This window comes from Burkholderia sp. AU38729, assembly GCF_020419725.1.
Classification (GTDB): Bacteria; Pseudomonadota; Gammaproteobacteria; order Burkholderiales; family Burkholderiaceae; genus Burkholderia.
In genome coordinates this window covers 1-226,013 of sequence record NZ_JAIZQO010000010.1, presented here as the reverse complement: position 1 = coordinate 226,013, position 226,013 = coordinate 1, and the positions used below count along the sequence as shown (strand labels likewise).

Sequence of the window (226,013 nt, the reverse complement as noted above, 5' to 3'; positions counted from 1 at the left end):
GCCGCGGCCGCATCGGCAACCGGTTGCGTGCCGAGCAGCGTGCCGAGCCGGCGCAGCGACGACGCGACGTCGTCGAGATGCTTCGGTTCGCTGAAGAACAGCGGGATGTGCAGCGCGCGCAGCGCATCGGTCTGCCGCTCGGCATTGCCGTGCCGCCAGACGACGATCAGGTCGGGCTTCAGCGCGGCGATCCGCTCGAGATCGAGCGCCTTGTTGTCGCCGACGCGCGGTATCGCTTGCGCCGCGGGCGGATAGTCGCTGTACGTGACGGTGCCGACGAGCTTCGCGCCGCCGCCGGCCGCGTAGACGAGTTCGGTCGCGTGCGGCGCGAGACTGATCACGCGTTGCGCGGGCGCCGGCAGCGTGACGGTATTGCCGGCGTCGTCGCGTGTCGTGACATCGGCGTGGGCGCGTGGCGCGTAAGCGAACGCAGCCAATAGCGCGATTGGCGCGAGCCGCTGAAACGTGCATGAATTCATGCGGAGTCCCGTTGCAGCGTCGGCACGCAGTGCGCGAGCGCATCGCCGAGGCGCTGCCATTCCGTTTCGCTGCCCGGCAAGCCGACGCGTACGCTCGACGGGGTCGGGAAGTGCCGCGTCCAGACCCCGCGTGTCGCGAGTGCCGCGTGCAGTGCCGCAGCGCGCGGGTCGTCGGTCCAGCTGAAGAGCGGCGTCGCGCGAACCGCGAAGCCGTGCGCGCGCAGCAAGGCGGCCAGCCGTTCGCCGTCGGCCGCGAGCCGTTCGCGGGCGGCGGCCTGCCATGCGCGGTCGGCGAACGCCGCGGCGACTGCATGGCGGGCAGGGCCGCCGACCGTCCAGGCGCCGAGCATGTCGCGCAGCGCGACGATCCGGTCAGGACAGGCGAGCACGAAGCCTGCGCGGATGCCGGCGAGCCCGAAGAACTTGCCGACCGAACGCAGCACGATGAGCCCGGGGCGATCGACGTGTGGCGCGAGCGACCGCGTCGCGCCCGTATCGGCGAATGCCTCGTCGACGATCAGCGTGCCACCGCGCGCGGCCAATTGCGCGTGCCAATCGAGCAGGCGTTCGGCCGGCACGAACTCGGCGGTCGGATTATTCGGATTCCCGACGATGACGTGACGCAACGTCGCTGGCAGCGTATCCGTGTCGATGTCGAGCGCGACGACGCGATGGCCGTGGCGCGCGAAGGCGGGCGCGTATTCGCCGTACGCGAGCGCCGCGACGCCGGCGTCGCCGGTCGGCAGCAACGCGGGCAATGCACGGATCGCGGCCTGGCTGCCGGCGACCGGCAGCACGTGTGCGGGATCGGGCGCGTGGTAGTACTGCGCGGCGCAGGCCGCGAGGCCGTCGCCGTCGTCGGGCAGCCGGCGCCACGCGTCGGCCGGGACGGGCGGCACCGGATAGCCGACCGGATTGATGCCGGTCGACAGGTCGAGCCACGCGTCGTACGGAATGCCGTGGCGGCGTGCAGCCTCATGCAGGTTGCCGCCGTGTGCGATGCGGGTGTCAGACATGATGGGTGGCCATGGCGAGTGCGCCGCTCGCGACCAGCAGCGCGAGCCACAGGGCGAGCGTGCGCGTGACGAGCGACAGCGCGGCGGCGATGTGGACGGCGGTCGCCGTGGCGCCGGTGCCGAGCGCGGGACGGTCTTCGATCTCGCCGTGATAGACGGCCGGGCCGCCGAGCTGCACGTTCAAACTGCCGGCACCGGCGGCCATCACCGGGCCCGCGTTCGGGCTGTCCCAGTGGCGCGCCTGCGTGCGCCAGCAGCGCCACGCGGCGGCCGTGTCGCCGAGCAGCGCGTAGCTCGCGGCCGTGAGGCGCGCGGGAATCCAGTTCAGCGCGTCGTCGAGGCGCGCGGCGGCCCAGCCGAAGGTCAGGAAGCGCGGCGTGCGGTAGCCCCACATCGCGTCGAGCGTGTTCGCGAGCCGGAACAGCAGCGCGCCGGGGCCGCCTGCGACGACGAACCAGAAGAGCGCGCCGAAGATCGCGTCGTTGCCGTTCTCGAGCGCGGATTCGACGGCCGCGCGCGACAGCGCGCCTTCGTCCGCGTCGCTCGTGTCGCGCGACACGATGCGCGCGGTCAGCGCGCGGGCGGCGCCGAGGTCATGCCGCAGCAACGCGGCAGCGATCGGCGCGACGTGGTCGGCGAGGCTTTTCGCGCCGAGCGCGAACCACAGCAGCGCGATATGCAGCGCGGCCGCGAGCGGCCACGGCAGCACGGTCGTGAGCCATGCCGCGATGGCGACCGGCGGCACGACCGCCGCGACCCACGCGGCGACGCCGATCACACGGCCGCGCCGGCCCGTGTTCAGCGCGCCTTCGATGCGCGCGGCGAGGCGGCCGAACGCGACGAGCGGGTGCCAGCCGGCCGGTTCGCCGAGCGCGCGGTCGACGATCGCGGCCGCAACCGCGAACATCGCGACGACGGGCAGCGACAGCATCAGCATGACGGTGCTCCCGTCTTGAGGTCGAGCGGCAGCCCGGCGACGAGCAGCGTCACGCGTGTCGCGAGCGCGGCGACGCGCTGGTTCAGGCGGCCGAGTTCGTCGACGTAGCGGCGCGTGACCGACCCGAGCGGCACGACGCCGAGCCCGATTTCGTTACTGACGACGATCACCTTCGCGCGCGCGCCGCGCAACGCGTGCTCGAGCCGCTCGACCTGCGCCGCGTACTGCGCATCGTCGAGCGGTTCACCGTCGGCGGGACACAGCAGGTTCGTGAGCCACAGCGTCAGGCAGTCGACGAGCAGGCACGCGTGCGGATCGTCGAGCCGCGCGAGCGTGCCGGCAAGATCGACGGGCGCGTCGGCGAAACCCCAGTCGGCCGGCCGGCGCGCGCGATGGTGCGCGATGCGCTCCGCGAACTCGGCATCGGCGGCGGTCGCGGTCGCGATGTAGGTGACGGGGAGGCCGCTGTCGGCGGCGAGCCGCTCGGCATGCGCGCTCTTGCCCGAGCGCGCGCCGCCGAGGACGAAGGTGAGGTCGTGCGGAATCATCGCGTGATTGTAACGGCGCGGGCAGGGCGGCGCGGGGGATAATGCGGCCTTTGCTTCGCGACGACCTTTACACGATGAATGCACCCGAGCCGCGGCCGCGCGGCACGCTGATGATCCAGGGCACGACGTCCGACGCGGGCAAGAGCACGCTGGTTGCCGGCCTGTGCCGGCTCGCCCGCCGCGCGGGCGCGCGCGTTGCGCCGTTCAAGCCGCAGAACATGGCGCTCAACAGCGCGGTGACGGCCGACGGCGGCGAGATCGGCCGCGCGCAGGCGCTGCAGGCGCTGGCCGCGGGCGTCGCGCCGCATACGGATTTCAACCCCGTGCTGCTGAAGCCGACGAGCGATCGCGGCGCCCAGGTGATCATTCACGGCAAGGCGCGCATGAACCTCAATGCGCGTGCGTATCACGACTACAAGCCGGTCGCGTTCGATGCGGTGCTCGAGTCGTACGCGCGCCTGCGCGCCGGCTACGACACGGTGATCGTCGAAGGCGCCGGCAGCCCGGCCGAGATCAACCTGCGCGACGGCGACATCGCGAACATGGGTTTTGCCGAACGCGTCGACTGCCCGGTCGTACTGGTCGCCGACATCGACCGCGGCGGCGTGTTCGCGCATCTGGTCGGCACGCTCGCGTGCCTGTCGGACAGCGAGCGCGCGCGCGTGCGCGGCTTCGTGATCAACCGCTTCCGCGGCGATTTCAAGTTGCTCGAACCGGGGCTCGACTGGCTGCGCGCGCAAACGGGCAAGCCGGTGTTCGGCGTGCTGCCGTACCTGCACGGCCTGCTGCTCGACGCCGAGGACATGCTGCCCGCCCAGGCGCGCAGCGCCGCCGCACGGGGCGACGCCGGCGTGCTGCGCGTCGTCGTGCCGGCGCTGCCCCGCATCAGCAACCACACCGATTTCGATCCGCTGCGTGCGCATCCGCAGGTCGAATTCACGTACTGGAAGAGCGGCCCCGTGCCGGACGCCGACCTGTTGATCCTGCCCGGTTCGAAGAGCGTGCAGCGCGATCTCGCGTGGCTGCGCGACGCGGGCTGGGACACGCTGATCCGTGGCCACCTGCGCTACGGCGGCAAGGTGATCGGCATCTGCGGCGGGATGCAGATGCTCGGCCGCACGCTCGACGATCCGCTCGGCCTCGAAGGCGCGCCCGGCAGCGTGCCGGGGCTCGGGCTGCTCGATTTCGACACGACGCTGCAGCCCGACAAGACGCTGAAGAACGTGACGGGGCAGCTCGCGCTGCCGGGCGGGGCCCCGGTGCGCGGCTACGAGATCCACATGGGCGATACGCACGGGCCCGCGCTCGCGTCGCCCGCGCTGGCGCTGGCCGCCGACACCGCGCGGGACGGCACACGCCCCGACGGCGCGGTGTCCGACGACGGCCAGATCCTCGCGACCTACGTGCACGGGCTGTTCGACTCGCCCGACGCCTGCACGGCGCTGCTCGCGTGGGCCGGGCTCGACGGCGCGGAGCGCATCGACTATCCGGCGCTGCGCGAGGCATCGCTCGAACGGCTGGCCGACACGTTCGCGAACCATCTCGACCTCGACGCGCTGTACGCCGAGTTTCGTTGACGCGACGCCGGCCCGTGCTCGCTTTTTCCGCCGGATCGCGTACAACACAGAAGGGCGGAGGTCCGCCTGGAGGAGTGCGACGATGAAGGCTCGATGGTGGTGGAGCGTGCTGCTCGCGGCGCTGCTGGGCGCGTCGGCGGTTGCGCACGCGTGCGATTCGTCCGCACCGGGCGGCAGCCAGTCCGGTTCCGGCGACGCCACACAAGGCAAGAGCGGTTACTGAAGCAGGCTGCGGGGCATGATCGGTCATGCCCCTTTTTACGTCTCTATTAACTCCTTATGGGAATCAGTTAAAGCGAATTGGCGTGTTTATCAGTCGAATTGATTCGAATAGAGTGCGATCCATTCACACCACTCCCGAAGGAATTCGCCATGAACCCCAATCGCCTCAACGATTTCGCCGCGACCCTGCTGCGCGTCGCGCTCGGCGTGCTGTACCTCGCGCACGTCGCGCAGAAGGTGTTCGTCTTCACGCTGCCGGGCACCGCGCAGTTCTTTGCGTCGATCGGCCTGCCGGGTTGGCTCGCGTACCTGACGACGTTCGTCGAACTGGCCGGCGGCCTGGCGCTGCTCGCGGGCTTCCGCGTGCGCGTCGCCGCGCTCGTGCTGCTGCCGTTCATGCTCGGCGCGGTTGCCGCGCATCTGCCGAACGGCTGGAGCTTCGCGTCACCGCACGGCGGCTGGGAATATCCGGCGTTCTGGGCCGTCACGCTCGCCGTGCAGGCGCTGCTGGGCGGCGGCGCGTTCGCGCTCGGCGCACGGGAGGCCGCGGTTCAGCGTGCGTAACGGGGAAGTAACCCACACGGCGCGGCGCAACCCGTTCCGGTGACACCCCGTTTGCCGATATCATCGCTCCCTGTATCCGCAATCGAGCGGCGCTTGCCAGGCGGTGGGCGCCGCGCGGCTTTTTCGGGGGAATTCATGACGGTGATCGTGGTGGCGAATCCGAAGGGCGGCGTGGGGAAGAGCACGCTGTCCACCAATCTTGCCGGCTATTTCGCGGCGCAGGGCGCGTGGGTCGCGCTCGCCGACCTGGACCGGCAGCAGTCCGCGCATGCGTGGCTCGACCTGCGGCCGGCCGGATTGCCGCCGATCGAGGCGTGGGATCTCGACCCGGACGCGCCGACGAAGCCGCCGCGCGGCCTCGAGTACGCGGTGATCGATACGCCGGCCGGCCTGCACGGCAACCGGCTCAACGTCGCGCTGCAACTGGCCGACAAGGTGATCGTGCCGCTGCAGCCGTCGATGTTCGATATCCTGGCCACACAGCAGTTTCTGGAGCGCCTCGCCGACGAGAAGGCCGTGCGCAAGGGCAACGTCGAGGTCGGGATCGTCGGGATGCGGGTCGATGCGCGCACGCGCTCGTCCGACCAGCTTCATCGCTTCGTCGAAGGGCTCGGCCTGCCGGTGCTCGGCTACGTGCGCGACACGCAGAACTACGTGCAGATCGCCGCGCACGGGCTGACGCTGTGGGACGTCGCGAAGAGCCGCGTCGAGAAGGATCTCGAGCAGTGGCGGCCGATCGTCGAATGGGCCGAACGCCGGGCGCCGAAGGCAGGGAAGACGGAGAGGGCTGCCAAGGCGTCCTGATCGCGCGGCCGCTGCCGGGCGGCGCGCGATGAAATGAGAAAGGGCCGGATGCCGTCGAGTACGGCATCCGGCCCTTCGACCACAAGCGGGCCCGCCGCGCCCGCGCGCCATGGCACGCGGGCAGGTGGCCGGGTCAGGTCCAGTTCTGCGTCGGCACGTGATCGCGGTGGCCCTTGATCTTGTTGCCGTCGTCCATGAACACGAGCTTCGGCTTCCAGCCGGCCTGCAGCTCGGCTTCGTCGACCATCGCGAAGGCCGCGATGATCACGAGGTCGCCGAGTTGCGCGCGACGCGCGGCCGAGCCGTTCAGCGAGATCATCCCGCTGCCGCGCTCACCCTTGATCGCGTACGTCGAGAAGCGCTCGCCGTTGTTGATGTTCCAGATGTCGATCCGTTCGTTCTCGATGATGCCCGAGGCTTCGAGCAGGTCTTCGTCGATCGCGCACGAGCCTTCGTAGTGCAGCTCGCAGTGCGTGACGGCCGCACGGTGGATCTTCGATTTGAGCATGTGGCGCTGCATGGTGTCTCCGTGATGCGTGAGAGGCGAGGGCGGGGCGGCCCGTCAGATTTCCAGGTTGTCGATGAGGCGCGTCGCGCCGAGCTTCGCGGCGGCGACGACGACGAGCGGTTCGCCGGCTTCGAGCTGGGCCGCGTCCGGCGCGATCAGGTTCGCTCGGCGGCGGATCGAGATGTAGTCGGGCGCCCAGCCGCGGCCGGCCAGATGCGTGCGGGCCAGTTCCTCGAGCTTGCCGAGGTCGCGCTCGCCGCCGAGCACGCTTTCGCGGATGCGCTGCAGCGTCTTCGCGAGTTCGGGCGCCTCGCCGCGCTCGTCGGCCGACAGGTAGCGATTGCGCGACGACAGCGCGAGGCCGTCCTCGTCGCGCACGGTTTCGGCGGCGATGATGTCGACCGGCAGCGCGAGCTGCTGGCACATGCGGCGCACGATCATCAGCTGCTGGTAGTCCTTCTTGCCGAACACGGCGACGCGCGGCTGCACGCAGGCCATCAGCTTCGCCACGACCGTGCACACGCCGGTGAAGAAGCCGGGCCGGAATTCCCCTTCGAGGATCCCGCCGAGATCGTCCGGCGGCAGCACGCGGTATTCCTGCGGTTCCGGGTACATGTCGCGCTCGGTCGGCGCGAACAGCACGTAGACGTTTTCCTTCTGCAGCTTCTCGATATCGTCCTGCAGCGTGCGCGGATACTTGTCGAAATCCTCGTTCGGGCCGAATTGCAGCCGGTTGACGAAGATGCTCGCCACGACCGGGTCGCCGTGCTGGCGCGCGAGGCGCATCAGCGACAGGTGCCCTTCGTGCAGGTTGCCCATCGTCGGCACGAACGCCGTGCGGTTCTGTCCGCGCAGCTGGTCGCGCAGTTCATGGATCGAGCTGATGACTTTCATGATCGGGTAGCGGGTTCCTCGCGCTGGCGCGCGTTGGCGCCGCAGCAGCGGCGTCGGGGTCGAAGCGGAGAACGCCGGCGCGCGGGCGGCGCATCGGGCGTCGGCGGATTGTAGAGGATTTGGCCGCCAAACGCATCGAAAAAAGAACGGTCGTTCACTTTTTAATCGGGCGTGCCGGCAACCCCGCGCGCGGCCGCGCTGGACTGCGGCGTAGCGGCGAGCGTGCCGGGATGAAGCGGGAGAGCGGGAAGGGCGGGCGCGGGTGTTACGCGGGCAGGTACGCGAGACGCACGTAGATCGGCGCGAACGGCTCGGCCTGCGTGATTTCGAGGAGCGACTCGCGCGCGAGTTCGAGCATCGCGATGAAATTCACGACGACGACCGGCACGCCGCGCGACGTGTCGAACAGCTCGGCGAACTCCATGAAGCGCGCGTTCTGTAGCCGGCGCAGGATCAGACTCATGTGCTCGCGCACCGACAGCTCCTCGCGCGAGATCTTGTGGTGCTGGACGAGCTTCGCGCGCTTGAGCACGTCGGCCCATGCGGCGCGCAGGTCGTCCGAATTCACGTCGGGGAAGCGCGGCGTGACGCTCTGCTCGATGTAGACCTCGGCGCGCAGGAAGTCGCGGCCGAGCTGCGGCAACTGGTCGAGCCGCTGCGCGGCGAGCTTCATCTGCTCGTATTCGAGCAGGCGGCGCACGAGTTCGGCGCGCGGATCCTCGGCTTCCTCGCCGGTGTCGGCCTTCTTGACCGGCAGCAGCATCCGCGACTTGATCTCGATCAGCATCGCGGCCATCAGCAGGTACTCGGCCGCCAGCTCCAGGTTCGACGTGCGGATCTGGTCGACGTAGCCCAGGTATTGCGCGGTGACCTGCGCCATCGGGATGTCGAGCACGTTGAAGTTCTGCTTGCGGATCAGGTAGAGCAGCAGGTCGAGCGGGCCTTCGAAGGTCTCGAGGAAGACCTCGAGCGCATCGGGCGGGATGTAGAGATCCTGCGGCAGCTTGAAGAGCGGCTCGCCGTACAGGCGAGCGAATGCCGCGACGCCGTCGACCGTGTCGGGCGTCGAATCGGCGCCCGCGGGCGCGGCGATCGCGTCGTCCTGCCGGGCGGCGCTGGCCTCGTCGGCGGCGCTCACGTCGTCAGAAGTTCTGGTAGTAGACGTACGACGTTTGCTTCACGCGCGATTCCTGCTGCTCGGCGCGCTCTTCGAGGTCGATCGGCTGCTTGTCCCACAGCAGGGAACGGCCCTTGCGCTGCTCGTCCTCGAGCGTCGGCTTCTGCTGCTTGAGCTGGTTCAGGAACTGCGTGACATCGGACTGGTACGGCATGGCTGGATTTTCCGTTTCGGGCGGCGCACGATGCGCCGGATTCACGATGGCGGGATTTTACCGCATCGCGGGAACGGCCGGCGTCAATCGCGCGTCGAATCCGCGGGCCGGCAGGTGGCGGGCGCCCGGAAGCGCACCGTCACGCAGGGCGCTGCGGTCCAGGCGGTTTACAAACATTAAGCTTTGGTGCCGGCACCCTGTGGTCAAATACAGGGTTTTCCACAAAACCGTGATAACCGAGGGCGAGGTCATATTTGGCGGGGCAGTCGAACCAGCAAGCACACACGGCACATGACGCGGTCCCGCGCGTGGAACGCAATCGCGCCCGCGCCGCGCGGGTGGCCCTTGCGGGTTGCCTTGCCGCATGCTTCGCGCTGCCGGCCCACGCGAAGTACGACGTCGACATCGACGCGCCGCGCTCGGTTCGCAAACTGCTCAAGTCGCATCTCGACATCGCGCGCTTCGCGAAGCGCGACGACATCAGCGACGACCAGTTCGACTTCCTCGTGACCGCCACGCCGCAGCAGGTGCGCGACCTGACCGCGACGGCCGGCTATTTCTCGCCGGTCGTGCGCACCGACGTGCGCACGCGCGACGGCAAGCGCGACGTGCGCATCGCGGTCGATCCCGGGAAGCAGACGATCGTGTCGAGCGTCGAGCTGACGTTCAAGGGGCCCATCGACACCGAGGATCCGAAGCAGGAAGCCGCGACCCGCTTCGCGTTCTCGCTGAAGCCGGGCGATCCGTTCACTCAGTCCGACTGGGACGGCGCGAAGGGCGCGGCGCTCAGGCAACTGCAGTCGCACCGCTATCTCGGCGGGAAGATCGCGTCGTCCGAAGCGCGCATCGACCCGCGCACGCAGCGCGCGATGCTCGCGGTCACGTTCGACAGCGGCCCGACGTTCACGATAGGCAAGGTCGACGTCGACGGCGTGCGGCGCTATCCGGAAAAGATCGTCACGAACGTCAATCCGCTGTCGGAAGGCGAGATCTACGACGTGCAGCGGATCACCGAACTGCAGCGGCAGTTGCAGAACACGCCGTATTACGCGAGTGTCGCAATCGATGTCGGCGACGATACGGCGAAGCCCGAGCGTACGCCCGTGCACGTGAAGGTCAGCGAGTTTCCGTACAACAACATCCGCGGCGGCGTCGGTTTTGCCACCGATACCGGGCCGCACGTGCAGGGTTCCTACACGTATCTCGACACGTTCGGCGCCGCGTGGCCGCTGACCGTGTCGGGCCGGCTCGACCAGATCCAGCAATACGGGCAGGTCCAGCTGTCGATGCCGCCGGGCGAGAAGGGCTGGACCAACAGCGTGCTCGCGTCGTACACGAACACCAACGTGTCGGACACGCGCATCTACAGCGCGCGGGTCGGCGCGCAGCGCACGCGCACCGGCCAGTTCATCGACTATTCGTATTCGCTGATGTACTACCAGGACCGGCTCGACCAGAACGGCGCCGGGCCGACCACGAGCCGCGCGCTCGTGCCGCAATGGGCGTGGACGCGCCGCAACGTCGACGATCCGCTGTTTCCGCGTTCGGGCAACCTGATCCACGCGGAGGCCGGCTTCGCGGTCAAGGGCGTGCTGACCGACCAGTCCTTCATCCGCGGCTACGCGCGCGGCCAGCAGTACCTGCCGATCGGCAAGCGCGACCTGTTCGTGTTCCGTGCGGAGCTCGGCGGCGTGTTCACGAGCGGCAGCTCGACCGGCGTGCCGGCGTCGCTGCTGTTTCGCGCGGGCGGCTCGAACTCGGTGCGCGGCTACGGCTACCAGAGCATCGGTAACAGCGTCGACGGTTCCGTGCTGCCGACCAAGTACCTGATGACGGGCACCGCCGAATACCAGCACTGGTTCAACCGCGACTGGGGCGCCGCGACGTTCTTCGACATCGGCACCGCCACCGATGCGTGGGGCGAGCGCGTGTTCTACCCGGGTGTCGGCATCGGCGCGCGCTGGCGCAGCCCCGTCGGCCCGATCAACGTCGACGTCGCGTACGGGTTGCGCAACCATAGCGTGCGCCCGTACCTGACGCTCGGCATCGCTTTCTGACCGTACCGCTTCACCGACGACGAACCGCATGACGAAGGAGCCGAACGACACGCCGCCGCCTCACGATCCGGACTCGCCCGACGGCGCGCCCGACGCGCCGCCGCGCGCGCCGCGCCGCGGGCCTGTCGCGCGGATCGGGCGGTTCGTCGCGTGGACGCTTGTCACGGTCGTGCTGCTCGTCGTGCTGGCGGTCGGCCTCGTGCTGGCCGCGGCGACGACCGAGCACGGCACGCGGCTCGCGTGGCAGGTGGCTGGCCGCGTGCTCGGCGCGCGGCTCGCGGGCACGCTCGACGGCGGCTCGCTTGCGACCGGCGTGCGGTTGCGCGGCTTCGCGTGGACGAGCCCCGACGGCACCGGCACCGAAATCCGCATCGACCGGCTCGACGGCCGCTGGGCCCTGACCCGCGCGCCGTGGCGGCTGTCCATCGCGTACCTTCGCGCCGGCACGATCGACGTGCGGATCGCGCCGGGGCCGTCGACGCCGAGTACGACGCCGCAGGACCTCAGCCTGCCGCTGCAGTTGCGGATCGACGATCTGCGCGTCGATCATCTCGCGATCCACGACGGCGGCTCGACGACGCAGCTCGACCATATCGCGCTGAACGGCCGCAGCGACGGCCGTCACCATGAACTCGTGCTCGCGGGCATCGATACGCCGTACGGCGCGCTGACCGCGCGCGCGAAGCTCGACGGCGTGAAGCCGTTCGCGCTGACGGGTGACGCCACCTATGCGGGCAAGCTGTCCGACGAGCCGGTCGACGCGCGTGCGCGCGTGTCGGGCTCGCTCGAGGCGCTCATCGCCGAAGTCGACGCAAGCGGGATGAAGCTGAACGGGCGCGCGCACGTCGAGGCCGCGCCGTTCGGGGCGGTGCCGCTCACGCGCGCATCGCTCGCGTTCGATCACGTGAACCCGCAGGCGCTCGCGCCCGGCGCGCCGGCCGCCGATCTCGCGGTGCGCGCGGAACTCGCGCCGGTGACCGCGCCGGCCGGGGCCGAGCCCGCGAAGGGTTTCGCGGTGACCGGCCCGGTGTCGATCGTCAACGCGAAGCCCGGTACGCTCGGCGAGCATTTGCTGCCGGTGATCGACGCGCACGCGAACGTGCATCTCGACGCGCACGCGCAGCGGATCGACGATCTCGCGCTGAAGCTGATTCGCGACGGCAGCGTGACAGGCAACGGCACGCTGACGGGCGGCAAGGGCCGCTTCGACCTGAAGGTCGCGAACCTCGACCTGAATGCGTTCGTCGCCGAGCTGCGGCCGATGCGCCTCGCCGGCCCGCTCGGCGTGACGCTCGCGGGCGATGTCACGACCGTCGACTTCAACCTGAACGATCCGAAGCTCGCGCTCGGCGCCCGCGCGAAGGTTGCGCTGACGCCGCAGCAGACCGTGCTGACCGACGCGCGCGTGACGGCGGGCAAGGGCCGGATCGACCTGACGGGTGTGTTCCGCCACGATGCGCATTCGAGCTATGACGCGAAGGCGACGCTGACCGCATTCGACCCGCTGCTGCTCGCCGCGATGAGCGCGCCGAAGGCGGGGGGCGGCAAGGCGCCCGCCAAGGCCACGAAAGCGCCTGCCCCGCGCGGCGAGACGCGCGTGTCGGGCACGCTGACGGCGTCGGGCGCATTCGCGCCGCAGGTATCGACGAAGGCGACCTTCAAGCTCGGCGACAGCCTGTACGACGGCGTGCCGCTGACCGGCGCGGGCGTCGTGCAGCTGGCCGGCTCGCGCATCTTGCCGAGCAACGCGAACCTGTCGATCGCGGGCAACCACGTCGACCTGCGCGGCAGCTTCGGCGCGCCCGGCGACCGGCTGCGCTTCGTCGTCGACGCGCCGCAGCTCGACCGGCTCGGCTTCGGCGTGCAAGGGCTCGTGCAGGCGCAGGGCGACCTGACCGGCAGCTTCGCGCACCCGAACGTGACGGCCACCTACAAGGCCGAGCACGTCGTCGTCGGCTCGAACCGGATCGGTGCCGCGCAGGGCCGCGCGGACATCCGCGACGGCGCGCACGGCGCGCTCGTGTTCACGGCCGATGCGTCCGACCTCGCGCTCGGCTCGCTGAAGCTGAAATCGCTGCGCGCGAACCTCGACGGCACGCGCGCGAAGCACACGCTCGACGCGTCGGCGCTCGGGGCGGCCGGCGGCCGCGTGATCGACGTGACGCTTGCGGCGAATGGCGGCGTGGTCGAGAACCGCGACGGGATGCGCTGGGACGGCACCGTCACGCGTCTTGCCAACCGCGGCACACCGGCCATCGCGCTGCAGTCGCCGCTGACCGTGTCGGCCGGCGCCGGCCGTGTGACGCTCGGCGCGACGCGGCTCACGCTCGAAGGCGCGGCGATCGACCTGAAGTCGTTCGTGTTCGATCACGGCCAGATGCGCTCGGCGGGCTCGGTGACCGGTGCGTCGGTCGCGCGTTTCCTCGAGGTCCGCCAGGAACTGACGGGCCAGCGGCCGCCGGTGCGCACCGACGTCGTGCTCGATGCCGACTGGGATTTCTCGCTCGGCGCGAACGCGACAGGCTACGTTCAGGTGAAGCGCCGCGGCGGCGACGTGACGATCGAAAGCGGGCGCGGCATCGCCTCGCTGGGGCTGACCGACCTGTCCGCGCGCGCGAGCTTCACGCCCGGCAACCGGCTCAACGTGACGGCGCTCGCGAAGGCGAGCCGGATCGGCACGCTCGACGCGAACGTCGTCGTGCCGTTCGCGCTGCGCGACGGGATGTTCGGCGTGGTCGACGACGGCCCGCTGTCGGGTCGCATCGACGCCGACATCCCGGCGCTGAAGACGACCGGCAACCTGTTCGGGCCGAGCTACCTGCTCGGTGGGCGCGCGGCGCTGAAGCTGACGGTCGCCGGCACGCCGGTGAAGCCGAACCTGTCGGGGATGCTGACGGGTGACGACCTGTCCGCGACGCTCATCGACCAGGGCGTGCAGTTGAAGGACGGCATCGTGCGCGTCAAGCTGTCGGACAACCTCGTCGAATTCCAGCAGGTCGAGTTCCACGGCGGCGACGGTACGCTGCGCATGCTCGGCCGCGTGCGCCTCGACGGCGAGGCGCCCGACCTGACCGCGAGCATCGTCGCGGACAAGCTCGAGCTGTTCGCGGCGCCGGACCGCAAGCTGTCGCTGTCGGGCAAGGCGACGGTCGCGAACGACGGACCGCGCGGCGCGCTGTCGATCGACGGCAAGTTCGTCGTCGACCGCGCATTGTTCGACCTGCCCGAGGAATCGGCCCCGCACCTGTCGGACGATGTCGTGATCGTGCAGCCGGGCGGCACGGTGCGCGGCGAGACGCCGACCGGCACCGCGGTCGCGAAGCCGAAGCCGGCCGAGGACAAGCCGGCGCCGTCGCTCGCGCCGCGCGCGAATGTCGACATCGGCCTTGGCAACAACTTCCGCTTCAAGGGCCACGGAGCGGATCTCGGGCTACGCGGCACGATCACCGTGATGAGCGCGCCGGGCGTGCCGCTGCGCGCGGTCGGCAACGTGCGCGTGACCGAAGGATCGACGTACACGTCGTTCGGCCGCAAGCTCGCGATCGAGAATGGCTTCTTCACGTTCAACGGCCCCGTGTCGAACCCGGGCGTCAACATCCTTGCGATGCGGCGCAACCAGGAAGTCGAGGCCGGCGTGCAGGTCACGGGCACGATCCAGTCGCTGACGGTCAAGCTCGTGTCGGAGCCGAACGTCACGGACAACGAAAAGCTGTCGTGGCTGCTGTTCGGCCACGGCACCGACCAGGGCAACAACGTCGGCCAGCAGGGGGCGATGACGGCGGCGCTCGGGCTGCTCGGCAGCGTGACCGGCAAGCGCGTCGCGCAGACCTTCGGTCTCGACGAGGTCTCGGTCGGCCGCAGTGAAGTCGGCCTGACCGATCCGCAGGTCGTGCTGGTGTCGAAGGCGATCAACGAGCGCTTCGTGCTCGGCTTCGAGCAGGGGCTGCAATCGGCGGCGAACGCGTTCAAGGCGACGATCAACCTGACGCGTTTCTGGTCGGTATCCGCGTACGGCGGCACGTTCCAGGGCGTCGACCTGAACTACACGCGGCGTTTTGATCGCTGGTTCAGCAGCGACGGCGCGCGCGGGCGGCGCGCCGAGCAGCCATGAAAAAAGCCCCGCACATCGTGCGGGGCTTCGTTTTTGCGCAAGCGGCAGCGCGTTCGGCTTACTTCACGCGCATGCCGGGCTTCGCGCCGCTGTGCGGCTCGAGGATGTAGAGGCCCGGCTCGGCCTTCTCGTCGGTGGCCGACGCGGCGAGTACCATCCCTTCGGACAGGCCGAACTTCATCTTGCGCGGCGCGAGGTTCGCGACCATCACGGTCAGCTTGCCGACGAGTTGCTCGGGCTGATACGCGGACTTGATGCCCGAGAACACGTTGCGGGTCTTTTCCTCGCCGACGTCGAGCGTGAGCTGCAGCAGCTTGTCCGAGCCTTCGACGGCCTGGCACGCGACGATCTTCGCGATGCGCAGGTCGATCTTCGCGAAATCGTCGATCGAGATCGGTGCGTCGTCCGCGCCGTTCACGACAGCCTGCTTCGCGTTCGCCTTCGCGTTGTTCTTCGCATCCTTCGCGGCGTTCGCGCTCGCGACGGCCGCGCCGGTGGCTTCGGCCTGCAGCGAATCGCGGTTCGCGGCCAGCAGCGCCTCGATCTGCTTCGGGTCGACGCGCGTCATCAGGTGCTGGTACGCCTTGATCGGCTGCTCCGACGACAGCGGCTTCGCGGCATCGGCCCAGGCGAGCGGCGCGATCCCGAAGAACGACTCGACGGCTTCGGCCACGCGCGGCATCACCGGCTTCAGCGCGAGCGACAGCAGGCGGAACGACTCGAGGCTCACGCTGCAGGTTTCGTGCAGCGCGACCGCGTTGGCCGGATCCTTTGCGAGATCCCACGGCTTCGCGCCGTCGACGTACGCATTCACTTCGTCCGCGAGCTCCATCGTGTGGCGCAGCGCGCGGCCGTACTCGCGTGCTTCGTAGTGCGCGGCGATCTGCGGGATCGCCTCGCGCAGCTTCGCGACGAGCGGATGGTTCATCGCGCTGTCCTGCACGCGGCCGTCGAAGCGCTTGATCAGGAAGCCTGCCGCGCGGCTCGCGATGTTCACGTACTTGCCGACGAGGTCGCTGTTCACGCGCGCCTGGAAGTCGTCGAGGTTCAGGTCGATGTCTTCCATCGTCGCGTTCAGCTTCGCGGCGAAGTAGTAGCGCAGCCATTCGGGGTTCAGGCCCGTGTCGATGTAGCTCTGCGCGGTGATGAACGTGCCGCGCGACTTCGACATCTTCGCGCCGTCGACCGTCAGGAACCCGTGCGCGAACACGTTGGTCGGCGTGCGGTGGCCCGAGAACTCGAGCATCGCGGGCCAGAACAGCGTGTGGAAGTACAGGATGTCCTTGCCGATGAAGTGGTACTGCTCGGTGGTCGAGCCCGGGCGGACCCACGCATCGAAGTCGATGCCGTTGCGCTCGCACAGGTTCTTGAAGCTCGCGTAGTAGCCGACCGGCGCGTCGAGCCACACGTAGAAATATTTGCCGGGTGCGCCCGGGATCTCGAAGCCGAAGTACGGCGCGTCACGCGAGATGTCCCAGTCGGCGAGCTTGGCTTCGCCGGCGTCGCCGAGCCATTCGCGCATCTTGTTGGTCGCTTCGGGCTGCGCGAGGCCGCTCACCCATTCGCGCAGGAACGTTTCGCAGCGCGGATCGGACAGGCGGAAGAAGTAGTGCTTCGAGGTCTTGCGCACCGGCGTCGCGCCCGATACCACCGAGTACGGGTTCAGCAGTTCGGTCGGCAGGTAGGTCGAGCCGCACACTTCGCAGTTGTCGCCGTACTGGTCCTTCGCGTGGCACTTCGGGCACTCGCCCTTGATGAAGCGATCCGGCAGGAACATTTCCTTGACGGGATCGTACGCCTGCTCGATCTCGCGCTCGGCGATGAAGCCGGCGTCCTGCAGCGCGACGTAGATCTTCTCGCTCAGCACGCGGTTCTCGTCCGAATCGGTCGAGTAGAAGTTGTCGAACGACACGCCGAAGCTGTCGAAGTCGCGCTTGTGTTCGGTCCACACGCGATCGATCAGCTGCTTCGGGGTCAGGCCTTCCTTCTCCGCGCGCAGCATGATCGGCGTGCCGTGCGTGTCGTCGGCGCCGATGTAGTAGACCTCATGGCCATGCATTCGCAGCGTCCGCACCCAGATGTCGGTCTGGATGTACTCGACCAGGTGGCCGATGTGGATCTGCCCGTTGGCATAGGGCAGTGCGGACGTAACGAGGATCTGGCGGCCACCTTGCGGCGCCGCAGCCTGCACGGAAGTGAGGTCGGATGCGGACATAGGGTCTGTAGAGGAACAGCGGAAAAACGACGGGAAACTGCGATTCTAGCAGGGGTGCGCAACAGCGACGCGGGCGGGCGCCCTAGGACCGGGCGCCGAAACGGGCGGGGCCGCGCATGCGGCGTGCCCGACGGTGCGGTGCTGCGATGCAGCACGAATTCTGCGGGCAAAAAAAACCGGGGCGGATACGGCCCCGGAGCAACAACGACAAGAGGAGAATGGTGACGCGCCGGCAACACCAGCCGCGTACCGTAAATACTGACCACGGCCTGCGACAGAAGTTCGAAAATTTTTTCGATTTGTTACCGGCTCCGCCGGAAGCCTTGTCCGGCGGGGCTGCGCGGGCGGCGGGCCCGCGCGTTCCCCTCGTCGCGCGCTTACTGCGCCTGCGCTGCGCGCAGGTAGATTTCGACGCGGCGGTTCTGTGCGCGGCCGGCTTCGGTCGCGTTGTCCGCGATCGGGTTCGATGCGCCCATGCCTTGCGCCGACAGGCGGCCGCCGTTCACGCCGCGCTGCGCCAGTGCGTTCACGACGCTTTGCGCGCGGTTCTGCGACAGCGTCTGGTTCAGCTGGGCCGAGCCCGTGCTGTCCGTGTAGCCGACGATCGAAGCCGTCACTTGCGGGTTCTGGTTCAGCGTCGTCGCCAGGTCGTTCAGCAGCGGCGTGAAGGCCGGCGTGATCGCGTACTGGTTCGTCGCGAACGTCACCGAGCTCGGCACGTTCAGCTTCAGCGAGCCGTCCGGCTGCTCGGTCACTTGCGTACCCGTTTGCGCTGCCGACGGTGCGAGCTTGTTCTTGATCGCCTGCCAGTTGTAACCCGTCACGCCGCCGACCAGTGCGCCGACGCCAGCGCCGATCGCCGCGCCCTTGCCGCCGCCCGCCAGTGCGCCGATACCTGCGCCCAGTGCCGCACCCGTGCCGGTACCGACGGCCGCGTTGTTGCCTTGCTGCGTGGCGCAGCCTGCCAGCAATGCGCCGGCCAATGCGAAGACGGACAAGCGGGTCGCGATTTTCATGTTCATCTTGGATTCCTCTCTTGGTTGAACGAGTCGACAACGACGACAAACAACAGTTACGGCTCCCTGCGCGGACCGTCCGAAAAGGAAGGCCGGCCTGCGCTCGCGGCAGCCGCCGAGGCGGTCGCATGCCCTGTCCGTCAGCGTGGCTGTTCAGGCAGGGCGACGCGTCAGCCTCTACAATATAGGCGGTGAGTGGCCGATTTGGCCCTATAGCATGCCGCACGCGAAGAGTGCGCCGGGTCGCGCGTTCGCGCAATGGCATGCAACAGATTCTTTCACTTTTCCCGATTTTCGCGCGGTAATTTGATATTTTTTGACGTTTGCGCGCGAGAAAAACGTTTTCACGGAGTTTCGATGAGCATTGACCGGGCACAAGTCGACGCCGCTTTGGCGGCTGTCGTCGACCCCAATACCGGCCGTCCGTATGCGGCGAACAAGGGCGTGCGCAACGTCGCGATAGACGGCGACGTCGTGGCGCTCGACGTGGTGCTCGGTTATCCCGCGCGCAGCCAGCACGACGACGTGCGCGCCCGCATCGCCGCGGCGCTCCAGGCCGTGGCCGGCGTGCGCGACGCGCGCGTCGCGGTCTCGCAGGAGATCGTCGCGCACACGGTGCAGCGCGGCGTGAAATTGCTGCCGAACGTGAAGAACATCGTCGCGGTCGCGTCGGGCAAGGGCGGTGTCGGCAAGAGCACGACGGCCGTCAACCTCGCGCTCGCGCTTGCCGCGGAGGGCGCGTCGGTCGGCATCCTCGACGCCGACATCTACGGTCCGTCGCTGCCGACGATGCTCGGCATCCACGGCCAGCGCCCCGAGTCGCCCGACAACCAGTCGATGAACCCGCTCGTCGGCCACGGGCTGCAGGCGAACTCGATCGGCTTCCTGATCGAGGAAGACAACCCGATGGTGTGGCGCGGCCCGATGGCGACTTCCGCGCTCGAGCAGCTGCTGCGCCAGACCAACTGGCGCGAGCTCGACTACCTGATCGTCGACATGCCGCCCGGCACGGGCGACATCCAGCTGACGCTCGCGCAGCGCGTGCCCGTCACGGGCGCGGTGATCGTCACGACGCCGCAGGACATCGCGCTGCTCGATGCGAAGAAGGGCCTGAAGATGTTCGAGAAGGTCGGGATTCCGATCCTCGGCATCGTCGAGAACATGAGCATCCACACCTGCTCGAACTGCGGCCACGAGGAGCACATCTTCGGCGCCGGCGGGGCCGAGCGGATGGCGAAGGAGTACGGCGTGAACGTGCTCGGCAGCCTGCCGCTCGACATCGCGATCCGCGAGCGCGCCGACAGCGGCACGCCGACGGTCGTGGCCGATGCCGACGGCGCGCTGGCGCGTCGCTATCGCGAAATCGCGCGCGGGGTTGCGCTGGCGATTGCCGAGCGATCGCGCGACATGACGTCGAAGTTCCCGTCGATCGTTGTTCAAAATACGTAAAACCCTTGCGGGGCGGGGCCTCACGCTGTTTACGGCGCCGCGAGGCGCGGTATCATGGCGACTTTTCCCGGGTCCCTTTACCCGCCCGGCGCGGCCGTCGTGTCAAACGGCCGTCAGCCGGCATGAGGATCGAATGAAACAACGACATCACGGCGTGTACGCCGGCCGCGTGCGGTGCGCGCTGCTGGCCGCCGCCGCGCTGGGCCTGCTGGCCGGCTGCACCTCCTTTTCCTCGTCGCACGAAAAACGGGCCGACGCACAGCTGCAGCCGACGGTCGGCTCGCAGGCGCGCGGCGCGGTGACGTTCGTCGAGCGTCCGGACGGCGTGCAGGTTACCTACAACCTGGCCGGGCTGCCGCCGAACAGCGATCACGCCTTGCAGGTACACGAACGCGGCGATTGCAACGCGGGCGACGGCTCGAGCGCCGGCCAGGTGTTCGCGCCGGCGGCCGACCGGCTGCGCGCGGGTGCCCGCGTCGCCGGCGATCTCGGCAACATCCACGCGGACGCGAACGGCGTCGCGGCCGGCTTCATTGTCGCGCCCGATCTGGCCCTCGATGGCGTGCGTTCGGCGATGAACCGCGCGGCGCTGGTGCACCGCGAACCGAGCGATCCCGCGTTTCCGCAGCATGGCGCGGGGCCCGCGCTCGCCTGTGGCGTGATCCGTTGACGGCCGCCGCGTGCGTGCGCCGATGATCGCGTAAAATGTCGGCCTTTCCCTGGCCGCCGTCCTGAATGGCGGCCTTCGTTTCCCGTCACGCAGCGTTTGCAGGCGCCCCGATATGAGCATCAAGTCCGACAAATGGATTCGGCGCATGGCCGAAGAGCACAAGATGATCGAGCCGTTCGTGCCCGATCAGGTCCGCGCGTCCGAGGACGGCCGCCGGATCGTCAGCTACGGCACGTCGAGCTACGGCTACGACATCCGCTGCGCGGACGAATTCAAGATCTTCACGAACATCAACTCGACGATCGTCGACCCGAAGAACTTCGACGAGGGTTCGTTTGTCGATTTCAAGGGCGACGTGTGCATCATCCCGCCGAACTCGTTCGCGCTGGCCCGCACCGTCGAATATTTCCGCATCCCGCGCACCGTGCTGACGGTCTGCCTCGGCAAGTCGACCTATGCGCGCTGCGGGATCATCGTCAACGTGACGCCGTTCGAACCCGAGTGGGAAGGCTACGTCACGCTGGAATTCTCGAACACCACGCCGCTGCCCGCGAAGATCTACGCGAACGAAGGCGTCGCCCAGGTGCTCTTCTTCGAGAGCGACGAAGTGTGCGACGTGTCGTACGCGGATCGCGGCGGCAAGTATCAGGGGCAGCGTGGTGTCACGCTGCCGAAAACCTGATCTGGTTGCATAACGTCTCACCAGTTTCCGGGTGACCGCTGCGCGTGACGCGCCGCGGTCGTTCTTTTTGGAGAATCGCCCATGAAGTTTCGTTTCCCCGTCGTCATCATCGACGAAGATTTCCGCTCCGAGAACATCTCGGGCTCCGGCATCCGGGCGTTGGCCGAAGCGATCGAGAAGGAGGGCGTCGAAGTCCTCGGCCTCACGAGCTACGGCGATCTGACGTCGTTCGCGCAGCAGTCGAGCCGCGCGTCGTGCTTCATCCTGTCGATCGACGACGACGAACTCATGCTCGGCGAGACCGGCCAGGACGGCGAGCTGCCCGAGCTCGCGACCGCGATCATCGAGCTGCGCGCGTTCGTCACCGAAGTGCGCCGCCGCAACGCGGACATCCCGATCTTCCTGTACGGCGAGACGCGCACGTCGCGCCACCTGCCGAACGACATCCTGCGCGAGCTGCACGGCTTCATCCACATGTTCGAGGACACGCCGGAGTTCGTCGCGCGCCACATCATTCGCGAGGCGAAGGTCTATCTCGACTCGCTCGCGCCGCCGTTCTTCAAGGAACTCGTGAAGTACGCGGACGAAGGCTCGTACTCGTGGCACTGCCCGGGCCACTCGGGCGGCGTCGCGTTCCTGAAGAACCCGCTCGGCCAGATGTTCCACCAGTTCTTCGGCGAGAACATGCTGCGCGCGGACGTCTGCAACGCCGTGGACGAACTCGGCCAGCTGCTCGACCACACGGGCCCGGTCGCGGCGTCCGAGCGCAACGCGGCGCGCATCTTCAGCGCGGACCACCTGTTCTTCGTGACCAACGGCACGTCGACGTCGAACAAGATCGTCTGGCACGCGACGGTCGCCCCGGGCGACATCGTGCTGGTCGACCGCAACTGCCACAAGTCGATCCTGCACGCGATCACGATGACGGGCGCGATTCCCGTGTTCCTCACGCCTACGCGCAACCATTTCGGCATCATCGGGCCGATCCCGCGCGACGAATTCAAGCCGGAGAACATCCGCAAGAAGATCGAGGCGAACCCGTTCGCGCGCGAAGCGATGCGCGAGAACCCGGACATGAAGCCGCGCATCCTGACGATCACGCAGAGCACGTACGACGGCGTCGTCTACAACGTCGAGATGATCAAGGACCTGCTCGGCGACCTGCTCGACACGCTGCACTTCGACGAAGCGTGGCTGCCGCATGCGACGTTCCACGACTTCTACCGCGACATGCACGCGATCGGCGACGGCCGTCCGCGCACCGGCGCGCTCGTGTTCGCGACGCACTCGACGCACAAGCTGCTCGCAGGCATCTCGCAGGCCTCGCAGATCGTCGTGCAGGATTCGGAGAACCGCACGTTCGACAAGCACCGCTTCAACGAGGCGTACCTGATGCACACGTCGACGAGCCCGCAGTACGCGATCATCGCGTCGTGCGACGTCGCGGCCGCGATGATGGAGCCGCCGGGCGGCACCGCGCTCGTCGAGGAATCGATCGCCGAGGCGATCGACTTCCGCCGCGCGATGCGCAAGGTCGACGCCGAATACGGCGACGACTGGTTCTTCAGCGTGTGGGGCCCGGACAACCTGTCGGAAGAAGGCATCGGTTCGCGCGAGGACTGGATGCTGAAGCCGAACGACCACTGGCACGGCTTCGGCCCGCTGGCGGAAGGCTTCAACATGCTCGACCCGATCAAGGCGACGATCATCACGCCGGGGCTCGACGTCGACGGCGAGTTCGGCGAAACCGGCATTCCGGCCGCGATCGTCACGAAGTACCTGGCCGAGCACGGGATCATCGTCGAGAAGACCGGCCTGTATTCGTTCTTCATCATGTTCACGATCGGCATCACGAAGGGCCGCTGGAACTCGATGGTGACCGAGCTGCAGCAGTTCAAGGACGACTACGACAACAACCAGCCGCTGTGGCGCGTGCTGCCGGAATTCGTCGCGCAGCATCCGCGCTACGAGCGTGTCGGCCTGCGCGACCTGTGCACGCAGATCCACGACGTGTACCGCGCGAACGACATCGCCCGCCTGACGACCGAGATGTACCTGTCGGACATGGAACCGGCGATGAAGCCGTCGGACGCGTTCGCGAAGCTCGCGCACCGCAAGATCGACCGCGTGCCGCTCGACGAGCTCGAAGGCCGCGTGACGAGCATCCTGCTCACGCCGTACCCGCCGGGCATTCCGCTGCTGATCCCGGGCGAGCGCTTCAACAAGACGATCGTGAACTACCTGCGGTTCGCGCGCGACTTCAACGAACGCTTCCCGGGCTTCCACACCGACATCCACGGCCTCGTCGCGGAAGAGGTGAACGGCCGGGTCGAGTACTTCGTCGACTGCGTGCGCGACTGATGGCGACGCACGGACGAATCCAGGCGATGCGTGCGGCGCTGGCCGCGCTCGTCGTCTGGGCGGCAGGGTCGGCAGGGCTGGCGGGAGTCGGGGCCGCGCACGCGGAAGTCGCGGCGGCCGACCCGATCGACGTCGCGATGCGGCAGTGTCTCGCGCGGCGCGACCGGTCGTCGCCGGCCGGCCAGATCCAGTGCATGGGCGAGGCGCAGCAGCAGTGGCAGGCCGTGATGGACGGCGCGTACCAGCGCCTGTTGAAGGATGCGCCGGCCGATGCGAAGCGCGGCTGGCAGGACAGCCAGCGCCATTGGCTCACGTGGCGCAAGGACGAAGTGCTTCTGCTGAAGGCCGTGTACGACACCACGCGCGGGACGTCGTACGCGATGTCGAGTGCCGACCTGCAGCTGCAGCCGGTGCGCGACCGTGCACTGGCGCTGCGCTGTGCGGCCGATCGCTATGCGCCGCCGCCCGCCGCCGTGCCGGTCGCGGCCACGAGCGGCGCGCAGGGCGGCGCGGGTGATGCCCCGAGCGCGGCCCAGGGCGGGGCCAAACCGAACGCCAAGCCGGCGAACGCGCCGCGCGATCCGGCCGTGCGCCGCGTGCGGCCGTGCGAACAGGACGCCGCGTGCGAGCATGCGCTGTTCGACCTGAACCGCTATTACCAGAAGCTGCGCCGCAAGATGCCCGCGCATTCGGCCGCGACGCTCGTCCGCGCGCAGCGCGCGTGGGTCGGGTTCCGCGATGCGACGGCACCGCTCGTCGGCGAGGACGGCCGCGTCGACCTGATCGGCGCGCGCATCGCGACGATGAAGCGGCTGTCGGAGACGGCCGGCAACAAGTAAGCGCAATGGCGACGCCGGTGATCCGGCGAGACGGCAAAAAGCAAAACGGGCACCCGAGAAGGTGCCCGTTTTTCATTTGGCGGCCGTGATTCAGGCGGGCCGTTGCGTATCGAGCTTGCCGAACCACGACGGCACGAGCGCGACCGCATCGTCGAGCGACGCGAGCACGTGCAGGCTCAGCGCGACGATTTCGGGCGTCGGCGCCTTCAGGTCGGGCACGGTAATGACCGATGCACCCGCGCCGGCGGCCGATTGCGCGCCGAAGTCGCTGTCCTCGAACGCGACGCAGGCGTGGGCCGGCACGCCGAGGCGTTCGGCCGCGAGCCGGTAGACGGCCGGGTCGGGCTTGCCGCGCGCGACTTCGTCGCCGCCCGCGATCGCGCGGAAGAACGGCAGCACGCCGACCGCGTCGAGCCGCACGCGGATGACCTCGCACGCGGACGACGACGCGACCGCGCACGGAATGCCGGCTTGCGCGAGCGCGTCGAGCAGCGCCAACGCGCCCGGCTTCAGCGGAAACTTCGGGTGCGGTTCGGGCGCCGCGAGCTGCTCGCGCACGCGGATGCGCACCGCGTCGAACGTATCGGGGTTGCCGATCAGCCGCGCCAGGATGACCTGGCCTTCGGCGAACGAGCGGCCGACGATCTGCAGGTAGTCGGTGGCGGTCAGCGTGACGCCGTGCGCATTCGACACGTCGATCCACGTGTTCATGATGGTCCGCTCGGAATCGACGAGCAGGCCGTCCATGTCGAAGAGCGCGGCGGAAAAGGTCATCGGCGGCATTCGGGAAGCAGGGAAGGCGATGGGCGGCGCGACGGCCGCCCGAATGAAAAACGGACGCCGAGGGCGTCCGTCCGGAACGGCAGGCTTACTGGCCGAGCGCGGCGCGCGCCGCCTTGACCGCCGCACGCACCTGGTCGGGCGCGGTGCCGCCCGGGTGGTTGCGGCTCGCGACCGAGCCCTCGAGCGTCAGGTAGCCGAACACGTCTTCGCCGATCAGGTGCGCGACGTTCGGCAGTTCCTGCTTCATCTCGTCGAGCGTCAGGTCGGCCAGGTCGATGCCGCGGTCGTCGCAGATCTTCACGGCGTGCGCGACGGCTTCGTGCGCATCGCGGAACGGCAGGCCGCGCTTCACGAGGTAGTCGGCGAGGTCGGTGGCGGTCGAGAAGCCCTGCAGCGCGGCCGCGCGCATCGCGTCCGGCTTCACGGTGATGCCGGCCACCATCTCGGCGAAGATCCGCAGCGTGTCGGCGACGGTGTCGACCGTGTCGAACAGCGGTTCCTTGTCTTCCTGGTTGTCCTTGTTGTACGCGAGCGGCTGGCCCTTCATCAGCGTCAGCAGCGCCATCAGGTGGCCGTTCACGCGGCCCGTCTTGCCGCGCGCGAGCTCGGGCACGTCCGGGTTCTTCTTCTGCGGCATGATCGAGCTGCCGGTGCAGAAGCGGTCGGCGATGTCGATGAAGCCGACGCGCGGGCTCATCCACAGCACGAGTTCTTCGGAGAAGCGCGACACGTGCGTCATCACGAGCGCGGAAGCCGCCGTGAATTCGATCGCGAAGTCGCGATCCGACACCGCGTCGAGCGAGTTCGCGCAGATGCCGTCGAAGCCGAGCGTCTTCGCCACCGCGTGACGATCGATCGGATAGCTCGTACCGGCGAGCGCGGCCGCGCCGAGCGGCAGGCGGTTCACGCGGGTGCGGCAGTCGCGCATGCGCTCCGCGTCGCGCGAGAACATCTCGACGTATGCGAGCAGGTGGTGGCCGAACGTGACGGGCTGGGCGACCTGCAGGTGCGTGAAGCCCGGCATGATCGTGTCGGCGTTCTGTTCCGCGAGGTCGAGCAACGCGCCGCGCAGGTCGTTCAGCAGGCCGCCGATGCGGTCGATCTCGCCGCGCAGCCACAGGCGGATGTCGGTCGCGACCTGGTCGTTACGCGAGCGGCCCGTGTGCAGGCGCTTGCCGGCGTCGCCGATCAGCGCGGTCAGGCGCGCCTCGATGTTCAGGTGAACGTCTTCCAGGTCGAGCTGCCATTCGAATTCGCCGCGCTCGATTTCACCCTTGATCTGCGTCATCCCGCGTTCGATCGCGGCCAGGTCGTCGGCGCTGATGATCTTCTGCGCGGCGAGCATGTTCGCGTGCGCGAGCGAGCCGGCGATGTCGACGAGCGCGAGGCGCTTGTCGAAAAATACCGACGACGTGTAGCGCTTGACCAGCTCGGACATCGGTTCCGAGAAGCGGGCCGACCAGGCCTCGCCCTTTTTGTGCAGTTGGGACGTCATGGCGATTCTTCGAAGGGAGATTGAGCGGCGTGCGCCGCCGAGGAATCCCGCGATTCTAACATTCGCGGGCCTGCCCGCCGCGGTGCGCGGCCGTTCGCGGCGGCCTGCCGACCGTGGCCGGCGCGGGCCGGCCCGTTCAGTCGCGCACCAGCACGACCAGCTTCAGGTCCTCGCGGTGCGCGGGCTTCAGCGTGATCTGCTGGTACACGAGGCGGCCGTCGGCCGGATGGTCGAATTCGCGCAGGCCGCCTTCGCGTTCGAATACGTCCTGCGATGCCCAGTACTGCGCGAAAGCGTCGCTGCCGGCGGTCAACGCGTCGATCAGTGCGCGCGTGGGCGCATCGGTCAGGTGACGGATCGAATCGGCGCGGAATTCGGCCGCGAGCCGCCGCGCGCGGGTTTCCCAGTCGACGATCAGCGTGCGCGCGGCCGGCGACATGAACGTGAAGCGCAGCAGGTTGCGGTCGTGCTCGCCGTCGAGCCAGCCGGAAAAGAGCGTGGCGGCCGGCGCATTCCAGGCGAGGGCGTTCCATTGCCGGTCGAGCACGTACGCGGGCGTCGCGATGGCCGTGACGGTCGCGGCGAGCGTCGGCGGCAGGTCGCCGGCCGCGACGTCGGGCTCGGCCGGGTCGCGCTGCGCGGCTAGCTCGAACAGGTAGGCGCGTTCGGCCTTCGACAGTTGCAGCGCGACGGCGATCCGCGCGAGCGCGTCGGCCGACGCCGACACCGGGCGGCCCTGTTCGATCCACGTGTACCAGGTCGGGCTGACGCCGCACAGTTGCGCGACTTCCTCGCGCCGCAGCCCCGGCGTGCGGCGGCGCGGGCCGGGCGGCAGGCCGACGGCCTGCGGCGACAGCCGCTCGCGGTGGGCGCGGATGAATTCGCCGAGTGCGCGGGCGGGCGAGGCGTCGAGCGGCGGGACGGGAGCGGAGGACGGGTGGTTCATGCGGAAACGGCGAAGTGGAAACGGGGGCGCGGCAACGGTCAGGCAGGTGTATCGAATACCAGAATAACTGCTTAACTTGTACTGGTACAAACGCAGGCCTATTGTAGCGGCTCGCGCGCTGGCAGGGCAGCGCGCGTCCCACAAAACGCGTTGCATGGGGCCGGAGCAGAGGCTGAGGCGTCTGTCGCACCGGCAACGGTACAAAGGAGCGAACGATGAAACACCACGACCAGGTCGCCGACGCATTCGGCACGACGGCCGCCGCCTATCTGACGAGCACGGTCCACGCGACGGGTGCCGATCTGCAGACGCTCGCGGACACGGTGCGCGCGACGCCCGATGCCGCGGTGCTCGATCTCGGCTGCGGCGCCGGCCATGCGAGCTTCGCGGTCGCGCCGCACGTGCGCGACGTGGTCGCCTACGATCTCGCCGCGCAGATGCTCGCGACCGTCGACGCCGCCGCGCGCGAACGCGGGCTCGCGAACATCCGTACGCAGCAGGGGCCGGCCGAGCAACTGCCGTTCGACACGGCGACGTTCGACTGGGTCGTGAGCCGGATGAGCGCGCACCACTGGCACGACATGCGCGCGGCGCTCGCCGAGGTGCGCCGCGTGCTGAAACCGGGCGGCCGCGTGTTGATGATCGATATCGCCGGCAACGACCATCCGCTTCTCGATACGTACCTGCAGGCCGCGGAGGTGCTGCGCGATGCGTCGCACGTGCGCGACTACCGGGCGGACGAATGGCTCGTGATGTTCCGCGAAGCCGGCTTCGACGCGCACGTGCACAGCCGCTGGCGGCTGCCGATCGATTTCGATACGTGGGTCGCGCGCATCCGCACGCCGGCCGACAGCGTCACCGGTATCCGCGCGCTGTGGGCGCATGCACCGGACGAGGTGCGCGGCTACTACGCGGTGCAGCCAGACGGGTCGTTCGAACACGACGCGTTGCTGCTCGACGCGCACTGAGCGCGAGGTGCACCGGCAGGGTTTCGCCCGCGCATGAAAAAGCCGCGATACGCATCATCGCGTATCGCGGCTTTCAAGACGTCAGTCGGTGCGGAATTATGCCGCGCCGCAGGCGGATCAGCCCGTGTTGCGCAGGCCGGCCGCGATCCCGTTGATCGTCAGGTGAATCCCGCGGCGCAGCCGCGCGTTCGTGTCGCCCGCGCGGTGGCGCTTGATCAGCTCGACCTGCAGGTGGTTCAGCGGATCGAGATACGGGAAGCGGTTCTTGATCGAGCGCGCGAGCAGCGGGTTGGTCGCGAGGCGGCCTTCGTGCCCGGTGATTTCCGCCAGCGCCTGCGACGTGCGCTCCCATTCCGCGACGATCCGCTCGAACACGTGCTTGCGCAGCTTGCGATCGGAAACGAGCTGCGCGTAGCGCGACGCGACCGCGAGGTCGGTCTTCGCGAGCACCATGTCCATGTTCGACAGCAGGTTCGAGAAGAACGGCCAGGTCTTGTTCATCTTCTTCAGCAGCGCGACACGCTTCGTGCGCTCGGCGTCGTCCTGCGCGCCGTCGAGATACGCGCTCACCGCGCTGCCGAAGCCGTACCAGCCCGTCAGCAGCAGCCGGCACTGGCCCCACGAGAAGCCCCACGGAATCGCGCGCAGGTCCTCGATCTTGCGCTGCTTCGGATCCTGCAGCTTGCGCGACGCCGGGCGGCTGCCGATGTTCAGCTCGGCGATCTCGGTGATCGGCGTCGACGAGAAGAAGTAGTCGGTGAAGCCCGGCGTTTCATAGACGAGCGCGCGGTACGCGGCCATCGCCGAATCGGACAGCGTCTGCATCGCGGCCTCGAACGCCGGCAACAGCGCGGGCGCGTTGTTCTGCGGCAGGAGCGTCGCTTCGAGCGTCGCGGCGACGACCGTCTCGAGGTTCCGGCGGCCGATCTCCGGGTTCGCGAACTTGCTCGCGATCACCTCGCCCTGTTCGGTCAGGCGAATCTGGCCGTTCACGGTGCCCGGCGGCTGCGACAGGATCGCCTGGTAGGTCGGGCCGCCGCCGCGGCCGACCGTGCCGCCGCGGCCGTGGAACAGGCGCAGCGTGATCTTGCGGTCGCGGAACAGGTCGACGAGCGCGAGCTCCGCGCGATACAGCTCCCAGTTCGACGTGAGGAAGCCGCCGTCCTTGTTGCTGTCCGAATAGCCGAGCATCACTTCCTGCTCGGCGCCCTGGTGGGCGATCAGCGCGTCGATGCCCGGCAGTGCGAAGTACTCGCGCATGATCCGCGCGGCGTCGCGCAGGTCGGGAATCGTCTCGAACAGCGGGATCACCATCAGGCTGTTCTTCGCATCGCCGCCCGAGACGCCGAGCGCGCCTTCGAGCAGGCCCGTCTCTTTTTGCAGCAGCAGCACTTCGACGAGGTCGCTGACGGTTTCCGTATGCGAAATGATGTAGTTGCGTACCGCGCGTGCGCCGAATTGCGCGCGGACTTCGCGCGCCTTCTCGAACACGCCGAGCTCGCTTTGCGCGAGCGCCGAGTATTCGAAATACGGCGAGCGCAGCGGACGCGGATCGGCGAGCGCCGCGAGCAGCACGCGCAGCTTGTCTTCCTCGGCGAGCGCCGCGTAGTCGGCCTCGACGCCCGCGCGGGCGAACAGTTCGGCGACCACGGCTTCGTGGATGTCGGAGCTCTGGCGCAGGTCGATGCTCGCGAGATGGAAGCCGAACACTTCGGCCGCGCGCACCAGAGGCGCGAGGCGCGGCGCGGCGAGCGACGTGCCGTGATGTTCGTCGAGCGACGCGGTCAGCACCTTCAGGTCGGCGACGAACGCTTCGGAATCCGCGTACGGGATCGCACGCACGGGCGGCGCGCCGCGGCCCGCGCTGCGCACCGGCACCGTGCCTTCGCCGAGACGCACGCGCGCGCTGGCGGCGAGGCGCGTGTAGATGCCGATCAGCGCGCGGCGATACGGTTCGTCCACGCGGTGCGGCGACTGGTCGGGCGAAGCTGCCGCGAGCGCCTTCACGGCGTCGTTCGCGCCGACGAGCAGGTTCGACACCGACAGCTCGGCGCCGAGCTTGTGCACCTGTTCCAGATAGTGCTCGAGGATCACCGCGGCCTGGCGGTTGATCGCTTCGTCGAGCGTCGGCGCGGTCACGTTCGGGTTGCCGTCGCGGTCGCCGCCGATCCAGCTGCCCATCTGGAAGAACGCGGGTACGCGCGCGGACAGGCCGTGCTCGGCGAGCGCGGCCTCGATGTCGCCGTACAGCGCGGGCAGTTCGTCGAGGAACGTCGCGCGGTAGTACGACAGCGCGTTCTCGATCTCGTCGCCGACCGTCAGGCGCGAGTCGCGCAGCATGCGGGTCTGCCACAGCGCGGTGACGCGCGCGCGCAGCATCGCTTCGTTGTGCTGGCGCTCGCGGCTCGTCAGTTCCTGGTCGCGTTCGGCGAGCAGGCGCGCGATGTCGTGCTGGGCGTCGAGGATGCTCTTGCGCTGCACCTCGGTCGGGTGCGCGGTCAGCACCGGCACGATCAGCGCATCGTCGAAGAAGCGCTGCAGCAGGCGCTTCGACGCGTTGCCGGTCGTCTTCAGTTGTTCGAGCGCGTACGCGACGGTGCCGGGCTGCGACGCGGAGCCGGCGAGCGCATGGATGCGGCGGCGGCGGTTGTGGTGGCGGTCTTCCGCGATGTTCGCGAGGTGCGAGAAATAGCTGAACGCGCGCACGACGCTCACCGTCTGCTCCGGCGTCAGCTTGCGCAGCTTCTTCTCGAGCGTCTGCGCGGCTTCGCTGTCGTCCTCGCGGCGGAACTTGACCGCGGTCTGGCGGATCGTCTCGACGACGTCAAACACGGTGTCGCCTTCCTGCTCGCGCACGACGTCGCCGAGCAGGCGGCCGAGGAAGCGGATGTCTTCGAACAGCGGGCCGTCCTTGTCGTCGCGCGTGCGCGTGCCGGACTTCGGCGCGGCGGCCGTGCGGGCCGCGGTGCGGGCAGCCGGGCCGGCGGCTTTCGTCGCGCGTTTTGTCTGACGTATCGGGTCTTTCGGTTTCGTTGCCGTTTTCGCACGGCCGTTCGCGGCGGTGGCGACGGTGTCCGTCGAGGCGTCGGAGGAGGGCAGGGCAGCATTGCGGCGCGCCGTACGCGCCGATCCGGAAGACTTCACGATGGGTTTCCTTGGGAAAGCTCGAGTCAAAAGGAACTGCGGAAACTGCGAAACTGCGGTCAAGCAACCAGCTACGTGCGGCACATCCGCGCATCGGCGCCGCGACCCGCTCGGCGGCAGGCCGGGCGCAGGCTCCAGGCCCGGGCGGGCAAGGGCGTGCGTGCTACCATTGTTCGATCTTCAATCCCGTCCTTCGATGTTCCAGCAATGAATTCCGAGACCCCCGCGGCCGGGCCGCAACAGGCACAGTCGCCCGCGACGTTGACGATTGCTTCGCGCGAAAGCCGCCTGGCGATGTGGCAAGCCGAACATGTGCGTGATGCGCTGCGCAAATTATATCCAGCTTGTGAGGTGAAAATCCTCGGGATGACGACGCGCGGCGACCAGATTCTCGATCGCACGCTGTCGAAAGTCGGCGGTAAGGGTCTGTTCGTGAAGGAACTGGAGGCCGCGCTGGCCGACGGCCGCGCCGATCTCGCCGTGCATTCGCTGAAGGACGTGCCGATGGCGCTGCCCGACGGCTTCTCGCTCGCCGCGATCATGGAACGCGAGGACCCGCGCGATGCATTCGTGTCGAACGACTACGCGTCGCTCGACGCGCTGCCGGCCGGCGCCGTGGTCGGTACGTCGAGCCTGCGCCGCGAGGCGATGCTGCGCTCGCGCTACCCGCACCTGGACGTGCTGCCGCTGCGCGGCAACCTCGACACGCGCCTCGCGAAGCTCGATCGCGGCGACTACGCGGCGATCATCCTCGCGGCCGCCGGCCTGAAGCGCCTCGGCCTCGAAGCGCGGATCCGCGCGCTGCTCGACGTCGAGGCGAGCCCGCCCGCCGCGGGCCAGGGCGCGCTCGGCATCGAGATCGCATCGCACCGCGACGACGTCGCCGCATGGCTCGCACCGCTGCACGACCCGCAGACCGCGCTCGCGGTCGAGGCCGAGCGGATGGTGTCGCGCGCGCTCGGCGGCAGCTGCGAGGTGCCGCTCGCCGCGCACGCGGTGTGGCGCGCGGGCGAACTGTACCTGACGGGCCGTGTGTCGACGACCGACGGCAAGCGCGTGCTGACGGCCGAGGAGTGCGGGGCAGTCATGACCGTCGCCGATGCGCTCGCGCTCGGCCGCGCCGTGTCCGACGAGCTCGAGGCGCAAGGCGCGCTCGACATCGTCCGGGCGCTGCTCGCGGGCTCGCAGGCCGCCGGCAAGGGCGACGCCTGATGGCGGGCGGCGCGCGCGCGTTCACCGCTGTCCTGACGCGCCCGGACGGCCAGTCCGGCGCGCTGGCGTCGCAACTGGCCGAGGCCGGCTGCGACGTGCTCGAATTCCCGTTGATCGACATCGCGCCGGTCGACGATCCCGCGCCGCTCGACGCGGCATTCGCGGCGCTCGCCGACTACGCGCTGGTGATTTTCGTCTCGCCGAACGCGATCGACCGCGCGCTCGCGCAGTACGGCGCGATCTGGCCGAACGCGCTGCCGGTCGGCGTGGTCGGGCCCGGCAGCGTCGCGGCGCTCGAGCGTCACGGCATCGCGGCGCCCGCGCATCGCGTGATCGCGCCGCAGGCGCCGGCCGACGGCGGCGTACCCCATTACGATTCGGAAAGCCTGTTCGCGTGCATCGAGGCCGCGTTCGGCGGCGCGCAGGCGCTGGCGGGCAAGCGCGTGCTGATCGTGCGCGGCGACGGCGGTCGCGAATGGCTCGCCGAACGATTGCGCGAGGCCGGCGCGGACGTCACGCTCGTCGCCGCCTACCGGCGCGTCGTGCCCGAGCCGCGCGTCGGCGCGTGGGAGCGCGTGCATGCGCTGCTCCACGGCGAACCGCATGCATGGCTCGTCACGAGCTCGGAAGGCGTGCGCAACCTGCACGAACTCGCGCGGGCGCACCTGAACGATGCCGAGATCGACGCGCTGAAGCACGCGCCGCTCGTGACGCCGCATCCGCGGATCGAGCAGACCGCGCGTTCATTGGGTTTTGATAGGATTACGCTGACCGGCGCGGGCGATGAGCGCATCGTCCGCGCGTTTCGAACGATGGCCGAGGAGGCCGTCCAACCGGCGACAGCCGCACCGGTGACTAAACGCATGACAGATACCAACGATTCCAAAAGCGTCGCTTCCCAGCCGGCCGCTGCATCCGCACCGCCGTCCCGCCCCGCCTACATGGGCGCCGAACCGCCCGCGCGCCGTGGCGGCAGCGCGGTGCTGTGGTTCGTCGTCGTCGTGCTCGGCTGCGCGGCGGGCGTCGGCGGCTACGCGCTGAACCGCAAGATCGACCGGCTCGACGGCACGTTCGTCACGCGCCAGAAGGCGCTCGACGCGCAGACGGCCGAGACGCGCATGAAGACCGAGCAGGCGCTCGCGAGCACGCACCAGGTCGACACGCAGCTTGCGCAGCTCGACGGCAAGCTCGCCGACGCGCAGAGCGCGCAGCAGGCGCTGCAGCAGCAATACCAGGACCTGTCGCGCAACCGCGACGCGTGGATGCTCGAGGAGGTCGACCAGATGCTGTCGAGCGCGAGCCAGCAGCTTCAGTTGACCGGCAACACGCAGCTCGCGCTGATCGCGCTGCAGAACGCCGACGCGCGCCTCGCCACGTCGCAGAGCGCGCAGGCCGTCACGGTCCGCAAGGCGCTCGCGCTGGACATCGAGAAGCTGAAGGCCGCGCCGGCGGCCGACCTCACGGGTCTGGCGATCAAGCTCGACGATGCGATCGCGAAGATCGACGCGCTGCCGCTGTCCGGCGAGGCGATCGTCCCCCACGAGGCGCCGAAGGCCGCGCCGGCCGACACCGCGTCGTCGGCCGTGGCCGGCGAGCCGCGCTGGAAGGTGTGGTGGCACGACTTCTCGGCCGGCCTCGGCCAGCAGTTGAAGGGGCTCGTGCAGGTGCGCCGCATCGACAACGCGGACGCGATGCTCGCGTCGCCCGACCAGGGCTACTTCGTGCGCGAGAACGTGAAGCTGCGCCTGCTGACCGCCCGCCTGTCGCTGCTCGCGCGCAACGACGGCGCGATGAAGGCCGACCTGCACGCCGCACAGGCGTCGCTCGGGAAGTATTTCGACCAGGCATCGAAGGACACGCAGACCGTCGAGGATCTGCTCAAGCAGGTTGACGGCGCATCGCTGACGGTTGCGGTGCCGAACCTGAACACGAGCCTGAACGCCGTTCAGCAGTTCAAGAGCCGGGGGTAACGATGACGCTTCGAGGAATCGTCTGGCTCGCGGTCCTGTTCGCGATCGCCGCGGCGCTCGCCACCGTCGGCCGTTTTGACGCGGGGCAGGTACTGCTCGTCTATCCGCCGTACCGGATCGACGTGTCGCTGAACCTGTTCGTGATCGCCATCGTCGTGCTGTTCATCGTCGTGTATGCGCTGCTGCGCATCGTGCGCAACATCTGGCGCATGCCGCAGCGGGTCGCCGCGTATCGGGCGCGCTCGCGCAACGAGAAGGCACAGGCATCGCTGCGCGACGCGATCGCGAACCTGTATGCGGGCCGCTTCTCGCGCGCGGAGAAGGCCGCGCGTGAAGCGCTGTCGGTCGATGCGAACCTGGGCGCCGCGAGTCTCGTCGGGGCCACCGCCGCGCACCGGATGCACGAGTACACGCGCCGCGACGACTGGCTGTCGAAGGTCGACGCGCCGGAATGGCAGGATGCACGGCTGCTCGCCGCGGCCGACATGCGCGCGGATGCGCGTGATGCCGACGGCGCGCTTGCCGCGCTGGCCGACCTGCAGGCGGGCGGCAAGCGCATCCATGCGCAACAGGTCGCGCTGCGCGCGCAGCAGCAGTTGAAGAACTGGGCCGAGGTGCTGAAGCTCGCGAAAGCGCTCGAGAAGCGCGAGGCGCTGCATCCGGCGGCGGCCGTGCGGCTGCGCCAGCAGGCCGCGGAAAACCTGCTGCGCGAACGCCGGCACGACCCGGACGCGCTGCTCGAGGTGTGGCAGTCGCTGTCGCCGGCCGAGCGCCAGTCGCCGCGTCTTGCCGATCTCGCCGCCGATCTGCTCGTCCCGCTCGAGCGCCGCAACGAAGCGCGCCGCATCGTCGAGGACGCGCTCGCGCACAACTGGGATGCGCGCCTGCTGCGCCGTTACCCGGATACGGCCGGCGCCGATGCGCTGCCGCTGATCCAGAAGGCGGAAGGGTGGAAGAAGGATCACCCGGAGGATGCCGACCTGCTGTTCGCGCTCGGTCGCCTGTGCCAGCAGCAGCAGCTGTGGGGCAAGGCGCAGTCGTTCCTGGAATCGGCACTGAAGCTGGCCGACAACGAGGCGCTGAAGGTGCGTGCGCATCGCGCGCTCGCGCGGCTGTTCGAGCATCTCGGCGAAACCGACAAGGCTGCGAAGCATTACCGCGAAAGCGCGCTGGCGATTACCGTGGTCTGATGCCGGCCACTCGGGCCGCCTGCTGCAGGCGGCTCGTACACCCCGCGCAAAAAGCCCCGAAGGCCTTTCCGGCATTCGGGGCTTTTTTTCGTCCGGGGTGGGCCCGGACGACACGTCACGCGCCGAGCTTGCGCAGCAGGTCGTCCTCGCGGGCGACGAACCACACCGATTGCCCGCGATTGGACTCGCGTACGAGCGCGCGAAGCGCTTCGCTGCGCGCGAGCCGGTGGTCGATATCGCCGACCACGCCGAGCCGGACGCCGTAGTTGACGAGTTTCTGCAGCACGGCGCCTGCCAGCCCGCTGTCGAGCCGGTAGAAGTCGTCGTGCAGCGCGTTGGCGGGCACCGCGATCCAGTCGGCTTCGTGCTCGTGCGCGAGGGCGACGAGGTCGAGCGCATCGCTTTCGCGCTGAACCGGGCCAGCGGCGGGATCGCGGACCAGCACACGGTGGCCGGCCGCCTGGACGATTCGGTGGTGCATGCGGGTGGGCTCCCTGCGTTACTTGTCGACCAGCCGCTTCGGCACCGACAGCGCCAGCAGCCCGCCGAGCACGAGGAACCCGGCGAGCATGTACATGCCCGAATCGTTGGCGCCCGTTGCCTGCTTGAGCCAGCCCATCATGTACGGGCTGAGGAAGCCGGCGAGGTTGCCGATCGAGTTGATCATCGCGATGCCGGCCGCGGCCGCCGTGCCGCCGAGGAACGCGGTCGGCAGGCTCCAGAACAGCGGCAGCGTCGTCAGGATGCCGATCGTCGCGAGCGTGAGGCCGAGCATCGCGAGCGCGGTCTGGTGCGCCCAGATCACCGACAGCACGAGCCCGAGCGCGCCGATCGCGGCCGGAATCGCGACGTGCCAGCGGCGCTCGCGGTGCCGGTCCGCGCTGCGTGCGATCAGGATCATCGCGACCACGGCAGCCGCATACGGAATCGCCGACAGCAGGCCGATCATGAACGTGTCGGTCACGCCCGTCGCCTTGATGATGGTCGGCAGCCAGAAGCCGACACCGTAGAGCCCCATCACGAACGAGAAGTAGATCGACGCCATCAGCCACACGCGCGGGCTCGCCATCACGGCGCCGAGCGGCGGGTCTTCCTTGGTGGCCTCTTCAGCAGCGACGTTGCGCGTGAGCAGCGCCTTTTCGTCGTCGGTCAGCCAGTTCGCCTTCTCGATCCGCTCGTCCAGCTTGAGGAACACGATCACGCCGACCAGCACCGACGGGATACCCTCGAGCAGGAACAGCCATTGCCAGCCGTGCCACCCGCTGATGCCGTCGAACGTCTTCAGGATGAAGCCCGAGAGCGGCCCGCCGATCACGCCGGACAGCGCGACGGCGGTCATGAAGAACGTCGTCATCCGGCCGCGCCGGTGTGCGGGATACCAGTAGGTGAGGTAGAGGATCACGCCGGGGAAGAAGCCGGCCTCGGCGACGCCGAGCAGGAAGCGCATCACATAGAACATCGTGGGCGTCGTGACGAACATCGTCAGGATCGAGATGACGCCCCACGTCGCCATGATCCGCGCGATCCACACGCGCGCGCCGACCCTGTGCAGGATGATGTTGCTCGGCACTTCGAAGAGGAAGTAGCCGAAGAAGAAGATCCCGGCGCCGAGCCCGTAGACGGTGTCGCTGAGGTTCAGGTCGCTCGCCATCTGCAGCTTCGCGAACCCGACGTTCACGCGGTCGAGATACGCGACCACGTAGCACAGCAGCAGGAGCGGCACGAGCCGCCACGACACCTTGCGGTAGGTTGCTTCCTCGAATGCGCCGGACGAGCCCGGCAGCGACTGCGTCGATGTTGCCATGTTGTCTCCTGTCCTTATGGTTTCGTGCGAGGCAATGCGTGGATGCCGTGCCGGCCGGCGAAACCCGGCGCGGTGCGCGAACAGCCCGGTGCGGCTAGATGCAGCGTCCGCCGTCAACTTCGAGACAAACGCCCGTGATGAATTCAGCTTCGTCGGAGGCAAGGTAAAGCGCGGCGTTCGCGATGTCCTGCGGCGTCGAGAAGCGGCCGAGCGGGATCGTCGCGAGGAACCGGCTGCGGTTCTCGGGGGTATCCTCGCAGCCCATGAATTCGGTCATCAACGCCGTTTCGCCGAGCACGGGGTTGATGCAGTTCACGCGGATGCGGTCGGCGCCGAGTTCGGCCGCGAGCGACTTGCTTGCGGTAATCATCGCGCCCTTCGTGCTGTTGTACCAGACGAGGCCGGGCCGCGGCCGCACGCCGGCCGTCGACGCGACGTTCACGAACACGCCGCCGCCCTGTTCGCGAAAGTACGGCACGAAGGTCTGCACGCACCAGAACAGGCTCTTCATGTTGACCGCGTACACGCGGTCGAATTCGGCTTCCGTCACGTCGAGCACCGGCTTGTTGCGGTGCGTGGTGCCGGCGTTGTTCACGACGATCTGCACCGCATGGAAATCGTCGAGCGAGGCTTGCAGCAGCGCGTGCCAGTCGTCCTGCCTCGACACGTCGCCGGCCACCGCGATGGCTTTGCCGCCCGCGAGCGCGATCTCGCTCGCGACGCGCTCGGCTGCCGCGCCATTCAGGTCGTTGACGACGACGTTCGCGCCTTCGCGCGCATAGGTCTTCGCGATGCCTTCGCCGAATCCCGAGCCGCCGCCCGTGACGATTGCCGTCTTGCCGCTCAACCGCATGGTGTGTCTCCTGTGCTGGATATGAGTGTCGTCGTGCTTCGGCACGCGGCCGGGTGCTGCCGGCCGCGTGCCAGGTGCTGCATGCGGCGCGGTCAGCCGTGCCGGATCGCGATCGTCTTCAGCGTGGTGAAGCCGTACAGTGCCTCGAAGCCTTTCTCGCGGCCATGCCCCGAGTGGCCGACGCCGCCGAACGGCAGCTCGACGCCGCCGCCCGCGCCGTAGTTGTTGATGAACACCTGTCCCGCGCGCAGGCGCCGCGCAAGACGCATCTGGCGCGCGCCGTCGCGCGTCCAGATGCCCGCGACGAGGCCGTACGGCGTGCCGTTCGCCAGTGCGACGGCTTCGTCCTCGTCGACGAAACGCATCGCGGCGAGCACGGGGCCGAACACCTCCTCCTGTGCGAGCCGGTGCGACGGCGGCACGTCGCGCAGCAGCGCGGGCGCCTGGTAGAAGCCGCTTTCGGGCGCGTCGGCGACGACCTGCCCGTGCGCGGCCATCGGAATGCCGTCGTGCTGCGCATCGGACAGGAAATCCCACACGCGCTGCTGCTGTTTCGCGTTGATCAGCGGGCCGCAGTCGAGGTCGGCGCGGCTCGGGCCGACGCGCAGCCCGTTGAACGCGGTGGCGAGGCGCTCGAGGAGCGGCTCGTACACCGCGCGCTCGATCAGCACGCGGCTGCCGGCCGAACAGGTCTGCCCGCCGTTCTGCACGATCGCGGACACGAGCACGGGCAGCGCCGCTTCGAGATCGGCGTCGGCGAACACGATCTGCGGCGACTTGCCGCCGAGTTCGAGTGTGACGGGTACGTGGTTCTCGGCCGCCATCTGCGTGACCAGCTTGCCGGTGGCCGGCGATCCCGTGAACGAGATGTGGTCGATGCCGGGATGGCGTGCGAGCGCGGCGCCGGCTTCATGGCCGTAGCCGGTGACGATGTTCAGCGCACCGGCCGGCACCCCGGCCTCGATGGCCAGCTCGGCGACGCGCAGCAACGACAGGCACGCATCCTCGGCCGGCTTGACGACACAGGCGTTGCCGGCCGCGAGCGCGGCGCCGACGCTGCGCCCGAAGATCTGCATCGGGTAGTTCCACGGCACGATGTGGCCCGTGACGCCGTGCGGCTCGCGCACCGTCAGCACCGTGTAGCCGGCTTGATAGGGGAGGGTTTCGCCGTGCAGCTTGTCGGCGGCGCCTGCGTAGAACTCGAAGTAGCGCGAGAGCGCGGCTGCGTCGGCGCGTGCCTGTTTCAGCGGCTTGCCGGTGTCGCGCGCTTCGATCGCGGCGAGTTCCTCGATCGAGGCGGCGACACGCGCCGACAGGCGCATCAGCACGCGGCCGCGCTCGGCGGCGCTGGCGGCGCCCCACGGGCCCGCGAATGCGTCGCGGGCCGCGGCGACCGCGCGCTCGATGTCGGGCGCCGTGCCGCGGGCGATCGACGCGAACGGCTGGCCGTCGGACGGATCGACGACCGCGATGGTTTCCAGTTGCGCGGGCAACGTCCATTCGCCCGCGATGAAGTGCTTCGCCTCTTCCATGCCAGCTCCTGTCGACCCGAGTTAGCGCTTCAGCGCTTACTCGGGTCCCATGCTTCGCGGTCGACCCGAGTTGGCGCTTCAGCGCTCACCCGAGCCCCATGCTTCGCGGTCGACCCGAGTTGGCGCTTCAGCGCTTACCCGAGCCCCATGCTTCGGGGTCGCCCCGAGTTAGCACTTCAGCGCCCACCCGAGCCCCATGCCTCGCGGTCGGCCGGCGACAGCGCTTCCACCACCGACACCGATTCCACGTATCACGGCCAATGATTCAACGGCCGTGCATCCGGAACGATTATCGGCCGATCGTCATCCGGACGCCACCGGTCGATTGGCTATAATGGCGCATTCCCTTGCGGGGCGCCTGCGGCGATGCATCGGCCGCGGCGCCCTGTCCCGAATTCCCATCGACCTACAGAGAGTGCTCATGAGCTTCAATCATGTTCCGGCCGGCAAGGACCTGCCGCAAGATTTCAACGTGATCATCGAGATTCCCGCGCAAAGCGATCCGGTGAAGTACGAGGCGGACAAGGAACTGGGCCTTCTCGTCGTCGACCGCTTCATCGGCACGGGCATGCGCTATCCGGTGAACTACGGCTACATCCCGCAGACGCTGTCGGGCGATGGCGATCCGGTCGACGTGCTCGTGATCACGCCGTTCCCGCTGCTGGCAGGCTCGATCGTGCGCTCGCGCGTGCTCGGCATGCTGCAGATGACCGACGAGTCGGGCGTCGACGCGAAGCTGGTCGCCGTGCCGCACGACAAGGTCTGCCCGATGACGGCCAACCTGAAGTCGATCGACGACGTGCCCGAGTACCTGAAGGACCAGATCAAGCACTTCTTCGAGCAATACAAGGCGCTCGAGAAGGGCAAGTGGGTGAAGGTCGAAGGCTGGGCCGGCATCGAAGCCGCGCACAAGGAAATCACCGACGGCGCAGCGAACTACAAGAAGTAAGCGGCGTACCGGCCGACGGCCGGTTCGTGCGAAACGCCAACCGCGCGTGTCTCCTCAGGAGGCCGCGCGGTTTTGTTTTGTGCGTTGGGGCCGCTTGCGTACGGCGGCGGGTACGGCCGCCGGCGACGGGGCGGTGGACGGCGCTTCCTTCGTGCGCTTCGCGCGGCGAGGGACAACGGGAGCCGCTGGCGCATCGGCGGCTTCGGTAGCCGCCGGGCGGCGGCGACCCGAGGCGGGCGCGGCATCTTCGCGTCCGTTCGTGACGAGTTTGCCGCTGGCTGCAGGCGCCTTTGCTTTCGACGAAGCGCGTGCGGCCGGCTTGTCCTTTTTTACCGGTGTGTCGCGCGACGAAGTCTTTTTTGCGACCCCATCGCTTTCGGGCTTCTTGCGCTTTGCGACCGGGGCGGCTTTTGTCGCCGTGGGAGGCTTGGGGGCTTTGGCTTCTGCAGGCTTGTCGACCTTTTCGGCTTTCCCGGCTTTCCCGGCTTTTCCGGGCTTCTTCGGGCTTTTGCCCGTCTCGACCGTCTGTTCCGCACGGTCGACGTTCTTCGCCTTCTTCCGCCCGCGCGCACCGGCCTTCAACCCGGCCGCGTCACCGCTCGTATCGACGGCCACGACGGCCGGCAGTACCGACTCCAGCGTCCGCAACCCGGCCGCCAGTTCCCGCTTCTGCACCGCCGTGAGCTGCTTCACCCAGTACTCGGCGCGCGACGCGCTCGACCGGTCGGGCAGTGGAAACGACGCGAGCACCGCACGCGGCTTGCGCGAGCGCGTATAGCGCGCGCCCTTGCCGGATGCGTGCTCGTCGAAGCGCGCGGCAACGTCGGTCGTGATGCCCGTATAGACGCTGTCGTCGGCGCATTCGATCAGATACAGAAACCAGGACATGGCAGGGCGGCAGGATACGAAGCCGCCAGTGTCTCAGAAAAAGCGCTCGTCAACGCCACCGCTCGCCGTGCCCGTCGCGAAAGCGGCTCGGCGCCGCGCCGAGTTCGCGCGTGAAGAAGCGCGTGAACGCGCTCGTCGAACGGAAGCCGACCCGCGCGCCGATCTCGCCGATCGGCAGTTGCGTATTCAGCAGCAGGTCGCGCGCTTCACCGAGCCGTGCCTGCGCGACGAGCGCGTGAAACCCGACCGCTTCGCGATGCAGCCGCCGGCGCAGTGTCCAGCGCGACATCGCGAAGCGCGCGCAGACGTGCTCCATCAGCGTGTCGGACGGCACGTCGGCGTCGTCGGACGTGCGCAGCCAGTCGCGCACGCATTGCTCGACCGACGCGCCGAACGTCGAGCGGGCGCGCACGCGCTCGCGCGCGGCGTCGGCCGCATGACGCTGGATGTCCGCGAGCGGCGCGTTGTAGCACTCGAACGGCGTGTCGAAGCGCGCGGAGCGCAGCACGACGCGGTTGCATGCGGCATCGAACGACACCGCCGCGCCGAGGAGATCGCGCAATGCGGCCGTCGGCGCGAACGCGCGCCCCGCGAACGCGGCTTCGTCGACCCGCACGTGCGGATCGTACAGACGCGCGAGCGCGACGAGGATCGCGAAATTCGCGAACGCGCTGCTGGCGGGCCGGCCGTCACCCTCGTTCACGTACTCGAGTGCGATCGCGCTGCCCGTCTCATGCGCGAAAAGCCAGTCGACGTTGCCGATCAGTTCGCGGTAGCGCAGGTAGCCGTGCAGCGCGTCGCGCAGCGTCGCGGCGTTGCAGGTGATGCCCGCGAGCTCGGGGAATGGCGCGAGCCACGGCACGACCTGCGGCGGCGGCCGATGCCAGGACAACGGCCAGTCGCTCATCAGCCGCATCGCGGCGACGTGCCGATCGCCGGGGATCCGCCGCGCGTCGTCGGCGAGATCGGCCGCGCCGATGCCGAGCGTCGTATACAGCGGCGCGATGTCGAAGCCGTTGCGGCGCATGTCGTCGAGCGCCTGTCGGTAAACCCGGACGGATACCGATTTCTGTCGTAACTCCATGTCTCTCTCCATGACCTTCGGGTTGCCCCCGCTGCGAGAGGTCAGGTACGGCTCCTGCCGGTCAAGCATGGTGACCGGTCGATTTTTTTTGAACTGGGACGCTGGAGTGGGATGACAAGTACAACAGATCGATTCGGGCGGATCAACGAAAACTTCGCTGTTCCGGGGTTCGACGATTGCGTCGCGTGGGCGCCCGTGGCTTCGTCGCATGCCGGGGCCCTTGATGACGTTACGCGCCGCCGCGCCGGAACGGATCGTGTTCGCGCAGTTCGTCGACGTACGCGTGGATATGCTCGGTCTCGCGTTCGAGAAAGCGTGCGACCGCGTCCGAGAACGCCGGGTGTGCGAGCCAGTGCGCGGAGTGCGTGACGGTCGGCAGGAAGCCGCGCGCGAGCTTGTGTTCGCCCTGTGCGCCGCCTTCGAACGTATCGAGTCCGGCCTCGATGCAGAATTCGAGCAACTGGTAGTAGGCCGTTTCGAAATGCAGGCAGGGCACGTGTTCGAGCGCGCCCCAATAGCGGCCGTACAGCGTGCCGCCGCCGTTTTCGCCGCGCCGGTAGACGGCGAGCGCACTCGCGATCGGCTGCCCGCCGGCTTCCGCGATCACGAGCAGCAGGTTCTCCGGCATCGTCGCGCCGATCGTGCGGAAGAAGTCGAGATTCAGGTACGGGCTGGAATAGTGTTCGCGATAGGTCTGCCGGTAGCAGCGCGAGAAGAAACGCCAGTCGGCGTCGGTGATCTGGTCGCCGGTGAGCCGCCGGAACGTCACGCCCGCGTCGTGCACCTTGCGCCGTTCGGCACGGATGTTCTTGCGCTTCTTCTGCTCGAGCGTGCCGAGGAAATCGTCGAAGTGGCGGTAGCCGCCGTTGATCCAGTGGAACTGCACGCCTTCGCGCAGCATCATCCCCATCGATTCGAGAAGCGCCGCTTCGTCGCCGGTCGGAAACAGCACGTGCAGCGACGACACGTCGCTCTGCTCGGCGAACGCGAGCAGCGTGGCCGCGAGCCGGCGGCGCGCGTCGTCGTCGGCCGCGAGCAGGCGCGTGCCCTGCACGGGCGTGAACGGCACCGCGCACAGCAGCTTCGGGTAGTAGGGCAGGTCGTTGCGCTGGTACGCGTCGGCCCACGCCCAGTCGAACACGTATTCGCCGTACGAATGCTGTTTCGCGTACACCGGCGCGGCGGCCGCGAGGCGGCCGGTGCGCTCGTCGGTCAGCGTGACGAAGTGCGGCGACCAGCCGGTATCGTCGACCGCGCAGCGCGCGACGTGCAGCGCGGCGAGGAATTCGTGGCGCAGGAAGGGTGTCGGCTGCGCGTCGCGGGCGAGCAGCGCGTTCCATTCTTCGGCCGGCACCTCCGCGGGGGACGACAGGATGCCCGTGCGATAATCGATGCGTTCGTGTTTCAAGCGTGAATCCGTACCGTTCTGTGTCGCCGGATGCGCGGGCCTGCACGGCCCGCACCGGGACGATTTCGTCAGCCGTTCAGGGCGCGCCGCCGGGCTGCGCCGATCCCGCCATGAAGACCCGACTCGCTCTCGCCCAGATCAACGTCACCGTCGGCGACTTCGCCGGCAACGTCGCGCGAATCGTCGCGGCCGCCCGCGCTGCGCACAACGATGGTGCGCAGCTGATGGTCGCGCCGGAACTCGCGCTGTCCGGCTATCCGCCGGAAGATCTGCTGCTGCGGCCCGCGTTCTACGCGGCGGCGGCCTCGGCACTCGACGCGCTCGCCGACGCGCTGAAGGCATTCGACGGGCTCGCGGTGCTGGTCGGCCATCCGCTGCGCGGCATGGGCGAAGGCGCGCACGCGCCAGCCGTCGATGGTAATGCAAACCGCCCGATCGAGCGCGGCGTGCCGCCCACCGATACCTATAACGCGGTTTCCCTGATCGTCGGCGGCGAGATCGTCGGCACCTACCGCAAGCAGGATCTGCCGAACGCCGAGGTGTTCGACGAGAAGCGCTACTTCGCGACCGACGCCGAGCCGCTCGTGTTCGAGCTGAACGGCGTGAAATACGGCGTGATCATCTGCGAGGATGCGTGGCACGCGTCGGCCGCGCAGATCGCAAAGGCGGCCGGCGCGCAGGTACTGCTGATCCCGAACGGCTCGCCGTACCACATGAACAAGGAAGCGGTGCGCTTCGACATCCTGCGCGCACGGATTCGCGAAACCGGGCTGCCGATGGTGTACGTGAACCTCGTCGGCGGCCAGGACGAACTCGTGTTCGACGGCGGCTCGTTCGTGCTCGACGCGCAGGGCGCGCTCGTCGCGAAGATGCCGCAGTTCGTCGAGGGGCACGCGATCGTCGAATTCGACGGCGCGCGGCCGCTGCCGGGCGCGATCGCGCCCGAGCTGTCGACGCACGCGCAGGTGTATCGCGCGCTCGTGACCGGCGTGCGCGACTACATCGGCAAGAACGGGTTTCCGGGCGTGCTGATCGGGCTGTCGGGCGGCGTCGATTCGGCGCTGGTGCTGGCCGTCGCATGCGATGCGCTCGGGCCGGAGCGCGTGCGCGCGGTGATGATGCCGTCGCGCTTCACGGCCGACATCTCGACCACCGATGCGGCGGAGATGGCGCGGCGCGTCGGCGTGCGCTACGACGAGATCGCGATCGCGCCGATGTTCGATGCGTTCCGCGCATCGCTCGCGGGCGAGTTCGCGGGCCGCGCGGAAGACGCGACGGAGGAGAACATCCAGGCGCGCATTCGCGGCACGCTGCTGATGGCGCTGTCGAACAAGTTCGGCTCGATCGTGCTGACGACCGGCAACAAGAGCGAGATGGCGGTCGGCTACTGCACGCTGTACGGCGACATGGCCGGCGGGTTCGCGGTGATCAAGGACATCGCGAAGACGCTCGTGTACCGGTTGTGCCGCTATCGCAACGAAACGGCCGACTACCCGCTGCGCGACGTGATCCCGGAGCGGATCCTCACGCGCGCGCCGTCGGCCGAGCTGCGCGAGAACCAGACCGACCAGGACAGCCTGCCGCCGTACGACGTGCTCGACGCGATCATGCGGATGTACATGGAAGAGGACCGGCCGCTCGCCGAGATCGTCGCGGCCGGTTACGCGCAGGCCGACGTCGAACGCGTGACGCGGCTCATCAAGATCAACGAATACAAGCGCCGCCAGGCGCCGATCGGCATTCGCGTCACGCATCGCGCGTTCGGGCGCGACTGGCGCTACCCGATCACGTCACGGTTTACCGAACGTCTCGATTGAGCGGTGCTGGGCCGCGTGCGGCTCGCAGGCTTACAATCGGGGTCGCGATTTTGCATCCAAACGAGCATTGGGGGACAACCACCATGAAACGCATCACTGCCATCATCAAGCCGTTCAAGCTGGACGAAGTTCGCGAAGCGCTCGCCGAAGTGGGTCTCACGGGCCTGACCGTGACGGAAGTGAAGGGCTTCGGCCGCCAGAAGGGCCATACCGAGCTGTATCGCGGCGCCGAATACGTCGTCGACTTCCTGCCGAAGATGAAGATCGAGGTGGTCGTCGCGGAAGCGCAGGTCGACCAGGTGATCGACGCGGTGATCGGCGCGGCCCGCACCGGCAAGATCGGCGACGGCAAGATCTTCGTGTCGGATGTCGAGCGCGTGATCCGCATCCGCACCGGCGAAGAGAACGAAGCGGCCGTCTGAGCGCCGCGTCCGCGCCATTTGATCGCTTCCCGGCCGCTTCGGCCGATCGGGCCACGGGTCGCAAGAACCCGCCGCCCAATAAAAAACGGTGCGATACCCGGTTGGGTACCGCACCGATACGCGCCTCTCGCAGCAGCGTGGAAAACGTCGTTGAATCGATTCTTTGAGAACGGCGCCTGATCAGAACAGGTGCTGGATACCGGCGTAGACGCCGGTCTGGCTGCCGCCCGGATGCGGGTTGCCGGTCGACACGGCGGTGCCTGCACCGTTCGCGTTCAGACCGAAGTTGGCCGACGAGCTGTTGCGCACCGTCGCAGCCTGCAGGTCGAACAGCGTGCGCTTCGAGATGTTGTACGAACCGCCGATCGTGTAGATGTTCGCGTTGCCGCCGCCGTGGTTCGCGTTCACGTGATACACGGCCGCGATCAGCGCCGCTGCCGGCGTTGCCTGCCAGGTCACGCCGCCCCAGACCTGCTGGGTGCCCGTCACGCCGGCGTTCACTGCCGGGCCGCCGCTGCCGTCCGCGCGCGATGCCTGGTAGGCCGCTTGCACCTTGAACTGGCCGAGGAACACGTTCACGCCCGCGAAGTATTCACGCGAGTAGTTGAACACGTCCGAGAAGCGGCCGTTGCTGTCGCGCGTTTCGTCGTAGATGCCGCGCAACTGGAACAGCGAGTTCGTGTAGGTGACCTGACCGCCCATTGCACGGCCCGGTTGGCCGGCCGTCGTGTTGCCGTTGAAGCTGGTCGAGTTCGAGAACGAGAACTGGCCGTAGAAGTCGAGGCCGTAGAGCGACGGCGACTGGTACGACACGTTGTTGCTGGTCTTGTTCCAGTTGCGGCCGCGCACCAGCGAGGCCGTCGACCAGGCCGACTGGCCGAACGGGTCGAAGTCCCACACGCCGTTGGCGATCGCGAGCTCGCGACCCAACAGCAGCGTACCGTAGCGGTCGTTGGAGATACCGACGGTCGCGAAACGATCCCAGATCGAGCCGCTGAAGCCGCCCGTCATCGTGTTGAACGCGCCTTCGAGGTGGAACAGGATCTTGTTGCCGCCGCCGATGTCCTCGGTGCCCTTCAAGCCCCAGAGGCTGGTGCCCCAGTCGCCGCTTTCCGCGCGCACTTGGTGGCCGTTTTGCAGGCCGTTCAGGTACTCGATGCCGGCATCCAGGCGGCCATACAGCGTGACGCTGCTCTGCGCGTGCGCCGTCACCACCCCAGCAGCCATCAGCGCGGCCGCGACCAAAGCTTTCTTCATCATCTCCTCCATACCCTGTCAAAAAGTCAACCCAGACTGCACGAGATGCCCGGAGCGCGAGCGCCGGGCAAAAGCGGGATAACCAGGGAGACCTCGTGCAGGGCCGGTAAGCGCAGCACGCGGGCAAGCGGACGGAAAACCGTTGAGCGTTCCCGCGCAGCCGGGTCGGCCTGCGGGGTCTCCTTGTAGTGTCGTGAAGCTAAACTACATTTCACGAACTTCGTTTTGCTACTTTGGTTACTAATTTAGCAAAAATACAATTTTGTGGCGATGGAAATCGTTGTTTGACTAACACGTGTCGCCAAATTGCCATGCAACACGGTGGGCAACCGGGGTGCCAAGGGTTTGCAATTAACGGAAAACCCTTGTCCCGCAAGGGAGACACGAGTTTTGCAAACGGGGGTCAAGGATTGCCACTATTGACGCTGCGGGGGGCACAGGCGTAAGCGTCGGATGCGAGAAATTGGTAAGTATTTCGTAATGAACGGACGGCTGCCGGAGAGGGCCTGCGGGTGCCTGAAACGCTTGTCCGGCAACGCCCGGCGCGAGGTACCAACCTGTGTCGGTCAGGCAGCGGCCGGCCTCGCGTCGAGCAACTGCGCGCGAATCCAGCGATGCGCGTCGGTGCGCGCATGCTTCGCGTGCGAGTAGACCTTCACGGTGTAGCGCGGAATCTCGAACGGCGCCGGAAAGAGGCGGATCGGCGCCGCGTGCCGCAACGCCTGCGCGGCGCGGTTCGGCACGGTCATCAGCAGCGCGGATTCCGCGATCACGAACGGCGCGGCCAGCACCGTCGGCAACTGCACGGCGACCTGCCGCGCGAGGCCGAGCCGGTCGAGCACATGGTCGACGACACCGCGCGACTCGTTCCACGGCGTGACGACCACGTGGCGTGCCGCCAGGTACTGGTCGAGCGTCAGCCGCCGGCGAATCTCCGGATGCGTGGCGCTCGCGATCACGACGTAGTCGTCGGAGAACCAGTCGAAGTCCTCGATGCCCGGCGCGTCGGCCGCCGATTCCTCGTGGTAGCCGAGTGCGAAATCGATGCGGCCGGCCGCGAGCTCGTCGACGGAGATCTTCCGGTCGGAATGCACGACGCGGATCCGCAATTGCGGCGCGACATGCTGGATGCGGGCAAGAAACGCCGGCAGCACGGCGAATGCCGTGTAGTCGGTCGCCGCGAACACGAACGTGCGGTCGCTTTGCGCGGGATCGAAGCGGCGTGCGCGGGCGAGCCCCTTCGACATCGTGTCGAGCGCGTCGCCGGCCCAGGTGGCGATGTCGTCGGCGCGCACGGTCGGCTGCATCTCGTTGCCGAGGCGCACGAACAGCGCGTCGCCGATCGCGTCGCGCAGCCGCGCGAGCGCGTGGCTCAGCGCGGACGGGCTCAACGCGAGCTCGTGCGCGGCCGCGGCGACGGACCGGTGGCGGTACAGCGCATCGAACACGAGCGGCAGGTTCAGGTCGAGGCGGCGCAGATCGGGATGCATCATGTTCAGGTACGAATGAAGAAACTGCACTTCCTGCAGGGGCTGCATGAACGTAGCATGATGCTCTGATGGGTGCCAGCGCGGCTGCGCGGCATCGTTTCCCGTTACCAGCCAGGGCCGGAGGAGGGCTCAACCCGTGCAAATCGACATCCGTTCCGCCACCGTCGCCGACGTGCCGCAAATCCTGCGTTTCATCACCGAGCTGGCCATCTACGAGAAGGCGGAACACGAAGTGATCGCGACGCCCGCGTCGCTCGAGCGCAGCCTGTTCGGCGAGGGATCGCCGGCGCGCGCGCTGATGTGCGAGGCCGACGGCGAGCCGGCCGGCTTCGCCGTCTATTTCTTCTCGTATTCGACGTGGCTGGCCCGGCAGGGGCTGTATCTCGAGGATCTTTACGTGTCGCCACGCTTTCGCGGCGCGGGCGCCGGGCTGCGGCTCCTGAAGGCGCTCGCACGGATCGCGGTCGAGTCGGGCTGCGGGCGTTTCGAGTGGAGCGTGCTCGACTGGAACGAGCCGGCGATCCGCTTCTACGAGAGCGTCGGCGCGGCGCCGCAGAGCGAATGGGTGCGCTACCGGCTCGCGGGTGACGAACTGCGCGAGTTCGCCGACAGCGCGCCGGTGAGCGCCGCGTAAACGCAAAACGGGCGCCGCGCGGCGAACCGCGGGCGCCCGCTCATGCAGCGTGCGTTACTTGAGGCTGCCCGACAGGAACCCGCGCAGGCGTTCGCTCTTCGGGTTGGCGAACACCTCGGACGGCACGCCTTCTTCCTCGACGCGGCCCTGGTGCAGGAACATCACGTGGTTCGACACGTTGCGCGCGAACCCCATCTCGTGCGTGACGACGATCATCGTGCGGCCTTCCTCGGCCAGCTTCTGCATCACCTTCAGCACTTCACCGACGAGTTCCGGGTCGAGCGCCGAGGTCGGCTCGTCGAACAGCATCACGTCCGGATGCATCGCCAGCGCGCGTGCAATCGCCACGCGCTGCTGCTGGCCGCCCGACAGGTGCGACGGATACTGCTTCTCGACGCGCGGCGCGAGGCCGACCTTCTCGAGATACGTGCGCGCACGTTCCTCGGCTTCCTTCTTCGGGATGCCGAGCACGTTCACCGGCGCTTCCATCACGTTCTCGATCACGTTCATGTGCGACCAGAGGTTGAAGTGCTGGAACACCATCGACAGCTTGGTGCGCACGCGCTGCAGCTGTTTCGTATCGGCCGCGCGCAGCGCGCCCGTCTTGTCGAGCGCGGTGCGCACTTCCTCGCCGTCGACGAAGATGCGGCCCGCGTTCGGCTGCTCGAGGAAGTTGATGCAGCGAAGCATCGTGCTCTTGCCGGAGCCGGACGAGCCGATCACGCTGATCACGTCGCCCGAGTTCGCCTTCAGCGACACGCCCTTGAGCACCTCGTTGTCGCCGTACCGCTTGTGCAGATCGTCGACGAAAAGCTTCTGAGTCTGGGAATTCATCATAGTCCTGCGAAAACTTACTTGCCTTGCGGGCGCAGATACGCGAGCCAGCGACGCTCGGCCTGGCGGAACAGCCACACGAGCGTGAACGAGATCGCGAGATAGAGCAGGGCGGCGATGCCGAACGCATGGAACGACATGTAGGTCGCCGAGTTGACGTCGCGGGCGATCTTCAGGATGTCCGGCACGGTCGCGGTGAACGCGACGGTGGTCGCGTGCAGCATCAGGATCACTTCGTTGCTGTACAGCGGCAGCGCGCGGCGCAGCGCCGACGGCAGGATCACGCGGCGGTACATCGTGAACGGCGACATCCCGTACGCACGCGCGGCTTCGATCTCGCCGTACGAGGTCGCCTTGATCGCGCCCGCGAAGATCTCGGTGGTGTACGCGCAGGTGTTCAGCGTGAACGCGAGCAGCGTGCAGTGCATCCCGTCGCGGAAGAACGCGTCGAGCATCGGCGTGCCGCGCACGGCCTGCAGGCTGTAGAGGCCCGTGTAGCAGAGCAGCAGCTGCACGTAGAGCGGCGTGCCGCGGAACACGTACGTGTAGAGCCACACGGCGCCCGACAGCCACTTCTTCTTCGACACGCGCGCGACCGCGAGCGGTATCGACAGGCAGAAGCCGAGGCCGATCGACACGACCAGCAGCCACAACGTGATCGCGACACCGGTGATGCGATAGCCGTCGGTGTAGAGATAGTTGCGCCAGTATTCTTGGATGAGTTCGATCATAGGTCAGCCTTGCGGACGCCGGTCGAGTAGCGCTTTTCGAGCCACATCAGCACGAAGTTCGAGATCGTCGTGATCGCGAGGTAGACGGCACCCGCGATCAGCGTGAAGAAGAAGAACCGCAGCGTGCCCTTGCCGGCGTCCTGCGACGCCTTCACGACGTCGGCCAGGCCGATGATCGACACGAGCGCGGTCGACTTCACGAGCACCTGCCAGTTGTTGCCGATGCCGGGCAGTGCGAAGCGCATCATCTGCGGGAACATGATTCGCGTGAACACCTGCCAGTTCGTCATCCCGTACGCGCTGCCGGCCTCGAGCTGGCCGCGCGGCACCGACAGGAACGCGCCGCGGAACGTCTCGGTGAAGTACGCGCCGTAGATGAAGCCGAGCACGAGCACGCCGGCGAGGAATGGATCGATGTCGATCTGGTCCCAGCCGAGCGCGTCGGTCGCCATGTTCAGCCAGATCTGCAGGCTGTAGAACAGCAGCAGCATCAGCACGAGGTCGGGCACGCCGCGGATCAGCGTCGTGTAGACGGTGCCGACGCCGTTCGTGAAGCGGTTGCGCGACAGCTTCGCGCCCGCGCCGAGCAGGCCCAGCAGGAACGACAGCGCAAGCGAAAGCACCGCCAGTTTGACGGTTTGCCAGGTGCCTGCGAGGATCAGCGGGCCGTAACCTTGTAGAAACATTGAGTGGTCCCTGGTGTGGTCCCTTAGGGCGCACGCGGTGCGCCGCGAAAGACGCGTTCCGCCCAAGCTGCGCGGAACGCCCCGTGCGTATCGTGACCGTCCGCCCCGGCATCGGTGCCGGGCCCGCCCGTCGCGCGAGCGGCGGGCAGGGGGCGGGCGGCGCGTGGTTGACTGCCTGTACTGCCCGGGTGCGGGGCCGCCCCCGCATCCGTCGTCTCTTCTTTTCGTTGCTCAGCGGGCCGAAGCCGAATAGACGCTGAACGCGAAATACTTGTGCGACAGCCGGTCGTACGTGCCGTCCTTGTGCATGTCGGCCAGCGCCTGGTTGATCTTGAGCTTCAGGTCCGTATCTTCCTTGCGCAGGCCGATCGCGGTGCCGTCGCCGATCGTCTTCGGATCCTTCACTTCCGGCCCGGCAAACGCGAAGCCCTTGCCGCGCGGCGTGCGCAGGAAGCCGTAGTCGGCCTGCAGTTCATCCTGCAGCGTCGCGTCGAGACGGCCCGAGCCGAGATCGGCATAGACCTGGTCCTGGTTCTGGTAAGGAATGATCGTCACGCCCTGCGGCTCCCAGTACGCCTTCGCGTAGGTTTCCTGCGTCGAGCCCTGCTCGACGCCCACGCGCTTGCCCTTCAGCGACGCCACCGTCGGCAGCAGCGGCGAGCCGGTCTTCGCGATCATCCGCGCCGGCGCGTCATAGACCTTGTCGGAGAAGTCGATCTGTTCGCGGCGCTTGTCCGTGACGGTCAGCGACGACACGATGACGTCGTACTTCTTCGCCTTCAGCGCCGGGATGATCCCGTCGAGATCCTGCGCCACCCACACGCATTTCACGTTGATTCGCTTGCAGATTTCCTTGGTGAGATCGACGTCGAAACCGACGATCTCGCCGCTTGGCGCGGTCGACTCGAACGGCGGGTAGCTGGCGTCGACGCCGATCCGCACGGTCTTCCACTCCTTCGCGAAGGCGCTGCCCGCCATGAGGGCGAGGGCGGCGCACAGGGCGGCCTTCTTCATTTCCATCCTTCTGTTGCTGACTTTCCAGGAGCGCTCGCGGCCGGTTGGACCGGGCGCCGCGGCGTATTCTAGACGGCCAAAAATCGCCGATCGGCGCGCTGGCAATGGCGGCCGCCGGAACGGCGAACGCCAAAAGGCCGGTATTTTACCCGAACGCGATACGCGGAAACCGGCAATCCGGGCCGACCGATCGATTCTTCGATGCATTGATCCGGCTGTTGCGATAATCGACGCATTCTCAATGGGCATTGCATCGATTGCATCCGCAGGTGCAACGATGCGGTGCGCAGGCGGCGGATTGTGGCGCGATTGGCACACTCATACAGTGATGGGATGGCAGAACCCTGCATCCCACGGAGTGTCCGTTCCATGTTCCAGATCCGCCGCGCCGCCGATCGCGATCAGCGCAGCCATGGCTGGCACGAATTCCTTCACAGCTTTCCTGGGGCGTCCGGCCGGAGCGGGCCGCCGGCGTTCGGCGCGTTGCGCGAACTGAACGAGGAATGCATCGCGCCGACCCGCGGCTACGGGATGCGGCCGTACCGCGACGCGGAAATCGTCACCTACGTGCTCGACGGCGCGCTCGCGCATCGCGACAGCCTCGGCAACGGGGCGATCGTCCGTGCGGGCGGCGTGCAGCGCATGAGCGCCGGCACCGGCGTCATGCTGAGCGAAACCAACGCGTCGCGTGACGAGCCGCTGCGCCTGCTGCGGATCTGGCTCGCGCCGGCCGGGGCAGGCGGCCGGCCCGGCTACGTGCAGACGCGCTTTGCCGATGACGAGAAACGCGGCCGGCTGAGGCTCGTCGCGGCACCGGACGGTGGCGACGGTGCGCTGCCGCTCGGGGCGGACGCCCGCATCTTCGCGGGGCTGATCGACGGCGACGAGGCGGCGGCGTTCGACGTGCCGGCCGGGCGCCGCGCGTACGTGCACGTGGTGCGTGGCGACGTCGAGGTGAACGGCTACGCGCTGTCCGCGGGCGACGGCGCGCGGATCGGTGCCGTGGACGCGGTGGCGTTCGCGCGCGGCCAAGCGGCCGAGGTGCTGCTGTTCGACGTCGCCTGATATGCAAAAAGGGGACGCGGGCCGGTGCCCGCGTCCCCTTCGATGCCGCTTCGCGGAGCGGCCCGCCGGCTTACTGCGCCGGCGCCGACGCGGCCTTGGCCGCGCGATGCTGCTCCCAGCGCTCCTTCATCTTCTCGTGGCGCTGTTCCATCTTCGCGAACTGCTGCTTGAGCGCCGTGCTGACCATCGTCTTCTGCTGGTCGTTCAGCCCGTTGTAGAACGTGAGCCACGCGGCGGACGTCTGCTCGCGCAGTTGCGCGTTCTGCGCCTCGGCCTGCTGGCGTGCCGAGTGCATCGCGCTCAGGTCGAGGATCGGCTGGTTCTGCTGCGCCTTGAACTGGTCGCGCATCTGCTCGTGGCTCTTGCGCATCGCGTCACGGTTCTGCTTCATCGTGTTGACGGCCGCCTGCCATTGCTGTTCCTGCGACGCATTGAGCTTCAGTTGGTCATGCAGTTTCATGATCGCGCCGAACGGGCCGCCTTCGTGCCCGCCGTGCATCTGGTGCATGCCGGGGCCGCCCGGAGGCGGCATGTCGTTGGGCTGCGCGGCATGCGCGGTGCCGAATGCGAGAGCGAGCACGGTGGCGGCCGCGATGGCCACGCGGGAAGTCTTCTTATACATTTCAGAAACTCCTTGTATCCAAAGGGTCCGGCGATGCGGGTCCGGGAAAACCGGGTGCCGCATCCGGTAAGACGCAGGTTAGCGATGCAGGCTGCGGCCGGTGTTACGTGGGGCGGTGGCCGGGTTACCGCGCATTACAGTTCCCTTGCGCGGTAACCCGCAGTAACCCTTTCGTCCCTTTGTTTCGTTCTTCGACTCCGCCCTCGCGCGGTAAACTTCGAGCCATGACTACCCAGATCCTCATCGTCGACGACGACCAAGAACTCCGAGACCTGCTGCGCGACTACCTCGTGCGCCAGGGGATGGAAGTGTCCGTGCTGCACGACGCGGCGACGCTCGAGAAGCGCCTCGAGCGCGAGCGGCCCGACCTGATCGTGCTGGACCTGATGATGCCGGGCGTCGACGGCCTGACCGCGCTGCGTCAGCTGCGCGCGGCCGGCGACGACATCCCCGTGATCATGCTGACCGCGCGTGCGGACGACGTCGACCGCATCGTCGGGCTCGAGCTCGGCGCGGACGACTACCTCGGCAAGCCGTTCAACCCGCGCGAGCTGCTCGCGCGCGTGCAGGCCGTGCTGCGCCGCCGCCGCGCGACGCCGTCGGCCGCGGCGCCCGAACAGCGTGAGCCGTTCGCGTTCGGCCGCTTCGTGCTCGACTTCCAGGCGCGCACGCTGTCGGTCGATGGCAAGCCGGCCACGCTGTCGAGCAGTGAATTCGCGCTGCTGAAGATCTTCGTGAACCATGCGCTGCGCACGCTCACGCGCGAGCGGCTGCTCGAGCTGCTGCACGGGCCCGAGTACGACGGCACCGACCGCGGCATCGACGTCCAGGTGTGGCGCCTGCGCCGCATCCTCGAAACGGATCCGTCGACGCCGCGCTTCATCCAGACGGTGCGCGGGCGCGGCTACGTGTTCGTGCCCGACGGCGAGGCCCATGCGCAAACCCATTGATTCACTGTTCGGGCGGCTGGCGCTGCTCGTCGTCGGTGTCCTGCTTCTGTCGCATTTCGCGTGGTTCTTCGCGATGCGGCTCGAGCGCAGCCAGATGCAGACGCGTTACGCGGTCGAAGAGGCCGCGTTCCTGGTCGACGCGGTGCGCCAGCACGTCGAACGCACGCCCGACCAGCCGTTGCCGTCCCGTGTGCGGCTCGTGACGCCGGACAGCGCCGACGTGCCGAATGGCGACCCGTCGAGCCTGCCGGCGCCGCTCAAGCGGTTCCGCGACGACGTGAGCGAGCGGATGCCGCCCGGCACGCGCGTCGAGATCGGCGCGCCCGGCCATCCGCCGGTGCTGTGGGTGAAGGAGCCGACCGACCGCAACTGGATCGTGGTGCCGGTTCAGCCGCTGCGGCCGCCGCGCTCGCTCGACCGGATGCTGTTGTGGCTCGGCACGATCTTCTCGGCCGGCGTGATCGCCGCGCTGTTCGCGGCCTGGCAACTGCAGCAGCCGCTGCGTTCGCTGGCACGCGCGGTCGCGCGCTTCGGCCGCGGCCAGCCGGTGCCGCCGCTGCGTGAGCGCGGCCCGCGCGAGCTGCGCCAGCTCACGCATGGCTTCAACCAGATGGTGGAACAGGTGTCGCAGGCCGAGAGTGACCGCGCGGTGATGCTCGCGGGCGTGGCGCACGACCTGCGCACGCCGCTCGCGCGGATGCGGCTGCGGGCTGAAATGATGGACGACGCCCGGTTGCGTGACGGCGTCGTGCGCGACGTCGATTCGATGTCGCACATCGTCGATCAATTCCTGGTGTTCGCGCACGGCGGGTCCGATCGCAGCGAGCCGGTGCCGGTCGACCAGGCGTGCGAGCGGATCGCGCGCAGCTATCGCGCGGTCGCGCCGAACGCGCCGACGGTCCAGACCCGGCTCGACGCCGATCCGGGCTTCCGGCTGCCGACGGCGACGCTCGACCGCATCCTGTCGAACCTCCTGGACAACGCGCATGCGTATGGTGCGCCGCCCGTGCTCGTCGAGACGGCGCGCACGCCGGCCGGCTACGTGTTGTCGGTGAGCGACAGCGGCGGCGGGATCGCGCCGCGCGACCTCGCGGCGGCCACGCGGCCGTTCGTGCGGCTCGACCCGGCGCGCGGCGGCAACGGCCACAGCGGGCTCGGGCTCGCGATCGTCGAGCGGCTCGTACTCAGGCTGGGCGGGACGTGCGACATCGGCAACCGCCCCGAAGGCGGCCTGCGTGTCGCGATGACGTTCCCGTTCGAGGTCGTGCCGAAGGACGAACCCCACGCACAGGCCGCCTGAGCCGCTGCGGCGCCAGCCCGTCCGGGCTGGCGCCGCGTGCCATCATTCGCCGAACAGCGTGCCGAGCGTCTCGGCCGCGTTGCTGTCGATGGTGTTGTAGGTCACGGTGGTGGCCTCGAAGATGTAGACGGTCGTGTACCGGCCGAGGCGCTCCAGGATTTCCTCCTGCAGCGATTCAGGCACGACGTTCATGTTCAGGTACCACGCCGTCGACGACAGCCGCGTCTGGAACGACCCGTACTCCTGCATCAGTTCGTAGAACGCGTCGGCATCCTGATCGCGGCAGACGATCACCAAGTTTCCTGCCATTCCCTTTCCTCCCGCTCGTCGGTCGATCCCCAGCGCCTGTTGACATCGGGCACGCGTATGCGTTGCCGTCGAACCATCCGCAACAGACCCCGAGGGCCAGCCCTGATCATACCCGCATAGTCGTATCCGGCTGGTGACGCCCGACATGGTTTGCGCGCACGTGCGGCTGGCGGGTTCCCGGGCGGGCCGGATCACGGCATAATTCGGGCCTGCATGCCGGCCGAAAGACTGCGGCCGGGGCTGCTCGACTCGCGCACCCGGCATCCGCCCGCGCGCCAGGCACGATCCGTGCGCCGCCTGCGCCGTTCCCGGACGGTTGTACCTGAAATACAGGTTGGTGTAGTGTCGTGCCGTCGCGGGCCGGCTCGTCCGGAGCGCGGCAGCGCACGCACGGCGCACCGCGCTCGCGCGCGATCGTCAGTCAATCGAATTACCGCACCCGTGCGCTTTGCCATGAATCAACATCGACTGCCGGCTTCGTTCGGCCTTACCGGGGAGGGCGCCTGATGGACGTCGGATTCTTCAATCCGAACCGGACCGCCAACGCGTCCGCGTGGCGCGTCCTGCCGAACCGGTGGGATTTCATCGCGTTTCCGCTGATCATCTGCCTGATCGCGATGGCGGTCGTCGGTTTCCACGAAACGATGGCGCCGATCGGCACCCTGCAGACGCAGAAGATCTCGCTCGACCCGTCGAACCTGCCCGAATACGCGTTGCGCACCACGCTGCGGATGCTTGCCGCGATGATCGCGTCGCTTGCGTTCACGCTGATCTATGGCACGCTCGCCGCGAAAAGCCGGCGTGCCGGCATGGTGCTGATCCCGATCCTCGACATCCTGCAGTCGGTGCCGGTGCTCGGCTTCATCTCGTTCACCGTCACGTTCTTCCTCGCGCTGTTCCCGAGCCGCGTGCTCGGCGCCGAGCTTGCGGCGATCTTCGCGATCTTCACGAGCCAGGCGTGGAACATGACGTTCAGCTTTTACCAGTCGCTGCGTACGGTGCCGCGCGACCTGGACGAAGTGTCGCGGGGTTTCCACCTGACGTCGTGGCAGCGCTTCTGGAAGCTCGAAGTGCCGTTCTCGATGCCGGGCCTGATCTGGAACATGATGATGTCGATGTCGGGCGGCTGGTTCTTCGTCGTCGCGTCGGAGGCCATCACCGTCGGCAACCAGACCATCACGCTGCCGGGCGTCGGCGCGTATCTCGCGCAGGCGATCTCGGACAAGAACCTCGGTGCGATCGGCTGGGTGATCCTCACGATGACGGTCGTGATCGTCGCGTACGACCAACTGCTGTTCCGCCCGCTGATCGCGTGGGCCGACAAGTTCCGGATGGAAAACACCGCGTCGGGCGATGCGCCGCAATCGTGGCTGCTCGACCTCGTGCGCCGCACGCGCCTGATTCATCAGCTGCTCGTGCCGGCCGGCTGGTTCTTCGCGAAGGCCGCGCGGATTCCGCTGCGGCTGCCGCTGTCGGGGGCGATGCGCTTCTCGCTGCCGAAAGTCGAGAAGAAGGCGTCACGCACGGTCGACATCGCGTGGGCGACCCTCGTGCTGCTCGGCACGGGCTATATCGTGTGGCGCGTCATCAGCTTCGTGTCGACCGGCGTGACGATGGCCGAGGTCGGCCACGTGCTGGTGCTGGGGCTCATCACGCTGCTGCGCGTGGTCGTGCTGATCTCCATCGCGTCAGTGATCTGGGTGCCGATCGGCGTGTGGGTCGGGCTGCGCCCGAAGCTGGCCGAGAAGCTGCAGCCGCTCGCGCAGTTCCTCGCCGCGTTTCCGGCCAACCTGTTGTTCCCGGTGTTCGTGATCGTGATCGCGCGCTTCCACCTGAACGCCGATATCTGGCTGTCACCGCTGATCGTGCTCGGCACGCAGTGGTATATCCTGTTCAACGTGATTGCCGGCGCGACGTCCTACCCGAACGACTATCGCGAAGCCGCGACGAACTTCCGCATCCGTGGCTGGCAGTGGTGGCGGCAGGCGATCCTGCCCGGCATCTTCCCGTACTACGTGACCGGCGCGATCACCGCATCGGGCGGCGCGTGGAACGCGAGCATCGTGTCGGAAGCCGTGCAGTGGGGCAATACCAAGATCGAGGCGCACGGCCTCGGTGCCTATATCGCGCAGACCACCGCCGCCGGCGATTTTCCGAAGATCATCCTGGGCATCGCCGTGATGTCCCTGTTCGTTACCCTGTTCAACCGCCTGCTGTGGCGCCCGCTGTATGCCTTCGCCGAAGCGAAGCTGCGGCTCGACTGAGACCGATTGAGAGCGAAACGCGATGCACAATCCGAATGCTGTAAACGCCCCCGTCCAGACGAACCAGCCGCCGCGCCTCGGCGAGGAAATCCTGCGTGTCGATCACGTCTGTCGCGGCTTCAACAAGACGCAGGGCGAACTGCTCGTGCTCGACGATGCGAACCTGTCGCTGCGCGAAGGCGAGATCGTCGGGCTGCTCGGCCGTTCCGGCTCGGGCAAGTCGACGCTGCTGCGCATCATCGCCGGGCTGATCGAGCCGACCGGCGGCGAGGTGACCTATCTCGGCCAGCCGCTGCGCGGCCCGGCCGAAGGCGTTGCGATGGTGTTCCAGACCTTCGCGCTGTTCCCGTGGCTCACGGTGCTGCAGAACGTGGAAGCCGGCCTCGAGGCGCTCGGCGTCGGCGCGCGCGAGCGGCGCGAGCGTGCGCTGGCCGCGATCGACCTGATCGGTCTCGACGGCTTCGAGAACGCATACCCGCGCGAGCTGTCGGGCGGCATGCGCCAGCGCGTGGGCTTTGCGCGCGCGCTCGTCGTTGATCCGACGATCCTGCTGATGGACGAGCCGTTCTCCGCGCTCGACGTGCTGACGGCCGAGACGCTGCGTACCGACCTGCTCGATCTGTGGACCCAGGGCCGCATGCCGATCAAGTCGGTGCTGATCGTCACGCACAACATCGAGGAAGCGGTGTTCATGTGCGACCGGATCCTCGTGCTGTCGTCGAACCCGGGCCGCGTGATCGCCGAGATCAAGGTGCCGTTCAAGCATCCGCGCAACCGGCTCGACCCGGCGTTCCGCAAGCTCGTCGACGACATCTACGCGAAGATGACGGCCCGCCAGACCGGCGAGGCGACGAAGAAGGGGCTCGAACTCGGCAGCTGGCTGCCGCAGGTGTCGACCAACCTGATGGCCGGCCTGATCGAAACGCTCGCGATGGCGCCTTACCATGGCCGCGCGGACATGCCGGAAATCGCGCGCACGCTGCATCTGGAAGTCGACGACCTGTTCCCGATCGCCGAAGTGCTGCAGTACCTCGGCTTTGCCGACGTGCGGGAAGGGGACGTGTTCCTGACGCCGCCGGGGCGCGTGTTCGCGGAATTCGGCACGCAGGAGCGCAAGCTGATGTTCGCGGATCACCTGCTGAAGCACGTGCCGCTCGCCGCGCGGATCAAGAAAGTGCTGAACGAGCGTCCGGGCCATCGTGCGCCGCGGGTGCGCTTCGAGCAGGAGCTGGAGGATTTCCTGTCGGACGGCGCCGCCGAGGAGACGCTCGACGCGGTGATCGACTGGGGCCGTTACGGCGAGATCTTCTCGTACAACGACCAGACCGAGATTTTTAGTCTCGAGGACGTCGAGTCCTGATCGACGTGCCGGGCCGCGTGGCCCGGCATGCGTGTGCGCCGCGCGTCATGCGCGGCGTATCGCACGCTTACTGCAGATTCCCCCACCGGTCGACCGCCGGTTCCGCCGACGCCCACTTCCAGTGCGTGCCTTGCTGGCAGGCATTCGCGAAATACCAGTCGGCCTTGTCGCCGTCCTTCACCGAGAACGCGAATTCCTTGCAGATCGCGAGCGCCGACGCGTACGCGCGCGTGACGCGCACTTCGCCTTCGCCGTTTTCGAGCGGCAGCGTGTTCTTCACCTTCCACGGCTTCACTTCGCCGACGGCCAGGCTGCCGGCCGTCTTCGCGATCGCGTCCTGCTGGTTCTGATGGAGCTGCTTCATCGTGCGGTTGACGGCTTCGTCGGTCGCGGCCTGCACGGCAATTCCGACGCCGACGCCGACCGCCGGGTTCGCGGTGACGAGGCCCGTCGCCGCGCCGGCGAGTGCACCGCTCGCCGCGCCGACCGACCCGCAGCCCGACAGCGTGGCCGTTGCCGCGCACAGCGCGCCGATGGCCGCGATACGGAGCGCAACGCTCATTGCAATGCACCCCAGCGTTCGGTCGCCGGCTCGGCCGATGCCCATTTCCACACGGGGCCGTCGCGGCAGATCGTGGCGACGTAGAAGGCCGATTGCGCGGCTTTGTCGGGTTTCGCGGGCGTATCGACCGCGAACACGATTTCCTTGCAGTCGAGCGGGCCGATGCTGATCATCCGGCTGACCGTCACGCGACCCTGCTCGTCGTCCTCGATCGGGAACGAGTGGTGCGTCGACCACGGCGCGACGCCGCCCACGTCGAGCGGGCCCGCCGCCTTCGCGATCTGTTCCTGGGTGTAACGGTGTGCGACCCGCTGCGAGTACTGGACGCCCGCCCGCGCCCCGGCGACGGCGCCGAGGCCGATGCCCGTCGCAACGGCGGCGTTGTTGGTGACCTTGGAGGCGATCGCGGCGCCCGCGATACCGGCGCCGGCAGTCGCGCCTTCGCTGTACAGCGAGTTGCAGCCGGACAGCAGTGCGGCCGTGGCGATCACGGCCAGCACGACGCGCGCCGGCGTGGCCCGGCGCGGCGATTCGAAACGAATGTTCATCCCTGAGTGCAAGTCCTGTCTGGGTGAGCGGCGACGCGTGCACGCCCTGATGCCGCATCATTGTTTCGCAATTGTCATAGGAAAACTGCAAAGCTTTGACAAATCGCCGTGCGGCGGGCCGCGTGCGCGCGAGCGGCGTTATTGTCGGATAGATGCTTGCGGAGGGGTCGAAACGTTACAAATTGAAGGTAATTGTTACCTTCGGATGCGATCAGGCGACCTAGACTGTTGTGCTATGGAATGTTTCTACGACGGCCTCGGGCCGCGCCGCATATGAGACACCCAGCTATGCGCCGTTCGAAACGGCTATCACCTCGGCCGCCTGACGGGGCGGCCGTGCGTCCGGAAGACCGCCCGCGTCCGCGGACCGACGCGCCATCGGCGCCGCCGCCGGGCGCGCCCGACGACACGCCGTCGGACGGCGATCACAACCAGGGCGGCGCCCGCCCGGAAGGGCTCGACTATCAACGTGACCTCGGTCAGGAGCAGGACGCGTGATTCCGTCGTAGCCGCATTCCACCACCGTATTTCATTGCAATTCTCGGAACTGAGTCGCCGCACGGCCGCCTTCGGGCCGCCGTGTCCGCTTTGGCGCGCGCCGCGCGCCAGCCAATCGAATCGAGGAGGGGAAGTCGCATGAGCAGATTGATCGTGGTATCGAACCGTGTCGCCGCCGGCGAGGACACGCGCCCGAGCGCGGGTGGCCTGGCGGTCGGCGTGATGGACGCGCTGAAGGAAACGGGCGGCGTCTGGTTCGGCTGGAACGGCGAGATCGTCGACGCACCCGACACCGCGCCCGCAATTCAGCGGGACGGCAACGTCACCTACGCGACGGTCGGGCTGACCCGGCGCGACTACGACCAGTACTACCGCGGTTTCTCGAACGCGACGCTGTGGCCTGTGTTCCATTACCGCGGCGATCTCGCGCGCTTCGACCGCCAGGAGTACGCGGGCTATCTGCGCGTGAACGCGATGCTCGCGAAGCAGCTCGCCGCCTTGTTGCGCCCCGACGACCTGATCTGGGTGCACGACTATCACCTGTTGCCGTTCGCGCATTACCTGCGCGAGCTCGGCGTGAAGAACCCGATCGGCTTCTTCCTGCACATTCCGTTTCCGTCGCCCGACATGCTGCGGCTCGTGCCGCCGCACGAGGAACTCGTGAAGTTCATGTGCGCGTACGACGTCGCGGGTTTCCAGACCGAGGCCGACAAGCAGGCGTTGACCGACTACATCGAGCGGCGCGGGATCGGCGCGGCAAGCGACGACGGGATGCTGCACGCGCATGGCCGCGTCGTGAAGGTCGCCGCCTATCCGATCGGCGTGCATCCCGACGCGATCGCGCAGGCGGCCGTCCAGTACGGCACGCGCAAGCCGGTGAAGATGCTGCGCGAGGCGCTCGATGGTCGTAAGCTGGTGATGAGCGTCGACCGCCTCGATTATTCGAAGGGGCTCGTCGAGCGCTTCCAGTCGTTCGAGCGGATGCTCGCGAACGCGCCAGGCTGGCAGGGGCGTGTGTCGCTCCTGCAGATCGCACCGCCGACGCGTTCCGACGTGAAGACCTATCAGGACATCCGCGAAACGCTCGAGGGCGAGGCCGGCCGCATCAACGGCCGCTTCTCGCAGCTCGACTGGACGCCGATCCAGTACCTGAACCGCAAGTACGAGCGCAACCTGCTGATGGCGTTCTTCCGGATGTCGCAGGTGGGCTACGTGACGCCGCTGCGTGACGGGATGAATCTTGTCGCGAAGGAGTACGTCGCGTCGCAGGATCCGGCCGATCCGGGCGTGCTCGTGCTGTCGGAGTTCGCGGGCGCGGCAGCCGAGTTGACCGGCGCGCTCCTCGTCAATCCGTACGACCTGTCGCAGATGGCGGAGGCGCTCGAGCGCGCGCTGTCGATGCCGCTCGCGGAGCGGCAGGCGCGCCACGAGGAGAACCTCGCGCGGCTGCGCGCGAACGACCTGTCGGTCTGGCGCGATACGTTCGTTGCCGACTTGCGCAGCGTCGCGGCGGCCGCGTCGGTCACGCGGCGCGCGGGCCGGCGGGTTGCGCATGCGTGAGGTCGTGCAGGCGCCCGGCGCCGCCGCCGATGCGGGCGAGGAAGCCGCCCGCCGCTTCTTTATCGTCACCGGTGGCCCGGGCTCGGGCAAGAGCACATTGCTCGACGCGCTCGAACGCGCCGGTTTCGCGCGCTCGCAGGAAGCCGGTCGCGGCGTGATCCGCGACCAGATGGCGATCGACGGCCACGCGTTGCCGTGGCGTGACCCGGCGGCGTTCGCCGAGCTGATGCTGAGCTGGGAGATGCGCTCGTACGATCTCGCGCGCCACGTGCGCGGGCCCGTGTTCTTCGATCGAGGCGTGCCGGACGTGGTCGGCTATCTACGGCTGACAGGGCTCGCGGTGCCCGCGCATGCGGAAGCCGCGGCCCGCCGTTTCCGCTACCACCGGCACGTGTTCATCGCGCCGCCGTGGCCGGACATCTATGCGCAGGACACCGAGCGCCGGCAGGATTTCGCGGAAGCCGTGCGCACCTACGACGCGATGGTCGAGTGCTACACGTCATATGGCTACCGGCTGATCGAACTGCCGCGCGACAGCGTGCAGGCGCGCGTGCGCTTCGTGACGGACGCGCTCGACGCGGCATGACGGGCGGGACCGAGGACGGTGAGCGATGTGTCAGGTCGCCGTGTCCGGCCGCGGCGACGTGATGCGCAGCATGCTGACGACCGCGGCCACCGCCGCGAATGCCGCGGCGACATAGAGCGCGATCGTCGGCCCGCGGTCCGGCACGAGCCCGAAAATCAACGCGACGAGCGCGGCGCCGAGCGTCTGCCCGGTCAGCCGCGCGGTGCTCAGCATGCCGCCCGCGCCACCGCTGCGTTCGCGCGGCGCCGACGACAGCATCGCGCGGTTGTTCGGCGACTGGAACAACCCGAAGCCCGCACCGCACAGCGCCATCCGCCACACGATGTCGACGGTGCCCGGGTGCGCGCCGATCGTCGCGAGCGACAAGAGCCCGGCCGCGAACAGCGCGAGCCCGATCCCTCCGAGAATGCCGGCTGAATAGCGATCCGACAGCACGCCCGCGAGCGGCGCGGCGAATACGATCACGAGCGGCCACGGCGTCATGTACAGGCCCGTCTCGACCTGCGAGAAGCCGAGCGAATTCTGCAGCCAGAACGGCAGCGCGACGAACGCGAGCATCTGCGACGTGAACGACGCCGTCGACGTATAGACCGACAGCGCGAACATCGGGATGCGCATCAGGTCGACCGGCAGCAGCGGCGCCGGCTGCGACAGCTGGCGCTTCACGAAGAAGTAGCCGACGACGAACGCGACGGCCAGCTCGGCCGCGACGTACGCATGGCTTTCGCCATGGCCGAGCCCGTCCACGGCCGTGATCAGCAGCCCGAACACGCACGCGTTCATCAGCGCGCTCGCGAAATCGTACGGCGCATCGTGCAGCGGGTTGGCCGGCAGCGCGCGCAGGCTGCCGAATACCGCGGCGATGCCGATCGGCACGTTGACCGCGAACAGCCATGGCCACGATGCGAACGACAGGATCGCGGATGCGACCGTCGGCCCGATCGCCGACGACAGCGCCACCACCATCGCGTTGATCGACAGCCCGCGCCCGAGCATCGACGACGGGTAGATCATCCGCACGAGCGCGGCGTTGACGCTCATGATGCCGGCCGCGCCGAAGCCCTGGATCACGCGCATCACGGCCAGCATCGGCAACGAGCCGGCGAGCGCGCAGCCGAGCGACGCCGCGGTGAACAGCGCGAGCCCTGCGATGTAGATGCGGCGATAGCCGATGCGCTCGCCGAGCGACGCGAGCGGCAGCAGCGTGATCGTGACCGCGAGCTGGTACGCGTTGACGATCCAGATCGAGGCGGCGTCGGATGCGTGCAGGTCGCGCGCGATCGTCGGCAGCGCGACGTTCGCGATGGCGCCGTCGAGCACGGCGAGCGTGATGCCCAGTGCGACGCAGACGATCGCCCAGTAGCGTTGCGGAAGCGGCAGGCCGGTATCGGCGTTCATGGCGGGAGCAGAGGCGTGGTTGTCCGCGCGCCCGGTTGCCGGTTGCGTGCGCAACCATGCGCAAGGGTGGAGGCGGCGATGAGCGGCCCGGCCGGCGCAACGGCACCGGAGCGGGGCCGGTCGAGTGTATCACCGGGCCGCATCGCGCGACGCCGGCGCTCAGCCTTCGAAGTCGAGGCCGCCGAGCCGCACGAGCGGGTCGGCCTGCGTGCGCGACAGGAGATCGATGTCGCGCGCGCTCTGCCATGCCCCCAGCTTTTTCGGCAGCGCGGCGAGGTAGTGCTCGAAGCGTTGCGGGCCGTCCGGCTCCATCAGCCGCTCGATTTCGTCGGTGTCCCAGGTCAGTTCGAGGTTCAGCGGATGGTCGAAGCCGCTGACGTGCTCGTGCGGCGCGCTGCGGATCTGCACGCGCGTCGGGTGCCCGTGGCCGCCATACGGGACGACGTTGGTCAACACGTGTTCGGCGAAGAAGGCGGCGATCGCCTGTGCGATGCGCGGGGCGAATTCGGTATCGAAACGGCGGGCGGTTTCCGGCTGCATGACGGCGTCTCCTGTATGCCGAAAATCGTAGCACGGCGACGGCGCATTTCGATGGGCGTGATACCGGTAATCGCGCGTTACCACTTGCTGCATCTATTACGGCCGCAAGCCGCCACAATGCATCGCATCCCGTACCACTTCGCGTGGGAGTCCATCATGAAAAAAATTGCCGCAGTGTGTGTCCTCGCCGGTTCGCTTGCCGTGGCAGGCCCGGCGTCCGCGCATGGCCGCGACGGTGGCGCCGTCATCGGCGCGTTGATCGGCGGCGCGGTGCTCGGCGCGATCGTGACGTCCGCGATGAATCCGCCCGTCGCGTATCAGGCGCCCGCGTACCAGGCGCCGGCCTATCAGCCGCCGACGTACTACCAGGCGCCCGCGTACCAGCAGCCTGCGTATCCGACCTACCAGCAGGCGCAGTACCAGGACGACGGCCCGAACTATTGCTACGACCGCTACCAGCGCGCGTATGTGTGCGGCGCGCCCGTCTCGGGTGGCTACGCGCAGCCGGCCGGCTGGTGAGCAGGCTGACGCGCGAAGCGTGAGCAGGCGGCGGTGGCGCCGTTCGCTTCACCGCACCGAACGACAAAAAGGCCCTCGCTTCGTGCGAGGGCCTTCGTCTTTTGCGCGGCCGTCCGTTGGTCTGCGTGACGCGTCGGCCATCGTGGCGCGCGGCACGCGGATACAAACGGTTGCAAATGCGCGTCAGTGGCGATGGCCGCCGCCTCCGCCGCCATCGTTCCAGTCGCCACCGCGGTGTCCGCCGCCGCGCCCCCAGCCGTTGCCGCGGTTGCCGCGATCGCCGTCCCAGCGATGGTAGTCGCGCCGGCCGCGATCCCAGTCGCGTCCGCCGCCACCGCCCCAGATATTGACCGTGCCGTACACGGGCGACGGGGCGTACGCGTAGCCGGGATCGGAATAGTAGGGCTGCCCGTAGCCATAGCCGTATCCGGCGTCCGGGGCGACGACGCAGCCGGCCAGCAGTGTGGCGACGCCGGCGGCAGCAATGAGCTTCAGCATGATGTTCTCCGTTGGTTCCCGTATAAGTACCGCGCAAGGGGATTGCCAGCTGTTTGCAATTGTGTCGTCAAATTACAGCCGCGTAAGGTCGTGTGACGGAAGTGTTAGCATCCGGGGCTCATTTTGTTTTTCAGGAGTACATCGATGAAATTCGCGATCCGGGCCGCACTGGCCGCCTTCTGCGTGACGACAGCCGCCGCCTGTGTGGCGGGGCCCGCTTCGGCGCCCGCCGTGACGGCCGAGTCGATCAAGATGTTTCCGCAGGCAGCGTCCGGCCAGCAGCGCGTCGTGATCGCGCTGCCCGCGCTCGAGAACGAAGGCGATGCGCGCGTCGAGCTGATGATCGGCAAGACGCTGCAGACCGACTGCAACCAGCAGTGGTTCGGCGGCGAGCTGACCGCCGAGGACGTGAAGGGCTGGGGCTATACGTACTACCAGCTCACCGACGTGAAGGGGCCGGCCTCGACGCTGATGGCATGCCCGGGCCAGGCGCCGCAGCAACGGTTCGTGCAGGTGCGCGGTGACGGCCAGCTGCTGCGCTACAACAGCCGCCTGCCGCTCGTCGTCTATGTGCCGGACGGCTTCGAGGTGCGCTATCGCGTGTGGCATGCGTCGAAGGACGTGCAACACGCGGCAAAGCAGTAACGTTACGGCGCGGCCGCGGCGTCCTGCCTCTACGCGTCGCCTCTACCGACGAGCGCTGGCCATGCGGCCAGCGCGGCTTGCGCGACGGCCTCCAGATCGCGACGGTTCGCACCGTCGCGCGCCTGGATCGACATCCCCTGCTGGACCGTCACGTAGTACCGCGCGATTGCATCGAGGTTCGCTTGTGCGGCGATCTCGCCGGTCTCGACCCCTTGCCTGAGACGTTCGCGCAGGTTCTCGACCGTGCGTTCGCGCATCGCGATCAGCGTTTGCCGGACCGTATCGGAACGTTCGGCCGGATGCAGTGCCGACAGCACGATCAGGCAGCCGGCCGGCTTCGAGCGCCGCGTGAACACGCGTGCGGTATCCATCAGGTAGTTCCGTACGGCGTCGTGCGCGCTGCCGGCCTGTTCGACGCCCCCCCAGATTTCCCGTCCCTCCGTTGCGCTGTAATGCTCGAGCGCCAGCCGGAACAACGCTTCCTTGCTGCCGAACGCCGCATACAGGCTCGGCGACGCGATGCCCATCGCGGCCGTCAGGTCGGCCATCGACGCGCCTTCGTAGCCGAGGCGCCAGAACACCTCCATCGCGCGATCCAGCGCCGCTTCCTTGTCGAAGCTTCTCGGTCGGCCCCGTTCAGCCATTGCGTCCGTTCCTTCATCGATTTCTGTATCGATCGATAAATTAAATCAATTGACTGTGTCGCGCAACTTGCCACATTCTGTGTCGGTCGTTACATAAATGAGGAAAGGAACCGACATGAACCGACTTCAGGGCAAGCGTGCACTCATCACGGGCGGCAGCCGCGGCATCGGGGCGGCGATCGCGAAACGGCTGGCGGCCGAGGGCGCGGACGTCGCGATCACCTATGAGAAATCGGCGGAGCGGGCGCAGGCCGTCGTCGCCGGCATCGAGGCGCTGGGCCGCCGCGCCGTTGCGATCCAGGCCGACGGCGCCGATCCGGTGGCCGTGCGCGACGCGGTCGATCGTGCGGCGGAGGCGTTCGGCGGTCTCGACATTCTCGTCAACAACGCGGGGATTTTCCGGGCCGGCGCGCTGGACGACCTCACGCTCGACGATATCGACGCGACGCTGAACGTGAACGTGCGCGCGGTGATCGTCGCGTCGCAGGCGGCGGCGCGGCATCTCGGGGAGGGCGGGCGCATCGTGTCGACCGGCAGTTGCCTCGCCACGCGCGTGCCCGATGCGGGGATGAGCCTCTATGCGGCGAGCAAGGCCGCGCTGATCGGCTGGACGCAGGGGCTCGCGCGCGATCTCGGTTCGCGCGGCATCACGGTCAACATCGTGCATCCGGGGTCGACGGATACCGACATGAACCCGGCCGGCGGTGAGCATGCCGATGCGCAGCGCTCGCGGATGGCGATCCCGCAGTACGGCAAGGCCGACGACGTCGCGGCGCTCGTCGCGTTCGTGGTCGGGCCGGAAGGGCGGTCGATCAATGGCACCGGGTTGACGATCGATGGCGGTGCGAACGCGTGAGTGCGTGAATGCCGACGCCCGGCGTGATTGTTCGACCGGGCGGCGTTGCGTTCGTTATCGGCAGCCGAGCCGGTGATGCTCGGTTTCGAGATCGGCGCGCTTGTCGTAAGCGCGCAGCTCGTTGCGCGGCTTGCCGTCCGGGCCCATTCCGCGCACGACCTTCTGGCCGCGGTCGGGGGCGTGCGTAACGGCGTCGATCCCGGCGGCCAGTTCGCGGCAGCGTGCGTCGGGGGAGGGGTTTTCCGCGTGCGGGGCTGCGGCATTCGTGATGTTGGCGATGCCGGGGCTGACGTAGCGCGGCTTCGCGGGTGCGGTAAGGGTGTCGGCGGCGTTTGCCGTGCCGGTCATCGCTGAAAGCGCGGCGAGTGCCGCGATCGCTCGAATCATTGCGGGAGTCCGGATGCTGAAGAAGGTTCGGAATTCTACGCAATATGGGGCGCAGGGCCGTGGCGATCTGGTGAGATGCGATCGTGTGTCGCAGGGGACGTCGGCGGCTGAATGCTCCTCGACCCGTATGTGATGCTGGCGGGCCTTGAGCACGCGGCAGTGCATGCAAAAAGCAAAAAGCCCGCTTGCTTTCGCAGAGCGGGCTTCGGTATTGGTTGCGGGGGTAGGATTTGAACCTACGACCTTCGGGTTATGAGCCCGACGAGCTGCCAGACTGCTCCACCCCGCGGCGCGAAGTGTACTAGGGCTGATGTGGAGAGTCAACGATCTTTGATCGCGAGTCGAACGGAACCCTCGGTTTGCCGAGCGCGACGATTCGATTTGGCGTGTGCGTTGATTGCTTGTGCTTCCCGATCGGCTTCAACGTCAGGCGCTTTTCGTCGCCGCCGTTGCGGTATTTGATCGTGGGAAAGTGGATGAGGCCATGAGGATGGCTGGTCCCCCCGACAGGAATCGAACCTGTATCTAGCGCTTAGGAGGCGCTTGTTCTATCCATTGAACTACGGGGAGCGCCATGTCCGGGGAAACGCAGAAAAACGCGAACCGGACGGCAGTGTGGACAGCGCGCAGAGTATAGCAAACGCGCGGCGCGTCGGCGGGGCGGAATGCATGCCGACGCGCGTGATCGCGTCATCACCCGCGATCGGAAATCAGCGCGTCAGCGAATCAGAAATCGACGACGACGAAATCTTCCTTGCCCACGTCGCACAGCGGGCAGCGCCAATCGGCGGGAATGTCGGCGAAACGGGTGCCAGCCGGAATGCCTTCGTCGGGCAGCCCTTCCGCTTCGTTGTAGACCCACCCGCAAATCAGGCAGACCCAGCTCTGGTATTCGGTTACTTCGCTCATGTAGCGCTCGGGAAAATGGAAATCCGGTGATGCCGTCCGCAGCTTGGCCGGCGGACGAAAGGCGCAATGGTACCGGAATTTCGTCGAACGGCTCCACAACGTCGTTTTAAACGTACGCATCGCGAACAACGCAACCGAGACACGCCTGCCGTGCGTGCGGTGTATGCTTCCGAGGCTGTCCAATCATAAGGAGAATGCGATGCTGAACAGAAAGTGGATCGCAGGTGCGGTATGCGTGGCGGCGATGGCCGTGTCGACGATGGCGCGGGCCGAGGCGCGCGTGTATTTCGAAGCGCCGAGCGAGGGAGCGACGGTGTCGAACCCGGTGCATGTGAAGTTCGGGCTCGAAGGAATGGAGCTTCGACCGGCCGGCGACATGACGCCGAATACCGGCCATCATCACCTGCTGATCGACGGCCGGCCGATTCCGAAGGGCGACGTGATCCCCGCGAGCGAGCGTTCGCTGCACTTCGGCAAGGCGCAGACCGAGACCGAAATCAAGTTGCCGCCCGGCCAGCACACGCTGACGCTGCAGTTCGGCGACGGCATGCACCGCTCGTACGGCCCCGAATTGAGCTCGACGATCACGGTCAACGTGAAGTAATCGCATGTGCCGCGTACGGACGCCCGAGGCGTCCGGCGCGGAATGGTCGATCGGCCGGCCGCAGGCGTCCGGTCGACGCAGGCGTTTTGCCCGGAACGCATGCCCGGCGTCCGCGACCGGAAGCCGGGCGCACCCGGCGTGCCATCGAAGCGCATTGTGTCGATGCGCGTCGAGCGACGCCCCGCCTGCCGGCCGCCAAAAGCACGTTCCAACCCGCCTCCCCACCCGTTTGCCGGCCTTATCCGTCCGGCCATGCCGGTAACGCCGCCCGCGACCGGTACAATGGGCGCTTCCGATTCCTCTCTTCGCCGTCTCCCCATGTCGCTCTATTCCATTTCCGGCGCGCAGCTCGCGTTCGGTCACGTCGCGTTGCTCGATCACGCGGATTTCTCGCTGGAAGCCGGCGAGCGCGTCGGCCTGATCGGCCGCAACGGCGCGGGCAAGTCGTCGCTGCTGAAGATCGTCGCCGGGCTCGCGAAGCCCGACGACGGGCTGGTCACGCGCCAGCAGGAACTCGTGACCGTCTACGTGCCGCAGGAGCCCGAATTCGAGCCGGGCGCGACGGTGTTCGAGGCAGTCGCATCGGGGCTCGCGCACACACGCGAACTGCTCGAGGAATACGATTCGATCGCGCACCGTCTCGCGGATATCCCCGAAGGCGCCGAGCACGATGCGCTGCTCGCGCGGATGAACGCGCTGCAGTCGTCGCTCGATGCGCACGACGCGTGGAGCTGGCGCACGCGCGTGTCGATGACGCTCGCGCAGATCGGCCTGGCGGACGTCGATGCCCCCGTCGATGCGTTGTCGGGCGGGATGCAGAAGCGCGTCGCGCTGGCGCGCGCACTGGTGCTGCAGCCCGACGTGCTGCTGCTCGACGAACCGACCAACCACCTCGACTTCGACGGCATCCGCTGGCTGGAAGAGCTGCTCGTCGCGCAGCGCGCGGGCCTGTTGTTCATCACGCACGATCGCGCGTTCCTCGACCGTGTCGCGACACGCATCGTCGATCTCGACCGCGGCCGGCTGCTGTCATACCCGGGCAATTTCTCCGCGTACCAGACGCGCAAGGCACAGCAGCTCGAAATCGAGCGCGTGGAAAACGAGAAGTTCGACAAGCTGCTCGCGCAGGAAGAAGTGTGGATCCGCAAGGGCGTCGAAGCGCGCCGCACCCGCAGCGTCGGCCGCATCGCGCGGCTCGTGCAGATGCGCAACGAGCGCGCGGAGCGCCGCAACACGCTGGGCAACGTGAAGCTGGATGTCGCGCAGGGCGAGAAGTCCGGCAAGATCGTCGCGGAGCTGACCGACGTGACGAAGCGCTACGGCGGCCGCGCGGTCGTCGATCGCTTCTCGACGACGGTGATGCGCGGCGACAAGATCGGCTTCATCGGCCCGAACGGCGCCGGCAAGACGACGCTGCTCAAGCTGATTCTCGGCGAACTGAAGCCCGACGAAGGCACGGTGCGCATCGGCACCAACCTGCAGGTCGCCTATTTCGACCAGATGCGCGCGCAGCTCGACCAGGAGAAGAGCCTGGCGGATACGATCAGCCCCGGCAGCGAATGGGTCGAGATCGGCGGCGTGCGCAAGCACGTGATGAGCTATCTCGGCGATTTCCTGTTCGCGCCGGAACGCGCGCGTTCGCCGGTGAAGTCGCTGTCGGGCGGCGAGCGCAACCGGCTGCTGCTCGCGCGCCTGTTCGCGCGTCCGGCCAACGTGCTGGTGCTCGACGAACCGACCAACGACCTCGACATCCAGACGCTCGAGCTGCTCGAGGAACTGCTGGCCGACTATGACGGCACGGTGCTGCTCGTCAGCCACGATCGCGCGTTCCTCGACAACGTCGTGACGTCGGTGATCGCGGCCGAGGGCGACGGCAAGTGGCGCGAATACGTGGGCGGTTTCAGCGACTGGCAGATCCAGAGCGCGCGCGCGGATCAGCTCGCGCAGCAGGAAGCCGCGAAGCGTGCGGTCAAGGAAGCCGCGCCCGTCAAGGAAGAGGCGGCGAAAAGCGCCGCGGGCCGCAACACGCAACGCACGGTGAAGCTGTCGTTCAACGAGCAGCGTGAGCTTGATGCGCTGCCGGAGAAGATCGCGGCACTGGAAGAGGAGCAAAAGACGATCAATGCGCGGCTCGAGGACGGCTCGATTTTCGCGAAGGATCCGCAGGAAGGCACGCGCCTGACCGAGCGATTCGCGGCGATCGACGACGAATTGCTCGAAGCGCTCGAACGGTGGGAAACGCTCGAAGCGAAGCGCAAGCCCGCGTAAAACGCAGGCGCGTCGCGCGGCCGGCGGGCCGCTGCGCGCGATTCCGCGATTGGCGTGCCACGCGGAACCAGTAAAATACCGCGCGTCCCGGGCAGCGCAGCGCACGCCGCGCGCCCGCTTTCGGAGCAGTCCAAGCACACCGTTGTTTCGATTCGCTTTTTTACGGAACTCAACGTTTTGTCCACGACGTTATCCACACGAGGTGTGGACAACGTCCCGATGAATGACGAAATTCAGCGCCTATGTCAACGAAGAAACCCAGCGCGGCCTATAGCGAAGCATCGATCAAGGTGCTCAAGGGTCTCGAGCCGGTCAAGCAGCGGCCCGGCATGTACACCCGTACCGAGAATCCGCTGCACATCATCCAGGAAGTCATCGACAACGCGTCCGACGAGGCGCTTGGCGGCTACGGCAAGCAGATCACGGTCACGCTGCACGCCGACCAGTCGGTATCGGTCGAGGACGACGGCCGCGGCATCCCGTTCGGCATGCACCCTGAAGAGGGCGTGCCGGTCGTCGAGATCGTATTCACGCGCCTGCACGCGGGCGGCAAGTTCGACAAGGCCGCGGGCGGCGCCTACACGTTTTCGGGCGGCCTGCACGGCGTCGGCGTGTCGGTGACGAACGCGCTGGCCACGCGCCTCGACGTGACGGTCTGGCGCGACGGCAAGATCGCGGAACTCGGCTTCGCCGAAGGCGACGTGGTGAAACCGCTCGCGACGCAGGGCGCGGGCCGCGGCGAGAAGAAATCCGGCACGCGCGTGCAGGTGTGGCCGAATCCGAAGTATTTCGATTCGCCGAACCTGCCGCTTGGCGAACTGCAGCGCCTGCTGCGCTCGAAGGCCGTGCTGCTGCCGGGCGTCGAGGTCGTGCTCGTCAACGAGAAGTCGGGCGAGCGCCAGACGTGGAAGTATGAAGACGGCCTGCGCGGCTACCTGCTCGACGAAATGAACGGCAGCGAGCTGCTGATCCCGCTGTTCGAAGGCGAGCGCTTTGCCGATTCGCGCTCGGGCGACGACACCTTCGCCGAAGGCGAGGGCGCGTCGTGGGTCGTCGCATGGAGCGAGGAAGGCTCGCTCGTGCGCGAGTCGTACGTGAACCTGATCCCGACGCCGGCCGGCGGCACGCACGAATCCGGCCTGCGCGACGGTCTCTACCAGGCAGTGAAAAGCTTCGTCGAACTGCACAACCTGCAGCCGAAGGGCGTGAAGCTGCTCGCGGAAGACGTGTTCGCGCGCGTGTCGTTCGTGCTGTCCGCGAAGGTGCTCGATCCGCAGTTCCAGGGGCAGATCAAGGAACGCCTGAACAGCCGCGACGCGGTGAAGCTCGTGTCGTCGTTCTCGCGTCCGGCGCTGGAGCTGTGGCTGAACCAGCACGTCGAGCACGGCAAGAAGCTCGCCGAACTCGTGATCAAGCAGGCGCAGGCGCGTACGCGCGCGGGCCAGAAGGTCGAGAAGCGCAAGAGCTCGGGCGTCGCGGTGCTGCCCGGCAAGCTGACCGATTGCGAGACGGAAGATATCGCGCGCAACGAGCTGTTCCTGGTCGAGGGCGACTCGGCAGGCGGCTCCGCGAAGATGGGCCGCGACAAGGAATACCAGGCGATCCTGCCGCTGCGCGGCAAGGTGCTGAACACGTGGGAAACCGAGCGCGACCGCCTGTTCGCGAACAACGAGGTGCACGACATCTCGGTCGCGATCGGCGTCGATCCGCACAGCCCGGATGAAAGCGTCGACCTGTCGAACCTGCGCTACGGCAAGATCTGCATCCTGTCGGACGCGGACGTCGACGGTTCGCACATCCAGGTGCTGCTGCTCACGCTGTTCTTCAAGCATTTCCCGCAACTGATCGAGCGCGGCCATGTGTGCGTCGCGCGCCCGCCGCTGTTCCGCGTCGACGCACCCGCGCGCGGCAAGAAGGCCGCGCAGAAGCTTTATGCACTCGACGAAGGCGAACTCGAGGCGATCCTCGACAAGCTGCGCAAGGACGGCGTGCGCGAGACGCAATGGAGCATCAGCCGCTTCAAGGGTCTCGGCGAAATGAGCGCCGAGCAGCTGTGGGATACGACGATGAACCCCGACACGCGCCGCCTGATGCCGGTGAAGCTCGGCGAGCTCGACTACGAGGCGACCGTCGCACGCATGACGATGCTGATGGGCAAGGGCGAGGCAGCCGCGCGGCGCGGCTGGCTCGAGGAAAAGGGCAACGACGTCGAAGCCGACATCTAAGCCGAACACCTGCGCGGCCGGGATTGACGCCCGGCCCGGCCTTACGCCACTTACGAATACGGAATTCAGATGGACGACAACACTTCCGATCTCTTCGCCAGCTCCGATGCACCGGACGCCGACGCGCTGACGCTCGGCAACTACGCGGAGCAGGCGTATCTCAGCTACGCGGTCAGCGTCGTGAAGAGCCGCGCGCTGCCCGACGTGTGCGACGGCCAGAAGCCGGTGCAGCGCCGGATTCTCTACGCGATGAACGAAATGGGCCTCGGCCCGGACGCGAAGCCGGTGAAGTCGGCGCGCGTGGTCGGCGACGTGCTCGGTAAATACCACCCGCACGGCGACCAGTCGGCGTACGACGCACTGGTGCGTCTCGCGCAGGATTTCTCGCTGCGCTACCCGCTGATCGACGGGCAAGGCAACTTCGGCTCGCGTGACGGCGACGGCGCGGCTGCCATGCGATACACCGAAGCCCGCCTCACGCCGATCGCAAAGCTGCTGCTCGACGAGATCGACCAGGGTACGGTCGACTTCATGCCGAACTACGACGGCTCGTTCGAGGAGCCGAAGACGCTGCCGAGCCGCATGCCGTTCGTGCTGCTGAACGGCGCGTCGGGCATCGCGGTCGGCCTCGCGACCGAAATCCCGTCGCACAACCTGCGCGAAGTCGCGGGCGCGGCGGTCGCGCTGATCCGCAATCCGAAGCTCTCGCACGCGGAGCTGATGAACCTGATTCCCGGCCCGGATTTCCCGGGCGGCGGGCAGATCATCTCGAGCGACACCGAAATCGCGGCGGCCTATGAAACCGGCCGCGGCAGCCTGAAGGTGCGTGCGCGCTGGAAGATCGAGGATCTCGCACGCGGCCAGTGGCAGCTCGTCGTGACCGAGCTGCCGCCGAGCACGTCGGGCCAGAAGGTGCTCGAGGAAATCGAGGAGCTGACGAACCCGAAGCTCAAGCTCGGCAAGAAGACGCTGACGCCCGAGCAGCTCAACACGAAGAAGGCGATGCTCGACCTGCTCGACGCGGTGCGCGACGAGTCGGGCAAGGAAGCGGCGGTGCGGCTCGTGTTCGAGCCGAAGTCGCGCACGATCGACCAGACGGAATTCGTGAACACGCTGCTCGCGTACACGAGCCTCGAGTCGAACGCGACGCTGAACCTCGTGATGATCGGCGCCGACGGCCGGCCGGGCCAGAAGGGCCTGCTGACGATCCTCGACGAGTGGGTGAAGTTCCGCCAGCTGACGATGACGCGCCGGTGCCGTCATCGTCTCGCGAAGGTCGACGACCGCATCCACATCCTCGAAGGGCGGATGATCGTCTTCCTGAACATCGACGAGGTGATCCGCATCATCCGCGAGTCGGACGAGCCGAAGGCCGCGCTGATGAGCGCGTTCGGGCTCAGCGAACGGCAGGCGGAAGATATTCTCGAAATCCGGCTGCGCCAGCTCGCGCGGCTCGAGAAGATCAAGATCGAGAAGGAACTCGAAGCGCTGCGCGACGAGAAGGCGAAGCTCGAGGAACTGCTCGCGAACGAAAGCGCGATGAAGCGGCTGATGATCAAGGAGATCGAGGCCGACGCGAAGCAGTACGGCGACGATCGCCGCACGCTGATCCAGCAGGAAAAGCGCGCGACCTTCGAGGCGAAGGTGGTCGACGAGCCGGTCACGGTGGTCGTGTCGCAGAAGGGCTGGGTGCGTGCGCTGAAGGGCCACGGGCTCGACCCGGCCAGCTTCTCGTTCAAGGCCGGCGACCATCTGTACGCGGCGTTCCAGTGCCGCACGCCGGATCGCCTGATCGCATGGGGCAGCAGCGGCCGCGTGTACTCGGTGGACGTGTCGATCCTGCCGGGCGGGCGCGGCGACGGCGTGCCCGTCACGTCGCTGATCGAGCTCGAATCGGGCTCGCACCTGATGCACTACTACGCGGCGCCGGCCGACCAGCAACTGCTGCTCGCGTCGAGCAACGGCTTCGGCTTCCTCGCGAAGGTCGGCGACATGGTGAGCCGCGTGAAGGCCGGCAAGGCGTTCATGACGATCGACGCGGGCGCGGTGCCGCTCGCACCGATGCCGGTGCTGCCGAACGCGACGCAGGTCGCGTGCCTGTCGAGCGGCGGCCGCCTGCTCGTGTTCGGGATGGACGAGATGAAGACGCTGTCCGGCGGCGGTCGCGGCGTGATCCTGATGGCGCTCGACGACAAGGAAACGCTCGTGCAGGCGCTCGCGATCGATCCGGCCGGCGTCGTGCTGATCGGCACCGGCCGCGGCGGCAAGGTGATGGACGAAACGCTGTCGTATGCGGGGCTGGCGCCGCACGTCGGCAAGCGCGCCCGCAAGGGCCGCGCGCCTGACACGAAGCTCAAGGTCGTCAGCGAACTGCGTCCGCTGCTCGGCTGACGCTGCGCACGTTCGATCGCCCGGTTCGGCCGCGATCGAGGGCCGCACCTCCGCTTCGGCGGACGTGCGGCCTTTTCTTTTGGAGCGGGGATGCGGGTAAGCAAGCGTGGCGCTGTCACGCGGAACTTGCAAAATAATGTGAAATCGCGCCTGGGGTCTGAACCGCTCGGCGACAATCCGGTCGAACGTCGCTCGATGCCGCGTGCGACGCGGCCGTTCGCCGCACCCCACTCCTCACAGGATTGCCGTCATGTCCCATGCTGTCTCCGTCGCGCTGTTTCTTCATCTGCTGGCCGTCGCCGTGTGGGTGGGCGGGATGGTCTTCGCCAACTTCTGCCTGCGTCCGGCGCTGTCCGACCTGTCGCCGCAGCTTCGGTTGCCGCTGATCGAAGGCGTGTTCGGCCGCTTCTTCAACTGGGTCTCGGGTTCCGTGATCGTGATCCTGCTGACGGGCGGCGTCCTGCTCGTGCAATTCGGCGGCGCGCACGCGACGTGGTCGCTGCACGCGATGGCCGGGCTCGGCGTCGTGATGATGCTGATCTTCGGGCATATCCGGTTTGCGCTGTTCCCGCGCATCCGCCGTGCGGTGCAGGCGCAGAAATGGCCGGACGGCGCGCGCGCGGTGAATACGGTGCGCCTGCTCGTGCTCGTGAACCTCGTGCTCGGCGTCGTCACGATCGGCGCGGCGGTGTTGTCGCGCGGTTTCTGATTGACCGCAGCCGGCCAGCCCGCGCGCAGCCGCGGGTGCGCCGGCAAGCGCCGCTACGCGGCCAGCATCGCATCGAGCAGCCATGAGCCGACCGGGCCGAGCGGCCGGTTGCGCGACCAGACCGCATCGACCCGCACACGGCGCGGCCAGCCGCGCGCACGCAGTTCGCACAGGCGATCGCGCGCGAAGTGGTCGACCATCCAGCGCGGCAGTTCGGCCCAGCCGAACCCCAGCACGGCCATCTCCAGCAGCATCAGGTAGCTCGGCGCCAGCCAGTGCTGCGTGCCGACGACGATCCGGTCGTCGGCGCCGCGGCCTTCCGTTTTCACATAGGTATTGAGGCGCAGTTCGCGCACGTCGCGCAGCGCGGCGTGCGGCACGTCGGCGTCGCCGTATTCGGCGAGCGCGTGCGTGCGGCCGACGAACAGCCCGATTTCCGATTCCTCCGCAATCGTCGCCGCGCCGATATCGGCCGGGTAGGCCGCGCGCGCGGCCATCAGCCCGAGCTGCGCGCGCCCCTGCTGGATCAGGTCGAGCACGTCTTCGTGCTCGGCGATCTGGCATTCGAGCTCGAGCGCCGGGAAGCGCCGTTCGAGCGCCATCAACGTTTCCTCGTAGCGCTTCGACTGGTACGTATCGGACACGACGAGCGTCAGCCGCGCTTCCTCGCCACGCGCGAGCCGCGCGGCCGTGCGGTCGATCGCCGCGCCGGCTTCGAGCGCGCGCTGGACTTGCGGCAGCAGCGCGCGCCCGGCATCGGTCAGGGTCGGCGCCCGCGTCGAGCGGTCGAACAATTGCACGCCGAGATCGATCTCGAGGTTCGCGATCGCCTCCGACACGGTCGACTGGCGCTTGCCGAGCTTGCGCGCGGCGGCCGTGAACGAGCCGAGCAACGCGGCTTCGGCGAAGGCGAGCAGGGCTTCGGGGGCGTGGCGCATGCGGTGCTCCTGGTGGCGATATATCGGTGAAACCGATGATATCAAACTGGATTTATACGGTTACGCCGATCAAAATGGCAGCCATGAACGAAGTAGACGAATCGGAGGGAATCATGAAACAGGTCAACAAAACGGTAACGGAACGGCTGCTGCATGCACTGACGTTCGAGCTGGTCGCGATCGCGCTGTGCGCGCCGATCGGCGCGTGGCTGCTCGACATGCCGGTGTCGCACGTCGGCGTGCTGACGGTGATGGTGTCGCTGATCGCGATGGCGTGGAACATGGCGTTCAATACGCTGTTCGACCGCTTCGAGCGGCGCGCGGGGCTGACCCGCACGCTCGGCATGCGGATCGCGCATGCGGTCACGTTCGAGCTCGGCCTCGTCGCGATGGTGGTGCCGGTCGCCGCGTGGTGGCTGAACGTGAGCCTCGTCGAGGCGCTGTTGCTCGACCTCGGCATCGTGCTGTTCTTCCTGCCTTACACGTTCTGCTTCAACCTCGCTTACGACGCGCTGCGCGCCCGCTGGATGGCACGCCGGGTCGCGGTGCAGGCAGGTTGAGGACGGGCTGGACGGGCGAATGCCGGTAGAACCCGGCGGGGCGGTGGTCGCCGCCCGTCAGCGCGCGGCGGCCAGCAGCCACACGCCGCAAGCCACTGCGACCGTGCCGTACACGGCATAGACGGGCACCTTGAAGCGCGCGAAGCACAGCGTCGCGAAGGCGCCCGTCAGCCAGTAAACGGGGTCGACGGGTTCGCGGTACAGGATCCTCACGACGGCGACGACGAGAAAACCCGTGGTCGCCGCACGCAGCAGGCGCATTCCGTGCGCGAAGCGCGAATGGCGCTTGAGCCGGGACAGGTGGTTCTGCGCAAACACGACGAGGCATCCCGACGGAATGAACAGCGCGGCCGTCGCGAGCAGCGCGCCGACCCAGCCGTCGGTCAGGTAGCCGAGAAACGGGACGACGTTCAGCAACGGCCCCGGCGCGACTGGGGACAGCGCGAACGCCAGCGTGAAGTCGTGATCGGAGATGCCCGTCGCGGGCGTGACGAACAGCGTCTTGAGCACGGGCAGCGCGGAAAAGCCGCCGCCGAACAGCGTCATGCCGGCGCCGGCGAGACGCGGCCACAGCAACGTCGCCTGGTAATCGCCGGGCAGCGGCACCGCGAACAGCGTGACGAGCACGCCGAGCAGCACGAGCAGGTTGCGGTCGCGGGTCGACAACCTGAAATCGACCGCGTCGCGTTGCGGCGGCCCCGTGAGCCAGCCGGCCGCGAACGCGGCGAAGAGAATCCCGACGAAGGCGGCCGGATTATGTGCGAAACCGAGCAGAATCGTCGACAGCGCGGCGATCAGTTGCTCGCGCCGTGTGCGCGCGAGCGAGCGCAGCTGCTTGACCCACGTGACGCCGATCAGCGCGGCGAGCACCATCCCGAAGTGATTGATCAGCATCGGCGCGGCGAGCGAGCGCACGAGTGGCGTGCGATAGAAGATCGCGAACAGCGTCATCAGGATGGAAAACGGCAGCACGCTCGCGATGCCGGCGATCCACGCGCCGATGCGGCCGTGCAGGATCTGGCCGACCTGCACCGCCACGTTGCAGCCGACGGGGCCCGGCACCAGCCAGGCCAGCGCGACGAGGTCGCCGAATACGTTGGGCTCGATGCGCTTCAGCCGCTCCACGTAGTGGCGTTCGAGCTGCGCCATCATCGACAGCCCGCCCCACGAGACCGCCGAAATGCTGGCGACGACCTTGAACAGGTCCCACAGGGAAGCCTGCGCCTGTTCGATATCAGCGGTCGCTTCGATTTCGACGGTAGTCATGTTGGTGGTGTGAGCGCGGGGCCCGATCTCTCGCGTGCGGCCATGCCGGCGGCCCGCCGACACGTTGGCCCTCCCAATTGTCCGCCGCGCACCGTGACACTGCCATGCGCGAAAACGCTAGTTCATGAACTAAACAATTGGATCGGAAAACGAAACAGTGACGGCGCGTGCAACGCGCGCCGCGGTGCGCTTACGCGCCCGTGCTGCCGGTCGCGCGATGCGCGATCACGTTCGGCGCGTCGCCGCGCACGCCGAAGCGTGCGATCAGCGCGGGAATCGCGTCGGCCGGCACCGGTCGCGAGAACAGGAAGCCTTGCGCCTCGATCTCGCCGAGCGCGGCGAGCCACGTGATCTGCTCCTCGGTTTCCGTGCCTTCGACGACGACGGTCAGGCCGAGCGAGCGCGCGAGATGCACGATCGACGACACCATCACGCACACGCTGCGATCGTTCGGAATCGCCTGCACGAACGAGCGGTCGACCTTCAGCGTGTCGACGGAGAAGCGGTGCAGGTACGACAGCGACGAATAGCCGGTACCGAAATCGTCGAGCGCGATCCGGATGCCGAGCTTCTTCAGCGCGACGATCTTCTCGGACACGAGCTCCGGATATTCCATCATCGCGGTCTCGGTGATCTCGATCTCGAGCCGGTTCGCGTCGATGCCGGTGTCCTGTAGCGCCTGCGAGATCGTCTCGATCAGGTCGCCGCGCCAGAACTGCACGGGCGAGATGTTGACCGCGAGCGTCAGCGTGTCGTGGCCGTCGTCGCGCCAGCGCGCGATCTGCTCGCAGGCGGTGCGGATCACGAAGTCGCCGATCGGCACGATCAGGCCGGTCGATTCGGCGATCGAAATGAATTCGTTCGCGGAGATGACGCCGTGCTCCGGATGATCCCAGCGCGCGAGCGCCTCGAAACCGGTGATGTGGCGGTGCGTGAGGTCGATCTTCGGCTGGTACGCGAGGAACAGCTGCCCCTCGGCGAGCGCGACGCGCAGTTGCTGTTCCCAGCGCATCAGGTGGTCGGCGCGGTGCGACAGGTGCGGCGCATAGAACTGGTAGCAGTTCTTGCCGGCGTCCTTCGCGCTGTACATCGCGAGATCGGCCTTCTTCAGCAGGTCGATCTCGCTCTCGTTCGCCACCGTGTGCAGCGCGATGCCGATGCTCGCATGCAGCACGAACGAGCTGCCGCGCACGTCGAACGGTTCGCCGAACATCCGGATGATCGCTTCCGCGAGCCGCACCGCGCGCCGCTCCACGTCGTCGCCCTTCATCACCACGACGAATTCGTCGCCGCCGATGCGCGCGAGCGAGCCTTCGTCGCCGACCGCATCGGACAGGCGCGACGCGGTCATCTGCAGCACGATGTCGCCGGCGTTGTGGCCGAGCGTGTCGTTGACGGTCTTGAAGTTGTCGAGATCGATGAACAGCAGCCCGAGCCGCGACAGGCTCGCCGGCATCGACACGTCGTTGCGCAGCCCGCGCAGCGTCGCATAGCGGTTCGCGAGGCCGGTGAGCAGGTCGTATTCGGCGAGCTGCGTCATTTCGCGCTCACGGCCGAGCAGCTTGCCGATCAGGCCCGTCGCGACGCCGAAGAACGCGAGCATCGCGAGCGTGATGAAGCTCGTCATCAGCAGGTAGACGTTGCGCGTGTGGTAGTAGTCCGCGAATTCCTCGGTTTGCGACAGCCCGACCATCACCGCGAGCGGGTAGCCGTCGAGGTGGCGGTACGACACGATGCGCGTCACGCCGTCGATCGGGTCGATGATCGTGCCCGTCACGCGCTCGGCGATCGGGTAAACACCCGACGCGGAAAACGCGCCGGGCGCGTTGCTGACCGAGCCCGTGCGCCGCGCGAGCACCGCGCCGGTATCGGACACGACCGCGATCACGCCTTCCTTGCCGATCGCCGCGTTGTTGTAGAAGTCGTTGGTGAAGTAGCTCGGGTCTTCCGACACGACGACGATGCCCGCGAAGCTGCCGTCCGGGTTGTTCAGGCGCCGTGTCATCTGCAGCGTCCAGTGGCTCGACACGCGGCCGAGTACGGGCTTGCTGATGAACAGGCGGTCGTCGTTGTGCGCGAGGTGGACCTTGAAGTGCTCGCGGTCGGACAGGTTGATCGGCTGCGGATGCAACTCGGCCGTGTTCGCGAACAGGATGCCCTTCGCGTTGACGAGCGACACCTGGATCAGCGTGTCGCTCGGCACGACGCCTTTCTCGACGGCGCTGGCGAGGTTGAAGCGGGCGGGCGACTTCTCGAATTCGAACTTGACGAAGCGGGTGATCTGGTCGACCTGGTGGATCGCCTTGACCGTGTGCTGCTCGAGCGCGGAGGACAGGATCGCCGCGGAAGCCGCTGCTTCCTTGTAGGCGCTGTCCTTTTCCACCGACAGACGCGCGATGATCACGGCCCACAGCAGCGCGAGCGCCAGCATCCCGAGCAGCGGGATCGCAAATAGCGCACGCCGGCGCGATTTGCGCGGCGCGCGTAGCGGCCGGGTCGGCGGCGTGTGGTTGGACCGGGCGGAGCTCATCGAAGCGGGTGGCGTCCTGCTCGCGTGCGCCATCCGTCTGGATGGCTGATTATTGGCTGGGGTTGTCCCGACGTCTGTTCGTTCGCGGGACACGCAACCATGGACAGACCTCCGAAACAACGGATTAGGCCCGATATTACTGGTTGGAACGTTTTTGCGATAGTTGGGCGAATCGTAGGGGGCGCCGGGCGGGCCGGCGCCATCGCACATCGCGAAATGTCAGGCGGGTGACAGGAAAGTGCCATCGACGACGGTGACGACCTGGCCGCCGATCCAGGTGGTGCCGTCTTCGTCATAGCTGACGAAGACGCGGCCGTCGCGGCCGATCGCCGTACCCTGGCGGGCCGTATACGACTGGCCGGGGCGGCGTTCCTGCCGCGTCAGCAGCCCGGCGAGCGCGGCGTTCGCGCTGCCGGTGACGGGATCCTCGCCGAAGCCGAAATTGCCGCCCGTCATCAGGCAGCGGATTTCGAACGTCGCGGGGCCGCCTTCCGCGTGCGGCGCGTAGACGGCGACGCCGTCCGTGCCGTAGCGGTGCGTGAGCGCCGCCAGCGCGGCCGGATCGGGGGTCAGGCCGATGCAGGCATCGGCCGACTTCAGCCGCATGACCAGCCATGGCGCGCCGTTGTCGACCGCGCACGGCTCGGCATCCAGGTCGAGCGCGTCGCTGCGCAACGCGGCAGCCAGCGCCGCGTAGTCCGAGCGGTCGAGCGGCGTGACGCGTGCCGGCGGCGCGGCGAACGCCCAGCCGTCGGCCTGCTCGCGCAGCGCGACCCGGCCGACCCCGCACTGCTGGATCAGCCGGCCCGGCGTGCGCGGCCGCGCGCCGCTTTCCAGGAACGCATGCGCGGTGCCCAGCGTCGGGTGGCCGGCGAACGGCAGTTCGCCCTCCGTCGTGAAGATCCGGACGCGGTAGTCGGCTTCCGGATCGGTCGGCGTGCAGAGGAACGTCGTTTCCGACAGGTTCGTCCAGCGGGCGATCGCGAGCATGTGGTCGTCGCCGAGCGAATCGGCGTCGAACACCACGGCGAGCGCGTTGCCCTTGAACGGTACCGACGTGAACACGTCGACCTGCTTGAAACGGACGAGACGGCCGGGCATCGTGCTGCGTTCGTTACGCAACTTCGGCGATCAGCTCGATCTCGACGCACGCGCCGAGCGGGATCTGCGCGACGCCGAACGCCGAGCGCGCGTGCTTGCCGGCGTCGCCGAACACTTCCGCGATCAGTTCCGACGCGCCGTTCGTCACGACGTGCTGTTCGGTGAAGTCGAGCGTCGAGTTGACGAGGCTCATCAGCTTGACGATGCGCGTGACCTTGTTCAGGTCGCCGGTGTGCGCGTGCAGCGTCGCGAGCAGGTCGATCGCGATCGAGCGGGCGGCGGCCTTGCCGTCTTCCGTCTGCAGATCCGCGCCGAGCTTGCCGGCCCAGACCTTGCCGTCCTTCTTCGCGATGTGGCCCGACAGGAACACCGTGTTGCCGGTTTGCGCGCTCATCACGTAGGCGGCGGCCGGTGCGCCGGCGGTCGGGAGCTCGATGCCGAGCGACTTCAGCTTGTCGTAGACGTTAGCCATGGATTCGATTCCTCGTAGAGAGTCGTGACAGGAAAAAGGGGATCAGAGACGTTCGCGCAGCAGCTTGCCGAGGCGCGCGACGCCTTCCTCGATCTTCTCGGGCGGCACCGTCACGAACGACAGCCGCAGCGTGTTCTGCTGCGCGTTGTCCGCGAAGAACGGCGCGCCCGGCACGAACGCGACGTGGTTGTCGACGGCCGTGGCGAGCAGCTTCATGCTGTCGATCTGCGCGGGCAGGTTCACCCAGATGAACATCCCGCCTTCCGGGCGGTTCCACGTGACGCCTTCCGGCATGTGGCGCTCGAGCGCGCCGAGCATCGCGTCGCACTGCGCACTGTACAGCTCGCGGATCGTCGGGATGTGCTCGTCGAGGAAACCGTCCTTGATCACTTCGTGCGCGATGCGCTGCGTGAGCGTCGGCGTGTGCAGGTCGGTGGCCTGCTTGGCCTGCACGAGCTTGAAGTGGAGTTCCTCGGGCGCAATGATGTAGCCGATCCGCAGGCCCGGTGCGAGCACCTTCGAGAACGTGCCGAGGTGCACGATGTGATCGGGCGCCATCGACAGCATCGTCGGCAGCGGCTCGCCGCGGTAGTTCAGCGCGCCGTACGGATCGTCTTCCAGCACCGGGAACGGGCTCGACTGCGCGAACGCGGCAAGCGCGCGGCGGCGCTCGACGGGCAGGCGGCGGCCGGTCGGGTTCTGGAAGTTCGGCTGCGCGTACAAGAGGCGCGCGCCTTGCGTGAGTTCGGGCGTCAGGCCCTCCGGCAGCAGGCCCTGCTCGTCGGTCGGCACCTGCACGTAGCGCGGCTCGTACAGCGAGAACGACTGCAGCGCGCCGAGGTAGGTCGGGGTTTCGACGAGGATCGGGCTGCCCGGATCGACGAGCGCCTTGCCGAGCAGGTCGAGCGCCTGCTGCGAGCCGGTCGTGATCAGCACCTGCGACACACGCACGCTGTAGCGCTCGGCGATCCATTCGCGCAGCGGCAGGTAGCCTTCGGTCGCGCTGTACTGGAGCGCGGCGGCCGGCGCGTCGCGCAGCACGCGATCGGCGGCGGCGCGCATGCGCTCGGCCGGGAACGTGGCAGGGGCGGGCAGGCCGCCGGCGAACGAGATGACCTCGGGGCGTTCCGTGACCTTCAGGATTTCGCGGATGGCAGAGCTCGTCAGCTTGCGTGCGCGTTCGGAAAGCTGCCAGTGCGGCGGATGCAGGTCGCTCGGATTCATAGTCTCCTCGTTCGGATATCGTGGTCAGTCAAGAAAGGTCGTTCGGGCAAATCGCGTCGACGCCGCCGGGTGGGCAGGCACGAGCGCGATCGAGCCTTCGCGGCCGGGTGGGCAAACCGATCAGGCAAAACGTCCATTATGGCGCAGCTGTTCAGCCGGCGCGAGCCGGTTGCGCGGCGGTGGCGACCGCCGAGCGGCGCCCGAGCACCACGGTGGCGATCACCGCGGCCGCGAACAGCCACGTCGACGGCGTCACCGTTTCGCCGAACAGCAGCGCGGAAAAGGCAATCGTGAAGAAAATCTGCAGCAGTTGCACCTGGCCGACGCGCGCGATGCCGCCCATCGCGAGCCCCGCGTACCACGCGAAAAAGCCGATGAATTGCGAAAAGAGGGTCACGTAGCCGAACGCGAGCCACGTGCGCAGCGCGAGCGGGCCCGGATGCGCGGCATGCTGCGTCCACGCGAGCCAGCCGACCGGCAGCACGAGGAACGGCGCGGACACGACGAGCGCCCAGCAGATCACCTGCCAGCCGCCGATCTGGCGCGCGAGCCGCGCGCCTTCCGCATAACCGAGCGCACCGATGCCGACCGCGACGAGCATCAGCGCGTCGCCGGCCTGCACCGTGCCGCCGCCGTCGCGCAGCGCGAACGCGATCACGAGCGCGCTGCCGGCCACCGCGCTGGCCCAGAACGCCTTCGACGGCCGCTCGTGCGACAGCCAGGCCGCATACAGCGCGACGAACAGCGGCTGCAGGCCGTTGACCACCGCGCCGTGCGAAGCCGGTACGGTTTTCATCGCCCATGCGGAGAACACCGGGTACGCGATGATCACGCCGAGCGACGTGGTCGCGAGGCTTTTCAGCTGCGCGCGGGTCGGCAGCGGCTCGCGGCGCCACCACAGCAGCAGGCCGGCCGGCACCGCGGCGGCGAGCGCGCGGCCGAGCCCGTTGAGCAGCGGATGGAGTTCGGAGACGACGATCCGCGTCATCGGCAGCGTCAGGCTGAAGATCATCACGCCGATGAGGCCGAGCAGCATGCCCCGGGTTTCGCGCGAATTCATGAAGTGGGTGTCTCCGTGTTGCCGGTATTAGATGTAGTCGGGGGCGGCGTGGCGCTCAGCGCAGCGTGCGTGCGCCCTGCGGCGTGTCGAATTCGGCGACCAGCGCGGGCGGGCCGTCGATGGTTTCGAGGTCGAGCAGGTGGGCGGCGCCGAGCCAGTCGAGCTGTTCGCGGAGCGCGTCCGCGCGCGGGTGGGCGCCCTTGAGCGCCTTCAGCGCGATGCCGTCGCCCGGCAGCGATTCGGCCGGGTGGCGCGCGCTGTCCCACTGGATCAGCGAAGGCAGGAGGCCGTCGCCCGCGCCTTGCCATGCGGGGAACGCGCCGTCGTCGGGCACGGTGAGGCCCCAGCTCAGGTCGCCGCGCCGCATCGCGACGACCGGCGGGATGCGCGCCGGGTACTGGCTCTGCCACAGCGCGAGCTGGCGCGGACGATCGACCCGCGCGACCCAGTGCGCGAGAAACGGGCCTTGCGCAAGCCGCGCGTGCATGGCCGGATCGTCGAGCCCGAACAGCCGCGCGTGCGGCGGTTCGGCGCCGGCGTTCGGTGCAGGCGCATCGGGATCGATCGCGATCACTTCGAGGTAGAGCCCGCCCCACACGCCGAACAGCGCATTGTGGGTCCGCATCAGCGGGTGGCGGCCGCCGCCGGCAGGTTCGATGCCGAGCGCGTCGGCGACGTGGCGGACGCCTTCGTCGAGCGTGCGCGCGGCGATCACGAGATGGTCGAGTGTCAGGGAGCGGGCTGGCATGAACGTCGGTCGGAAAGCGAAAGTGTCATGGTGGGCAGGCGATGCGCCGGGCGGTGGCCGGACCGGCCGGCATACCGGCCGCGATGCGGGCCGGTAGGCGCGGTGCCAGGTGCGGCGGGGCCGGAACGGTGGCCGCACGGTCGCCATTCCGGTCAACTGTAATCGTCGCTACCGGCACAGTAACGGTACAATCGGCGCGATAGCCTTCGGTACAGTTGGAGCTGCCGCCCATGTCCACCGTCCCACTCGCCCAGATTCCCGTGCCGCACGACACGGCCACGCTCACGCTCGTCGACCAGCTTGTCCAGTGGGCGCGACGGCGCATCGACGAACGCGTGTTCCGGCCCGGCATGCGGATGCCGTCGATCCGCAAGCTCGCGCTCGACAAGAGCGTGTCGCGCTTCACCGTCGTCGAGGCGTACGAGCGTCTCGTCGCACAGGGTTACCTCGACTCGCGGCGCGGCTCGGGCTTCTACGTGCGCGAGCGCACGGCCGCCGGCCCGCAGCCGGCCGACGGCGTCGCACGCGTGGCCGAGGCCGCGCCGGTGCACAACACGATCGACGTCGTCTGGCTGCTGCGCAACATGCTGCATACCGTCAGCCCGGAAAAGGGGCCGGGTCTCGGCTATCTGCCGGGCCGCTGGCTCGACGGCGAACTGATCACCGGCGCGCTGCGCGCGCTCGGGCGGCAGTCCGGCGCGCAGATGCTCGGCTTCGGCACCGCGCAGGGCTTCCTGCCGCTGCGCCAGCAACTGCAGACGCGCCTCGCCGAAGTGGAGATCGGCGCGAAGCCCGAACAGATCGTGCTGGTGTCGGGGATCACGCAGGCGATCGACCTGATCGCGCGGATCTACGTGAAGCCCGGCGATGCGGTGATCGTCGGCGATCCGGCCTGGTTCCAGATGTTCGGGCGCTTCGCGGCGCAGGGCGCGCAGCTCGTCGGGATGCCGTACACGCCGGACGGCCCCGATCTCGACGCGCTCGAAACGCTCGTCCAGATGTGGCGGCCGAAGATGCTCGTGATCAATTCGGTGCTCCAGAACCCGACCGGCACGTCGCTGTCGGCCGCGCAGGCGTTCCGGATCCTGAAGCTCGCGGAGGCATACGACTTCCTCGTCGTCGAGGACGACGTGTACGGCGACCTGTGCCCGCCGAGCTATCCGGCCACGCGCCTCGCGAGCCTCGACCAGTTGAAGCGCGTGATCTACCTCGGCAGCTATTCGAAGACGCTCGCGGCGAACCTGCGGGTCGGCTATGTCGCGTGCGCGCCGGAGATCGCGAAGGCGCTCACCGACCAGAAGATGCTGGTGGGGATGACGACGCCCGAGCTCAACGAGCGCGTGCTGTACAAGATCCTGACCGAAGGGCATTACCGGCGCCACGTCGAGCGGCTGCGCGCGCGGCTCGACGGCGTGCGCGACAAGACCGCGCGGATGCTCGAGCGCACGGGGCTCGGCCTGTTCACGATGCCGGCGGCCGGGATGTTCCTGTGGGCCGACACGGGCGTCGATTCGGACGCGCTCGCGGCGGTCGCGCACGAGGCCGGTTTTTTGCTGACGCCGGGCAGCCTGTTCTCGCCGCAGCAATCACCGTCCACGTGGATGCGCTTCAACGTCGCGAACTGCGGCGATCCCGCGTTGCCGGCGCTGCTGTCACGCTATATCGATTCGGCCGTGCGCCGCGCATCGTGACGCGGCGCGGCACGCCCGCCCTTGAAATCGGGCGTGCCGCCTCCAGATACGCGCGCAAACCGCTAGCGCCGGGCGGTCGCCTTTCACGGGCCGGCCGGCATCGCGCGCCGGGCGCTCGCGGCACCCCATTCAAGTTCAAGTAAGAGGAAACAGCATCCATGGCACATGAAACGATGAGCTTTCAGGCAGAGGTCAAGCAACTCCTCCACCTGATGATCCATTCGCTCTACAGCAACAAGGAAATCTTCCTGCGCGAACTGGTGTCGAACGCGTCCGACGCGGCCGACAAGCTGCGTTTCGAAGGGCTCGCGGACAACGCGCTGTACGAGAACGATCCGAACCTGCGCATCCGCATCGGCTACGACAAGGCCGCGCGCACGATCACGATCGACGACAACGGCATCGGCATGAGCCGCGACGAAGCGATCGCGAACCTCGGCACGATCGCGCGCTCGGGCACCAAGGAGTTCTTCACGAAGCTGTCCGGCGACCAGCAGAAGGATGCGGCGCTGATCGGCCAGTTCGGCGTCGGTTTCTACTCGGGCTTCATCGTCGCCGACAAGATCACGGTTGAAACGCGCCGCGCGGGCCTGCCGGCGAGCGAAGCCGTGCGCTGGGAAAGCGCGGGCGAGGGCGATTTCACGATCGACGCGATCGAGCGCGCGCAGCGCGGCACGACGATCACGCTGCACCTGCGCGAAGGCGAGGACGACCTGCTGTCGTCGCACCGGCTGAAGTCGATCATCCAGAAGTATTCCGACCACATCGCGCTGCCGATCCTGATGCAGAAGGAAGAATGGGATCAGGAAAAGGGCGAGATGGTCCTGAAGGACGAGGACGAGACCGTCAACCAGGCGAGCGCGCTGTGGACGCGGTCGAAGAGCGACGTCACCGACGAGCAGTACACGCAGTTCTACCAGCACATCGCGCACGACCACCAGGATCCGCTCACGTGGACGCATAACCGCGTCGAGGGCCGCAGCGAGTACACGCAACTGCTGTTCGTGCCGTCGCACGCGCCGTTCGACCTGTGGAACCGCGATTACCGCGGCGGCCTGAAGCTGTACGTGAAGCGCGTGTTCATCATGGACGACGCCGAGCAGCTGCTGCCGCAGTACCTGCGCTTCGTGAAGGGCGTCGTCGATTCGGCGGACCTGCCGCTGAACGTGTCGCGTGAAATCCTGCAGGAAAGCCGCGACGTGAAGGCGATCCGCGAAGGCGTGACGAAGCGCGCGCTGTCGATGCTCGAAGAGCTCGCGAACGCGGAAGAGGATGCCGGCAAGGAGAAGTACAAGACGTTCTGGAGCGCGTTCGGCCAGGTGCTGAAGGAAGGCCTCGGCGAGGATCACGCGAACCGCGAGCGCATCGCGAAGCTGCTGCGCTTCGCGTCGACGCACGGCGACACCGACGCGCAGGACGTGTCGCTCGCCGACTACGTGTCGCGCATGAAGCCCGAGCAGAGCAAGATCTACTACGTGACCGCCGATACGTGGCAGGCCGCGAAGAATAGCCCGCATCTGGAAGTGTTCCGCAAGAAGGGCGTCGAGGTGCTGCTGCTGACCGACCGCGTCGACGAATGGATGCTGTCGTTCCTGCACGAATTCGACGGCAAGCCGCTCGCGAGCGTGGCCCGCGGCGATCTCGATCTCGGCGAGCTGAACGACGAGGAGAAGAAGGCGCAGGAGCAGGCGGGCGAGGCGATCAAGCCGGTCGTCGAGAAGATGAAGGAAGCGCTCGGCGACAAGGTGAAGGAAGTGCGCGTCACGTTCCGCCTGACCGATTCGCCGTCGTGCCTCGTCGCGGACGACAACGACATGAGCGGCTACCTGCAGCGCATGCTGAAGGCGGCCGGCCAGAACGCGCCGGCGATGCAGCCGATCCTCGAGATCAACCCGGAGCACGCGCTCGTGAAGCAGCTGAATGCCGACAGCGCCGATTTCGGCGACTGGTGCCATCTGCTGTTCGACCAGGCGCTGCTCGCCGAAGGCGGCATGCTCGACGATCCGGCAAGCTTCGTGAAGCGGACCAACGCGCTGCTGCTGTCGCGCGCCGCGTGAACGCGCGGATGCGATTCGACGGCGGTCAGGCCGGCTGGCGCGAGACGCCGCGGCCTGGCTGCACGCTCGATCAGCGTGACTGGTTGACGCGCGGCGGATCGCTGACCGCGCACCTCGCGCGGCTCGGCCGCGTGAACGTGCGCGTGACGCGCGAGGCCGTCGACTGCCCGTGGTTCGACGAGCCGGACGCGCTCGCCAGTGCGCCGCGCGCGCCGATGTGGGTGCGCGAGGTGATCCTGTCGGTCGACGGCATGCCGTTCGTCGCCGCGCACAGCATCGCGCCGCTCGCGGCCAGCAAGGGTGTGTGGCAGGCGATGCGGCGGCTGCGCACGCGGCCGCTGGCGGAGCTGCTGTACAGCGATCCGCAGGTCGAGCGTTCGGCGCTCGTCAGCCGGCGCGTGATCGCCGGCCATCCGTTGTATGCGCTGGCCACCCATGCGCTTGGCGCGGCGCGTGCGCCGCATTCGTTCGCCGCGCGGCGCTCGGTGTTCCAGCGTCACGGCAAGCCGTTGATGGTCACCGAGTGCATGCTGCCGGCGCTGTGGCGCCATCTCGATGCGCACGGCGACGGGCCGCGCTCGGGCGGGCCGGACGGAGGCGCGTAATGTTGCGCGGGTTTCCGCCGGTGGTCGCGGCGAATACGCACACGATGATCCTCGGCAGTTTTCCGGGCGAGGCGTCGCTCGATGCCGCGCAGTACTACGCACATCCGCGCAACCAGTTCTGGCGGCTGCTCGGCACGGTGCTCGGCGAGCACGGGCTGCACGAGTTCGCGTACGACGCGCGGCTCGAGCGTGTGCTGTCGCACGGGATCGGGATCTGGGATGTCTTGGCCGCGTGCCATCGCGAGGGCAGCCTCGATTCGGCGATCCGGCATGCGAAGCCGAACGATTTCGCGTCGTTGCGCGAGCATGCGCCGTTGCTCAAGCGCGTGTGTTTCAACGGCAAGACGGCGGGGCGGTTTGCGGAGGTGATCGGCGCGGCGGGGTACGACACGCTCGTGCTGCCTTCGTCGAGCCCGGCGAATGCGATGCTGACGTTCGAGCAGAAGCTTGCGCAGTGGCACGGGATTCGTGCCTGACGAATGGACGGATCGTTGCTTATTCGTCCTTGCCCCAGCGCCATGTCGGCTTTTCGCCTTTCAGCCAGCACACGATCGTGAGCGCGGCCACCAGCCCCACGATGCATGCCGCGAACGCCAGCGGTGATTGGGCGGGCGACACGTGCGTCGCAACCGCCACGATCCCGATCATGAAGAGCAGCAGCACGCCCCAGCCTTGCCACGCGACCGGCAACCCCCATCCCCAGCCGTAGCGTTTCGCCGGAAACCAGATCGTCTTGTGGTGCGAGGCCATGTGGCTCCTCGTTGTCTGATGATTGTTACGCTGACTTTTTGTTAGCGAGCGTGTCGCTGGCGGGCACTCATCGTATCGAGCAGGCGTTCCAGCCGTGCGAGCGCGTCGGATGACGAAACGTACTCGCCCGTGCGTCGCGCCTCGTCGCGCGATGCAATGCCGCGTGCGATGAACGCGCTTTGAAGCCGGCGATACGCGATGCCGTCGCGGATTGATTGCTCGACGAAGCTCGACAGCGTTTCGCCGCCACGCAGGACGCGTTCGGCAACGGCGAGCAGTTCGGGTTCGATGGGGATGGGCTGACAAACGGTGGTCTTCATCGGGCGACTTCCACAAACACGATTTCAATGCATTGTCGTCCACGCGCAGCGATTGTGCACGTGACAGGCCAACGGTACGCAGTGGTGGATCGTTTCCGACAGCGACTATCGTCCCGCCAATGCTATCCTCTCGTCCGCTAAAACCAGCTTCACCCAGCGAGATTCACACATGACCCGACTGATCAAGCGCGCGTCCGCCGAGGCGCGCGCGTCCAAGCGCAGCAAGCCGTTCGCGTACAACGGCTCCGAAAAACTCCAGCCGCCGCGATTGAAGCGCCGCCCGGACATCGACGAGCACGACGACGTGCCCGTGCTCGAAGCCCCGCGCAAGCCGCGCTTCGCGCCCGTCACGTTCTCGGAAGAGGGCGGCGTGCGCTTCCTGCACTTCGGTACCGAATGGGTGCAGGGCGCGATGCGGATCTCGAAGCCGCTGCATATCGAACTCGAATACGCGCAGCAGATGATGGCGTGGCTGCTGTTCCTCGAAACGCCCGAGCGGATCGTCCAGCTCGGGCTCGGCACCGGCGCGCTGACCAAGTTCTCGCACCGCTTCCTGTCGCACGCGAAGGTCGAGGCCGTCGAGCTGAACCCGGCCGTGATCGTCGCCGCGCGCACGATGTTCGCGCTGCCGCCCGACGATGCGCGTCTCGCCGTGCATGAAGCCGACGCCTGGGATTTCGTCAACGACCCGGCCAACCGCGGCACGACGGGCGCGATCCAGATCGACCTGTACGACGCGACCGCGCGCGGCCCCGTGCTCGACAGCGTCGCGTTCTACCGCGCGGTGCGCGGCTGCCTCGCCGATGCGGGCATCGCGACGATCAACCTGTTCGGCGATCATCCGAGCTTCGTGCGCAACATGAAGCACCTGAACACGGCGTTCGATCACCGCGTGATCGCGCTGCCGGAAGTGCATGACGGCAACCGGATCGCGATCGCGTTCTCGGGCCCCGCGCTCGACGTGTCGTTCGCGCAGCTCGACGAACGCGCGAAGCTGATCGAGGACACGCTGAAGCTGCCCGCACGCAAGTGGGTGAAAGCTTTGAAAGAAACGACCGGCGCACGCGACACCGCGTTCGCGATCTGACGCTTCATGCACCGGCGGCATGCCGGTGCAACCACGCGTCAAGGGGCGGATCACATCGGGTTCGCCCCTGCTTGACCGCGTGCGAGCGGCTCCTATACTGGCGCGAAGCCAGGGGAGCCGCAGCCTACCCGTTTTGCGCTCCTCTCGGCGCCGTACCCGCTCAACAAGATCGATAACCGGGAAAGATGAGGAGACGTCATGGCTCACGATGCCGACGCCAACCGGGCCGCCAAGCGCTGGCTCTGGCTGCTGGTACTGCCGCTGATTGCGATGGTCTGGGTACCGTCGTACAGCAAGATCGAACCGCAATGGTTGGGTTTTCCGTTTTTCTACTGGTACCAGCTGCTTTGGGTCTTCATTAGCGCGGTGATCACCGCGTTCGTGTACTTCAAGACCAAGAACGCGTGGAAGGCGAGCGGCCCGCAGGGAGGTGCGCGATGAATCTCGGCGCAACCTTCGTCTTCGTGCTGCTGTTCATCGGCGTCACGATCATCGGTTTCCTGGCCGCGAACTGGCGGCGCGGCGATCTCGCCCATCTCGACGAATGGGGCCTCGGCGGCCGCCGCTTCGGCACGATCGTCACATGGTTCCTGCTCGGCGGCGACCTCTACACGGCCTACACGTTCGTCGCGGTGCCCGCGCTCGTGTTCGGCGCCGGCGCGATGGGCTTCTTCGCGCTGCCGTACACGATCCTGATCTATCCGTTCGCGTTCGTCGTGTTTCCTAAGCTGTGGAGCATCGCGAAGCGGCACGGCTACGTGACGTCCGCCGACTTCGTCAACGCGCGCTACGGCAGCCGGATGCTCGCGCTCGCGATCGCTGTGACGGGCATCGTCGCGACGATGCCGTACATCGCGCTGCAGCTCGTCGGCATCGAGGTGGTGATCGGCGCGCTCGGCTTCGACACGACCGGCTTCGTCGGCGACCTGCCGCTGATCATCGCGTTCGCGATCCTCGCCGCGTACACGTACACGTCGGGCCTGCGCGCGCCCGCGATGATCGCGATCGTCAAGGACATCCTGATCTACATCACGATCGCCGCGGCGGTCATCGTGATCCCGGCGAAGCTCGGCGGCTTCGGGCACATCTTCGCGAGCGTGCCGCCCGCGAAGCTGCTGCTGAAGGCGCCCGACGCGATGAGCCTGAACGGCTACAGCGCGTACGCGACGCTCGCGATCGGCTCGGCGCTCGCGCTGTTCCTGTATCCGCACTCGGTGACGGCGATCCTGTCGTCGTCGTCCGGCAACTCGATCCGTCGCAACATGGCGATGCTGCCCGCGTATTCGTTCGTGCTCGGCCTGCTCGCGCTGCTCGGCTACATGGCGCTCGCATCGGGTGTGAAGGACATGCCGCAGTACGCGCCGTACTTCAAGGCGTTCGGCCCGAACTTCGCGGTGCCCGCGCTGTTCCTCCAGTATTTCCCGTCGTGGTTCGTCGGCGTCGCGTTCGCGGCGATCGGCATCGGCGCGCTGGTGCCGGCGGCCATCATGTCGATCGCGGCCGCGAACCTGTACACGCGCAACATTCACCGCGAGTTCGTGAACCGCAACATGTCGCACGAGCAGGAAACGCACGTCGCGAAGCTCGTGTCGCTGATCGTGAAGGTCGGCGCCGTCGCGTTCATCCTCGGGCTGCCGCTGACCTACGCGATCCAGCTGCAGCTGCTCGGCGGGATCTGGATCATCCAGACGCTGCCGGCGATCGTGCTCGGCCTGTACACGCGCGTGCTCGACCATCGCGGCCTGCTGGCCGGCTGGGCGGCCGGCATCGTATGCGGCACGTGGATGGCGATCTCGCTGAAGCTGGCCGGATCGATCTTCACGATCCGCCTGTTCGGTCTCGCGATTCCCGGCTACGCAGCCGTGTGGTCGCTGGTCGTGAACCTGGTGGTGGCGGTGGTGGTGAGCGTGCTGGTGCGCGTGATGGGCATGGCGCATGCGGAGGATCGCACGCGGCCGGAGGATTATCTCGACGTGGTGGAAGGCTGACGCCGCCTGCACGGCCACGCAATGAAAAAGCCCGCCACCGGCGAGGTGGCGGGCTTTGTTTTTCGCGTTATCCCTGCGCGCGCTCCGCGAGGTTCTCGCGCTGCGACAGGTCTTCGACGTTGACCATCCAGTGCACGCCGAAACGATCCTTCGCCATCCCGAAGCCGAGCGCCCAGAACGTCTTGCCGAACGGCATCGTCACTTCGCCGCCGTCGGCGAGCGCATTGAACAGCTTCTGGCCTTCCTCGACCGTCGCCGGGTTCAGCGACAGCGAATAGCCGGCGTGCACGCCGCCGCCGGGCTGGCTGCAGTCGCCGTCCGAGCACATGATCATCGACTCGCCGATCGTGAAGCTCGCGTGCATCACCTTGTCGGCCATCTCCGGCGTCATCGGGTAGTCGGGATTCGGCGGCGCGTCCTTGAAGTGCATCTTGAACATCGTCTTCGCCCCGAGTGCCTTTTCGTAGAACTGAAGGGCTTCGTCGGCGCGACCGTAGAACGTCAGGTACGGTTGGACTTGCATCGTTGTCTCCTGTATTGAGGGGACCGGCCTGCGCTTCCGCGCGGGTTCGGCGTCGTACAAGACTGACTGGGAAAGGGGGCCTCGGGAAGCGGCCGACGCACCCGTGACGTGGATTGTAGTGCGCGTGCTTGACGATGGAATGAAAATAAAAACGGCCGCGAACATGACGTTCGCGGCCGTGTGCGGCGTGCGTGCTGACGGCTGTTGCCAGTGTTGCTGACAGCCGCTGACGCTTGTCGTGGCTCAGCGGCTCAGCGGCTCAGCGCAGCGAGTCGATCAGCTTCTCGAGCTTCACCGCATCGGCGGCGAATACGCGGATGCCCTCGGCGAGCTTCTCGGTCGCCATCGCGTCGTCGTTCAGCTGGAAGCGGAACGCGGCCTCGTCGATCGCCACACGCGCGGCGGGCTTGTCCTGCAGCGCTTCCGGCGACAGCTTGCGCGTGACCGTTTCGTTGCTGTCCTGCAGCTTCTGCAGCAAATCGGGACTGATCGTCAGCAGGTCGCAGCCGGCGAGTTCGGTGATCTGGCTGGTCGTGCGGAAGCTCGCGCCCATCACTTCGGTCGTGTAGCCGAACGTCTTGTAGTACGTGTAGATGCGGCGCACCGACTGCACGCCCGGATCGTTCGCACCGCCGTCCTTCTCCTCATTCCACTCGGCGCCGGCCTGCTTCTTGTACCAGTCGTAGATGCGGCCGACGAACGGCGAGATCAGCTGCGCGCCGGCTTCCGCGCAGGCGGCGGCCTGCACGAGCGAGAAAAGCAGGGTCATGTTGCACTTGATCCCTTCCTTCTGCAGCACTTCGGCCGCGCGGATGCCTTCCCACGTCGACGCGAGCTTGATCAGGATGCGCTCGCGGCCGATGCCGGCTGCTTCGTACAGCTTGATGAGTTCGCGGCCCTTGTCGATCGAGCGCTGCGTGTCGAACGACAGGCGGGCGTCGACCTCGGTCGACACGCGGCCCGGGATCAGCTTCAGGATCTCGGTGCCGAATGCGATCAGCAGGCGGTCGATGATGAAATCGGTGCTTTCGTTGCGATGATCGCGGACGGTTTTCTCGAGGATCGGCTTGTACGCATCCTTCTGGACGGCCTTCAGGATCAGCGACGGGTTCGTGGTCGCGTCCTGCGGCTGGTATTGCGCAAGCTGCTGGAAATCGCCCGTGTCGGCGACGACGGTCGTGTACTGCTTCAGCTGGTCGAGTGCGGTAGTCATGGCGATTCGGAAGAAGGGCGCAAGGCGCCGGGTTCTCACGGGCCGCGCGAACGCGGCGGCGAAGCGAGGCGGCGCCGGGCACCGCCTCCGATCCGCTATTCTAGGCCCGATTCGTGTCGGGCACGTTCCGGCGTGTCCGATGGCCGCAGCGGCGGGCGCGGTGCCGCGTCACGCGGGGCGGCGCGCGTTCAGGATCACCTGCGTGACGATCCCCGCGACGAGCCCCCAGAATGCCGAGCCGATCGACAGCAGCGTGAGGCCCGACGCGGTGACCATGAACGTGACGAGCGCGGCTTCGCGCTGCTTCACCTCCTGCATCGCGTTCGCGAGGCCGCTCATGATCGAGCCGAACAGCGCGAGCGCGGCGACCGACACGACGAGCGCCTTCGGCAGCGCCGCGAACAGCGCGGCGATCGTCGCGCCGAAGATCCCCGCGACCAGGTAGAACGTGCCGCACCACACGGCGGCCGTGTAGCGTTTCGCACGATCCTCGTGCGCTTCCGGGCCGGTGCAGATCGCGGCCGTGATCGCCGCGAGGTTGACGCCGTGCGAGCCGAACGGCGCGAGCAGCAGCGACGCGAGGCCGGTGGTCGCGATCAGCGGCGACGACGGGGTCTGATAACCGTCCGCGCGCAGCACCGCGATGCCCGGCACGTTCTGCGACGCCATCGCGACGACGAACAGCGGAATGCCGATGCTGACGATCGACGCGATCGAGAACGCGGGCATCGTGAACACGGGCTTCGCGAACGCGATGTGAAAGCCGCTGAAGTCGAGCAGGCCGAGACCGCCGGCGACTACCGTGCCGACGATCAGCGTCGTGACGATCGCATAGCGCGGCGCGAGCCGCTTGACGATCAGGTACGTGAAGAACATCGCGAGCACGAGCGCCGTCTGGAACTGCGCGGCACGGAAGATCTCGATGCCGATCTCGAACAGGATGCCCGCGAGCAGCGCGGCTGCGATGCCGGCCGGAATCTTGCGCATCAGCGTGTCGAACAGCCCGCTCACGCCGACGGCCGTCAGCAGCACCGCGCAGACGACGAATGCGCCGATCGCCTCGGGGTAGGGCACGCCGGGCAACGACGCGATCAGCAGCGCGGCGCCGGGCGTCGACCACGCGACGACGACGGGCGCGCGAAAGCGCAGCGACAGGCCGATCGTCGTCAGCGCCATGCCGATCGACAGCGCCCAGATCCACGACGAGATCTGCGCATCGGTGAGGTGGGCGGCGCGGCCGGCCTGGAACATCAGCACGAGCGAACTCGTATAGCCCGTCATCATCGCGACGAAGCCGGCGACGAGGGCCGAGACGGACGTATCGGCGAAAAAGCGGCGGCCGCCGGCGCGGCTGGCGCTCGCGGTGGGCGAGGGGTTCATGCTATCTCCGGGGGGAGGCCGCTCGGGCGCGGCCTTCGTGTCTGGGTGGGGGCGTTACTTGCTGAGTGCGCGCATCGCGGTTTCAAGGCCCGCGAGCGTGAGCGGATACATGCGATGGCCGAGCAGGTCGCGGATCACCGCGACCGACTGCCGGTATTCCCATAGCCGTTCGGGCTCGGGGTTCAGCCATGCATGATGGGGGAACTGGTCGGCGAGGCGGCGCAGCCACACGGCGCCGGCTTCCGGGTTGTTGTACTCGACCGAGCCGCCGGGCTGCAGCACTTCGTACGGGCTCATCGTTGCATCGCCGACGAAGATCAGCTTGTAGTCGGGCGTGAACTTGTGCAGCACGTCCCACGTCGCGGTGCGTTCCGAGTGGCGGCGGCGGTTGTTCTTCCACAGGTGGTCGTACACGCAGTTGTGGAAGTAGAAGAACTCCAGGTGCTTGAATTCGGCCTTCGCGGCGGAGAACAGCTCTTCGGTGCGCTTGATGTGATCGTCCATCGAGCCGCCGACGTCGAGCAGCATCAGCACCTTCACGTTGTTGTGGCGCTCGGGCACCATCCGCAGGTCGAGCCAGCCCGCGTTCGCGGCGGTGCTGCGGATCGTGCCGGGCAGGTCGAGCTCCTCGGCGGCGCCTTCGCGCGCGAAGCGGCGCAGCCGCCGCAGCGCGACCTTGATGTTGCGCGTGCCGATCTCGACGGAATCGTCGTAGTCGCGATACGCGCGTGCTTCCCACACCTTCACCGCGGTGCGGTTGCCGTTCGACGGGCCGCCGATGCGTACGCCTTCCGGGTTGTAGCCGCCGTGCCCGAACGGCGACGTGCCGCCGGTGCCGATCCACTTGTTGCCGCCTTCGTGGCGCTCCTTCTGCTCGTCGAGCAGTGCCTTCAGGCGCTCCATCAGCTTGTCGAGCCCGCCCATCGCCTCGATCTGCGCCTTCTCTTCCGGCGACAGCTCGCGCTCGAGGCGCTTCTCGAGCCAGTCGAGCGGAATGTCGAACGCTTCGGACGGCAGCGCGGACACGCCGTGGAAATACGCGCCGAACGCCTGGTCGAACTTGTCGAAGTACTGCTCGTCCTTGACGAGCGTCATCCGCGCGAGGAAGTAGAACGCGTCGATCGACGGCGAGATCAGCCCGGCCTTCAGCGATTCGAGCAGCGTCAGGTATTCCTTCACCGAGACGGGCAGCTTGGCTGCGCGCAGCGCGTAGAAGAAATTGAGCAGCATGGCCGGGCCTTCGCGGGTGAGAGAGGATTACCGGTTGTGCCGGTTCATGTAGACGAGCCGTTCGAGCAGGCTCAGGTCCTGCTCGTTCTTCAGCAGCGCGCCCGCGAGCGGCGGCACGATCTGCTTCGCATCCACGCCGCGCAACTGGTCGGCCGGGATGTTCTCGGCGAGCAGCAGCTTCAGCCAGTCGAGCAGCTCGGACGTCGACGGCTTCTTCTTCAGGCCCGACACGCCGCGCAATTCGAAGAAACTCTCGAGCGCCGCGCGCAGCAGCTCCTCGCGAATGTCCGGGAAATGGACCGCGACGATCTTCTGCATCGTCGCCGGGTCGGGAAACTGGATGTAGTGGAAGAAGCAGCGGCGCAGGAACGCGTCGGGCAGCTCCTTTTCGTTGTTCGACGTGATGATGACGAGCGGGCGGTGCTTCGCGCGGACCGTTTCCCGTGTTTCGTACACGTGGAACTCCATCCGGTCGAGCTCGCGCAGCAGGTCGTTCGGGAATTCGATGTCGGCCTTGTCGATCTCGTCGATCAGCAGCACGCTCGGGTGCTCGGCATCGAACGCCTGCCACAGCACGCCCTTGACGATGTAGTTCGAGATGTCCTTCACGCGCGCGTCGCCGAGCTGCGAATCGCGCAGCCGCGACACGGCGTCGTATTCGTACAGGCCCTGCTGCGCCTTCGTGGTCGACTTGATGTGCCACTGCAGCAGCGGCATGTCGAGCGCGGCGGCCACTTCCTCGGCGAGCATGGTCTTGCCGGTGCCGGGCTCGCCCTTGATCAGCAGCGGGCGTTGCAGCGTCAGCGCGGCATTGACCGCGAGCTTCAGATCGTCGGTGGCGACGTAGTGCGAGGACCCTTCGAAACGCATGGCGGCGCTCTTCTCAATCGGGGAAAAAAACCCAGTATAAGTCAGAAGGGCTGTCCGGTTGGGCCACGCCCGCGTATCGTTGCGGGGCTGTGGCGGGGCGAACCGGGGTGCCTTGTGGACGCGTTCCCCGCCGACGCGGTACAATCTGGCCGTTTTTTTTGGCCTGCGTGGCGACCTGATAAGCATAACGGCGCGGGCCGTTGCCGCTTCGGCGCCAGTTTCCCCTCAAGCTAGGTTACAAGAGCTATGAACAAATTCGTCGGCAAACACGTCGTTGTCGCAGCGCTCGTGGCGCTCGCGGGCAGCGCGCAGGCGGCCGGTGTGGTCGGCAACCCGAAGGACGGGGCGAGCAAGGCCGCCATGTGCATCGGTTGCCACGGCATCCAGGACTACCGCGCGGCGTACCCGGAGGTCTACCGGGTGCCTGTCCTCGGCGGCCAGAACCAGCAATATCTCGAGAACGCGCTGAAGGCCTATCGCAAGAAGGATCGTCACTTCCCGTCGATGAATGCGATCGCCGGTTCGCTGACGGACCAGGACATCGCGGATCTGGCGGCGTACTACGCCGTCCAGAAGGCCGACACGAAGGACAATCCCTACAAGTAAAGCGCGCGCCGCCGATCTGACCGGCGGGACAGGAGCATTCATGAACAACGCATTCAAGACGGCGGCGGTTGCACTGGCGGCCGGCCTCGCGATCGGTACCGCGCACGCGGCGGACACCACGAAGGGCAAGGAACTGGTCGAATCGCACAACTGCGCCGCCTGCCACGGCGCGCAGATGAACAAGCCGATCAACGCCGAATATCCGCGCCTCGCCGGCCAGCATGCCGACTACCTCGTGTGGGCGATGCGCCAGTACCAGATGGGCCTCACGAATCCGCTGCTCGGTCGCAACAACGCGATCATGCAGGCGCAGGTGCAGAGCCTGTCGGTCAGCGACATGAAGGACATCGCGGCCTACATCGAATCGCTGAAAGAAACCGATCTCGTGTTCAAGAAGTAAGCGCGACGGGCCCGACGGGCTCGCGCAGCAAAAATACCCCGCCGAGGCGGGGTATTTTTTTGTCCGCGCGCCGGCGCCGCGGCGCTCAGTCGCGCGATGCGCGACGCAGGATGCGCTGCAGGTACGCGTCGGTGTCGGGCGGCGTGCCCGTGCGCTGGGCTTCCCAGATCGTCTCGCCGAGGCATTCCATGATCACGTGCTGCGCGTCGTGGGTCGAGTCGAGCTTGGCCGCGAGCTTGTCGTGCGCGGCGCGGATGCCGGGCGGCTGGTCGATCGACAGCTGCTCGCTGATCGCGAGATGCATCGACAGGTGCAGGAACGGGTTCGTGCGGCCTTCCTCGGGCGTGTACTCGCGCGCGGTCGCGCCATCGGCGTCGGCGAGTTCGTCGTGGTATTCGGGATGCTCGACGATCCAGTCGGCTGCCATCGCTTCCAGCGGCGTCAGGATCTCGCCGGCGCGCTGCTTGCGCCAGGTCTCGGTGAAAAAGCGACGCACTTCGTCGCGGCTTGGATTGAACATGGTGGGGAAACGTCGTGATTCGGACGGCGTGATGCCGCGTCGCGCATTGTACGCCGGGGCGGCGGACGGCGCTGGCGGCGGGCGGGAGCGGGCTGTGCGTTGGCCCGCCGGGCGAGCAGGTGCGCAGGCTCAGGGCGCCGGCCGGTCGCCTGCGCCCTGAGCCTGCGACCGGGAACGGGTAAGCGCGGGCTAGGCTCGCCGCCGCCGCGCCGTTACACTCCGACGATTTCCGTCGCCACGCCGCTCGCGCCCGTCTCGTCATGACCGCTACCGCCCACCCGTCGTCCGCCGCCCTGCAGGGCACGCTCTATGTCGCGCTGTCCGCCGCCGCATTCGGCGCGATGGCGATCTTCGGCCGCTACGCGTATGCGGCCGGTGTCGACGTGCTCGGGCTGCTGATCGTGCGTTTCGCGATCGGCGGCGCGGTGCTCGCCGCGATTGCACGGCATCGCCGCGTCGCGTGGCCGCGCGGGCGCGCGCTCGCGCCGCTCGTGGCGATGGGCGCGCTCGGCTACGTCGGGCAGTCGTTCTGCTATTTCAGCGCGCTGCAGCATGCGCAGGCGAGCCTCGTCGCGCTGCTGCTGTACCTGTATCCGGCGTTCGTCACGCTGCTGGCCGCGTGGTGGCTCGGCGAGCGCCTCACGCGCGCGAAGGCCGTCGCGCTCGTGCTGTGCGTCGCGGGTTCGGCGCTGATGGTCGGCGGCGGGCACGGCGAGCCGCTCGGGATCGCGCTCGCGCTGGCTGCCGCGGTGATCTATTCGCTGTACATCGTCGGCGGCACGAAGGCGACGCGCGGCGTCGATCCGCTCGCGACCACCGCGATCATCTGCCTGTCGGCCACCGCGACGCTCGTGGCGATCGCCGTCGTGCGGACCGCCGCGTTCGGCGCGCCGCCGCGCTGGCCCGCGACAGCCGGCGGCTGGGCGTCGATGCTCGCGATCGCACTCGTGTCGACGGTGGCGGCGATGCTCGCGTTCTTTGCCGGCCTCGAACGGCTCGGGGCCGCGCGCACGTCGATGCTGTCGACGCTCGAACCGGTCGTGACGGTCGCGCTTGCGGCGCTGCTGTTCGGCGAAGCGCTGTCGCCGCTGCAGTGGGCGGGTGGCGTCGCGATTCTGGCTGCCGTGCTGGCGCTGGTGCGCGCGGGCGGCGCGGCGGCAGACGACGCGACGGCGACGTCCAACGCGTAAGTCGGGAAGGGGGAAAGCGGGGCGGCAGCGCGGGTGGCGATGCGCGATCGTGGTTGCGGTTTGCCGGCCGATCAACGGCCGACGGGGCGCGCGTCGTGCGCCCGGCCGCCTGGCGCCGGGCGCCGGGCGGCCTGCGGCCTGTCAGCCGCGGTGGCGCATCACTCGTTCGGCGGCGGCGTCTTCGGCCGGAATTCGCACAGCGGCTCGATCGCGCAATGCCAGCATTCGGGCTTGCGGGCCTTGCACACGTAGCGCCCGTGCAGGATCAGCCAGTGATGCGCGTCCTGCAGGAATTCCTTCGGCGTGAACTTCTCGAGCGCGGCCTCGACGGCGCGTACGTCCTTGCCCGGCGCGAGCCCGGTGCGGTTCGCGACGCGGAAGATATGCGTGTCGACCGCGATCGTCGGCTGGCCGAACGCGGTGTTCAGCACGACGTTCGCGGTCTTGCGGCCGACGCCCGGCAGCCCTTCGAGTGCTTCGCGATCGGCCGGCACCTCGCCGTCGTAGCGGTCCAGCAGGATCCGGCACGTCGCGACCACGTTCTTCGCCTTGGTCCGGTACAGGCCGATCGTCTTGATGTACTCGGTGACGCCTTCTTCGCCGAGTGCGACGATTTGTCGCGGTGTGTTCGCGACCGGAAACATCTTCCGCATTGCCTTGTTGACCGATACGTCGGTCGCCTGCGCGGACAGCATCACGGCGATCAGCAACTCGAACGGCGTCGAGTATTCGAGCTCGGTGGTCGGATGCGGATTGAGGCTCTGCAGCGTTTCGTAGATCGCGCGTCGTTTGCTGGCGTTCATGGAGCGTTCGGGTCGGGCGGTGCGGACGGGCCATCCGGGCCGTCGTTGCCTGCGTCGTTCTTTTCGTCGTTGCCGCTCGCGGCGGCCGCCTCGGCGTCGCGTTGGGCCTGCTGTTCGGCGAGCCGCTTGCGGCGCGCCTCGGCCGCGTCGATCTGCGCCTGGACGGCCGCGCTCACGCTTTCGGTGTTCTTCGGCCCGGCGCCTTGCCCGGACAGCTCTTCCTTCTTCTTGCGCGCGCGTTCGAGCGCGGCGGCGATGATCGCGCGCTTCTTCGCTTCGGCGTCGTCCGCGTGTGCGGCGGCCGGCGCGGCGGATGGCGTTTCCGCCTGTGCCGCAGCCGGTTTCGCGGCGCTCGCCGCGCGGCGGGCGGCCGCGCGCGCTTCGGCGGCCTCGCGTTCGCGGCGCTGGCGCGCGAGCCGCAGGTCATGGTGCTCGCGTGCGGCGTCGGCCTGCTCCTGCGACCACGCGTCCCAGCCGGTGCGTTCGCCGGTCACCGGCAGCATCGCGATACAGTCGACCGGGCAGGGCGGCACGCACAGGTCGCAACCGGTGCACTGCGACTCGATGATCGTGTGCATCTGCTTCGGCGCGCCGACGATCGCGTCGACCGGGCATGCCTGCATGCACAGCGTGCAGCCGATGCACAGGCTTTCGTCGATGAAGGCGACCGCGCGCGGATGCTCGCTGCCGTTGACGGGGTTCAGCGGGATCACCGGTTTGCCGAGCAGGCTCGACAGGCGCGCGATGCCTTCGGCGCCGCCGGGCGGGCACTGGTTGTAGTTCGCCTCGCCGGCGGCGATCGCCTCCGCGTACGGGCGGCAGCCGTTATAGCCGCACTTCGTGCATTGCGTCTGGGGAAGCAGATCTTCGATGCGATCTGCGAGTGTTTTGGAATCGGTCACGGTGACAACGGGCGCAGCGGCGCCGAATGGCTCTCGGCCGCGTCGGGCGCGGCCGGAAAGGTTTGCCAAAGCTCGATTATCGCCGATTTCCCGCATTGCGCTGGACGCCGTCTGTGCGCATAATCGAACCGCTTTTTTGCAGGGGCTCAGCAGGAGGGCGGCCGTTCGCGGCGCGCCCGTTCCAGGGCGGCCGGCGCCAAGGCGGTGGGGGTGCCGGTCCGGATCAAGCGGCTCACATAGCAAAACGCCACCATGAATCAGCCAAAAATCAAAAGAGATCCTGAAGGTACGCGCCGCCGCATCCTGATGGCGGCAGCCGAAGAGTTCGCGAGTGGAGGGCTGTTCGGCGCGCGCGTCGACCAGATCGCGCGCCGGGCCGAAACCAACGAGCGCATGCTCTATTACTACTTCGGCAGCAAGGAACAGCTGTTCACGGCGGTGCTCGAACACGCGTTCTCCGCGCTGACCGAGGCCGAGCGCGAGCTCGATCTCGACGGCGTCGCGCCGGTCGAAGCCGTCACGCGGCTCGCGCATTTCGTTTGGGACTACTACCGCGACCATCCGGAACTGCTCAGGCTCATCAACAACGAGAACCTGCACGAAGCGCGCTACCTGCACAAGTCGACGCGGATCCGCGAGATGATGTCGCCGATCGTCGCGAAGCTCGGCAACGTGCTGACGCGCGGCCAGAAGGCCGGGCTGTTCCGCACCGACGTCGATCCGCTGCGCTTCTACGTGACGCTGTCGGGGCTCGGCTACTACATCGTGTCGAACCGCTTCACGCTCGCCGCGACGCTCGGCCGCGACTTCACCGATGCCGACGAGCGCGCGGAGATGGTCCGGATGAACACCGAAGTGCTGCTCGCCTATCTGCTGCGGCGCTGATGCGCTGACCGCGCCGAAGCGGGCGCCCGATGTAAAAACGCCGCCGTGCGCAGGCAACGGCGGCGTTTTTTCATCGGAACGCGGTGCGTCAGGCGGCCTTGCGCGTGCGCACGGCTTTTGCGCGCGGGCTGACGGCGGCGGCGCGTTTCGCGGCCGGTGCGGCCTTGGCGGGGGCGGCGGCCTTCGCCGGCGCCTTCGCGCGCGTGCGCTTCGCCGTGGTGGCGCGCGTCGTTTCGGCCGGTGCGTCGCCGGCCGGCACGGCGGCGAGCGTCTTGGCGGCCGGCGTTTCCGGGACATCCTTCGTCGCACCGTGCTTCGGCTCCGGTGCATGCTCGCGGATGAAATCGCGCAGCTGCGGATAGATGATCGTGCGCCAGCGGCGGCCCGAGAAAATCCCGTAGTGACCGCACTTCTCGGCGGTCAGGCTGCGGCGCTGGTCCTGCGGGATGCCCGTGCACAGCTCGTGCGCGACGTGCGTCTGGCCGCTGCCCGAGATGTCGTCCAGTTCGCCCTCGATCGTCATCAGCGCGGTGTGCCGGATGTCCTGCGGACGCACGCGCTCGCCTTCGACGTCCCACGTGCCTTCGGCCAGGCGGAACTCCTGGAACACGACGCGGATCGTCTCGAGGTAATACTCGGCGGCCATGTCGAGCACCGCGTTGTATTCGTCATAGAAGCGGCGGTGCGCTTCGGCGTCGTCCTCGTCGCCGCGCAACAGGCTCTGGTAGAAATCCCAGTGCGATTGCGCGTGCCGCTCCGGGTTCATCGCGACGAAGCCCGTGTGCTGCAGGAAGCCCGGATACACCTGGCGGCCTTCGCCCGGATAGTTCGCCGGCACCGTGTGGATCACGTTGTTCTCGAACCATGCGGTCGAGTGCTGCGTGGCGAGCGAGTTCACCGACGTCGGGCTGCGGCGCGCATCGATCGGGCCGCCCATCATCGTCATCGTGAGCGGCGTGTCCTCGCCGCGGCTCGCCATCAGCGAGATCGCCGCGAGCACCGGCACCGTCGGCTGGCACACCGAGATCACGTGCAGGTTGCGCGCGCCGATGTGACGGATGAACTCCTGGATGTACGCGATGTAGTCGTGCAGGTGGAACGGGCCGGTCTCGACCGGCACCATCCGTGCGTCGATCCAGTCGGTGATGTAGACCTTGTGATCCTGCAGCAGCGTGCGCACGGTGTCGCGCAGCAGTGTCGAGTGGTGGCCCGACAGCGGCGCGCAGACCAGCACGACCGGTTCGTCCTTCAGTTGCGTGACGGCGTCGGCGTCGTCCGAATAGCGCTTGAAGCGCAGCAGCCGGCAGAACGGCTTCTCGACGATCGTCTGCTCGACGATCGGGATGTTGTGGCCGTCCTTGACGATCTGATGAATGTTGAATTCAGGCTTCTCGTAATCCTTGCCGAGCCGGTACATCAACTCGTACGCGGCGGCCATCCGCGTCGCGCCCGGCATCAGCGAGAACGGGCTGGACGGATTGGCGAATGATTTGGAAGCGGCCTGGGCCCAGGCCGTCAGCGGGCTCAGCATGGCGCGCTGGAATTCGTGCAGTTGGTAAAGCATGCAGACTACTCCCGCGTGGGGGACGGAGCGCAAGGGCGGCGTGGGGCGTCGCGGCGTGCCGTGTGGGTCAGCGACCGGCCATGTTGCATTGCAGCCGGATAATCGCGTCGATCATATCGGACAACGATGGGTGGTGCAATGCAACATTTCCCCGATTTTTCATCAAAGTTTTGCGATTTGACGTTATCTGACCAAGCCGCTCGCGCCCCCGTTCAGCGCCCCGTCGCCACGGCCGGCGCGGGCTGGCCGGCCGCGCGCGCCATCGCGTCCTCGTGGTGCATCAGGTTCATCGCGGTATGCACGAGCGCCACGTGCGAGAACGCCTGCGGGAAGTTGCCGACGAGCCGCCCGGCCACCGGGTCGTACTCCTCCGCGAGCAGCCCGAGGTCGTTCGACAGCGCGAGCAGCCGGCTGAACAGGCGGTGCGCGTCGTCGATCCGGCCCAGCAGCGCATAGTTGTCGACCAGCCAGAAGCTGCACGCGAGAAACGTGCCTTCGCCGGGCGGCAGGCCGTCGTCGTAGTCGGTCGTGCGGTAGCGCATCACGAGCCCGTCGTGCAGCAACTCCCGCTCGATTGCCTCGACCGTGCCGACGATGCGCGGATCTTCCGGCGGCAGGAAGCCCAGCAGCGGCATCAGCAGCACGCTGGCGTCGAGCTCGTCGCTGCCGTAGCTCTGCGCAAACGCCCGTTTGCTTTCGTGCCACGCGTTGGCGCACACGTCGGCATGGATCTGGTCGCGCAGCGCACGCCAGCGGTCGAGCGAGCCGGGCAGCCGGAACATCTCCGCCGACTTGATCGCGCGGTCGAACGCGACCCACGCCATCACCTTCGAGAACGTGAAATGGCGGCGGCCGCCGCGCGTTTCCCAGATGCCTTCGTCGGGCTCCTGCCAGATCTTCTCGAGATGGTCGAGCAGCGCGCACTGCACGGACCAGACCGTGTCGTCGGCCTGCAGGCCGCCCACCCGGGCGAGGTGCAGCGCGGCCATCACCTCGCCGAACACGTCGAGCTGGAGCTGGTTCGCGGCGCCGTTGCCGATGCGCACCGGCTTCGAGTCCTGGTAGCCGGGCAGCCAGTCGAGCTCCATTTCCGGCAGCCGGCGTTCGCCGGCGATCCCGTACATGATCTGGATCTGCTCGGGCGAGCCGGCCATCACGCGGCCGAGCCACGTGCGCCACGCGCGCGCCTCGTCGTAGTAGCCGCCGCGCATCAGCGCGAGCAGCGTGATCGTCGCGTCGCGCAGCCAGCAGTAGCGGTAGTCCCAGTTGCGGTTGCCGCCGATCTTCTCGGGCAGCGACGTGGTCGGCGCGGCGACGATGCCGCCGGTCGGCTCGTACGCGAGCGCCTTCAGCGTGATCAGCGAGCGGCGCACGGCCGCCGCGTAGCGGCCCTGCACCTGGCAGCGGCCCGACCATTCGAGCCAGTAGTTCTCGGTGCGCGCGAGCATCGACAGCGGATCGCGCGCGGGCGGCAGCCGCAGGTGCGACGCCGCATAACTGAGCGAGAACGGCACGCGCTCGTCCGCGCTCACCGTGAATTCCGCGAGCGTGTGGAGATTCTTGCCGGTGAGCGGCACCGGCGTGCGCAGCACGACGGTGTCGGGGCCCGCGATCGCCTTCATGCCGTCCTCGCGGGTCAGCTGCGTGACCCACGGGATCGAGAAGCCATAGTCGAAGCGCAACACGAGCTCCATGCGCATCTTCATCGTGCCGTGGCGGCCGACGACGATCCGCACCAGTTCGGACCAGCCGTTGCCGGGCGGCATGAAGTCGACCACGGTGACGGCGCCGTCGGCGCTTTCGTAGTCGGTTTCGAGAATCAGCGTGTCGCCGCGATAGCGGCGCGTCGTGTGCGTGATCGCGGCGTCGGCGGCCGGCGCGAGCAGCCAGCGGCCGTGCTCGGGGGTGCCGAGAAGCGCCGCGAAGCAGGCGCCCGAATCGAAGCGGGGCCAGCACAGCCAGTCGACGGAGCCGTCTTTAGCGATCAGCGCGGCAGTATGGCCGTCGCCGACGAGGGCGTAGTCTTCGATCAGGGCAGGCATGGGCAGGCGATCCTTGGGTATTCGAGTTCACAATGCGGACGGCGGCGGCCAAGGCTTCACGCGCTGGCACCGCGCCCCGTATACTCGGCCGGGCGGCGGAGCGCATGAACGGCCGGCGTTTCGTCCTATCTCAACACTTGAAGCGACTCGATGCAAGGAGGATTCAATGCCCAACCGTTTACGCGAGCGTGACGCACGCGCTTCGACACGAGGGTTCCCGCTTAGGCTCGCTCACTGGATGAAAGGTTTCGCGATCGTGCTCTCCCTTTCCGCGACCCACGCATTCGCGCAGCAATCGCCCGCCCCGGCCGACGGCGTCTACAACCTGCTCGTCGGCACCTATACGGGGGGCGGCAGCGACGGCATCTATGTTTACCGCTTCGATACGAAAACCGGCAGCGTCGCGCCCGTGTCGTCGGCGAAGACCGTGAATCCGTCGTATCTGTTGCCGAGCCGCGACGGTCGCACCGTCTACGCGGTCAACGAACTGCCCGGCGACGACGGGCCGGCGACCACGCGCGGCGGCGTCAGCGCATTCCGCTTCGACGCGAAGACGGGCGCGTTGAGTTTCATCGACCGCGTGTCGTCGGAAGGGAACGATCCCTGCTATCTCGCGCTGTCGCCCGACGGCAAGTACCTCGTGACCGCCAACTACTCGGTCGCGAAGGATCCGGGCGGCAGCTTCGCGGTGTTTCCGCTGCGCGACGACGGCGCGGTCGGCCAGGCCGCGCTGACCGTGCACCATGAAGGCACGGGGCCCGTGAAGGGCCGCCAGGACGGCGCGCACGTGCATTCGACGGTGTTTTCGCCGGACGGCCGTTACCTGTTCGTGCAGGATCTCGGCGCCGACAAGATCTACGGCTACCGCTACACGGTGGACGGCAGCCGCGGGCTGATCAGCCCGACCGACACGCGCTACACGCCGGTGAAGGCGGGCTCGGGCCCGCGCCACATGGTGTTCGGCGCCGACGGCCGGTATGCGTACGTGACGAGCGAGCTCAACGCGTCGGTCGAGGTGTTCGGCTACCACGACGGCAAGCTGACGCCGGTCGAGACCGTGTCGATGACCGCGCCGGGCTTCAAGGGCAAGGTCGGCGGCGGCGCGATCCACCTGTCGCCGGACGGCCGCTTCCTGTACGTGAGCAACCGCGGCGACGCGAACGACCTGGTGATCTACGCGGTGAACCAGGCCGACGGCCGGTTGAAGCAGGTCGGCCGCCAGTCGAGCCTCGGCAAGACGCCGCGCGAGTTCCTGATCGATCCGACCGGCAAGTGGCTGATTGTCGGCAACCAGGACAGCGATACGTTCTACGTGTTCAGCCGCAATGTCGAAACGGGGCAGCTCGGCCCGAATCCGCAGAAGGTGGCGGTCGGCAAGCCGGTCGACTTCAAGCTGGTGCCGGTCGCGCAGTAAATCGCGGCCGATTCCCGGTCGATGCAAGTAGGGCGCTGCCGATGCAGCGCCCTTCGTTTTTCGGGGCCGCCGGTTTCCCGGCGCGCCCGTATCGGTTGCCGGCGGCCGACCGGTTGCAGCGCTCAGTCGGCCGCGGCCGGCACGAGTACCTCGCGGCTGCCGTTGATGCCCATCGGCGACACGAGCCCGGCCGCCTCCATCTGCTCGACGAGGCGCGCGGCGCGGTTGTAGCCGATGCGCAACTGCCGCTGCACCGACGAGATCGACGCGCGCCGCGTGCGCACGACGAACGCGACGGCTTCGTCGTACAGCGGATCGGCTTCCGCGTCCGGCGCATCGCCGAACAGGTCCTGCGTCGCGCCGTCGGCGGCCGGTCCGTCGAGGATCCCTTCCTCGTACTGCGGCTCGCCGAACTGCTTCAGGTACTCGACGACCCGGTGCACTTCTTCGTCCGCGACGAACGCGCCGTGCACGCGCTGCGGATAACCGGTGCCCGGCGGCAGGAACAGCATGTCGCCCATCCCGAGCAGCGATTCGGCGCCCATCTGGTCGAGGATCGTGCGCGAGTCGATCTTCGACGACACCTGGAACGCGACGCGCGTCGGGATGTTCGCCTTGATCAGGCCCGTGATCACGTCGACGGACGGACGCTGCGTCGCGAGGATCAGGTGGATGCCGGCCGCACGCGCCTTCTGCGCGAGGCGGGCGATCAGTTCCTCGATCTTCTTGCCGGCGACCATCATCAGGTCGGCCAGCTCGTCGATCACGACGACGATCAGCGGCAGCGTCGACAGCGGCTCCGGATCCTCGGGCGTCAGCGAGAACGGGTTGCCGATCTTCTTTTCCTTCGCTTCGGCATCGCGGATCTTCTGGTTGAAGCCCGCGAGGTTGCGCACGCCGACGGCCGACATCAGCCGGTAGCGTTTCTCCATCTCGCCGACGCACCAGTTCAGTGCGTTCGCCGCAAGCTTCATGTCGGTGACGACCGGCGCGAGCAGATGCGGGATGCCTTCGTAGACCGACAGCTCGAGCATCTTCGGGTCGATCATGATCAGTCGCACGTCCTCGGGTGTCGCCTTGTACAGCAGCGACAGGATCATCGCGTTGATCGCGACCGACTTGCCCGAGCCGGTCGTGCCCGCGACGAGCATGTGCGGCGCCTTCGCGAGATCGGTGACGACCGGGTGGCCGGTGATGTCCTTGCCCATCGCGATCGTCAATTGCGACGCCGAGTGCTGGTACGGGCGCGACTCGAGAATTTCCGACAGGCGGATCATCTGCCGCTTCGCGTTCGGCAGTTCGAGGCCCATGCAGGTCTTGCCGGGAATCGTCTCGACGACGCGGATCGACGTGAGGCCGAGGCCGCGCGACAGATCCTTCATCAGCCCGACGATCTGGCTGCCGCGCACGCCGAGCGCGGGTTCGATCTCGAAGCGCGTGATCACGGGGCCGGCGGACGCGCCGACCACCGTCACCGGCACCTTGAATTCCTGCAGCCGCTGTTCAATCACCTGCGCGGTTTGCGCGAGGTGTTCGTCGGTGATCGTTTCGATGTCGCCGGACGCGGACGCGGGCTCGAGCAGGTCGAGCGTCGGCAGTTCGACGCTGAACGACGCGGGTGCGTGGAATTCGAAGGCGTTCGGGCGCGGCTGGCGCGCGGGGGTGTCGGGGGCGGACGAGCCGGCTGCGGCAGGTGCGGCCGATTCGGTTGCCGGGGTGATTGCTTCGGCCGGCGGGGCAGTGAAGGTCGCCGGTGCGGACAGGCTCGCGCCGGCGATCGTTGCTGCGGGTTGCGGCGGCGCCACGGGCGAGGTGGCTGACGGTGCCGCGGAGACGTTCGACACGGACCAGCTTGCCGGCGACGAGTTCGCGGCGGCCGGGGGGGCGAACGTCGTGGCTTCGACGGCTGCGGGTGCGGAACCGATCGACGGAGCCAGCGCCGCAGTGGTTGCACCGAAGGACGTCAGCGAGCCGGCCGGAGCGACGGGCGAACTGGCGATTGGTTGCGCTGGGGTGGCCGCGGCGGTGGCGATCGGTGCGACTACGCCGGAGGACGTTGCCGTCGTGGCGGCAGGGGCCGGCGGCACGGGCAGGCCTGCGGCCGACTGCGATGCGATTGCGCCGGAGGGGGCGAAGGTGCCGAATGTCGTACCGGTCGACGAGGTCGATGGGGTGGCCGGATGCGTCGGGGCAGGCGCGGCGGAGGGAGCCGCGACCGAGCTGGACACGACATTCACGGGTGTCGTGGTAGCGATCGCCGGCGTGCTCGAACCGGATGCCGAGGCTGTCGGGCTGGCCGTCGACGGCGTCACGGCGGGCGCAACGGGCGATGCGGGTGTTGATGCGCGGGGGAACGAGCCGTAAGTCGTGCCCGCAACGGTCGATGCCGACGCGGCTGGTTGCGAAAGCGAGGTCGACGCCATGCCGGTTGCGCCCATCGCAGATGCCGGCGCGACGGGTGCAGTGTTCGATGCCGAAGCGGCCGGCTGAGAAAGCGAAGCCGACGCAGCGCCGGTTACGCCGACGGGGGATGCTGGCGCGACGGGAGCAGTGTTCGATGTCGAAGCGGCAGGCTGCGAAAGCGAGGTCGACGCAGCGCCGGTTACGCCGATCGCAGATGCCGACGGAACGGCTGCAACGGTCGACGTAGCCGGTTGAGCCGGCGAACCGGATGCCGTGTCGATCACACCATCCGACGAAGCGGTAACGGCGACAGGCGCGATGCCTGAAGCGGATGCAGGCGCTTGTGCGGTCGAACCGTACGCGGTGCCGACGAGCGGCGACGCAGTGCTTGCCGAAGCCGTTTGCGCGGCGGCAAACGGTTGAGCGGCAACCGGCGATTTCGGCAATTCCGCGGTGACAGGCGTATTCGTCGGGGCCGGTTGCGCCGTCGCAGGTGTCCACGTCCATGCTGTCGCCCGTGCGGTGCCTTCAGCGGTTGCCGCCAGCGGCGCTGCAGGTTCCACCGTATCCGACTTGGCAGCTTCCAGTGCGGCACTCGATGCGGCCGGCGCCGCCGCCGCAAACGGCCTGGTTTCGGCATTCGCGCGCGGCGTCGTTTCGACGATCGGCGAAGCGGGGAGGGCCGCGAACGGCACGCTGTTCCCGGCGTGTTTCACGTCGGCGTGTGCATTGGCGATGCCCGGAGGCACGCTGGCCGATACGGTGCGATCGATTGCAGGAGCCGGATGCGCCGTGTACTTGTCGTCGGTATCGATGGATGCCGGGTTGCTCGCGGCGAGGTCGTGAACCGCCTCGGTCCCGGGTTGCGCGAAGGCGGCATGGGCCGGTTCCGGTTCCGTCGCATCGGTCGATGACTCGGCGACCGGGTTCCAGGCGGATGCGTCGAACGCGGAAACCGGTTGGCCGGCGAGGTCCTCCCACGGCGCGAGGTCGATGGGCGCGTCGAACGTCGGCGCGGGCGAGATTCCCGATGCCGGTACGGCAGCGGCAGCGACATCGTCGGCGTGCCGGATCTCGTCATTGGCGTGATGCGGGAACGCGGCATCGTCGCTGCCGGTATTCGACACCGCGTGCGGTGCGGCGGCGTCGACTGCCACGGCGCCCGCATCGGCGACGGGTGCTTGGACGGCGGGGGCTGCCGGATTGAACGCATCGAGCACGATCGGTGCGTTGTCGTCGTACGCCGGCGCCGGATCGTGGGCGAGCGGAGTACTGGCGTCACGGGCTGCGAGGCCGTGGGCCGCGGAAGCGATCCCGGCCGGCACGGCCGCGGCTGCCGGCGCTGCCATGCCGGCCGCCCTCGCGGCCACACCGGCCACGGTTGCCGCTGCCGCTGCCGCCGCCGCGTGCCCGGCATCGTCCTGCGCACCGCCCAGCGTCGCCCACTGCGCGGTGCTGGCTTCGATCGAGCGCAGCGTGTCGTGCACGCTCGGCGCCGGCGTGATCGGCGCGGCGGGTTTTTCCGTCCAGGCATAAAGCGGTGCACGCGCCGGCGTGGGCTGCGGCGGGCGACGTCGTGCCGCATCCTGCGTCAGGCCGGCCGAACCGACTGCAGCTGCGGGGCGTACGGGCGGGCGCGGCGGCTGCGCGATGGCCGGCCGCGGCGTGACCGTGGTACGCGGCGGGGCCGGCTTCAACGCGGCGGTAGCCGGCCGCGCGGCAGTCGGCCGCGGGCGGACAGGTTCGAATCCGGCAGGAAGCGGGGCTGGATCCGGGCGCGGGACTTGCGCGTTCGCGGCTGCGCGCGCGAGGCTGGCGGTGCTGCCGGTCGTCGGCGGCGGCATCGCGCTGGCCGGCGTGATCGGCGCGGGCGGTGTCGGCATGCTGCGCTGGGGCGCGGCCGGCTTCAACCAGCCCGACGGCGCAACAGGTTCCACGTGCGGGCGCGCAGGCGTGCTGCTGCGCGGCTTCGGCCGGGCCTGCGGGTCGGGTTTCCACAGCGTCGGGCGCGAATACCGGCCGTTCTGGCGGGGCGCCATCGAATTGACGGTATGCGCGGTGGTCGGCTGGACGATGTCGTCGTCGCGATGCAATGCGCTGCGCGGCAGGTCGGCGATGCCGCGTGCTTCGTCGTCACCGCCGTCCCGCGCCAGCTTGACGCCGAACGACGTATCGACCCACGCGGCGAACTGCCGCCAGCCGATGCCGGTCAGCCAGGGCAGCCCGGCGAAGAACAGCACGACCATCGCGACCGGCGTGCCGATCGGGCCGAGCACGTGGGCGAAGCCTGTCGAGAACGCATGGCCGAGCGCGTTCGTATCGGGGCCCGACAGCGGGCTCGTCAGCGTGCAGCTCGCCACGAACACCGCGGCGAAGCCGAGCCACAGACGGATCGAGCCGCGGCCGGCAAGCCCGACACCGCCAGGCAGCATCGCCTGCACGAGACGCCAGAAGAGAAGGAGGAACCAGACGGCGGAGATGCCGAACCAGCCGAAGACAACCGTGTGCATGCTTTGAAACAGGAGTGGGGAGGGGCGCGCGGGGCGCGACCCGCCGAGTTTAACCGGCCGGCGAACAAGACTCTAACGCGGCGTGCATCCGATTCACGCCGCGCGACGCGTGTGCGCGGCACACGCGCGTGGCGCGCCAGGCGAAGGCGGTCGGTCGGCCTTCGCGCGCGCCCTGCATCAGGGGCTCCGGTGCGTGAAGGTCAACGTCGCGCCGGACGTGGTCACGATCTGCAATTGCTGCGGCTCGCGCATCTGCACGCCGGTCTTGTCGACGTGGGCGAGTGCGTCGAGGTACGCGGTTTCGAGCTGGCCGCCGAGCGTATTCGGGCAGGCCATCCGCGTGCCGGCGAGCGGCCCGAAGCTCAACAGGCCGTTCTTGATCGCGTAGGTGCCCATGTAGCGGTTGCAGCCCGAAAACCCGCTGGCGCGCCGGATGCCCGAGTCGGTCGACAGCGCGAGCTTGATCGGCTCGCCGTTGTCGCCGTGCGGGATCGCGCGCTGCGTGCCGTCGGCATTCAGCCAGCTGGTGAGTTCCCAGCTCGTGTCGTCGAGCAGCTGGACGGCCGCCGGGTTGTACGGGTCGGGTGCGGGGGCGGCGGAATCGGGGTGGGTCGGCATCGCGCAGGCGGCGAGAAGCGTGGCAAGCGTCAACGCGCAGAGCGGCGCGCGCAGCGGGCGAAGCAGGCCGGTGCGCGCGCGTGCGGCGGCGGACAGGTGGGACATGAGCCTCGTTCCTCATCGGATTCTGATCAAGGCGTAAGAGTAACGCACCCGTGCCGCGGCAGGCGAGCCGACACTTCACGCGTGAAAACGTTCGCAGCCTGCTCGCGAGCGGCCCGCGGCCGGGCGCCGGCGCGGCGAAACGCGCAAAACCGGCGCCGTGGCGCGTGTTAACATCGGAGCCGTTTTCGTCCTCCACCAGAAGCGGGTAATCACATGCAGATCGGTCAGCGGCTCGGTACGCCGCTCTCACCCTCGGCCACGCGCGTCATGCTGCTCGGCGCCGGCGAGCTCGGCAAGGAAGTCATCATCGCGTTGCAGCGGCTCGGCGTCGAAGTCGTCGCGGTCGACCGCTATCCGGACGCACCGGGCCACCAGGTCGCGCATCGCGCGCACGTGATCGACATGACGGACGCCGCCGCGCTGCGCGCGATCGTCGAAGCCGAACGCCCGCACCTGATCGTGCCGGAGATCGAGGCGATCGCGACCGACGCGCTCGCGGCGATCGAGGCGGCCGGCCTCGCCGAAGTGATCCCGACCGCGCGCGCGACGCAGCTCACGATGAATCGCGAAGGGATCCGCCGGCTCGCGGCCGAGGAGCTCGGCCTGCCGACTTCGCCGTATGCGTTCGCGGATTCGTTCGAGGCGTTCAGCGCGGCGATCGCGAAGATCGGCATGCCGTGCGTCGTCAAGCCCGTGATGTCGTCGTCGGGCAAGGGGCAGTCGGTCGTGAAGACCGAGGCCGACGTGAAGCCGGCGTGGGACTACGCGATGGCGGGCGGGCGTGTGAACCACGGCCGCGTGATCGTCGAGGGCTTCGTCGATTTCGACTACGAGATCACGCAGCTCACCGTGCGCGCGATCGATCCGGCGACGAACGCCACGCGCACCTATTTCTGCGAGCCGGTCGGCCACGTGCAGGTCGCGGGCGACTACGTCGAATCGTGGCAGCCGCAGCCGATGAGCGCGGTGGCGCTCGAGAAGTCGCGCGAGATCGCGCACAAGGTCACCGAGGCGCTCGGCGGGCGCGGGATGTTCGGCGTCGAGCTGTTCGTGCGCGGCGACGACGTGTGGTTCTCCGAGGTGAGCCCGCGGCCGCACGATACGGGCCTCGTCACGCTCGCGTCGCAGCGCCAGTCGGAATTCGAGCTGCACGCGCGTGCGATTCTCGGGCTGCCGGTCGATCCGGCGCTCGGTACGCCTGCCGCGTCGGCCGTGATCTACGGTGGGCTCGACGAGCGCGGGATCGCGTTCGAGGGCGTGCGCGACGCGCTTGCCGTGCCGGGCGCCGACCTGCGCCTGTTCGGCAAGCCGGAAAGTTTCGCGAAGCGGCGCATGGGCGTCGCGCTGGCGACCGGCGCGACCGTCGACGAAGCCCGCGAACGCGCGAAGCGCGCCGCCGCGGCCGTCCGGCCGGTGTCGGCCCGCTGACGTAATCAGGAGAGGACGATGACGCCGAAGTGGCTGCGTATCGGAAAGCTGGCCGTCGCGCTGGCGCTTGCAGTGAACCTCGCGGGTTGCGGGCTCGCGGCCGCACCGTGCCGGGTGGCCTCGGCCGGGCTCAAGATCGTGCCGCTCGTCGGCCATGTCGCGGCCGCACCGACCGACGCGTGTGCCGACGTCATCGATCCCTGATCACGCTACCCGACCCGATCGCCAACAATAATCACGTGCCCTGCGAGGGCGCGTTTCCACCCGTCTCGTGAGAGGACCTGCATGATTCGCCAAACCCTCGCCGCGCTCGCGCTCGCCGGCACGACCGTTTCCGTCGCGCATGCCGCACAGCTGACCGTCGAAGAGATCGACGCCGATTCGCGTCAGTTCACCGTCTACCAGTGCGCGAACCAGAAGCAGCCGGTGCGCGTGTCGTACTGGCTCGCGGGCAACGGCCAGAGCTTCGCGCTCGTGCCGGTCAACGGGAAGCAGATGCTGTTCGTCGACACCGTGTCGGCGTCGGGCGCGCGCTACCAGGCCGGCCGCTATACGTGGTGGACGAAGGGCAAGGAAGCGACGCTGCGCGACGAGATCGCCGACCAGAGCGCGCCGCCGCTGCTGGGCGACTGCGTACAGGTCGAGAAGAAAAAGAAGAAGGGCTGAGCGCCGGGCGGGAACGTGGATCGTGCTGCCGGTGCCGGCCGGCTCCCGGCTCTCGGCTCTCGGTGCCTGACGGCCGGGGGAAGCGGCCTGGCCGCGGGCGATCGGGCTGGCGACTAGGGATCCGACCCCTGAAATCATCCCCTGGCCCATCGGGCTTCCGATCGGGTCATCCGTCTACCGCGCGGGCCACCCCGGGCCCGCCGCGCGAACCGCCGTTGTGGCCGTTCGCCGCGTTGTCACGGACAGATGGCCGCGCAGTGCTACAATACGGCCCTTTCCGTCGGCATTCGCGCCGAACGGAGTTCGCACGGCCTGGCGTCCAGCGTTCACATTGAACCGGTCCCAAGCGCCAGAGCGGCGCCGCGCGGCGCGCCGCGGCTCCGTCTATTTCCGAATTGTGATGAGCGCAGGCCCGGCTGGCCTGACGCACGATGTCCCCGCCGCGCCTTTTGAGCGAAACGCCACCATGTCCGATTCTGTCGCCAAGCCCGTCGACGCAACCTTCGATCAATTCGGCCTTGCCGCCGATATCCTGAAAGCCATTGCGGAGCAGGGCTATACGACGCCGACGCCGATCCAGGCGCAGGCCATTCCGGTCGTGCTCGCCGGCCGCGACGTCATGGGCGCCGCGCAAACGGGCACCGGCAAGACCGCGAGTTTCTCGCTGCCGATCATCCAGCGCCTGCTGCCGCAGGCCAACACGAGCGCGTCTCCGGCGCGCCACCCGGTGCGTGCGCTGATCCTCACGCCGACCCGCGAACTCGCCGACCAGGTCGCCGCGAACGTGCACGCGTATGCGAAGCACACGCCGCTGCGCAGCGCGGTCGTGTTCGGCGGCGTCGACATGAACCCGCAGATGGCCGAGCTGCGCCGCGGCGTCGAGGTCCTGATCGCGACGCCGGGCCGCCTGCTCGACCACGTGCAGCAGAAGACGGCGAATCTCGGCCAGGTGCAGATCCTCGTGCTCGACGAAGCCGACCGGATGCTCGACATGGGCTTCCTGCCCGACCTGCAGCGCATCCTGAACCTGCTGCCGAAGGAACGCCAGACGCTGCTGTTCTCGGCCACCTTCTCGGGCGAAATCAAGAAGCTCGCGTCGACCTACCTGCGCAACCCGCAGACGATCGAGGTCGCGCGCAGCAACTCGACGAACGCGAACGTCACGCAGATCGTCTACGACGTCGCCGAAGGCGACAAGCAGGCGGCCGTCGTGCAGTTGCTGCGCGATCGCGGCCTCAAGCAGGTGATCGTGTTCTGCAACAGCAAGATCGGCGCAAGCCGGCTTGCGCGCAATCTCGAGCGCGACGGCGTGGTCGCGTCGGCGATCCACGGCGACAAGACGCAGATCGAGCGGATGCAGGCGCTCGACGCGTTCAAGCGCGGCGAGATCGAGGCGCTGGTCGCGACCGACGTGGCCGCGCGCGGCCTCGACATCGCCGAACTGCCGGCCGTGATCAACTTCGACCTGCCGTTCAGCGCGGAAGACTACGTGCACCGGATCGGCCGTACCGGCCGTGCGGGTGCGACGGGCGATGCGCTGTCGCTGTGCAGCCCGAACGAGCGCAAGCAGCTCGCCGATATCGAGAAGCTGATCAAGCGTCCGCTCGAAGTGCAGACGCTCGCGCTCGACAAGCCGGCACGCCACCGTCACGACGAGCGCGGCAACGACCGCGGCGGCGATCGCAACAGCGAGCGCGGTGGCGAGCGGGGCGGTGAACGAGGCGGCCGTCGCGATCGCGACGAGCATCGCGGTGCATCGGGGCGCCGGCCGGGCGGTTCCGAGCGCGGTCATCACCGTCGCCACGAAGCGCCGGTCGACGATTTCTTCCTGAAGCCGTACGAGCCGTCGGCGCCGGCGAAGCAGCAGGACGACGCGCAGCCGGCGCAGCAGCCCGAGAAAAAGGGGCCGAAGCGTCAGGTCGCCGCACTGCTCGGCGGGTTCGGGATGCCGCGCAAGCCGTCGGCATAAGCCGGGCGAACGTGACGGCGCGGCGCGCGAGCGCTGCTGGAGAAGCGGGTGCATGCGATGAGCATGTGCCCGTTTTTCATTGGGGCTCCGATTTGACGGGGGAGGCGGGCGTGCGGCGTCGGCGGGGGGATGCAGTCGGCATCCGGCTTGGGCCCGGTCGCCGCGACATCGGCGCGCTGCGTGCGTCAGCCGGCCTGCGGCCCGAAGCGCCTCGCCCATGCTGCCGTGGCGGCGGCGTAGAACGTATCGAGAGTCGCGCCTGCAAGCGTGCCGTCGGGCGCGAGGCCCAGGTGCGCGGCCGCGGCCTGCAGCGCCGGCAGCGGATCGTTGCGTTCGAGCGCGGTCGCGCCCGTCTGCTTGCTGAGCTTCTCGCCGTTCGCATCGACGACGACGGGCACATGCAGGTATTGCGGCGTCGGCACGCCGAGGCAGTGCTGCAGGTGAATCTGGCGTGCGGTCGAGTCGAGCAGGTCGGCGCCGCGCACGACGTGCGTGATGTGCGCGTCGGCATCGTCGACGACGACCGCGAGCTGGTAGGCCCATTGGCCGTCCGCGCGCTTCAGCACGAAATCGCCGACTTCGGTCGCGAGGTTCTGCGATTGCGTGTGCTGCCAGCGATCGTCGAACGTGACGAGTGCGTCGCTGCCGTCCGGCACGCGCAGCCGCCACGCGCGCGCGGGCTTGCCGTGCAGGCCGGTGCGGCAGGTGCCCGGGTACGCGAGCGTCGTATGGCGCTCGTGCGCGGCGCGCAGCGAATCGGCGATTTCCTTGCGCGTGCAGCCGCACGGATAGACGAGCCCGGCCGCGACGAGCCGTTCGAGCGCGGCCGTATAGGCGGCATCGCGCGTGCTTTGCCAGACGGGCGGCTCGTCGGGCGTCATGCCGAAATGCGCGAGCGTCGCGAGGATGTCGTCGGCGGCGCCCGGCACCGTGCGCGGGCCGTCGAGATCCTCGATGCGCACGAGCCATGCACCGCCGTGCGCGCGCGCGTCGAGCCAGCTCGCGAGCGCGCCGACCAGCGAGCCGAAATGCAGCGGGCCGGTGGGCGACGGCGCGAAGCGGCCGCGATAGCCGGTCATCGGAGCGCGGGGCAGTGCGCGCTTACGCGGCGCTGGCCGCCGGTGCGCAAGCCGGGCACGACTTGCCGGGCACGTAGCTCGACGACTGTTGCGCTTCCGGCGTGACGACCGCGCGGCACGCGAAGCACGTGACGTTCTCGGTGGGCTGGAGCTGCGGATTCAGCGCGGTGCGGTAGTCGAACACGAAGCAGTCGCCGTGATAGTGCGCGCCGCCGACTTCCTCGAAGTACTTCAGGATCCCGCCTTCGAGCTGGTACACGTTCTCGATGCCGATTTCCTTCATGTGGATCGCGGCCTTCTCGCAGCGGATGCCGCCCGTGCAGAACGACACGACCGTCTTGCCTTCGAGGTCGGCGCGGTTCGCGTCGATCACTTCGGGGAATTCGCTGAACTTGTCGATCCGGTAGTCGAGCGCGTCGTCGAACGTGCCGACGTCGACTTCGAAGGCGTTACGCGTGTCGAGCATCACGACCGGGCGGCCCGTGTCGTCGTGGCCGCGATCGAGCCACGTCTTCAGCGTGCGCGCATCGACGAACGGCGCGCGGCCGAGTTCCGGCTTGATCGCCGGCTTCTTCATCGTGATGATTTCGCGCTTCAGGCGCACGAGCATGCGGCGGAACGGCTGCGAGTCGGACAGGCTCTCCTTGAACTGCAGCGACGCGAACTTGCCCTCGAACAGCGGATCGTGGCGGATGTAAGCGATGAACGCGTCGGCGGCTTCGCGCGTGCCGGCGATGAACAGGTTGATGCCTTCCGGCGCGAGCAGGATCGTGCCGCGCAGGCCGAGTTCGTTGCAGCGGGCGGTGACGAGCGGGCGCCATTGCTCGTTCGCGTCGAGCGACACGAAGTGGTAGGCGGCGAGGTTGACGATGGTCATGATGGTCCGACGGGAAAACGGCCGCACGGCGGCCCGCAAAAAAGGGTGCGAAGCCGGGGCGTGGATTCGAAAAACCGTATTATCCCGCAAACCGCGCCCGGGCCGGCACCCTGCCGTCTGGCCAGCCGCGCGACGTGCGGTCGCGCGCATCGGCCGAACGGCCAGCGCGGGGATTTTTTGGGCAGCCCGCGCGGCGAGGCGGCTACAATAGCGCCCATGTCAGATCCTCGCTTCGTCCATCTTCGCGTTCACTCCGAATTCTCGATTGCCGACGGCATCGTGCGCATTGACGACATCGTCAAGGCGGCGGCCGCGGACGGTCAGGGCGCGCTCGCGCTCACCGATCTCGGCAACGCATTCGGCCTCGTCCGTTTCTACCAGGAAGCCCGCGGCAAGGGCATCAAGCCGATCGCCGGCTGCGACGTCTGGATCGCCAATCCGGACGACCGCGACAAGCCGTCGCGGTTGCTGCTGCTCGTCAAGGACAAGGTCGGCTACCTGAATCTGTGCGAGCTGCTGTCGAAGGCGTGGCTCACGAACCAGTACCGCGGCCGTGCGGAACTCGACGCGAGCTGGCTCGACGGCGAGCGCTCGCAAGGGCTGCTCGCGCTGTCGGGTGCGCAACAGGGCGATATCGGGCTCGCGCTTGCCGCAGGCAACGAAGAAGCCGCGCGCCGGCACGCCGAGCGCTGGGCGAAAGTGTTCCCGGGCGGCTTCTACGTCGAGCTGCAGCGTTACGGCCAGCCGGGCGCGGAGGCGTACATCCAGCAGGCCGCGACGCTCGCCGCCGCGCTGAAGCTGCCGGTCGTCGCGACGCACCCGACGCAGTTCATGACCGACGACGATTTCACCGCGCACGAGGCGCGCGTGTGTATCTCGGAAGGCGACATCCTCGCGAACCCGCGGCGCCAGAAGCGTTTCACGACCGACCAGTATTTCCGCACGCAGGACGACATGGTCGCGCTGTTCGCCGACCTGCCGTCGGCGATCGCGAACACGGTCGAAATCGCGAAGCGCTGCAACCTGAAGCTCGAGCTCGGCAAGCCGAAACTGCCGCTGTTCCCGACGCCGGACGGCATGTCGCTCGACGACTACCTGGTCCAGCTGTCGAAGGAAGGGCTCGAGACCCGTCTCGCGCAGCTGTATCCGGTCGAGGCCGAGCGCGACGCGCAGCGCGACACGTATTACAAGCGCCTCGAATTCGAGTGCGGGACCATCACGAAGATGGGCTTCCCGGGCTACTTCCTGATCGTCGCGGACTTCATCAACTGGGCGAAGAACAACGGCGTGCCGGTCGGCCCGGGCCGCGGCTCGGGCGCCGGTTCGCTGGTCGCGTACGCGCTCGGCATTACCGACCTCGACCCGCTGCGCTACAACCTGCTGTTCGAGCGCTTCCTGAACCCGGAACGCGTGTCGATGCCCGACTTCGACATCGACTTCTGCCAGCACGGCCGCGACCGCGTGATCCAGTACGTGAAGGAGAAGTACGGCGCGGACGCCGTGTCGCAGATCGCCACGTTCGGCACGATGGCCGCGAAGGCGGCCGTGCGCGACATCGGCCGCGTGCTCGACCTCGGCTACATGTTCACCGACGGCATCGCGAAGCTGATCCCGTTCAAGCCGGGCAAGCACGTGACGATCGCCGACGCGATGAAGGAAGAGCCGCAACTGCAGGAGCGCTACGACCACGAGGACGAAGTGCACCAGCTGCTCGATCTCGCGCAGCGCGTCGAGGGCCTCACGCGTAACGTCGGGATGCACGCGGGCGGCGTGCTGATCGCGCCCGGCAAGCTGACCGATTTCTGCCCGCTGTACACGCAGGGCGACGACGGCGGCGTGGTCAGCCAGTACGACAAGGACGACGTCGAAGCCGTCGGCCTCGTGAAGTTCGACTTTCTGGGCCTCACGACGCTGACGATCCTCGACTGGGCCGAACGCTACATCCGCCGCCTCGATCCGTCGAAGGCCGACTGGTCGCTCGCGCAGGTGCCGCTCGACGATCCCGCGTCGTTCCAGATCCTCAAGAAGGCCAACACGGTCGCGGTGTTCCAGCTGGAAAGCCGCGGGATGCAGGGCATGCTGAAGGATGCGCAGCCCGACCGCTTCGAGGACATCATCGCGCTCGTGTCGTTGTACCGTCCGGGCCCGATGGACCTGATCCCGAGCTTCTGCGCACGGAAGCACGGCCGCGAGAAGGTCGAGTATCCGGATCCACGCGTCGAGCCCGTCCTGAAAGAGACCTACGGCATCATGGTCTATCAGGAGCAGGTGATGCAGATGGCGCAGATCATCGGCGGCTACTCGCTCGGCGGCGCGGACTTGCTGCGTCGCGCGATGGGCAAGAAGAAGCCCGAGGAGATGGCCAAGCACCGCGAGATCTTCGCCGAGGGCGCGGCGAAGAACGGCCTCACGCGCGAGAAGTCCGACGAGATCTTCGACTTGATGGAGAAGTTCGCGGGCTACGGCTTCAACAAGTCGCACGCGGCCGCCTATGCGCTGCTCGCGTACTACACCGCGTGGCTGAAGGCGCACCATCCGGCCGAATTCATGGCGGCCAACATGACGCTCGCGATGGACGACACCGACAAGGTGAAGATCCTGTTCGACGACTGCGTCGTGAACAACCTCGTCGTGCTGCCGCCGGACATCAACCAGTCGCATTACCGCTTCGAGCCGGTCGCCGAAGCCGACGGCAAGCGCTCGCGCACGATCCGCTACGGGCTCGGCGCGGTGAAGGGCAGCGGCCAGAATGCGATCGAGGAAATCCTGCGCGCCCGCGAGGAAAAGGCGTTCACCGACCTGTTCGACTTCTGCGAGCGGATCGACCGGCGTGTCGTCAACCGCCGCACGGTCGAGGCGCTGATCCGTGCCGGCGCGTTCGATTCGCTGAACACGAACCGTGCGCAGCTGATCGCGTCGGTGCCGCTGGCGATGGAAGCGGCCGACCAGGCCGAGGCGAACGCGATGCAGGCCGGCCTGTTCGACATGGGCGCCGAGTCGCCGCACGCGCATGCGCTCGTCGACGAGCCCGCGTGGGACGACAAGCGCCGCCTGCAGGAGGAAAAGGGCGCGCTCGGCTTCTACCTGTCCGGCCACCTGTTCGACGCGTATCGCGACGAGGTGCGCCGCTTCGTGCGGCAGAAGGTCGGCGACCTGAAGGAAGGGCGCGACAAGCTCGTGGCCGGCATCATCGCGTCGCTGCGCACGCAGATGACCCAGCGCGGCAAGATGCTGATCGCGCTGCTCGACGATGGCTCGGGCCAGTGCGAGATCACGATCTTCAACGAGCAGTTCGAGGCGAACAAGGCGCTGTTCAAGGAAGACGAGCTGCTGATCGTGCAGGGGCAGGCGCGCAACGATGCGTTCACGGGCGGCATCCGCTTCACGGCCGATACCGTGATGGATCTCGAGCGCGCGCGCAGCCGCTATGCGCAGGCCGTCCGGCTGACGATGAACGGCAACGCCGACGCGGCCGCATTGCGCCGCGTGCTCGAGCCGCACGTGTCGAAGGACGATCCGGCGGCGAACGTGGTCGAAGCACCGGCGCCGCGCGGCGGCGGGCGCGATGGCGGTCGTCGCCCGCAGGCGCCGCTGCCGAACGGGCTCGCGGTCCAGGTCCACTACAGCAACGCACGGGCACAGGGTGAAATGCGCCTCGGCGACGCATGGCGCGTCAAGCCGAGCGACGTGCTGCTCGCGGAGCTGCGAGCGACGTTCGACGGCAGCGTCGTCGAAATCACGTACTGATCTCGCCTTTGCCGAACGGCTGTCGCGCCATGCGGCCCGCCGCATCGCCATCGTGCGGTGCGGCGGGCCGTTTTTGCAGGTTCACGCAAGCGGGTCTTGGGCTGGCCATCCGGACGCTATACAATCCGGCGCTAGCCGCACGAACGCGGCGCTGACCGCCGCTTGTCCGGCGGATCGCGCCGATATCGCGCACATAAGCGGGGGCGGATCCATGCGGCGAGCCGCGATAGGCGAGCAGGCCGTCCCGGAACCGGATGCCGTGAAACGGCTCGTCGCGACGACAAAAACTGACAGTCCCCACATGACCATGGCCAATGTGAACCCGACGCAGCGGATCCTCGTGATCCGGATCGATTTTCTGGGCGACATGCTGTGCACGACGGCGTTTCTCCGCGCGCTGAAGGAGCGCTGGCCCGGCGCGGAACTCCATGTGGTCGCGAACCGCTACAACGCGGCTGCGCTGGCCGGAAACCCGGACGTCGACGCGATCCACACCTACGTCTATAGCCGTCAATGCGAGCGCAACGACCGTCCCGGGCGGATGCGCGCGTTCTTCGACCGGCTGCGGCTGGTGCGTCGCCTGCGTCGCTTGCGGTTCGACCTCGTGGTCGTGCCGAACGGCGGCATGCATCGCAGCAGCATGCAGTTCGCGCGCCAGATCGGCGCAAAGGATTGCCGCTGGCACGATGCCGAGACGGAATTCGACGATCGCAAGCCCGAGCATGTCGCCGAGCGGCCGATGTGCCACGAGGCGTTGTCGGGTTTCCGGCTCGTACCCGAACTCGGCCGCGCCGACGTCGACCGCCTCGCGTTGTCGGTTCATCCCGACCGCGCGCTGCAGGACGCGTGGTACCGGCTGCTCGGCGCACGCACGAAGCCGCGCGTCGGGTTGTTCGTCACGAACAAGGCGGTCGAGCGCCGCTGGCCGGCCGATCGTTGGCGCGACCTCGCCGAGCGTCTCGCGCCGCATGCCGACGTGATCGTGTTCCGCGACCCGGCCGTCGGCCATGCTCCCGAGGACGACTCGTGGCGCGACGTGTGCGCGCGCCATGTTGCGCCGTCGTCGGTCGCCGACCTGGTGGCCGCGGCGAGCCTGCTCGATGCGATCGTCTCCGCCGACAGCGCCCCCGTGCACCTCGCGTCGGCGCTCGGCGTGCCCGTCGCCGCGCTGTTCGAGGATCGTCCCGAGAAATACCTGCGCTGGCATCCGCTCGGTGTGCCGCACGTGATCGTGCGCGCCGGCGCGACCGTCGACGCGATCGGCGTCGACGCGGTCGAGCGTGCGGTGAATCACCTGCTGCCGCAGGCCACCCAACGTGACGAACGGTTGATCGACGCAGCAGACACGCAGCCGGCGGCTGCCGCTGCGACGCCGGTGATCATGACCATCGCTTCGTAGCGCTACGGGTATCGCAGGCACCGCGTACGCCAGCGGCGCGCGGTGCGCCTGCCGCGCAGCACCTCGTGAACGGGGCCGCATCATGCTGACCGGACGGCCGATTCGCCCTGTCGCGCCGGCTGCTGCAAAATCCTGTACATTGCCAGCCTTGTTCAGCCAGCCAGACACACCCGCCGTGGCCCTGTTTTCTTCCGCCCGCCCGCCCAGAACCATCCTCGTGGCCGCGCCGCGCCGTATCGGCGATGTGCTGCTGACGACGCCGCTCGTCCGTTCGCTGAAGGCCCGCTGGCCTGAAGCACAGATCGACATGCTGGTGTTTCGCGGCACCGAAGGCGTGCTCGAGCACAATCCGGACGTGCGGCGCGTGATCGTCGTCGCGCAACGCGCGGGCTTCCGCGAGCGGCTGCGCGACGCGCTGTCGATGTGGCGCCGCTACGATCTCGCGTGCGCGGCGCTGAGCTCCGACCGGCCGCGCTTCTACAGCTGGTTCGCGGGCCGCAAGCGGGTGGGCCTCGTCGATCCGAACCGCGTGACGTGGCTCACGCGGATGATGCTGAACGGGATCGCGATCAATCACCACGAATCCGCGCATACGGTCGTCAGCACGCTGGCGCTCGCCCCCGTGATCGGCATCGAGCCGGTGTCCGAGGTCGTCGCGCCCGGCATCGGCGACGATCCGGCGCGGCGCGCGCGCTTCGACGCGTGGCTGGCCGAATCGCCGGCGATCCGCGCCGGCAAGCCGCTGGTCGTGCTGCATCCGTATCCGATGTTCCGTTACAAGCAATGGCGGCTCGACGGCTGGGTCGAGATGATCGGCTGGCTGCGCGAGCAAGGCTTCGCGGTTGCGCTGTCGGGCGGTCCGGCCGACAGCGAGCGCGAGTATGCGGAGCAGGTCGCGGCCGATGCGGGCGGCGACGTGCTGAACCTGGTCGGCCGCCTGACGTTCGGCGAAAGCGCCGAACTCGTGCGGCGCGCACGGCTTTTCATCGGGCCCGACACCGGCGCGACGCACGTCGCGGCCGCGACCGGCACCGACACGATCGCGCTGTTCGGCCCGTCCGACCCCGTGCGCTGGGGGCCGTGGCCGCAGCACTGGCCGGCGACCGAGAATCCGTGGCCGCTGCGCGGCTCGGGGCGGCACGGGAACGTGTGGCTGTTGCAGGGGGAGGGCGATTGCGTGCCGTGCCGGCACGAAGGCTGCGAGCGCAAGGTCGACAGCCGCAGCGACTGCCTCGTCAATCTCGGTGCGCAGCGCGTGAAAGCCGCGGCGGCCGAGATGCTCGGACTGAATCCGCCGGGCCCGCCCGAAACGGTCGTCGATACGTCGCGGCTGCACCGCACCGGATCCGACTGACGCGCGGGCGACGCGCGTTTCCTGGCAGTTGCCGGCGGCTTGTGTGCCGACGCGCCAGCCGCCCGGCCCGTTTCCGTCGGAGATCGATCGTGAAGAACGCCGCGTTGGCCGAAGCCTGCCGCCGGCGCAGCGCAGGCCGCTGCGCGTTACGCGCTGCGCCGGATCGCCGACGTTTCGCGCGGCAGCGCCTCGGCGCGCTCGCCGCAGCCGAGCAGGATGCCGGCCAGCAGCACGATCAGGTGCCCTTCGGCGAAATCGAGCAGCAGCGAATTCGCGAGACTGCCGATCGCGAAGATCGCGAGCCAGCCGAGCAGCAGGTGCCGCGAGCGCGGATCGAGCGTGCGGCTGCCGCGCGCGATCTGCACGATCAGGTTGACGAACAGCACCAGGCCGAGCGTGCCGAGCTGCACGGCCATCAGCAGGTATTCGTTGTGCGGATTCGACGTGAGCTGGCCTTCGGCCGCCGTCTTGCCGGCCGTGAGCCGCTCGAATTCGGATTCGAGGCCGCCCGCGCCATAGCCGATCACCGGGCGCTGGCGATACAGTTCGAGCCCCTTCTTGTACCACTCGAGGCGCAGCCCGGTCGACGTGGCCGCATCGCTCTGCCGGTATTGCTGCACTTCCGTCACGACCTTCGTCAGCCGGCCGTTGTGAACCGTGCACGCGGCGATCACGAGCGCGATGCCGGCCAGCACGAACACGCCGGCGGCGAGCCCCGCGCGCAGCGCCGATTGCCGGCGCAGCAACAGCACGAAACGCACGGCGACGACGAGGATCAGCAGCAGCGCGATGACCTGCCCGGTGCGACCCTGCAGCATCACGAACACGTTGACGAGCGACCACGCGGCAACGCCCGCATACGCGGCGCGCGACAGCGCCGTGCGGGCCGCCAGCGCGAGATCGGCCGCCTGGTAGAACAGCAGCGCGCCGAACATGCCGGCGGCGATGTGGTTCTTGAACACCCAGGCGCGTGACAGCGGCAGTTCGGTCGCGTGCGCGGGCCCGATCGCGGTCAGGCCGAGATAGTTGGTGGTCGACAGCAGCAGGATCACGCATAGCGTGCCGAACCAGCAACGCCGCACGATCGGCGCCCAGTTCGAATGGCGAAAGGCGAGCACGGCGAACGGCAGCAGCAGCAGCTTGTCGTACTTGGCGACCCAGTTCCACGCCTTGTTGTGCGGCGCGACCGTATAGGTGACGCTGGCGGCCAGCGCGGCCAGGATCAGCAGCGCCGCGAGCGAGGCCGGGTCGGTCACGAACGAGCGCAGGTCACGCCAGAATTCGGGGGAAATCACGAGCGCGGCGGCGAACAGCCCGCAGAACACGTTGGTCAGCGCGGTCGAGACGGGCACCATGCAGAGCGCGGCGACGGCGAATGCGCGGGCGGCGGTCAGGCGCCGCGAGGCGGGAGCGGAAAACGAAAGCATCGGAACCTGTCGAATGGACGAATGCGGCTTGCGTACGTCGTGCTGCGCGCCGCGCGCCCCGGTGGGAGATCCGGGACGAACGGCGCAGAGTATACGCGAAGCAGCGCGCGTTTCCGTGTCGTTTTCGGGGCGCGATCAGCTGAACGCGCGCTTGATCCGCGAGCGCAGCAGTGCGCGCTTCAGGCGGCCTTCCACGGCCGGCGTATCGAGCGCGACGCGCGTGCCGGCCGGCTCGCCGCGGTGCAGGTAGTGGCGATCGAACGTCGCCTGGGTCATGCCCCATTTGTTCAGAAACTGGCGCCGACCATCGTTCTTGGCGATCTTGCCCGTGCTCTTTTGCTGGAAGTGGTAGACGAGGCTGTCGCCGACCCCGATGAAGATCCGGCAGCCGGCATCCCAGAATTTCATCGAGAAGTCGTTGTCGCTGCTCATGCCGGGCGACAGCTCGCTGCTGTAGCCGCCGATGCGGTTCCACCAGTCGCGGTGCACGAGCGTCGGCGGCCAGGTCGAGCCCAGCCAGTCGGCGCGCACGAGCTTCGGCGCCGCCGCGACGAGGCCCGCCGCGTCGAAATGTTCGGCATCGCGGCCGAAATTGCTGACCACGACGCACGGGTTGCGCGTGTCGACCGGCTCGACCATCGTGCCCGACAGCATGAAGAGGTCGGTCGGCATCTGTTCGATGCGGCGCACGAGCGCCGTGTCCCAGCCGGGGCAGCAGAACATGTCGTCGTTCATGTAGACGACGTAGTCGCGCGTGGCGCGCGCGGCGGCCCAGTTCACCGCGTGGCAGATGCCGATGTTGGTCGGCGACGCGGTGTGCTCGATCCCTTCGCCGCGCACCCAGTCGAGCGTGCCGTCCGAGCCGTCGTTGACGTGCACGATGATCTGGTGGTCGTACGCCGAGTGGCGGCGCAGGCTGTCGACGACGAGCTTGAGGTACGGCAGGTTGTTCCAGGTCGGAATGATGATGGAGAACATGGCGGTCGGATTCGGTAGTCGTCGTGGCGGGCGGCGCGTGGCGCCGCCGGTCGGGCGGGCACGCGCGGCGCGGGCGGCCCGGCATTGTAACGCCGGGCCGGCTCCCTGCCGGGCGGGCGCTCAGCTGGCCCGTTCGTGGCCGAGTTTCAGGAAGCGGTAGTACACGGTTTCCGCGTTGAACACGGCGATCATGAAGCCGGCGCGGCCATCGAGGAAGCCGCGGCGCAGCACGTAGGTGCGCACGAACGCCCACGCGCCGCGCGCGAGCGCCTTGCCGAAGCCGCCGCGCTGGCCGGCCGCGCGGCGCTGGCGCGCGCCGGCCGTCGAATAGGCGTCGAGCTTGCGCACGACGGCTTCGAAATCCTCGTACGAGTAGTGCATCAGCTTGCCGGACAACCGCTGCGCGGCGCCGTCGAACACGAGGCGCTCGTGCACGAGGTCGTCCGAGAAGCGCGCGGCGCCGCGCCGGAACAGGCGCGGGATCCAGTCCGGATACCAGCCGCTGTGATGGATCCACTGGCCGCAGAAGCTCGACAGGCGGTCGACCGCATAGACCTGCGCGGCCGGCGCGCGGAGCGTGTCGCGGATCGACTGCGCGAGTTCCGGGGTGACGACTTCGTCGGTATCGAGGGACAGGATCCAGTCGGTGTCGAGCGCGTCGAGCGCGCGGTTCTTCTGCGGGCCGAAGCCGGGCCAGTCGCGCTCGACGATCACGCGCGCACCGTGCGCCTGCGCGATCGCGACGGTATCGTCGGTGCTGCCGCCGTCGATGACGACGACGTCGTCGGCGAACGACAGCGCGGCCAGGCACTGGGCAAGCCGCGCGGACGCGTTGAGGGCGATGAGGGCGACGCCGAGGGAGGGTTCAGCCATGAAATCGTCGGAAAAGGCGGAGAAAACGGTGAGCGGCAGTATACCCGCGGCCCGGCCGCCGCCCGCATCGGCCAGGACCGTGCCGGCCGGGGCGGTGCGGCTATAATGTTGAGCCCTTTTCGGCACCCGCCCGACAGGGCGACACCCCGGGCGGCCACGTCCGGGCGCCGCTTCGCGGCTCAAGAAGGATTGCCTTGGAAACCCAGAACACTCTTCGCAAACCGATGGACGGCACGGGCACCTCGCCCGTGACGGTCCTCAAGCGCCTGTGGCCGTACATCCGGCCGCTGATCGGCATCGTGGTGCTCGCCGTGATGACGATGGGCGTCGTCGCGGCCACCGAGGCCGGGATCCCGGCGCTGCTCAAGCCGCTGCTCGACCACGGCTTCGGCTCGCACGGCAGCGACCGCGCGAAATGGTACGTGCCGATGGCCGTGATCGGGCTCGCGCTCGTGCGCGGCGTGTCGCAGTACGCGTCGAATTACCTGCTCAACTACGTGTCGAACCGCATCCTGCTGCAACTGCGGCTCGAGATGTTCCAGCGGATGCTGCACACGGGCGCGTCGTTCTTCCAGCGCGAGACGGCGAGCACGGTGATCAACGCGATCGTGTTCGAGGTCAACCAGATCCTGTCGGTGCTGACCGGCGTGATGGTCACGCTCGTGCGCGATTCGCTGACGGTGATCTTCCTGCTCGGCTACCTGTTCTACCTGAACTGGCGGCTCACGCTGATCGTCGCGGTGATCCTGCCGGGCATCGGCTGGCTCGTCAGCAAGATCAACCGCCGCCTGCGCCGCCTGAACCGCGAGCACCAGACGCTGACCAACGAGCTGTCGTACATCGTCGAGGAGACGGTCGGCGGCTACAAGGTCGTCAAGGTGCACAACGGCGAAGCGTACGAGATGGACCGCTTCACGCAGATGAGCAAGCGCCTGCGCGGCTATGCGATGCGCATGACGATCTCCGGCGGCCTCGCGCAGCCGCTCACGCAGTTCCTCGCGTCGATCGCGCTCGCGGTCGTGATCACGATCGCGGTCGTGCAGTCGTCGAACGACCAGACGACGGTCGGCGGTTTCGTCGCGTTCGTCACGTCGATGCTGCTGGTGATCTCGCCGCTCAAGCACCTGATCGACGTCAACCAGCCGCTGCAGCGCGGGATGACGGCTGCCGAACTGATCTTCGGGCTGATCGACGAACCGGCCGAGCCGCAGGGCGGCGGCCGGCCGCTCGCCCAGGCGCGTGGCGACATCGAGTTCCGCAACGTGACGTTCGACTACGGCGCGGCCGAGCGGCCGACGCTCGACCGCATCTCGTTCAAGGTCGCGCCCGGTGAAATGATCGCGCTCGCGGGCCCGTCGGGCAGCGGCAAGACGACGCTCGTGAACCTGCTGCCGCGCTTCTTCGACCCGACCGACGGGGCGATCCTGGTCGACGGCGTGCCGGTGGCCGACTACGACCTCCACGCGTTGCGCGGCCAGATGGCGATGGTCAGCCAGGACGTCGTGCTGTTCAACGACACGATCGCCGCGAACGTCGCGTACGGGCAGACGCCCGACCGCGCGCGCGTGCAGGCCGCGCTCGAGGCCGCGAACCTCGCCGATGCGGTCGCCGCGATGCCCGACGGGCTCGACACGCTCGTCGGCGGCAACGGGATGCGGTTGTCCGGCGGCCAGCGCCAGCGGCTCGCGATCGCGCGCGCGATCTACAAGGACGCGCCGATCCTGATCCTCGACGAAGCGACGTCGGCGCTCGACTCGGAATCGGAGCGCCACGTGCAGGCCGCGCTCGAACGGCTGATGGAAGGCCGCACGACGCTCGTGATCGCGCACCGGCTGTCGACGATCGAGCGCGCGGACCGCATCCTCGTGCTCGAGGCAGGCAAGATCGTGGAGGAGGGCAGCCATGAGGAATTGCTGCGCCACGGCGGCCTCTACGCGCACCTGCACCGGATCCAGTACCAGCAGCAGGCTGCGTAACGCGCGGTCATATGCGCGGTCATGTGGCCCCGCGATACCGTGTGCTAGTCTTCATCGGGCAGTCCGAGTGGTTTCGTTCGACGTGACAACACGGAGGGAAGGCACGATGAAGAAGATGCACGGGATGATGCTGGCCGCGCTGATCGCGGCGGGTTTCGCCGCGCCGGCCGCGATGGCGCAGGACCACGACCACCACGACGACCAGGGCGGCCATGGCATGCAGCGCGGCCACGGCCCGAAACACATGCCGCCCGGCCAGATGCGCCATGAGGACGACGTGCCGCCGCGCTGGGCCGACCAGCCGCGCCGCGAATGGCACAAGGGCGACCGGCTTCCGCCCGAGTTCCGCGATCGCCAGTACGTGATCGACGACTGGCGCGGCTATCGCCTGAGCCCGCCGCCGCGCGGCTATCAATGGGTCGGCGTCGGCGGGGATCACCTGCTGGTGCAGATCGGTTCCGGCATCGTGCTGCGGATCGGCGACTGACCTGGCCGATCGCCCGGCACGGATCGCGATGCCGCGATACGCGCCGGGCAGCCGGATCAACCCGTCACTTCGCCGCCGCGTGGCGGAACCAGCGGCGCTCGATTTTCGACATCACCCAGCACACGCCCAGCGCACATACGGTACCGAGCGTCACCTCGCCGAGCCGCATCAGCGGAATGTCCCACAGCGGGCCGTTGCCCGGAAACAGCAGCACGATCGTCGCGGTCACGCCGCCGAGCCGTGCGGCGCTGCCGACGTTCAGGCACCAGCAGCAGACGATCACGACCGCGACGGTCATCGCATACGCGACGAGGCGGTCGCCGCCGAGCGCCGCGCCGGCGAAGCCGAGCACGCCGCCGACCATCGCGCCGACGAACTGGTCGCGCGACAGCGACATCGTGTCCGAGTAGTTGTGCTGCGTCACGGCGATCGCGGTGATCGCCGCCCACACGGCCTGCTCGGTGTGCAGCGCGCGGCCGATCACGTACGCGAGGCAGGCGCCGCACACGGCCTGCAGCGCCATCAGCCCGCCCTGGGCGAGCCGCTCGCTGAATGACAGCCCCTTGAACAGGTCGAAGATCGACTGCTGGATCTGCTGGCGGGCTTCGTTGAGTGTCCTGATCGTATCCATCATGCGTTGGCCAAGAAGCGGGTAACGGCGGCGCGCCGGTGTCAGCGCGCCTGTTCCGGCGAGGCGGCGGCCGGTTCGTCGGCGGCCGCATCACCGTTCGCGACGCGCGTTTCGGGCATCACGAGCCAGACCAGCAGCACCGCGAGCGCACCGGCGCCCGCGAGCCCGAAGAAGCTCACGGCGTTGCCGAAGTGATCGGCGACGTAGCCGGCCGCGGCCGTGCTGAGCGTCGCGCCGATCCCGGCCGCGAGCCCGAAGAGCCCGATGCACAGGTTGTAGCGGCCCTTGCCGCCCGCGACGTCGGCCGCGATCAGCGGCAGCATCACGCCGAACACGGCCGCGCTGATGCCGTCGAGCATCTGCACCGGCACCAGCAGGTACGGGCTGCTCACGCCGGCGAACAGCAGCGCGCGCACCGGCAGCGCCGAGAAGCCGAGCAGCAGGATCGGCCGGCGCCCCCAGCGTTGCGCGGAGCGGCCGACCCACGGCGACAGCATCGCGACGATGGCCTGCGGCACGATGATGCACGCGGCGATCACGAGCTGCACGTTCTCGCCCATCCCGGCCGTGACTTCGCCGGCCGCGAGGTTCAGCATCGCCGCGTTCGACAGGTGGAACAGCACGACGCACGCCGCGAAGATCAGCATCCGGCGGTCGCGCAGCAGTTCGAGCAGCGTTTCGCGTTCGCCGGCTTCGTCGCGATCGTCGGGCTTCGACGATTGCGGGATCACCTCGTGGGTCGGCTGGATCATCGCGAGCGCGAACAGCGCGGGCAGCGCGAGCACGGCGGTCAGCCAGAACACCGCGCGGGCGGAGAAATATTCGCCGGTGAGCCCCATCAGGCCCGCCGCGACCGCGCTGCCGATCGACGCCCAGCGCGCGTTGCGGCCGAGCCGGTCGCCGAGGTCGGCGCGGCCGACAAGCGAGAACGAGATCGCGGCCATGGCCGGCACGAGCATGCAGCTCGCGAAGCCGTGGAACACCTCGGCGGCGATCACCGGCACGATCGTCGGGCTCGACGCGAGCAGCACCGCGGACAGGATGATGGCCGCGATCGCCCACGCGGCCGCGCCTTTCTTGTTCTTCAGCGCATCGACGGCCGCGCCGCCCGGCACCTGGCTGACCATCGCGCTGATCGTGCCGATCGACAGCACCATGCCGATCTCGCCCTGCGTCCACTTGTGCGACGCGAGGTAGGACGCGATGAACGGACCGAACCCTGTTTGAACGTTTGCAACGAAGAAGTTGAGCCAGTCGAGGGACCGGAGACTGCGTGCGCTGACGGAATGCTTGATCGTCATCGGGTCGCGCTCGCAGACGAAGCCGGTGCCGGGGCAACGGGCGGGAAAACCGCGACGATCGGCTTGTCGGCCGCGTAGGGCGGCGACGCCTTGATCTGTGCGTCGTTCAGGTCGAGCTGCGGATGGAGCGCCTTGTCGCGCGTGACGAAGCGCAGCGCGCCCCAGCTCGCGGCGATCGAACGGCGGTCGGTATTGACGAGGCCGCCGAGGTCGAGCACGACCGCCTGCGGCTGCGATGCGCGGTCGATCAGTACGTCGACGATCCGGCCGATCTTCGTGCCGTTCGGACGCTCGACGTCGCTGTCGAGCATCGGCAGCCGCGTCGCGGGCGAGGCGGCTGCCGAACCGGACAGCGGCACGGCCTTGGGCCGGGCGGCCGGCGGCAGGTCGCCCGACGGCACGTCGAGCACGATCGGCTCCTGTTTGCCGCCCGGCGTGAAGCGGAACACGTTCCACGGGAAGATGACCTTGCGGTCGCCCACGCCCATGAAGCCCTGCAGGTTCACGATCATCTCGCGCGGCTTGCCGCTCGCGTCGGTCACCATGTCGACCGCGCGGCCGATCACCTTGCCGTTGCGGCGCGCGACTTCGCTGTCGAGCAGCGCATGGATCTGGGTGCGGTCGAGCGGGCGCGTCGCGACGATCGGCGGCGGCGGTGTCGGCGCCGGTGTCGGCGATTCGGGGCGCTGCACGGGCTTCGGCCGCGCGACTTCGCGGTGCGGCTTCTTCGGCGCTTCCGGTTCCTCCGGGTGCGTCGGCGCTGGCACGGGCGGCATCGTCAGCGGTTCGCCGGCGGTTTCCTCGACGGGCTCGACGAGCGCCTCGCTGATCGGCGCGGGCGGATTCTGCACCGGCAGCAGCCCGCAGCCGGACAGCAGCGTGGCGGCGGCGAGGATCAGGAAAACCGTCGAGGACGGCAACGACTTGCTGCGGGATGCGGGAAACGGAAGTCCGCCGCTCATTGACACTCACTCCATGGGTCGGGGGCGGCCCGAGGGCACGCGGCTGGCGATGGATGGCGGGTGCGGGCGGCGCACCACGCGAGGTGAGATTTTAACGTGTCTTGCTTTCAGGTCCGATGTCGATGGCTGGCTGGAGGCGGACTGTCGGGAAAAGGAAGGGATCGCGGGGTGGGGAAGGGGGTTGAATGCCGGCCAAGGCTAAGGCTAAGGCTAAGGCTAAGGCGCCCGATCGTCTGCGACGATGCGGGCGCCGTGCCGGCCTGCCGCTTACTTGACCAGCGCGCCGAGCGTCGTCGTCACGGGGGCGAGCACGCCGCCGCCCGTTTTCGAGAGCGCACCGGTGCCGCTGCCGCCCGTCAGCCCCGCGACGGGCGAGCCGCCGGCTGCGCCCGACACCGCTCCCGTCACGGTGCCGACCGCCGACGTGAGCGCACCTGCCGGGTTGCTGCCACCCGTCGCGCCGCCGAGTGCGCCCGTCGACAAGAGCCCCGTGACCGGCGCGAGCGGGCTCGTCGCGGCGCCGCCACCGCCCAGCAGTGCCGTGCCGGCGGTGGCCACCGTGTTGCCGGTCGCGGTGACGACGTTGCCGACGCCGGTCGTTACCGGATTCCCGCCGGTTTTCGCGATCGTCGTGCCGGCGTTCGCGACGCCGTTGCCGACCGTCGTCACGAGGTTCGTGAGCGGTGCGCCGAGCGGCGTGCTCGACGCGACCGTCTGCGTGACCGACCCGACCTGCGTCGTGATCGGCGTGATCGCCGAGCTGGCGGCGCCCGTGACCTGCGCGACGGGGCCGGTCGACAACTGCGTGCCGAGCGTCGCGCCGCCGCCGGCGATCGTATTGCCGAGCATCGTGACCGCGCTGCCGACCGGCGACGTGACGGGCGCGAGCGGTGCCAGCGCCGAACCGCTGGCGCCGAGGCTCGACACGACGCCGCCGGTCGCGGCGACCGCGTCGCCGAGGTTCGTGACCACGCCGCCGGTGCTCGCGACCGTCGTGCCGACCGGGTTCGACGATGCGCCGAGCTGGCCGAGCCCCGAGCCGAGGCCGGTGCCGAGCGTCGTGACGGCCGCGCCGGCATCCTGCACGACCGTGCCTAGCCCCTGCGTGGTCGCTGCATTCGTGCCGGGCACCGATTGGCTGGCGATCGTCGCGCCGACACCGGACACGGTGCCGCCCGCGGCCGTCACGATGTTGCTCGACGAGTCGATCGTCTGGCCGAGCGCATTGGCGGATGCGCCGCTGCCCGCCGAGCCGGTGCCCGAGCCGCTGCCGCTGCCCGTGCTGCCGACGGTCGAGCCGCTGCCGGAACCGTTGCCCGAGCCGTTGCTCGTGCCGCCGGTCGTGGCCGTCGTGTCGCCCGAACCCGATCCTGCGCCGCCGGTGCCCTGGCTCAGCGAGCCGGAGCCGCCGCACGCGGACAGCGACACCAGCGCTGCGACGCCAGCCGCGATCATGATCATTCGGAATCCTGCCTGATGGGTGGTCGGCGTATCCATGTCGTCCTCGTATTCGTTGGAGAGTGGGGTCAGGCGGCCTTCGCGTGCGTCAATGTGTCGCTGCGATGGGGAAGCGGCTGGCGCATCGTTGGTTGTCTCCCTGATTGACCTGTCGCCGTGTCGCGCTTTCGCCCGTACCGGAATCCGGAACATCGGTCGGGCGAGCGGTTTGCATTCTTTCGTCTTGCTTGCCGATCGCACCGGAAAACATCGGATTCCTGGCGATCAGAGTAGGTCTGCCGGCGCGAGACGTCTTTTAAGCAACGTTAAATTGAAGTAAGCGTCCGATTCACTGCCGAAATCGGGGTAATCACCGTCGACGCGGCGGAAATCGTGTGAGTCGGTGCCGGTGGCACGGATGTCGCGCGATGGCGGGAGAGGGTGGGGAGGCGAGGCGGAGGGAACGGGGCGGCGCCGCCCTCACCCGCCGTGGCGGCGGGCAGGCGCGGGCGCTGCGTGACGGGCGTGGAGCCGGAAACTCAGGCTTCCGGGTACCACGCGTCGGTGAATTCGCTGACCTTGACGTCGGTCAGTTCCGGCCGTGCGGCCAGCCAGCCGCGCACGAGCTCGCGGTCGGCGTCGGTCGTCGTGCCGCGCGGCGCGCCGGAAATCACGTAAGCGCCGATGCCTTCGTCCGCCGACGCGACGGTCAGCAGCCCGTTCGCTTCGACGAAGTCGATGAACGCATCGATCAGTTCGCCGCGCTCGAGGTCGGTCATTTCGTTGCGGTAATGCGCGGTGGCGTTGAACGCGAGTTCCTGGAATTCGCCGATGTGGAGTTTCTTGCGCTGGCGGCGGTTGTGGCCTTGGCTCATGGTGTGTGGTGAATGCGAAAAGGGTAGGGTGAAAGGGCGGCGGCGGGTGCCGGCGCGACATGCGCGGGCGGCCCGGGCGCCGCATCGAAGCGCCGCGCGGCGATGCCGGCGGCGGATGGACGGAACGTTACATCAGCACGATATCGTACTGCTCCTGGCTCAGGTTCGATTCGACCTGCAGCGACACCGGCTTGCCGATGAAGTCGATCAGCATCGCGAGATGCTGCGACTCCTCGTCGAGGAACAGGTCGATCACCTGCTGCGCGGCGATCACGCGGAATTCGCGCGGGTTGAACTGCCGCGACTCGCGCAGGATCTCGCGCAGGATGTCGTAGCACACGGTGCGCGACGTCTTCACCTGGCCCTTGCCCTGGCAGGTCGGGCACGGTTCGCACAGCACGTGCGCGAGCGATTCGCGCGTGCGCTTGCGCGTCATCTCGACGAGCCCGAGCTGCGAGAACCCGTTGACGGTCACGCGCGTGCGGTCGCGCGACAGCGCTTTCTTCAACTCGGACAGCACCGCGTCGCGATGCTCGGCGTTCTCCATGTCGATGAAGTCGATGATGATGATCCCGCCGAGGTTGCGCAGCCGCAGCTGCCGCGCGATCGTATGCGCGGCCTCGAGGTTGGTCTTGAAGATCGTGTCGTCGAAGTTGCGCGCGCCGACGTAGCCGCCCGTGTTCACGTCGATCGTCGTCATCGCCTCGGTCTGGTCGATCATCAGGTAACCGCCCGACTTCAGGTCGACACGGCGCGACAGCGCGCGCTGGATCTCCGTCTCGATGTTGTACAGGTCGAACAGCGGACGCTCGCCCGTGTAGTGGTGCAGCTTCGGGCTCACGGCCGGCGTGAATTCGCCCGCGAATTCCGACAGGCGCTGGTACGTCTCGCGCGAATCGACCTGGATGCGCGTCGTGTCGTCGTTCGCGAAATCGCGCAGCACGCGCTGCGCGAGATCGAGATCCTGGTACAGCAGGCTCGTCGCCGGCAGCCGCTGTGCCTGGGCGACGATCGTCGCCCACGTCTTGCGCAGGTACGTGACGTCGCCGGCGAGCTCGTCGGAGGTGGCATCCTCGGCGATCGTGCGCACGATGTAGCCGCCCTTCTCGTCCGGCGGGATCACGGCCGTCAGGCGCGCGCGCACGGCCTCGCGTTCGGCCTCGCTCTCGATCTTCTGCGAGATGCCGATATGCGGTTCCTGAGGCAGGTAGACGAGCGTGCGGCCCGCGATGCTGACCTGCGTCGACAGCCGCGCGCCCTTCGTGCCGATCGGGTCCTTGATCACCTGGACCATCAGCGTCTGGCCTTCGAACACGATCTTCTCGATCGGCTGGTGCGGCGTGCCCGACTGCGGCTCGCCCGCGAGGCGCGGATGCCAGATGTCGGCGACATGCAGGAACGCCGCGCGTTCGAGGCCGATGTCGATGAACGCCGACTGCATGCCGGGCAGCACGCGCACGACCTTGCCGAGATAGATGTTGCCGACCCGCCCGCGCGACAGCGTGCGCTCGACGTGAAGCTCCTGCACCGCGCCTTGCTGGACGAGTGCGACCCGCGTTTCCTGCGGCGTGAGGTTGATCAGGATTTCTTCGTTCATGGTGGGTTCAGAAGGCGACGCGCGCGGTGCGGAGCAGCGCGGCAGTCTCAAAAAGGGGCAGACCCATGATACCTGAATGGGAACCGTCGATTCGCTCGATGAACTCGGCGGCGCGCCCCTGGATCGCATACGCGCCGGCCTTGCCGAACGGCTCGCCCGTTTCGACGTAGCGCGCATAGGCGTCGCGCGACGCGGGTGCGAAGCGCACCGACGAGCGCGACAGCGCGGGGGGCAGCAGTTCGCCGTCGGCATCGATCACGGCGACGGCCGTCAGCACCGCGTGTTCGCGGCCGGCGAGGCGCGTCAGCATCGCGAGCGCGTCGTCGGCGTCGGCCGGCTTGCCGAGGATCGCGCCGTCGATCGTGACGGTCGTATCGGCGACCAGCACCGGCGAGGCCGGCTTGCCGCTTGCGACGAGGCGCGCACGCGCAGCCTCGGCCTTGGCGATGGTCACGCGCCGCACGTACGCATCGGCGGCTTCGCCGGGCAGTTCGGCCTCGAGCGCCTCGGCATCCTCGTCGGGGCGCGGCAGCAGCAACTCGAAGCGTACGCCGATCTGCTGCAGCAGCTCCTGGCGGCGCGGGCTTTGCGAAGCGAGGTAAAGGGTCGGGAAAAGCGCGGGGGGCGTGCTGGACGGCATGGTGTCGTTATCTCGGTGTGCGCGCGTGGCGCGCGTCTCGAGGACGACACGTCATGCGCGGTGGTAGGGGTGATTCTGCGTGATGCTCCACGCCCGGTAAAGCTGTTCGGCGAGCAGCACGCGCACCATCCCGTGCGGCAGCGTCATGCTCGAGATGCGCAGCAGCGTGTCGGCACGCGCTTTCAGTTCGGGGTCGAGCCCGTCGGCGCCGCCGATCACGAACGCGACGTCGCGGCCGTCCTGCTGCCAGCCGGGTAGCGCCTGCGCGAGCTGCATCGTGGTCCAGTCGCGGCCGCGCTCGTCGAGCGCGACGAGGCGCGCGCCCTTCGGCAGCGCGGCCTCGATCTTCTGCCGCTCGGCCGCCATCACGCTCTCGGCGCTGCGGCCGCCCGAACGCAGTTCGGGCTTGATCTCGCGCAACTCGATGCGCAGCTCGGGCGGCATCCGCTTCGTGTATTCGTCGAAGCCGGATGCGATCCAGCCCGGCATCTTGTGGCCGACCGCAAGGATGAAAAGCTTCATCGGAAGACGCTTGACGACTCGGGGCTCAACGGCGGCGAGCGGCCGTCTTGCGCGCCGGGCGTGCGGGCGCGGCTTCCTCCTCTTCTTCGTCGTCGCCTTCGCTGGCCGTGGCGAAGCCGTTCCCCTTGCCGCCGCCGAGCTTCATCCGCACGGGCTTGTCGCCCCAGATTTCCTCGAGGTTGTAGTACTGGCGCAGGGCCGGTTGCAGGATGTGCACGACCGCGTCGCCGCAGTCGACGAGCACCCATTCGCCGGTGTCTTCGCCTTCGGAGCTGACGATGTCGCCGCCGGCTTCCTTGACCTTGTCACGCACGCTCGACGCGAGCGCCTTGGTCTGGCGGTTGGAGGTGCCCGAAGCGACGACCACGCGGTCGAACAGTTCGGTCAGGTGGCTGGTGTTGAACACCTTGATGTCTTGCGCCTTGACGTCTTCGAGGGCGTCGACGATCACGCGCTGCAGTTTGCGAATATCCATGGATTCAGGAATGGTAGAGGCGATGTTGAAGAATATAGGCCCATACGGCGGCCGGCACATGCTCGGCCGATGCGTCGGGCATTTGCGCATGGCGCGCGATGCATTCGCGCAGGTGGGCGCGGATGTCGGTCGCGGCAATGTCGAACGAAAGGGTCGTATCGATCAGCAGGTGGCCTGCCGGCGTGGCCTTGAGCACGCCGGCGCCGGCTTGCCGCGCGGTGATTTCCTGCGCGACGTCCGGCGGCGCCGCGCCGAGGTCGAACCCCGGGCGCGTCGACACGCAGATGTGCGCGTAGTCGAACAGCTTGCGCCAGTCGCGCCACGTGTCGAGGCGCACGAGCTGGTCGGCGCCGATCAGCAGCGACAGCGATGCGCCTGGGCCGATCCGCTCGCGCCAGCGCGCGAGTGTCTCGACCGTGTAGGTCGGGCCGGCGTGCTCGATCTCGTCGGTGGCGACGGTCACGGTCACGCCCGGCACGGACAGCGAGCCGGCGGCCGCGCGCGTCATCGCGAGCCGATGCTCGGCGGCCGACACGTCACGCTTCTGGTACGGCTGCCCGGCGGGCAGCAGCACGAGTTCGGTCAGGCCGAGCAGTTCGGCGAACCGACGCGCGAGCGCGAGATGGCCGTCGTGGATCGGGTCGAAAGTGCCGCCCAGCAAGCCGATACGACGCGGCAGCGGGGCGGGGCGGGCGGTGGTGTCCAGAAACGCGTCCTTTGCTTGAGGCAGGGGTCAGACCCAGTCGCGCGGCACGATGAAGTCGCTGTACAGGCGCGCTTCCGGCGAACCCGGCTCGGGCTGCCAGTTGTAGCGCCAGTTCGCGACCGGCGGCATCGACATCAGGATCGACTCGGTCCGGCCGCCGCTTTGCAGGCCGAACAACGTGCCGCGATCGAACACGAGGTTGAATTCGACGTAGCGGCCGCGGCGGTACGCCTGGAAGTCTCGCTCGCGCTCGCCGTACGGCAGCTCGGCGCGGCGCTCGACGATCGGCAGGTAGGCCTGCAGGAACGCGTCGCCGACGCTTTGCATCATGTCAAACGAGCGTTCGAAACCGGGCTCCGAGAAATCGTCGAAGAAGATCCCGCCGATGCCGCGCATCTCGTTGCGGTGCTTCAGGAAGAAATACTCGTCGCACCATTTCTTGAAGCGCGGGTAGAGCTCGACGCCGAACGGGTCGAGCGCGTCCTTGCAGGTCTGGTGGAAATGCCGGGCGTCGTCCTCGAAACCGTACACCGGTGTCAGATCCATGCCGCCGCCGAACCAGAACACGGGCTCTTCGCCCGGTTTCGTCGCGATCAGCATTCGCACGTTCATGTGTACGGTCGGGCAATACGGATTGCGCGGGTGCAGCACCAGCGACACGCCGAGTGCCTCGAAGCCGCGGCCCGCGAGCTGCGGGCGCGCCGCGCTCGCCGACGGCGGCAGCGCATCGCCCGCGACGTCGGAAAAGCCGATCCCCGCGCGTTCGAACACGCGGCCGCCTTCGAGAATCCGCGTGCAGCCGCCGCCGCGCAGGCGTTCGGCCGGCCCGCGTTGCCATGCGTCGGTCGCGAGCGGCGTACCGTCGAGCGCGCCGAGCGCGTCGGCGATGCGTGTCTGCAGGCCCTGGAGGTACGTGCGCACGCGCGCTACGTCGTAGGTCGAATCGGTCATGTCTGGGCTGGGTGCCCCCGCCCGAAGCGGGGGCCGTAAAAAAGGCTTCTGCCGGGCATTCTAACGAACCCCGGCAGAGGGGCCGCCGCCGCGCGCGGGCGGGGCGGCAATTGCAACGTCAGGCGCTCTTGCGGTTGAGCGCGCGGAAGCCGATGTCGCGGCGGTACTGCATGCCTTCGAAATTGATCTGGTTGATCGTCTCGTACGCATGCTGCTGCGCTTCGCGTACCGAATCGGCGAGGCCGACCACGCACAGCACGCGGCCGCCGGACGTCGTCAGCTTGTCGCCGTCGAGCGTCGTGCCTGCATGGAACGTGACGGCCTGTTCGGTCTCGGCCGGGATTCCGTTGATGCGGTCGCCCTTGCGCGGCGCGTCCGGATAACCGTGCGCGGCCAGCACGACGCCCAGCGCGGTGCGGCGGTCCCAGTCGAGCTCGACCGTGTCGAGCGTGCCCGCGATCGCCTGCTCGACGACCTTCGAGAAATCGCTCTTCAGGCGCGCCATGATCGGCTGCGTTTCCGGGTCGCCCATCCGGCAGTTGAACTCGAGCGTGCGCGGATTGCCTTCCTTGTCGATCATCAGGCCCGCATACAGGAAGCCCGTGAAGCGGATGCCGTCCTTCTCCATCCCGCGTACGGTCGGCATGATGATCTCGCGCATCACGCGTGCGTGCATCTGCGGCGTGACGATCGGCGCGGGCGAATATGCACCCATGCCGCCGGTGTTCGGGCCGCGGTCTTCATCCAGCAGGCGCTTGTGGTCCTGGCTGGACGCCAGCGCCAGCGCGTGCTTGCCGTCGACCATCACGATGAAGCTCGCTTCCTCGCCATCGAGGAATTCCTCGATCACGACACGCGCGCCGGCGTCGCCGAGCTTGTTGCCCGACAGCATCATGTCGACGGCTTCGTGCGCTTCTTCCGGCGTCATCGCGACGACGACGCCCTTGCCGGCCGCGAGGCCGTCGGCCTTCACGACGATCGGCGCACCCTTCGCGTCGATGTACGCGTGCGCGGCGGCCACGTCGGAGAACGTTTCGTACTCGGCGGTCGGGATGCCGTGGCGCTTCATGAACGCCTTCGCGAAATCCTTCGAGCTCTCGAGCTGCGCGGCTTCGCGGGTCGGGCCGAAGACCTTCAGGCCGCGCGCGCGGAACAGGTTGACGATGCCGGCCGCGAGCGGCGCTTCCGGCCCGACGAGCGTGAACGCGACGCCTTCGCGTTCCGCGAAATCGGCGAGTTCGTCGAGCGCCGTGATGTCGACGTTCTTCAGGCGCTCGTCCTGCGCCGTGCCGCCATTGCCGGGCGCGACGTAGACCATCTGGACGCGCGGCGACTGCGCGAGCTTCCACGCCAGCGCATGTTCGCGGCCGCCGGAACCGACGACGAGTAGTTTCATGGGATTCCCCGCAGACTAGAAAACAGGGCGGCCGGCACGCTCAGGCGCGCCGGCCGCGGATTCGGTCGGGCCGCCGCCGCGACAGGAACACGGCGGCCGGCACCTCATTCCTCGACGATGACGGCGTTCGTATACACGTCCTGCACGTCGTCGAGGTTCTCGAGCGCGTCGAGGAGCTTCTGCATCTTCGCCGCGTCGTCGCCGGTGAATTCGACTTCGTTCTGCGGCTTCATCGTCACTTCGGCGAGCTCGGCCTTGAAGCCGCCGGCTTCGAGCGCGTCCTTCACCGCCGAGAATGCCTGCCAGTCGCACAGCACTTCGATCGAACCGTCGTCGTTCGTGTTCACGTCGTTCGCGCCGGCTTCGAGCGCGGCTTCCATCAGCGCGTCTTCCGACGTGCCCGGTGCGAACAGGAACTGGCCGACGTGATCGAACATGAACGCGACCGAGCCGTCGGTGCCCATGTTGCCGCCGAACTTCGAGAACGCATGGCGGACTTCCGCGACCGTGCGGGTGCGGTTGTCGGTCAGCGTGTCGACGATGATCGCCGCGCCGCTGATGCCGTAGCCTTCGTAGCGGATTTCCTCGTAGTTCGCGCCATCCGCGCCGCCGACGCCGCGATCGATCGCGCGCTTGACGTTGTCCTTCGGCATGTTCGCGTCGGCCGCCTTGTCGACCGCCAGACGCAGGCGCGGGTTCGAGTTGACGTCACCGCCGCCGAGGCGCGCCGCGACCTGGATTTCCTTGATCAGGCGGGTCCAGATCTTGCCGCGCTTCGCGTCGGCCGCTGCCTTCTTATGCTTGATGTTGGCCCATTTCGAATGACCAGCCATACCTTTCTCCGTGCCCGGGCGCACAGCGCGGGCGATTGTTTCAATGTGTCGTTGAATCGGCGGCCGTTTCGGCGGGCATGAAGCCGCGGGGCCGCGCGTGTCGAGTGGATCGAGATTTTATCACGCGGCGACCGCCGGATCGGGGCCGCCGCGCATGGCCGGACGGCCAGGCGGGCCGTCGCGAGCCGGGCCGCGCGCCGCGCGGCCGTACAGGCGCTCAGTTCTTGGTGCCGAACAGGCGGTCGCCCGCGTCGCCGAGGCCCGGCACGATGTACGCATGCTCGTTCAGGTGCGAATCGAGCGACGCGACGAACAGCTTCACGTCCGGGTGCGCGTCCTGGAACACCTGCACGCCTTCGGGCGCCGCGACCAGCGCGACGAACATGATGTTCGCGGCCGGCACGTTGCGGCGCTTCAGCACGTCGACCGCGTGCACGGCCGAGTAGCCGGTCGCGACCATCGGGTCGCACAGGATGAAGATGCGGTCTTCCAGATCCGGCAGGCGCACCAGGTATTCGACCGGGCGATGGTCGTCGGCGCGATACACGCCGATGTGGCCGACGCGGGCGGACGGAACCAGGTCGAGCAGGCCGTCCGACATCCCGATGCCCGCGCGCAGCACGGGCACGATCGCCAGCTTCTTGCCCGCGATCACCGGCGCGTCGACCTCGACGAGCGGGGTTTCGACCCGCTTGGTCGTGATCGGCAGGTTGCGGGTGATCTCGTAACCCATCAGCAGCGTGATTTCGCGCAGCAGCTCGCGGAACGTGCGCGTGGACGTGTCCTTGTCGCGCATGTGCGTGAGCTTGTGCTGGATCAGCGGGTGATCGGTGATGAAGAGATTCGGGAAACGGCTGTCCTGTTTCATGACGGAGGCGCCTTGGCGGCAAAAGAGGATCGGGGGCGGCGGCGGGCGCAAGCCGGCCGCGCGCTTATGTCCGCAATTTTACCAAGGCGCGCCGCATGATCCGGATAATATCGACGTCTCACGACAATCCGCGCGCCCGCGCCCGCCCGATTGCCCGCCTGACCCGTCCGGGGTCCGTGCGCCGGCGTGATCGGGCCGAGCCGGCGCGTGTCGCCACCAAGGAATCGACGATGGATCTCGGCATCGAAGGAAAGACCGCGCTGGTGTGCGCGGCCAGCAAGGGTCTCGGTCGCGGCTGCGCGGAAGCGCTGGCCGCCGAGGGCGTGAACCTCGTGATCGTCGCGCGCACGCGCGCCACGCTGGAGGAAACCGCGGAGGAGATCCGCGCCGGCGCGAACGTGTCGGTGACCGCGGTCGCCTGCGACATCACGACGCCGGACGGGCGCGCGGCCGCGCTCGCCGCGTGCCCGCAGCCGGACATTCTCGTGACGAATGCCGGCGGCCCGCCGCCCGGCGACTTCCGCGACTTCTCGCACGACGACTGGATCCGCGCGCTCGAATCGAACATGCTGACGCCGATCGAGCTGATCCGCGCGACCGTCGACGGGATGATCGCGCGCGGCTTCGGCCGGATCGTCAACATCACGAGCTCGGCCGTGAAGGCGCCGATCGACGTGCTCGCGCTGTCGAACGGCGCGCGCTCGGGGCTGACCGGCTTCGTCGCGGGGCTGTCGCGCAAGGTCGCGGGGCAGGGCGTGACGATCAACAACCTGTTGCCGGGCCTGTTCGACACCGACCGGATCGCGACCACGCTCGCCGCGTCGGCGAAGGCGCAAGGCGTGACGGTCGACGAGATGCGCGCGCGGCGCACGAAGGACATCCCGGCCGGCCGCCTCGGCACGCGTGCGGAATTCGGCGCGGCGTGCGCGTTCCTGTGCAGCGTGCACGCCGGCTACATCACCGGGCAGAACTGGCTGCTCGACGGCGGCTCGTATCCCGGCACGTTCTGACGCACGCGCCGCCTTTCACGACAACCACCTGAAACGAAGGATCTGGAGATGAGCAAACCCCGCATCGCATTGATTGCGCACGACGCGAAGAAGGACGAGATCGTCGCGCTCGCGGGCGAATTCCGCACGACGCTCGCGCAATGCCGGCTGGTGGCGACCGGCACGACGGGCGGCCGCATCGCGGACGCGCACGGGCTCGAGGTCGAGCGCAAGCTGTCGGGGCCGCTCGGCGGCGACCTGCAGATCGGTGCGGAACTGGCCGACGGCCGCATCGACATCGTCGTGTTCCTGCGCGATCCGATGACCGCGCAGCCGCACGACCCCGACATCACCGCGCTCGTGCGCGCCTGCGACGTGCACGACGTGCCGGTCGCGACCAACGTCGCCACCGCGCGGATGCTGCTCGACGATCTGGCGCGCAACATGCAGGACGTCTGCTGAGGGCTCCCGCGCCCGATTGCCCCTGCTGACGGCAGGGCCATGCACGGATGGCCGCGGCGCGCGAGAATCGTGCGTCGCGACGCGCGCCTGCCGCCCGGTACCCAGATGAGGCCGGCTCCGCGGATCGGCGACCCGGATTTTTCCCTGACCGAATCAGAAACGAGGAGCGAAACGATGCCGAAAGCAATCCGATACGACCAGCCGGGCGGCCCGGACGTGATGAAGTGGGTCGATGTCGAGGTCGGCGAACCGAAGGCAGGTGAAGTCCGCATCCGGCAGCACGCGGTCGGCCTCAACTACATCGACGTTTATTTCCGTACCGGCCTTTACCCGCAAGCGCTGCCCGGCGGTCTCGGGATGGAGGCGGCAGGCGAGGTGACGGCCGTCGGCGAAGGCGTGACCACGTTCAAGGCGGGCGACCGCGTCGCGTACGTCGGGCAGCCGCCGGGCGCCTACGCGCAGGAACGCGTGATGCCGGCCGAGCGGCTCGTGAAGCTGCCGGACGGCATCAGCTACGACGACGCGGCGTCGGTGATGCTGCAGGGCCTGACCGCGCACTACCTGCTGCGCCGCACGTATCCGGTGAAGGCCGGCGACACGATCCTGATCCACGCGGCGGCCGGCGGTGTCGGCCTTCTGGTGTGCCAGTGGGCGAAGGCGCTCGGCGCGACCGTGATCGGGACGGTCGGCTCCGACGAGAAGGCCACACTCGCGAAGGCGCACGGCTGCGACCATCCGATCGTCTACACGCGCGAGAACTTCACGCAGCGCGTGAAGGAGATCACGAACGGCGCCGGCGTGCCGGTCGTCTACGACTCGATCGGCAAGGACACCTACATCGGCTCGCTCGATAGCCTTGCGCCGCTCGGCTATTTCGTCAGCTTCGGCAACGCGTCGGGCCCGCTGCCGCCGATCGACTCGAAGGAATTCTCGTCGCGCGGGTCGCTGTTCTTTACGCGGCCTACGCTGTTCTCGTACATCGCGAAGCGCGCCGATCTCGAATCCGCTGCCGCCGAACTGTTCGACGTGCTGCTGTCGGGCAAGGTGAGGACGAGCATCAACCAGCGCTACCCGCTCGCTGAAGTCGGCCGCGCGCATGAAGATCTCGAAGCGCGCAAGACCACCGGCTCGACGATCCTCGTTCCCTGACCTGCCTCCCCGTGCCGGCGCCATGCCGGCCCGGGCGGGTCCGGGCGGCGCCACGGCGCCGTCCGCCCCGCCTCCCGCCTCCCGGTTCCCGTCGTCCTCCCCCGAATTCCGCGTTTACGCGTTTTTTATACGCGCCCCGATACCTTTGACCCGTCCTTTACGTGCGTTCCCATAAGGTTCTAGTCGTCTGATTTCGACGATGGAGAACAGAAAAATGGATGGGGTATTTATCGGCGCACTGGTGCTCTTCACCGCGCTGATCCTCGGTTTGATTGCCGGTTGCGACAAGCTCGTGCAATACGGTCGCGGGGGGCGAGCATGACCTGGATGCTTTGGCTGGCGGGCGCCTCGACGGCCCTGCTGTTCGCGTATCTCGTCTTTGCGCTGCTGCGCGCGGAGGACATCGAATGAACGCGAACAATCTCTTTCAGACGCTGCTCTTCATTGTCGTGCTGCTGGCGGCGGCCGTGCCTGTCGCGCGCTATCTGTCCGCGGTGATGGACGGCAGCGCGCGCGTCGTGCGCGTGTTCGGGCCGCTCGAGCGCGCGCTGTACCGCATCGCCGGCGTCGACGCCGGCAGCGAGATGAACTGGAAGCAGTACGCGATCGCGACGATCGCGTTCAACGCGCTCGGCGCGCTGTTCCTCTACGGCCTGCTGCGCCTGCAGGGCTTCCTGCCCGGCAACCCGCAGCAGTTCGGTGCGATGACGGTCGACGGCGCGTTCAACACGGCCGTCAGCTTCGTCACCAACACGAACTGGCAGGACTACACGCCCGAGCAGACCGTCAGCTACCTGACGCAGATGCTCGGCCTGACCGTGCAGAACTTCCTGTCGGCGGCAACCGGGATCGTCGTCGTGATCGCGCTGATCCGCGGCTTCGCGCGTCATACCGCGCAGACGATCGGCAACTTCTGGGTCGACCTCACGCGCGTGACGATGTACGTGCTCGTGCCGATGTCGATGATCATCGCCGCGCTGCTGATGAGCCAGGGCGTGATCCAGAACATGAAGTCGTACCAGGACGTGCCGGTGCTGCAGGCGAGCACCTACGCCGCGCCGAAGCTCGACGCACAGGGCAATCCGGTGAAGGACGACAAGGGCAACCCGGTCACGGTGCCGACCCCGCTCACGAAGCAGACGCTCGCGATGGGCCCGGTTGCGTCGCAGGAAGCGATCAAGATGCTCGGCACCAACGGTGGCGGCTTCTTCAACGCGAACTCCGCGCACCCGTACGAGAACCCGACGCCGTTCGCGAACTTCCTGCAGATCTTCGCGATCCTGATCATCCCGGCCGCGCTGTGTCTCGTGTTCGGCCGCATGATCGGCGACCGCCGGCAGGGCATCGCCGTGCTCGCGGCGATGACGGTCGCGTTCGTGCTCGCGATCGGCTTCGAGGTGAGCGCCGAGCAGGCCGGCAACCCGACGCTCGCCGCGCTGCACGTCGACCAGTCGGCGAGCGCGCTGCAGCCGGGCGGCAACATGGAAGGCAAGGAAACGCGCTTCGGCATCGCGCAGACCGGCATCTTCACGGTCGCGACCACGGCCGCGTCGTGCGGCGCCGTCGACACGATGCACGATTCGCTGACGCCGCTCGGCGGCCTCGTGCCGATGCTGCTGATGCAGTTGGGCGAAGTGATCTACGGCGGGGTCGGCTCGGGTCTCTACGGGATGCTCGTGTTCGCGCTGCTCGCGGTGTTCGTCGCCGGCCTGATGATCGGCCGCACGCCGGAATACGTCGGCAAGAAGATCGAGTCGTACGAGATGAAGATGGTGTCGATCGTCGTGCTGCTCACGCCGCTACTGGTGCTGGTGGGCACGTCGATCGCCGTGCTCGCCGATGCGGGCAAGGCCGGCATCGCGAACCCGGGGCCGCACGGCTTCTCGGAAATCCTGTACGCGTTCAGCTCGGCCGCCAACAACAACGGCAGCGCGTTCGCGGGCCTGACGGTCGGCACGCCGTTCTACAACTGGACGACCGCGATCGCGATGTGGTTCGGCCGCTTCGGCACGATCGTGCCGGTGCTGGCGATCGCCGGCTCGCTCGCCGCGAAGAAGCGCATCGCGGCGACGAGCGGCACGCTGCCGACGCACGGTCCGCTGTTCGTCGTGCTGCTGCTCGGCACCGTGCTGCTGGTGGGCGCGCTGACCTACGTGCCGGCGCTCGCGCTCGGCCCGGGCGTCGAGCACCTGATGATGTGGCTGGGCGCGTGATACGCGCCCGCATGGCGACACCTTGAAAAGACTGAAGAGATTGAAGAGATCGCAATGACTCAACATTCCGCAACACGGTCCATGTTCGATCCGGCGCTGCTGCGCCCGGCGATCGTGGACTCGTTCAAGAAACTCACGCCGCGCACGCAGTTCCGCAATCCGGTGATGTTCTGCGTGTACGTCGGCAGCATCCTGACCACGATCCTGTGGATCGCGGCGCTCGCCGGCCAGGCCGAGGCGCCCGCGGGCTTCATCCTCGCGATCGCGCTGTGGCTGTGGTTCACCGTGCTGTTCGCGAACTTCGCCGAAGCGCTCGCCGAAGGGCGCTCGAAGGCGCAGGCCGCGTCGCTGCGCAGCGCGAAGAAGGACGTGATGGCGAAGAAGCTCAACGAGCCGCATCCGAAGTCGCCGATCCGCATCACGACCGCGACCGAGCTGCGCCGTGGCGACGTCGTGCTGGTCGAAGCGGGCGATGTGATCCCCGCCGACGGCGAGGTGGTCGACGGCGTCGCGTCGGTCGACGAATCGGCGATCACCGGCGAATCCGCGCCGGTGATCCGCGAATCGGGCGGCGACTTCTCGTCGGTGACGGGCGGCACGCGCGTGCTGTCGGACTGGATCGTCGTCAAGGTCACCGCGAACCCGGGCGAGGCGTTCCTCGACCGGATGATCGCGATGGTCGAGGGCGCGAAGCGCAAGAAGACGCCGAACGAGATCGCGCTGACGATCCTGCTCGTCGCGCTGACGATCGTGATGCTGCTCGCGACCGCGACGCTGCTGCCGTTCTCGATGTTCTCGGTCGAAGCGATGAAGGCCGGCCACGTGGTGACGATCACCGCGCTCGTCGCGCTGCTCGTGTGCCTGATCCCGACGACGATCGGCGGCCTGTTGTCCGCGATCGGCGTGGCCGGGATGAGCCGGATGATGCAGGCCAACGTGATCGCGACGTCGGGCCGCGCGGTGGAAGCCGCCGGCGACGTCGACGTGCTGCTGCTCGACAAGACCGGCACGATCACGCTCGGCAACCGCCAGGCATCGACGTTCGTGCCGGCGCCGGGCGTGACCGAGGAGGCGCTGGCCGATGCCGCGCAACTGTCGTCGCTCGCCGACGAAACGCCGGAAGGCCGCAGCATCGTCGTGCTCGCGAAGGAGCGCTTCAACATTCGCCAGCGCGACATGGGGCAACTGCACGCGACGTTCATCGGCTTTTCCGCGCAGACGCGGATGAGCGGCGTCGATCTGCCCGGCCGCGAGATCCGCAAGGGTGCGGCCGACGCGATCCGCAACTACGTCGAGACGCATGGCAGCCGCTTCCCGGAAGAAGTGCGCCGCGCGGTCGATGAGGTCGCGCGCCGCGGCAGCACGCCGCTCGTCGTCGCCGACCTGCATGAAGGCGCGGCGCGCGTGCTCGGCGTGATCGAGCTGAAGGACATCGTGAAGGGCGGCATCAAGGAGCGCTTCGCGGAACTGCGCAAGATGGGCATCAAGACCGTGATGGTGACGGGCGACAACCGGCTGACGGCCGCGGCGATTGCAGCGGAAGCGGGTGTCGACGATTTCCTCGCGGAAGCGACGCCGGAAACCAAGCTCGCGACGATCCGCGAACACCAGGCCGCGGGGCGCCTCGTCGCGATGACCGGCGACGGCACCAACGACGCGCCGGCGCTCGCGCAGGCCGACGTCGCCGTGGCGATGAACACCGGCACGCAGGCGGCGAAGGAAGCCGGCAACATGGTCGACCTCGACTCGAACCCGACGAAGCTGATCGAGATCGTCGAGATCGGCAAGCAGATGCTGATGACGCGCGGTTCGTTGACGACGTTCTCGATCGCGAACGATATCGCGAAGTACTTCGCGATCATCCCGGCCGCGTTCGTGACGACCTACCCGCAGCTGCGCGTGCTCGACATCATGCACCTGACGTCGCCGGCGTCGGCGATCCTGTCGGCGGTGATCTTCAATGCGCTGATCATCGTCGCGCTGATTCCGCTGGCGCTGAAGGGCGTCACGTACCGGCCGCTCGGCGCGGCGTCGCTCCTGCGCCGCAACCTGCTGGTGTACGGCCTCGGCGGCGTACTGCTGCCGTTCCCGTTCATCAAGCTGATCGACATGACGCTCGCTGCACTCGGCTGGGCCTGAGCCGGCCGTATTTGAAGGAAACATCATGAAAACGTTGATTCGTCCGCTCGTCGTGCTCTTTGTCGTCCTGACTGCCGTGACGGGGCTCGCCTACCCGGCCGTGATGACCGTGTTCGGCCAGGCCGTGTTCCCGTCGCAGTCGAACGGCAGCCTGATCGAGAAGGACGGCAAGGCGGTCGGCTCCGCACTGATCGGCCAGCCGTTCGATGCGCCGAAGTACTTCTGGGGCCGCCTGTCGGCCACGACGCCGATGCCGTACAACGCGACCGGCTCCGGCGGCTCGAACCTGGGCCCGCTGAACTCGTCGCTCGCCGACCAGGTGAAGGGGCGCATCGCCGCGCTGCGCGACGCGGGCACCGACATGTCGAAGCCGGTGCCGGTCGACCTCGTGACGGCGTCGGCCAGCGGCCTCGATCCGGAAATCACGCCGGCCGCCGCCGCGTACCAGGTCGAGCGCGTCGCGAAGGCGCGCAACCTGGCGCCCGACGCGGTCGCGCAGCTCGTCGCCGCGAACACGAAGGGCCGCCAGTTCGGCGTGTTCGGCGAACCGCGCGTGAACGTGCTGCAGCTGAACCTCGCGCTCGACGCGGCGCAGGCTGCGCACTGACCGCGCATCCGGGTTTCCGGCGGCAACCGGCGTCCGGCGCGGCCCGATCCGCGCCGGACGCGTCTTTTCCCGACGGCGCATGCGCCGTCTTTGCCTTTTGCGGCGATTTGGAACAACAATGCTCGTACTCGCGCGCATCCGGGCGCTCCGCCTTTCTGACGCATGAATCGTCCCGATCCAGACCAACTCCTCGACAAGCTGCAGCGTGACGAAGAAAAGCAGCGGCGCGGCCAGCTCAAGATCTTCTTCGGCGCATCGGCCGGTGTCGGCAAGACTTACGCGATGCTGCAGGCCGCGCGCCAGCGCCTGCAGGAAGGCGTCGACGTCGTCGTCGGCATCGTCGAGACCCACGGGCGCAGCGAAACCGCCGCGCTGCTCGACGGCCTCGACGTGCTGCCGCTCGCGCGCATCGACTATCGCGGCCGCACGCTCGCCGAATTCGATCTCGACGGCGCGCTCGCGCGTGAGCCGCAACTGATCCTCGTCGACGAGCTCGCGCATTCGAACGTGCAGGGCGCGCGGCACCTGAAGCGCTGGCAGGATGTGTACGAGCTGCTCGACGCGGGCATCGACGTCTACACGACCGTCAACGTCCAGCACCTCGAAAGCCTGAACGACGTGGTCGGCGCGATCACCGGCATCCGCGTGTGGGAGACGGTGCCCGACCGCGTGTTCGACGCGGCCGACGAAGTCACGCTCGTCGACCTGCCGGCCGAGGAGCTGCTCGAGCGGATGCGCGACGGCAAGGTCTATCTCGCGCAGCAGGCCGAGCGTGCGGTGCGCAACTTCTTCCGCAAGGGCAACCTGATCGCGCTGCGCGAACTGGCGCTGCGGCGCACGGCCGATCGCGTCGACGCGCAGATGCGCGAGTATCGCGCCGATCGTTCGATCCAGCGCATCTGGCAGGCCCGCGAGCGGCTGCTCGTGTGCGTCGGTCCCGGCCCCGAGGCGCCGACGCTCGTGCGGGCGGCCGCGCGGCTCGCCGCGAGCCTGAAGGCCGACTGGATCGCCGTCTATGTGGAGACGCCGCGCCTGCAGCGGCTGCCCGATGCGCGACGGCAGCGCACGCTCGACGCGCTGAAGCTCGCGGCCGAGCTCGGCGCGGAGACGGCCACGCTCGCCGGCGCCGACGCGGTTGCCGCGCTGATCGGCTATGCGAAGGTGCGCAACGTGTCGAAGATCGTCGCGGGCGGCTCGCCGAAGGTCGGGCTCGTGCGCCGCTTCGTGCGGCCGTTCGGCGAGAAGCTGGCCGAGCGCGCGGGCGACGTCGACTTGATGCTGATCCGTGCGTCCGCGAGCGACGAGGCGCGCGCGGCACCGCTGGACGCACGTGCGCGCGACTGGCGTGACGCGTTCGCGCAGTTCGGCACGCACCGTTCGCCGCCGCGGCACTACGCGTATGCGGCCGCGATCTGCGCGGCGATCACGGTCGTCGCGAGCCTCGTGTCCGAGCGGCTCGACCTCACGAACCTCGTGATGCTGTACCTGCTCGGCGTCGTGTTCTCGGCCGTGCGGCTCGGGCGCGGCCCGGGCGTGCTGCAGTCGTTCCTGTCGGTGGCCGCGTTCGATTACTTCTTCGTGCCGCCGCGCATGTCGTTCTCGGTCAGCGACACGCAATACCTGCTGACCTTCTTCGGGATGCTGCTGACGTCGCTCGTGATCAGCCACCTGACGTCGACGCTGACGCGCCAGGCGAGCGTCGCGCAGCGCCGCGAGCGCCGCACCGGCGCGATCTATGCGATGGCGCGCGAGCTGGGCGCGGCGCTGACGACCGAGCAGATCGTCGAGATCGGCAGCCGTCACGTGGGCGAGGTGTTCCGCGCGCGCGTCGCGTTCCTGTTGCCCGACAGTGCGGACAAGGTGCGGCAGAAGATCGAGGAGCCCGATGCGGCCGTCACGCTGACGGGCGCCGATCTCGACAGCGACGTCGGCCAGTGGGTATACGACCAGCAGAAGCCGGCCGGCCGCGGCACCGATACGTTGCCCGCGACGGCCGCGCTGTACCTGCCGCTGAAGGCGCCGATGCGTACGCGCGGCGTGCTCGCGGTCGCGTCGCGCGAGCCGCGCGAACTCGAGGTGCCGGAGCAGCAGCGGATGCTCGACGCGTTCGCCGCGCAGATCGCGCTCGCGCTCGAACGCGTGCACTACGTCGAGATCGCGCGCGACGCGCTCGTCAACATGGAATCCGAGCGGCTACGCAACTCGCTGCTGTCGGCGATCTCGCACGACCTGCGCACGCCGCTCACGACGATCGTCGGCTTCTCGTCGATGCTCGCGAACGGGCGCGCGGCCGCGCAGGGGGGCGACGCCGCGGCGGCCGAACGCTTTGCGCAGCGCGAGGGCGAACTCGTCGACGCGATCCACGACGAGGCGCTGCGGATGACGGGCATCGTCACGAACCTGCTCGACATGGCGCGGCTGCAGGCCGGCAGCCTGCAGTTGAAGCGCCAGTGGTCGCTGCTCGAGGAAACCGTCGGCGCCGCGCTCGCCGCCTGCAAGCGCGTGCTTGCGCGCCATCCGGCGCGCGTCGTGCTGCCGGCCGACCTGCCGCTCCTGCAGATGGACGCGGTGCTGATGGAGCGCCTGTTCACCAACCTGTTCGAGAATGCGGCGAAGTACACGCCGGCCGATACGCCGCTCGACATCGGCGCCGAGCGCGTGAGCGACGACGGGCTGCCGTTCGTGCGCGTGCTCGTCGACGATTACGGTCCCGGCCTGCCGGCCGGGATGGAAACGCGGATTTTCGACAAGTTCACGCGCGGCGAGAAGGAATCGGCGACGCCGGGCATCGGCCTCGGCCTCGCGATCTGCCGCGCGATCGTCGAAGCGCACGGCGGTAAAATCGGCGCGTTCAACCGTACGGCACCCGACGGCCACGTGACGGGCGCGCGTTTCTGGTTCACGCTGCCGGTCGAGACACCGCCGGCCGCGCCTGCCGTACCCGACGACGAACCCGAAGTGCCGGGTGCGTCGTCCCCATCCGAATCATTGCCAGATCATGAGTGAACCCAGCCTGACCGTCGTCCTGATCGAGGACGAAAAGCAGATCCGCCGTTTCGTGCGCGCCGCGCTCGAGGAGGAGGACATCGCGGTGTTCGAGGCCGAGACGGGCAAGCAGGGGCTGATCGACGCGGCGACGCGCAAGCCCGATCTCGTGATCGTCGACCTCGGCCTGCCCGATACCGACGGCCTCGACGTGATCCGGGAATTGCGCGGCTGGTCCGAGGTGCCGGTGATCGTGCTGTCCGCGCGCACGCAGGAAGAAGAGAAGGTCGCGGCGCTCGATGCGGGCGCCGACGATTACCTGACCAAGCCGTTCGGCGTGTCCGAACTGCGCGCGCGGATTCGCGCGCAACTGCGCCGGCGCAACCAGGGCGGCGCGAACGAGTCGCCGAAGGTGACCTTCGGCACCGTGACCGTCGATCTCGCGCTGCGCCAGGTGTGGCGCGACAACGAGATCGTGCATCTGACGCCGCTCGAATACCGGCTGCTCGCGACGCTCGTGCGGCACGCGGGACGCGTGCTCACGCACCGCCAGCTGCTGCGCGACGTGTGGGGGCCGTCGCACGTCGAAAGCCACCACTATTTGCGCATCTACATGGCGCACCTGCGCCAGAAGCTCGAGCGCGACCCGGCGCAACCCGAGTACATCGTGACGGAGACGGGCGTCGGCTACCGGCTGGTCGGCGCCGCATGACGGGCGTAGCCGCGGCGCAACGGCGCCCGTGCGCGTGACGTCGCGTGCCGGCAGGGTTGCGCCGGCGCGACAGTCTCGCGGCCGGCGCGCGCGTTGCACACCCGGCGCTCATTCCCCGTTATCCTGACCGTTCCGCGAACGAAAACGAGGAGCGTGCAATGTCCGTCCGTCTGGTCGTCATCTGTGCGCTGGCGCTTGCCGCGTCTGGCGCGTTCGCCCAACCGCTGCCGCCCGGGCAGCAACCGTCGTCGCAGCAGCAGGCGATGGCCAATCCCGCGTCGGTCAATTGCGCCAAGCTCGGCGGCCGTCACACGACCCGCAACCTGTCGAGCGGGCAGGTCGGCATGTGCGTGTTCAAGGATGGCCGCGTGTGCGAGGAGTGGGCGCTGTACCGCGACGACCGCTGCGTCGCCGGCGTCACGCCGAAGCGCGTGTCGAACTGAGCGGGCCTGGCCGATCGCGCCCCCGATCGGCCGCCGGCCACGCGCCGTGTCCGTAAGCATCTTGTTATACTCGGCGCCGCCCGGGGACGACCCCGGGTCATTCGCTTCAACGGGGACGGCCCCATCCGATACGGAGTACGTCGAGATGGCGTGGGTATTGTTGTTCATTGCCGGTTTGCTGGAAGTGGCCTGGGCGGCCGGCATGAAATCGTCGGACGGCTTCACGAAGCTCGGTCCGTCGGTGTTTACGATCGTGACGGCGCTGGCCAGCTTCGGGCTGCTCGCGGTCGCGATGCGCCAGTTGCCGCTCGGCACCGCGTACGCGGTATGGACCGGCATCGGCGCGGTCGGTGCGTTCGTGTTCGGCATCGTGATGATGGGCGAGGCGCTGACCGTCGCGCGCGTCGCGAGCGCCGTGCTGATCGTCGCGGGGCTGATCGGCCTGAAGCTGTCGTCGGCTGCGTAACAATGGCACCCGGGCGCGCGCACCCGGTTGCCGCACCGCGGAATTGCGCCGGCCGCGCGCCTGGCCTGTCTATAATGGAACGCATTCGGGCCTGAACACCGTCGTGCTTCTCGCGGCACGCGGTGCCGGTCGCCACGCGCCGCGCGGCCGGTCTGTCCGACCCGATCCGATCAATCGGCAAAGCGCACGGAAAGTGCAAGGAGAGGGCCATGATCGAAGCCATTTCGCTCGGCGCGGGGCTCGCGTGGGCGAGCGGCCTGCGCCTGTACCTGACCGTGCTGATCGCCGGCGTGCTGGCGCGGTTCGGCTGGCTCCACCTGCCCGACACGCTGGCCGTCCTGATGTCGCCGTGGGTCATCGGCGCCGCGGCCGTGCTCGCCGTCACCGAATTCCTTGCCGACAAGATCCCCGCGTTCGACTCGCTGTGGGATGCCGTGCACACCTTCATCCGCATTCCCGCCGGCGCCGTGCTCGCCGCCGGCGCGCTCGGCCATGCCGATCCGACCGTGCTCGCGGTCGCGGGGCTCGCCGGCGGCTCGCTGGCCGGTGCCGCGCACGTGGCGAAGGCCGGCACGCGCGCGATGATCAACCTGTCACCCGAACCGATTTCGAACTGGATCGCGTCGTCGACCGAGGACGGCCTCGTGGTCGGCGGGCTCGTGCTCGCGTTCTTCGTTCCGCTCGCGTTCCTCGTGCTGCTTGCCGCCTTCATCGCGGCGTCCGCGTGGGCGCTCCCGCGCCTGTGGCGCGGTGTCTCCGGCGGCTTTCGCGGGATGGCGAACCACATGGTGTCGCGGCTCAACTCGATCGGGGGGAAGCGCGATTGAAGGGGCGGCAACCCGCGGCGCAGCCGCCGGCCGGGCAATCCGGCCATGAGGTGAACGCGCATGCCGGCCGCTTCGGCCTGCGCGACCTGATCCGCCAGGCCGCCCGCATGACCGCGCGCGACTGGCGCGCGGGCGAGTTGACGCTGCTCGTCCTGGCACTGGTGCTCGCGGTCGCGGCGCTGACGAGCGTCGGCTTCCTCGCCGACCGGCTGCGCCAGGGGCTCGAGCGCGACGCGCGCCAGATGCTCGGCGCCGATTTCGTCGTGCGGGCCGATCGCCCCGTCGATCCGTCGTTCGACCAGCAGGCCCGCGCGCTCGGCCTGCGTACTGCGACGACCGCCATCTTCCCGAGCATGATCGCGTCCGCCACGGGCGGGCAGGCGACCGACGCGGCGCCCTCGCGCCTCGCGGCCGTGAAGGCCGTGTCGCCCGGCTATCCGTTGCGCGGCGCGGTCGAGATCCTGCCGGCCGGCGCGGCCACCGCGCAGAAGGCGGTCGCGATTCCCGCGCCCGGCACCGTATGGGCCGATCCGGCGCTGCTCGATGCGCTGCACCTGAAGGCGGGCGATACGGTGCGCGTCGGCCTGCGCACCTTCAAGGTCGCCGCGTCGATCTCCCGCGAGCTGGATCGCGGGTTTTCCTTCGTCAATTTCTCGCCGCGGCTGATGATGCGCGCGGACGAGCTGGCCGCGACGGGGCTCACGGGCTATGGCAGCCGTGTCACGTACCGGCTGCTGGTTGCCGGCGACCAGCAGTCCGTCGCGCGTTTCGAGGTGTATGCGCACGCACGTGTCGACGGCGGGAAGCTGCGCGGCGTCGGTCTCGAGTCGTTGCAGGAAGGCCAGCCGCAGGTGCGGCAGACGCTGGATCGCGCGCGCCACTTCCTGACGCTCGTCGCGCTGCTCACCGCGCTGCTCGCGGCGGTCGCGATCGCGATGGCCGCGCAGCGCTACATGCGGCGCCACCTCGACGGCTGCGCGACGATGCGCTGCCTCGGCGTGAGCCGCCGCACGCTCGGCGCGCTGTTCGCACTCGAATTCGTTGGCATCGGGATCGTGTCCGGCGCCGCAGGCGCGGTGCTCGGCTATGGCGGCCACTGGGCGTTGCTGGCCGCGCTCGGCGGCCTGATCGACGTGGTGCTGCCGCCTCCCACGCTGTGGCCGGCGCTGATCGGCATGGGCGCCGCGCTCGTGTTGCTGCTCGGTTTCGCGCTGCCGCCGCTCGTGCCGCTCACGCGCGTGCCGCCGGTACGCGTGCTGCGGCGCGAGTGGGGCGACGCGTCGCGCACGGCGTGGGCCGCGTATGCGGTCGGCGTCGTGCTGTTCGCGGGGCTGCTGATCGTGGCCGCCGGCAACCTGAAACTCGGGCTGATCGTCGCGGGCGGGTTCGCCGGCGCGCTGGTCGGTTTCGCGCTGATCGCGCGGCTCGTGCTGTTCGCCGCCGCGCGCGCGGTGCGCAACGCGCGCGTGGCCGCGGGCGTGGGCTGGCGTTACGCGCTGGCGTCGCTGCACCGGCGCGGCACGGCGAGCGCGCTGCAGATCACCGCGCTCGCGCTCGGCCTGATGTGCCTGCTGCTGATCGCGATCACGCGCAACGACCTCGTCGCGGGCTGGCAGCAGTCGACGCCGCCCGATGCGCCGAACCAGTTCCTGATCGACATCCAGCCCGACCAGCGCGCCGACGTCGCGGCTTATCTGGCCGCCCACGGCGTGCGCGACGCGGTGCCCGAGCCGATGGTGCGCGGCCGCCTCGTCGCGATCAACGGCAAGCCGGTGAATCCGGACGCCTACCCGTCCGAGGAGGCGCGCCGGCTCGTCGACCGCGAGTTCAACCTGTCCTATACGACCCAGTTGCCGTCCGACAACCGGATCGTCGAAGGCGACTGGTTCGGCACCGCGGCGACGCCGCAGATCTCGATCGAGGCCGGCCTCGCGAAGACGCTGAACGTGAAGCCGGGCGACGTGCTGCGCTTCGACGTGACGGGGCTGACGGTCGACGCGCCGGTCACCAGCGTGCGCAAGCTCGACTGGGGTTCGTTCCGCGTCAATTTCTTCGTGCTGATGCCGCCGCCGGTGCTGAAGGATTTCCCGGCCGTGTACCTGACGAGCTTCCATTTGCCGGCATCGAATGCCGCGCTTCTCGATCCGCTGATCGCGCGCTATCCGAACCTGACCGCGATCGACGTCGCGCCGATCCTCGCGCAATTGCAACGGATGATGCTGCAGGTGGTCGGCGCGGTGCAGTTCCTGTTCATGTTCACGCTCGCGGCCGGCGTCCTCGTGCTGTACACGGCGCTCGCCGGCACGCGCGACGAGCGGGTGCGCGAGGCCGCGCTGCTGCGCGCGCTCGGCGCGTCGCGCGCGCAGGTCAACGCGGTGCAGCGCGCGGAGTTCGTCGTGGTTGGCGCACTGGCCGGTGCGCTGGCGTCGGCGGGCGCGATCGCGGTCGGCTGGGTGCTCGCGTCGCGCGTGTTCGATTTCCAGCTCGCCGTCGATCCGTGGCTCGTGCCGGCCGGCATCGCGGCCGGCGTCGCGTGCGCCGGTGCGGCCGGCTGGCTGAGCCTGCATAATGTGCTGCGGCGCCCCGCGCTGCAGTCGCTGCGCGACGCATGAGCGTCGCCGGCGGCCCCGAAGATCCCGTTTTTTCCGACTATCCGTATGACCGATGTGAATGACGATGCGCCGTCGCAACCGACGGCGTTCGAGCTCGTGGGCGGTGAAGCCCGCGTGCGCGAAATGGTGGACCGCTTTTACGACCTGATGGATCTCGAGCCCGAGTTCGCGCAGATTCGCGCGCTGCACCCGGATTCGCTCGACGGTTCGCGCGACAAGTTTTTCTGGTTCCTGTGCGGGTGGCTCGGCGGCCCCGACCACTACATCAGCCGGTTCGGCCATCCGCGGCTGCGCGCGCGGCACCTGCCGTTCCCGATCGCGTCGGTCGAGCGCGACCAGTGGTTGCGCTGCATGGCGTGGGCGATGGAGGACATCGGGCTGCCCGAGCCGCTGCGCGAGCGGCTCATGCATTCGTTCTACGACACGGCCGACTGGATGCGCAACCGGCCCGGTTGATCGACCGGTACGCCGCCGCCCGCGCGCGGGACGATCTGCGTCTGGGCGCGCGCGCCGCGCGGCGCGACACTGGCCGCTTCCCCCCATCGATACGAGGTTTGCCCGATGACGACACAAGCGCTGTTTCGCGAAAACGCGTACCTCACGCAATGCGACGCGGTCGTGCTGGCCGTCGGCGACGACGGCATCCGGCTCGACCGCACCGTGTTCTATCCGCTCGGCGGCGGCCAGGCCGGCGACACAGGCACGCTGACGCTCCCCGACGGCAGCACGATCGCGATTGCCGATACGCGCAAGGCCAAGTTCGACGGCGCGACGCCCGACGACGCCGTGCACGTGCCCGCACCGGGGCAGGAGGCGAGTGTCGCGGCGCTCGAGCCCGGCACGCGCGTGGTCGCGGAGATCGACTGGCTGCGCCGCTATCGCCACATGCGGCTGCATACCGCGGCGCACCTGATGTGCGCGGTGCTGCCGTACGCGGTCGACGGCTGCAGCGTGACGGCCGACTACGTGCGGCTGGATTTCGCGACGTCCGACGCGATCGACCGCGATGACGTCGAGCGGCGCCTCGCCGGCCTGGTGGGCGGCGCGCATCCGGTCACGACCGAATGGATCACCGACGACGAGATGGCCGCGCGGCCGGACCTCGTGCGCACGATGAGCGTGAAGCCGCCGATGGGCCTCGGCCGCGTGCGGCTGCTGCGCATCGAGCAGGTCGACCTGCAGCCGTGCGGCGGCACGCATGTGCGCAATACGTCCGAAATCGGCGAGCTGCGGGTCGCGAAACTGGAAAAGAAGAGCGCGCGCACCCGGCGCCTCGTACTGGAGTTTGCATGACGATTGACACCCCCCACGCGGGCGCGGCGGCGCTCGATCCGCAAGCGCGGGAGATTCTCGATTTCTGGTTCGGCGAGCCGGGCTCGGCCGAATTCGGGCAGAACCGCAAGGTCTGGTTCAACGGCGGCGCGGCATTCGACGACGTGCTGCGCACGCGCTACGGCGCGTTGCTCGACGCCGCGTGCGACGGCGCTTGCGATCACTGGGCAAGCTCGCCGTCGGGGGCACTGGCGTTGATCGTCGTGCTCGACCAGTTCTCGCGCAACATCCATCGCGGCACGCCGCGCGCGTTTGCCGCCGATCCGAAAGCGCTCGCGCTTGCGCGCCGCGTCGTCGCGGCCGACTGGGACGCGCAGTTGCCGAGCGGACATCACCGCGCGTTTGCGTATCTGCCGTTCGAGCACGACGAGTCGGTCGAGAGCCAGCGTGAGGCCGTGCGCCTGTGCGCAGGCATTCGCGACGAAGCAGGGTGCGAGAGCTATCACCGCTTCGCGTTGCTGCATGCGGCCGTCGTCGAGCGCTTCGGCCGCTTTCCGCACCGGAACGCGATTCTCGGTCGGGTATCGAGCGACGAGGAGACGGCGTTTCTTCGCGAGCCTGGTTCGTCGTTCTGACGATTCGGGCAGCGGCGTGACGCGGGAAGAGGGGAGGCCCGCGGAGTCACGCGGGCACGGTGGCGGCAGGGCACGCCGGGCGGCGGCGCGCATTTCCCGATGGCTGTTCGCTGCTCGGGCGGTGGTGCTCACCACGCCACGCCCGGTACGAGGGCAAGCACGACGGCGGCGCGTCCGCCGTCGCTCCCCCGCCTTACTCAACGTGCTGTTCGGGCGTGCGCACGTACACGCGCAGCAGTTCCTCGTTGTCGCCCGGGCGGGAGCCCGTCCAGAACAGTTTCCATTCGTCGCCGGGTGCCGGATCGACGGCCCGCACGCCCTGAACGATCATCCAGGTGCAGCGTGTCGTCTTCGCGTCGTCGATCGGCGTGTGCTGGATGCCGGAGAAGTAGTACAGCATCGGCGCTTCCGATTCGCCGAGCCCGTGCAGGCTCGCCATGCAGTCGCCGTCGTTCCATTCGAGTGCGAGATGCGCGTTCAGGTCGTCGAACACCGAGCGGTAGCTTTTCGCGACGTCGAGCCATGGCAGCAGCAGCGTGTAAATGAGCCCCCATGCGACGAGTGCGCCGGCGCCCCACGACAGCGCGCCGCGCCAGACGCCCGTCGCGCGCAGCTTCGGCAGCAGCGTCAGCCAGCCGACCGTCAGCACGAGCGCACCGATCACGAGCGCGGGTTCGATCGGCATCGTCCAGTCGAGCGGCAGCCAGCGGCCGAGCAGCGTCAGATCCTTGCGCGACGCCGCCGGATCGGCCATCACCGCCCAGATGGCCCAGGCGAGCGCGGCGGCCGTGCCGAACAGGATGCGGCTCAGGTAGTCCCACGCGAGATGCAGCTGGCGCGGCAGGCGGTCGATGGCCTGTGCGGCGACCAGCGCGAGCGGGGCGAAGAACGGCAGGATGTAGAGCTGGCGCGACGTCGCGGACACTTGCAGCACGACGAGCCCGACGAGCGTGAACATCACCGGCAGCGCGATGCGCGGCGTGCGCCAGTCGCGCCACGCACCGCGCGCGAGCGCGACGATCGCGAGCGGCGCGACCGGGAAGCCGACGAGCAGGAACGCACGCAGGATGAAGAACGGCTTGTCGTTTTCCGCGCCCAGTTCGGGGACGGAGAAACCGAAGAAGCGGCCGACGTTGTTGTCCCAGAACCACGTCATGAACAGCGTCTCGGAGCGCAGGAACAGCGCGGTCGGCCAGACGAGCGCGAACGGCGCGAACACCAGTGCGGCGACGCCGAGCGAGCGCGCGAACGCGCGGGTGCGGCAGGCCGGATAGAGCACCATCGCGCCGACGAGCGTGGCGGCAAACACGAGCGGCACGAACAGCCCCTTCGTCATCAGTGCGATGCCGACGCCCGCGCCGAAGATCGGCGCGGCCCAGCGGCCCGACGGCCGGACCGGTAGCCCGTGCCGCATCTGCTGCGCACGCGCGACGTGCTGCATCACGAGTTCGAGCAGTCCGCAGAACGCGATTGCCGTGCCGGCGAACAGCGCGACGTCGGTCATCATGTCGTGCACGTGCTTGATGACCACGAGCGTGCCGGCGCTCAGCACGACGGGACCGATCACGCGCAGGTCGAACCAGGCGTCCGCGCGGCTGGCGACGCGCGCCGCGCGCGCGATGAAGCCGAATGCCAGTGCGGCGAACAGCGCGCTCGCGAGCCGGGCCGCGTCGTGCAGCGGCATCACGCGCTGCAGCAGCCACGCGAGGCTGGTCGCGACCCAGGCGTAGAGCGGCGGCTTTTCCATGAACGGCAGGCCGGCATTGGTCGGCACGACGAAGTCGCCGGTCTCGAGCATGTGCTGGATGATGCCGAACGTGTAGGTTTCGTCCTGCTTCCACGGGTCGTGGCCGAGCACGCCCGGCAGCGTATACGCGCAGATCAGCGCGGCGACGAACAGCCACGCGCGCCAGCCGAGCAGGCGCGAGCGTTCGCGCGTCGTGCTGGTGACGGCGGTCGAGGCGGCGACGGGCGTGCCGGCGGCGTCGAGCGTTGCGGTGAGATCGGCGTCGGCGGTCGAATGGGTGTACTGGGCCGGAGCGGGCACAGACGTGCGTCGCCGGCTGGGCGCTGCGGTTCCAGGCATGGAAGGAATCTCGGGTCGAGTCGAGCGGATCCGGCGACGTGGGCAGGACCGATTGGGGCCATATCAAAGGCCAACGGACGGGTGTTTATGACACCTGCCTGAATGTCCGCTAGTAGACCACGGAATTGTTACGGTGGATTACCGTTCGTGTCACGAAATTGTGGAGATTTGTGGTGTCGTGACGACGGATCGCTTCGGACGGTGGTTTTGGATGCGCCGCAGTGCGGAATTACCGGCCGCCGCCGACGTCGAGCAGGGCGCCCGTCGTGTAGGACGCCGCGTCGCCCAGTAGCCAGACGATCGCTTCGGCGATCTCCCGCGCTTCGCCCGCGCGGCCGAGCGGTGTCGTGGCGCCGAGGCGGGCCGCACGGCCCGGCTGGCCGCCGCTCGCGTGAATGTCGGTCTCGATCAGGCCGGGTCGGATCGCGTTGACGCGTACGCCGTGCGGGCCGAGTTCCTTCGCGAGACCGATCGTCAGCGAGTCGACCGCGCCTTTCGACCCCGCATAGTCGACGTATTCGTTCGGCGAGCCGAGCCGGGAGGCGATCGACGAGACGTTGACGATCGCGCCGCCGCGGCCGCCGCGGTCGGTGGAGAGCCGGCGCGCGGCTTCGCGCGCACACAGATACGCGCCGAGCACGTTGGTGTCGAACATCCGCCGCAGCCGGTCGGCCGGCATGTCGGCGAGCGGCATCGACGGCGCGACGATGCCCGCGTTGTTGACGAGCGCGTCGACGCGGCCGAATGCGGCCGTGACGGTGTCGAACATCGCGACGACATCGGCTTCGTTCGCGACGTCGCCCGCGACGACGCACGCCCGGCCGCCCGCGTCGCGGACGGCCTGCGCGGTGAGTTCGGCCGCCGCCGCGTCGCGCGCGTAGTTGATGCCGACGTCCCAGCCGCGCTCGGCCGCGAGCACGGCGGTCGCGCGGCCGATGCCGCGACTCGCGCCGGTGATGAGGACGGCCTTGCGCTCGGACGGTGCGGTCATCGCGTGCGGGTTCCGGTGACGGTTACTTGGCCGCGTCGGGCGCCCACTTGTCGCGGGCGGGCGGCTGGTAGCGGCGCAGTCGCTCGATCAGCTCGACGGGTTCCGATTCGACGCACAGTGCGTCGAAATAGGCCGGACGCATGAAGCCCTCGTCGACCGTATGGCGCAGCAGCGCGATCAGCGGATCGTAGAACGAATCGATGTTGTAGAGCGCGACGGGCTTGCGGTGATAGCCGAGCTGCGCCCACGTGTAAACCTCGAAGAGCTCCTCGAGCGTGCCGGCGCCGCCGGGCATCGCGACGAACGCATCGGACAGGTCGGCCATCATTTTCTTGCGGTGATGCATGTCAGGCACGACGTGCAGCTCCGACAGCCCGGTATGGCCGACTTCCTTGTCGACGAGCAGTTCGGGGATCACGCCGACTGCACGGCCGCCGGCCGCCATCACTTCGTCGGCGATCACGCCCATCAGGCCGACCCGGCCGCCGCCGTAGACGAGCGTGAGGTCCGCATCGACGAGCGCGCGGCCGAATGCGCGCGCGGCGTCGGCATAGACGGGCCGCACGCCGGACGACGAGCCGCAGTAAACACAAACAGCCTTCATTGCTTGGCATCCTTGGCGGGCGCCTGCCCGGTGACGACGGGGCTGTCGGCGGGGCGCGGCGAGCCGTCGCGCGGCGGCAGGTAGTCGGTGAACTGGCGCTTCGGCAGCTTGCCGGAGACCAGGTCGTCGAACAGCTGGCGCGAACGGCCGCGCAGGTACGGTGCCATCACGGAGATCACGTGCATGCTGACCTGGTGCAGTTCCTCGCGGATCGCGTCCTGGTCGTTGTATTTGCGCGGATGCATCACGTACTGATACGACAGCCAGTACGTCGAAATGACGGCCATGTTGGTGGCGATGACTTCGATCTCCGCGGGCGTCGCGACCATCTCGGCGTCGGACACGAGCAGCTCGCACATGTCGCGCGCGAAGCGCACCTTGTGGCTGATGATCTGCTTGAAGTGCGTCTCGAGCGTGCGGTTGCGGGCGAGCAGGTCGTTGAGGTCGCGATACAGGAACCGGTAGGTCCACATGAAATCGGCCATGTACTGCAGGTACGACCAGGTTTCGTCGATCGTCGGACGGTGATCTTCGGGAAAGCGCAGCCGCCGTTCGATCTGCTGCTCGAACTGCGCGAAGATGCTGTTGATGATGTCGTCCTTGTTGCGGAAATGGTAGTACAGGTTGCCTGGACTGATTTCCATTTCCTCGGCGATCGTCGTGGTCGTGACGTTCGGCTCGCCGATCTCGTTGAAGAGTTTCAACGACAACTCGAGAATCCGTTCGCGGGTGCGGCGGGGAGGTTTCGCTTCCATGTCGTCCGGCCCTGTGTGTGCCGGACTGGCGGGCGCTGCAATCGATGCTGCGTGATTCGTCCGGCGCGGGTTGCTGTTCTATGTCTAGCGGACGATTATAAACCGGGGTTTCGCCACATCGGGGCATTTCGTGATCGCCGCCCCGCGCAGCGCATGGTGCAGCGCCGCACGCGGGCGGTGCGCCAGGTACCCGCAGGGCAGCTCTCTAGAAGCCGAGCCAGCGTGCGACGACTGGGCCGAGCACGAAGCCCCACGTCGTCACGCACGCGAACAGCGCGACGGTCACGGCTGCGCTGCCGAGATCCTTCGCGCGCTTCGAGAGTTCGTGACGCTCGAGCGAGATGCGGTCGATCGCGGCCTCGACGCTCGAGTTCAGCAGCTCGACGATCAGCACGAGCAGCACCGACGCGATCAGCAGCGCACGCGATGCCGCCGGCACCGGTGCGAACGCGCCGATCGGGAGCATCAGCGCAGCGAGCGTGAGCTCCTGGCGAAACGCGCTCTCCTCGCGAATCGCCACGCGAAAGCCGTTCAGCGAATGCTTGAGGGCGTACCAGGCGCGCGTGATGCCGCGATGGCGCTTGTACGGGTTCGGCGGCAGCGGCGCGAGCCGATCGTCGGGGCCGAGCGGCTCGTGCGCGTGCACGTCCGCGTCGGCATGCGGCTCTTCCTCGTCGAACGGGCGGTGCCGTTGCGGCGTTGCGTCGGGGGGCGGGATTTTGTCGTTCAGGTCTCGTTTCAAACGGCGGCACCTTCTGCTGGCGAGTACGCGGTCTTCGGCAGCGGCTTCAGATGCGACGCGAACTGCTCGGATGCCGCGCGCCACGAGAAGCGTTCGGCCCACGCGCGCGCAGTGGTGCGTTCGATCTTAAGCGCCTCGAGGCAGGCTTCCTGCAGGTCTTCGTGCATCGCGCCGGCGTCGCCTTCGCCGAGCACGTCGATCGGGCCCGTCACGGGATACGCGGCTACCGGCGTGCCGCAGGCGAGCGCCTCGAGCAGCACGAGGCCGAACGTGTCGGTGCGACTCGGGAACACGAACACGTCGGCCGCAGCATACACCTTGGCGAGCTCGGCCTGTGACAGCACGCCGAGATAGTTTGCTTCCGGATAGCGCGACTTCAGCTCAGCGAGCGCGGGGCCTTCGCCCGCGACCCATTTCGAGCCGGGCAGGTCGAGGCGCAGGAATGCCTCGACGTTCTTCTCGATCGCGACGCGGCCCACGTACAGGAAGATCGGCCGCGCGGTGTTGAGCACCTTCGATTCCATCGGCCGGAACACGTCGAGATCGACGCCGCGCGTCCACAGCACGACGTTCGTGAAGCCGAATTTCTCGAGGTCCTGCTTGACGACCGGCGTCGGCGCCATCACCGCGAGCGACGGGCCGTGGAACCAGTGCAGGAAGCGGTAGGTCGCGGCGAGCGGGATGCCGAAGCGCGCCTGCACGTATTCCGGAAAGCGCGTGTGGTACGCGGTCGTGTACGGCAGCTTGCGCGATCGCGCGTAGCGTCGCGCGGCGAGGCCGAGCGGGCCTTCGGTCGCGATGTGCAGCGCGTCGGGGGCGAACGCATCGATCCGCGCGCGCAGCTTGCGGTACGGCAGGATCGACAGGCGGATCTCCGGGTAGGTCGGGCAGGGCACCGTACGGAATTCCAGCGGCGTCAGCAGTTCGACGCGGTGGCCGAGCGCGGTGAGTTCGCGCGACGTGCTCTTCAGCGTGCGCACGACGCCGTTGACCTGCGGTTCCCACGCGTCGGTGACGATCATGATCTTCATCGCGGCTTTGTCCTGTAAGTAGGGGGGTGTCAGGCAGTGGCCTTGGCCTTGCGCGACGTGGTCTCCGTCGGTGCGGTGCGCATCACCGTCCAGTAGACGATCTTCAGTTCGCCTTCCATCGTTTCGACGAGTGCGGACAGGCTTTCGACCCAGTCGCCGTCGTTGCAGTACAGCACGCCGTCGATGTCGCGGATCTCCGCCTTGTGGATGTGGCCGCACACGACGCCGTCGCAGCCGCGGCGGCGCGCCTCGTCGGTCATCACGGTCTCGAACTGGGAGATGAAGTTGACGGCGTTCTTGACCTGGTGCTTCAGGTACTGCGACAGCGACCAGTACTGGAAGCCGAGCCGGCTGCGGATCCGGTTGAACCAGCGGTTCAGCACGAGGATCAGCGTGTAGAGCGTGTCGCCGAGGTACGCGAGCCATTTCGCGTGCTGGATCACGCCGTCGAACAGGTCGCCGTGCACGATCCACAAACGTTTGCCCGCGAGCGTCGTGTGGAACGCCTCGCCGCGCACCTGGATGTCGCCGAATGCGAGATCGCAGAACTGCCGCGCGCCTTCGTCGTGGTTGCCGGGGATGTAGACGACCTGCGTCCCCTTGCGTGCCTTGCGCAGGATCTTCTGCACGACGTCGTTGTGCGCCTGCGGCCAGTACCAGCCCTTTTTCAGCTGCCAGCCGTCGATGATGTCGCCGACGAGGTACAGGTACTCCGAATCGTTGTGGCGCAGGAAGTCGAGCAGGTACGGCGCCTGGCAGCCGCTCGAGCCGAGGTGGATGTCGGACAGCCAGATGGTGCGATAGCGGTGGGCCGACGAGTCGGGGTCGTCATGCTGCGCGGCGTGCCCGGCAGGCGGGTCTTGCGATACCAGCCCGTCGGTTGCGGCAGAACCGGACAGGAACGCTGTGGCGGCGCGGGCGCCGATAGGGTGACGGAACAGGGAGGTCGCGGACGTTTTCTGGCCCATGCATGACTCGCGCCGGTTGACATTACCGGCATTCCGCCATGCGGGCGTGACTGTGCCATGACAGTCACGAGACGTTCTTATTACGACCGCTGCAGGGTGTTTAGCAGTGAATGACCGGGCGTTGCGTAATGTGCCGTACGGAACGGCTCGCCATTGTCGGGCGAGGCTGCCGGGCCGGGCGGAAGTCGCCTCGGCGAGGTGTTTTCATCAGGCGAATGCCGTGCGTCAGCGCGGTATCGCGACGACGCGCGTGCGGGCGATCCGGTCGTGCGGAAACTGGCGCTCGGCATGCAGTCGCGCGGCGCCTGCCCATACGGCGATCCATGCGGCGGTGAGCGCGAGCGTGACGGGTACCGACAGGCCGAGGAGTGGATGCAGCGCGAGCGGCGGCAGGAACCACAGCCAGCCGAGCACATAGCGGACGAGCGCGTGGCCCGCGCTCAGCGGCCGGCCGCTCGACGATTCGAGCCGCAGCCGCCAGGTCTTCATCGGCAGCGTTTGGCCGCCGTGGGTCCAGAACCAGACGAAGTACGCGCCGACCACGAGCGCGATCCAGGCGGCGAGCAGGTTGTGATGGACGAGGCCGTTGCGTTGCTGCGTCGCGAGGCTGAACGCGAGCCCGGCGAAGAACACCACGCCGAACAGCAGCACACCTTCGTAGAGCAGCGCGGCGAGACGCCGTCGCACGGACGGCGCGGCGGTCGGAGTTTCAGGTGCGTGGGCGTTCGCCACGGGCGCTCAGGAGCCCTTGAACAGCGAGGGCGCGTCGGCGGGCGACACCGGCGCCACGGCAGCCGGCGCGGATGCGGTGCCGGCCGTCGACGATGCGGGTACCGGCGGCGCGACGGCGGCCGAGACGGGCGCCGGTACGGTGGCCGGGCCGCTTGCTGGGTGTTCGTGCGAATTGACGAGGCGGCGCACGTCCCGGTCGGCGACGGTCGGCGGCGCACTGACGACGCTCGGCCGGCGGCGGCGCTCGGCGGCCGCGAGACGTTCCTTCTGCTCTTCCGGGAGTTGCTGGTATGCCTTCCACGCCCGCTCGCGCGCCTGCGCGGAAAGCTCCTTCGCACTCTGGTAGTTCTCGCGCGCGACACGGCGCTGCTCGGGCGTCATCTTGGCCCATTCGGTCATCCGGTCCTGCAGGCGCTTCTGGTCATCGGGCGTCAACTTCGCGAAACGCGATGCGATCTTCAGCCATTTACGCTTGCGGGCATCGCTGAAGCCGTCCCACTGGTCGGCGAACGGCGCGAGCGCCGCGTGCTGCGCCGGCGTGAGGCGCGCCCACGACAACGGGCCGGTAGCGGCCGGCAGCGGCAGGGGTAGGGGCAGCGGGGGGAGTTCGGTGCTCAGCCCGGTCGCGGCCGATGCGGGCGCGGCAGGGCTGCTGACCGCGGCGGCGGTCGTCGCGGGGGCCGGGTGGAATCGTGGGTAAGTGGCGACGTAGGAAACGGCGATCGCGATTACGCATCCGAAAAATACGGCCAGGCCGCGCTTCTGACTCACCCGTGCGATCCCCTCGTTATTGTCTGTTAGTGAGCGCGCGACAGATACGCGTTGAACCCGTGATCGAGATACGCATTGAGCGGCAGGTCGTCGCTGAGCATCGCCGCGTCGATGTCGGCGAGTTCGGCGGTGCGCTGCATGTCTTCCCAGTAGGCGATGCCGACGAGCCCCGCGAGCAGCAGCGCCAGCGGCCACGCGCGCAGCAGGCGGCGCGCGAGCGACGCCTGCGGGCGGCTCGCGGGCGCCGTGCCGTACGCACCGGCCGCGCCGGCGAAGGCCGGCACGAACACCGGCACGGTCGCGGCTTCGGGCTTCTTGCGCGCGAGCGCGGCCCGGCGGGCGACGGCCAGACGGTCGGTGGTCGCGGCAGGCAGGTCGGCCGCGCACTCGTCCAGCGCGCGGCGCACCTTCAACGCGAATTCGTGTTCTCGATTTGCGGGAGCGGAGCTCATAGCGTGATTCCTTTGGCCTTGAGCGCATGCGCCAGCGTGTGGGTGGCCCGTGAGCAGTGCGTCTTCACGCTGCCCTCGGAGCACCCCATTGCGGCGGCAGTCTCGGCGACATCCATATCTTCCCAATAACGCATCAGGAACGCTTCCCGTTGACGCGCCGGAAGCTTCTGGATTTCTTCGTCGATCAGGGCCAGAACCTGCTCTCGTTCGAGGCGGTGCTCGCTGCTTTCGACGCCCGCGTTGTCGTCCGCGGATTCGAGTGTTTCGAGCGGGTCGAAGTCGTCGTCGTCGCCGCTGTTCAGCGACGAGAAGAGCGTGACCCACGTGTTGCGGACTTTCTGCCGGCGGAACCAGTCGTGGATCGCGTTCTGCAGGATCCGCTGAAAAAGCAGCGGCAACTCGGCCGCCGGCCGGTCGCCGTACTTCTCCGCAAGCTTGATCATCGCGTCCTGCACGATGTCGAGCGACGCATCGTCGTCACGCACGGCGTACGCAGCCTGCTTGAACGCGCGCCTTTCGACGCCCGCCAGAAAGTCGGCGAGTTCCTTGTCTGATGCCATTCCGTGAAGGTATGCGCTGCGGGCCGCTGCGTGGTGTAAAAGGGCGAAAAATTTCGTAAAACCCGCGGATGCTATCAAATTTTCGCGCCGCTTGGCACCGGGTTGGCCGCCGCACGTTGCGCGCGAGCCGCGGCGGCGGGTGCCGGGCGGCGCCCATGATGCGCTGCGGGATATTTTGCTTGACGACCCCCTCGCGACCCGCTATCGTCAATGATTCGCAACATGAAGTGATGGTCTCATTTGAGGCTGGCCCAAGAAGCCTGCCCTTCAAACTGGACGCGCCGCTTGAACCCGAGCCACAAGCCCGGCAGAGAGCACCCGATCAATTTTTTGCCGAAAATTCGAAAGGTCAAAATGAACATGCCCAGCGCGGAATTCTCCACGTCGGAACCCCTTTCCCCTCCCGATAGCGACTCCATCGGCGGTACCGTGCTCATGAAGGCACTGGCCGACGAAAACGTCGAATTCATCTGGGGCTACCCCGGCGGCTCGGTACTTTACATCTACGACGAGCTTTACAAGCAGGACAAGATTCAGCACGTGCTGGTGCGCCATGAACAAGCGGCCGTGCACGCAGCCGATGCGTATGCGCGTTCCACCGGCAATGTCGGCGTCTGCCTCGTGACGTCGGGCCCCGGTGTCACCAACGCGGTGACCGGCATCGCCACGGCGTACATGGATTCGATCCCGATGGTCGTGATCAGCGGCCAGGTGCCCACGGCCGCGATCGGCCAGGATGCCTTCCAGGAGTGCGACACCGTCGGCATCACGCGTCCGTGCGTGAAGCACAACTTCCTCGTGAAGGACGTGCGCGACCTCGCGGAAACCGTCAAGAAGGCGTTCTATATCGCCCGCACCGGCCGTCCGGGCCCGGTGCTGATCGACATCCCGAAGGACATCTCGAAGACGCCGTGCGAATACGAGCCCGTCAAGAGCGTGTCGCTGCGTTCGTACAACCCGGTCACGAAGGGCCATTCGGGCCAGATCCGCAAGGCCGTGTCGCTGCTGCTGACGGCCAAGCGTCCGTACATCTACACGGGTGGCGGCATCATCCTCGCCGACGCGTCGCGCGAACTGAACCAGTTCGCGGATCTCCTCGGCTACCCGGTCACGAACACGCTGATGGGCCTGGGCGGCTATCGCGCGTCGGACAAGAAATTCCTCGGCATGCTCGGCATGCACGGCACCTACGAAGCGAACATGGCGATGCAGCACTGCGACGTGCTGATCGCGATCGGTGCCCGCTTCGACGACCGCGTGATCGGCGACCCGGCGCACTTCGCGTCGCGTCCGCGCAAGATCATCCACATCGACATCGACCCGTCGTCGATCTCGAAGCGTGTGAAGGTCGACATCCCGATCGTCGGCGACGTGAAGGAGGTGCTGAAGGAGCTGATCGAGCAGCTGCAGACGGCCGAGCATGGCCCCGACACCGAGGCGCTCGCGCAATGGTGGAAGGACATCGAGGGCTGGCGCTCGAAGGATTGCCTGAAGTACGACCGCGAGAGCGAGATCATCAAGCCGCAGTACGTGGTCGAGAAGGCGTGGGAGCTGACGGACGGCAATGCGTTCGTGTGCTCGGACGTCGGCCAGCACCAGATGTGGGCGGCGCAGTTCTACCGTTTCAACAAGCCGCGTCGCTGGATCAACTCCGGCGGCCTCGGCACGATGGGCTTCGGCCTGCCGGCAGCGATGGGCGTCAAGATGGCGCACCCGGACGACGACGTGCTGTGCATCACGGGCGAAGGCTCGATCCAGATGTGCATCCAGGAACTGTCGACCTGCCTGCAGTACGACACGCCCGTGAAGATCATTTCGCTGAACAACCGCTATCTCGGCATGGTTCGCCAGTGGCAGCAGATCGAATACAGCAAGCGCTATTCGCATTCGTACATGGATGCGCTGCCTGATTTCGTGAAGCTCGCCGAAGCGTACGGCCATGTCGGCTTGCGGATCGAAAAGACCTCGGATGTGGAGCCGGCGCTGAAGGAAGCGTTGCGCCTGAAGGACCGCACCGTGTTTCTCGACTTCCAGACCGATCCGACCGAAAACGTCTGGCCGATGGTACAGGCCGGCAAGGGCATCACCGAGATGCTGCTCGGATCGGAAGATCTGTAACGGCGCGACGCGCGCCTGAGCCCGATGCGGCCGCCTTCACGAAGGGCGGCGCGGCACGCGGCAGCGCGCGGCGCGAGAGAATCGACACGGACACATTCTGGAAGAAGCGAACATGAGACACATCATTTCCGTCCTGCTGGAGAACGAACCGGGCGCGCTGTCGCGCGTGGTCGGTCTGTTTTCCGCACGCGGCTACAACATCGAAACCTTGACGGTGGCGCCGACCGAAGACCAATCGCTGTCGCGGCTCACCATCGTTTCCATTGGCTCCGACGACGTGATCGAACAGATCACGAAGCATCTGAACCGCCTGATCGAGGTGGTGAAAGTGGTGGACCTGACCGACGGTGCACACATCGAACGCGAGCTGATGCTGATCAAGGTACGTGCAGTGGGCAAGGAGCGCGAAGAAATGAAGCGGATGGCGGACATTTTCCGCGGCCGCATCATCGACGTGACCGAAAAGACCTACACGATCGAATTGACGGGCGCGAGCGACAAGCTCGACGCATTCATCCAGGGGCTGGACGCGGGCGCGATCCTAGAGACCGTGCGCACCGGCAGCTCCGGCATCGGACGCGGCGAGCGCATCCTGAAGGTGTGATGCCGGACAGGCACGCCGGGTGCGCCGTCATGTCCCGGCCCGCAGTACTCCATCCGAACGAATTGTTGAATTTTTGAATTAGCGAAGGAACCATCATGAACGTTTTCTACGACAAAGACGCTGACCTCTCCCTCATCAAGGGCAAGCAAGTCACGATCATCGGCTACGGCTCGCAAGGCCATGCACACGCGCTGAACCTGAAGGACAGCGGCGTGAACGTGACGGTCGGCCTGCGCAAGGGCGGCGCGTCGTGGAGCAAGGCCGAAAACGCAGGCCTGTCGGTCAAGGAAGTCGCGGAAGCGGTGAAGAGCGCCGACGTCGTGATGATGCTGCTGCCGGACGAGCAGATCGCCGACGTGTACGCGAAGGAAGTCCACGCGAACATCAAGCAGGGCGCGGCGCTGGCATTCGCGCACGGCTTCAACGTCCACTACGGCGCGGTGATCCCGCGCGCCGACCTCGACGTGATCATGATCGCGCCGAAGGCACCGGGCCACACGGTTCGCGGCACGTACTCGCAAGGTGGCGGCGTGCCGCACCTGATCGCGGTTGCGCAGAACAAGTCGGGCGCGGCACGCGACATCGCGCTGTCGTACGCGGCAGCGAACGGCGGCGGCCGTGCGGGCATCATCGAAACCAACTTCCGTGAAGAAACCGAAACCGACCTGTTCGGCGAGCAGGCCGTGCTGTGCGGCGGTACCGTCGAGCTGATCAAGGCCGGCTTCGAGACGCTGGTCGAAGCAGGCTACGCGCCGGAAATGGCGTACTTCGAGTGCCTGCACGAACTGAAGCTGATCGTCGACCTGATCTACGAAGGCGGCATCGCGAACATGAACTACTCGATCTCGAACAACGCCGAGTACGGCGAGTACGTGACGGGCCCGCGCATCGTCACGGAAGAGACGAAGAAGGCGATGAAGCAGTGCCTGACCGACATCCAGACGGGCGAGTACGCGAAGAGCTTCATTCTCGAGAACAAGGCAGGCGCACCGACGCTGCAGTCGCGCCGCCGCCTGACGGCCGAGCACCAGATCGAGCAAGTCGGCTCGAAACTGCGCGCGATGATGCCGTGGATCGCGAAGAACAAGCTCGTCGACCAGTCGAAGAACTAAGCACCGCGTGCTGATCCGGCCCTTCGAATAGAGGGCCGGTACCAAAAAGCCGCCCGAAGGCAGCAGTGCCCCGGGCGGCTTTTGCTATCCTACGGGCTTTGCAATTCACCGAACACAGAACGAATCCATGAACTATCCTCATCCGATCATCGCGCGCGAAGGCTGGCCGTTCATCGCGATTGCAGCCGTCATCGCGCTGTTGATCCATGCTGTCGGGGGCTTCGGCTTCGCGTGGCCGTTCTGGCTGCTGCTCGTCTTCGTCGTCCAGTTCTTCCGCGACCCGCAGCGTCCGATCCCGGCGCAGCCGAACGCGGTGCTGTGCCCGGCGGACGGCCGTATCGTCGCGGTCGAGACCACGCAGGACCCGTACGCGAACCGCGAAGCGCTGAAGATCAGCGTGTTCATGAATGTCTTCAACGTCCATTCGCAGCGTTCGCCGGTCGATGGCGCGATCTCCAAGGTCGAATACTTCCCGGGCGCGTTCCTGAACGCGGCGATCGACAAGGCGTCGACCGAGAACGAGCGTAATGCGGTCGTGATCCAGACGGCGAGCGGCAAGACCGTGACCGCGGTGCAGATCGCCGGCCTCGTTGCGCGCCGGATCCTCTGCTACGTGCGCGCGGGCGAACCGCTGTCGCGCGGCCAGCGCTACGGTTTCATCCGCTTCGGTTCGCGCGTCGACGTGTACCTGCCGCTCGGCAGCCGCGCGAAGGTGTCGATCGGCGAGAAGGTCTACGCGTCGTCGACGATCCTCGCCGAACTCGAACAGTAAGCGGCGGGGCGCACCATGGCCGCATTCAAACCGCGTCGGCCGCGCAACGGCGCCGGCCAGACGCCACGCCCGTTCCGGCGCAACAAGGTGATGGCACAGGATCCGGTGCCCATCGAGAGCCGCCGCGCCGCGCGCCAGCGGTTCCTGAAGACGCGCGGCATCTACCTGCTGCCGAACGCATTCACGACCGCCGCGCTGTTCTGCGGCTTCTTCGCGGTCGTGCAGGCGATGAACGTGCGCTTCGAGATCGCCGCGATCGCGATTTTCGTCGCCATGGTGCTCGACGGGATGGACGGGCGCGTGGCACGCATGACGCATACGCAGAGCGCGTTCGGCGAGCAGTTCGACAGCCTGTCGGACATGGTGTCGTTCGGCGTCGCGCCCGCGCTCGTGATGTACGAGTGGGTGCTGAAGGATCTCGGCCGCTGGGGCTGGCTCGCCGCGTTCGTGTACTGCTCGGGCGCCGCGCTGCGCCTTGCGCGCTTCAATACGAACATCGGCGTCGTCGACAAGCGCTTCTTCCAGGGGTTGCCGAGCCCGGCCGCGGCCGCACTGATCGCGGGCTTCGTGTGGCTTGCCACCGACAACCGCGTGCCGATGAAGCTCGGCTGGCTGCCGTGGGTCGCGTTCGTGCTGACGATCTACGCGGGCGTGACGATGGTGTCGAACGCGCCGTTCTACAGCGGCAAGGCGCTCGACGTGCGGCACCGCGTGCCGTTCGCGGCGATCCTGCTGGTTGTCGTCGCGTTCGTGCTGGTGTCGTCCGATCCGCCGCTGATGCTGTTCTGCCTGTTCGTGCTGTACGGGCTGTCCGGTTACGTGTTCTGGGGCTACATGGCCATCCGCGGGCGCGCGAATCCGGCGCGCTCGTCGCAGCGCGATCACTGACGCACGCGCATGCTTTGCCCGGAAACGGCGGCCCCAGGGTCGCCGTTTTCATTTGTCCCTGGTTCGGCCCGTGCGGCCGGAAACCCCGGGTGCCGTCCGATTGCGCACCCAACGGAATGCCGCTATAGTCTTTGGCATGACTGCATTTTCCCGCCTCTCCCTCCTTCTAGCCGGTGCGCCGCTACGCGCGCCAGCTTCGGCGCGCCTGCCGCGCTGACCGTTCTCGCCCCCCGTCAAGCTTCGTCTGTTGTCGAGCGTCGCCAGCGGTGGCGCGATCTCGTTACGTTTGACTTCCGTATAAAGAGCCCTGGAGCCCCCCATGACAGACAAGCTGATCATTTTCGATACGACGTTGCGTGACGGCGAACAATCGCCCGGTGCGTCGATGACGAAGGAAGAGAAAATCCGCATCGCGAAGCACCTCGAGAGGATGAAGGTCGACGTGATCGAGGCCGGCTTCGCGGCCAGCTCGAACGGCGATTTCGACGCGATCCACACGATCGCCGGTCTCGTGAAGGACAGCACGATCTGCTCGCTGGCGCGCGCCAACGACAAGGACATCCAGCGCGCCGCTGACGCGCTGAAGCCGGCCAACAGCGCGCGGATCCACACGTTCATCGCGACGTCGCCGCTGCACATGGAGAAGAAGCTGCGGATGACGCCCGACCAGGTGTTCGAGCAGGCGCGTCTCGCGGTGCGTTTCGCGCGCAAGTTCACCGACAACGTCGAATTCTCGCCGGAAGACGGCAGCCGCTCGGATCTCGACTTCCTGTGCCGCGTGCTGGAAGCCGTGATCGCGGAAGGCGCGACGACGATCAACATTGCGGACACGGTCGGCTACGGCGTGCCGGAGCTGTACGGCAACCTCGTGAAGACGCTGCGGGAGCGCATTCCGAACTCGGACAAGGCGATCTTCTCGGTGCATTGCCACAACGATCTCGGGATGGCGGTGGCGAACTCGCTCGCCGGCGTGAAGATCGGCGGTGCGCGCCAGATCGAGTGCACGATCAACGGCCTCGGCGAGCGCGCGGGCAACACGTCGCTCGAAGAAATCGTGATGGCCGTGAAGACCCGCAAGGACTACTTCGGCCTCGACGTCGGCATCGACACGACGCAGATCGTACCGACATCGAAGCTCGTGTCGCAGATCACCGGCTTCGTCGTGCAGCCGAACAAGGCGGTGGTCGGCGCGAACGCGTTCGCGCATGCGTCGGGCATTCACCAGGACGGCGTGCTGAAGGCGCGCGACACCTACGAGATCATGCGCGCGGAAGACGTGGGCTGGACCGCGAACAAGATCGTGCTCGGCAAGCTGTCGGGCCGCAACGCGTTCAAGCAGCGCCTGCAGGAGCTCGGCGTGGCGCTCGACAGCGAGAGCGAACTCAATGCCGCGTTCATGCGCTTCAAGGATCTGGCCGATCGCAAGGCCGAGATCTTCGACGAAGACATCATCGCGATCGTGTCCGAGGAGTCGGCGCTCGCGCACGAGCAGGAGCACTTCAAGTTCGTGTCGCTGTCGCAGCGTTCGGAGACGGGCGAGCAACCGCAGGCGAAAATCGTGTTCGCGGTCGAAGGCAAGGAAGTGACCGGTGAAGCGCGCGGCAACGGCCCGGTCGACGCGACGTTCAATGCGATCGAGGGCGAAGTCGGCAGCGGGTCCGAGCTGCTGCTGTATTCGGTGAACGCGATCACGACCGGCACGCAGGCGCAGGGCGAAGTGACCGTCCGGCTGTCGAAGAGCGGGCGGATCGTCAACGGCGTCGGCACCGATCCGGACATCGTCGCCGCATCCGCGAAGGCATACATCTCCGCACTGAACAAGCTGCATTCGAAGGACGACAAGGTCAATCCGCAGCGCTCATAAGCGTGGCGCGCTGCGCGTCAGCGAAACGCCCCGTGCGGCCCCGTGCCGCCGGGGCGTTTTTTCATGCGCCGGTCATTCGGCGGCCGGCGCGCGGAACAGCCAGCGGCGCGCGGCCGTGCGCGGCGCCGGGCTGCGCCGCCGGAACTCGACCGCGATGCCGCGTCGCGGTGCATCGGCGACGAACGCGTCGAGCAGTTCGAGCACGTCGTGATCGATGTAGTCGGCACGCGTCGCGTCGATGATCACCGCGGCCCGGTCGGGAATGTGCCGCAGGTGATGCTTGACCTGCACCTTGCCGAGAAACGACACGTCCTTGCGGAACGACAGCAGGAAGTGGTCGTCGTGCTGCGCGAGCGTGACGGGGCTCTTCAGGTTCGCGACGGCGACCGCCAGCACGCTGCAGGCGAGGCCGAGCGCGATGCCGAACAGCAGGTCGACCGCGAGCACGCCGGCGATCGTCGCGGCGAACGGCACGAATGCGGCCGGCCCCTGTTTCATCACCGAGCGGAACAGCGCCGGTTTCGCGAGCTTGAAGCCGGTGTGGATCAGGATCGCGGCCAGGCTCGCGAGCGGGATCAGGTTGATCAGGCCGGTGAGCGCGAACACGCTCGCGAGCAGCAGCATCCCGTGCACGATCGCCGACATCCGGCTTTGCGCGCCCGCATTGACGTTCACCGAGCTGCGCACGATCACCGACGTGATCGGCAATCCGCCGACCGCGCCCGCGACGAGATTGCCCACGCCCTGGGCCTTGAGCTCACGGTCGGGCTGGGTCGGCCGGCGCTTCGGGTCGATCTGCTCGACCGCTTCGAGGCTCAGCAGCGTCTCGAGGCTTGCGACGACCGCGAGCGTGATCGCAACCCGCCACACGTCAGGATTGACGAGCTGCGCGAAGTTCGGGCCGAGCTCCGCATGCTTGAGCGATGCCGCAAAGGCCGCGAACGATCCGAGTTCGGGCAGCGTCACGCGATGGGCGGCGCCCGGCGCAACGGACGGCGCGACGACGCTCAACACGAGCGTGGCGCCGATCCCCAGCACGACCACCGCAAGCGGGGCCGGCACCGCGCGCACCAGCGCGAAGCGGCGCAGCGCGGGCGTGTCCCACGCGACCAGCAGCGCGAGCGAGGCGAGCGCGGTGGCCGTCGCGGCCCACGCGACCGGCAGGCCCGGCCAGTTCGCAAACGATTGCGCCGCCGAGCCGCCGATACCGAAGGCGAACGGAATCTGCTTCACGATCAGCAGCAGGCCGATCGCGGCGAGCATGCCCTTGATGACGGGCGACGGCACATAGGCGGCGAAGCGGCCGGCGCGCAGCATGCCGAACCCGAATTGCAGCACGCCGGACAGCAGCACCGCGAGCAGGAACGCGGAGAAGCTGCCGAGTTGCGCGATCCCTTCGACGACGATCACGACGAGACCGGCGGCCGGCCCGCTGACGGACAGCGACGAGCCGCTCAGCAGCGCGACGACGATGCCGCCGACGATCCCGGACACGAGCCCGGCGAACGGTTCGACGCCGGATGCATTGGCGATGCCGAGACACAGCGGCAGCGCGACGAGGAACACGACGACGCCGGCGACGATGTCGCGCGGCAGGGTGGACAGGCGCTCGTTCAGTTTCATGGTTGGGGCGATTTCATTGGCTTGGGGGCGGGGTAGGTCAGCCGAGCGCGCCGGCCGTCGCGGCCTGCACGGGTTCGACGTCGGCGGGCGACGTGGTGTAGCCGGAATCGAGTTCCTGCAGGCGGCCGTCGGCGAGCGAAAAGATCCAGCCGTGCACGAGCGGCGGTCGTTCGCGGCCCTGCACGATCGGGGACGCGCGCAGCAGCCTCACCTGTTCGAGCACGTTGAGTTCGGCGAGGCGGTCGGCGGCGGCCGCGTCGTCGAGCCCGTCCAGCGTGTCGCGATGGCGTCGCGCGAGCGCGCAGAGCGGCGCGATGCGGCGCGCGACGTGCGGCAGGTCGGACGGCGGCGGCAGCAGCGACGCGCGTACGCCGCCGCATCCGTAGTGCCCGCACACGATCACGTGGTCGACCTGCAGCACGCGCACCGCGTACTCGAGGACGCTGGCGGAATTGTCGTCGTCGGGATGGAACAGGTTCGCGATGTTGCGATGGACGAACAACTCGCCGGGCGCGCAGTGCGTGATGGTCTCGGCCGGCACGCGGCTGTCGGCGCAGCCGATCCACAGCACGCGCGGATTCTGGCCGCGCGCGAGCGCGTCGAAGAAGCCGGGCGTGTATTCACGCGTTTCGCGGGCCCAGGCGATGTTGGCAACCAGCATGCTCTTGGGGCGATTCATGAGGACTCCTTTTTGATAAAGGCAAACGAATATCGGCAAAAATGTCGCAATGGCATTCTTTCTAAATTGAAAGGTTGGTTTTCGACTGATATTAGGGGTATGCCCTAGCACTTCGGGGGTGCTGAAACAATTTGTTTCAAATTGATTTGGCGTAGTGCATGGCGTGCACCAATTCGCCGCATGACATGCGCTGCGCATGCCTGTTTCCGCGCAAAGGCCCGCATGACGGGGATGTCAGCGAGGTGCCATCGGAATGTCATCGATCGGAAAAGATTTCCGTCGTATTTTCCGAATTAATCGGGAAGCGGAAAAAAGGAAATGGCCATTCACGCAATGATTCGTGAATGGCCATGCTGAAAATTGCGCGTAAATGCGTAATCGGTCAGAACAGGTTGCGGCGGTCGGGGTCGTGCAGCGGGTCGGGCGTTTTCTGCGTGATGCGCAGGATGCCCTGCGGATCGAAGTAGAAGCTGTACATCATGTACCAGACGTTGTCCTCGAGATACCGGTAAGTCCACACCTCGCGCTTCATCAGCGGGAAGTAGGACGTCTCGACGGGGCGTCCGAAGTTCACGAGGACGTCGGTCTTCGTCCACTTGCCGATTTCTGCGCGATAGAACTCGTTCGGCTGCAGGACCTGGCGCACGTTGACGATCTTGTGGGCCGCGTCGACGTCGGCCGCGATGGTGATTTCGCCCATCGGCTGGGTCGGCCACATCAGGCGCTTGCCGCCGCCGGGCAGGTCGTAGATTTCGCGCGGCGGGCCCATGCGTGCGACGATCGCCGACTCGTCCTGGCCGGCCTGGTATTGCTGCCACGGTTGCGCGCAACCGGCCAGCAGCGCGGCGGCGCTGGCGACCAGCACCGGCAGGCGCGCGGAAATGCGAATGCGCATGGGGATTCTCCAGAACACGGAAACAAGTCCCGTTTTATCACGGACGGCGTGCGACGGCGCATCGCGCGGAAAAAATCGGTGCGGATCGCCGGGCGCGTCGCGCTTGCGGGCGGCGTGGGCGCTGGCCTATGATCCGCGCTTCTCGGGCAGATTGAAGGGCAGGTGGCCGATGCAGGGGTGGAAGCGTTGTGCGCTCGCGTTGAGCGCGGGATGGATGCTGGTGTCGTCGGCGTTTGCCGGCGGCGAGCCGGTGCGGATCGCGCTGATCGAAGGGATGTCGGGCCCGTTCGCGAATGCGGGTGCGGCGGTCGAACGCAACCTGCGCTTCGGCGTCGAGCAGGTCAACGCGGCGGGCGGCGTGAAGCTGCGCGACGGTGCGCATCCGCTCGAACTGGTGGTGCTCGACAGCAAAGGGAGCCCCGAGGAGGCGCTCGTGCAGTTGCGCGCGGCCGCGGACCGCCATATCGGGTTCGTCACGCAAGGCAACAGTTCGGCCGTCGCCGCCGCGCTCGTCGCGGCGCTCGACAAGCTGAACGCGCGCGATCCGGACAACCGGATGCTGTTCCTCAACTATTCGGCCGACGATCCGGCGCTGACCGGTGCGCGCTGCAGTTTCTGGCATTTCCGTTTCGATGCGCACGCGGGCATGCGGATGGCCGCGCTCGCGGACGTGATGGCGCGCGACCGCGCGCTCCGCAAAGTCTATCTGCTCAACCAGGACTACAGCTTCGGCCGCGACGTCAGCGCGCTCGCCCGACAGGCGCTGGCCACGCGGCGTCCGGAGGTGACGATCGCCGGCGACGAATTCCACCCGATCGGCCGGATCAAGGATTTCTCGCCGTACATCGCGAAGATCCGCGCGAGCGGCGCCGACGCCGTCGTGACCGGCAACTGGGGCAACGACCTCACGCTGCTCGTGAAGGCGGCACGCGAGCAGGGGCTGAATGCGAAGTTCTATACCTTCTACGGCAACAGCCTCGGCGCGCCGGCGGCGCTCGGCGATGCCGGTGTCGGACGGGTCGTGGCCGTGGCGGACTGGCACCCGAACGCGGGCGGCGCGAAATCGGATGCGTTTTACCGCGCGTTCCGGAGCCGTTTTCCGGCCGCCCAGGACGACTATCCGGTGCGACGGATGAGCCTGATGATCGAGATGCTGGCCGCCGCGATGAATCGCGCGGGGTCGGCCGACCCCGTCGCGGTCGCACGCGCGCTCGAGGGCCTGTCGTTCGACGACGGCTTCCACGCATCGAAGATGCGCGCGCAGGATCACCAGCTGATCCAGCCCCTTTACGTGATGGAGATGGATAAGGTCGGCACGCCGGGCGTGCGCTTCGACAACGAGGGCTCGGGCTACGGTTTCCGGACGGTGCTCGCGGTGCCGGCGCCGCGCACGGAGATGCCGTCCGCCTGTTCGATGACGCGCCCGTGACAGGAGGCGGTAAGAACGGCGCGGAGTTGTGCTACAATGCGCGCCGGTTGTAAGTCACGGCACGGCCATTCTTCCGTGTCCGCCTGTTCAGTTAGAAAGGAAATCACATGTCTGTTGCAGATATCAAGAAGTCGGAAGTTGTTGCTCAGTTCGCCCGCGGTACCAACGACACGGGGAGCCCCGAAGTCCAGGTCGCACTGCTGACCGCGCGTATCGTCGAACTGACGGGTCACTTCAAGACCCACGCGAAGGATCACCACAGCCGCCGCGGTCTGCTGCGCATGGTGAGCCGCCGCCGCAAGCTGCTCGACTACCTCAAGGGCAAGGATGCCGACCGTTACCGCGCACTGATCGAGAAGCTGGGTCTGCGTAAGTAATCGAGGCGATTGCCGCCAGCAAGATGCCTGTGTCAGTCCGCTGATACAGGCATTTTGTTTTTGCGCGGTGCGTAGCGTCACACGCACCGCAGGCTGTCCGGCACGGTTGTGCCGGGCTGCCGCAACGACTGATACCGGGGCAGGATTTGTGTCATTCCAGCGCGTCGCTGCGCGAGCGCCGCGCTGGAATGGCATAAAAAACACACCTTGCTCCGGGTGATTCGGTCGGGACGCCGCCGCGCGGGATGGCCGGCGCGGCGAATGAAATGCATGAATTCAAAGGAGCAACCATGTCCATGTTCAACAAGGTCGTGAAGGAATTCCAGTGGGGCCAGCACAAGGTGCGCCTCGAAACCGGTGAAGTCGCCCGCCAGGCAAGCGGCGCCGTGATCGTCGACGTCGAAGACACCGTCGTGCTGGCAACCGTCGTCGGCGCGAAGTCGGCGAAGCCGGGTCAGGATTTCTTCCCGCTGACCGTCGACTACCTCGAAAAGACCTACTCGGCCGGCAAGATCCCGGGCGGCTTCTTCCGTCGCGAAGGCCGTCCGTCGGAGCACGAGACGCTGACGTCGCGCCTGATCGACCGTCCGCTGCGCCCGCTGTTCCCGGAAGGCTTCTACAACGAAGTCCAGGTCGTGATCCACGTGCTGTCCGTGAACCCGGAAATCCCGGCGGACATCCCCGCGCTGATCGGCGCATCGGCTGCGCTCGCCGTGTCGGGCCTGCCGTTCAACGGCCCGGTCGGTGCCGCACGCGTGGCGTACATCGACAACGCATACGTGCTGAACCCGACGCGTGACCAGATCAAGGCGTCGAGCCTCGACCTCGTCGTCGCAGGTACGGAGCGTGCCGTGCTGATGGTCGAATCGGAAGCCGATCAGCTGTCGGAAGACGTGATGCTGGGCGCCGTGGTGTTCGGCCACGAGCAAATGCAGGTCGCGATCGACGCGATCCACGAACTGGTCCGCGAAGGCGGCAAGCCCGAATGGGACTGGCAGCCGGCGCCGAAGAACGAAGCGCTGATCGCACGCGTGACCGAGCTGGCACAGAACGACCTGCTCGCTGCTTACCAGCTCCGCGACAAGCAGGCACGCTCGACCAAGCTGAAGGAAGTCTACGCGGCAACCTCGGCGAAGCTCGAGGAAGATGCGCAGGCAGCCGGTACGGTCGCAGCCGACAAGGCAACGGTCGGCAACGTGCTGTTCGACATCGAAGCCAAGATCGTCCGTTCGCAGATCCTGAATGGCGAGCCGCGCATCGACGGCCGCGACACGCGCACCGTGCGCCCGATCGAAATCCGCACCGGCGTGCTGCCGCGTACCCACGGCTCGGCGCTGTTCACGCGCGGCGAGACGCAGGCGCTGGTCGTCGCGACGCTCGGCACGAAGGGTGACGAGCAGATCATCGACGCGCTCGAAGGCGAGTACCGCGAGCGCTTCATGCTCCACTACAACATGCCCCCGTTCGCGACCGGCGAAACGGGCCGCGTCGGCTCGCCGAAGCGCCGCGAAATCGGCCACGGCCGCCTCGCGAAGCGCGCACTGGTCAAGTGCCTGCCGAGCGCCGACGAATTCGGCTACTCGATCCGCGTCGTGTCGGAAATCACCGAATCGAACGGTTCGTCGTCGATGGCATCGGTGTGCGGCGGCTGCCTCGCGCTGATGGACGCCGGCGTGCCGATGAAGGCGCACGTCGCGGGTATCGCGATGGGCCTGATCCTCGAAGGCAACAAGTTCGCGGTGCTGACCGACATCCTCGGCGACGAAGATCACCTCGGCGACATGGACTTCAAGGTGGCCGGCACGGAACAAGGCGTGACGGCACTGCAGATGGACATCAAGATCCAGGGCATCACGAAGGAAATCATGCAGGTCGCGCTCGCGCAGGCGAAGGAAGGCCGCATGCACATCCTCGGCAAGATGACGTCGGCGGTTTCGGGTGCGAACACGCAATTGTCGGAATTCGCGCCGCGCATGATCACGATCAAGATCAACCCGGAAAAGATCCGCGACGTGATCGGCAAGGGCGGTTCGGTGATCCGCGCGCTGACGGAAGAAACCGGCACGACCATCGACATCTCCGACGACGGCGTCGTGACGATCGCGAGCACGAACAGCGACGGCATGGCCGAAGCGAAGAAGCGTATCGAGCAAATCACGGCCGAGATCGAAGTGGGCCAGGTGTACGAAGGCACGGTTCTGAAGCTGCTCGATTTCGGCGCGATCGTGAACCTGCTGCCGGGCAAGGATGGCCTGCTGCACATCTCGGAAATCGTCAACGAGCGTGTGAAGGACATCAACGACTACCTGAAGGAAGGCCAGCAAGTGAAGGTCAAGGTCATCCAGACGGACGAAAAGGGTCGTGTGCGTCTGTCGGCAAAGGCGCTGCTGAACGAAGCAGCGGCGGCGTCGCAATCGGACACGCCGCCGCAGCAGTAAGCGGATAGGCGGACCAACGGCCGGCAGTGCGAAAGCGTGCCGGCCGTTTTTTCTGTAGCATCGTTGTGCGGCGCAGCAGCGCCGGCAAGGCGCCCGTGCCGCGTGCGGGCGCACCATCCGATTCCGATCCTGATCCTGGAGCGACCCTCACCATGAAAGCCATCGAAATCACCGAGTTCGGCGCCCCCGACGTGCTGAAGCTTGCGGAGCGTCCGCGCCCCGAACCGAAGCGCGGCGAAGTGCTGATCAAGGTGGCGGCTTCCGGCGTGAACCGGCCCGACGTGTTCCAGCGCAAGGGCGCCTATGCGCCGCCGCCGGGTGCGTCGGATCTGCCGGGCCTCGAGGTCGCGGGCGAGATCGTCGGCGGCGACCTGTCCGACGCTGCTCAGAACCCGTTCGGCCTGAAGCTCGGCGATCGCGTGTGCGCGCTGCTCGCGGGCGGCGGCTATGCGGAATATGCGGTCGCGCCGCTGCCGCAATGCCTGCCGGTGCCCGACGGGCTCACCGATATCGAGGCCGCGTCGCTGCCCGAAACGTTTTTCACGGTGTGGAGCAACGTATTCGACCGCGCGCAGCTCGGCGCGGGCGAGGGCGGCGAGCAGGAAACGCTGCTCGTGCAGGGCGGCTCGAGCGGCATCGGCGTGACGGCGATCCAGATCGCGCATGCGCTCGGCTTTCGCGTGTTCGCGACGGCCGGTACTGCCGACAAGTGCCGCGCGTGCGAGGCGCTCGGCGCGGAGCGTGCGATCAATTACAAGACGGAAGACTTCGTCGAGGTCGTGAAGTCGCTGACGCACGACCGCGGTGTCGACGTGATCCTCGACATGGTGGCGGGCTCGTACGTGCCGCGCGAACTGTCCGCGCTCGCGGATGGGGGCCGCCTCGTGCTGATCGCGCTGCTCGGCGGCGCGAAGGCCGACGTCAACCTGGGCGAGATCCTGCGTCGCCGGCTGACCATCACGGGTTCGACGCTGCGCCCGCGTCCGGTCGAATTCAAGGCGCAGATCGCCGCGCAATTGAAGGCGCGCGTGTGGCCGCTGCTCGCCGACGGCCGCATCAAGCCGGTGATCTATCGCGTATTGCCGGCGGCGGACGCCGCGCAGGCGCATGCGCTGATGGAAAGCAGCGAGCACACCGGCAAGATCGTGCTCGATTGGGGTACGAACGCCTGACGGCCCATGCGGCCGGGCTTGACATGCGCGGTTTGACCGGTTCAAGCCGCGCGCAGTAAAATCGCCGGTTTGCTTCGCCAGATCAAACCTGACGGCCGGTTTCCGGCGCGTTAATGACCAAGCGGTGACGAGACAGACACGATGTCGAAACAGAGAACTAAGCGTGTGATCGGCAACTGGAAGATGCACGGCCGGCTGGCCGGCAACCAGGGGTTGCTGAACGAAGTGGTGCAGGGCGCGGGCGCGGTGGCGGCCGAAACGTCGGTCGGCGTGTGCGTGCCGTTCCCGTATCTCGCGCAGGTTCAGGCGCAGCTCGACGGCGGCCGTGTTGCCTGGGGCGCGCAGGACGTGTCGGCGCACGAGCAGGGCGCGTTCACCGGTGAAGTCGCGGCTGCGATGGTCGCAGAGTTCGGCGCACGCTATGCGATCGTCGGTCACTCGGAGCGCCGCGCGTATCACGGCGAACGCAACGAGACGGTCGCGGCGAAGACGCAGCGCGCGCTCGCGGCGGGGCTCACGCCGGTCGTGTGCGTCGGCGAGACGCTCGACGAGCGTGAGTCGGGCGCGACCGAGCAGGTGGTCGGCGCGCAGCTCGACGCAGTGCTGGCCGTGCTGACGGCCGACGAGGCTGCGCGCATCGTCGTCGCGTACGAGCCGGTCTGGGCGATCGGCACGGGCAAGAGCGCGACGTCGGCGCAGGCGCAGGACGTGCACGCGTTCCTGCGTGCGCGTCTCGCGGCAAAGGGTGCGGCGGACGTGTCCGTGCTGTACGGCGGCAGCGTGAAGCCGGACAACGCGGAAGAGCTGTTTGCGCAGCCGGACATCGACGGTGGCCTGATCGGCGGCGCGTCGCTGAAGGCGGAAGATTTCCTGGCGATCTGCCGGGCCGCGCGCTGAGCGGTCCGAGATCGAATTGAACCATGACGGCGGCCGGTCGGTCCGGTCGCCTGATCCATTCGGGTGGGTGTGATGCTGTTATTCAAGACGCTGATTATTGTGGTGCAGGTGCTGTCTGCACTGGGTGTGATTGGTCTCGTGCTGTTGCAGCACGGCAAGGGTGCCGACATGGGCGCTGCATTCGGCAGCGGCGCGTCGGGCAGCCTGTTTGGTGCAACGGGCTCGGCGAACTTCCTGTCGCGTACGACGGGCATTCTCGCGACGATCTTCTTCGTCGCGACGCTCGCGCTGACGTACCTCGGTTCGTACAAGTCGACGCCGTCGGCGGGCGTGCTGGGTGGGGTCGCGACCGCACCGGCATCGGCGCCGGCCGTCGCGGCATCCGCTGCCGCAGGTTCGGCTGCAAGCGCGCCGGGCCAGGACGTCCCGAAATAAAAAGTTAAATTTTTTGCGATTGTGCGTTGAACAAATCTCGAAGTCGGGTTAGAATTTAATTCTTGAAGCGATTCGCGGGAAACAAGTAGTTACAACCCCGGTTGCATGCAGTGCCGACGTGGTGAAATTGGTAGACACGCTATCTTGAGGGGGTAGTGGCGAAAGCTGTGCGAGTTCGAGTCTCGCCGTCGGCACCAAAGTTACTCAATGCCAGCCGCTTCTAGTGGCTGGCATTTTTCATTTCTGGGGTGTGCTTGCGGTTGTCTTGCGATCGCCTGCACTCCGAAATGATTCCTTCCGCCGGAAGTGGTATTCTCCGGACGCTCAGAACCAACCGATAGAGGATTGCCTTGAACCTCGCAGCCTATTACCCCGTCTTGTTGTTCCTCCTCGTGGGCACTGGTTTAGGTATAGCGCTGGTCAGCATCGGCAAGCTCCTTGGTCCCAACAAGCCGGACGTCGAGAAGAACGCACCGTACGAGTGCGGCTTCGAAGCCTTTGAAGACGCCCGGATGAAATTCGACGTCCGGTACTACCTCGTCGCCATCCTGTTCATCATCTTCGATCTCGAAACCGCATTCCTGTTTCCGTGGGGCGTCGCGCTCCGGGATATCGGCTGGCCGGGTTTCATCGCAATGATGATTTTTCTGCTCGAATTCCTGCTGGGCTTTGCCTATATCTGGAAGAAAGGCGGCCTCGACTGGGAGTGATGGGTTAATCGCCGGTTTGCATGGGCGGCCACGCTCGGTCGCTCGTCTGGAGTGGAAAGCAAATGAGTATCGAAGGGGTCTTGAAGGAAGGGTTTGTCACCACGACGGCTGACAAGCTGATCAACTGGACGCGTACCGGCTCGCTGTGGCCGATGACGTTCGGGCTCGCGTGTTGCGCCGTCGAAATGATGCATGCGGGCGCGGCCCGTTACGACCTGGACCGGTTCGGCGTCGTGTTCCGCCCGAGCCCGCGCCAGTCGGACGTGATGATCGTCGCCGGCACGCTCTGCAACAAGATGGCGCCCGCGCTGCGCCGCGTGTACGACCAGATGGCCGAGCCGCGCTGGGTGATCTCGATGGGGTCGTGCGCGAACGGCGGTGGCTACTACCACTACTCGTACTCGGTGGTCCGCGGCTGCGACCGGATCGTGCCGGTCGACGTCTACGTGCCGGGCTGTCCGCCCACGGCCGAGGCGCTGGTCTACGGCGTGATCCAGCTTCAGGCGAAGATCCGCCGTACCAATACCATCGCCCGTCAATAAAGCCCCGAGCGTCCCCTCAATATGGCAAGCAAAATCGAGACCCTCAAGGCAAACCTCGAAGCCGCGCTCGGCGCGCGCGTGGTGAGCCTCACCGAAGCGATCGGTGAACTGACGCTCGTCGTGAAGGCGAGCGATTACCTCGAAGTCGCAAAGATGCTGCGCGACGATCCGAAGCTCCGTTTCGAGCAACTGATCGACCTGTGCGGCGTCGACTACCAGACCTTCGGCGACGGCGCCTACGATGGCCCGCGTTTCGCGGCCGTGTCGCACCTGCTGTCGGTCACGAACAACTGGCGCCTGCGCCTGCGTGCATTCGCGCCGGACGACGACCTGCCGATCGTGGCATCGCTGGTCGACATCTGGACCTCCGCGAACTGGTACGAGCGCGAAGCGTTCGACCTGTACGGCATCGTGTTCGAAGGCCACCCCGACCTGCGCCGCATCCTCACCGACTACGGCTTCATCGGCCACCCGTTCCGCAAGGACTTCCCGGTGTCGGGCTATGTCGAAATGCGTTACGACCCGGAAGAGAAGCGGGTCGTGTACCAGCCGGTGACGATCGAGCCGCGCGAAATCACGCCGCGCGTGATCCGCGAGGATCGCTATGGCGGTCTGAAACATTAAGGGGGCGTCATGGCAGAAATCAAGAACTACACGCTCAACTTCGGCCCGCAGCACCCGGCAGCGCACGGCGTGCTGCGCCTCGTGCTCGAGCTCGACGGCGAAGTCATCCAGCGTGCCGATCCGCACATCGGCCTGCTGCACCGCGCGACGGAAAAGCTCGCGGAATCCAAAACGTTCATCCAGTCCGTGCCGTACATGGACCGTCTCGACTATGTGTCGATGATGGTCAACGAGCACGGCTACGTGCTCGCGATCGAAAAGCTGCTCGGCATCGAAGTGCCGGAGCGCGCGCAGTACATTCGCGTGCTGTTCGACGAAATCACGCGCGTGCTGAACCACCTGATGTGGATCGGCGCGCACGCGCTCGACGTTGGCGCGATGGCCGTGTTCCTGTACGCGTTCCGCGAGCGTGAAGACCTGATGGACGTGTACGAAGCGGTGTCCGGCGCCCGGATGCACGCGGCGTACTATCGTCCGGGCGGCGTCTATCGCGATCTGCCTGACGCAATGCCGCAATACAAGGCGTCGAAGATTCGCAACGAGAAGGCGCTCGCGAAGATGAACGAAGCGCGCAGCGGCTCGGTGCTCGACTTCATCGACGACTTCTTCACGCGCTTCCCGAAGTGCGTCGACGAATACGAAACGCTGCTCACCGACAACCGGATCTGGAAACAGCGTCTGGTCGGGATCGGCGTGGTCAGCCCGGAACGTGCGCTGCAGATGGGCCTGACGGGCCCGATGCTGCGCGGCTCGGGTATCGCCTGGGACCTGCGCAAGAAGCAGCCGTACGAAGTGTACGATCGCATGGATTTCGACGTGCCGGTCGGCGTAAACGGCGATTGCTACGACCGCTATCTGGTGCGCGTCGAAGAAATGCGCCAGTCGATCCGCATCGCGAAACAGTGTATTGAGTGGCTCCGCAAGAATCCGGGCCCCGTGATGACGGACAATCACAAGGTTGCACCGCCGTCGCGCGTCGGCATGAAGACCAACATGGAAGACTTGATTCACCACTTCAAGCTCTTCACCGAAGGTTTCCATGTGCCGGAAGGCGAAGCGTACGCGGCGGTCGAGCATCCGAAGGGTGAGTTCGGCATCTACCTCGTGTCGGATGGTGCCAACAAGCCGTATCGCCTCAAGATTCGCGCACCGGGTTTCGCGCACCTGGCGTCGCTCGACGAAATGGCGCGCGGTCACATGATCGCCGACGCCGTCACGATCATCGGTACGCAGGACATCGTGTTCGGCGAAATCGATCGCTAATGGTTAGCGCCGCCCGCGAGAGCGGGCGGCGAGCAGCAAGTCACACGCGATGCGCGCTGAACCGGCGCGGCTTCGCAAGCTGTCAACAGAGTGAGCGCCAGGTCTGCCGTCCATGCACCCCAGTGTGCGGCAGGTTGTTCGTTCGGTAGGAATTGAAAGAGTCGTGTCTGAAAATGATCTCAGCTGAAGGCCTGAAGGAAATCGATCGAGCGTTGACGAAGTATCCCGCCGATCAGAAACAGTCCGCCGTGATGTCGGCATTGGCCGTTGCTCAGGAAGAGCACGGCTGGCTGTCGCCCGAACTGATGCAGTTCGTCGCGGACTATCTCGGCATGCCGGCCGTTGCCGTGCAGGAAGTCGCGACGTTCTACACGATGTACGAGCTCAACCCGGTCGGCAAGCACAAGATCACGCTCTGCACGAACCTGCCGTGCCAGCTCGGCCCGGACGGTGGCGCGGAAGCGACTGCCGACTACCTGAAACAGAAGCTGGGCATCGGCTTCGGCGAGACCACGCCCGACGGCAAGTTCACGCTGAAGGAAGGCGAATGCATGGGCTCGTGCGGCGATGCGCCGGTGCTGCTGGTGAACAATCACAGAATGTGCAGCTTCATGAGCCGCGAGAAGATCGACCAGCTGCTTGAGGAGCTCTCGAAATGACGTCCCTCCACGACCGTCACATCAAACCGCTGATCCTCGCTGGTCTGAACGGCGAGAACTGGCATCTCGAAGATTACGTCGCGCGCGGCGGCTACAAGCAGCTGCGCCGCATTCTCGAAGAAAAGATTCCGCCCGAGCAGGTGATCGCCGACGTCAAGGCGTCGGGCCTGCGTGGCCGTGGCGGTGCGGGCTTCCCGACCGGCCTGAAGTGGAGCTTCATGCCGCGCCAGTTCCCGGGGCAGAAGTACCTCGTCTGCAACTCGGACGAAGGCGAGCCGGGCACGTTCAAGGATCGCGACATCCTGCGCTGGAACCCGCACGCGCTGATCGAAGGCATGGCCATCGGCGCGTACGCGATGGGCATCACCGTCGGCTACAACTACATCCACGGCGAAATCTTCGAAGTGTATCGACGCTTCGAAGCCGCGCTCGATGAAGCGCGCGCCGCGGGGTTCCTCGGCGACAACATCATGGGCTCGGAATTCTCGTTCCAGCTGCACGCGCACCACGGTTACGGCGCGTACATCTGCGGCGAGGAAACGGCATTGCTCGAGTCGCTCGAAGGCAAGAAGGGCCAGCCGCGCTTCAAGCCGCCGTTCCCGGCGAGCTTCGGCGTGTACGGCAAGCCCACCACGATCAACAACACCGAGACGTTCGCCGCGGTGCCGTTCCTGCTGTCCATCGGGCCGCAGAATTACCTCGAGATCGGCAAGCCGAACAACGGCGGCACGAAGATTTTCTCGGTGTCGGGCGACGTCGAGCGTCCGGGCAACTACGAAGTGCCGCTCGGCACGCCGTTCGCGACGCTGATGGAGCTCGCCGGCGGGATGCGCGGCGGCAAGAAGATCAAGGCCGTGATTCCGGGCGGATCGTCGGCGCCGGTGATCCCGGGCGACATCATGATGCAGACGGATCTCGACTACGATTCGATCGCGAAGGCGGGCTCGATGCTCGGGTCCGGCGCGGTGATCGTGATGGACGAGACGCGCTGCATGGTGCGCTCGCTGCTGCGCCTGTCGTACTTCTACTACGAGGAATCGTGCGGCCAGTGCACGCCGTGCCGTGAAGGCACCGGCTGGCTGTATCGCGTCGTGAACCGTATCGAGCACGGCGAAGGGCGCCAGGAAGATCTGGACCTGCTGAACTCGGTTGCCGAGAACATCATGGGCCGCACGATCTGTGCACTCGGCGATGCGGCGGCGATGCCGGTACGCGGGATGCTCAAGCACTACTGGGACGAATTCGCGTACCACGTCGAGCACAAGCACTGCATGGTCGGCGGCCACGCGCACGCGGCGGCAGCCTGAAGCGAACCCGGTTGCGGAATTTGAGCGCACGGTCGGGCGAAGGCGCGAACGGGCGGAAATAGGTTAAGGACCATTCACCATCATGGTTGAACTTGAAATAGACGGCAAGAAGGTCGAGGTGCCCGAAGGCAGCATGGTGATCCAGGCTGCGCACAAGGCGGACAAGTACATTCCTCACTTCTGCTATCACAAGAAACTGTCGGTTGCGGCCAACTGCCGGATGTGTCTCGTCGAAGTCGAGAAGATGCCGAAGGCCGTGCCTGCCTGCGCGACCCCCGTGTCGGCCGGCATGATCGTCCATACGCAATCCGACAAGGCTGTGAAGGCGCAGCAGTCGGTGATGGAATTCCTCCTCATCAACCACCCGCTCGACTGCCCGATCTGCGATCAGGGCGGCGAATGCCAGCTGCAGGATCTGGCGGTTGGCTACGGCAAGTCGTCGTCGCGTTACGCGGAAGAGAAGCGCGTGGTCTTCCACAAGAACGTGGGCCCGCTGATCTCGATGGAAGAAATGTCGCGCTGCATCCACTGCACGCGCTGCGTCCGCTTCGGCCAGGAAATCGCCGGCGTGATGGAGTTCGGCATGCTGGGCCGCGGCGAGCACTCGGAAATCACGACGTTCGTCGGCAAGACGGTCGATTCCGAAATGTCGGGCAACATGATCGACCTGTGCCCGGTCGGCGCGCTGACCAGCAAGCCGTTCCGCTACAGCGCCCGTACGTGGGAACTGTCGCGCCGCAAGTCGGTGAGCCCGCACGATTCCGTCGGCGCGAACCTCGTCGTTCAAGTGAAGAACAATCGCGTGATGCGCGTGCTGCCGTTCGAGAACGAAGCCATCAACGAATGCTGGATCTCGGACAAGGATCGCTTCTCGTATGAAGGCCTCAACAGCGAAGAGCGCCTGACGAAGCCGATGCTGAAGCAGGGCGGCCAGTGGATCGAGACCGACTGGCAGACCGCACTCGAATACGTCGCGAAGGGCCTGAAGGGCATCGCCGCGGATCACGGCGCGAACGCGCTGGCGATGCTCGCGAGCGCGCACAGCACGGCTGAAGAGCTGTTCCTCGTGAAGCAGCTCGCCAACGAACTGAAGACGCCGAACGTCGACTTCCGTCTGCGTCAGCAGGATTTCTCGGCGCCGGTTCAGGGCGCACCGTGGCTCGGCATGCCGATCGCCGACCTGTCGAACGTGGATGCCGCGTTCGTCGTCGGTTCGTTCCTGCGCCGCGATCACCCGCTGTTCGCCGCCCGCCTGCGTCAGGCCGCGAAGAACGGCGCGAAGCTGCACTTCCTGCACGCGACCGGTGACGACGCCCTGATCCCGACCGCGCAGCGCATCGTTGCCGCACCGTCGGCATGGCTCGACCAGCTGGCCGGCATCGCTGCGGCCGTCGCGCAACTGCGCGGCGTCGCACTGCCCGACACGCTCGCGGGCGTCACGGCATCGCCGGCCGCGCAGGCTGTCGCCCAGTCGCTCGCGAACGGCGAACGCCGCGCGGTGCTGCTCGGCAACGTCGCGGTTCGCCATCCGGAATTCGCGAAGCTGCACGCCGTTGCCAAGTGGATCGCCGACAACACCGGCGCCACGTTCGGCTTCCTGACGGAAGCGTCGAACACGGTCGGCGCGCACGTCGTCGGCACACTGCCGGGCGAAGGCGGCCTGAACGCGCGCGAAGCGTTCGAGCAGCCGCGCAAGGGGTACGTGCTGCTGAACGTCGAGCCGGAATTCGACACCGCCGATCCGGCGCAGGCGCTTGCCGCGCTGAACCAGGCCGAGATGGTCGTCGTGATGTCGCCGTTCAAGCACGGCCTCGACTACGCCGACGTGCTGCTGCCGGTTGCGCCGTTCACGGAAACGGCCGGTACATACGTGAATGCGGAAGGCACCGTGCAGAGTTTCAACGGCGTCGTGCGCCCGCTCGGCGACACGCGTCCGGGCTGGAAGGTGCTGCGCGTGCTCGGCAGCCTGCTCGGCCTGCCGAACTTCGAATACGAGACCGCGGAAGAAGTGCGTCTCGCCGCGCTCGGCGACGCCGGCGTCGCGAGCCGCCTGTCGAACCAGACGTCGGTCGCGCCGGGGCGCGTCGCGGCGAATGCCGCGAACGGCGGCTTCGAGCGCCTGGCCGATGTGCCGATCTATCACGCCGACGCACTCGTGCGCCGCGCAGGGGCACTGCACCTGACGGCCGCCGCGAAGGCGGCGAATGCCGCAGCGCTGCCGGCCGCGCTGTTCGACAAGCTGGGCTTGGAGGAAGGCGACGCGGTGCGCGTGCGCCAGGGCGAGCGTGCGGTGCAGTTGCCGGCCGTGCGCGACGCGAATCTTGCGGAGACCGTCGTTCGCGTGTCGGCGGCGACGCCTGCCGGCGCAGCGCTCGGCAGCCTGTCCGGTGAACTGGTGGTGGAGAAGGCGTAAATGAGCTTGTTCGATACGATCAACGCGGGCGGGTCCCAGCTTCTCGGCTTCGCATGGCCGACGGTGTGGGCAATCGTGCGCATCCTCGTCGTCTCCGTCGTCATCCTGCTGTGCGTCGCGTACCTGATTCTGTGGGAACGCAAGCTGATCGGCTGGATGCACGTGCGTCTCGGCCCGAACCGCGTCGGCCCCGGCGGCTTGCTGCAGCCGATCGCCGACGTGCTGAAGCTGCTGCTGAAGGAAGTCATTCAGCCGAGCGCCGCCAGCCGCTGGCTGTACCTGATCGCGCCGGTGATGACCGTCGTGCCGGCGTTCGCCGTGTGGGCCGTGATCCCGTTCCAGGCTGAAGCGGTCCTCGCGAACGTGAACGCGGGCCTGCTGTACGCGATGGCGATCTCGTCGATCGGCGTGTACGCGGTGATTCTCGCCGGCTGGGCATCGAACTCGAAGTACGCGTTCCTCGGCGCGATGCGCGCCGCGGCACAGATGGTGTCGTACGAAATCTCGATGGGCTTCGCGCTGGTGCTGGTGCTGATGACGGCCGGCAGCCTGAACCTGTCGGAAATCGTCGGTTCGCAGCAGCACGGCTTCTTCGCGGGCCACGGCGTGAACTTCCTGTCGTGGAACTGGCTGCCGCTGCTGCCGGCGTTCGTCGTGTACTTCATCTCGGGCATCGCCGAAACGAACCGCCACCCGTTCGACGTGGTGGAAGGGGAGTCGGAAATCGTTGCCGGTCACATGATCGATTACTCGGGCATGGCGTTCGCGCTGTTCTTCCTCGCCGAGTACATCAACATGATCGTGATCTCGGCGCTGACCGCGACGCTGTTCCTCGGCGGCTGGGATGCACCGTTCGAATTCCTGTCGTTCATTCCGGGCATCTTCTGGCTGGTGCTGAAGATATTCGCGCTGCTGTCGGTGTTCATCTGGGTTCGCGCGACGTTCCCGCGTTTCCGTTACGACCAGATCATGCGCTTGGGCTGGAAGGTGTTCCTGCCCGTCACGGTGGTCTGGGTGGTCGTGGTCGGCTTCTGGATGATGTCGCCGCTCAACATCTGGGTGAAGTAATCGGACGAAATCATGAGCGCAATCCAACACTTCTTTAAGACCTTCTTCCTGACCGAGCTGCTGCAGGGGCTCGCGCTGACCGGCCGTTACACGTTCAAGCGCAAGGTCACCGTGCAGTTCCCGGAAGAAAAGACGCCGATTTCGCCGCGTTTCCGCGGGCTGCACGCACTGCGCCGCTACGAAAACGGCGAAGAGCGCTGCATCGCGTGCAAGCTGTGCGAGGCCGTGTGCCCCGCGATGGCGATCACGATCGAATCGGAAACGCGCGCGGACAACACGCGCCGCACGACGCGCTACGACATCGACCTGACGAAGTGCATCTTCTGCGGTTTCTGCGAAGAGAGCTGCCCGGTCGATTCGATCGTCGAGACGCAGATTCTCGAGTACCACGGCGAAAAGCGCGGCGACCTGTATTTCACGAAGGAAATGCTGCTCGCGGTGGGCGATCGCTACGAGAAGGACATCGCCGCGGCGAAGGCTGCCGACGCGCCGTATCGTTGATTGTGTTTGCAGTGCCGGCCCGAAGCCAGGGCCGAGCCGCCGCGACGGGTGCGGCACGCGAGAGCGTCCCGCAAGCCGCGCCTGACTATGGCCTAACGATGAACCGGTAATCATGGAATTCACGACCGTACTGTTCTACATCTTCGCGCTGCTCCTGGTGGTATCAGGGCTGAAGGTGATCACTTCGCGCAACCCGGTGGCGTCTGCGCTTTTCCTTGTGCTGGCGTTCTTCAACGCCGCCGCGATCTGGATGCTGCTGGAAGCGGAGTTCCTCGCGATCCTGCTGGTGCTGGTCTACGTGGGCGCGGTGATGGTGCTGTTCCTGTTCGTCGTGATGATGCTGGACATCAACATCGACTACCTGCGCCGCGACTTCAAGCGCTTCGTCCCGATGGCGACCGTGGTCGGCGCGATCATCGTGATCGAAACCGCGCTGATCCTGTGGCGCGGCTACGGCGACACGCAGACGGTGCATGCGATGGCGACGGGCGAGATGGCCAACTGGTCGAACACGCGCCTGATCGGCAAGGTGATCTACACCGACTACATCTTCGCGTTTGAAATCGCCGGCCTCGTGCTGCTGGTCGCGATCATTGCCGCGATCGGGCTGACCGAGCGCAAGGGCAAGGACAGCAAGCGCCAGCGCGTGTCGGATCAGGTCAAGGTGCGCCGCAACGATCGCGTGCGCCTCGTGAAGATGGACGCGGAAAAGCCGCAGCCGGAAACGGCGCAGAGCGAAGCCGGTTCGGGCACCAACGGCTAAGCGGAGGAAAAGAAAACATGCTGACTCTTGCTCATTACCTCGTGCTCGGCGCGATCCTCTTTGCGATCGCGATCGTCGGGATCTTCCTGAACCGCCGCAACGTCATCATCATCCTGATGTCGATCGAACTGATGCTGCTGGCGGTGAACACCAACTTCGTCGCGTTTTCGCATTACCTCGGCGACGTGCACGGCCAGATCTTCGTGTTCTTCGTGCTGACCGTCGCCGCAGCGGAAGCCGCGATCGGCCTCGCGATTCTGGTGACCCTGTTCCGTAAGCTCGACACGATCAATGTCGAGGATCTCGATCAGCTCAAAGGTTAATTTCAGGCAACGCTGTTATGTCAACGACACTCAATGAAAACCTGCTGCTGGCGATTCCGCTCGCTCCGCTGGCCGGCTCGCTGATTGCGGGGCTGTTCGGGAACGCAGTCGGGCGCAAGGGCGCACACCGGATCACGATCCTCGGCGTAATGATCGCGTTCCTCCTGTCGGCGAAAGTCTTCTTCGACGTGATGGGCGGCGCAAGCTTCAACGCGACCGTCTACGAATGGATGAACGTCGGCTCGCTGAAGCTCGAAGTCGGCTTCCTCGTCGATTCGCTGACCGCGATGATGATGGTCGTCGTGACCTTCGTCTCGCTGATGGTGCACGTGTACACGATCGGCTACATGGCGGAAGAAGACGGCTACCAGCGCTTCTTCTCGTACATCTCGCTGTTCACGTTCTCGATGCTGATGCTCGTGATGAGCAACAACTTCCTGCAGCTGTTCTTCGGCTGGGAAGCGGTGGGTCTGGTGTCGTACCTGCTGATCGGCTTCTACTTCACGCGTGAGAGCGCGATCTACGCGAACATGAAGGCGTTCCTCGTGAACCGCGTGGGCGACTTCGGCTTCCTGCTCGGCATCGGCCTGCTGCTCGCATTCGCCGGCTCGATGAACTACGGCGAAGTGTTCGCGAAGCGCGCGGAACTCGCGAGCCTGCACTTCCCGGGCACCGACTGGGGCCTGCTGACCGTTGCCTGTATCTGCCTGTTCATCGGCGCGATGGGTAAGTCGGCACAGTTCCCGCTGCACGTGTGGCTACCGGACTCGATGGAAGGCCCGACGCCGATCTCCGCGCTGATTCACGCGGCGACGATGGTGACCGCCGGCATCTTCATGGTGTCGCGCATGTCGCCGCTGTTCGAGCTGTCGGATACCGCGCTGTCGTTCATCACGGTGATCGGCGCGATCACGGCGCTCTTCATGGGCTTCCTCGGCATCGTCCAGAACGACATCAAGCGCGTGGTCGCGTACTCGACGCTGTCGCAGCTCGGCTACATGACCGTCGCGCTCGGCGTGTCCGCTTACCCGGTCGCCGTGTTCCACCTGATGACGCACGCGTTCTTCAAGGCGCTGCTGTTCCTCGGCGCAGGCTCGGTCATCATGGGCATGCACCACGACCAGGACATGCGCAACATGGGCGGCCTGCGCAAGTACATGCCGATCACGTGGATCACGTCGCTCGTCGGTTCGCTCGCGCTGATCGGCACGCCGTTCTTCTCGGGCTTCTACTCGAAGGACTCGATCATCGACGCGGTGAAGCTGTCGCACCTGCCGGGTTCGGGCTTCGCGTACTTCGCGGTCGTCGCGAGCGTGTTCGTCACGGCGCTGTACTCGTTCCGCATGTACTTCCTGGTGTTCCACGGCGAAGAGCGCTTCCGCAAGCCGAAGCATCCGGAATCGCCGATGGGCATGGCGGCTGCGCACGGCCACGACGACCACGGCCATGGCCACGGTCATGACGACCACGCGCACGAACCGCACGAGACCCCGTGGGTCGTGTGGGTGCCGCTGGTCCTGCTGGCGATCCCGTCGGTCATCATCGGCGCGTTCGCGATCAGCCCGATGCTGTTCGGCGACTTCTTCCAGCACGGCGTTGCATTCGACAAGGTGATCTTCATCGGCGAAAACCATCCGGCCCTGGCCGAGATGGCCGAGGAGTTCCACGGCTGGGTGGGCATGGGCCTGCACTCGGTGTCGGGCCTGCCGGTCTGGCTCGCGCTCGCCGGTGTCGTTGTCGCGTGGTTCCTGTACCTGAAGCGTCCGGAACTGCCGGCGTCGATCCGCCGCGCGTTCGGCCCGATCTACACGCTGCTGGACAACAAGTACTACATGGACAAGATCAACGAAGTGGTGTTCGCCCGTGGTTCGGTGGCGATCGGCCGCGGCCTGTGGAAGGAAGGTGACGTCGTGGTGATCGACGGCCTCGTCAACGGCAGCGCCCGGTTCATCGGCTGGTTCGCCGGCGTGATCCGCTTCCTCCAATCCGGTTACATCTATCACTACGCGTTCGCCATGATCATCGGCATGCTGGGGCTCCTGACCCTGTTTGTAACGCTCGGCGGCAAATAAGGCGGGGGACAACTTAATGCACGCTTTTCCGATTCTCAGTACCGCGATCTGGCTGCCGATCGTTTTCGGCCTCCTCGTGCTTGCGGTGGGTAACGACAAAAATCCGGGGACGGCCCGCTGGATCGCGCTGATCGGTTCGCTGCTCGGCCTGGCGGTCACGATCCCGCTGATCACGGGCTTCGACTCGAACACGGCTGCGCTGCAGTTCGTCGAGAAGTCGACCTGGATCGAACGCTTCGACATCGCGTATCACCTCGGCGTCGACGGCATCTCGATGTGGTTCGTCGTGCTGACCGCGCTGATCACGGTGATCGTCGTGATCGCCGCATGGGAAGTGATCACCGAGAACGTCGCGCAGTACCTCGCGGCGTTCCTGATCCTGTCCGGGATCATGATCGGCGTCTTCTCGGCGGCCGATGGCCTGCTGTTCTACGTGTTCTTCGAAGCGACCCTGATCCCGATGTACATCATCATCGGCGTGTGGGGTGGCCCGAACCGCGTGTATGCGGCATTCAAATTCTTCCTGTACACGCTGGCCGGCTCGTTGCTGATGCTGGTCGCGCTGATCTACCTGTACACGGAAACGCATTCGTTCGACCTCGCGACGTGGCAGAACGCCAAGATCGCGATGACGCCGCAGATACTGTTGTTCATTGCGTTCTTCCTCGCGTTCGCGGTGAAGGTGCCGATGTGGCCGGTCCACACCTGGCTGCCGGACGCGCACGTGGAAGCGCCGACGGGCGGCTCGGTCGTGCTGGCAGCGATCATGCTGAAGCTCGGCGCATACGGTTTCCTGCGTTTCTCGCTGCCGATCACGCCTGACGCGAGCCACTTCCTGGCGCCCGTCGTGATCACGCTGTCGCTGATCGCGGTGATCTACATCGGCCTCGTCGCGATGGTGCAGGCCGACATGAAGAAGCTGGTCGCGTATTCGTCGATCGCACACATGGGCTTCGTCACGCTCGGCTTCTTCATCTTCAACCAGCTCGGCGTCGAAGGCGCGATCATCCAGATGATCTCGCACGGCTTCGTGTCGGGCGCGATGTTCCTCTGTATCGGTGTGCTGTACGACCGCGTGCACTCGCGCCAGATCGCCGATTACGGTGGCGTCGTCAACGTGATGCCGAAGTTCGCGGCCTTCGCGATGCTGTTCTCGATGGCCAACTGCGGCCTGCCGGGTACGTCGGGTTTCGTCGGCGAGTTCATGGTGATTCTCGCGGCCGTCCAGTACAACTTCTGGATCGCATTCGGCGCGGCATTCACGCTGATCCTCGGTGCTGCCTACACGCTGTGGATGTACAAGCGCGTGTACTTCGGCGCGGTGGCGAACGATCACGTTGCCAAGCTGAAGGACATCGGCCGTCGCGAATTCCTGATGCTGGCCGTGCTCGCCGCGTTCACGCTGCTGATGGGCCTGTATCCGAAGCCTTTCACCGACGTGATGCACGTTTCCGTGGAAAACCTCCTCTCCCACGTCGCGCAGTCGAAGCTGCCGCTGGCCCAGTAATCGCGAGCGGAGGAACTCAAGATCATGCAAAACGCCCCTATGAATGTCCTGTTGCCTGACGCGCTGGTGCTGGCCGCCATCGTCGTCGCATGGCTGAACGACACCTTTACCGGCGCCTCCGGCCGCCGCCTGACTTATCTGATCGCGGTCGTCTCGTCGGTCGTCGCCGGCGTGTGGTTCGCGGTGCAGGCACTCGACCCGCAGCAGTACTACTTCTTTTCGAAGATGGTCGTCGTCGACTCGTTCGCGAGCATGATGAAGGCTGTCGTGTCGTTCGGTTTCGCGGTCTCGCTCGTCTATTCGCGCAAGTACCTCGAAGATCGCGACATGTTCCGCGGCGACGTGTTCCTGCTCGGCATGTTCTCGCTGCTCGGTCAGCTGGTCATGGTGTCGGGCAACAACTTCCTGACGCTGTACCTCGGTCTCGAACTGATGTCGCTGTCGCTGTACGCCGTCATCGCGCTGCGCCGCGATGCCGCGCAGTCGAGCGAAGCCGCGATGAAGTACTACGTGCTGGGCGCGCTCGCATCGGGCTTCGTGCTGTACGGCATCTCGATGCTGTACGGTGCGACCGGCTCGCTCGAGCTGGGCGAGGTGTACAAGGCGGTCGGCGGCAACACCGACGCAGCCGTGCTGATGTTCGGCGTGGTCTTCATCGTCGCCGGTATCGCGTTCAAGCTCGGCGCCGTGCCGTTCCACATGTGGGTGCCGGACGTCTACCAGGGCGCACCGACCGCGATGACGCTGTTCGTCGGCGGCGGCCCGAAGGTTGCCGCGTTCGCGTGGGGCCTGCGCTTCCTGGTGATGGGCCTGCTGCCGCTCGCACAGAACTGGCAGACCGCGCTCGTGATCCTGGCCGCGCTGTCGCTGATCGTCGGCAACATCACGGGTATCGTCCAGCGCAACATCAAGCGGATGCTCGCGTACTCGGCGATCTCGAACATGGGCTTCGTGCTGCTCGGCCTGCTCGCGGGCATCGTGAAGGGCGACGCGACGGCACCGGCGAATGCATACAGCTCGGCGATGTTCTACGCGATCGTCTACCTGATCACGACGCTCGGCTCGTTCGGCGTGGTGATGCTGCTCGCACGCCGCGATTTCGAAGCCGAAACGATCGACGACTTCAAGGGCCTCAACAAGCGCAGCCCGGTGTTCGCGTTCGTGATGATGGTCATGATGTTCTCGCTGGCCGGTATTCCGCCGACCGTCGGCTTCTACGCGAAGCTCGCCGTGCTCGAGGCGACCGTCAACGCGGGCCTCACGTGGCTGGCCGTGCTGGCCGTGATCACGTCGCTGTTCGGTGCGTTCTACTACCTGCGCATCGTGAAGCTGATGTACTTCGATGCACCGCAGGATACGACGCCGATCTCGGGCGATTTCTGCAAGCGCACGATCCTCGTGCTGAACGGCCTCGCGGTCGTCGCGCTCGGCCTGATCCCGAGCCCGCTGCTGACGGCCTGCCTGCAGGCAATTCGTCACACGCTGCCGCTGTAATGTCGGCAGCCGGCTGGTTTATCGTGCTGTTGGCGCTCGTCTGCGCCAACCTGCCGTTCCTGAACCAACGCCTCTTCGCCGTCGTGCCGTTCGGCACGGCGAAGAAGAGCGGGTGGGTGCGGATCGGCGAGCTGATCGTGCTGTACTTCATCGTTGGCGCGCTCGGCTTCTGGCTCGAGTCGCGCGCCGGCAACCGCTTCGAACAGGGCTGGCAGTTCTACGCGATCACGTTCAGTCTCTTCATCGTGTTCGCGTTTCCCGGCTTCACGTTCCAGTATCTCGTCAAACGACGCTGACGGCTCCGGCCGTCCGTCGCGCTCAATTTTGGAGCCGCCGATGGCCGAACTACCCAATCACGACGCCGCACTGACCGAAACCTGCCTCGAAAGCGAGGCGATCTTCGACGGCGCGTTCCTCAAGCTCAAGCGCGATACCGTCCGTCTGCCGGATGGCAAGAAAGCCACGCGCGAATACGTCCAGCATCCGGGTGCGGTGATGGTGATCCCGCTGTTCGACGACGGCCGCGTGCTGATGGAAAGCCAGTATCGCTACCCGATCGGCAAGGTGATGGCCGAATTCCCGGCCGGCAAGCTCGATCCGAACGAAGGCGCGCTCGCATGCGCGGTGCGCGAACTGCGCGAGGAAACCGGCTACACGGCACGCGAGTACGTGTTCCTGGCCCGGATTCATCCGATCATTTCCTATTCGACCGAATTCATCGACCTGTACCTGGCGCGCGGGCTGACGGCCGGCGAACGCAAGCTCGATGAAGGCGAATTCCTCGAGACCTTCATTGCGACGCAGGCCGACCTTCAGGAATGGGTGCGCACGGGCCAGATCTCCGACGTGAAGACGATCATCGGCACGATGTGGCTCGACAAGGTGCTGTCCGGGACGTGGCCGCTCGGGCCGGTCCTGACGCCCTGAGCGCAGCGTCAGCGGCGGGTGGGGCGCCGCGTTACAATCCGGTGACGCGGCGCCACGCCGTCGCGCGATCGATATTTAGCACGACCGTTCACAAAACCGCTTTTTGCGCTACACTCGCCACACGCCCTGATTCAGCATGAAGGTCCTCGATTTACAGTGCCCGCACGGTCATCGGTTCGAAGGCTGGTTCGCTTCCGCCGATGAATTCGAAGCGCAGTTGTCCCGCAAGCTGGTCGAATGTCCGGTGTGCGGAACGACCGAGGTCAACCGTCTGCCGTCGGCGCCGCGCCTGAACCTGTCGGGCGCGACGCAGGCCCAGCCGGTCGATTCGCGTGCACTGCAGGCGCAGGTAATGCGTGCGCTGCGCGAGGTGCTGGAGAAAACCGAGAATGTGGGCGAGCGCTTCGCCGAGGAAGCGCGGCGCATCCATTACAACGAGGCGCCGGCACGCAGCATTCGTGGCGTCACGACGCCTGAAGATGCGCAATCCTTGGCCGAAGAAGGCATCGACGTGATGCCGCTGCCGATTCCTGCCGCGCTCAAAGAACCGCTGCAATGACATTGCAGTGAGTCCTTGCCGGGCCGGACGGCTGCGGACAGCCTTGCATGGGACCGGACTAACCGCTGAAGCGCTAACTCCGGTCGACAGGAGACACTGCGCATGGATCTGGATTATTCCCCCTCGGACGACGCGTTCCGCGTCGACGTTCGCGCCTGGCTCGAGGCCAACCTGCCTCACGCACTGCGCGCCAAAGTACTCGATCACAAACGACTCGATCGCGAGGATTTCGCGAGCTGGCACCGGATTCTCGGTCAGCGAGGCTGGTCTGCGCCCGCGTGGCCGGTCGAATATGGCGGCCCGGGCTGGAACGCGACGCAACGACACATCTGGGAAGAGGAGTGCGCGCGGATCGGTGCGCCGACCGTGCTGCCGTTCGGCGTATCGATGGTCGCGCCGGTGCTGATGAAATACGGCAGCGAAGCGCAGAAGCGTCATTATCTGCCGCGCATTCTCGATGGCACCGACTGGTGGTGCCAGGGCTACTCGGAGCCGGGTTCGGGGTCCGATCTCGCCTCGTTGCGCACGCGCGCGGAGCGCCAGGGCGACCACTACGTCGTCAATGGACAGAAGACCTGGACGACGCTCGGCCAGTACGCCGACATGATGTTCTGCCTCGTGCGCACCGATCCGGCCGCGAAGAAACAGGAGGGCATCTCGTTCCTGCTGATCGACATGAAGACGCCCGGCATCACGGTGCGCCCAATCGTCATGCTCGACGAGGACCACGAGGTCAACGAGGTGTTCTTCGAGGACGTGAAGGTACCGGTCGAGAATCTCGTCGGCGACGAGAACCGCGGCTGGACCTACGCGAAATACCTGCTTGGCCATGAGCGCACCGGCATCGCGCGCGTCGGCGGGTCGAAGCGCGAGCTCGCGTTCCTGAAGCGTGTGGCGTCGAACCAGCGCAAGAACGGCAAGCCGTTGCTCGCCGATCCCGTGTTCGCCGCGAAGGTCGCGGCGCTCGAGGTCGAGCTGATGGCGCTGGAGGTGACGGTGCTGCGCGTCGTCAGCCGCGAGACGAGCGGCAAGGGGCCCGGCCCCGAGGCGTCGATGCTGAAGATCAAGGGCACGGAAGTGCAGCAGGCGCTCACCGAGCTGATGGTCGACGCGATCGGCCCGCTCGCCGCACCGTTCGACGTACCGTTCCTCGACGGCCAGCGCGAGCACAGCATCGCGGGCGACGACGATGCGGCACCGCTTGCCGCGTACTACTTCAATTATCGGAAGACGTCGATCTACGGCGGCTCGAACGAGATCCAGAAGAACATCATCGCGCAGATGATTCTGGGGCTGTGATCAGGGAACGGAGACAACCATGGATTTCAGCTTTACCGATGAGCAGCAGCAGTTTGCCGACGCGCTGCGCCGTTATCTCGGCGAGCAATACGGCTTCGAAGCGCGCCAGGCAATCGTGCGCAGCGATGCGGGTGTGTCGGACGCGCAATGGAGCGCGTTCGCCGAACTGGGGTTGACCGCGCTGCCCGTGCCGGACGCGCAGGGTGGCTTCGGCGGCGGCCCGGTCGACATGCTGGTCGTGATGCAGGAACTCGGCCGTGCGCTCGTGATCGAGCCGTACTGGGCAACGGCGGTGGGCATCGAGGCCTTGCGCATTGCCGGCTCCGGCGCGGGTGAGGATGCGGCGCTGCTGGAAGCCGTCGCGCAGGGGCAGAAGCGTGTGGCAGTCGCGTTCCACGAACCGCATGCGCGCTACGACCTGTTCGAACTCGACACGCATGCGCGCGAGCAGGGCGGCACGTACCGGCTGACCGGCACGAAGTCGGTCGTTCAGCATGGCGCACAGGCGGATGCGTGGATCGTGCCCGCACGCGTCGACGGTGGCGGCGTCGGCCTCTTCGTCGTCGAACGGGATGCCGCGAACGCGAAGGTGGTCGACTACCGGACGATCGACGGCCAGCGTGCCGCGACGATCGAGTTCAATGAAACGCCGGCGCGACTGCTGACGGGCGGTGCGCGCGACGCGGCGGCCCTCGAGCAGGTGGCCGATTACGCGACGTTCCTGCTGTGCGCGGAAGCGGTCGGCGTGCTCGACGAACTGAATCGCGCGACGGTCGAATACACGAGGACGCGCGAACAGTTCGGCGTGCCGATCGCGCGTTTCCAGGCGCTGCAGCACCGGATGGTCGACATGCTGATCCATGCCGAGCAGGCGCGTTCGCTGACCTACCTGGCAGCCGTACGCTACGCGAGCGGCGATGCCGATGCGCGGCGCAAGGCCGTGTCGGCCGCGAAAGCGCGTGTCGGCGCCGCCGCGCGCTTCGTCGGCCAGCAGGCCGTCCAGCTGCACGGCGGCATGGGCGTGACCAACGAGGTCGCCGCCGCACACTTGTTCAAGCGGCTGACGATCATCGAGACGACGCTTGGCGACACCGATCATCATCTTGCCCGCATCGCGGCGCTGCCCGATTTCGCGCAGACCGACGCAGCATGACGGCGACGCGCGAGCGCACCAGACAAGGAGACACCGAGTGGGCATCAGTTACGAAGACCTGGTGGTCGGCAGTACCACCGAAGTGGGCCGCTACACGTTCGAACCGGACGACATCAAGGCGTTCGCACAACGCTATGACCCGCAGCCGTTCCACCTCGACGAAGAAGCGGGAAAAGCATCGCATTTCGGCGGGCTCGTCGCGAGCGGCTGGCATACGTGTTCGGTGTTCATGAGCCTGCTCATCAAGAAGCTCGGGTCGGACTCGACGAGCATGGGCTCGCCGGGCATCGATTCGATCCGCTGGCTCAAGCCGGTGCGCGCCGGCGACACGATCACGATGTATCAGAAGGTCCACGACAAACGCGTGTCGGAGAGCAAGCCCGATCGCGGCATCGTGTCGACGGAATGGGTCGGCGTGAACGGCGCCGGCGAGACGGTGATCACCGTGCATACCAAGGTGATCTTCGGGCTGCGCCATCCGGGAGGCACGCAGGCATGACCGACGTGACCTTGCCGCTGATCGCATCGGCGCAGGCGCTGCAGGCGCGAGTCGGCGCGGAGCCGCTCGCGAGCGGCTGGATCGCGATCGACCAGCGTCGTGTCGATGGCTTTGCCGATGCGACCGGCGATCATCAATGGATTCACGTCGATCCCGAACGCGCGCGGCGCGAGTCGCCATTCGGCGGCCCGATCGCGCACGGGTTCCTGACGCTGTCGCTGATTCCGGCGTTGATGGCCGATGCGATGCGTTTCGAGCAGAAGATGGGGGTGAACTACGGACTGAACCGCGTGCGGTTCCTGAAGCCGGTGCCGGTCGGTGCGCGTGTGCGTGCGCTGTTTGCGGTAAAGGAAACCGCCGAGGCTGCGCGGGACGGTGTGCAGGTGACGTGGTCGGTGACGATGCAGGTCGAGCGTCCCGATGTGCCGCTGCCCGTCTGCGCGGCGGAATTCATCACGCTGCATTACTTCTGAAGCGGTGAGCGGCATGCACGGATGCCGCTCCGCCCGTCACATGCGTGTCAGTGCTTCGCGTATTGCGTCGCACCGAACAGCACCTCGCGTGCCTTGTCGTCCTGCAGCGCCTTGCGCATCGACGCGAGCACTTCGACACCGCGTTGCACGGCCGGTCGCGCGGCGATCGCGTCGTGCCAGCGTTTCACGTTCGGCAATTCGTCGAGCACGATGCCCTGGTTCTGCCACGAGCGCGTCCACGGGAACGTCGCAATGTCTGCGATCGTATACGCGTCGCCCGCGAGATATTCGGATTCGCCGAGGCGCTTGTCCATCACGTTGTACAGGCGCTTTGCCTCGTTCGTGTAGCGGTTGACCGCATACTCGATCTTCTCCGGCGCATACAGGCGGAAGTGGTGCGCCTGTCCGAGCATCGGGCCGACGCCGCCCATCTGGAACATCAGCCATTCGAGCGTCGCGTAGCGTGCGGCCGGATCGGTCGGCAGGAACTTGCCGGTCTTCTCCGCGAGGTAGATCAGGATCGCACCCGATTCGAACAGCGAGATCGGCTGGCCGCCGGGGCCGTCCGGATCGACGATCGCGGGGATCTTGTTGTTCGGGCTGATCTTCAGAAACTCCGGCTTGAACTGGTCGCCCGCGCCGATATCGACCGGATGGGCACGATAAGCGAGGCCCGTTTCCTCGAGCATGATGTGCACCTTGTGGCCGTTCGGGGTCGCCCAGCTATAGACGTCGATCATCGTGAACTCCTATGTTGCATGCGCGAAAACGGCGCCGGCAGCGCCGCGACAGGCGGTCATTAGAGCATGGATCGATGCGGGCTGCTGGCGACGGGAACGTGCGTGCCGATGCGTGTGCTTGCGTGTTGCACTACATGGCGCCGGGGCGATTGCGTATCGTCCCGAGTCGTCGAGATGGCGGCGTCGCCGTGCCGCATCGGGTCGATGCGGTGGCGACAGGTCAGTTCGAAAGCGGGCGCGACCGCTCAGCGCTTGTAGCGGGGCGGCCGTTTCTCGAGAAATGCGGTGATGCCTTCGAGCCCGTCCGCATGATGCAGCGATGTGACGAAATGATCGCGCTCCGTGGCGAGATGCGCGTCGAGCGGTTGCGCCGTCGCGTCGTCGAGCAGCGACTTGATGCGCGTGAGTGCGTTCGGCGAGATGCCGGCGAGCGCGTCGGCCCATGCCACGGCATCGGTCAGTGCCGCGCCGGGCACGGCGAGCCGGTTGACGACGCCGAGCGCGTGCAGACGTTCGGCCGCAACAGGCTTGCCTTCGAACAGGATCTCGGCCGCGATCGCACGCGGCAGCGCGCGGGCGATGAACCACGAACCGCCTCCATCGGGCGTCAGGCCGACGCGCGCGTACGACATCACGAACTTCGCATCGTGCGCGGCGACGACCAGGTCGCACGCGAGCGCGAGCGAGAAGCCCGCGCCGGCCGCGGCGCCTTCCACCGCTGCGATCACCGGCTTCGTCGAAGCGTGGATCGCCGTTACCCATGCGGCGAGCTGATCGATGCTGTCGGCCTGGTAGGACGGATCCTTCGAGCGGTTGTCGAGCAGCCGGTTCAGATTGCCGCCCGCGCAGAAGAAGCGATCGGCGCCGGTGAGCACGACCGCGCGAATCCCGGGATCCCGTTCGGCGGTGGCGAGCGCTTCGATGCCGGCCGCGTACATGTCGGGATGCAGCGCATTGCGCGCGCCGGGGTTGGATAGCGTGAGGACGAGCGTCGATTCGCTCTCGGGCGGACGCGAGGCCAGCAGTTCAGCACTCATGCGAGCGTGTCTCCATCGGATGGCAGGGCTGCGGCAGCGGACACATAGCGCGTGCTGATGCGGGCGATGTCGCAGCAGAGGTATTGTTGTCGTGACGGACGCGAAACTTGCTTTAGACTAGCACGAACGTGCTTTTCAGCACGATGAATCCCGATGCGGCCGACACCGATGCGGCCGCGCTTCAGCAAGGAAGGAGACTCCGATGCTACAGCTGTGCGGTATTCCGTTGTCCAACTATTACAACAAGGTGAAGTTCGTCCTGCTCGAGCACGACATTCCGTTCGAGGAGTCGGTTTGCGGATTGCCGGTCAGCGATCCGGCACAGCTCGCCGATTCGCCGCTCGGCAAGATTCCCTTTCTGAAGACCGAAGAAGGCGCGCTGTTCGAGTCGCAGGTGATCATCGAGTACCTGGCGGCGCGCTATCCCGAAAAAGGCATTTTCCCGGCGAGCCCGTTCGCGGCCGCGAAGGTGCGCGAACTCATCGAGACGCTCGAACTGTATCTCGAATGGATGGCGCGCGAGGTCTACACCGAAGCGTTTTTCGGCGGCAAGGTTAGCGACGGGATGAAGGCACACGTCGAGAAGCGCCTGCCGCGCGCGATTGATGCATTCAAGCAGATGACGCGGTTTTCGCCGTATGTGCTCGGCGAGTCGTTCGGCCTCGCGGACATCGCCGCGTGGGTCCATCTGCCGGTCATCGGCATGGCGACGAAAGCCGTATTCGGGCGCGATTTCCTGCTCGATGCGGGCATCGACTGGAAGGCGCATGCCAAGAAGGTGGGCGAGCGCCCTGCCGCGCAGCGCGTGGCGGCCGAGCGCAAGGCGTATATCGACGCGACGAGCGCCGCGCGTTCGTAAGCGCGGTTCCCGCAGGGCGGCGTGCGACCGCCCGTGCGGGCCTTACAGGCGGGCGAGCCGTTCGAGCGCGGACGCGAGCGTGCTTTCCTGCTTCGCGAAGCAGAATCGGACGACGCCCGATTCGTGCGACTCGTGATAGAACGCCGACACCGGAATGGCGGCCACGCCGATCTCCGACGTGAGCCACTTCGAGAATTCCGCTTCCGGCAGGTCACTGATCGCCGAATAATCGACGCACTGGAAGTACGTGCCCGTGCAGGGCAGCAACTTGAAGCGGGTGCGCTCGAGGCCGGCCCGGAAGAAGTCGCGCTTCTTCTGGTAGAAGTCGGCAAGCGTCAGGTACGGCGCCGGGTCGCGCAGGTAGTCGGCGAGCCCGATCTGCATCGGCGTGTTCACCGTGAACACGTTGAACTGGTGGATCTTGCGGAATTCCGCGGTCAGCGCGGCAGGCGCCGCGACATAGCCGACCTTCCAGCCCGTCACGTGATAGGTCTTGCCGAAGCTCGACACGATGAAGCTGCGCGCGGCGAGTTCCGGATAGCGCGCGACGCTCTCGTGGCGCGCGCCGTCGTAGACCATGTGCTCGTAGACCTCGTCGGACAGGATCAGCACGTTGGTGCCGCGCACGATCTCCTCGAGCTTGCGCATGTCCGACTCGCGCCACACGGTACCCGTCGGGTTATGTGGCGTGTTGATCAGGATCATGCGCGTTTTCGGCGTGATCGCGGCCGCCAGACGGTCGAACGGGATCGTGTAGTCGGGCGCCTCCAGCGTGACGAACACGGGCTTGCCGCCCGCGAGTTCGATCGACGGCAGGTAGCTGTCGTAGGTCGGTTCGACGACGATCACTTCATCACCCGGATGCACCGTGCACATGATCGCGGTCAGCAACGCCTGCGTCGCGCCGGCCGTCACGGTGATTTCGGTCGCCGGATCGTAACGCCGGCCGTAGACCTGTGCGATCTTGTCCGCGATCGCGTCGCGTAGCGGCGCGACACCGGCCATCGGCGGATACTGGTTGTGCCCGTTGCGCATCGCGGCGGCAACCGCATCGACGATGCGCGGATCGCAGTCGAAATCCGGAAAGCCCTGGCCGAGGTTCACCGCGCCTTTTTCTGCGGCAAGCGCGCTCATGACCGTGAAGATCGTCGTGCCGACGTTCGGCAGGCGCGAGGGGAAAACGGGAGTCGTTGGCATGTCTGAAGGAGCGTTCATCGATACGGTCGAAATCGGGTGGTGCGGCGTAGGTCAGGCCGGCGTGGTCGTCGTGTCCGGCGCGGCGTCGAGCGAGCAGGCCTCGGTAAATGGCGCGGGCTGCGCGATCCGGAAGCCGAAGTCGCGTGCGGTGCGCTTCGCGAGCTTCAGCAGCGCGCGGTCTTTCGACACGAGCCACTCGGCCTGGGCGGCGCGGGCGAGTTCGAGAAACTTCTGGTCATCGCGGTCCTTGCACTTCGGCAGCGGCGGCGCGTCGGCGTCGACGGGCGGCGGCTCGACGAGGCTCGCGAGCCGTGCGACGGTCGCGAGTGCGGCCGCCTTGTCGATGGCGCGAGACCGAAACTGCGGATAGTCGAGCACGTATTCGAGCTCGGTCAGGCAGCGGCCGTCGATCACGGCGGCAAGCGCGCCGCGTTCCAGCGCGGCCCGGATCGGGCGCGTAGCGGGGTCGTCGAATACGAGGATGTCGATCCAGACGTTCGAGTCGAGCACGACGCGATGCGCGGCGTGCGGGGCGAGAGAGCGGGTCATTCGTTACAATCGGTGGTTTTCGTCTGACCGCAAGGCACGGCGTGCCAGCGAGCCTCTATGATAATCGTTCTCTCTCCAGCCAAATCCCTCGACTACGATACGCCCGCGCACGTCCAGTCTTACACGAAGCCTGCATTCGTCGACGACGCGTCCGAGCTGATCGACGGCCTGCGCAAGCTGTCGCCGCAGGACATCGCAACGCTGATGGATATCTCCGATCCGCTCGCGCGCCTGAATTTCCAGCGCTATGCCGACTGGTCGTCGACCTTTACGCCGGCCAACGCGAAGCAGGCCGTGCTCGCGTTCAACGGCGACGTCTATGAAGGTTTCGACGCGAAATCGCTGTCGTCCGCCGATCTCGACTATGCGCAGCAGCACGTGCGCGTGCTGTCGGGCCTGTACGGGCTGCTCCGTCCGCTCGACCTGCTGCAGCCATACCGGCTCGAGATGGGCACACGCTTCGCGAACGCGCGCGGCAAGGATCTGTACGCGTTCTGGGGCGACCGCATCACGCGGGCGCTGAACGAACAGCTCGAGACGCGCAGCGGCACGGCGCGCGTGCTGGTCAACTGCGCGTCGACCGAATACTTCAAGTCGGTCAAGCCGAAACTGCTGGCCGCACCGGTCATCACGCCGGTGTTCGAGGACTGGAAGGGCGGCCGCTACAAGATCATCAGCTTCCATGCGAAGCGTGCGCGCGGCCTGATGGCGCGTTTTATCGTCGAAAACCGTATTACCGACCCGAAGGCGTTGAAGGATTTCGCGACGGAAGGCTATGCGTTCGATGCGGCCGCGTCGAACGATTCGACTTACGTATATCGCCGGCGAGTCGGCGAGTGACCCTGCCGGCCGTTCACGAGACGGCCGGCGCATGCATGAGGCCGGGCAAGCGCTACACCGCCTGTTCCGGTCGCCCCAGGAGAGACAGATGGCCCTTTCGATCACCAGCAATTTCGACGCAGGCGCAATCGACGTCGTGTCGTGCGACAGTCCCGATGCGATTCGGCTGCGCGTGCGCGGCGACACCCGCTCGGAATTCGCGCAATGGTTTTACTACCGCTTGACGGGCGCGCGCGGCGAGCGCTGCGTGATGACGTTCGAGAATGCTGCCGAATGCGCGTATCCGTCGGGCTGGCGCAATTACAGCGCGGTGGCGAGCTATGACCGGGTCGACTGGTTCCGCGTGCCGACGACGTTCGACGGCAAGACGATGACCATCGACCATACGCCGGAATTCGACAGCATCTACTACGCGTATTTCGAGCCATACTCGGAAGAGCGTCACGCGGCGTTTCTCGGCGCGGTCCAGCAGTTGCCGCAGGCGAGCGTCGTCGAACTCGGCCGCACGGTTGAAGGTCGCCCGATGTCGCTGCTGACGCTCGGTACGCCGGAATCCGGCGGCGCGCCGAAGAAGAAGGTATGGATCATCGCGCGCCAGCATCCCGGCGAGTCGATGGCCGAATGGTTCGTCGAAGGTCTCGTCAAGCGGCTGGCCGGATGGGGCGACTGGGCCGGCGATCCGGTCGCGCGCAAGCTGTACGATCGTGCGACGTTCTATATCGTCCCGAACATGAACCCGGACGGCAGCGTGCATGGCAACCTGCGCACCAATGCCGCAGGCGCGAACCTGAACCGCGAGTGGATGGCGCCCGATGCCGAGCGCAGTCCCGAGGTGCTGGCTGTGCGCGATGCAATCCATGCGATTGGCTGCGACATGTTCTTCGACATCCACGGCGACGAGGATCTGCCGTATGTGTTCGTTGCCGGGTCCGAGATGCTGCCGAGCTTTACCGAGCAGCAGGGCAAGGAGCAGACCGCGTTCATCGAAGCGTTCAAGGTCGCGAGCCCGGACTTCCAGACTGAACACGGCTATGCCGCGAGCAAGTACAAGGAGGACGCGCTCAAGCTCGCATCGAAGTACATCGGCCATCAGTTCGGCTGTCTGTCGCTGACGCTCGAGATGCCGTTCAAGGACAACGCGAACCTGCCCGACGAACGCGTCGGCTGGAACGGCGAGCGAAGCGCGGCGCTCGGCGCGGCGATGCTGGCGGCGATCCTGGTGCACGTCGACACGTTCGCGTAAGCGTAGCGTCGCCGTATGAAAAAGCCGGGGCATCTCAGGATGCCCCGGCTTTTTTACTTCTGTGGATGTCGTTTCGGCGGATCAGGACTTCTTCGCGGTCTTCTTCACGACTTTTTTCTGGCCGCTCGACTTTTTCGTTGCGACGGCCTTCTTGCTGCCGGTACGACCCGATGCCTTTGCCTTGCCCTTGCCTCGGTGCGACTTGCCCTTGAATTTCTTCGTCGAGGATGAGGAGCGCTCGACGCGCGGCTTAAGCGGCGGAACCGGGTCGTTCCAGCTGAACGCGAGCATTTGCTGACCGACATAGCCGCATCGGAATTTCAGCGGCGTCGGGTCGCTGCCGTCGCTGTGGATGCCGAGGCCGTCGACCGTGACGATATTGTCGACTTTCACGCGCTGCTTGCCCTGGTCGAACGAGTCGTTCCATGGCGTGATCGTCGCGTTGCCGCTGTCGAATGCGTTCGGCGCGAAGTCCACGCGGTCGAAGGCCGACGACGTGCTGGCGATGAAGCTGCCGTGCGCTGCACAATCGGCGGCGAGCGGATCGGCATGCATTTCGTTGACGAATTTGTTGATCAGTTCGGAGCGCTGGTCGAGCAGATCGGCGAATGCCGGTGTCGGAAGCGCAAGCGACAGGCCCGCAATGCAGGCTGCCAGCTTGCCGAGCGCCCGGAAAATCCGGAGCGACGCAGGAGAGCTGTCCATCTGGTTATTGGTGAGGAGCGAATGAGACATCGGGCACGTATAGATGCCCGATGAAGAACCGGAGTTCAATCTTAGCGTAAAAAAGTTGTGCGGCAGTAGATGTCGCATTCTGCCGTACTGAGCGAGGGAGTGCCGGCGCGTGATGACGGCGCCGCCGCCGGAGGACAATTCAGGCGCGCGGGCCGCCGAGACGATAGCGCCGGACGTCGAAGGTCGTGACCCACGTGGGACGATAGACAGCGATGAGTGCGGTCGCCATGCCGGTGAACCACGCTTCGCCGAGTGCGAGCAGCGCGGTGTTCAGCAGATAGCCGGCAGGAATCACGACGGGAACGCCATCCGCGAGCGCGAGCTGAACCCCGGCTGCGGCAGCGGCGACCGCGATGATCGCGATGGCGGGCGACAGGAATCCCTGGCCGGTAATGAACGACGCGAGATTGTGCGGCAACCATGCGAGTGCGGCGCGCTGCAGCAATGCCGACACGGCGACCGGCAGCGCGCCGTAGATCAGATAGGTCAGGCCAATGCCCTGCCAGGGCGCATCGAAGATGATCGCGGCGACCGCCGTGACGGCGCCCATCGCGATCAGTGCGAGTGTCCAGTCGAACAGCGTGACGAGCAGCGTCGCGCCAAGCAGATGCATGACGATGCCATCGTCGAGCCACGCATTCGAGGCCCAGAGGACCGCAATGGCGGTGACGAGCGCGAGCCATACGTGCTGGAGCGTGGCGTCCTGCAGGCGCACGAAGGGACGATTCCAGATCGCGAGCGCGAGCAGAGCCGCGGCGGCGATCCAGCCACCGACGCCAACCCAGAGCGGAAGCGGTGTGAAAAGAAAACCCATGCGTCCATATTACTCGTTGAGCATCAAAGGTGGGAATCCGCACACACCGACCGTCGCAATATCGAGACTGTTTGGCTAGCGTTCGCGCCGGAACCGCGCCGGCGGCTCGGCGGCGATCGGCAGGTCCTGCGCGCTATCGATCGAGGCCGGCAACGGGTACGGGCGTTCACTCCGTTGCGTACGCAGCGGAACTGGGCCCTGTTCGCCGATGGGCGGCTTGCGCGCACGACTGCGGTTCGCCAACAGCACCTCGAGGTGGGGCGACAGCCACCCGTTGTAGATTGCGACCGCGGCGGCCCGGTTGGCGGCACCAAGCTGCTGGAAGATGCTGGCGAGGTGGATCTTGACGGTGCCTTCGCTGATGCCGAGTGTGCGAGCGATCATCTTGTTGGTGCTGCCCATGTGGACGAAGCGCATGATCTGCGCTTGCCGCGGCGACAGGAGGCCGCTCGGCGGCCGCCGGGGGAGCGACCCGGCGAGCGTCTGGAAATGGGCATCGTAGCGCGCCGCAGCAGTGGAAGGCAGCAGGCGGAGCGCGATCGGCGGAATGTAGTGTCCGCCCAGCAGCACGATCTCGAGCGCACGCACGATCAGGTGTGGCCGCGTGGAATGTGGGATCACGCCGGCGACACCGTAGTTGAAGAAGCGCTGGATGGCCTCCGGCGATGTTTCGTCGACGAGGACGGCGACAGGTGTCGGCGAGCACGCGCTGCAGAGCGCCTGAAGCTCGCTGAGCCGGCCGACGTCGAGCCAGTCGATCGCGACCAGGTCGAAACGCTGGTTGCGCAGCAGCCTGCGCGCCTGAAAACTGTCGGGCACATCGTTGATGCCGGCGTGACGGTCGATCTGTCGCAACAGGGCCTTCAGTCCGTCACGCCGCTCGGCGTCTGAATTGAGCATCAGGAACCGCATATTCAACCTCCGTAATGTGAGCCATTGATCTGCCGTCTGGCATGCCTTGGGTCTGATGATGACAAAGACCTTACACGATGTCTGCTTGGCTGAAAGGCTTAGGAAAAGTATGAAATTTCGGGCGGCGGGAGGACAGACAAGTAAAAAGCCGCTCCGGCGGGAACCGTGAGCGGCTTCAGGTGGGCAGGCCGTTGGGCCTGTTGTGCTGCGGATTAGTGGAAGTGCGGCTGGGCGGGGGACGCGTCTTCCGGCATTTCGGCGTGGACGATTTCACCGAGCGGATCTGCGTAGAGCGGCACGCCGCAGTCATCGCAATATTCGGGTTCGAAGCGGCCCGCGTGCCGCCGGACGTCGGTTACGCCGCATTCCTTCAGCAGACTTACGATTTCCTCGACCGGGCCTTCGATCGGCGCTTCGCCTTCGAGCGTCGCACTGTCGATCGACATATCGCCGTTTTCACGGCCGTAGAGCGGCCATACGACGCCGTAGATTACGTCGTTGTTCGCACGCCGCGTGAAGCCGACACGGTACTCGTCGATACGGCGTTCGCCGAAGCCGGCGACCACCGCGCGCAGCTCTTGCGGTGCCGCACCAAGTGTGTCGAATAGATAACGAATGGCCGTTCGGACCGTATGTGGACGGATACGTTCGTCCGCATCTCGGCAGGCCGAATAGTACGCGTCCGGAAGTAGGCATTCGAATTCGCAGCCGGGCAGCGCGATCGACAGGTTCGGGCCGCCTTGGGCCGTCCATTGCTCGAGGCACTGGCCGCGTTCGATCCGGCTGCCGTTTTCTTCTTCCTGCCAGCGGAACAGCGGTGCGCCGGCGGGGGCCGCGACGACGGCGAGCAGGAAGCGCGGGTCGGCCAGGATCGGCGAGGTTTCCGGCAGGTCGCCGAAGCTGAGCTTGGGCGTGTGCTGGCTGATCGCCCCATGTGCGAGCTGCTGGGCGAGCCGGTAGGTCTCGACGTGGTGCCGCGGCAACTGGTCGATACTGTAGAGGAACGGGGCAAGCCCGACGAGGGTACCGTTCGCAAGGACGTGCGCCTGCAGGTGCGTTCGAAGTGCGTCGGCAACGTCGCCCTTGAGCGGGCCCGATGGAATCATGTAGCGCGTCCATGCGAGAACCGGGACGGCGACCAGCAGCGCATCGAACGGTTGGCCGTCGTGCTCGATCACCATCGACTCGCTGTGCGTCTCGGCCATGTCGGCGAGCGCGCCGTAGGCGTCGGGATGATTCTGCTGCAGATGGTCGAGCGCTGCGTCGAGCGTGGTCTGGTTGCCGTTGCGGACAATCTTGGAGAGCAGCGCATCGAGCTTCGCTTCCCAGAAGCGGTCCTCGATGCGGCTGCCCGAGGCGAAGAGCGCAAGCGACAGGCCGACCAGTTTGTCGGCATCGGGGGGGAGGCGTTTGGCGATTCGCTGGCGCATATTAAAGACGTATATAGAAAGAGGCGAAGAGCCTCACATTCTAGTCCGTTCTTTGCACCATAAGCGGTCTCGTGCCGACACATGGCCGGCTGGCCAAATCGCAGCGTTTGTAAAAAAGTTGCTTCAAACCCCTTGCGCGAATGTCGCGAGCTACCTACAATCACGCCTCTTTCGCGCTAACGGAAACGCAGCGCGGGAGAGGGAAGCAGGGTTGGCGGTGTGCTGGAGTCTGGAGCGCGCAACTGGCCTGGAAGTTGAGCCCCGCAGTCGCAACGATGTAGTGTAAAAAGTTGTTGACGAGCTGCGAAACACGGTTCATAATCTCGCTTCTCTGCTGCTGAAAACGCAGCGCTGCTGA

Annotated in this window: 210 protein-coding genes, 3 tRNA genes and 1 pseudogene (1 of these 214 running past the window's edge); 111 read left to right on the top strand and 103 right to left on the bottom strand. The window is 67.4% G+C overall.

The window, feature by feature from the left end; genetic code table 11:
• The 4 genes in view from LGM56_RS26075 to cobU are tightly spaced (each overlapping or abutting the next) and all read right to left on the bottom strand, a layout consistent with a single transcriptional unit that may run on beyond the window.
• Positions 1-479, bottom strand: the 5' portion of a protein-coding gene (locus tag LGM56_RS26075) for a cobalamin-binding protein (protein ID WP_226207122.1). Its footprint begins 439 nt before the window's first position; the window shows 479 of its 918 coding nt (coding positions 1-479); it begins with the start codon at positions 477-479; its stop codon lies beyond the left edge, outside the window.
• Positions 476-1,495: a threonine-phosphate decarboxylase CobD gene (cobD, locus tag LGM56_RS26070; protein ID WP_226207121.1), complete on the bottom strand. Its 1,020-nt coding sequence runs from the start codon at positions 1,493-1,495 to the stop codon at positions 476-478. Before cobD ends, LGM56_RS26075 begins: the two co-directional genes overlap by 4 nt.
• Positions 1,488-2,432 carry an adenosylcobinamide-phosphate synthase CbiB gene (gene cbiB, locus LGM56_RS26065; protein WP_226207120.1) on the bottom strand — a complete coding sequence of 315 codons (945 nt, stop codon included), beginning with the start codon at positions 2,430-2,432 and terminating at the stop codon, positions 1,488-1,490. Before cbiB ends, cobD begins: the two co-directional genes overlap by 8 nt.
• Positions 2,426-2,980 (bottom strand): bifunctional adenosylcobinamide kinase/adenosylcobinamide-phosphate guanylyltransferase, encoded by a 555-nt coding sequence (gene cobU / locus LGM56_RS26060; protein ID WP_174975943.1) that lies wholly within the window; start codon positions 2,978-2,980, stop codon positions 2,426-2,428. Before cobU ends, cbiB begins: the two co-directional genes overlap by 7 nt.
• 74 nt (positions 2,981-3,054) lie before the next feature.
• Here cobU and LGM56_RS26055 point away from each other — a divergent pair, with 74 nt between their 5' ends.
• The 4 genes from LGM56_RS26055 to LGM56_RS26040 all read left to right on the top strand — a co-directional run bounded on the left by LGM56_RS26055 (position 3,055) and on the right by LGM56_RS26040 (position 6,147).
• Positions 3,055-4,557, top strand: coding sequence for a cobyric acid synthase (locus tag LGM56_RS26055; RefSeq protein ID WP_226207119.1), 1,503 nt, complete (start codon positions 3,055-3,057; stop codon positions 4,555-4,557).
• 82 nt (positions 4,558-4,639) lie between these two features.
• Entirely contained in the window at positions 4,640-4,780 is a 141-nt protein-coding gene (locus LGM56_RS26050; RefSeq protein ID WP_174975942.1) for a hypothetical protein, read from the top strand.
• A gap of 149 nt (positions 4,781-4,929) precedes the next feature.
• A complete protein-coding gene (locus LGM56_RS26045; RefSeq protein ID WP_089495431.1) occupies positions 4,930-5,343 on the top strand; it encodes a DoxX family protein in 414 nt (137 codons plus the stop codon).
• A 135-nt stretch (positions 5,344-5,478) separates the two neighbouring features.
• A complete protein-coding gene (locus LGM56_RS26040) occupies positions 5,479-6,147 on the top strand; it encodes a ParA family protein (RefSeq protein WP_089495430.1) in 669 nt (222 codons plus the stop codon).
• Positions 6,148-6,280: 133 nt separating this feature from the next.
• Here the strand turns inward: LGM56_RS26040 and panD are convergent, their stop codons facing one another.
• The 4 genes from panD to LGM56_RS26020 all read right to left on the bottom strand — a co-directional run bounded on the left by panD (position 6,281) and on the right by LGM56_RS26020 (position 8,880).
• A complete protein-coding gene (gene panD / locus LGM56_RS26035) occupies positions 6,281-6,667 on the bottom strand; it encodes an aspartate 1-decarboxylase (RefSeq protein ID WP_011352892.1) in 387 nt (128 codons plus the stop codon).
• 42 nt (positions 6,668-6,709) lie between these two features.
• On the bottom strand, positions 6,710-7,549 hold the full coding sequence (panC, locus tag LGM56_RS26030; RefSeq protein WP_089431572.1) for a pantoate--beta-alanine ligase: 840 nt from the start codon (positions 7,547-7,549) through the stop codon (positions 6,710-6,712).
• 265 nt (positions 7,550-7,814) lie between these two features.
• On the bottom strand, positions 7,815-8,687 hold the full coding sequence (locus LGM56_RS26025; RefSeq protein ID WP_021164248.1) for a segregation and condensation protein A: 873 nt from the start codon (positions 8,685-8,687) through the stop codon (positions 7,815-7,817).
• Between the two features lie 4 nt (positions 8,688-8,691).
• Entirely contained in the window at positions 8,692-8,880 is a 189-nt protein-coding gene (locus LGM56_RS26020) for a DUF3460 family protein (protein WP_011352889.1), read from the bottom strand.
• Positions 8,881-9,134: 254 nt separating this feature from the next.
• On the opposite strand from LGM56_RS26020, the gene LGM56_RS26015 reads away from it, so the two are divergent.
• Together LGM56_RS26015 and LGM56_RS26010 are read left to right on the top strand one after the other, a co-directional pair.
• On the top strand, positions 9,135-10,937 hold the full coding sequence (locus LGM56_RS26015; protein WP_089495429.1) for an autotransporter assembly complex protein TamA: 1,803 nt from the start codon (positions 9,135-9,137) through the stop codon (positions 10,935-10,937).
• A gap of 28 nt (positions 10,938-10,965) precedes the next feature.
• A complete protein-coding gene (locus LGM56_RS26010) occupies positions 10,966-15,048 on the top strand; it encodes a translocation/assembly module TamB domain-containing protein (RefSeq protein WP_226207118.1) in 4,083 nt (1,360 codons plus the stop codon).
• Positions 15,049-15,106: 58 nt separating this feature from the next.
• Here the strand turns inward: LGM56_RS26010 and metG are convergent, their stop codons facing one another.
• Both metG and LGM56_RS26000 read right to left on the bottom strand, forming a co-directional pair.
• On the bottom strand, positions 15,107-17,263 hold the full coding sequence (gene metG / locus LGM56_RS26005) for a methionine--tRNA ligase (protein WP_124583007.1): 2,157 nt from the start codon (positions 17,261-17,263) through the stop codon (positions 15,107-15,109).
• Positions 17,264-17,640: 377 nt separating this feature from the next.
• On the bottom strand, positions 17,641-18,285 hold the full coding sequence (locus LGM56_RS26000) for an OmpA family protein (RefSeq protein WP_043189806.1): 645 nt from the start codon (positions 18,283-18,285) through the stop codon (positions 17,641-17,643).
• 351 nt (positions 18,286-18,636) lie between these two features.
• Between LGM56_RS26000 and apbC the strand changes: the two genes are divergently transcribed.
• The 5 genes from apbC to LGM56_RS25975 all read left to right on the top strand — a co-directional run bounded on the left by apbC (position 18,637) and on the right by LGM56_RS25975 (position 24,280).
• Complete coding sequence (apbC, locus tag LGM56_RS25995) at positions 18,637-19,728, top strand: iron-sulfur cluster carrier protein ApbC (protein WP_089495426.1); 1,092 nt, start codon at positions 18,637-18,639, stop codon at positions 19,726-19,728.
• A 133-nt stretch (positions 19,729-19,861) separates the two neighbouring features.
• Positions 19,862-20,398, top strand: a complete 537-nt coding sequence (gene sodC, locus LGM56_RS25990; RefSeq protein WP_089495425.1) for a superoxide dismutase [Cu-Zn] — start codon at positions 19,862-19,864, stop codon at positions 20,396-20,398.
• 112 nt (positions 20,399-20,510) lie between these two features.
• Positions 20,511-21,080, top strand: a complete 570-nt coding sequence (dcd, locus tag LGM56_RS25985; RefSeq protein ID WP_006398615.1) for a dCTP deaminase — start codon at positions 20,511-20,513, stop codon at positions 21,078-21,080.
• Between the two features lie 81 nt (positions 21,081-21,161).
• Complete coding sequence (locus LGM56_RS25980) at positions 21,162-23,441, top strand: arginine/lysine/ornithine decarboxylase (protein ID WP_089440792.1); 2,280 nt, start codon at positions 21,162-21,164, stop codon at positions 23,439-23,441.
• A gap of 26 nt (positions 23,442-23,467) precedes the next feature.
• Positions 23,468-24,280: a lysozyme inhibitor LprI family protein gene (locus LGM56_RS25975; protein ID WP_413226801.1), complete on the top strand. Its 813-nt coding sequence runs from the start codon at positions 23,468-23,470 to the stop codon at positions 24,278-24,280.
• A 90-nt stretch (positions 24,281-24,370) separates the two neighbouring features.
• On the opposite strand, the gene LGM56_RS25970 is transcribed toward LGM56_RS25975, so the two are convergent.
• The 3 genes from LGM56_RS25970 to LGM56_RS25960 all read right to left on the bottom strand — a co-directional run bounded on the left by LGM56_RS25970 (position 24,371) and on the right by LGM56_RS25960 (position 27,504).
• Complete coding sequence (locus LGM56_RS25970) at positions 24,371-25,054, bottom strand: HAD family hydrolase (protein ID WP_226207116.1); 684 nt, start codon at positions 25,052-25,054, stop codon at positions 24,371-24,373.
• A gap of 94 nt (positions 25,055-25,148) precedes the next feature.
• Complete coding sequence (argH, locus tag LGM56_RS25965) at positions 25,149-26,558, bottom strand: argininosuccinate lyase (RefSeq protein WP_089431567.1); 1,410 nt, start codon at positions 26,556-26,558, stop codon at positions 25,149-25,151.
• A gap of 136 nt (positions 26,559-26,694) precedes the next feature.
• A complete protein-coding gene (locus LGM56_RS25960; protein ID WP_226207115.1) occupies positions 26,695-27,504 on the bottom strand; it encodes a helix-turn-helix transcriptional regulator in 810 nt (269 codons plus the stop codon).
• A 215-nt stretch (positions 27,505-27,719) separates the two neighbouring features.
• Between LGM56_RS25960 and LGM56_RS25955 the strand changes: the two genes are divergently transcribed.
• Positions 27,720-28,472, top strand: coding sequence for a class I SAM-dependent methyltransferase (locus LGM56_RS25955; protein ID WP_226207114.1), 753 nt, complete (start codon positions 27,720-27,722; stop codon positions 28,470-28,472).
• 117 nt (positions 28,473-28,589) lie between these two features.
• Here LGM56_RS25955 and ppc read toward each other — a convergent pair whose 3' ends face one another.
• The gene (gene ppc, locus LGM56_RS25950) at positions 28,590-31,616 is read right to left on the bottom strand and encodes a phosphoenolpyruvate carboxylase (protein WP_226207113.1); all 3,027 of its coding nucleotides are present in this window, start codon (positions 31,614-31,616) and stop codon (positions 28,590-28,592) included.
• A 207-nt stretch (positions 31,617-31,823) separates the two neighbouring features.
• Here ppc and hemC point away from each other — a divergent pair, with 207 nt between their 5' ends.
• Genes hemC through LGM56_RS25935 form a run of 3 tightly spaced genes read left to right on the top strand, consistent with a single transcriptional unit; the run spans position 31,824 to position 35,988 of the window.
• Complete coding sequence (gene hemC / locus LGM56_RS25945; protein ID WP_226207112.1) at positions 31,824-32,828, top strand: hydroxymethylbilane synthase; 1,005 nt, start codon at positions 31,824-31,826, stop codon at positions 32,826-32,828.
• The gene (gene hemDX, locus LGM56_RS25940; protein ID WP_089495418.1) at positions 32,828-34,798 is read left to right on the top strand and encodes a fused uroporphyrinogen-III synthase HemD/membrane protein HemX; all 1,971 of its coding nucleotides are present in this window, start codon (positions 32,828-32,830) and stop codon (positions 34,796-34,798) included. The genes hemC and hemDX overlap by 1 nt, the downstream gene beginning before the upstream one ends.
• A 2-nt stretch (positions 34,799-34,800) precedes the next feature.
• Positions 34,801-35,988: a heme biosynthesis protein HemY gene (locus LGM56_RS25935; protein ID WP_089426083.1), complete on the top strand. Its 1,188-nt coding sequence runs from the start codon at positions 34,801-34,803 to the stop codon at positions 35,986-35,988.
• A gap of 115 nt (positions 35,989-36,103) precedes the next feature.
• On the opposite strand, the gene LGM56_RS25930 is transcribed toward LGM56_RS25935, so the two are convergent.
• The 4 genes from LGM56_RS25930 to LGM56_RS25915 form a co-directional block, all read right to left on the bottom strand.
• Complete coding sequence (locus tag LGM56_RS25930) at positions 36,104-36,469, bottom strand: DUF4180 domain-containing protein (protein WP_226207111.1); 366 nt, start codon at positions 36,467-36,469, stop codon at positions 36,104-36,106.
• Positions 36,470-36,487: 18 nt separating this feature from the next.
• Positions 36,488-37,792: an MFS transporter gene (locus LGM56_RS25925; RefSeq protein WP_226207110.1), complete on the bottom strand. Its 1,305-nt coding sequence runs from the start codon at positions 37,790-37,792 to the stop codon at positions 36,488-36,490.
• A gap of 94 nt (positions 37,793-37,886) precedes the next feature.
• A complete protein-coding gene (locus LGM56_RS25920; protein ID WP_089431563.1) occupies positions 37,887-38,645 on the bottom strand; it encodes an SDR family oxidoreductase in 759 nt (252 codons plus the stop codon).
• A gap of 92 nt (positions 38,646-38,737) precedes the next feature.
• Positions 38,738-40,177: an aldehyde dehydrogenase family protein gene (locus LGM56_RS25915; RefSeq protein WP_226207109.1), complete on the bottom strand. Its 1,440-nt coding sequence runs from the start codon at positions 40,175-40,177 to the stop codon at positions 38,738-38,740.
• Between the two features lie 421 nt (positions 40,178-40,598).
• Here LGM56_RS25915 and ppa point away from each other — a divergent pair, with 421 nt between their 5' ends.
• Positions 40,599-41,126 (top strand): inorganic diphosphatase, encoded by a 528-nt coding sequence (ppa, locus tag LGM56_RS25910; protein WP_011352863.1) that lies wholly within the window; start codon positions 40,599-40,601, stop codon positions 41,124-41,126.
• Positions 41,127-41,180: 54 nt separating this feature from the next.
• Here ppa and LGM56_RS25905 read toward each other — a convergent pair whose 3' ends face one another.
• The 3 genes from LGM56_RS25905 to LGM56_RS25895 all read right to left on the bottom strand — a co-directional run bounded on the left by LGM56_RS25905 (position 41,181) and on the right by LGM56_RS25895 (position 44,506).
• Complete coding sequence (locus LGM56_RS25905) at positions 41,181-42,014, bottom strand: GIY-YIG nuclease family protein (RefSeq protein ID WP_226207108.1); 834 nt, start codon at positions 42,012-42,014, stop codon at positions 41,181-41,183.
• Between the two features lie 49 nt (positions 42,015-42,063).
• Positions 42,064-43,098, bottom strand: a complete 1,035-nt coding sequence (locus LGM56_RS25900) for a helix-turn-helix transcriptional regulator (protein ID WP_226207107.1) — start codon at positions 43,096-43,098, stop codon at positions 42,064-42,066.
• 229 nt (positions 43,099-43,327) lie between these two features.
• Entirely contained in the window at positions 43,328-44,506 is a 1,179-nt protein-coding gene (locus tag LGM56_RS25895; protein WP_226207106.1) for a GNAT family N-acetyltransferase, read from the bottom strand.
• 110 nt (positions 44,507-44,616) lie between these two features.
• On the opposite strand from LGM56_RS25895, the gene LGM56_RS25890 reads away from it, so the two are divergent.
• Complete coding sequence (locus tag LGM56_RS25890) at positions 44,617-46,323, top strand: NAD+ synthase (RefSeq protein ID WP_226207105.1); 1,707 nt, start codon at positions 44,617-44,619, stop codon at positions 46,321-46,323.
• An 83-nt stretch (positions 46,324-46,406) separates the two neighbouring features.
• Positions 46,407-46,745, top strand: coding sequence for a P-II family nitrogen regulator (locus LGM56_RS25885; RefSeq protein ID WP_006398637.1), 339 nt, complete (start codon positions 46,407-46,409; stop codon positions 46,743-46,745).
• A 180-nt stretch (positions 46,746-46,925) separates the two neighbouring features.
• Here LGM56_RS25885 and LGM56_RS25880 read toward each other — a convergent pair whose 3' ends face one another.
• Positions 46,926-48,005, bottom strand: a complete 1,080-nt coding sequence (locus LGM56_RS25880; protein WP_089495411.1) for a porin — start codon at positions 48,003-48,005, stop codon at positions 46,926-46,928.
• A 563-nt stretch (positions 48,006-48,568) separates the two neighbouring features.
• Entirely contained in the window at positions 48,569-49,540 is a 972-nt protein-coding gene (locus tag LGM56_RS25875; RefSeq protein WP_413226800.1) for a LysR family transcriptional regulator, read from the bottom strand.
• A gap of 88 nt (positions 49,541-49,628) precedes the next feature.
• On the opposite strand from LGM56_RS25875, the gene LGM56_RS25870 reads away from it, so the two are divergent.
• Positions 49,629-50,126, top strand: a complete 498-nt coding sequence (locus LGM56_RS25870; RefSeq protein WP_226207104.1) for a GNAT family N-acetyltransferase — start codon at positions 49,629-49,631, stop codon at positions 50,124-50,126.
• A gap of 54 nt (positions 50,127-50,180) precedes the next feature.
• On the opposite strand, the gene LGM56_RS25865 is transcribed toward LGM56_RS25870, so the two are convergent.
• The 4 genes from LGM56_RS25865 to LGM56_RS25850 all read right to left on the bottom strand — a co-directional run bounded on the left by LGM56_RS25865 (position 50,181) and on the right by LGM56_RS25850 (position 53,391).
• A complete protein-coding gene (locus LGM56_RS25865) occupies positions 50,181-50,960 on the bottom strand; it encodes an ABC transporter ATP-binding protein (protein ID WP_089473787.1) in 780 nt (259 codons plus the stop codon).
• A gap of 17 nt (positions 50,961-50,977) precedes the next feature.
• Positions 50,978-51,691: an ABC transporter permease gene (locus LGM56_RS25860; protein WP_089495410.1), complete on the bottom strand. Its 714-nt coding sequence runs from the start codon at positions 51,689-51,691 to the stop codon at positions 50,978-50,980.
• Positions 51,688-52,377: an ABC transporter permease gene (locus tag LGM56_RS25855; RefSeq protein WP_021158491.1), complete on the bottom strand. Its 690-nt coding sequence runs from the start codon at positions 52,375-52,377 to the stop codon at positions 51,688-51,690. The genes LGM56_RS25860 and LGM56_RS25855 overlap by 4 nt, the downstream gene beginning before the upstream one ends.
• 231 nt (positions 52,378-52,608) lie before the next feature.
• Positions 52,609-53,391, bottom strand: a complete 783-nt coding sequence (locus tag LGM56_RS25850; protein ID WP_143329843.1) for an ABC transporter substrate-binding protein — start codon at positions 53,389-53,391, stop codon at positions 52,609-52,611.
• A gap of 369 nt (positions 53,392-53,760) precedes the next feature.
• Between LGM56_RS25850 and LGM56_RS25845 the strand changes: the two genes are divergently transcribed.
• Positions 53,761-54,456 (top strand): pirin family protein, encoded by a 696-nt coding sequence (locus LGM56_RS25845; protein WP_226207103.1) that lies wholly within the window; start codon positions 53,761-53,763, stop codon positions 54,454-54,456.
• 70 nt (positions 54,457-54,526) lie between these two features.
• Here LGM56_RS25845 and LGM56_RS25840 read toward each other — a convergent pair whose 3' ends face one another.
• Positions 54,527-55,078 carry a periplasmic heavy metal sensor gene (locus tag LGM56_RS25840; protein ID WP_089426072.1) on the bottom strand — a complete coding sequence of 184 codons (552 nt, stop codon included), beginning with the start codon at positions 55,076-55,078 and terminating at the stop codon, positions 54,527-54,529.
• A gap of 224 nt (positions 55,079-55,302) precedes the next feature.
• On the opposite strand from LGM56_RS25840, the gene LGM56_RS25835 reads away from it, so the two are divergent.
• Positions 55,303-56,028: a response regulator gene (locus tag LGM56_RS25835; RefSeq protein WP_009693256.1), complete on the top strand. Its 726-nt coding sequence runs from the start codon at positions 55,303-55,305 to the stop codon at positions 56,026-56,028.
• On the top strand, positions 56,012-57,328 hold the full coding sequence (locus LGM56_RS25830; RefSeq protein WP_089495408.1) for an ATP-binding protein: 1,317 nt from the start codon (positions 56,012-56,014) through the stop codon (positions 57,326-57,328). Before LGM56_RS25835 ends, LGM56_RS25830 begins: the two co-directional genes overlap by 17 nt.
• A 42-nt stretch (positions 57,329-57,370) precedes the next feature.
• Here the strand turns inward: LGM56_RS25830 and LGM56_RS25825 are convergent, their stop codons facing one another.
• Positions 57,371-57,637, bottom strand: coding sequence for a hypothetical protein (locus LGM56_RS25825; RefSeq protein ID WP_011545926.1), 267 nt, complete (start codon positions 57,635-57,637; stop codon positions 57,371-57,373).
• Positions 57,638-58,143: 506 nt separating this feature from the next.
• On the opposite strand from LGM56_RS25825, the gene LGM56_RS25820 reads away from it, so the two are divergent.
• Both LGM56_RS25820 and LGM56_RS25815 read left to right on the top strand, forming a co-directional pair.
• The gene (locus tag LGM56_RS25820) at positions 58,144-59,901 is read left to right on the top strand and encodes an ABC transporter permease (protein WP_089495407.1); all 1,758 of its coding nucleotides are present in this window, start codon (positions 58,144-58,146) and stop codon (positions 59,899-59,901) included.
• A gap of 22 nt (positions 59,902-59,923) precedes the next feature.
• Complete coding sequence (locus LGM56_RS25815; RefSeq protein ID WP_011352844.1) at positions 59,924-61,261, top strand: AAA-associated domain-containing protein; 1,338 nt, start codon at positions 59,924-59,926, stop codon at positions 61,259-61,261.
• A 67-nt stretch (positions 61,262-61,328) separates the two neighbouring features.
• On the opposite strand, the gene LGM56_RS25810 is transcribed toward LGM56_RS25815, so the two are convergent.
• Positions 61,329-61,823, bottom strand: a complete 495-nt coding sequence (locus LGM56_RS25810) for a hypothetical protein (protein ID WP_089495406.1) — start codon at positions 61,821-61,823, stop codon at positions 61,329-61,331.
• A complete protein-coding gene (locus LGM56_RS25805; RefSeq protein WP_089426068.1) occupies positions 61,820-62,371 on the bottom strand; it encodes a hypothetical protein in 552 nt (183 codons plus the stop codon). Before LGM56_RS25805 ends, LGM56_RS25810 begins: the two co-directional genes overlap by 4 nt.
• Positions 62,372-62,659: 288 nt before the next feature.
• On the opposite strand from LGM56_RS25805, the gene LGM56_RS25800 reads away from it, so the two are divergent.
• The 3 genes from LGM56_RS25800 to LGM56_RS25790 all read left to right on the top strand — a co-directional run bounded on the left by LGM56_RS25800 (position 62,660) and on the right by LGM56_RS25790 (position 65,015).
• Entirely contained in the window at positions 62,660-62,869 is a 210-nt protein-coding gene (locus tag LGM56_RS25800) for a hypothetical protein (protein ID WP_089495404.1), read from the top strand.
• Between the two features lie 138 nt (positions 62,870-63,007).
• A complete protein-coding gene (gene otsA, locus LGM56_RS25795; RefSeq protein ID WP_089495403.1) occupies positions 63,008-64,429 on the top strand; it encodes an alpha,alpha-trehalose-phosphate synthase (UDP-forming) in 1,422 nt (473 codons plus the stop codon).
• Positions 64,422-65,015 carry an AAA family ATPase gene (locus LGM56_RS25790; RefSeq protein ID WP_226207102.1) on the top strand — a complete coding sequence of 198 codons (594 nt, stop codon included), beginning with the start codon at positions 64,422-64,424 and terminating at the stop codon, positions 65,013-65,015. The genes otsA and LGM56_RS25790 overlap by 8 nt, the downstream gene beginning before the upstream one ends.
• A gap of 30 nt (positions 65,016-65,045) precedes the next feature.
• Here LGM56_RS25790 and LGM56_RS25785 read toward each other — a convergent pair whose 3' ends face one another.
• The gene (locus tag LGM56_RS25785) at positions 65,046-66,413 is read right to left on the bottom strand and encodes an MFS transporter (RefSeq protein WP_089495401.1); all 1,368 of its coding nucleotides are present in this window, start codon (positions 66,411-66,413) and stop codon (positions 65,046-65,048) included.
• Between the two features lie 159 nt (positions 66,414-66,572).
• Positions 66,573-66,953: a DUF5594 family protein gene (locus LGM56_RS25780; protein ID WP_089495400.1), complete on the bottom strand. Its 381-nt coding sequence runs from the start codon at positions 66,951-66,953 to the stop codon at positions 66,573-66,575.
• Between the two features lie 117 nt (positions 66,954-67,070).
• Here LGM56_RS25780 and LGM56_RS25775 point away from each other — a divergent pair, with 117 nt between their 5' ends.
• Complete coding sequence (locus LGM56_RS25775; protein WP_179254831.1) at positions 67,071-67,472, top strand: hypothetical protein; 402 nt, start codon at positions 67,071-67,073, stop codon at positions 67,470-67,472.
• 183 nt (positions 67,473-67,655) lie between these two features.
• On the opposite strand, the gene LGM56_RS25770 is transcribed toward LGM56_RS25775, so the two are convergent.
• Positions 67,656-67,970 carry a hypothetical protein gene (locus LGM56_RS25770; RefSeq protein WP_039368492.1) on the bottom strand — a complete coding sequence of 105 codons (315 nt, stop codon included), beginning with the start codon at positions 67,968-67,970 and terminating at the stop codon, positions 67,656-67,658.
• Positions 67,971-68,114: 144 nt separating this feature from the next.
• On the opposite strand from LGM56_RS25770, the gene eco reads away from it, so the two are divergent.
• Complete coding sequence (eco, locus tag LGM56_RS25765; RefSeq protein WP_089495399.1) at positions 68,115-68,615, top strand: serine protease inhibitor ecotin; 501 nt, start codon at positions 68,115-68,117, stop codon at positions 68,613-68,615.
• Between the two features lie 29 nt (positions 68,616-68,644).
• On the opposite strand, the gene LGM56_RS25760 is transcribed toward eco, so the two are convergent.
• Positions 68,645-69,259: a TetR/AcrR family transcriptional regulator gene (locus LGM56_RS25760; RefSeq protein WP_089495398.1), complete on the bottom strand. Its 615-nt coding sequence runs from the start codon at positions 69,257-69,259 to the stop codon at positions 68,645-68,647.
• Between the two features lie 115 nt (positions 69,260-69,374).
• Between LGM56_RS25760 and LGM56_RS25755 the strand changes: the two genes are divergently transcribed.
• A complete protein-coding gene (locus LGM56_RS25755; RefSeq protein ID WP_089495397.1) occupies positions 69,375-70,115 on the top strand; it encodes an SDR family NAD(P)-dependent oxidoreductase in 741 nt (246 codons plus the stop codon).
• A 54-nt stretch (positions 70,116-70,169) separates the two neighbouring features.
• Here LGM56_RS25755 and LGM56_RS25750 read toward each other — a convergent pair whose 3' ends face one another.
• The 4 genes from LGM56_RS25750 to LGM56_RS25735 all read right to left on the bottom strand — a co-directional run bounded on the left by LGM56_RS25750 (position 70,170) and on the right by LGM56_RS25735 (position 71,411).
• Entirely contained in the window at positions 70,170-70,502 is a 333-nt protein-coding gene (locus tag LGM56_RS25750) for a hypothetical protein (RefSeq protein WP_175237936.1), read from the bottom strand.
• Positions 70,503-70,714: 212 nt separating this feature from the next.
• Positions 70,715-70,791: transfer RNA gene (locus LGM56_RS25745), tRNA-Met, on the bottom strand.
• A 206-nt stretch (positions 70,792-70,997) separates the two neighbouring features.
• Positions 70,998-71,072 (bottom strand) — tRNA-Arg (locus LGM56_RS25740).
• Positions 71,073-71,228: 156 nt separating this feature from the next.
• On the bottom strand, positions 71,229-71,411 hold the full coding sequence (locus tag LGM56_RS25735; RefSeq protein WP_006478164.1) for a rubredoxin: 183 nt from the start codon (positions 71,409-71,411) through the stop codon (positions 71,229-71,231).
• Positions 71,412-71,610: 199 nt separating this feature from the next.
• Here LGM56_RS25735 and LGM56_RS25730 point away from each other — a divergent pair, with 199 nt between their 5' ends.
• The 5 genes from LGM56_RS25730 to LGM56_RS25710 all read left to right on the top strand — a co-directional run bounded on the left by LGM56_RS25730 (position 71,611) and on the right by LGM56_RS25710 (position 79,608).
• On the top strand, positions 71,611-72,015 hold the full coding sequence (locus LGM56_RS25730; protein ID WP_089495394.1) for a DUF4399 domain-containing protein: 405 nt from the start codon (positions 71,611-71,613) through the stop codon (positions 72,013-72,015).
• Positions 72,016-72,297: 282 nt separating this feature from the next.
• Positions 72,298-74,283, top strand: a complete 1,986-nt coding sequence (locus LGM56_RS25725) for an ATP-binding cassette domain-containing protein (RefSeq protein WP_373452542.1) — start codon at positions 72,298-72,300, stop codon at positions 74,281-74,283.
• Positions 74,284-74,525: 242 nt separating this feature from the next.
• A complete protein-coding gene (parE, locus tag LGM56_RS25720; protein ID WP_089426056.1) occupies positions 74,526-76,508 on the top strand; it encodes a DNA topoisomerase IV subunit B in 1,983 nt (660 codons plus the stop codon).
• 69 nt (positions 76,509-76,577) lie between these two features.
• The gene (parC, locus tag LGM56_RS25715) at positions 76,578-78,899 is read left to right on the top strand and encodes a DNA topoisomerase IV subunit A (protein WP_226207101.1); all 2,322 of its coding nucleotides are present in this window, start codon (positions 76,578-76,580) and stop codon (positions 78,897-78,899) included.
• Positions 78,900-79,149: 250 nt separating this feature from the next.
• Positions 79,150-79,608, top strand: coding sequence for a CopD family protein (locus tag LGM56_RS25710; protein ID WP_089495391.1), 459 nt, complete (start codon positions 79,150-79,152; stop codon positions 79,606-79,608).
• Between the two features lie 53 nt (positions 79,609-79,661).
• Here LGM56_RS25710 and LGM56_RS25705 read toward each other — a convergent pair whose 3' ends face one another.
• Complete coding sequence (locus LGM56_RS25705; RefSeq protein ID WP_039370345.1) at positions 79,662-80,546, bottom strand: LysR family transcriptional regulator; 885 nt, start codon at positions 80,544-80,546, stop codon at positions 79,662-79,664.
• Positions 80,547-80,659: 113 nt separating this feature from the next.
• On the opposite strand from LGM56_RS25705, the gene LGM56_RS25700 reads away from it, so the two are divergent.
• Positions 80,660-81,106 carry a multidrug/biocide efflux PACE transporter gene (locus LGM56_RS25700; protein WP_071334964.1) on the top strand — a complete coding sequence of 149 codons (447 nt, stop codon included), beginning with the start codon at positions 80,660-80,662 and terminating at the stop codon, positions 81,104-81,106.
• 57 nt (positions 81,107-81,163) lie between these two features.
• Here LGM56_RS25700 and LGM56_RS25695 read toward each other — a convergent pair whose 3' ends face one another.
• The 7 genes from LGM56_RS25695 to LGM56_RS25665 all read right to left on the bottom strand — a co-directional run bounded on the left by LGM56_RS25695 (position 81,164) and on the right by LGM56_RS25665 (position 89,507).
• The gene (locus LGM56_RS25695) at positions 81,164-82,372 is read right to left on the bottom strand and encodes a chromate transporter (RefSeq protein WP_226207100.1); all 1,209 of its coding nucleotides are present in this window, start codon (positions 82,370-82,372) and stop codon (positions 81,164-81,166) included.
• A 190-nt stretch (positions 82,373-82,562) separates the two neighbouring features.
• Positions 82,563-84,902 carry an EAL domain-containing protein gene (locus LGM56_RS25690; protein ID WP_226207099.1) on the bottom strand — a complete coding sequence of 780 codons (2,340 nt, stop codon included), beginning with the start codon at positions 84,900-84,902 and terminating at the stop codon, positions 82,563-82,565.
• Positions 84,903-85,121: 219 nt separating this feature from the next.
• The gene (locus tag LGM56_RS25685; protein ID WP_226207098.1) at positions 85,122-86,003 is read right to left on the bottom strand and encodes a PhzF family phenazine biosynthesis protein; all 882 of its coding nucleotides are present in this window, start codon (positions 86,001-86,003) and stop codon (positions 85,122-85,124) included.
• A 13-nt stretch (positions 86,004-86,016) separates the two neighbouring features.
• Positions 86,017-86,475: a RidA family protein gene (locus tag LGM56_RS25680; protein ID WP_011352811.1), complete on the bottom strand. Its 459-nt coding sequence runs from the start codon at positions 86,473-86,475 to the stop codon at positions 86,017-86,019.
• A 42-nt stretch (positions 86,476-86,517) separates the two neighbouring features.
• Positions 86,518-87,699, bottom strand: coding sequence for a PLP-dependent aminotransferase family protein (locus LGM56_RS25675; RefSeq protein ID WP_226207097.1), 1,182 nt, complete (start codon positions 87,697-87,699; stop codon positions 86,518-86,520).
• A 151-nt stretch (positions 87,700-87,850) separates the two neighbouring features.
• On the bottom strand, positions 87,851-88,759 hold the full coding sequence (locus tag LGM56_RS25670; RefSeq protein WP_089495385.1) for a DMT family transporter: 909 nt from the start codon (positions 88,757-88,759) through the stop codon (positions 87,851-87,853).
• A gap of 55 nt (positions 88,760-88,814) precedes the next feature.
• The gene (locus LGM56_RS25665) at positions 88,815-89,507 is read right to left on the bottom strand and encodes a VOC family protein (protein ID WP_089495384.1); all 693 of its coding nucleotides are present in this window, start codon (positions 89,505-89,507) and stop codon (positions 88,815-88,817) included.
• 230 nt (positions 89,508-89,737) lie between these two features.
• Between LGM56_RS25665 and LGM56_RS25660 the strand changes: the two genes are divergently transcribed.
• The 4 genes from LGM56_RS25660 to LGM56_RS25645 all read left to right on the top strand — a co-directional run bounded on the left by LGM56_RS25660 (position 89,738) and on the right by LGM56_RS25645 (position 94,336).
• Positions 89,738-91,198, top strand: a complete 1,461-nt coding sequence (locus LGM56_RS25660; protein ID WP_089495383.1) for a PLP-dependent aminotransferase family protein — start codon at positions 89,738-89,740, stop codon at positions 91,196-91,198.
• Between the two features lie 158 nt (positions 91,199-91,356).
• The gene (gene htpG / locus LGM56_RS25655; RefSeq protein ID WP_089495382.1) at positions 91,357-93,255 is read left to right on the top strand and encodes a molecular chaperone HtpG; all 1,899 of its coding nucleotides are present in this window, start codon (positions 91,357-91,359) and stop codon (positions 93,253-93,255) included.
• An 8-nt stretch (positions 93,256-93,263) separates the two neighbouring features.
• The gene (locus LGM56_RS25650; RefSeq protein ID WP_226207096.1) at positions 93,264-93,860 is read left to right on the top strand and encodes a chorismate--pyruvate lyase family protein; all 597 of its coding nucleotides are present in this window, start codon (positions 93,264-93,266) and stop codon (positions 93,858-93,860) included.
• On the top strand, positions 93,860-94,336 hold the full coding sequence (locus tag LGM56_RS25645) for a DNA-deoxyinosine glycosylase (protein WP_089431546.1): 477 nt from the start codon (positions 93,860-93,862) through the stop codon (positions 94,334-94,336). Before LGM56_RS25650 ends, LGM56_RS25645 begins: the two co-directional genes overlap by 1 nt.
• A 19-nt stretch (positions 94,337-94,355) precedes the next feature.
• Here LGM56_RS25645 and LGM56_RS25640 read toward each other — a convergent pair whose 3' ends face one another.
• A complete protein-coding gene (locus LGM56_RS25640; RefSeq protein WP_089495381.1) occupies positions 94,356-94,610 on the bottom strand; it encodes a hypothetical protein in 255 nt (84 codons plus the stop codon).
• Between the two features lie 41 nt (positions 94,611-94,651).
• The gene (locus tag LGM56_RS25635) at positions 94,652-94,930 is read right to left on the bottom strand and encodes a YlcI/YnfO family protein (protein WP_226207095.1); all 279 of its coding nucleotides are present in this window, start codon (positions 94,928-94,930) and stop codon (positions 94,652-94,654) included.
• Positions 94,931-95,099: 169 nt separating this feature from the next.
• Between LGM56_RS25635 and LGM56_RS25630 the strand changes: the two genes are divergently transcribed.
• The 3 genes from LGM56_RS25630 (at position 95,100) to mctP (ending at position 98,005) form a co-directional block, all read left to right on the top strand.
• Positions 95,100-96,017, top strand: coding sequence for a spermidine synthase (locus LGM56_RS25630; RefSeq protein ID WP_226207094.1), 918 nt, complete (start codon positions 95,100-95,102; stop codon positions 96,015-96,017).
• Between the two features lie 198 nt (positions 96,018-96,215).
• Positions 96,216-96,458 carry a DUF3311 domain-containing protein gene (locus tag LGM56_RS25625; RefSeq protein WP_011352801.1) on the top strand — a complete coding sequence of 81 codons (243 nt, stop codon included), beginning with the start codon at positions 96,216-96,218 and terminating at the stop codon, positions 96,456-96,458.
• Entirely contained in the window at positions 96,455-98,005 is a 1,551-nt protein-coding gene (gene mctP, locus LGM56_RS25620) for a monocarboxylate uptake permease MctP (protein ID WP_226207093.1), read from the top strand. The genes LGM56_RS25625 and mctP overlap by 4 nt, the downstream gene beginning before the upstream one ends.
• Positions 98,006-98,072: 67 nt before the next feature.
• On the opposite strand, the gene LGM56_RS25615 is transcribed toward mctP, so the two are convergent.
• The 5 genes from LGM56_RS25615 to LGM56_RS25595 all read right to left on the bottom strand — a co-directional run bounded on the left by LGM56_RS25615 (position 98,073) and on the right by LGM56_RS25595 (position 103,221).
• A complete protein-coding gene (locus LGM56_RS25615; RefSeq protein WP_089426037.1) occupies positions 98,073-98,528 on the bottom strand; it encodes a VOC family protein in 456 nt (151 codons plus the stop codon).
• 259 nt (positions 98,529-98,787) lie between these two features.
• Complete coding sequence (tal, locus tag LGM56_RS25610; protein WP_089473329.1) at positions 98,788-99,741, bottom strand: transaldolase; 954 nt, start codon at positions 99,739-99,741, stop codon at positions 98,788-98,790.
• Between the two features lie 168 nt (positions 99,742-99,909).
• On the bottom strand, positions 99,910-101,121 hold the full coding sequence (locus LGM56_RS25605; protein ID WP_226207092.1) for a benzoate/H(+) symporter BenE family transporter: 1,212 nt from the start codon (positions 101,119-101,121) through the stop codon (positions 99,910-99,912).
• Positions 101,122-101,175: 54 nt separating this feature from the next.
• Complete coding sequence (locus tag LGM56_RS25600; RefSeq protein ID WP_034190734.1) at positions 101,176-102,351, bottom strand: vWA domain-containing protein; 1,176 nt, start codon at positions 102,349-102,351, stop codon at positions 101,176-101,178.
• A gap of 27 nt (positions 102,352-102,378) precedes the next feature.
• Positions 102,379-103,221: an AAA family ATPase gene (locus tag LGM56_RS25595; protein WP_089426034.1), complete on the bottom strand. Its 843-nt coding sequence runs from the start codon at positions 103,219-103,221 to the stop codon at positions 102,379-102,381.
• 246 nt (positions 103,222-103,467) lie between these two features.
• Between LGM56_RS25595 and LGM56_RS25590 the strand changes: the two genes are divergently transcribed.
• Both LGM56_RS25590 and LGM56_RS25585 read left to right on the top strand, forming a co-directional pair.
• The gene (locus LGM56_RS25590) at positions 103,468-103,827 is read left to right on the top strand and encodes a c-type cytochrome (protein ID WP_011352793.1); all 360 of its coding nucleotides are present in this window, start codon (positions 103,468-103,470) and stop codon (positions 103,825-103,827) included.
• Between the two features lie 40 nt (positions 103,828-103,867).
• Positions 103,868-104,227 (top strand): c-type cytochrome, encoded by a 360-nt coding sequence (locus tag LGM56_RS25585; protein ID WP_011352792.1) that lies wholly within the window; start codon positions 103,868-103,870, stop codon positions 104,225-104,227.
• 85 nt (positions 104,228-104,312) lie between these two features.
• Here LGM56_RS25585 and LGM56_RS25580 read toward each other — a convergent pair whose 3' ends face one another.
• A complete protein-coding gene (locus LGM56_RS25580) occupies positions 104,313-104,747 on the bottom strand; it encodes a DUF1841 family protein (protein ID WP_089495376.1) in 435 nt (144 codons plus the stop codon).
• Between the two features lie 260 nt (positions 104,748-105,007).
• On the opposite strand from LGM56_RS25580, the gene LGM56_RS25575 reads away from it, so the two are divergent.
• Entirely contained in the window at positions 105,008-105,937 is a 930-nt protein-coding gene (locus LGM56_RS25575; protein ID WP_089495375.1) for a DMT family transporter, read from the top strand.
• A gap of 158 nt (positions 105,938-106,095) precedes the next feature.
• Here the strand turns inward: LGM56_RS25575 and nth are convergent, their stop codons facing one another.
• A complete protein-coding gene (nth, locus tag LGM56_RS25570) occupies positions 106,096-106,740 on the bottom strand; it encodes an endonuclease III (RefSeq protein WP_042976184.1) in 645 nt (214 codons plus the stop codon).
• On the bottom strand, positions 106,737-107,738 hold the full coding sequence (gene rsxB / locus LGM56_RS25565) for an electron transport complex subunit RsxB (RefSeq protein ID WP_226207091.1): 1,002 nt from the start codon (positions 107,736-107,738) through the stop codon (positions 106,737-106,739). The genes nth and rsxB overlap by 4 nt, the downstream gene beginning before the upstream one ends.
• 156 nt (positions 107,739-107,894) lie before the next feature.
• On the opposite strand from rsxB, the gene LGM56_RS25560 reads away from it, so the two are divergent.
• Positions 107,895-108,527: a TetR family transcriptional regulator gene (locus LGM56_RS25560; protein WP_039370405.1), complete on the top strand. Its 633-nt coding sequence runs from the start codon at positions 107,895-107,897 to the stop codon at positions 108,525-108,527.
• 88 nt (positions 108,528-108,615) lie between these two features.
• Here LGM56_RS25560 and LGM56_RS25555 read toward each other — a convergent pair whose 3' ends face one another.
• Together LGM56_RS25555 and LGM56_RS25550 are read right to left on the bottom strand one after the other, a co-directional pair.
• Positions 108,616-110,091: a polyhydroxyalkanoate depolymerase gene (locus LGM56_RS25555; protein WP_226207089.1), complete on the bottom strand. Its 1,476-nt coding sequence runs from the start codon at positions 110,089-110,091 to the stop codon at positions 108,616-108,618.
• A gap of 212 nt (positions 110,092-110,303) precedes the next feature.
• Positions 110,304-112,133 carry a glycoside hydrolase family 15 protein gene (locus tag LGM56_RS25550; RefSeq protein ID WP_226207088.1) on the bottom strand — a complete coding sequence of 610 codons (1,830 nt, stop codon included), beginning with the start codon at positions 112,131-112,133 and terminating at the stop codon, positions 110,304-110,306.
• A gap of 166 nt (positions 112,134-112,299) precedes the next feature.
• Between LGM56_RS25550 and LGM56_RS25545 the strand changes: the two genes are divergently transcribed.
• Positions 112,300-113,547: a lactonase family protein gene (locus LGM56_RS25545; RefSeq protein ID WP_226207087.1), complete on the top strand. Its 1,248-nt coding sequence runs from the start codon at positions 112,300-112,302 to the stop codon at positions 113,545-113,547.
• 122 nt (positions 113,548-113,669) lie between these two features.
• Here the strand turns inward: LGM56_RS25545 and LGM56_RS37040 are convergent.
• Positions 113,670-115,688, bottom strand: a pseudogene (locus LGM56_RS37040) (DNA translocase FtsK); the annotation flags it as partial.
• A gap of 2,949 nt (positions 115,689-118,637) precedes the next feature.
• A complete protein-coding gene (locus tag LGM56_RS25535) occupies positions 118,638-119,183 on the bottom strand; it encodes an META domain-containing protein (RefSeq protein ID WP_089440712.1) in 546 nt (181 codons plus the stop codon).
• A 213-nt stretch (positions 119,184-119,396) separates the two neighbouring features.
• On the opposite strand from LGM56_RS25535, the gene purT reads away from it, so the two are divergent.
• The 4 genes from purT (at position 119,397) to LGM56_RS25515 (ending at position 123,246) form a co-directional block, all read left to right on the top strand.
• Positions 119,397-120,611: a formate-dependent phosphoribosylglycinamide formyltransferase gene (purT, locus tag LGM56_RS25530; protein ID WP_043189007.1), complete on the top strand. Its 1,215-nt coding sequence runs from the start codon at positions 119,397-119,399 to the stop codon at positions 120,609-120,611.
• An 18-nt stretch (positions 120,612-120,629) separates the two neighbouring features.
• Positions 120,630-120,815 carry a DUF6726 family protein gene (locus LGM56_RS25525; protein ID WP_089426022.1) on the top strand — a complete coding sequence of 62 codons (186 nt, stop codon included), beginning with the start codon at positions 120,630-120,632 and terminating at the stop codon, positions 120,813-120,815.
• A gap of 81 nt (positions 120,816-120,896) precedes the next feature.
• Positions 120,897-121,277: an MliC family protein gene (locus tag LGM56_RS25520; RefSeq protein ID WP_226207085.1), complete on the top strand. Its 381-nt coding sequence runs from the start codon at positions 120,897-120,899 to the stop codon at positions 121,275-121,277.
• Between the two features lie 400 nt (positions 121,278-121,677).
• Positions 121,678-123,246, top strand: coding sequence for a DEAD/DEAH box helicase (locus tag LGM56_RS25515; protein ID WP_089495369.1), 1,569 nt, complete (start codon positions 121,678-121,680; stop codon positions 123,244-123,246).
• Between the two features lie 185 nt (positions 123,247-123,431).
• Here the strand turns inward: LGM56_RS25515 and gluQRS are convergent, their stop codons facing one another.
• On the bottom strand, positions 123,432-124,325 hold the full coding sequence (gene gluQRS, locus LGM56_RS25510) for a tRNA glutamyl-Q(34) synthetase GluQRS (protein WP_226207084.1): 894 nt from the start codon (positions 124,323-124,325) through the stop codon (positions 123,432-123,434).
• A 22-nt stretch (positions 124,326-124,347) separates the two neighbouring features.
• The gene (locus LGM56_RS25505; RefSeq protein ID WP_089495367.1) at positions 124,348-125,202 is read right to left on the bottom strand and encodes a sulfurtransferase; all 855 of its coding nucleotides are present in this window, start codon (positions 125,200-125,202) and stop codon (positions 124,348-124,350) included.
• 216 nt (positions 125,203-125,418) lie between these two features.
• On the opposite strand from LGM56_RS25505, the gene dnaE reads away from it, so the two are divergent.
• From dnaE to LGM56_RS25490, 3 genes are all read left to right on the top strand, one after another.
• Positions 125,419-128,949, top strand: a complete 3,531-nt coding sequence (gene dnaE / locus LGM56_RS25500; RefSeq protein WP_226207083.1) for a DNA polymerase III subunit alpha — start codon at positions 125,419-125,421, stop codon at positions 128,947-128,949.
• Between the two features lie 307 nt (positions 128,950-129,256).
• A complete protein-coding gene (locus LGM56_RS25495) occupies positions 129,257-130,348 on the top strand; it encodes a glycosyltransferase family 9 protein (protein ID WP_226207187.1) in 1,092 nt (363 codons plus the stop codon).
• Positions 130,349-130,523: 175 nt separating this feature from the next.
• On the top strand, positions 130,524-131,702 hold the full coding sequence (locus LGM56_RS25490) for a glycosyltransferase family 9 protein (protein ID WP_226207082.1): 1,179 nt from the start codon (positions 130,524-130,526) through the stop codon (positions 131,700-131,702).
• Between the two features lie 146 nt (positions 131,703-131,848).
• On the opposite strand, the gene LGM56_RS25485 is transcribed toward LGM56_RS25490, so the two are convergent.
• From LGM56_RS25485 to LGM56_RS25475, 3 genes are all read right to left on the bottom strand, one after another.
• The gene (locus tag LGM56_RS25485) at positions 131,849-133,129 is read right to left on the bottom strand and encodes an O-antigen ligase family protein (protein WP_089495363.1); all 1,281 of its coding nucleotides are present in this window, start codon (positions 133,127-133,129) and stop codon (positions 131,849-131,851) included.
• Positions 133,130-133,264: 135 nt separating this feature from the next.
• Complete coding sequence (locus LGM56_RS25480; protein WP_226207081.1) at positions 133,265-134,107, bottom strand: glycosyltransferase family 2 protein; 843 nt, start codon at positions 134,105-134,107, stop codon at positions 133,265-133,267.
• Between the two features lie 120 nt (positions 134,108-134,227).
• Positions 134,228-134,980, bottom strand: coding sequence for a glycosyltransferase family 2 protein (locus LGM56_RS25475; protein WP_226207080.1), 753 nt, complete (start codon positions 134,978-134,980; stop codon positions 134,228-134,230).
• Positions 134,981-135,204: 224 nt separating this feature from the next.
• On the opposite strand from LGM56_RS25475, the gene msbA reads away from it, so the two are divergent.
• Both msbA and LGM56_RS25465 read left to right on the top strand, forming a co-directional pair.
• Positions 135,205-136,956, top strand: a complete 1,752-nt coding sequence (gene msbA, locus LGM56_RS25470) for a lipid A export permease/ATP-binding protein MsbA (protein ID WP_226207186.1) — start codon at positions 135,205-135,207, stop codon at positions 136,954-136,956.
• 106 nt (positions 136,957-137,062) lie between these two features.
• Positions 137,063-137,443, top strand: coding sequence for an RcnB family protein (locus LGM56_RS25465; RefSeq protein ID WP_071334782.1), 381 nt, complete (start codon positions 137,063-137,065; stop codon positions 137,441-137,443).
• Positions 137,444-137,507: 64 nt separating this feature from the next.
• On the opposite strand, the gene LGM56_RS25460 is transcribed toward LGM56_RS25465, so the two are convergent.
• The 14 genes from LGM56_RS25460 to upp form a co-directional block, all read right to left on the bottom strand.
• Positions 137,508-138,074: an FUSC family protein gene (locus LGM56_RS25460; protein WP_089426010.1), complete on the bottom strand. Its 567-nt coding sequence runs from the start codon at positions 138,072-138,074 to the stop codon at positions 137,508-137,510.
• 41 nt (positions 138,075-138,115) lie between these two features.
• Positions 138,116-139,375, bottom strand: coding sequence for an MFS transporter (locus LGM56_RS25455; RefSeq protein ID WP_039370460.1), 1,260 nt, complete (start codon positions 139,373-139,375; stop codon positions 138,116-138,118).
• A complete protein-coding gene (locus LGM56_RS25450) occupies positions 139,372-140,337 on the bottom strand; it encodes a PRC-barrel domain-containing protein (RefSeq protein ID WP_226207079.1) in 966 nt (321 codons plus the stop codon). The genes LGM56_RS25455 and LGM56_RS25450 overlap by 4 nt, the downstream gene beginning before the upstream one ends.
• A 267-nt stretch (positions 140,338-140,604) precedes the next feature.
• Entirely contained in the window at positions 140,605-141,834 is a 1,230-nt protein-coding gene (locus LGM56_RS25445; RefSeq protein WP_226207078.1) for a collagen-like triple helix repeat-containing protein, read from the bottom strand.
• A 479-nt stretch (positions 141,835-142,313) separates the two neighbouring features.
• Positions 142,314-142,649, bottom strand: coding sequence for a YggL family protein (locus LGM56_RS25440; protein WP_041492911.1), 336 nt, complete (start codon positions 142,647-142,649; stop codon positions 142,314-142,316).
• A 127-nt stretch (positions 142,650-142,776) separates the two neighbouring features.
• The gene (gene rng, locus LGM56_RS25435) at positions 142,777-144,246 is read right to left on the bottom strand and encodes a ribonuclease G (RefSeq protein ID WP_069248507.1); all 1,470 of its coding nucleotides are present in this window, start codon (positions 144,244-144,246) and stop codon (positions 142,777-142,779) included.
• Between the two features lie 7 nt (positions 144,247-144,253).
• Positions 144,254-144,886 carry a Maf family protein gene (locus tag LGM56_RS25430; protein WP_226207077.1) on the bottom strand — a complete coding sequence of 211 codons (633 nt, stop codon included), beginning with the start codon at positions 144,884-144,886 and terminating at the stop codon, positions 144,254-144,256.
• Positions 144,887-144,937: 51 nt separating this feature from the next.
• The gene (gene rlmH / locus LGM56_RS25425; protein WP_011352746.1) at positions 144,938-145,408 is read right to left on the bottom strand and encodes a 23S rRNA (pseudouridine(1915)-N(3))-methyltransferase RlmH; all 471 of its coding nucleotides are present in this window, start codon (positions 145,406-145,408) and stop codon (positions 144,938-144,940) included.
• A gap of 25 nt (positions 145,409-145,433) precedes the next feature.
• Entirely contained in the window at positions 145,434-145,883 is a 450-nt protein-coding gene (gene rsfS, locus LGM56_RS25420; RefSeq protein ID WP_089495355.1) for a ribosome silencing factor, read from the bottom strand.
• A 4-nt stretch (positions 145,884-145,887) separates the two neighbouring features.
• Positions 145,888-146,613, bottom strand: a complete 726-nt coding sequence (locus tag LGM56_RS25415; protein WP_226207185.1) for a nicotinate-nucleotide adenylyltransferase — start codon at positions 146,611-146,613, stop codon at positions 145,888-145,890.
• Between the two features lie 3 nt (positions 146,614-146,616).
• On the bottom strand, positions 146,617-147,540 hold the full coding sequence (gene hemF, locus LGM56_RS25410) for an oxygen-dependent coproporphyrinogen oxidase (RefSeq protein WP_039370475.1): 924 nt from the start codon (positions 147,538-147,540) through the stop codon (positions 146,617-146,619).
• Positions 147,541-147,658: 118 nt separating this feature from the next.
• Positions 147,659-148,936 (bottom strand): phosphoribosylamine--glycine ligase, encoded by a 1,278-nt coding sequence (purD, locus tag LGM56_RS25405; RefSeq protein WP_069248503.1) that lies wholly within the window; start codon positions 148,934-148,936, stop codon positions 147,659-147,661.
• A 104-nt stretch (positions 148,937-149,040) separates the two neighbouring features.
• The gene (locus LGM56_RS25400) at positions 149,041-149,769 is read right to left on the bottom strand and encodes a YebC/PmpR family DNA-binding transcriptional regulator (RefSeq protein ID WP_011352741.1); all 729 of its coding nucleotides are present in this window, start codon (positions 149,767-149,769) and stop codon (positions 149,041-149,043) included.
• A gap of 217 nt (positions 149,770-149,986) precedes the next feature.
• Positions 149,987-150,637, bottom strand: coding sequence for a uracil phosphoribosyltransferase (gene upp / locus LGM56_RS25395; RefSeq protein WP_011352740.1), 651 nt, complete (start codon positions 150,635-150,637; stop codon positions 149,987-149,989).
• A gap of 230 nt (positions 150,638-150,867) precedes the next feature.
• Between upp and LGM56_RS25390 the strand changes: the two genes are divergently transcribed.
• From LGM56_RS25390 to LGM56_RS25315, 17 genes are all read left to right on the top strand, one after another.
• Positions 150,868-151,647: an SDR family oxidoreductase gene (locus LGM56_RS25390; protein WP_226207076.1), complete on the top strand. Its 780-nt coding sequence runs from the start codon at positions 150,868-150,870 to the stop codon at positions 151,645-151,647.
• 48 nt (positions 151,648-151,695) lie between these two features.
• Positions 151,696-152,088, top strand: coding sequence for a methylglyoxal synthase (locus LGM56_RS25385; protein ID WP_043188929.1), 393 nt, complete (start codon positions 151,696-151,698; stop codon positions 152,086-152,088).
• Positions 152,089-152,262: 174 nt separating this feature from the next.
• Positions 152,263-153,237, top strand: coding sequence for a quinone oxidoreductase family protein (locus tag LGM56_RS25380; RefSeq protein ID WP_226207075.1), 975 nt, complete (start codon positions 152,263-152,265; stop codon positions 153,235-153,237).
• A gap of 199 nt (positions 153,238-153,436) precedes the next feature.
• The gene (locus LGM56_RS36840) at positions 153,437-153,559 is read left to right on the top strand and encodes a hypothetical protein (RefSeq protein WP_256093628.1); all 123 of its coding nucleotides are present in this window, start codon (positions 153,437-153,439) and stop codon (positions 153,557-153,559) included.
• The gene (kdpF, locus tag LGM56_RS25375; protein WP_006752209.1) at positions 153,556-153,648 is read left to right on the top strand and encodes a K(+)-transporting ATPase subunit F; all 93 of its coding nucleotides are present in this window, start codon (positions 153,556-153,558) and stop codon (positions 153,646-153,648) included. The genes LGM56_RS36840 and kdpF overlap by 4 nt, the downstream gene beginning before the upstream one ends.
• The gene (kdpA, locus tag LGM56_RS25370) at positions 153,645-155,450 is read left to right on the top strand and encodes a potassium-transporting ATPase subunit KdpA (RefSeq protein ID WP_089495351.1); all 1,806 of its coding nucleotides are present in this window, start codon (positions 153,645-153,647) and stop codon (positions 155,448-155,450) included. Before kdpF ends, kdpA begins: the two co-directional genes overlap by 4 nt.
• Before the next feature lie 54 nt (positions 155,451-155,504).
• A complete protein-coding gene (gene kdpB, locus LGM56_RS25365; RefSeq protein WP_226198831.1) occupies positions 155,505-157,589 on the top strand; it encodes a potassium-transporting ATPase subunit KdpB in 2,085 nt (694 codons plus the stop codon).
• Positions 157,590-157,614: 25 nt separating this feature from the next.
• Positions 157,615-158,196: a potassium-transporting ATPase subunit KdpC gene (gene kdpC, locus LGM56_RS25360; RefSeq protein ID WP_226207074.1), complete on the top strand. Its 582-nt coding sequence runs from the start codon at positions 157,615-157,617 to the stop codon at positions 158,194-158,196.
• A 162-nt stretch (positions 158,197-158,358) separates the two neighbouring features.
• Complete coding sequence (locus tag LGM56_RS25355; protein WP_226207073.1) at positions 158,359-161,202, top strand: DUF4118 domain-containing protein; 2,844 nt, start codon at positions 158,359-158,361, stop codon at positions 161,200-161,202.
• Complete coding sequence (kdpE, locus tag LGM56_RS25350) at positions 161,195-161,893, top strand: two-component system response regulator KdpE (RefSeq protein WP_039370506.1); 699 nt, start codon at positions 161,195-161,197, stop codon at positions 161,891-161,893. The genes LGM56_RS25355 and kdpE overlap by 8 nt, the downstream gene beginning before the upstream one ends.
• 158 nt (positions 161,894-162,051) lie before the next feature.
• Positions 162,052-162,336: a DUF333 domain-containing protein gene (locus tag LGM56_RS25345; RefSeq protein ID WP_089431503.1), complete on the top strand. Its 285-nt coding sequence runs from the start codon at positions 162,052-162,054 to the stop codon at positions 162,334-162,336.
• 145 nt (positions 162,337-162,481) lie between these two features.
• Entirely contained in the window at positions 162,482-162,802 is a 321-nt protein-coding gene (gene sugE, locus LGM56_RS25340) for a quaternary ammonium compound efflux SMR transporter SugE (RefSeq protein WP_089425993.1), read from the top strand.
• A gap of 209 nt (positions 162,803-163,011) precedes the next feature.
• Positions 163,012-163,629 (top strand): DUF4126 domain-containing protein, encoded by a 618-nt coding sequence (locus tag LGM56_RS25335; RefSeq protein ID WP_089495347.1) that lies wholly within the window; start codon positions 163,012-163,014, stop codon positions 163,627-163,629.
• Positions 163,626-166,241, top strand: a complete 2,616-nt coding sequence (locus tag LGM56_RS25330) for an ABC transporter permease (RefSeq protein WP_413226799.1) — start codon at positions 163,626-163,628, stop codon at positions 166,239-166,241. Before LGM56_RS25335 ends, LGM56_RS25330 begins: the two co-directional genes overlap by 4 nt.
• Before the next feature lie 45 nt (positions 166,242-166,286).
• The gene (locus tag LGM56_RS25325) at positions 166,287-166,697 is read left to right on the top strand and encodes a group II truncated hemoglobin (RefSeq protein ID WP_069248490.1); all 411 of its coding nucleotides are present in this window, start codon (positions 166,287-166,289) and stop codon (positions 166,695-166,697) included.
• Between the two features lie 105 nt (positions 166,698-166,802).
• Positions 166,803-167,534, top strand: a complete 732-nt coding sequence (locus tag LGM56_RS25320) for an alanyl-tRNA editing protein (protein ID WP_089495344.1) — start codon at positions 166,803-166,805, stop codon at positions 167,532-167,534.
• Entirely contained in the window at positions 167,531-168,148 is a 618-nt protein-coding gene (locus tag LGM56_RS25315) for a DUF924 family protein (RefSeq protein WP_089495343.1), read from the top strand. Before LGM56_RS25320 ends, LGM56_RS25315 begins: the two co-directional genes overlap by 4 nt.
• Positions 168,149-168,341: 193 nt before the next feature.
• On the opposite strand, the gene LGM56_RS25310 is transcribed toward LGM56_RS25315, so the two are convergent.
• From LGM56_RS25310 to LGM56_RS25260, 11 genes are all read right to left on the bottom strand, one after another.
• Positions 168,342-170,234: an ArnT family glycosyltransferase gene (locus LGM56_RS25310; RefSeq protein ID WP_089495342.1), complete on the bottom strand. Its 1,893-nt coding sequence runs from the start codon at positions 170,232-170,234 to the stop codon at positions 168,342-168,344.
• A 229-nt stretch (positions 170,235-170,463) separates the two neighbouring features.
• A complete protein-coding gene (locus tag LGM56_RS25305; protein ID WP_226207072.1) occupies positions 170,464-171,225 on the bottom strand; it encodes an SDR family oxidoreductase in 762 nt (253 codons plus the stop codon).
• Between the two features lie 22 nt (positions 171,226-171,247).
• Positions 171,248-171,829: a TIGR00730 family Rossman fold protein gene (locus LGM56_RS25300; RefSeq protein ID WP_175951124.1), complete on the bottom strand. Its 582-nt coding sequence runs from the start codon at positions 171,827-171,829 to the stop codon at positions 171,248-171,250.
• Positions 171,826-172,584: a TetR/AcrR family transcriptional regulator gene (locus LGM56_RS25295; protein ID WP_089495339.1), complete on the bottom strand. Its 759-nt coding sequence runs from the start codon at positions 172,582-172,584 to the stop codon at positions 171,826-171,828. The genes LGM56_RS25300 and LGM56_RS25295 overlap by 4 nt, the downstream gene beginning before the upstream one ends.
• Before the next feature lie 205 nt (positions 172,585-172,789).
• Positions 172,790-173,326, bottom strand: a complete 537-nt coding sequence (locus LGM56_RS25290) for a diacylglycerol kinase (protein WP_039370536.1) — start codon at positions 173,324-173,326, stop codon at positions 172,790-172,792.
• Positions 173,323-174,357: a glycosyltransferase family 4 protein gene (locus tag LGM56_RS25285; protein ID WP_059531147.1), complete on the bottom strand. Its 1,035-nt coding sequence runs from the start codon at positions 174,355-174,357 to the stop codon at positions 173,323-173,325. The genes LGM56_RS25290 and LGM56_RS25285 overlap by 4 nt, the downstream gene beginning before the upstream one ends.
• A gap of 29 nt (positions 174,358-174,386) precedes the next feature.
• On the bottom strand, positions 174,387-175,325 hold the full coding sequence (locus LGM56_RS25280; RefSeq protein ID WP_041492905.1) for a UDP-2,3-diacylglucosamine diphosphatase: 939 nt from the start codon (positions 175,323-175,325) through the stop codon (positions 174,387-174,389).
• A gap of 225 nt (positions 175,326-175,550) precedes the next feature.
• Positions 175,551-176,057 carry an RDD family protein gene (locus LGM56_RS25275; protein WP_089495338.1) on the bottom strand — a complete coding sequence of 169 codons (507 nt, stop codon included), beginning with the start codon at positions 176,055-176,057 and terminating at the stop codon, positions 175,551-175,553.
• Between the two features lie 6 nt (positions 176,058-176,063).
• The gene (locus tag LGM56_RS25270; protein WP_089495337.1) at positions 176,064-176,828 is read right to left on the bottom strand and encodes a DUF3106 domain-containing protein; all 765 of its coding nucleotides are present in this window, start codon (positions 176,826-176,828) and stop codon (positions 176,064-176,066) included.
• Positions 176,829-176,854: 26 nt separating this feature from the next.
• Positions 176,855-177,280 carry a DUF3619 family protein gene (locus LGM56_RS25265; protein ID WP_089495336.1) on the bottom strand — a complete coding sequence of 142 codons (426 nt, stop codon included), beginning with the start codon at positions 177,278-177,280 and terminating at the stop codon, positions 176,855-176,857.
• Entirely contained in the window at positions 177,277-177,840 is a 564-nt protein-coding gene (locus tag LGM56_RS25260; protein ID WP_089495335.1) for an RNA polymerase sigma factor, read from the bottom strand. The genes LGM56_RS25265 and LGM56_RS25260 overlap by 4 nt, the downstream gene beginning before the upstream one ends.
• A gap of 354 nt (positions 177,841-178,194) precedes the next feature.
• On the opposite strand from LGM56_RS25260, the gene LGM56_RS25255 reads away from it, so the two are divergent.
• The 6 genes from LGM56_RS25255 to LGM56_RS25230 all read left to right on the top strand — a co-directional run bounded on the left by LGM56_RS25255 (position 178,195) and on the right by LGM56_RS25230 (position 185,198).
• A complete protein-coding gene (locus tag LGM56_RS25255; protein WP_011352713.1) occupies positions 178,195-179,958 on the top strand; it encodes an acetolactate synthase 3 catalytic subunit in 1,764 nt (587 codons plus the stop codon).
• A 112-nt stretch (positions 179,959-180,070) separates the two neighbouring features.
• Entirely contained in the window at positions 180,071-180,562 is a 492-nt protein-coding gene (gene ilvN / locus LGM56_RS25250; RefSeq protein ID WP_011352712.1) for an acetolactate synthase small subunit, read from the top strand.
• A 95-nt stretch (positions 180,563-180,657) separates the two neighbouring features.
• Positions 180,658-181,674: a ketol-acid reductoisomerase gene (gene ilvC, locus LGM56_RS25245; RefSeq protein WP_039370562.1), complete on the top strand. Its 1,017-nt coding sequence runs from the start codon at positions 180,658-180,660 to the stop codon at positions 181,672-181,674.
• Positions 181,675-181,801: 127 nt separating this feature from the next.
• Positions 181,802-182,446, top strand: coding sequence for a phosphatidylserine decarboxylase (locus LGM56_RS25240; RefSeq protein WP_039370565.1), 645 nt, complete (start codon positions 181,802-181,804; stop codon positions 182,444-182,446).
• Between the two features lie 15 nt (positions 182,447-182,461).
• Positions 182,462-183,334, top strand: coding sequence for a CDP-diacylglycerol--serine O-phosphatidyltransferase (pssA, locus tag LGM56_RS25235; RefSeq protein ID WP_069248477.1), 873 nt, complete (start codon positions 182,462-182,464; stop codon positions 183,332-183,334).
• A 319-nt stretch (positions 183,335-183,653) separates the two neighbouring features.
• On the top strand, positions 183,654-185,198 hold the full coding sequence (locus LGM56_RS25230; RefSeq protein ID WP_226207071.1) for a 2-isopropylmalate synthase: 1,545 nt from the start codon (positions 183,654-183,656) through the stop codon (positions 185,196-185,198).
• A gap of 72 nt (positions 185,199-185,270) precedes the next feature.
• On the opposite strand, the gene LGM56_RS25225 is transcribed toward LGM56_RS25230, so the two are convergent.
• The 3 genes from LGM56_RS25225 to LGM56_RS25215 form a co-directional block, all read right to left on the bottom strand.
• A complete protein-coding gene (locus LGM56_RS25225; RefSeq protein ID WP_089495333.1) occupies positions 185,271-186,821 on the bottom strand; it encodes a SulP family inorganic anion transporter in 1,551 nt (516 codons plus the stop codon).
• Positions 186,822-186,858: 37 nt separating this feature from the next.
• Positions 186,859-187,500 (bottom strand): carbonic anhydrase, encoded by a 642-nt coding sequence (locus LGM56_RS25220; protein ID WP_226207070.1) that lies wholly within the window; start codon positions 187,498-187,500, stop codon positions 186,859-186,861.
• Positions 187,501-187,882: 382 nt separating this feature from the next.
• On the bottom strand, positions 187,883-188,395 hold the full coding sequence (locus LGM56_RS25215; RefSeq protein ID WP_069248473.1) for a hypothetical protein: 513 nt from the start codon (positions 188,393-188,395) through the stop codon (positions 187,883-187,885).
• 169 nt (positions 188,396-188,564) lie between these two features.
• On the opposite strand from LGM56_RS25215, the gene LGM56_RS25210 reads away from it, so the two are divergent.
• The 28 genes from LGM56_RS25210 (at position 188,565) to LGM56_RS25075 (ending at position 215,299) form a co-directional block, all read left to right on the top strand.
• Positions 188,565-189,824 (top strand): branched-chain amino acid ABC transporter substrate-binding protein, encoded by a 1,260-nt coding sequence (locus LGM56_RS25210; protein WP_089495331.1) that lies wholly within the window; start codon positions 188,565-188,567, stop codon positions 189,822-189,824.
• A 107-nt stretch (positions 189,825-189,931) separates the two neighbouring features.
• Positions 189,932-190,201: a 30S ribosomal protein S15 gene (gene rpsO / locus LGM56_RS25205; RefSeq protein WP_006398792.1), complete on the top strand. Its 270-nt coding sequence runs from the start codon at positions 189,932-189,934 to the stop codon at positions 190,199-190,201.
• A 290-nt stretch (positions 190,202-190,491) separates the two neighbouring features.
• The gene (gene pnp / locus LGM56_RS25200) at positions 190,492-192,639 is read left to right on the top strand and encodes a polyribonucleotide nucleotidyltransferase (RefSeq protein ID WP_124582744.1); all 2,148 of its coding nucleotides are present in this window, start codon (positions 190,492-190,494) and stop codon (positions 192,637-192,639) included.
• Positions 192,640-192,791: 152 nt separating this feature from the next.
• Positions 192,792-193,811 (top strand): NAD(P)H-quinone oxidoreductase, encoded by a 1,020-nt coding sequence (locus tag LGM56_RS25195; RefSeq protein ID WP_089495330.1) that lies wholly within the window; start codon positions 192,792-192,794, stop codon positions 193,809-193,811.
• 141 nt (positions 193,812-193,952) lie between these two features.
• A complete protein-coding gene (gene tpiA / locus LGM56_RS25190) occupies positions 193,953-194,708 on the top strand; it encodes a triose-phosphate isomerase (protein ID WP_089495329.1) in 756 nt (251 codons plus the stop codon).
• A 72-nt stretch (positions 194,709-194,780) separates the two neighbouring features.
• The gene (gene secG, locus LGM56_RS25185) at positions 194,781-195,143 is read left to right on the top strand and encodes a preprotein translocase subunit SecG (RefSeq protein ID WP_226207069.1); all 363 of its coding nucleotides are present in this window, start codon (positions 194,781-194,783) and stop codon (positions 195,141-195,143) included.
• 112 nt (positions 195,144-195,255) lie between these two features.
• Positions 195,256-195,340: transfer RNA gene (locus LGM56_RS25180), tRNA-Leu, on the top strand.
• Positions 195,341-195,493: 153 nt separating this feature from the next.
• Entirely contained in the window at positions 195,494-195,853 is a 360-nt protein-coding gene (locus tag LGM56_RS25175; protein WP_006398798.1) for an NADH-quinone oxidoreductase subunit A, read from the top strand.
• Positions 195,854-195,915: 62 nt separating this feature from the next.
• A complete protein-coding gene (locus LGM56_RS25170) occupies positions 195,916-196,395 on the top strand; it encodes a NuoB/complex I 20 kDa subunit family protein (RefSeq protein ID WP_006398799.1) in 480 nt (159 codons plus the stop codon).
• Between the two features lie 21 nt (positions 196,396-196,416).
• A complete protein-coding gene (locus tag LGM56_RS25165) occupies positions 196,417-197,019 on the top strand; it encodes an NADH-quinone oxidoreductase subunit C (RefSeq protein WP_043188849.1) in 603 nt (200 codons plus the stop codon).
• A gap of 9 nt (positions 197,020-197,028) precedes the next feature.
• Complete coding sequence (locus LGM56_RS25160) at positions 197,029-198,282, top strand: NADH-quinone oxidoreductase subunit D (RefSeq protein ID WP_006478265.1); 1,254 nt, start codon at positions 197,029-197,031, stop codon at positions 198,280-198,282.
• A gap of 173 nt (positions 198,283-198,455) precedes the next feature.
• Positions 198,456-198,941: an NADH-quinone oxidoreductase subunit NuoE gene (gene nuoE / locus LGM56_RS25155; protein WP_006750460.1), complete on the top strand. Its 486-nt coding sequence runs from the start codon at positions 198,456-198,458 to the stop codon at positions 198,939-198,941.
• Positions 198,938-200,248 (top strand): NADH-quinone oxidoreductase subunit NuoF, encoded by a 1,311-nt coding sequence (gene nuoF, locus LGM56_RS25150; RefSeq protein WP_006478267.1) that lies wholly within the window; start codon positions 198,938-198,940, stop codon positions 200,246-200,248. The genes nuoE and nuoF overlap by 4 nt, the downstream gene beginning before the upstream one ends.
• Positions 200,249-200,330: 82 nt before the next feature.
• Positions 200,331-202,661, top strand: coding sequence for an NADH-quinone oxidoreductase subunit NuoG (nuoG, locus tag LGM56_RS25145; protein WP_226207068.1), 2,331 nt, complete (start codon positions 200,331-200,333; stop codon positions 202,659-202,661).
• Positions 202,662-203,729, top strand: coding sequence for an NADH-quinone oxidoreductase subunit NuoH (nuoH, locus tag LGM56_RS25140; RefSeq protein ID WP_011352696.1), 1,068 nt, complete (start codon positions 202,662-202,664; stop codon positions 203,727-203,729).
• Between the two features lie 12 nt (positions 203,730-203,741).
• Positions 203,742-204,230 (top strand): NADH-quinone oxidoreductase subunit NuoI, encoded by a 489-nt coding sequence (gene nuoI, locus LGM56_RS25135; protein WP_011352695.1) that lies wholly within the window; start codon positions 203,742-203,744, stop codon positions 204,228-204,230.
• Between the two features lie 112 nt (positions 204,231-204,342).
• The gene (locus LGM56_RS25130) at positions 204,343-204,993 is read left to right on the top strand and encodes an NADH-quinone oxidoreductase subunit J (RefSeq protein WP_089425978.1); all 651 of its coding nucleotides are present in this window, start codon (positions 204,343-204,345) and stop codon (positions 204,991-204,993) included.
• 17 nt (positions 204,994-205,010) lie between these two features.
• Entirely contained in the window at positions 205,011-205,316 is a 306-nt protein-coding gene (gene nuoK / locus LGM56_RS25125; RefSeq protein ID WP_006478272.1) for an NADH-quinone oxidoreductase subunit NuoK, read from the top strand.
• Between the two features lie 17 nt (positions 205,317-205,333).
• The gene (gene nuoL / locus LGM56_RS25120; RefSeq protein ID WP_011352693.1) at positions 205,334-207,388 is read left to right on the top strand and encodes an NADH-quinone oxidoreductase subunit L; all 2,055 of its coding nucleotides are present in this window, start codon (positions 205,334-205,336) and stop codon (positions 207,386-207,388) included.
• 16 nt (positions 207,389-207,404) lie between these two features.
• The gene (locus LGM56_RS25115; protein ID WP_226207067.1) at positions 207,405-208,895 is read left to right on the top strand and encodes an NADH-quinone oxidoreductase subunit M; all 1,491 of its coding nucleotides are present in this window, start codon (positions 207,405-207,407) and stop codon (positions 208,893-208,895) included.
• A gap of 39 nt (positions 208,896-208,934) precedes the next feature.
• Positions 208,935-210,389 (top strand): NADH-quinone oxidoreductase subunit NuoN, encoded by a 1,455-nt coding sequence (gene nuoN, locus LGM56_RS25110; protein ID WP_039370611.1) that lies wholly within the window; start codon positions 208,935-208,937, stop codon positions 210,387-210,389.
• Positions 210,389-210,685: a DUF2818 family protein gene (locus tag LGM56_RS25105; protein WP_011352690.1), complete on the top strand. Its 297-nt coding sequence runs from the start codon at positions 210,389-210,391 to the stop codon at positions 210,683-210,685. Before nuoN ends, LGM56_RS25105 begins: the two co-directional genes overlap by 1 nt.
• Before the next feature lie 40 nt (positions 210,686-210,725).
• Positions 210,726-211,316 (top strand): NUDIX domain-containing protein, encoded by a 591-nt coding sequence (locus LGM56_RS25100; RefSeq protein ID WP_089495327.1) that lies wholly within the window; start codon positions 210,726-210,728, stop codon positions 211,314-211,316.
• Between the two features lie 136 nt (positions 211,317-211,452).
• A complete protein-coding gene (locus tag LGM56_RS25095; RefSeq protein WP_046544753.1) occupies positions 211,453-211,875 on the top strand; it encodes a DUF1178 family protein in 423 nt (140 codons plus the stop codon).
• A 102-nt stretch (positions 211,876-211,977) separates the two neighbouring features.
• Positions 211,978-213,174 carry an acyl-CoA dehydrogenase family protein gene (locus LGM56_RS25090; protein WP_089495326.1) on the top strand — a complete coding sequence of 399 codons (1,197 nt, stop codon included), beginning with the start codon at positions 211,978-211,980 and terminating at the stop codon, positions 213,172-213,174.
• Between the two features lie 19 nt (positions 213,175-213,193).
• Positions 213,194-214,327: an acyl-CoA dehydrogenase family protein gene (locus LGM56_RS25085; RefSeq protein ID WP_226207066.1), complete on the top strand. Its 1,134-nt coding sequence runs from the start codon at positions 213,194-213,196 to the stop codon at positions 214,325-214,327.
• Positions 214,328-214,364: 37 nt separating this feature from the next.
• Positions 214,365-214,826: a MaoC family dehydratase gene (locus LGM56_RS25080; protein WP_089425972.1), complete on the top strand. Its 462-nt coding sequence runs from the start codon at positions 214,365-214,367 to the stop codon at positions 214,824-214,826.
• Positions 214,823-215,299: a MaoC family dehydratase gene (locus LGM56_RS25075; protein ID WP_039370625.1), complete on the top strand. Its 477-nt coding sequence runs from the start codon at positions 214,823-214,825 to the stop codon at positions 215,297-215,299. Before LGM56_RS25080 ends, LGM56_RS25075 begins: the two co-directional genes overlap by 4 nt.
• 47 nt (positions 215,300-215,346) lie before the next feature.
• Here the strand turns inward: LGM56_RS25075 and LGM56_RS25070 are convergent, their stop codons facing one another.
• Both LGM56_RS25070 and LGM56_RS25065 read right to left on the bottom strand, forming a co-directional pair.
• Positions 215,347-216,039 carry a glutathione binding-like protein gene (locus LGM56_RS25070; RefSeq protein WP_089495324.1) on the bottom strand — a complete coding sequence of 231 codons (693 nt, stop codon included), beginning with the start codon at positions 216,037-216,039 and terminating at the stop codon, positions 215,347-215,349.
• Between the two features lie 245 nt (positions 216,040-216,284).
• The gene (locus LGM56_RS25065) at positions 216,285-217,076 is read right to left on the bottom strand and encodes an oxepin-CoA hydrolase, alternative type (protein WP_226207065.1); all 792 of its coding nucleotides are present in this window, start codon (positions 217,074-217,076) and stop codon (positions 216,285-216,287) included.
• Positions 217,077-217,278: 202 nt separating this feature from the next.
• Here LGM56_RS25065 and LGM56_RS25060 point away from each other — a divergent pair, with 202 nt between their 5' ends.
• Positions 217,279-217,935, top strand: coding sequence for a glutathione S-transferase (locus LGM56_RS25060; RefSeq protein WP_226207064.1), 657 nt, complete (start codon positions 217,279-217,281; stop codon positions 217,933-217,935).
• A 42-nt stretch (positions 217,936-217,977) separates the two neighbouring features.
• Here the strand turns inward: LGM56_RS25060 and LGM56_RS25055 are convergent, their stop codons facing one another.
• A complete protein-coding gene (locus tag LGM56_RS25055) occupies positions 217,978-219,150 on the bottom strand; it encodes a pyridoxal phosphate-dependent aminotransferase (protein WP_226207063.1) in 1,173 nt (390 codons plus the stop codon).
• A gap of 33 nt (positions 219,151-219,183) precedes the next feature.
• Positions 219,184-219,681 (bottom strand): putative toxin-antitoxin system toxin component, PIN family, encoded by a 498-nt coding sequence (locus LGM56_RS25050; protein WP_089495320.1) that lies wholly within the window; start codon positions 219,679-219,681, stop codon positions 219,184-219,186.
• 57 nt (positions 219,682-219,738) lie between these two features.
• Between LGM56_RS25050 and yaaA the strand changes: the two genes are divergently transcribed.
• Positions 219,739-220,521 carry a peroxide stress protein YaaA gene (gene yaaA / locus LGM56_RS25045; RefSeq protein WP_089495319.1) on the top strand — a complete coding sequence of 261 codons (783 nt, stop codon included), beginning with the start codon at positions 219,739-219,741 and terminating at the stop codon, positions 220,519-220,521.
• Positions 220,522-220,609: 88 nt separating this feature from the next.
• Positions 220,610-221,764, top strand: coding sequence for a M14-type cytosolic carboxypeptidase (locus LGM56_RS25040; protein ID WP_089495318.1), 1,155 nt, complete (start codon positions 220,610-220,612; stop codon positions 221,762-221,764).
• 81 nt (positions 221,765-221,845) lie between these two features.
• On the opposite strand, the gene LGM56_RS25035 is transcribed toward LGM56_RS25040, so the two are convergent.
• The 5 genes from LGM56_RS25035 to LGM56_RS25015 all read right to left on the bottom strand — a co-directional run.
• Positions 221,846-222,499: a BspC domain-containing protein gene (locus LGM56_RS25035; protein WP_041492904.1), complete on the bottom strand. Its 654-nt coding sequence runs from the start codon at positions 222,497-222,499 to the stop codon at positions 221,846-221,848.
• 139 nt (positions 222,500-222,638) lie between these two features.
• Positions 222,639-223,313 carry an energy-coupling factor ABC transporter permease gene (locus LGM56_RS25030; RefSeq protein ID WP_089495317.1) on the bottom strand — a complete coding sequence of 225 codons (675 nt, stop codon included), beginning with the start codon at positions 223,311-223,313 and terminating at the stop codon, positions 222,639-222,641.
• 75 nt (positions 223,314-223,388) lie between these two features.
• Complete coding sequence (locus LGM56_RS25025) at positions 223,389-224,225, bottom strand: response regulator transcription factor (RefSeq protein WP_089495316.1); 837 nt, start codon at positions 224,223-224,225, stop codon at positions 223,389-223,391.
• Between the two features lie 212 nt (positions 224,226-224,437).
• Positions 224,438-225,655: a DUF2863 family protein gene (locus tag LGM56_RS25020; RefSeq protein ID WP_089495315.1), complete on the bottom strand. Its 1,218-nt coding sequence runs from the start codon at positions 225,653-225,655 to the stop codon at positions 224,438-224,440.
• Between the two features lie 160 nt (positions 225,656-225,815).
• A partial coding sequence (locus tag LGM56_RS25015; protein ID WP_226207062.1) for a hypothetical protein occupies positions 225,816-226,013 on the bottom strand: 198 nt, incomplete at its 5' end.

Excerpts from the sequence above, each read along its gene's own strand:
- purD (WP_069248503.1), bottom strand. The coding sequence starts at position 148,936 with ATGAAACTACTCGTCGTCGGTTCCGGCGGCCGCGAACATGCGCTGGCG.
- purT (WP_043189007.1), top strand. The coding sequence starts at position 119,397 with ATGCAGATCGGTCAGCGGCTCGGTACGCCGCTCTCACCCTCGGCCACG.
- LGM56_RS26020 (WP_011352889.1), bottom strand. The coding sequence starts at position 8,880 with ATGCCGTACCAGTCCGATGTCACGCAGTTCCTGAACCAGCTCAAGCAG.
- LGM56_RS25980 (WP_089440792.1), top strand. The coding sequence starts at position 21,162 with ATGAAGTTTCGTTTCCCCGTCGTCATCATCGACGAAGATTTCCGCTCC.
- LGM56_RS25640 (WP_089495381.1), bottom strand. The coding sequence starts at position 94,610 with ATGGCCTCGCACCACAAGACGATCTGGTTTCCGGCGAAACGCTACGGC.
- hemF (WP_039370475.1), bottom strand. The coding sequence starts at position 147,540 with ATGACCGATTCGACCTACGACGTAGCGCGCGTGCGCACGTACCTCCAG.
- kdpE (WP_039370506.1), top strand. The coding sequence starts at position 161,195 with ATGAGTGAACCCAGCCTGACCGTCGTCCTGATCGAGGACGAAAAGCAG.
- ppa (WP_011352863.1), top strand. The coding sequence starts at position 40,599 with ATGAGCTTCAATCATGTTCCGGCCGGCAAGGACCTGCCGCAAGATTTC.
- LGM56_RS25295 (WP_089495339.1), bottom strand. The coding sequence starts at position 172,584 with ATGGAAGCGAAACCTCCCCGCCGCACCCGCGAACGGATTCTCGAGTTG.
- kdpC (WP_226207074.1), top strand. The coding sequence starts at position 157,615 with ATGAAAACGTTGATTCGTCCGCTCGTCGTGCTCTTTGTCGTCCTGACT.
- LGM56_RS25930 (WP_226207111.1), bottom strand. The coding sequence starts at position 36,469 with ATGCACCACCGAATCGTCCAGGCGGCCGGCCACCGTGTGCTGGTCCGC.
- LGM56_RS25310 (WP_089495342.1), bottom strand. The coding sequence starts at position 170,234 with ATGCCTGGAACCGCAGCGCCCAGCCGGCGACGCACGTCTGTGCCCGCT.
- LGM56_RS26055 (WP_226207119.1), top strand. The coding sequence starts at position 3,055 with ATGAATGCACCCGAGCCGCGGCCGCGCGGCACGCTGATGATCCAGGGC.
- LGM56_RS25850 (WP_143329843.1), bottom strand. The coding sequence starts at position 53,391 with ATGAAGAAGGCCGCCCTGTGCGCCGCCCTCGCCCTCATGGCGGGCAGC.
- LGM56_RS25575 (WP_089495375.1), top strand. The coding sequence starts at position 105,008 with ATGACCGCTACCGCCCACCCGTCGTCCGCCGCCCTGCAGGGCACGCTC.
- LGM56_RS25905 (WP_226207108.1), bottom strand. The coding sequence starts at position 42,014 with ATGTCCTGGTTTCTGTATCTGATCGAATGCGCCGACGACAGCGTCTAT.
- tpiA (WP_089495329.1), top strand. The coding sequence starts at position 193,953 with ATGTCGAAACAGAGAACTAAGCGTGTGATCGGCAACTGGAAGATGCAC.
- LGM56_RS25025 (WP_089495316.1), bottom strand. The coding sequence starts at position 224,225 with ATGCGGTTCCTGATGCTCAATTCAGACGCCGAGCGGCGTGACGGACTG.
- secG (WP_226207069.1), top strand. The coding sequence starts at position 194,781 with ATGCTGTTATTCAAGACGCTGATTATTGTGGTGCAGGTGCTGTCTGCA.
- LGM56_RS25040 (WP_089495318.1), top strand. The coding sequence starts at position 220,610 with ATGGCCCTTTCGATCACCAGCAATTTCGACGCAGGCGCAATCGACGTC.
- LGM56_RS25840 (WP_089426072.1), bottom strand. The coding sequence starts at position 55,078 with ATGTATAAGAAGACTTCCCGCGTGGCCATCGCGGCCGCCACCGTGCTC.
- LGM56_RS25545 (WP_226207087.1), top strand. The coding sequence starts at position 112,300 with ATGCCCAACCGTTTACGCGAGCGTGACGCACGCGCTTCGACACGAGGG.
- LGM56_RS25085 (WP_226207066.1), top strand. The coding sequence starts at position 213,194 with ATGGATTTCAGCTTTACCGATGAGCAGCAGCAGTTTGCCGACGCGCTG.
- LGM56_RS25455 (WP_039370460.1), bottom strand. The coding sequence starts at position 139,375 with ATGACGATCAAGCATTCCGTCAGCGCACGCAGTCTCCGGTCCCTCGAC.
- LGM56_RS25280 (WP_041492905.1), bottom strand. The coding sequence starts at position 175,325 with ATGGGCCAGAAAACGTCCGCGACCTCCCTGTTCCGTCACCCTATCGGC.
- rsxB (WP_226207091.1), bottom strand. The coding sequence starts at position 107,738 with ATGCGGGAAATCGGCGATAATCGAGCTTTGGCAAACCTTTCCGGCCGC.
- LGM56_RS25020 (WP_089495315.1), bottom strand. The coding sequence starts at position 225,655 with ATGCGCCAGCGAATCGCCAAACGCCTCCCCCCCGATGCCGACAAACTG.
- LGM56_RS25725 (WP_373452542.1), top strand. The coding sequence starts at position 72,298 with ATGGGCGCTTCCGATTCCTCTCTTCGCCGTCTCCCCATGTCGCTCTAT.
- LGM56_RS25060 (WP_226207064.1), top strand. The coding sequence starts at position 217,279 with ATGCTACAGCTGTGCGGTATTCCGTTGTCCAACTATTACAACAAGGTG.
- LGM56_RS26040 (WP_089495430.1), top strand. The coding sequence starts at position 5,479 with ATGACGGTGATCGTGGTGGCGAATCCGAAGGGCGGCGTGGGGAAGAGC.
- apbC (WP_089495426.1), top strand. The coding sequence starts at position 18,637 with ATGAGCATTGACCGGGCACAAGTCGACGCCGCTTTGGCGGCTGTCGTC.
- LGM56_RS25605 (WP_226207092.1), bottom strand. The coding sequence starts at position 101,121 with ATGAACCCCTCGCCCACCGCGAGCGCCAGCCGCGCCGGCGGCCGCCGC.
- LGM56_RS25760 (WP_089495398.1), bottom strand. The coding sequence starts at position 69,259 with ATGGCTGAACGGGGCCGACCGAGAAGCTTCGACAAGGAAGCGGCGCTG.
- rpsO (WP_006398792.1), top strand. The coding sequence starts at position 189,932 with ATGTCTGTTGCAGATATCAAGAAGTCGGAAGTTGTTGCTCAGTTCGCC.
- LGM56_RS25320 (WP_089495344.1), top strand. The coding sequence starts at position 166,803 with ATGACGACACAAGCGCTGTTTCGCGAAAACGCGTACCTCACGCAATGC.
- gluQRS (WP_226207084.1), bottom strand. The coding sequence starts at position 124,325 with ATGACCGGCTATCGCGGCCGCTTCGCGCCGTCGCCCACCGGCCCGCTG.
- LGM56_RS25480 (WP_226207081.1), bottom strand. The coding sequence starts at position 134,107 with ATGTTCTCCATCATCATTCCGACCTGGAACAACCTGCCGTACCTCAAG.
- LGM56_RS25960 (WP_226207115.1), bottom strand. The coding sequence starts at position 27,504 with ATGAACCACCCGTCCTCCGCTCCCGTCCCGCCGCTCGACGCCTCGCCC.
- LGM56_RS25800 (WP_089495404.1), top strand. The coding sequence starts at position 62,660 with ATGCGCCGTTCGAAACGGCTATCACCTCGGCCGCCTGACGGGGCGGCC.
- LGM56_RS25630 (WP_226207094.1), top strand. The coding sequence starts at position 95,100 with ATGACCCGACTGATCAAGCGCGCGTCCGCCGAGGCGCGCGCGTCCAAG.
- otsA (WP_089495403.1), top strand. The coding sequence starts at position 63,008 with ATGAGCAGATTGATCGTGGTATCGAACCGTGTCGCCGCCGGCGAGGAC.
- tal (WP_089473329.1), bottom strand. The coding sequence starts at position 99,741 with ATGACTACCGCACTCGACCAGCTGAAGCAGTACACGACCGTCGTCGCC.
- kdpA (WP_089495351.1), top strand. The coding sequence starts at position 153,645 with ATGAACGCGAACAATCTCTTTCAGACGCTGCTCTTCATTGTCGTGCTG.
- cobU (WP_174975943.1), bottom strand. The coding sequence starts at position 2,980 with ATGATTCCGCACGACCTCACCTTCGTCCTCGGCGGCGCGCGCTCGGGC.
- LGM56_RS36840 (WP_256093628.1), top strand. The coding sequence starts at position 153,437 with ATGGAGAACAGAAAAATGGATGGGGTATTTATCGGCGCACTGGTGCTC.
- LGM56_RS25325 (WP_069248490.1), top strand. The coding sequence starts at position 166,287 with ATGACCGATGTGAATGACGATGCGCCGTCGCAACCGACGGCGTTCGAG.
- LGM56_RS25835 (WP_009693256.1), top strand. The coding sequence starts at position 55,303 with ATGACTACCCAGATCCTCATCGTCGACGACGACCAAGAACTCCGAGAC.
- LGM56_RS25705 (WP_039370345.1), bottom strand. The coding sequence starts at position 80,546 with ATGCGCCACGCCCCCGAAGCCCTGCTCGCCTTCGCCGAAGCCGCGTTG.
- LGM56_RS25230 (WP_226207071.1), top strand. The coding sequence starts at position 183,654 with ATGACAGACAAGCTGATCATTTTCGATACGACGTTGCGTGACGGCGAA.
- dnaE (WP_226207083.1), top strand. The coding sequence starts at position 125,419 with ATGTCAGATCCTCGCTTCGTCCATCTTCGCGTTCACTCCGAATTCTCG.
- LGM56_RS25685 (WP_226207098.1), bottom strand. The coding sequence starts at position 86,003 with ATGCCCGGCCGTCTCGTCCGTTTCAAGCAGGTCGACGTGTTCACGTCG.
- LGM56_RS25195 (WP_089495330.1), top strand. The coding sequence starts at position 192,792 with ATGAAAGCCATCGAAATCACCGAGTTCGGCGCCCCCGACGTGCTGAAG.
- LGM56_RS25265 (WP_089495336.1), bottom strand. The coding sequence starts at position 177,280 with ATGAGCTCCGCTCCCGCAAATCGAGAACACGAATTCGCGTTGAAGGTG.
- LGM56_RS25515 (WP_089495369.1), top strand. The coding sequence starts at position 121,678 with ATGAGCGCAGGCCCGGCTGGCCTGACGCACGATGTCCCCGCCGCGCCT.
- LGM56_RS25165 (WP_043188849.1), top strand. The coding sequence starts at position 196,417 with ATGGCAAGCAAAATCGAGACCCTCAAGGCAAACCTCGAAGCCGCGCTC.
- mctP (WP_226207093.1), top strand. The coding sequence starts at position 96,455 with ATGAATCTCGGCGCAACCTTCGTCTTCGTGCTGCTGTTCATCGGCGTC.
- LGM56_RS25065 (WP_226207065.1), bottom strand. The coding sequence starts at position 217,076 with ATGAGTGCTGAACTGCTGGCCTCGCGTCCGCCCGAGAGCGAATCGACG.
- ilvC (WP_039370562.1), top strand. The coding sequence starts at position 180,658 with ATGAACGTTTTCTACGACAAAGACGCTGACCTCTCCCTCATCAAGGGC.
- LGM56_RS25695 (WP_226207100.1), bottom strand. The coding sequence starts at position 82,372 with ATGACTACCGTCGAAATCGAAGCGACCGCTGATATCGAACAGGCGCAG.
- argH (WP_089431567.1), bottom strand. The coding sequence starts at position 26,558 with ATGACGTCCCAACTGCACAAAAAGGGCGAGGCCTGGTCGGCCCGCTTC.
- LGM56_RS25920 (WP_089431563.1), bottom strand. The coding sequence starts at position 38,645 with ATGCGGTTGAGCGGCAAGACGGCAATCGTCACGGGCGGCGGCTCGGGA.
- LGM56_RS25315 (WP_089495343.1), top strand. The coding sequence starts at position 167,531 with ATGACGATTGACACCCCCCACGCGGGCGCGGCGGCGCTCGATCCGCAA.
- metG (WP_124583007.1), bottom strand. The coding sequence starts at position 17,263 with ATGTCCGCATCCGACCTCACTTCCGTGCAGGCTGCGGCGCCGCAAGGT.
- LGM56_RS25900 (WP_226207107.1), bottom strand. The coding sequence starts at position 43,098 with ATGGAGTTACGACAGAAATCGGTATCCGTCCGGGTTTACCGACAGGCG.
- LGM56_RS25880 (WP_089495411.1), bottom strand. The coding sequence starts at position 48,005 with ATGATGAAGAAAGCTTTGGTCGCGGCCGCGCTGATGGCTGCTGGGGTG.
- LGM56_RS25770 (WP_039368492.1), bottom strand. The coding sequence starts at position 67,970 with ATGCTGAAGCTCATTGCTGCCGCCGGCGTCGCCACACTGCTGGCCGGC.
- LGM56_RS25030 (WP_089495317.1), bottom strand. The coding sequence starts at position 223,313 with ATGGGTTTTCTTTTCACACCGCTTCCGCTCTGGGTTGGCGTCGGTGGC.
- LGM56_RS25785 (WP_089495401.1), bottom strand. The coding sequence starts at position 66,413 with ATGAACGCCGATACCGGCCTGCCGCTTCCGCAACGCTACTGGGCGATC.
- LGM56_RS25345 (WP_089431503.1), top strand. The coding sequence starts at position 162,052 with ATGTCCGTCCGTCTGGTCGTCATCTGTGCGCTGGCGCTTGCCGCGTCT.
- LGM56_RS25625 (WP_011352801.1), top strand. The coding sequence starts at position 96,216 with ATGGCTCACGATGCCGACGCCAACCGGGCCGCCAAGCGCTGGCTCTGG.
- LGM56_RS25865 (WP_089473787.1), bottom strand. The coding sequence starts at position 50,960 with ATGAATTCCCAGACTCAGAAGCTTTTCGTCGACGATCTGCACAAGCGG.
- LGM56_RS25485 (WP_089495363.1), bottom strand. The coding sequence starts at position 133,129 with ATGCTTTCGTTTTCCGCTCCCGCCTCGCGGCGCCTGACCGCCGCCCGC.
- LGM56_RS25305 (WP_226207072.1), bottom strand. The coding sequence starts at position 171,225 with ATGACCGCACCGTCCGAGCGCAAGGCCGTCCTCATCACCGGCGCGAGT.
- LGM56_RS25055 (WP_226207063.1), bottom strand. The coding sequence starts at position 219,150 with ATGAACGCTCCTTCAGACATGCCAACGACTCCCGTTTTCCCCTCGCGC.
- nth (WP_042976184.1), bottom strand. The coding sequence starts at position 106,740 with ATGAACGCCAGCAAACGACGCGCGATCTACGAAACGCTGCAGAGCCTC.
- hemDX (WP_089495418.1), top strand. The coding sequence starts at position 32,828 with ATGGCGGGCGGCGCGCGCGCGTTCACCGCTGTCCTGACGCGCCCGGAC.
- msbA (WP_226207186.1), top strand. The coding sequence starts at position 135,205 with ATGGACGGCACGGGCACCTCGCCCGTGACGGTCCTCAAGCGCCTGTGG.
- LGM56_RS25830 (WP_089495408.1), top strand. The coding sequence starts at position 56,012 with ATGCGCAAACCCATTGATTCACTGTTCGGGCGGCTGGCGCTGCTCGTC.
- LGM56_RS25890 (WP_226207105.1), top strand. The coding sequence starts at position 44,617 with ATGAAGACCCGACTCGCTCTCGCCCAGATCAACGTCACCGTCGGCGAC.
- pssA (WP_069248477.1), top strand. The coding sequence starts at position 182,462 with ATGGCCGCATTCAAACCGCGTCGGCCGCGCAACGGCGCCGGCCAGACG.
- LGM56_RS25100 (WP_089495327.1), top strand. The coding sequence starts at position 210,726 with ATGGCCGAACTACCCAATCACGACGCCGCACTGACCGAAACCTGCCTC.
- LGM56_RS25550 (WP_226207088.1), bottom strand. The coding sequence starts at position 112,133 with ATGCCTGCCCTGATCGAAGACTACGCCCTCGTCGGCGACGGCCATACT.
- LGM56_RS25755 (WP_089495397.1), top strand. The coding sequence starts at position 69,375 with ATGAACCGACTTCAGGGCAAGCGTGCACTCATCACGGGCGGCAGCCGC.
- LGM56_RS25600 (WP_034190734.1), bottom strand. The coding sequence starts at position 102,351 with ATGCTGCTCAATTTCTTCTACGCGCTGCGCGCAGCCAAGCTGCCCGTC.
- LGM56_RS25560 (WP_039370405.1), top strand. The coding sequence starts at position 107,895 with ATGAATCAGCCAAAAATCAAAAGAGATCCTGAAGGTACGCGCCGCCGC.
- nuoG (WP_226207068.1), top strand. The coding sequence starts at position 200,331 with ATGGTTGAACTTGAAATAGACGGCAAGAAGGTCGAGGTGCCCGAAGGC.
- LGM56_RS25255 (WP_011352713.1), top strand. The coding sequence starts at position 178,195 with ATGAACATGCCCAGCGCGGAATTCTCCACGTCGGAACCCCTTTCCCCT.
- nuoN (WP_039370611.1), top strand. The coding sequence starts at position 208,935 with ATGAATGTCCTGTTGCCTGACGCGCTGGTGCTGGCCGCCATCGTCGTC.
- nuoK (WP_006478272.1), top strand. The coding sequence starts at position 205,011 with ATGCTGACTCTTGCTCATTACCTCGTGCTCGGCGCGATCCTCTTTGCG.
- LGM56_RS25590 (WP_011352793.1), top strand. The coding sequence starts at position 103,468 with ATGAACAAATTCGTCGGCAAACACGTCGTTGTCGCAGCGCTCGTGGCG.
- nuoH (WP_011352696.1), top strand. The coding sequence starts at position 202,662 with ATGAGCTTGTTCGATACGATCAACGCGGGCGGGTCCCAGCTTCTCGGC.
- LGM56_RS25115 (WP_226207067.1), top strand. The coding sequence starts at position 207,405 with ATGCACGCTTTTCCGATTCTCAGTACCGCGATCTGGCTGCCGATCGTT.
- LGM56_RS25390 (WP_226207076.1), top strand. The coding sequence starts at position 150,868 with ATGGATCTCGGCATCGAAGGAAAGACCGCGCTGGTGTGCGCGGCCAGC.
- LGM56_RS25595 (WP_089426034.1), bottom strand. The coding sequence starts at position 103,221 with ATGCGTTTCGAAGGGTCCTCGCACTACGTCGCCACCGACGATCTGAAG.
- parC (WP_226207101.1), top strand. The coding sequence starts at position 76,578 with ATGGACGACAACACTTCCGATCTCTTCGCCAGCTCCGATGCACCGGAC.
- LGM56_RS25440 (WP_041492911.1), bottom strand. The coding sequence starts at position 142,649 with ATGAGCCAAGGCCACAACCGCCGCCAGCGCAAGAAACTCCACATCGGC.
- LGM56_RS25555 (WP_226207089.1), bottom strand. The coding sequence starts at position 110,091 with ATGCTTTACCAACTGCACGAATTCCAGCGCGCCATGCTGAGCCCGCTG.
- LGM56_RS25090 (WP_089495326.1), top strand. The coding sequence starts at position 211,978 with ATGGATCTGGATTATTCCCCCTCGGACGACGCGTTCCGCGTCGACGTT.
- sodC (WP_089495425.1), top strand. The coding sequence starts at position 19,862 with ATGAAACAACGACATCACGGCGTGTACGCCGGCCGCGTGCGGTGCGCG.
- LGM56_RS25260 (WP_089495335.1), bottom strand. The coding sequence starts at position 177,840 with ATGGCATCAGACAAGGAACTCGCCGACTTTCTGGCGGGCGTCGAAAGG.
- LGM56_RS25855 (WP_021158491.1), bottom strand. The coding sequence starts at position 52,377 with ATGTTTCTACAAGGTTACGGCCCGCTGATCCTCGCAGGCACCTGGCAA.
- LGM56_RS25665 (WP_089495384.1), bottom strand. The coding sequence starts at position 89,507 with ATGCCAGCCCGCTCCCTGACACTCGACCATCTCGTGATCGCCGCGCGC.
- LGM56_RS25585 (WP_011352792.1), top strand. The coding sequence starts at position 103,868 with ATGAACAACGCATTCAAGACGGCGGCGGTTGCACTGGCGGCCGGCCTC.
- LGM56_RS25825 (WP_011545926.1), bottom strand. The coding sequence starts at position 57,637 with ATGGCAGGAAACTTGGTGATCGTCTGCCGCGATCAGGATGCCGACGCG.
- LGM56_RS25805 (WP_089426068.1), bottom strand. The coding sequence starts at position 62,371 with ATGAACATTCGTTTCGAATCGCCGCGCCGGGCCACGCCGGCGCGCGTC.
- LGM56_RS25675 (WP_226207097.1), bottom strand. The coding sequence starts at position 87,699 with ATGAATCCGAGCGACCTGCATCCGCCGCACTGGCAGCTTTCCGAACGC.
- hemC (WP_226207112.1), top strand. The coding sequence starts at position 31,824 with ATGAATTCCGAGACCCCCGCGGCCGGGCCGCAACAGGCACAGTCGCCC.
- LGM56_RS25285 (WP_059531147.1), bottom strand. The coding sequence starts at position 174,357 with ATGAAGATCATGATCGTCACCGACGCGTGGGAACCGCAGGTCAACGGC.
- LGM56_RS25730 (WP_089495394.1), top strand. The coding sequence starts at position 71,611 with ATGCTGAACAGAAAGTGGATCGCAGGTGCGGTATGCGTGGCGGCGATG.
- LGM56_RS25450 (WP_226207079.1), bottom strand. The coding sequence starts at position 140,337 with ATGAGCGGCGGACTTCCGTTTCCCGCATCCCGCAGCAAGTCGTTGCCG.
- LGM56_RS25105 (WP_011352690.1), top strand. The coding sequence starts at position 210,389 with ATGTCGGCAGCCGGCTGGTTTATCGTGCTGTTGGCGCTCGTCTGCGCC.
- LGM56_RS25335 (WP_089495347.1), top strand. The coding sequence starts at position 163,012 with ATGATCGAAGCCATTTCGCTCGGCGCGGGGCTCGCGTGGGCGAGCGGC.
- LGM56_RS25220 (WP_226207070.1), bottom strand. The coding sequence starts at position 187,500 with ATGAATCGCCCCAAGAGCATGCTGGTTGCCAACATCGCCTGGGCCCGC.
- nuoI (WP_011352695.1), top strand. The coding sequence starts at position 203,742 with ATGAGCGCAATCCAACACTTCTTTAAGACCTTCTTCCTGACCGAGCTG.
- LGM56_RS25475 (WP_226207080.1), bottom strand. The coding sequence starts at position 134,980 with ATGGCTGAACCCTCCCTCGGCGTCGCCCTCATCGCCCTCAACGCGTCC.
- LGM56_RS25860 (WP_089495410.1), bottom strand. The coding sequence starts at position 51,691 with ATGATCGAACTCATCCAAGAATACTGGCGCAACTATCTCTACACCGAC.
- rlmH (WP_011352746.1), bottom strand. The coding sequence starts at position 145,408 with ATGAAGCTTTTCATCCTTGCGGTCGGCCACAAGATGCCGGGCTGGATC.
- LGM56_RS26045 (WP_089495431.1), top strand. The coding sequence starts at position 4,930 with ATGAACCCCAATCGCCTCAACGATTTCGCCGCGACCCTGCTGCGCGTC.
- sugE (WP_089425993.1), top strand. The coding sequence starts at position 162,482 with ATGGCGTGGGTATTGTTGTTCATTGCCGGTTTGCTGGAAGTGGCCTGG.
- nuoF (WP_006478267.1), top strand. The coding sequence starts at position 198,938 with ATGACGTCCCTCCACGACCGTCACATCAAACCGCTGATCCTCGCTGGT.
- panC (WP_089431572.1), bottom strand. The coding sequence starts at position 7,549 with ATGAAAGTCATCAGCTCGATCCATGAACTGCGCGACCAGCTGCGCGGA.
- LGM56_RS25670 (WP_089495385.1), bottom strand. The coding sequence starts at position 88,759 with ATGAATTCGCGCGAAACCCGGGGCATGCTGCTCGGCCTCATCGGCGTG.
- kdpB (WP_226198831.1), top strand. The coding sequence starts at position 155,505 with ATGACTCAACATTCCGCAACACGGTCCATGTTCGATCCGGCGCTGCTG.
- LGM56_RS25710 (WP_089495391.1), top strand. The coding sequence starts at position 79,150 with ATGTCCCATGCTGTCTCCGTCGCGCTGTTTCTTCATCTGCTGGCCGTC.
- LGM56_RS25495 (WP_226207187.1), top strand. The coding sequence starts at position 129,257 with ATGGCCAATGTGAACCCGACGCAGCGGATCCTCGTGATCCGGATCGAT.
- LGM56_RS25955 (WP_226207114.1), top strand. The coding sequence starts at position 27,720 with ATGAAACACCACGACCAGGTCGCCGACGCATTCGGCACGACGGCCGCC.
- LGM56_RS25650 (WP_226207096.1), top strand. The coding sequence starts at position 93,264 with ATGCGATTCGACGGCGGTCAGGCCGGCTGGCGCGAGACGCCGCGGCCT.
- panD (WP_011352892.1), bottom strand. The coding sequence starts at position 6,667 with ATGCAGCGCCACATGCTCAAATCGAAGATCCACCGTGCGGCCGTCACG.
- kdpF (WP_006752209.1), top strand. The coding sequence starts at position 153,556 with ATGACCTGGATGCTTTGGCTGGCGGGCGCCTCGACGGCCCTGCTGTTC.
- LGM56_RS25750 (WP_175237936.1), bottom strand. The coding sequence starts at position 70,502 with ATGATTCGAGCGATCGCGGCACTCGCCGCGCTTTCAGCGATGACCGGC.
- LGM56_RS25615 (WP_089426037.1), bottom strand. The coding sequence starts at position 98,528 with ATGCAAGTCCAACCGTACCTGACGTTCTACGGTCGCGCCGACGAAGCC.
- LGM56_RS25970 (WP_226207116.1), bottom strand. The coding sequence starts at position 25,054 with ATGACCTTTTCCGCCGCGCTCTTCGACATGGACGGCCTGCTCGTCGAT.
- LGM56_RS25240 (WP_039370565.1), top strand. The coding sequence starts at position 181,802 with ATGAACTATCCTCATCCGATCATCGCGCGCGAAGGCTGGCCGTTCATC.
- LGM56_RS25660 (WP_089495383.1), top strand. The coding sequence starts at position 89,738 with ATGTCCACCGTCCCACTCGCCCAGATTCCCGTGCCGCACGACACGGCC.
- LGM56_RS25815 (WP_011352844.1), top strand. The coding sequence starts at position 59,924 with ATGCACAATCCGAATGCTGTAAACGCCCCCGTCCAGACGAACCAGCCG.
- LGM56_RS25790 (WP_226207102.1), top strand. The coding sequence starts at position 64,422 with ATGCGTGAGGTCGTGCAGGCGCCCGGCGCCGCCGCCGATGCGGGCGAG.
- LGM56_RS25580 (WP_089495376.1), bottom strand. The coding sequence starts at position 104,747 with ATGTTCAATCCAAGCCGCGACGAAGTGCGTCGCTTTTTCACCGAGACC.
- LGM56_RS25505 (WP_089495367.1), bottom strand. The coding sequence starts at position 125,202 with ATGACCATCGTCAACCTCGCCGCCTACCACTTCGTGTCGCTCGACGCG.
- LGM56_RS25975 (WP_413226801.1), top strand. The coding sequence starts at position 23,468 with ATGCGTGCGGCGCTGGCCGCGCTCGTCGTCTGGGCGGCAGGGTCGGCA.
- LGM56_RS25355 (WP_226207073.1), top strand. The coding sequence starts at position 158,359 with ATGAATCGTCCCGATCCAGACCAACTCCTCGACAAGCTGCAGCGTGAC.
- LGM56_RS25875 (WP_413226800.1), bottom strand. The coding sequence starts at position 49,540 with ATGCAGCCCCTGCAGGAAGTGCAGTTTCTTCATTCGTACCTGAACATG.
- htpG (WP_089495382.1), top strand. The coding sequence starts at position 91,357 with ATGGCACATGAAACGATGAGCTTTCAGGCAGAGGTCAAGCAACTCCTC.
- cbiB (WP_226207120.1), bottom strand. The coding sequence starts at position 2,432 with ATGCTGATGCTGTCGCTGCCCGTCGTCGCGATGTTCGCGGTTGCGGCC.
- LGM56_RS25700 (WP_071334964.1), top strand. The coding sequence starts at position 80,660 with ATGAAACAGGTCAACAAAACGGTAACGGAACGGCTGCTGCATGCACTG.
- LGM56_RS25225 (WP_089495333.1), bottom strand. The coding sequence starts at position 186,821 with ATGAAACTGAACGAGCGCCTGTCCACCCTGCCGCGCGACATCGTCGCC.
- LGM56_RS25775 (WP_179254831.1), top strand. The coding sequence starts at position 67,071 with ATGCATCGCATCCCGTACCACTTCGCGTGGGAGTCCATCATGAAAAAA.
- LGM56_RS25680 (WP_011352811.1), bottom strand. The coding sequence starts at position 86,475 with ATGGCTAACGTCTACGACAAGCTGAAGTCGCTCGGCATCGAGCTCCCG.
- LGM56_RS25635 (WP_226207095.1), bottom strand. The coding sequence starts at position 94,930 with ATGAAGACCACCGTTTGTCAGCCCATCCCCATCGAACCCGAACTGCTC.
- LGM56_RS25445 (WP_226207078.1), bottom strand. The coding sequence starts at position 141,834 with ATGGATACGCCGACCACCCATCAGGCAGGATTCCGAATGATCATGATC.
- LGM56_RS25935 (WP_089426083.1), top strand. The coding sequence starts at position 34,801 with ATGACGCTTCGAGGAATCGTCTGGCTCGCGGTCCTGTTCGCGATCGCC.
- nuoL (WP_011352693.1), top strand. The coding sequence starts at position 205,334 with ATGTCAACGACACTCAATGAAAACCTGCTGCTGGCGATTCCGCTCGCT.
- LGM56_RS25400 (WP_011352741.1), bottom strand. The coding sequence starts at position 149,769 with ATGGCTGGTCATTCGAAATGGGCCAACATCAAGCATAAGAAGGCAGCG.
- LGM56_RS25780 (WP_089495400.1), bottom strand. The coding sequence starts at position 66,953 with ATGCAGCCGGAAACCGCCCGCCGTTTCGATACCGAATTCGCCCCGCGC.
- rsfS (WP_089495355.1), bottom strand. The coding sequence starts at position 145,883 with ATGGATATTCGCAAACTGCAGCGCGTGATCGTCGACGCCCTCGAAGAC.
- LGM56_RS26050 (WP_174975942.1), top strand. The coding sequence starts at position 4,640 with ATGAAGGCTCGATGGTGGTGGAGCGTGCTGCTCGCGGCGCTGCTGGGC.
- LGM56_RS25035 (WP_041492904.1), bottom strand. The coding sequence starts at position 222,499 with ATGTCTCATTCGCTCCTCACCAATAACCAGATGGACAGCTCTCCTGCG.
- LGM56_RS25535 (WP_089440712.1), bottom strand. The coding sequence starts at position 119,183 with ATGTCCCACCTGTCCGCCGCCGCACGCGCGCGCACCGGCCTGCTTCGC.
- LGM56_RS25645 (WP_089431546.1), top strand. The coding sequence starts at position 93,860 with ATGTTGCGCGGGTTTCCGCCGGTGGTCGCGGCGAATACGCACACGATG.
- LGM56_RS25385 (WP_043188929.1), top strand. The coding sequence starts at position 151,696 with ATGAGCAAACCCCGCATCGCATTGATTGCGCACGACGCGAAGAAGGAC.
- LGM56_RS26010 (WP_226207118.1), top strand. The coding sequence starts at position 10,966 with ATGACGAAGGAGCCGAACGACACGCCGCCGCCTCACGATCCGGACTCG.
- pnp (WP_124582744.1), top strand. The coding sequence starts at position 190,492 with ATGTCCATGTTCAACAAGGTCGTGAAGGAATTCCAGTGGGGCCAGCAC.
- upp (WP_011352740.1), bottom strand. The coding sequence starts at position 150,637 with ATGAAACAGGACAGCCGTTTCCCGAATCTCTTCATCACCGATCACCCG.
- LGM56_RS25075 (WP_039370625.1), top strand. The coding sequence starts at position 214,823 with ATGACCGACGTGACCTTGCCGCTGATCGCATCGGCGCAGGCGCTGCAG.
- LGM56_RS26000 (WP_043189806.1), bottom strand. The coding sequence starts at position 18,285 with ATGAACATGAAAATCGCGACCCGCTTGTCCGTCTTCGCATTGGCCGGC.
- LGM56_RS25735 (WP_006478164.1), bottom strand. The coding sequence starts at position 71,411 with ATGAGCGAAGTAACCGAATACCAGAGCTGGGTCTGCCTGATTTGCGGG.
- cobD (WP_226207121.1), bottom strand. The coding sequence starts at position 1,495 with ATGTCTGACACCCGCATCGCACACGGCGGCAACCTGCATGAGGCTGCA.
- LGM56_RS25460 (WP_089426010.1), bottom strand. The coding sequence starts at position 138,074 with ATGGATACGATCAGGACACTCAACGAAGCCCGCCAGCAGATCCAGCAG.
- LGM56_RS25810 (WP_089495406.1), bottom strand. The coding sequence starts at position 61,823 with ATGAGCGTTGCGCTCCGTATCGCGGCCATCGGCGCGCTGTGCGCGGCA.
- LGM56_RS25520 (WP_226207085.1), top strand. The coding sequence starts at position 120,897 with ATGATTCGCCAAACCCTCGCCGCGCTCGCGCTCGCCGGCACGACCGTT.
- LGM56_RS25095 (WP_046544753.1), top strand. The coding sequence starts at position 211,453 with ATGAAGGTCCTCGATTTACAGTGCCCGCACGGTCATCGGTTCGAAGGC.
- LGM56_RS25050 (WP_089495320.1), bottom strand. The coding sequence starts at position 219,681 with ATGACCCGCTCTCTCGCCCCGCACGCCGCGCATCGCGTCGTGCTCGAC.
- rng (WP_069248507.1), bottom strand. The coding sequence starts at position 144,246 with ATGAACGAAGAAATCCTGATCAACCTCACGCCGCAGGAAACGCGGGTC.
- eco (WP_089495399.1), top strand. The coding sequence starts at position 68,115 with ATGAAATTCGCGATCCGGGCCGCACTGGCCGCCTTCTGCGTGACGACA.
- LGM56_RS25300 (WP_175951124.1), bottom strand. The coding sequence starts at position 171,829 with ATGAAGGCTGTTTGTGTTTACTGCGGCTCGTCGTCCGGCGTGCGGCCC.
- LGM56_RS25215 (WP_069248473.1), bottom strand. The coding sequence starts at position 188,395 with ATGCGCATTCGCATTTCCGCGCGCCTGCCGGTGCTGGTCGCCAGCGCC.
- LGM56_RS25915 (WP_226207109.1), bottom strand. The coding sequence starts at position 40,177 with ATGGAAGAGGCGAAGCACTTCATCGCGGGCGAATGGACGTTGCCCGCG.
- LGM56_RS25170 (WP_006398799.1), top strand. The coding sequence starts at position 195,916 with ATGAGTATCGAAGGGGTCTTGAAGGAAGGGTTTGTCACCACGACGGCT.
- ilvN (WP_011352712.1), top strand. The coding sequence starts at position 180,071 with ATGAGACACATCATTTCCGTCCTGCTGGAGAACGAACCGGGCGCGCTG.
- LGM56_RS25690 (WP_226207099.1), bottom strand. The coding sequence starts at position 84,902 with ATGAGCTCCGCCCGGTCCAACCACACGCCGCCGACCCGGCCGCTACGC.
- parE (WP_089426056.1), top strand. The coding sequence starts at position 74,526 with ATGTCAACGAAGAAACCCAGCGCGGCCTATAGCGAAGCATCGATCAAG.
- LGM56_RS25070 (WP_089495324.1), bottom strand. The coding sequence starts at position 216,039 with ATGATCGACGTCTATAGCTGGGCGACCCCGAACGGCCACAAGGTGCAC.
- LGM56_RS25465 (WP_071334782.1), top strand. The coding sequence starts at position 137,063 with ATGAAGAAGATGCACGGGATGATGCTGGCCGCGCTGATCGCGGCGGGT.
- LGM56_RS25380 (WP_226207075.1), top strand. The coding sequence starts at position 152,263 with ATGCCGAAAGCAATCCGATACGACCAGCCGGGCGGCCCGGACGTGATG.
- LGM56_RS25430 (WP_226207077.1), bottom strand. The coding sequence starts at position 144,886 with ATGCCGTCCAGCACGCCCCCCGCGCTTTTCCCGACCCTTTACCTCGCT.
- yaaA (WP_089495319.1), top strand. The coding sequence starts at position 219,739 with ATGATAATCGTTCTCTCTCCAGCCAAATCCCTCGACTACGATACGCCC.
- LGM56_RS25160 (WP_006478265.1), top strand. The coding sequence starts at position 197,029 with ATGGCAGAAATCAAGAACTACACGCTCAACTTCGGCCCGCAGCACCCG.
- LGM56_RS25925 (WP_226207110.1), bottom strand. The coding sequence starts at position 37,792 with ATGGCAACATCGACGCAGTCGCTGCCGGGCTCGTCCGGCGCATTCGAG.
- LGM56_RS25210 (WP_089495331.1), top strand. The coding sequence starts at position 188,565 with ATGCAGGGGTGGAAGCGTTGTGCGCTCGCGTTGAGCGCGGGATGGATG.
- LGM56_RS25845 (WP_226207103.1), top strand. The coding sequence starts at position 53,761 with ATGTTCCAGATCCGCCGCGCCGCCGATCGCGATCAGCGCAGCCATGGC.
- dcd (WP_006398615.1), top strand. The coding sequence starts at position 20,511 with ATGAGCATCAAGTCCGACAAATGGATTCGGCGCATGGCCGAAGAGCAC.
- LGM56_RS25130 (WP_089425978.1), top strand. The coding sequence starts at position 204,343 with ATGGAATTCACGACCGTACTGTTCTACATCTTCGCGCTGCTCCTGGTG.
- LGM56_RS25885 (WP_006398637.1), top strand. The coding sequence starts at position 46,407 with ATGAAACGCATCACTGCCATCATCAAGCCGTTCAAGCTGGACGAAGTT.
- LGM56_RS25525 (WP_089426022.1), top strand. The coding sequence starts at position 120,630 with ATGACGCCGAAGTGGCTGCGTATCGGAAAGCTGGCCGTCGCGCTGGCG.
- LGM56_RS25820 (WP_089495407.1), top strand. The coding sequence starts at position 58,144 with ATGGACGTCGGATTCTTCAATCCGAACCGGACCGCCAACGCGTCCGCG.
- nuoE (WP_006750460.1), top strand. The coding sequence starts at position 198,456 with ATGATCTCAGCTGAAGGCCTGAAGGAAATCGATCGAGCGTTGACGAAG.